The organism is Nostoc parmelioides FACHB-3921 (genome assembly GCF_014696625.1).
In the GTDB taxonomy this organism is placed as follows: domain Bacteria; phylum Cyanobacteriota; class Cyanobacteriia; order Cyanobacteriales; family Nostocaceae; genus Trichormus; species Trichormus parmelioides.
Genome location: NZ_JACJQL010000002.1, coordinates 115,344 through 346,029, shown reverse-complemented (window position 1 = coordinate 346,029; position 230,686 = coordinate 115,344). Strand labels below are relative to the sequence as shown.

The following is a 230,686-nucleotide window of genomic DNA, read 5'->3' as shown; positions in this document are numbered from 1 at the left end:
AGCTATTCTGCTTTTTATTTAGCGGTGCGTTAGGCGCTTCAGTTAAGTTATTCATAAGTTGAGTCGTTTGTTAGTCATCAATCAAGAAGCTGTGGAGTTAGCCGCAGAAATCTCTAAAAACTTTGAGGCGTTGGGAATTGAGGGCTAATATAGTAGTTACACTCGTAATTACATAGGGGAAAGTTTCATGATCCAGACCTTAAAGTTACGCAAAATTGGTAATTCTGTGGGGGTGACATTTTCTAAGGAGTTGCTAGAAAAGCTCAACCTTTCCGAAGGGGATACCTTATTTGTCACGGAAACTGAACATGGACTCCAGCTTAGTCCTTATGATCCTGAATTTGAGAAAGCGATGGCCATTTATCGAGAAGGTAGCCAGAAGTTTCGTCAGGCGTTGAAGGAACTCGCTAAGTGAATGTTTAAATCGCCGACTCCAAGTGTCTTTAATTTTGAATTTTGAATTTTGAATTTTGAATTTTGAATTGTTAATCCCTATCCCCTATTTTGACTTTGCCGCACTTGTTGTAATAACATTTCCACACTTGCGGCTGATGGTAAACACTTCAAGCCTTGGCAAACTAAACCAACACTATTATCAGGTAAGCTAGACACTACAGAGAATGCAACCGTCGGTAAGTAACTGGGGATCAAAGTGTGGATTTGCTCAATTGTGCTACGAATCAAAGTAGAGTTACGATACCAATCTAAAGCCGTGAATAAACTAGGACAAGCTTGAGGAGCGCTAGACATAACAGTTTTGAAAGCTTTTAACCCAGCTTCGGCTAAATCGAGATAGTGTAAATCATCGGTGAGTAATGACAGACGCACGAGATTAGCGATCGCCACACCGTTAGCTGAGGGTGTAGCATTATCTATATAGCTGCGTTCTCGTATAATCAAATCTTGACTAGCATCACTCGCTGTATTAAAGTAACCACCAAGCTCTATACTCCAAAGAAACTCATCAAATTGGTGTTGTAGTGCGATCGCTTTTTCTAACCAAAATCTCTTTTCAGGTGTGGCTGTGTGTAAATCTAGCAGCGCTTTAATAAATAAAGCATAATCTTCCGACTGAGCCAACACAGCCGCTTCCCCTCGATAGTTGAGCCTGTAGAAACGCCCATCGACAAATTGATTTTCTAAAATAAAGTTCGCCGCCTTAGCTGCTAGTTCCCCAGCCAAAGGTTGCTGAAATACCGCAGCAGCCCTAGCCAAACCAGAAATCATCAAGCTATTCCAAGCCACAATCATCTTTGTATCCGTCACCGAAGGGATACGTCCTGGCCAGTGAGTAGTTTTGGCTTCCTGGTTGTCCTGTGCTGGTGGAAAAGTCTCTAGGGTATCCGCATCGCTACCATAACGAGCAGCAAACAACTTTCCTAATGCAGTTTCTATACTTGCACTCAATTCCCCTGGGTGTCGGCGTTGCAGTACATTTTTACCTTCAAAGTTCCCCTGAGGACTGACTGTAAATTGCTGTTGTAATTCCGTTAATTCTGTTGGCGTTAACAGTTGTTCTAACTCAGCATAACTCCAGACATAAAAAGCACCTTCCTCTGGTTCTACATCCGTAGGAGTTGTGAAACTATCAGCATCTTGAGCAGCGTAAAAATAACCTTCCGGCGCGGTCATTTCCCGTTGCAGCCATGCAACAGTTCCAGTCACAGCCCTTGCAAAAGCTGGCTCCTTGACTCCCGCACTCCATAAATTTGCTAGATACTCGACAATTTGACCATTGTCATAAAGCATCTTTTCAAAGTGGGGAACCGTCCAAGTGGGATCAACAGTGTAACGGTGGAATCCCCCAGCCACATGGTCATAAATCCCACCCAAAGCCAAATCCAGACCCCGTTGAGTCGAAATTTGCTCTCCCTCATATCGGGATGCAAAATTAAATCTAGTTCCCCGCAATGCTAATTCAGCATAGGGAATCATCGGAAAACTATTACCGTATTCGTTGGGAGTAATTACGCCTGTGTTAGTTTCCCAACCACGCCTGAATAATTCGCTTTCTTCCGCTTCTGGGGTAGCTTCCCCTTTTAATACCGCAGAGGTGAGGAGCGATTCCACAATTAAGGCTTTCCGTTGGCGCAAATCTGCTTTTTCAGTATCGTAATAGCGGCGTAATGCTTCCAGAATTTGCAAAAACCCAGGACGATTGTACTTTGGCTCTATAGGAAAGTAAGTACCAGCGTAAAACGGAACTAAGTCCTCTGGTGAAAGAAAAACATTTAAAGGCCAGCCTCCTTGACCACTCATCATCTGCAACGCCTGCATATATATGCTGTCGATATCTGGTCTTTCTTCCCTATCTACTTTGATAGGCAAAAAATTAGCATTCATATATTCGGCTATAGCTTGGTCAGAAAAAGCCTCACCTTCCATCACAGTACACCAGTGACAACTGGAGTAACCAATCGACAAAAAAATTGGTTTATCTTGTGCTTTAGCTGTAGCAAGAGCTTCATCACACCAAGGCCACCAATCAATGGGGTTTTCGGCGTGTTTGCGGAGGTAGAGACTCTTGGTTTGGGCAAGGCGATTAGTCATGATACAGATGCTGGTAGTTGCCTTATTTGCCCAGTCTAGCTTGAATGGGTGATGATTGCTGAGTCATGATTTTCTAACTTTGCACCCTATTTTTTATTCCCTACTCCCCAATATTCATTTTAAAGAACGTAAAAAACTCACCAGTGATGCAGGGACTTCTGGCGTGGGTGTAACTGTTCTCGTTTGGATTTTACTATTTGGGTGAATTCCTGCTATCAGGTGGAGCAAGAAAGTGATGATGGCGGCTTGCACAAGTTTTTCTAGCATGGCAGGTCTCCCTCGGTTGATAGCATTGGCTAGTGAAATTAGTGAGTCTAACTACACCCCGTTATCTTGGTTTAACGGATTTCTGTTAAATATCCAGTATCCTGGCTGATGAAAAAGCTAAAGAAATATTGAATATTGAAATTGAAGATGCACAACTGATTTAGGTCAAGATGGTGTTTTGTCTACCGTGAGCGATCGCCAAGCTACATAATGTGAATAGCAAGCCTGAAAATCAGGTGGGCAATTGCCAATAAAGGTTGATTTTTCTTTCTCTAATCTAGAAGAGCCATTTCTCTAGACGCATCTCACTATCAAAAGTGCCAAGATGATGATGTGCATCTGCACTAGGGTTTAGGGACTGGGGACTAGGGATTAGGGGAGCAGGGGGAGCAGGGGGAGCAGGGGAAGCAGGGGAAGCAAGGGAAGCAGGGAGTAAATGTCATCCCCAATCCCCAATTCCCAGTACCCAATCCCCAATTGATAAGATGGATGTAAATTAGCTACAAGCACGCTGCATGACTATTCCTATCGTTATTGAACAATCGGGTCGAGGTGAACGCGCCTTTGATATTTACTCACGGCTATTACGTGAGCGGATTATCTTTTTGGGTCAACAAGTTGACAGCAACTTGGCTAACTTAATCGTTGCTCAGTTACTGTTTCTGGACGCAGAAGACCCAGAAAAAGATATTTACTTGTATATAAATTCTCCTGGTGGTTCTGTAACTGCTGGTATGGGAATTTTTGACACTATGAAACACATCCGCCCTGATGTTTGTACCATCTGTACAGGATTGGCGGCAAGTATGGGTGCTTTTCTCCTGAGTGCTGGGGCTAAAGGTAAGCGGATGAGTCTACCCCATTCGCGGATTATGATTCACCAACCTCTAGGGGGCGCTCAAGGTCAAGCAACTGATATTGAAATTCAGGCGCGGGAAATCCTTTACCACAAGCGGCGGTTAAATGATTACTTAGCCGAACACACTGGTCAACCCATTGAGCGCATTGCTGAAGATACCGAACGTGACTTTTTCATGTCGCCCGATGAAGCCAGGGATTACGGTTTAATTGACCAAGTGATTGACCGTCATGCTGCTGGTAGCCGTCCAGTGGCGATGGTTAGTCAGTAGTCATTGGTCAATGGTCAATAGTCAATAGTTAATTTACTTGCTAACTATGGACTATTGACTTTGGACTATTGACTAATTTAGAACCCAGCAATTGGGTCTGGTTGAGATTCTAGGTGTTTGAGGAAGCTGTGTAATTCGTCTTCTGTTAACAAAGTACGTCCGCGTTTACCGTAGGTTTTGATTAAATATTCTCTTCCTTGTTCTGGTGTCCAACCCAAGCGCTGCAATTCGACATCAGTTTTAGCGATTACATCTGATAAATCTACAGGCTCGGCTTTTTTCTTTTTCTTCCCTGTGCCGCCTGATATGCTGGTTACGTTCTCTTGGGGACTGTAGTTTCGGGGCGTGAATGGGGTGACATTACTATTAGCTATTTCCGTTATGGTAGGAATTTCTGGCTGTTGTGCTGTCAATGGAGGTAGGTCTTCAATTGGCGGTTCTAGTTCTGGTTCGTAGTAGTTAATATCTGGTAATTTCTGGGGGAAGTCGGGAATTGGGTTTTCAGTTTTACTACTTTTCGATGTTGTTGTTTTAACTGAGGTAGTATTCAGTACATCTTTGCTTTGATCATTATTGTTAGTAATTGACCAATTATTTTTGCCAAAATCCTCATTTTGAATCGAAGTATAAGTAGACTCATAAGAGATAGGATCGGCTTGTACCTGAGATATGAGTTTTGGGGAAGGCGCTATTGATGCTTGTGGTGTATCTGTGATCCCCAAAACAATCAACGCTCTATTTCTTGCTTGGTCTTCGGCGGCTTCCACAGTTTCTGCTGCTGCCATACCAGTTGCGCGAGTGATACCTTCAATTTGGACGCTTGCCCGAACGATATATTTTCCCTGAAAAATTTGGACTAATTCAGAAATTAAGCTGCCGTTGGGGTACAAGCTCTGGAATTGAGCCAACATAATACTGCCACCAAATCTAAATCTATTGAATAATGGGGTTGATGCTACCTGTTTACCCCAGCCACTGGTTACACGTTGGAGATTTTTGATCCTACCGAAGTTATCAACAAACTTTTGTGGGATGAGAAATCTTGGTAAATGTGACTAACTTTTTCCTTTAAGGTTTCTCTCTGGATATATTTTAATTTACATCCACTTACCTTGTATGTGGGTAAAAATATCCGTTGTGTTGACCAAGAGCAAAGAATGTAACCACAAATTACGAATTATTACAATAGCTGAGTGTAGAGGTAATTTTTTGTTTCTACTCACTAACTCTAGGTGACTTGGCTATTAATGCTATACTATTTACCCAATTCCAGATCCATAATATTTTCTGGAAGTGCGCTCTAAATCTACAATAATGGAGATAAGGTTCGCCCTCATTGCTTATTAAGCTGCTACCTAATTGTTACCGATTCTACATATGGGCAAATTGGGTGATTCAGCAGTTTCTCCTAGTAAAAATCAGAGTATCATGGCGTAAAAGTACCTTCAAGCTAGACAATCAAACACCTGTATTTTCCCCTACATAACGCTTTTGGTCAGCGTGGAGAGTAAATCTTAAAACCAGCCTCTCAAAACCAACCGCGTAATTACCTGATGGGGCAAAATGTAAATCAGGCGTAGTCTCTAAGTTTGGTTAGATGAAGGAACCTAAGCGCAAGCTAACTCTGAGTTTGTCGTGCAGTGAGAAGTTCTTCAGAAGTTTACTCCTGCAAAGAAGTAACCTACGCGGAGCGACTTATGAAGAAGCAGCTTACCTTTCGGTTGGGTTAGTTTCTTCTGTGGAAACTTCGGGAACCCAACTTGAGGGTAATTCGTGTCCAGTTAGTATCCGTAAGCCGTGAGGGTATACGGCAAAGAACCAAATTCAAGCAAAAATGATGTTTTGACCAAAGGTCGGTTCACTGCATGGAATTTTCAATCGCTACACTCCTTGCCAATTTCACCGATGATAAATTGGTGGCTCGCAAAGTTTTGGAAAAGAAACTAGGATGCGAGGATGAAGACAGTTTAGAAAAACTCCACATCGCCTTGGAAGTGCTGGAGAGAATTGGGGTTTTGGCAAAAGAACGCGGGAAGTATCGCCGCATTTCCGAGGAAGGAATGATCGAAGCAAAGCTACGTTGTTCTAGTAAAGGCTTTTGCTTTGCCATTCAAGATGTGGAAGGGGCTGAGGATATTTATATTCGTGAAAGTCATCTGAGTAATGCTTGGAATGGCGATCGCGTATTGGTACGTGTTCTCAAAGAAGGCAGTCGTCGCCGTTCTCCTGAAGGAGAAGTTAAGCTGATTTTGGAACGTTCCAATCACACTTTACTGGCACGGATTAAACAAGTAGAAGGCGGTTTTCGTGCTGTCCCTCTAGATGATCGGCTGCTGTTTGAACTAAAAATTCAAGCCAACAAACTCAAACTAGAAGAGGCTATTGATCACCTCGCTCACGTCGAAGTACTGCGTTATCCTCTAGCTCAGTATCCGCCAGTAGGTCGTGTAGTCCAAATTTTGGGCAGTGATGCGGAAGCGGCGGCGGATATAGATTTAGTTACCTGTAAACATGATTTATCACGTAATTTCCCTGAGTCAATATTAGATGCAGCCGCTAAGTTGCCCAAAAGGCTACTTAAAGCAGACCTAAAAAATAAACTAGATTTACGCAATCTATTTACCTTTACTATTACTGGCATCAATAGCGACACCAAGGTAATAGAAAATGCCATTAGTTTAGAAAAAACAATAGCTGGCAATTGGCAATTAGGTTTTCATATTGCTGATGTATCTCACTACGTCCAACCAGATGAACCCTTAGACAGGGAAGCAATCAAACGGGGTCGGTCGGTGTATTTGGGAGACTTGGTATTGTCCATGTTACCGGATACTGTTGCCGATCGCGCTTCACTTGTGACCGGGAGCGATCGCCTAGCACTGTCTTTTTTAATTACGATTTCTTCCCAATCCGGAGAAGTTTTGGAATGGGAAATTCAGCCCAGTGTCATTAACGTAGATAGCAACATCAGTAAACAGCAAGCAGAAGCGATTCTCCAAGGTGCAGCCACGAAAAAAGACTCGCCACAGGTTATAGAACGGCTACAAAACTTAACTACTATTGGGCAAGCCATCAAGGAATCGCGTCTAGCCCGTGGTAGCTTACAGTTAAATCTGCCGTCGAATCAAAACCCCTACTATGATGAGGGTAGTTTAGGGGCTGTACTGGTGAATGATTCCCCAGTGCGATCGCTACTGATGGAATTGGTGTTACTAGTTAATGAATTAATTGCTACCCATCTGAGTGCTTTAGGTGTCCCCGCTATCTGGCGCACTCAAGGCACACCAGACTCGGAAGATGTCCAAGAAATGCTGAAACTGGCGATTAATTTAGGGGTAGAACTAGCGATAGAACCAGATGTAGATATTGAACCCTTGGATTATCAACAGTTAACCAAGGCTTTTGCTGAGTCTCCCTCAGAGCAGGTGTTAACTTATCTTTTGCAAGATACCCTCAAGCCTGCGGTGTACAGCACTACCAAAGCCTCCCACTTTGGTTTAGCCCTAGCACAATACACCCATTTCACAGCCCCTCTACGCCGTTATCCAGACTTGCTGATGCAGAGGGTGTATTATCAGCTACTAGAACACGGACGCGATCGCCGTAACACCAGAGTCAAAGAACGGGTTAACCTGCGCCACTCCTCCAGCCACTCTGAGATTAACTGGAACGTTTTAGCCCCAGAGTTGCAGCAGGAAATGCAAAGCGACTTGACCAGGGTGATTATCCAAATCAACGACAGGGAAAAAGAAGTCCAAGAAGCCGAAGCCGATTTAGCTGGACTGCAAAAAGCCCAACTGATGAAACAGCGTATTGGTCAAGTCTTCCAAGGCGTGATTACTGGCGTACAATCCTACGGTTTCTTTGTGGAAATCGAAGTCCCAGCTGCCGAAGCTGCAACCAATCCGGGTGTACCCTTGCGGGTGGAAGGGTTAGTACACGTCAGTTCTCTCAAAGATGACTGGTATGAATACCGCGCCAGACAACAGGCACTATTTGGCAGAAAAAATCGTGCTTCTTATAGATTAGGCGATCGGGTTTCCGTACAAGTCAAGAGCGTCGATTATTATCGCCAGCAAATCGATTTAGTCACTGTTGGTAGTGATGGCTTAGTTAAAAATTTAGGTGTTGGTAATGTCAATGGCGATATTTCCGATATTTACCTACCAAACGACCTGGAATCTGATGATTTAGACTCTTATGCAGATGAAGAATAAATTTTGTTAAGTATCTGGTGTCACAACATAACAAACCTCTGATTATCGGCGTATCAGGAGCATCTGGACTGATTTACGCCGTCCGCGCCCTCAAATATCTGCTCACAGCCGACTATGAAATTGAATTAGTTGCCTCTAAATCAACTTACATGGTTTGGCAAGCAGAACAGGAAACTCGGATGCCGTCAGAACCAAAACAACAAGAGCAATTCTGGCGAGAACAAGCCGGAGTTGCTTTGTCCGGTAAACTGCGTTGCCATCCTTGGAGCGATGTAGGAGCCAATATCGCCAGTGGTTCCTTCCGCACCTCAGGAATGATTGTGATTCCTTGTAGTATGAGTACAGTAGCCAAGCTAGCTGGTGGTTTGAGTTCTGACTTACTAGAACGGGCTGCTGATGTGCATCTCAAAGAAGGACGTAAATTAGTTATCGTTCCTAGAGAAACGCCTTTTAGCTTGATTCACCTACGCAACTTAACTACCTTAGCTGAAACTGGAGTCCGAATTGTCCCCGCCATTCCTGCTTGGTATCACAATCCGCAAAGCATTGAGGACTTAGTTGATTTTGTTGTTGCTCGTACTTTAGACCAACTTGATATCGATTGCGTACCTCTAAAACGATGGGAGGGAGGTAAACCTAATTCGTAAATGCTAACAGCCTGCGGCTAGGCTAATAATTCAGGTGTTATTCCTTTACAGTTATGGATGTCAAACAAGAAAGAACAACGGTTTCTTTCCCCCTTCCTTGTTTCCATACAGCATCTGCCTTTTGTCCAAGCTTTATCATGGGTATAAGAGGAAAAATTGAAAACTACGTAGGTGAAGCCTCGCCGCAGGCTATAACAAATTACGTAGCTTGCCTTCCTTTGCTACGCAACGCTCGCGCGAATAGAACGCTATCGCGCACTCGCAAGCTACAGAAAGCGTATCCGTAGGATTCACCCATAGGGTATTACGAATTATTTTTATGGCTGTAATTCGCTTAACTTTATTAGTAACAGTACTAGGTGGACTAACACTTTTGTTAGTACAAAATTGGTCGCCAGCTCTATCTCTGGTGTTTTTGGGGATGCGAAGTCAGCCGTTACCATTAGCTCTGTGGATACTATTTAGTACAGCTGCTGGTGCTGGCACATCTTTATTAATAACTAGCTTATTCAAATTATCTAATTATTTGGGGGGGCAACCACGTCGAGTCACCCCTAAATCAACCACTACCTCTAGCCGTAATACAGCGAACCGCAAAGAAGAATTTACACCTCCCCCATCTAGCCAAGCACCGCCAAATAAAACTAACTACGTGGCTCGTGATGAGTTTGATGATTGGGAAAGTAACGGTGCAGATGATGACTGGGATTTTGAAGAAAAGCCGGGGAACAGGGCAACTACAAATTCTCAAGCTGAGTCATTTCCAGATTCCTCAACTTATGAGCGCCCACAAAAACCTAAAAGCGGCTCTCAGTCGGGTTCTACATATTCCTACAGTTACCGAGAACCAAAAAACACCGCAGCAGGTAAGAGCGAATCTGTTTATGATGCCGATTACCGAGTTATTATTCCTCCATATCAGCCACCAAATAAAGAGGTAGCCAACGACGATGAGGAGGATTGGGGTTTTGATGATGATGAATGAGAATACTAAGTGCTGAGTTTTATTGGCTGTAGCGAGACGTGTAGCCAGCTTTGATTACAGACGTAATTTTCCCTCACCCAAACTTAACACCACATCTTTCACGGGACTCCTGTTTTACTCTTCCGTTCATAGCAGCTTCTTGCAAACTCATGAACGCGTTTAAATCTTCCGAATCATAATGAGTAGTCAGTAAGTAACGTAGCTGGTTTTCTGCTTCAACTGTGAGATAACCTGTTGTTAAAGCTTGTTGCACAACATCACGAATTCGAGTCATGGTTGATGCCTCATTACACACCACATTAATTAATTTGAGCTAACGACCTGAGAATATGCAGTATTTTTTATACCTAAAGTGTCAATTTTGGTAAAGCTGTTTGATGCTGTTTTAATACTAGGTTCGTCATTTTTTACACCTTCTTTTTGAAAAAAGATTGATTAAAGCTAGTTAAATCTAAATGTAAAAATATGATTCATGTGCTGTATAAAACACCGTATTATGTCCAACTGAAGTGGCTCCGTCAAAGATAAAGTCAGGCTTGTTTATGTTGACTGAATTTGTCTGATTAAAGTTTCAAAGAAGCTTTATTAAATTTCCTTTAAACCTAACCATACTTAATACATTACTACGAAGTCACCAGATTAAAATTGTTAAAATAGTTATAAATTGACCAGCAATTTATTGTGGCTGTATAGAATAATTATCAACAAAATTTCTAAGTTGCGTTGAATACATATCAAATAGTAATAACAACAGTTAGCCCTCAATAACTCGCTTTATTTATAGAGATTACAAACAATTTAGCGCCTCGAAATTATACATATATATTGGTATCCAGCAAAGGAACCCCTCTGATACAAGTAGAAAATATTCTCAAGGAATCAGCATTCATATGATTTGATTCCATGAGAAATGAGGAATATTCTTAATCAAATTTTTAGCAGTATTACTATAGAACTCCTTGGTGCTTCTTGAAATATATCTAGAGGAAGCGTTGCGCCTGTCAATTTTCCTCATCTTCTAGGAGGTAGTGCATTGTGAAGTTGTCTTCTGTTACATAAAAACTACTGTCACGTGATTTTAGGCTTTACTCACCTTGCTTCAGTCCCAAGTTTACGTGCAGGCACAGGCCAAGTAATCACGAATCAAATGGGATTGCTATGTGAGGGTTTATTTAATGGGGCTGTAAAATCTGGGAAGAAATGTTGAGGAGAGACGTAAAAACGACTTGATAATACTACCTGGCGATCGCTAGTTTTTGCACCTACCTTAAAGCAGATATTAGATAAACTTATATAGTGATGGGCAAGGCTGATTGTATTATGGTTTCTTGGGCATCACCCGTCCTACTGGGGTTGTTTTCAATCAACACACCAGATTCTGATAAGGGAGAATTAAACAAGCGTGAGTAGTTTATTGCAGGGAGTTAACCTATACTTAATCGGCATGATGGGCGCTGGTAAGACTACGGTAGGACATTTACTCGCCAAAGAATTGGGTTATGGCTTTTTAGATACTGATAATGTGATTGCCCAAGCTGCTAAAAAATCTATCAACGAGATATTTGCCGAAGCAGGGGAAGCCGGATTTCGCCAAATAGAAAGCGATGTGTTAGCCCAGGTTTGTTCCTATACTAAGTTGACTGTAGCGACTGGTGGCGGCATTGTGTTGCGGCGAGAAAACTGGAGTTACCTACACCACGGTTTAATTGTGTGGCTAGATGTGCCAGTAGATATACTGTATGCACGTTTAGCGGCAGATACAACAAGACCACTTTTACAGGATGATGACCCTCAAGGCAAATTGCGATCGCTCCTGGAACAACGAACACCGCTTTATTCGCAAGCAGATTTACGCATCTGTGTCAATGCAGAAGAAACACCAGAACAAATTGCTCATAAAATTATCCAGGCAATTCCTAGCGTCTTGAAACAAACTGCTGTTAATTAGTAATTCGTAATTTGTCATTCGCAATGAAAGCAACAATTACGAATTATACTGACTGCATAAATATATAAGTTTCCACGGCTCGTCAATGATGGTCAACGATATTGAGTATATCAGGCAAGCTGAAGCTACTCGTGTGCAGGTACTAAGCGAAGCACTACCTTATATTCAACAATTTGCCGGTCGCACCGTTGTTGTTAAATATGGTGGTGCGGCTATGAAAGATAGCCACCTCAAAGACCAAGTTATCCGCGATATTGTCTTTTTATCCTGCGTTGGGTTGCGACCAATCTTAGTGCATGGTGGTGGCCCGGAAATTAACAGTTGGTTGGATAAGCTAGGAATAGAAGCACAGTTTAAAAACGGTCTACGAGTCACCGATGCTCCCACAATGGATGTGGTAGAAATGGTGTTGGTGGGTCGAGTTAATAAAGAAATTGTCTCTCTGATTAACCAAGCTGGCGGCTTGGCAGTAGGACTTTGTGGTAAAGATGGGAACTTAATTACTGCTCGTCCCCAAGGTCAAGAGGGTATTGGCTTTGTCGGGGAAGTGAGTAACGTTAACATTAAAATTTTGGAAACTTTGGCAAGTAACGGCTATATTCCCGTCGTTTCCAGTGTTGCCGCCGACGAATCGGGACAGGCTTATAATATTAACGCCGATACCGTAGCTGGTGAAATTGCTGCCGCCTTAGGGGCAGAAAAATTGATTTTATTAACGGATACCAGAGGGATTTTAAAAGATTATCACGACCCTGGAACATTGATTCCCAAAGTAGATATTAGGGAAGCCCGCGAATTAATTACTAGTGGTGTTGTTAGCGGCGGGATGATCCCCAAAGTTACTTGTTGTGTGCGATCGCTCGCCCAAGGAGTCAGAGCCGCACACATCATAGACGGCCGCATTCCCCACGCCTTACTACTGGAAATTTTTACTGATGTGGGTATTGGGACAATGATTCTCGGTTCTCAGTATAGTTAATTTATAAGGGTATGGGTAATTGGTGAGTCCAGCCCTGTAGGCGGTGAATCCAGTGCTGTAGGAGGGTTTCCCTCCGTAGGCAACTGGTGAACCCGGAGGGGTTTCCCGCCGTAGGGGACTGGCGTTCGCCGCAGGCGTTCTCGTAAGAGTACCCGGAGGGTAAGTTGGTAATGGGGGCTAATCTTTCCCCCTACCCCCCACTCCCTATTTTCCAGTTAGTGCTGATCGGTGGGCAAAAGTGAGTACAGAAAGTTTAGAACTGGCTAAAACTCGATATCAAGCGGGTAAAGTTGCTTTTGAAAATGGGCAATATCGAGAAGCCGTAGAAAATCTCGAAAAAGCCAGCGCCTTAGTCGCGCGTAACTCCCGCCTTGGGGGTGAAGTAGAAATTTGGTTAGTTACAGCCTATGAAGCGGCCGGACGTACAGAAGATGCGATCGCTCTTTGTCAGCAACTTCGTCGTCATCCCCACTCAGAAACTAGCCAACAAGCCCGACGTTTGCTTTATATCCTGCAAGCGCCAAGATTGAAAAGACCCAGTAATTGGATGACAGAAATTCCTGATTTAGGCGCACTGTCTGACAATGAAGCCAAAACTCGTGTTATGGCCAAGCCACGTAAACCTACAGAAAAAAAAGCACCTACTGAAGTCGAATTTGTTGATCTTTCTCAGGTAAATACCAAAGATAATCGCTTCATCTGGCTTGCCTTAATTGTGATTGGTTTAACTATTTCATATTTGGTTTGGCTGGATTTTTAGGAGGAGGTAAAAAAAGATGACTGTTGATTGTTGACTGTTGACTGTTGACTGTTAACTAATTACAACTAACACCCATAGCGCAGTAAATTTTGAGGAGAACTATATTAATGAGTTATGGTAATTTTGGTAAAAGTTTCAGAAAAATCATCAAACAGTTTAAGTTTTTTCTGCCAAACTTAACTGCTAAAAATAAACTTCGCAAACCCATTTTTTTATTAGTACTGTTAACATCACTGCTCTTGACTGGCTGTGTGCAGTACGATGTGGGGGTCAATTTTGATAATTCTAATCATGGTCAACTTGTGCAGCATATCAAATTGGCAGATAGGCTGACCAGTTTTAGTGGTGATTATGTATATGAATGGTTAACAAGTATAGAACGCCGCGCCCGTAAACTAGAAGGGAATGCCAAACGCATTTCGCCAGAAGAAGTAATTGTGACGATTCCTTTTAGCAATGGTCAAGAATTACAAACAAAATTCAACGAATTTTTTAATTCCCGCACCCATCAAACAAATGACACTGAAGCAGGTGCGGAAAATTCAGAATTTCCTAAAGTAGAGTCCAATTTGTTATTGACACAAAATAACTTTCTTTTGGTAGTTAGAAATCAATTAATTTATGACCTAGATTTGCGATCGCTCTCTTTAATCGCCAATAAAGGTAATGTTTTAACGGATACTGGCTCCATTCTTGATTTAAAATTCGCCTTAAAAACACCTTGGGGAGCCAAAAGCATTCAAAGAACAGAAACGGCCGTCCCACCAGAAAAGCAAAGGGGACAGCTAGTGTGGCAACTGCAACCAGGTGAACTCAACCATATAGAAGTAGTCTTCTGGTTACCCAGTCCTTTGGGTATTGGTGCTTTATTAATTATCCTGTTTGTTTGGGGTGGATTTTACCTCAGGTATACATTTATGCCAGACCCCAAACTGCAATTAGCTACTAAATCCGCCGTAGCAGAATAGTGATAAGTGTTGAGTAGTTAGGGACTTCCAATTAAAAAAATATTCCATTGATATTGTTCATTGTTGACCGTTGACGGTTCACAGTCAACAGTCAACAGTCAACAGTCAACGACTTGAACGGAATAATTTATTTTTTGGAGATACCTTAACGCACCATCTCAGATTTTTGATGGTATTCTACTCATCATTCGGAACTATAAGGTGATATGCAGCTAAATCAAATACTCTTACGTCAGGGCTGTCCATAGTCAAGAGTCCAGAGTTAAAGGCTAGCTTGGACTGTGGACTGTGGACTGTGGACTTTTGACAACCTGAGTGCGAAATATACAATTTAAATGAGTAACAGCTTATTAAGGAGATAATCGATGAATTTCCCAACTGTCATCATTTAAAAGAGTATAAAGCAGGCGATCGTGTAGGCGGCTAGAGCGTCCTTGCCAAAACTCTATCTCTGAGGGGATCACTCGCAACCCCCCCCAGTGGGCAGGTCTAGGAATCTCCTGATTTTCATATTTATGCTGAAATTCCTGCATCCTTTGCTCTAAAACTTCTCGGCTGGGGATGATTTCACTTTGATTCGATACCCATGCACCCAGTCGGCTATTAGCAGGACGACTGTAAAAGTAGTAGTCCGATTCGCTTTCTGAAACCTTCTCTACCCTACCTGAAATTCTGACTTGGCGTTCTAATTCTGCCCACCAAAAAACCAAAGCTGCTTGGGGATTTTCCGCTAGTTCTTGACCTTTGCGACTGTTATAGTTGGTAAAAAAGACAAAACCCCGTTCATCAAAGTCTTTAAGCAGTACCATTCTTGCAGAAGGTTGACCATCTGGTGTACTTGTAGCGATCGTCATAGCATTGGGTTCTGGAAGTTGGGCTGCTAAAGCCTGCTCAAACCACCTTTTAAATTGTATGAAAGGATTAGGATCAACCTCGATTTCACTCAAACCCTCTAGGGTATAATCCTTGCGGAGGTCAGCTATGGTTCTATCCATAATGATTTAATTCCTTTGCATCAATGCGCCGTTCTTCATCCCTTCAAAGTTTACTCATTTATGGTCTGAGCGGCCCGGTGATCGCTCTGAATGTTTGGCTATTGTCCGTACTTTTTCGCTACTTTCAAAGCCCTTTGACAATCCTGAGCCTGGCGGCGATTTTAGCTTTCCTACTGAATTATTTAGTAAAATTTTTTGAACGCGCTAGAATTACCCGCACCCAAGCCGTTGTTATAGTTCTGCTCGTTACCTTAACTTTATTCGGCATTCTGACAGTTACTTTAGTGCCGATGCTGATTGACCAAACAGTCCAATTATTAAATAAAATTCCTGATTGGTTAACAGCTAGTCAAGCAAACTTAGAGCATTTTGAGAGATTTGCCAAGCAGCGACGTTTACCCCTCGATTTGCGGGTTGCGAGTAATCAAATAAACGCCAGTATTCAAAGTGTCGTCCAGCAACTGGCTTCCAGTGCAGTGGGATTAGCGGGAACATTGCTCTCAGGATTGCTCAATTTTATATTAGTGATAGTGCTGGCATTTTATATGCTGATATATGGCGATCGCGTCTGGTATGGTTTGATTAATTTACTACCATCTAAAATCGGATTCCCCCTAACCAAATCTTTGCAGCTAAACTTTCAAAATTTCTTCCTCAGCCAGTTATTACTGGGGTTATTCATGATTGTCGCGCTTACCCCCATTTTCCTTATTCTCAAAGTACCCTTTGCTTTGTTATTTGCCATACTCATTGGAATTTCTCAACTGATTCCTTTTATTGGCGCAACTTTAGGTATTGGGTTAGTAACAATTTTGGTACTTTTGCAAAACTGGTGGTTAGCAGTGCAAGTGGCGATCGCTGCAATTATCATGCAGCAGATTAAAGACAACCTCTTAGGCCCCAGATTGCTGGGTAATTTTATTGGACTTAATCCAATCTGGATTTTTGTAGCAATTTTGATGGGATATGAAATAGCAGGTTTATTAGGAACACTAGTTGCTGTTCCTATTGCCGGCACCATTAAAGGAACTTTCGATGCTCTTAAGGGTGGCAAGTCGGATGATGTTATGTCAACAGTTACTATTGACCATACCTCACCTAACGATCAATAGTTAACAGATTGTTTGAAAAGTACTATTTATTACTAAAATCAAAAAATTAGTATTCAGTACGCCTTGATCTGCTCCCTATCGAATTATTTCGCTGCATCACAAAACCTAAAGATACTCGTTTCATGATTAAGTATAAAACTAAGAGGATCACAAAACTAGCAGTAATAATAATCAAAGGCTGCTTTCCTAAAAGTTCTTCTATACCTCTAGTCAATACAGCATCTGGTTGAGTAATAAAATCCCAACTATTAAATCGCAGAAATCTACCCCAATAAATACCGATCGCACACAAAGCATGAGTGATTAATTCAACCTTTAAAATCCATTCGCTTTTATCAATGCGGTGTAAATAATAACCTAAATTGATTAAAGATATGACATAAGCTTCAAATCCTGCTAATATCACCAGCAAATAAACAGGAATTAGCACTAAGGTAATCATCCATACCGATTCAATGGTGCGAATGTCGTGTATTAAATGAATTACATCAGTTAATAAATAAGGTGCATTAGGTAAAAAAGCATAGAAAACTAAAAATCCTAGCCACCATAGCCAAGAGCGTCCGCTTCTGATGCGGAACAGCCAAACACTCAAAAGCAAAGGTATAAAAGCCAAAAATAAATTCCAAGTCATCCAACGCATATTTATACTCAAGACTTGCAATACTCTGGCTAATAATTCTTCTTTCATAGCTGTTCGCTCTCAAAAGGTATAATTAGTCTGAATTTTATTACGCTTCCCTGCGGGACGCTTTGCGTTAAGCGGAGCTATGCCGAAGGCTTTACGCGTATTAGTTGTCAGTTGTTGACACAATCTGATCTAATACCCCGACCCACAAGTGGAGTGGTTTTTAAATATTTTTGCCACTAACTACTAACCACTGACTATTGACAAAACTCTATCCCCTTGTGGGTGGAGTTTTTATATTTGTTTTTACGTGAATAACATAGATGAATCCTGACAAGCCACAGTATAGCGATAAAATTATTAGTGGTAAACCTATTCTCGTAAAACAATGATCAATAACTGTAGTAAAAAACACTAAAAAGCAAAGTAAAAATACTGTCTAACAACCTCTCTTTTCTAGTTTCCCGATTAATTACAATCTGCTGGTGTCAGATTCCTGAATTATCTGGAAAATTTAGGATTAGCCAGAATTATAGTCGTAGCCAGATAGATGAAGACATCAACTTCAGATAAAATCCTCTCGACAACAAAAGGCTTTCAAGTCCGTCAGTCAACTGTCAACTCTCAACCATCAACAGCTATAAAAGGAAGAATCAAGCCTAAAATCTAGTTATTGAACAAAAGCGGTTTTATCATTCACCTACTCAGGCTGATTACAGTATTTATTTAGTTCTTTAACTAAGGTATCTGCTTCTTTGCCAGTAGTATTTGCGACTTTAGTGAGAGCCGTGTCAATTTCTGTTCTAGCCTTTTTTAGTTTTTCTTTACCTGTGGGTGATTCTTCCGCTAATTTAGCTGCACCAAGCGCCTTACCTGCTGTGGCGATCGCCTGACTAATATTTTGGAACACTTTGATGAAACTAGTTTGAAATTCCTTGAGATTTGGGTCTGTGAAATTAAGTTCTGCTAAAGAGGTTGTAATTGCTTCTAAATCCTTTGATAGTTGCAAGCTTGTAATGACTTGTTGTCCTTTGTTTTGCTCAATCAGGTAATTTCCCGCATTTACCACCTGAATGAGTCGCTGACATTGGGTGATTTTATCTTCAAAACAACCAGTAAGCAATAAAGAGATAGTTATACTTATACCAATAGGAATAATAATGTTATATTTGCGACTCACTGACATAAATTCTTCATCAAAAAACAAATCCCAACAATCGTAGCTAATAATCTAGCTATTTTGGGATAAAATCCTCACAAACCTTAAAAAGTAAAAACCCAGGCTATGTTATTGCTAGCCTGGGGAAACTATTTAGACATCTATTGAACACTATTTTCTATGCAATCTATTTCTGTCATTCATTGTTTGAAGGGTGACTTAACAGCAGGATGAGAAAAAGTACTCTCTTCAAACAATCTTACAAATTTGATATTTTGATCGCGCTTTTTTTGCGTTGAACAAGCAAAGCAGCACCTGCAAATAGACCAAAGCCAAGCAAAGCAGAAGGTTCAGGTACAGCTTTAGCCGGGTCATAGTCATAAGTGACTGTAATACCTGCTTTAGCGAAGGTATCAACGTAGGAAGTGATGTTACCTGATCCAGACACTTGGGATGTAGCGATCGCACTAAACAAAAAGTTCAAGTCACCAGTACCGATGAAAGACTGTAGAATGGCACTGTCTGTATAAGTTTTTGTATCTGAACCTGTGGCATTTAGTCCAGCAATAGTTCTTCCAGAAGTACCGCCAAAGTCGAGTCTTTGATCGAATCTACTAACTTGATAAGCGGAAATATTTGCTGGATTGAGCGATAGTAAGATGCTGTCTAGTTCTAAGGTTAATTTACCAGCAAGTTTAACGTCAATTGTGGTAGCATTAGCAGCTCTGTTTTCAAAACCTGCTTCTCCTGTCACATCTCCAGTAAATTGCAAGGTTACACTTCTGAGTGTACCAAGGGATGTATCAAACTTACTGACACCAATAGATTGATTAACAATGTCGGTAGGAGCAAAATCTGTGCCACCTGAGAAGGATATAGTAGCTGCGCTAGCAGATCCAGCAGTAGCAATAATTCCAGCGAGGGTTGTAGCAGCACCTAGTGTTTTAAACAGTGTTGTTGTCATGGGTAAATAATTTAGCTAAAAAAAGAATTGCAAAATGGCTAACTTATTTGTAACGCTGGAATCTTGTTTATTGGGTTGATAAATATACTTAAGTTTTCGTGAAGCTTTATCAACCTATCAAATTGTTAGAATACGTCCGCGTGATTCTTTCCCGGTAAACATTTAGCTTTTATCTTAACTAAGAATGTCTGCTAGTAAATTCTCGTAATACGGCTATTTTATTAGTGTATTGGTATTTACTTATTGACCAATTTATAAAATATGCGTAGTATCACGGTTTTGCTGGGCAATGCCTATTCCAGCACATCCAATTTTTTATTTAATAATTGATTCATGCGAAATTGTAATTGTTGTTGGAATCGTTTAGTACGTTGATAAACTAACTTACGTTCCTTACTAGAAACACAATCAAAAACCTTGTCATTTAATGTTTCTACAGGCTCAACAAAGTAATGTAAGCGAGTTCTCATTGCCCAAACACCCATTGAAGGGAAGACAATTAAAGCAAATATTAAAGGTGATATCGGTAAAAACGGTAGTTTAAATAATTTCCGTAATTTTTTTAAATTAATAGTCCAAGGATGTAAAGATTCGCTACCGATGCAGATAACAGGGAGAATGGGGATATGATAGCGATCGCTCAATTGTAAAAAACTCAAATCAAACTTCTGTAATTGGTAGCGTTGTCGCCAGCCTTTACGAGGCCCCCGTATTCCTTCGGGCGCATATAACAGAATTTTACCCTGGGCTACGGCTGCCTCAAAATCACTCAAATCAGCCCGGACTGCACCCAAAACCTGCGACCATTTGGGAGGTAGCCACCACACCATCCAAGGATGTTCAAATAATGACCCCTCTGCTATTGGTTGGGCTACCCAACCTCTTGTTTGACCTAATAAATAACCCAAACTAATAAAATCCCAAGGGAAACACATCCCCGCGTGATTCATCGCCACAATCATCGGGCCTGTTGATGGTAAATTCTCAATTTGATGCAATTCACCACGGAAATAATGCTGCACTATTGGGGCTAAAATCTCTTCCCGAAAAGCCTGTTGATAATTGGGGTTAAATTCCTCAGCCTCTATTCTGGGAGAACGACAACCCAGGCGCAACCATCGAATCAAAAATGCTAAATAAAATCCGCAAGGAATTAAAAATAATAAATACTCTAACCAATTCCATCCATCTGGGTCTTGATGATAATGTTGCCAGTGACGGTTAAATAAAATCAACCAGCCAGGAGGATACCACAAGCAAAACCAATCAAACCAGCTAAATTTATACCCTTGGTTGATATTCTGCTCTAAGTGAGTATTTGTCAAACTTTTAGATGGTTGATTAATCACAAATATTTAATATTCAAAGATAAAAGTTTTATTAGGAAAACATCCTAGCCTGAAAAATTTATCATTTGTATCCGACTATAGACGTAAAATTTACTACATTTTCCAAGAAATCATAGGTAATGGAATACTCCAATCACCAATCACCCATTACCCATTACCCAACTTATGATTCCTCTTCCCAAGTACGCAATTGCAAATACACAAGAACCAAAGCTATAGCTAAAAGTACTGTTGCGGCGGCGGCGGCGTAACCAAAATCAAATTGTCCGAAAGCTTCTTGGTAAATGTAGTAAACCAGTAAGTTGGTTGTATTTAAAGGGCCTCCACCAGTCATTACATAAACTTGCTCAAAACTCCGCAATGTGAAAATAGCCGTGGTGACAGTGGCAAATATTAAAGTGGGTCTTAATCCCGGTAGAGTGATATGCCAAAATTGTCGCCAACCATTGGCACCATCTAATTCTGCGGCTTCGTAGCGACTGGGGGGAATGGCTTGCAACCCCGCCAAGAACACCACCATATTAAACCCTAGTTGTTTCCAAATACTTAAAATAATTAGTACAGGCATTGCCCAAAATGTATCTCCGAGCCAGGAAATTGTAGGAATGCCAAATATATTTAAAAATGCGTTTACCGGGCCAGAGGTTTGAAACAACCAACGGAAGCCTAAACCAGCAGCAACAAGAGAAATAATTGATGGCAGAAAATAGGCACTACGCAGCACCCCTCGCAAGGCCATAGAACGGTTCAATAAAACTGCTAGCCCCAAAGGAATAACTAAGCTGGGGATTACAGAAGCTACGGTAAAATAAACGGTGTTGCCAATAACTTGCCAAAAATCAGGGTTAAGTAACAATCGCCAGTAATTCTTGAAGCCTACCCAATACGTACCGGTGGAAGTGAAACTACCAGCAGTAAAGCTTAAATAAAACAAATAGGCGATAGGCCACAATACGAATAAACCCAACAAAATTACAGCCGGGGCAAGAAAAGTCCAAGCGGCGAATGTATCATTGTCTAACCATGACTTAGTAGATATTTTTGGCATTATAATCTTCCTCTCAGCTGTCTTGAAAATGGGTGTAAGAGCGTGTTTGAAAAGTGGTTTACTGTGATTTTAGACACTTGTTGATCCCCCCTCACCCCCCTTAAAAAGGGGGGAACTAGAATCAAAGTCCCCTTTTTTAAGGGGGATTTAGGGGGATCTGAAATATTTGGTTACACCAATAGGGATTTTTCAAACATCCTCTAAGGGTGTAGGTAAAAGAAATTTTCTCATGAGTAACTAACTTGAAAGTGCTGAGTGTATATTCTTTCCCAATCCCCAGTCCCCATTTCCCCAGCCCCTAATTTTGAATTGTTTATGACCCTCCGCCCTGATTCTACCTTTAGCCTTGTTTCTCCCAGCATTAATACACATCAATTTTCTCATAGCGCTCCTGTGAAACTGGGGGTAATGGCTTCTGGTAGTGGTAGCAATTTTGAGGCAGTTGCTCAAGCTATTGAAGACCAGCAACTCAATGCCCAAATCCAAGTTTTAATTTACAATAATCCCACCGCTAAAGCAGCAACTAGAGCAGCTAATAGAGGAATAGAAACGGTTTTATTAAATCACCGTGAATACAAAAATCGGGAAGTTCTTGATCAAAAAATTGTGGAAACTCTACGCCAATATGATGTGGAATGGATAATTTTAGCTGGTTGGATGCGTGTGGTAACATCGGTTTTAATTGATGCCTTTCCCCGGAGGATTATTAATATTCACCCTAGTTTATTACCTAGCTTTAAAGGTATTCATGCTGTAGAACAAGCTTTAGAGGCTCAGGTGAAAATTACAGGCTGCACTGTGCATTTAGTTTCTTTAGAAGTGGATAGTGGGCCGATTTTGATGCAGGCTGCCGTGCCAATATTACCCGATGACACAGCAGAGACACTCCATGCCAGGATTCAGATTCAGGAACACCGTATATTACCACAGGCGATCGCTCTGGCGACTCAAGCTAATTTAACGGAAATTTTTCTGCCTACGACTGGCGCAGTTTCCACAAACAACTAGAAATCCAATTGGTTATAATATGAGCCACAATTGGCACTAGCAAGTTACCACTCAACAAGGCGCTATACCCCAGTATTACCCCAACAATGGTTGCCCAAACAACGTAAGGCCATTGTTGGGAACCACTCAGGTGCAGAATGCCAAAACATACACTAGAACCAATAACGGCAAAATGATCTAATCCTAAAGCGGGTAACATAACACCGCGAAATAACAATTCTTCACTTAATCCTGGTAATAACCCCAACCAAATTAAGTCCGGCCAAGCCAAAGGTTTCAGCACTAATTCTAAGTAGTAGTCGGCGCTTCTGCGGTATGCCTTCCAAAAGTTATAAGCTAGCCCACTTAAAACAGTAATAATTAACCCTACACCAAGCCCCAGCAAAAAATCTCTTGGGTACCAATGCCATTCAAATAATAAAAAGTTCCCAAAGCGCAACCATAACTTAGCAATTGTCCACAACAAGACGGCAGTTACACCCATCGCCACTAGCACTTGGGTACGTGTTAAGTATGGAATTTCTGGTTCTTGTTTTTGTTGTTCAACCACGGGAGTTTTAGGGGAGTGGGGAGAAAATAACTGTTGACTGTTAACTGTTAACTGTTGACTGTTGATTAATGACAAAGAGACTTTGGATTAATGCCTGCTTTGTGAGCTACTATTAAGCCGACTGCTTCTAAATAAGATTTTACTTGTATGGATTTAATTCCTAAGGCATGGGCAGGTACTTGAATTTGAGTTTGATTTTCCTCTACAGTGATGATTTGGCATTGCTTTTGACTTAGGCTAAGTAAGGCGCTGCTACCGCAGGCTGTTGCTGGCATGATAATAGCATCCACTTGCTCTGCCCAAATGTCTTCTAGGTGAGATTGACTTGACTCTTTCTTTAATATAAATTTTGGTGCGCGGCTTAATCCTACGAGTACGCTCGGTAAGAAAGTATAACCTAATTCTTCTGCCGCAGAACGGGGTGATAAGCCTGGATATGGGGGTTCTGGTGCTAAGGCGGGGGAATGGGCGCAAGGAATCTGAAAGTTTCTGACTACTAAATGGCTAATGACTGCTTCTGCCCCGGCAATGGGGTCTACACCTTGACCGTGACGGTAATTTTGCGCTGCTACCTCATCCATATCATCGGGGAAACGGGCAACAATTGCGATCGCTTCTGCCCCATTTTTGTTAATTAATATTTCCGCCGCTCGTAATAAACTATCGGGGTTACCAATTGTTCCCCAACTTGCCCCTGATGATGCAGTCCGTAATTCTACGCTCAAGGGTGCATCAGTAATTACATGATCTGTGATAGTTAAGCCTAAAGTCGCGCGCGCTGCATCGGCTGCTTGTAGGTGTCGTAGTCTTAAATCTGGCTCAATTCCCTGATCTAAAAGTAACCCAATTTTATTATTGCGTACAGGACGCAAACCCCAGCATCCGGCAGCAAATTTATCAAGCCCATAACCTTCCACATAGAAAGAATTAGGGATGTTCCAATACAAACTAGCACCATTAAGGACATTGGGGTGAGTTATCAGGCGATCGCAAACCTGTGCTATTAATCTAGCAACGGGTAAAGCATCCCCCGCATATCCCCCAATCGCTGCACCAACACCAGTTGGGACTATGAGAATAGCAGTGTAAGGACGATTCATATTCAGTGCTGAGTTAATGTAGCTTAAAAATTATTGCGGATTAATGGGTTAATTTTCAGTTGGAGGCATTTTAGCCCCCTCAATATTTATCAATACTCAGCACTTAGATACTTCCAGATAAAACAATATCTCAAATGTAGGGTGCGTCAGTATAAATAATTTCTTGGTACAGTTAAGTTTTTTCGCACTGACGCACCCTACTAACCGTCAATTTGGAATAATTTATTTTTTGGTGTTCTCTGAGAACTCCCTACTCAGCACTAACTGTAGTCACCACAGCTTCTACTGTCGCCTTTTGTTGTTCTTCATCTATAACAGTAATCGCCCAACGCAGAGGTTCACCTTGCTTTTGCAACTCAGCCTCAATGGCTGCTTGTAATTCTGTGGGTGTTTCTTGGATGTCGATTTCTGCGCTAATAAAATGAGTTGTCATCGCTGTCAATCCAGTTGATTTGTAGCTTCTAGAATAACCGATTTCAGCCGTATGCAAATACTGAGTTGATTTTATAGTTGGTGTAAACGGTAGTGGGTAATAGCGAATAGGTAATTGTTTTTTACTATTAACTATTACCAATTACCAATTACCAAAATTATCTTACTTACCGAATTGCTTTTGATAAACAGTGTCTTCTTTTTCGGTTTCAATTTTCAAATCGGAACGAGGATAGGCTACACAAAGTAATGCGTAACCTTGTTGTTGTAATTCTGGGCTAACCCCCATACCATCAGTTTGATCTACAGTTCCGGTAATAATTTGACCAGCACAAGTTGTACAAACACCAGCGTGGCAAGAACTAGGTAAATCTAACCCTTGTTCATCTGCAACTGATAAAATGGTTTTATCTTCAGGAACTTGTAAAGTGTGGGTTTTACCTTGGTGGAGAATCTCAACGGTGTAAGTCTTAGACATATTCTAAAAAACCAATGCAATAGACAAACTTATTATTATATCTGAATTGTTTAACAATATTGCAGATATAGTCAATTAGTACAGAAAGCGCGATCGCCTGAAAAGTTACTGGTGATGTATCAAATACTTTCAGATCCCCCTAAATCCCCCTTAAAAAGGGGGACTTTAATTCTAGTTCCCCCCTTTTTTAAGGCTAAGGTGTACACACATCTTTGTGCAGAGTGCAAAATATGGTTCGATCCCCCTAAATCCCCCTTAAAAAGGGGGACTTTGATTCTTGTTCCCCCTTTTTTAAGGGGGGCTAGGGGGGATCAAAACGTTATGGAGCTAGGTTATCAGACTTGTGTGTACACCGTAGCCTTAAAAAGGGGGGTTAGGGGGGATCAACCAGTGTTTAAACACATAGCCAACCACTCATCAAATAACCTCTGAGATTAGATGCACAGATATTATTACTATCATAATCTGGCTGATTGATGATGATTTGCGTAGAGAGAGCATCCCCGTAGCGATCGCACTTTACCCGCACATCCTGAAAATACTTTGGTAGAAGAGTTTCATCAATTACTATAATAATCACTAATTATAGTTAAATTTGCTTAGTTATACTTATGCGCGATCGCGTTTCCTTAGAAACTGTATCTTTAAGTCTGCCTTTTGGCATTGGTTCGATGTCGTGGAAAGTCAACACCACAGAACAAAAGGCGGCTTGGTCGCTATATGTGGAGTTGGTGACGCGCATTGCTGTGCAACCTTTAGCACTTGACCAAGGTTTAGTGCGAGAAGCTATGAACTCTCTTTATAGTTTATTCGGTACAACCCGCGAAATTCTCAAAGCTGCTGGGCCTGATGTGGGTGCTAGTCGTGATTCTGTGGGGGGAATTGCTATTGCGGTGTTGAATAATGGTTTAAGACCGTTTTTGTCAAAATGGCATCCGTTATTGCAGGCGTGGGAAGCTAGGCGACCTGTGGGGGTGAGTCCCAAGGAACATGAGCAGAGTTGGTCTGAGGAAGCGACGGCGCGAGGGGAGTTGGAGGCTTTGCGGGTGGGTTTAGAGCAGTATGCTCAGGCGTTGGCGACTATTGCGGGTGTGGGGGAGTGATAAAAATCATTCGTGATTAGATGGTTTTTGTTGATGTGAAAACCTTTGTATAAATTTTCTCTAAAACATTTATACAAAAATATTTGGTTTGTTTAGTAATACCGGACATTGAAATATTAAGGAATTATATATGAAGCGTACTCATGATATATTTCTCAGTCATGCGTCTGAAGATAAAAGAGGATTTGTAGACAAACTATACAAAAAACTAACTCAAGCAAAATATAAAGTATGGTATGACAAAGAAGAAATCAAATGGGGAGACAAATTAGAGGAAAAAATTGACGAAGGACTCAATGCGTCAGCGTATGGAATTGTTGTCATTAGCGACAATTATTTTGCTGCCAACAAAACATGGACTTTTATGGAGTTCGAGGAGATATTAACAGCTAATAATATTCTCCCTATTTTGCATGGTATAGATATGCAAACAATAAAATTAAAATATCCTAAAGAATATAGAAAAATAAAGGATTGGTACGCAATCAGTAGCGATAAAGGAGTTGATTATATTGTTCATGAAGCAAAGAAAAAAATAGGTAATAATACAATCGAAAACTATCGAAGAATACATAGAAGACCAATATATCAACCATTAATTGATGGGATTGGAAGTTTGATAGATGAAATTGGATATTTGATAGATGGAATTGGATATTTTATAACCCACGGTAGCGACGGTGGAATAATAATTAATTCGGCTTGGATATGTGGATGGGAAATCTTAAGCGGGTGGGTGTATGTTTTTTTTCACCAGAGTCCGATTATTTTGCTGCTAATTGTTGTTGTAAGTATGTGGGTTGGGTTTGCATTCTTTCCTCGCAATAATTGGTTCGGGAATTATAATTTGAACTTTTTTGAGTGGGTTTTGTGGTGGCCTTTGGCTTTTGTGTATTGGGGATTTTTGAATGGAGTATCATTGGGGTTGAAGTCTGCCGGGATTTCAGTGCCGATACCGAATGTGCAGGGTGTGGGGTTATATGATGGTTTGGTGTACAATCTTGGATTGGATGTTAATAGTGATGCTTATAAGGTGTTCTTAGTGTGGTTTCTTGGTGGCTTTGTCGGTTGGCTATACGCAAGATTTAGGCTTTAAAGTTTAACATTTTAAAGCCTAAATTTCTAAATATTTATTACAAGCTAAAAGCATAGGTTGGGTTAAGCGCAGCGCAACCCAACATGAATCTCGTAAACTCAACACTTATATTAGTGTATTTTTCAACGACGGCAAAAAACGACTTCCCCAACTGTTCCTTTTTTCTGGCTTCGGCTTCGGGCGATATTTCTTACAAAACTGACGATACTTAGCCGCACATTCTTCTAACGTTCTCCCTAATTGCAAAAACGCCGGATGCCATTGAGTGATACCATCATTACTCAAACGGTCATGAGTGCCGTAATTACTAAAGTCGTAGAAAAAACCCTGCTGTAAACCTGCTGCTTTCGGGTTAGCGTGGATATATCGCAGAGTATTTAATGCACGCTGTTTATCTGTATTAGCAAAACCTGTACTGTGATAACGCTTTTCCCAAAAATGCCCAGTCCGGTTAAGCATCCGGTTAAAACACATAGCGGTGTACCAATTCAGCCAGTGCATAATCTTAGGTAAATCTTCTGGTTCTTTTGGTTCTAGTAGATAATGCACATGATTACTCATAATGCACAGAGCATAGAGCTTAAATTGATATTTTTCCTGTGCTTTTTTAATAGCGTAAAGAAAAACCTCTCGACACTCTAACCGCGTTAAGCGAAATTCGCGGTTATTGCAGCGTGTCGTGATGTGGTAAGAGAAACCTGATTGTAAATTGCGTTTTGGGCGAGCCATAAAAAATTGCTATGGTGTACACATAAGTTATTTGATCCCCCTAAATCCCCCTTCAAAAGGGGGACTTTAATTCCAGTTCCCCCCTTTTTAAGGGGGGTTAGGGGGGATCAAAACGTTATTAAGCAACTTTATAAAACTTATATATACACCGTAGACTTTTTCCTACTATTTAAAAGTAACTAAACCCTGTATCTCTTCACAAACACTATCAAAATCATGTAAAACCTGACTATTTGTAAACCTAATAATCTTTAAACCATATCCTTCTAAAACTCTTGTTCTCTCTAAATCATAGTCTTGACCTTCATCTGTAAAATGGCTATCCCCATCAATTTCAATGACTACTTGTAAAGTAGGACAATAGAAATCTACTATAAAATGGTTAATTGGTCGTTGCCTTAAAATCCGTAATGGGAAATTCCTCAGATACTCATACCACAGCTTTTTTTCTGCTGGTGTCATGTTTTTACGAAGTTCTTTTGCTCTTTCTACAAGCTTTGGATTGTAAGGTAAATGGAAATTTCTGCTATTAAGGTTGTTTGTCATAATTTCTGCGTTCAAGCTTCTGGAAAATCTGGCTGTGACTTTAGGTATTTGCTGATCCCCCCTAACCCCCCTTAAAAAGGGGGGAAAGTAAATCAAAGTCCCCCTTATTAAGGGGGATTTAGGGGGATCAAACCACATTCTGCACCTAGCATAGAGATGTGTGTACACCGTAGCCATAAAAAGGGGGGAAAGTAAATCAAAGTCCCCCTTAATAAGGGGGATTTAGGGGGATCAAACCGCATTCTGCACTTAGCATAAAGATGTGTGTACACCATAGCCTTCTCTAATGCACTGACCAATAAACTTTAATCATCAATATTAAAATGTTGACGCTTAAGATTAAAACATTAAGCCTTAAAGCTAGAACATTAAGCCTTAACCTTAAAACATTAAGCCTTAAAGCTAAAACATTAAGCCTTAAAATTAAAACGATCGCTCTTAACTCTGCACTAAACAGGCAATGTATTGAAGCAATTAAGAGAAATCACGCACATAAATCAAAAATCTGGCAAAATAAAATGTGAATTTTGCTGAACTAGAATCTAGCTTAATTAAGCCAAAATAGCTTTGTAAAGTTTTGAAAAGTGTAAACTTATGGCTAGAAAAAAGCGTAGTTCCCGGATTCTAGAAAAAGCCGAGTTTAGAGTTGCCGGATTAAAAGCAATTGATCCAAAGCTCAAGTTTGATGATACTTACAACTTACAAAACTTAGCGCAATTAATCGAGCAGTTTCAAAAAATGCTTGATGATTATAACGCTGCCATAGCAATAGTTGATTCCTCTAAAATTAAGCTAGATGAAATGGAAAAAAACTTAAATCAGGTTTCAGATAAAATGTTGATGGGGGTTGGGTTTAAGTATGGTAAAAACAGTAGTGAATATGAACTTGCAGGTGGAGTTAGAGATAGTGAACGTATCCGTAAAAGTAGGTTGACACGATTGAAATCTAATTCTGATAAAATATCAAATGAAACTGCTATAACTGTTTAATACAATAGTTGCCAATCGAGTGTAAGAGGTTGTTCTAGAAGTGGTTGGCTGTGATTTTAAGTATTTACTGATCCCCCCTAACCCCCCTTAAAAAAGGGGGGAAAGTAAATCAAAGTCCCCCTTATTAAGGGGGATTTAGGGGGATCAAACCACATTCTGCACCTAGCATAGAGATGTGTGTACACCGTAGTCTTAGAGGTTGTTTGAGAAGTGGTTGGCTGTGATTTTAAGTATTTGCTGATCCCCCCTAACCCCCCTTAAAAAAGGGGGGAATTAGAATCAAAGTCCCCCTTATTAAAGGGGATTTAGGGGGATCTAAAATGTTTCGCTACCAAGCATAGAATTTTTCAAACATCCTGTAATACATATTATTGTGGGGGCAGGATATATTCTGCCTCTAGCTGTATAACTAATTGCCATCTCTTCAGTGAAAATTTTGCTCCAAAACTATACTTTAAGTATAAAATAAAAATCCTCGTAAGCGATTATTAGTAAGGCTTTTAGACAGAAAATAGGGTAAACTTTGATAGCTAAATTTTGTCTAAAAATACTTCATAATTAAGGTAAGAACATCCGAAGAGAAAACACAAAAATGTTGGAATCATACCGTCAACACGTTGCCGAAAGAGCAGCACTAGGCATTCCTCCCTTACCGTTGGATGCAAAACAAACTTCAGAATTATGTGAATTGCTGAAGAATCCACCAAAGGGTGAAGAAGATACATTATTACATTTATTGCGCGATCGCGTTTCCCCTGGTGTTGATCCAGCAGCTTATGTCAAAGCTGGCTTTCTCACCGCCATTGCCAAACAAGAGGTGAAAAGTCCCATCATTTCGTCCATAGACGCGGTGCAATTGCTAGGCACAATGGTAGGCGGCTATAATGTACAATCCTTAATTGAGTTGCTGCAATTCGCCACAGTATCCGTCTCTGACTCTTCCGAAACACCATTAGTTATGGGTGGAGAAGGCAAAGAACCAATAGCAGCCTACGCCGCCGCAGCCCTTAGCAAAACCTTGCTGGTGTATGATGCTTTTCACGATATTATAGAATTGGCAAAAACCAACCCCTATGCTAAACGAGTAGTTGATTCTTGGGCAGCAGCCGAGTGGTTTACAACTCGCCCACAATTACCAGAATATATTAACGTCACCGTTTTTAAAGTACCAGGGGAAACCAACACCGACGACTTATCCCCCGCCACCCACGCCACCACCCGCCCAGATATTCCCTTACACGCTTTAGCAATGCTAGAGTCAAGGCAACCAGGAAGCTTGGAAACCATTGCTGAATTGAAGAAAAAAGGGTTTCCCGTTGCTTACGTTGGGGATGTAGTTGGTACTGGTTCCTCTCGTAAATCGGCAATTAACTCAGTTTTGTGGCACACAGGGGAAGATATTCCTTATGTTCCCAACAAACGCGCCGGGGGGTATATTTTAGGTGGAGCGATCGCTCCCATCTTTTTCAATACAGCTGAAGATGCCGGTGCTTTGCCTATCCAGTGCGATGTTACCAAGTTAGAAACTGGTATGGTGATTACCATCTATCCCTACAAAGGCGAAATCACCAACGAAGAGGGCGAAGTTATTTCTACCTTCACCCTCAAACCAGACACTATCCTTGATGAAGTCCGCGCCGGTGGACGCATCCCCCTACTAATTGGCCGTACCCTCACCGACAAAACACGCCAAGCACTAGGGTTAGAACCAAGCACCTTATTTATCCGTCCCCAGCCACCAGCAGACACAGGTAAAGGCTACACTTTAGCACAGAAAATGGTAGGTAAAGCCTGCGGTTTACCAGGTGTCCGTCCCGGTACATCTTGCGAACCCATCATGACTACCGTTGGTTCCCAGGATACCACCGGCCCCATGACCCGCGATGAATTAAAAGAACTCGCTTGTTTAGGTTTCAGCGCTGATTTAGTCCTGCAAACCTTCTGTCATACCGCCGCCTATCCCAAACCAGTAGACATCAAAACTCACCACGAATTACCCGATTTCTTCTCTTCCCGCGCTGGTGTAGCTTTGCGCCCCGGTGATGGTATCATTCACTCTTGGCTCAACCGGATGCTGTTACCCGACACCGTAGGTACAGGTGGCGACTCTCACACCCGCTTTCCCTTGGGTATTTCCTTCCCCGCCGGTTCCGGGCTAGTCGCTTTTGCTGGCGCTTTGGGTGTTATGCCATTAGATATGCCAGAATCAGTTTTGGTACGATTCAAAGGCGAATTACAACCAGGAATCACCCTACGAGATATTGTCAACGCCATTCCCTATGTCGCCATTCAACAAGGTTTACTGACAGTCGAGAAGGAGAACAAGAAAAATATCTTCTCTGGACGCATCATGGAAATTGAAGGCTTACCAGATTTGAAAGTCGAACAAGCCTTTGAACTTACCGATGCAACCGCCGAACGTTCTTGTGCAGGTTCCACCATTAAACTGAGTGTGGAGACAGTCGCCGAATATCTGCGTTCCAACGTAGCCCTACTGAAAAACATGATTGCACGAGGTTATCAAGACTCCCGCACCCTCCTGCGCCGTATCGCCAAAATGGAAGAATGGTTAGCCAACCCCGTGTTATTAGAAGGCGATGCAGATGCGGAGTATGCAGCCATAATTGAAATTGATTTAAACGACATCAAAGAACCAATTGTCGCTGCTCCCAACGACCCTGATAATGTTAAGTTATTATCAGAAGTTGCTAATGACCCAGTACAAGAAGTATTCCTTGGTTCTTGTATGACAAACATCGGTCATTATCGCGCCACAGCAAAAGTTTTGGAAGGTGCAGGAGAAGTCAAAACTCGCTTGTGGATAGCACCACCAACCCGCATGGATGAACACCAATTAAAAGAGGAAGGTGTATACAGCATTTTTGGTGCGGCTGGTGCAAGAACAGAAATGCCTGGATGTAGTTTGTGTATGGGCAATCAGGCGCGAGTTGCTGACGGAACCACAGTATTTTCCACCTCCACCCGCAACTTTAATAACCGCATGGGTAAAGGTGCGCGAGTGTATTTAGGTTCTGCTGAATTAGCAGCAGTTTGCGCGTTATTAGGTCGCATTCCCACAGTGCAGGAATATCTTGATATTGTGGCAAGTAAGATTCATCCTTTTGCTGATAATTTATATCGGTATTTGAACTTTGATCAAATCGCCGGTTTTGAGGATGAAGGCCGGGTGATTTCTAAGGAGGAACAAGCTTTGTTAATATAGCTTGATTAGGGTGAGTCTTGATGGCTCACCTCAAACTCATTAATAAAGTAAAAATGCCAGCAAAAGATATTTACCACGATGCAGTCAAAAATGCTTTAATAAAGGACGGTTGGACGATTACTTTTGACCCTTATCCTATTAAGTATGAAGAAGTTAAATTACTGGCTGATTTAGCTGGTGAAAAAACTATTTCTGCAACAAAAAAAGGAGAACTAATAGTTATCGAAATCAAAAGCTTCCTTGGTCGTTCAACTATGCGTGAATTTGAAACAGCATTAGGTCAATATCTAATTTATCAAACATTCCTCGATATCACCCAACCTCGGTACAAAATTTATTTGGCAATTAGTAAAAACATTTATACAAAGTTCTTTCAACAAGTTGCAATTAAATTAATTTTGCAAAAATATCAGGTTTTACTGTTAGTTGTTGATATCAGTAAAGAGGAGATTATGCAATGGATAAATTAATTCATTATCAAGATTTAATCAAACAAATACTCACAGAGTACGAAAAAATTTCTTCTCAAGTACCTGATCCTGATATAGATGAGGTATTGATGTTTGATGATCAAAGAAGTCAATATCTTTGGTTTAATATTGGTTGGAAAAATGATAAACGAGTGAAAGCAATTTCTGTTTATGTTCGTATTAAAAATGAAAAAATTTACATTGAGGAAGATTGGACAGAAGAAGGAATAGCTACTGAATTATTAAGAAAAGGCGTACCGAAAGAGGATATTGTTTTAGCTTTTCATGATCCAGAAACTCGGAAATTGACGGAATTTGCTGTTGCTTGAGTAATTTCTAAACAGTAATAGATTTTGTTGACATAAGGTTAGGCTAACATGGGTCTTGATATATTACATTGAATTTAGGAAATAATTATGATTACAATAAAAAACTGTCCGATTGTGATGAATTTCATATTTTTCATAATTATGAAAGTGAGTTTTGAAAAACTCACCTCTCACTTAGCTCAGATGTACAATTTATTCGTATTAGTTCATTTAAATTTCAACCATTAACAAAAATAACTTGTCAACTATGGTAACTCAATTAAAAATCACAGACGAAGACAAAGAAAATGCTGAAATAGAAATTCGTGACAAAACAAAGCGTGTTGACTATAACACCTTAGAATACCCGATAGAAGTAATTATTCAAAAATATTTAGAGGGAAGAGAAGAAGATGAAAATGAATTATTTATTCCAGACTATCAACGAGAAATGTCTTGGGATGACGATAGACAATCAAAATTTATTGAATCTTTGATTTTAGGTTTACCAATACCTTACATTTTTGTTGCTGATATATCAGGTTCAGAAGATTTAGCACGGTTAGAAATTATAGATGGTACACAACGTATTCGTACTTTAACTAGGTTTATCAAAAATGAACTTAAATTACAAAATCTTGAAAAATTAAAAACTTTGAATGGGTTTACTTTTGAAGATTTACCACTACCACGTCAAAGACGTTTTAAGAGGACTACTATTAAAATGATTATATTAACAAAAGAAGCAAATGAAGAAATCAGAAGGGATGTCTTTGAAAGAATTAATAGCGGTAGTGTTGAATTAAATGAAATGGAGAAACGCCGAGGAGGTAAACCAGGTAAATTTCTCGATCTAGTTGAGGAATTATCAAAATATCAACAACTTCTAGACTTATGCTCTTTTACTAAAACTGAAATCGCTAAAAGAGACCCACAAGAATATGTTTTACGTTTTTTTGCATTTTTAAATAATTATCAAAATTACTCTGATTCTGACAGAAAAGTGCATAAGTTTTTAAACAATTATTTAGAACAAGAAAATCAATCTAAGTCATTAAATATTGATGAAATGAAGAGGGAATTTTATGCAGTCTTGGAATTTGTAAGAAAGTATTTTCCTGATGCTTTACATATTTATCGAAAAACAAAGAATCAATATGAACCGACGACTAGAATTAAATTTGAATCCATTTGTGTAGGTGTCGCTCTAGCATTAAGAGAAAGACCGAATTTAACTCCAAAATCAACTGATTTTTTAGATAGTCAAGCATTTAAAGATTATACTAAATCTGATACATATAGTTCTCAAAATAAAGTCACTAATCGTATTCATTATGTTCGTGATCAGCTTCTGGGGAATTAATGAAAAGTACGTTATTTAAAGATTTTGATGAACGCGCTCAAGAAGTTAGTAGATATTTTTTATTTTTGAAAAATTTAGAGCAAGGTTCAATCAAATTAAGCATGGGTAATGATAAGAATACCAAAATTAAATTAATAAACAATAATTTAGAGAAAACTCTCAAAGCAACAGGGTTCTTATTACTGTATAACCTGATAGAATCCACAATGCGTAATGCAATTACAACAATTTTTGATGAATTTCAAAATAAAAATATTTCTTTTGACGATGTCACCGATAAAATCAAAAAAATTATTATTAAAAATTTCAAGGATAACAACTCTACTGACACTCTTTTACAAAGTATAAATAATATTTCATGTGATATCATATCTAGCAGTTTTGATAAAGAAAAATTATTTTCAGGGAATCTTGACGCAAGAAAAATACGACAAACATCTGAGATGTATGGTTTCTCCTGTAAAACAAATGCTAAAAAAACTAAAGATGGTAGCGACTTATTAACTGTTAAGACTAATAGGAATGATCTGGCACACGGTTTTAAATCATTTGAGGAGGTTGGTAGAAATGCTACTGCGGACGAATTACTTGAAATTCAAAAAAGAGTTATTTCTTATTTAAAGGAAATATTAGAAAATATAGAGAATTATCTATCTAACAAAGAATATTTAAAATAGTTAGCTCAGGTGAGTGGTGAGTTAGGGTTGCACCCCCTCACCCTAAAGAACGATCGCCTCCACCCCAAACTAATTTAACTCAACTGTGCCACCAATTGATTTTCTAGCAAAGTATCATTAGTCAATAAATCTTCAACGGTGATGCGTAAAAAGCGCTGTTCATCAACTTGAAATAGTATTTTAATACGATCGCTCCCCGGAAATCCTGGTGGTGTGAGTTGGGCTATAGTTCTTGCACCTTCTTTATCGTTGAGGGGTTTAACACTGGTGACACCGGTATCTAGGCGGCGGGTAATTAAGCGATCGCCATCAAAATATACTTCTGTTCCCCCCGTCTCTGTACCTAACTCACCCAAGATTAATTCAATACTTGGTTGATTCTCCAAAGAAGCGCCTAAAACCAATTCTACTGGCTGAGTCATGGGGTAGCCTTGCCCAGCCTTAATAATTGAATGCCAACTGTGGCGTTGATTGCGACGATCCCAATAGCGCACACCGTAGCTATGATAGAGAAAATCTTTGATTTCTACGCCTTGAGATAGTTGCAATGCACCTTGAGCGATCGCCTCAAATGGTTTTTCGCAACGGATTTTATCTGGCTGAAAATATTGTTTTACCCATGTCTGCACTGCGGGTAGTTGCACTGTACCGCCAACTAATAATACTGCGTTAATATCTGCTAGTTCTATTCCTTGGCGGCGTGCTTGCTGTAATAAATTAGTCATCGCATCATCTAGCTGCTCAAAAAAACTGTGTTCTTTGAGGATGCTTTCTAGAGTATCCCGATTTAATTCCAATTCGTAACTTTCAAACTTTTCATCATCAAAATAAACTTCGCTGGCTTGGTTTTGGGTTGATAGTTGAATTTTTATCCTTTCTGCTAGTCGCGTTGTTAAAGGACTTACCGCCAATCCTTGAGTTTTAGCAAAGTAATCTACTAACCAATTATCAATATCTGTACCCCCTAAATTCTGCCCGGCTTTCGCCAATACACGGGCAGTTTTGGTTTTTTGTTTAGATTCTTCTGCTAGGGATTTATTACCCCATTTGAGTAAGAATCCTACAGGTTTAGTATTTGTTTGGGCGCTTTTATTTAACTGGACGAGGGATAAATCTAATGTACCGCCACCAAAGTCAACTACTAAGAGAATTTCTTGGTCTGCTAAACCATAACCCAAGGCGGCGGCTGTGGGTTCATCTAACATCCGCACTTGTTCCACAGGTAGGGCTTGGCAGACTTGACCTAACCAATAACGATAAGCTTCAAAGCTATCTACAGGTACTGTTAATACTAGGGAATCTAAACCGCCTTCTAGGGGTGCTAGTTGTTGAATAACTTCGGTGAGGAACCATTGTCCGACTTGTTCAAAGGTGACAATTTGCCCGTCTAGTTCTGGTAAAAAGCCTTGGATATCTGCCCCAATTCCTCTTTTGAAGCTGCGAAAGAATCGGGTATCACCTTTGAGGTCAAGACCGCGATCGCGTACTTGTTGCCCTACTAAGATTTTACTTTGGTTGGCATCTTCTACATAAACCAAGCTGGGAATGAGTGGGGGATTGAGGCTTTGCTGGATGGATAAGCCAGGTAAGGTGATGGTTTCTGGTTGTTGGGTGACAGGGTTCCAACGAGCAATTACGGTGTTACTTGTACCAAAGTCAATCGCGATCGCCATATTCTTTTATTATGTTCGCGCAAAGGCGCAAAATCACAAAGTGCTTTTATATCAAAGAACTATTCTCCCATAAGCCACCATGAGCGCAAGTGGGCGATCGCTACTTCTTTGTGTTTGGCTTCGACTTCTATCCACGGGACTTGTCTATAGATGTTGGGCATATTGGTGATGAGGTTGCTGTGTTTGCGATCGTTGAAAGCTTGTTCGCCGTTGGAAATATGGACTAGTTGCCATTCTGGGTTTGTCCAGGTTTCTCTGGCGGCGGACAACATGGCGGCGACGCTGGGATGGTCGTAGCTATCTAGGTTTTCGTGGCAAATATGATGATGGGCATCGAAGACCATTGGTATTTGTGCTTTTTGGCACACGTTGAAGATTTCTTCGGCGCTGTAAGCGTATTCGTCGTTTTCTAATGTCAAACGGTTTTTGATGTTTTCTGGCAGGTTGGAGATGACTTTGATTAGTTGTTCACTACGTTGAGATTTACCGCCGTGAATGTTCATTAATGACCAAGGAGAACGAGGTAAGCCTAGTAAGTCGAAAGTACGGGCGTGTCGTTCTAAGATTTTGATACTAGTTTGGACGATTTCGGGAGAGTCGGAACTGAGGACTACATATTGATCTGGGTGTAGTACCATTCTGATATTGAGAGCTTGCGATCGCTCACCAATCTGACCTAAATCAGCATTGATTTCCTCTAATATATTTGCCCCGATTTGATCTTCCATATCGCTGAGGGGAAATAAAGCTGAGGAAATGCGATACAGGCGAAGATTATTTTCCTGACAAAATGTTAGGGCATCATGTAAGCGCTGCAAGTTATGCAGATATATTTCTCTTAAGCTGCTTTCACGTTGAGCGAGAGAAAGTTGTAAATAACGAGTGCGCGTCATCGTCCGAAAGCGCACTTTTTTATCAAATGTAATGCAAACCAGTCCTAACTCTGGTTGAGCGTTTTTTCCTAGCTGCGCCGTTTGAGGCAGATTGTTTAACTGGGTTGCAGTCATTGAATTATCTATTGTTACCACTGTTTTATTACACTTATTTTTCTCAACGGGCGGATAGTATCTAAAGCCTCAGCTTGGAGAAGCTATGAGATATAAATTTTGTACTCCCACAGTAAAAACATCTAGCTGTGGATAGAAAGCGTTTACATACAAATCAGTTTTTAACTAGTCAAATATATTTTTTTGATAAACCAATAACATCCATAAGTTGTGAAGCTTCAGTCCAACAGGCAATTCAAAACAACAGAACTAAAGGCTGAATGTCAAGATAATCAGATGTACGTTTTAGTAGTGCTGTCAAGTTTGTGAAATATTTATTAATATAAGTGTATCACCTAAAAGAACCTGTACACAGCAGCATTTTTGTCAACAGTCACAAACTGTACTCACAATAGGGGAATATGAAAGACCAGCAACAGTCCGACTCTAAAGAATTTGTAGGTAACCTCAAGAATGGAATCTGGCTGTTTGGCCTTTCCTCTTGGGTATTTGGCATTACTGACCGCAGTATTGCTTCCTTTGCTGATGGCTATCTATCTGCATTAGATTTAACGCAACTTTTTACGGCTGCTACATTCTTCGTCGCCTGGCTATTTTTGAAGCCAACTTCTAAGGTTTAATCAGCTTGGAGTGCTTCACAGGTAGAACTGGTATGAAAAAATTCACTTATAAAAAAGGTAACTCTGAGTTTTCAGAGTTACCTTTTTTTGGCTTTGAATCAACAACAGAAATTAGGCAAACGCGGCTGTTTTTACATCGTTATTTGCCAAAATTTCTTGTAACTCATCGGCATCTACTGTTTCTTTATCAACCAGCATTTGCGCGATTTGGTCGAGGATGTGACGGTTATTTACCAACACATCTTTAGCACGGGTGTATGCTGTTTCTACTAGTTTGTGAACTTCTTCATCAATAGCAGCAGCAGTCTCTTCCGAGAAGTCACGCTCAGACATGATGTCACGACCGAGGAACATATTGCCTTGCTGACGACCGAGGGCGACAGGGCCGAGTTTATCGCTCATGCCAAATCGGGTAATCATCTGACGGGCAACACGGGCTACTTGTTGTAAGTCGTTGGAAGCACCTGTGGTAACTTCTTCGTCACCAAAGATGATTTCTTCAGCAATCCGACCGCCCAAAGCTACAGCCATCTGGTTTTCCAGATAAGCACGGCTGTATAAACCTGTATCCATGCGGTCTTCGCTGGGGGTGAACCAAGTCAAACCACCGGCACGTCCACGAGGAATAATGCTGATTTTTTGTACTGGGTCATAGTCGGGCATCAATGCACCAACTAAAGCGTGACCAGCTTCGTGATAAGCTACCAAAACTTTGCGTTTTTCGCTCATGACGCGGTCTTTCTTCTCTGGCCCAGCCAACACGCGGTCAATTGCGTCGTTGATTTCGTCCATCGAAATTTCGGTCAGGTTGCGCCGTGCTGCTAAAATTGCGGCTTCGTTTAGCAGGTTGGATAAATCTGCACCGGTAAATCCGGGGGTACGACGAGCGATTTTATCCAAGTCCACATCCTTAGCCAAGGTTTTACCACGGGCGTGAACTTTGAGAATTTCGCTACGTCCGCCGTAGTCGGGACGGTCAACAACGACTTGACGGTCAAAGCGACCAGGACGCAACAAGGCGGCATCGAGTACGTCGGGACGGTTGGTAGCAGCGATAATAATGATGCCAGTGTTACCTTCAAAACCATCCATTTCGGTGAGTAACTGGTTGAGGGTTTGTTCCCGTTCATCGTTACCACCGCCTAAACCAGCACCCCGTTGACGACCAACAGCGTCGATTTCATCGATGAAGACGATACAAGGAGCGTTGGACTTAGCTTGTTCAAATAAATCGCGGACGCGGGACGCACCCACACCAACGAACATTTCCACAAACTCAGAACCAGAGATGGAGAAGAAAGGTACGCCTGCTTCCCCGGCTACTGCACGAGCTAGGAGGGTTTTACCTGTACCTGGAGGCCCTACTAACAAAACACCTTTAGGAATTTTCGCACCGACAGCAGTGAAGCGATCGGCATTTTTAAGAAAGTCTACGACTTCGTTTAGTTCTAATTTTGCTTGGTCAATCCCCGCAACATCACCAAAGGTAACTTGGGTTTGTGGCTCCATCTGCACTCTGGCTTTGGATTTGCCAAAATTCATGGCTTGGCTACCAGGGCCACTTTGAGCGCGACGGAGTAAGAAGAATAAGCCCACCAGAAGCAATACAGGGAAAAATAAGCTGCTTAAAGCCTTAAACCAAAATCCTTCATCGGTTTGTGGCAAAACAGTAATATCAACGCCTCTTGCAGTCAGAGTATTAATTAATTCTGGATCGTTGACTAAAGTAACAAGTTTTTTACTAGGGTCATATTTGGGTGTAACTAGTGCCGTGGAACGGTCTGCACTCAAACTAACTCTTTCTACTCTGCCTTTTTCAACTTCTTGAATAAACTGGCTATAGCGCCATGATTCCCGACTTTGGGGTTGTTTTTCAAAAAAAGCTGTGCCAAGCGCAATTACAACAATAAATAGCAGCGCGTACAGCCCCGCATTTCTCCATCTTTTATTCACCGAGGTTTATCCTCCCGTATTTTTGTGCGTAGGGCATTATTAGAATTATGTTAACTTATCTTAACGTATACCAAAATGATACATCTGTCATGCTAAGAATAGTTCCCTAAGTTTTTGCAAGCGTGGATGGTAGGGATCATATTGTAACGATTCTGTGGGCTGGTAAACGGTATGTATGGGAATAACTTCCACCACACTATTAGTGTAGGCGATCGCTTCAAAACCGTTGACTAGCTCAGATGTCCAAGGTTCCTCCCGCACCGTTTGTTGATGAGTTTGTAGCCAGTAGATTAGCTGCTGTCGTCCAATCCCCGGTAAAATTACCTCTGTTAAAGGTGGTGTCCACCAACTCCCATTTTGCCATCCCCAAAGGTTGCCTGTGGTGGTTTCTAGCCAATTTCCGACGGTATTCACTAAAATTGCTTCTTGCGAGTCTAACTTTGCTGCACGGATTTTAGCCATCCACGCACTCAGATAGTTACCAGTTTTATGAGAAGGCAAACTACGATATAGTTCCGGTTCGGCAATGGTGCAAGATACGCCATGCTTTTGGATTTCTAATAAATTTTGGGGTAAATACCTGCCAATTATCCATTCCCTACCATCAGGAAAGATGGTGATTCTGAGAACGGGGAAGTTTGTTAAAAGTATTTCTGCACCTTGGCGGATACGATTCCAGTCTGGTTTTTCCCAAGCAAAAGATTGGATAGAGGTGTGGAGGCGATCGCAGTGTGCCTGCCAATTAGTTAAACTACTGTCTAGAGAATGTCCATAAACTCGCAGTGTTGTAAAAATAGTTGCCCCATAAAGTAACCCAGGATCATAAATATCTAACTCCAAGGTTTGGGAATTAATTAGCTTACCGTTGTACCAGAACATCTTGGGGATTGGGGATTGGGGATTGAGGAAGCAGGGGAGCAGGGGAAGCAGGGGGAGCAGGGGGAGCAGGGGAAGCAGGGGAAGCAGGGGAGCAGGGGAAGCAAAGAAGAATTACTATTGACTATTGACTATTGACTATTGACTATTGACTATTGACAACTGTACAGACGCGATTAATCGCGTCTCTGACTAATCTTTTGGTGGAAACATAATACTACCGACCCCTTCAGGACTAATAATAAACTTTCCTCCCAATTTTTCGATTTCACTAATCGCTCTTTTACGCGTTATATCATCTACTTGATTATTTAATATCATTGCCCAAGTAGAAATTTGTGCATATTTACTATTAGGATTTTGTTTCAGAAAATTAGCTGTTCTCAAAGATGTAAGGGCTACATATTTGCTGTCTTCATCTGTATAGTTACTAGCCCAACTTGCGGCGGTAGCAAAAGACTGTTGAGCAGCTTTAGCGTTTCCTAGAAAAAGTAACTCATCAATTCCTTTAAAGCGCCATACATGATATGACTTTTCAGGAAGCTGAGGTTTTAAGGACTTTAAGCCTTTTTCCATCAATGCAATAGAGCGTTCTGGCATAGCCGCATAAAGAGAAATACTAGTGGAAAGGCTAATATAAACGTCTAAAAATCTTGGGTCACGTTCTATAATTACTTCAAAATATTCTGGACTGAGGCTGTAACCTGTTTTAGCCCTGATTTCTTCATCACCAAAGTATTGTAAAAAATTTAAATATACCCAATTAGCCAATAAGTTATCGTAGCCAAAGCTGGGTGTTTTTTTGAGTAAATTGAGTCTCAGTTTCTCTGCTTGAATATCTGTTTCCAGCGTTGCTAGAGAGATGTCTTGTTGATTTTTCAAGAACTTTTGTAATCGAGGAGATTGTATCCAGCTAATGGTTAAAGCACATAAGCAGACTACACAAGGAGCAAGAAGAGATTGACGATATAGTATCATGATAGTTCTAGTTTTCTTTTCTATAAAGTAGTCTGCCCGTAAAAATATTTAACTTTATATCAGTTTGATAAAAGAATATAAGTAAGATTTTGTTAGGGACGGTCGTCAGCCTATATATAGCTGTTGACGGTTGACGGTTGACGGTTGACAGACTTGAAAGTCTTGTGTTGTCAGCGTTTGATATTAGCTTGATGTCCTAATCTATCTGGCTACGGCTATACTTATCCGGATGTTACAAAAATTAGGGAAAATTAGTATTATTTTTAGCTGGCTGTAGGCGTAATTTAGCAGGTGCTAATGCTTTCCTACGCTAACGGCACTCATCACGAGCTTGATCCCAAGATACCAATCCAAGATAGGATGGACGTTGATTTACGTATTCTTTTACATAATGCTTATGAAGCGCTATTGGTCACGTCTGCTTGCCCTTGTCCTAGTTGTAGCTATTGGTCTAGTAGGCTGTGGTAGTCCAGATAGTTTAACAGGTGATTATCGCCAAGATACTTTGGCTGTTGTCAACACGTTGAGACAAGCTCTAGAGATAACAGAAGATTCACCAGACAAAGCTGCACTCCAAGCAGAGGCTCGGCAAAAAATAAATGATTTTTCTGCTCGCTATCAAAGGGTTAACTCTGTTTCTGGTCTGAATTCCTTTACAACTATGCGAACAGCTCTCAACTCCCTAGCTGGACACTACAGTTCTTATCCGAATCGGCCTGTACCCCAAAAGCTCAAGAGTCGTTTAGAGCAGGAGTTCAAGCAGGTAGAATCAGCACTAAAACGGGGTGCTTAACTATCCACTATCTTAGTTTGCACAGTCAAGAGTCAAAACTAGCGGCTCTTGACTAGAACAATTAAAAATTCCAAATTTCTAAAATATTGACGATATTTATTGCTGATTAAGCCAACAAATATCCCGTAAGTAGGATGTTATTGGTTCCATAGTTTTAATAATTTTACAGAATACAACATTTGATTACATAAACATAGGTTTTAGTATTCAAGCGGCGAAATTTTTTTTTGGCGCATAAAATTTGATACATATTCATCCTATTTACGTAAATTGGGATGAAGTTTGATTTGTCCTTTTGATGTCCAATATGTCTAACCGTCCCTTGAGTCATGCGAAACTAAGATTACTTTGCCGACAGCTAGTAACAGCAATTTTCAGTAGTAGCCTTTTGCTTCCCTATTTGGGGATAGAACCAGTCCAGGCGCAGGTAACAGAATTTTGCCAGATATCACCAACAGCAACACAAACAAAAGAAAAGCTCCGTTTATCGGCGCTCAAAGGCAATCAAGATGCCCGAAAACGCTATCAGGGACTAATCAAACAACAGGCTCAGGAATTACAAAAATGTCGTAGTCGCACATGGCCGAACATCCAAGCTATGTGGTTACGTTTATATCCTTGCGATATGAAACCAGGGGCTATAGACCAAATCATGGATCGGATGGTTAATCGTGGCTATAACGAAGTTTATCTAGAGGTATTCTACGATGGACGAGTATTGTTACCTGCATCTGCTAACCCGACAGTTTGGCCGTCTGTGATTCGCACAAAAGGCGCAGAAAAAGTTGATTTACTAGCTACAGCAATTCAAAAAGGGCGACAACGGGGTTTAAAAGTCTACGGTTGGTTGTATACGAATAATTTTGGTTATAATTATGCACTGCGGCGAGATAGGGAAGGTGCGATCGCTCGCAATGGTAAAGGTCAAACTAGTTTATACGTCGTCGATAATGGGTCTCAAGTCTTCATCGACCCATACAACGAACAAGCCAAACGCGACTACTATCGCATGGTGCAAGAAATAGTCCGCCGTCGTCCAGATGGTTTGTTATTTGACTATGTGCGTTACCCACGACAAGCAGGTAGTAATTCTATCGCCACTAAAGTTGCAGATTTGTGGTTGTATACGGAGGCCACCCAAGCAGCTTTATTTCGTCGCGCCCAGAATAAGAAGGGGTTGGAGTTAATCCGCCGCTTTTTGAGCCAAGGTTATGTCACCCCAGCAGATATCAACGATGTTGATCAACTTTATCCTCAAGAGGGTGAACCTATGTGGCAAGGTCGCATTGTACCACCACAGCAGAAGTCATTAATGACACCCACAGCTAGACAACCAATTTTACAAATGGATTTGTGGCTATTGGCGATCGCTCATTCCATGCAGGGTATTATAGATTTTGTCTCTTTAGCTACCCACCCAGCCAAACAAATCAATATTCCTACTGGTGTGGTTTTCTTTCCTGATGGCAATCAAACAGTAGGACAAGGTTACGATTCTCGCTTGCAACCTTGGGATAAATTCCCTAATTTCTTACAATGGCATCCCATGTCTTATGCTACCTGCGGCAATGTCAATTGTATTGTGGAGCAAGTACAGCGAGTCTTAAGCATGGCTCAACCAGGGACAAAAATTATTCCGGCGTTAGCGGGGAACTGGGGAGAATCAGTCAGTAATCGTCCTCCCCTAGAAGTACAAATGCAGGCGCTACGACCATTTGCATCTAAACTCAAGGGTGTGAGCCATTTTGCTTATTCTTGGCAGTATCCAGAACATGATAGCGATCGCAAATCTTGCCGTTAGTCTAAAATAGATGAGAGCAAAACTCTAAACCTGTACTAATGAGTTCACATCCATTGTTGAAAATCGATATTTCTCAACTCAGTGTTGCAGAACGTATTCAACTAGCAGAAGACTTATGGGACAGTATCTCTGGACAAGCAGAGGAAGTACCTGTGAGTGAAGTACAACAACAAGAATTAGATCGGCGATTAGCAAGTTATCAGCAAAACCCAGCAAATGGTTCTAGCTGGGAAGAGGTGAAAAAACGGCTAGGCTTCCCCAGATGAACTATAACTTGATTATCCAACCAGAAGCAGAATACGATATTCAAGATGCTTTTGAATGGTACGAATCACAAGATCCTGGTTTAGGTTCAGAGTTTGTTCGTGCAGTTGATGCTTGTATATCTGGGATTGGACGCAACCCCCTTGCTTACCAAGTAATTCATGAACAAGTAAGAAGAGCATTAATCCGTCGATTCCCATACACAATTTTCTACTTTTTTGAACAAGACACCGTTTTTGTAATTGCTTGCTTTCATGCAAGACGGGAGCCAAAACAGTGGATAGATAGAATTTAGTCAAGGTTATATTTTAGGTAGCAATTCAGATGGAATTTTGAATTTTCACCCTTGCCAATCACCTAATTGGGTAACTAAAAAATAGCGCACATGATCAACAAACGAAACTCCTGATTGTCTGGTTCCGTGTCCCATACCAGGGACAACATAACAATCACCATCGGGAAATTTTTGCGCGCAAGCACGAGCATCTTTTATTTTGACGATGGAATCGTTAGCACCTACTAGAAAGCGGACTCGACGGTGTGACTCGACTTGTTGAATATAGTTCATGGGGTTGCAATCCCAAGCATATTCGTCTTGGTATTTAAGATTTTTGGTTAATCGTAAAAGCTGTAATAAAGGGGCTAAATCTGGCTGTAGTCTTTGCAATAGTGATTCTGCTAATCCACCCAAGGGAGAGGCTGCTATGTCTGGTAAAAATGGACGACCCCAACTTTTAGCGAAGGATGGGAGGTCAGCATGACCAATAGTTCCGAGTAATCTATCACCTAAACTATTAGCGGTGAAAGTGTATGCAGACAGCAATACACCCATGCTCACCCCAAATAATGCCAGTCGTGAGTCAGTGAGTCCGTAGCGATCGCCACAAAATTCTCTGATTTTGCCAATATCACGGGCGGTGGTGCGAAAGATAGACAAAAATAGCGACGTATCAAAGGGAATACCCCTGTCTATTAATGGCTTAATTTCGTTCTGTACTAAGGTTGTCGAGGTGCGTACTAAACTACGTTCCCCCGATAATGGTGGATCAAATAAAGCTACAGCAATCCCCATTTCTGTGAGTGTAGGGACGATAAAAGCATTCCAACCATAGGGCGCACACATCCCTTGTAAACCAATAACTAGCGGTGTTTCCTGTCGTGGTCGATGATGGGGAAGAAACACAGCCACAGGGAAGCCACTCAAGCGCTCATCAATATCAGCTACTCCAGTATAAGGAAAAGGTTCATCGAACCAATAGCGATCGCCATTCACACCATTAAAATTAATCGTATCCGGGCTATAAATAGTCATAAGTAAATAACAGTAGTAATAACTAAAACTACTTAACTCAGGAAATACCAAAATATAAATTATCCAAAATTGATGGTTTGGTAGGGTGCGTCAGTATGAATAATTTCTAAGTATAGTTAGGTTCTATCACACTGACGCACCCTACACTCCTACAACCAATTACCAATTACCCATCACTTCGTTTCCATCCAGTTTTCCCCTGCACGTACATCAACCACTAACGGCACACTTAACTTAACTGCATTTTCCATCACTGATTTAATTTGTGGTTGTAATTCTGCCCATTCTTGGGGAGGAACTTCAAAAACTAATTCATCGTGGACTTGTAAAAGTAACCGCGCTTGATATTTCTTGAGAACTTCATGAATCTGCACCATTGCAATTTTGATAATATCGGCACTAGAACCTTGAATAGGAGCATTAGCAGCAGACCGCAATAACCCAGCATCGTAAGGGCCGAGATTTTTTAATTTGCTTAAATCAATATCTTCAGGGTTACTACCTTTTAAGTTACGCAAACTGTTGTTAGTAAAGTCAAAATACCGCCGCCGACCAAGTATCGTCTCCACATAACCAAGAGATATCGCTTGTTTTTTTACTCCTTCCAAATAAGCAAATATTTTGGCGTAGCGTTCGTTAAATCTTTTAATAAATTCGTTCGCCACATTTTTATCTATTCCCGTTGAACGAGAAAATTTTAAAGAACCCATACCGTAAATCACACCAAAATTAATAGTTTTGGCGATTCTGCGCTCATCTGAGTTGATATCCTCTTTTTCAAAAACTAATTTAGCCGTGACTGTATGAATATCTTCATTCTGCTGATAAGCCTGCACCAACAATGGTTCTTGACTCAAATGAGCCAAAATTCTTAACTCAATTTGTGAGTAATCAGCCGCCGCCATTAACCAACCTGATTCTGGTAAAAATGCCTTGCGAATTTGCCGACTAAAAGCCGTGCGAATGGGAATATTTTGTAAATTAGGATTAGATGAAGATAGCCTACCAGTTGATGTTGCTGTTTGATTAAAATCTGTATGCACTCGTTGAGTGTCTGGACGTACCAATGCTGGCAAGGCATCTACATAAGTAGACTTTAATTTCGATAAAGTACGATACTCAGTAATGGCATTAACAAAACCAGTTTCATCAACTTCTTGGAGTTTTTCTAAAGTTGCTGCATCTGTAGAGTAACCAGTCTGAATCTTCCGTGAATATTTAGTACTTAATCCCAATTTTTCAAACAATATATAACTCAATTGTTTGGGAGAACCTAAATTAAATTTTTCCCCAGCTAGTTGGGTTGCTTGTTCCTGTAATTTAGCTAAATCTATTTCTAATTGTTGGGATAATTCATGTAGATAAGCTGAATCAATCCGGACACCAGTATATTCTACTGTTGCTAAAACTGATTCTAGCGGCTGTTCTACTTCCCTAAGTAATTTATCCAAATTTGGAATTTTCGCTAGTTCTTCCCGCAATTTACCTACAAGTTGGAATGTGGCATAAACTTGTAAACAACAATAATTAGCGACAGCAGAGATATTTATATCCGCGATAGTTTTACCTTTAGGAACTAAATCTACATAATTTTGAATTGTTAACCCCAAATAACGCTGAGTTAGGTCAGTTAAATTATGGCTAGTATCTGGATTTAAAACATAACTAGCCAACATCGGATCAAATACAACGCCAGTTAAATTAATTCCTTGAACTAGAAAAACTAAACGGTCAAATTTAGCATTTTGAAAAGTTTTTGGATAATCAGCACTTTCTAAAATCGGACGCAGCGCCGTAAGGACAATATCTTGACTTAAATTTTCCCCTTTTGTGTGAGCCAGGGGAATATAAGCACTAGCATCGGCTTCAGTTCCCCAGCAGCAACCAATCCCTACCAAAACCGCATCCCGTGGTTCTAAGCCGCTAGTTTCCGTGTCCCAAGCAACGGGAGTTTCTGGGTTGGTGAATTGTTGTAATATCTGCACCAATTCTATGAGTTTGGCTTCAGTATTAATAATCCGTGGTTGAATAGGTGAAACTGGTTGATTTTGTTGAACTGCTTGTGTTTCTTCAGCAGTGTAAAAAGCGATATCATCATCTTCAAAGTTATTAGTTTCTATCGCAGATGTTTCAGTTTTTGTTACTTCTACAACTGTGCCACCAAAACGTCGCTGTAGGTCGTTGATTTGGGATAAGAAACGAGTAAATTCTAGTTTTTCTAAAATAGGAATAAGAAGGTTTTCATCAAATCCTACTAATTTACAATCTTCTAAATTAACTTCTAAAGGTACATCTACAACTATCTTTGCCAAGAATTGCGACTTAGCCGCATCTTCTTTACCTTCTGCTAGTTTCTTCTGAGTCGCGCCTTTAATTTCATTTAATGCTTTGTAAACCCCATCAAGGGAACCATAGGTACTCAGTAACTGAACTGCGGTTTTTTCCCCGATACCTCTCACACCGGGAATATTATCTGATTTATCACCACAGAGGGCTTTAAAATCAACAACCTGAGTGGGTAAGACACCCAATCTTTCTTTAACTTGTTCCGTGCTAACTTCCGTAATGCTGTTGGTAGAACGTTTGAGTGCATCGGGACTGAAGTTTAAGACAGTGATTTCTTTTTCGGGATCTACTAATTGAAACAAATCACGATCGCCTGTCAAAATTTTCACCTTATACCCCTCGGCGGTGGCTTTTTGCGCCAAGGTTCCTAAAACATCATCAGCCTCATAGCCAGGGGCTGTATAAATTGGTAGGTTAAAGCCTTCTAGTAATTCGTGGAGATTTTTTAAATCAGGGACAAAATCCTCCGGTGTTCCGGGGCGATCGGCTTTATAGGTATCGTCGGCTTCGTGGCGGAAAGTTGGTAAACCCAAATCAAAAGCGATCGCCATTGCTTGCGGTTGTTGTGTAGCCATGACTTCCAGTAAAGATTTCAGAAAGCCAAAGCAAACACTGGTAGGAATACCTGTCTTAGTACGCAGCCCACCATCCCGTCCTTTAGCAAAGGCAAAGTATGAACGGAAAGCCAGGGAGTGTCCATCTACAAGGATGAACGTGGGGCGTGTAGTAGTTGTAGTTACAGAAGGAGAGTTTTCAGACATAGACCTATTTTAGCCAAAAGCTTTACGCAAAAAGCAATACAAAAACTTGGATTAATGTTTATCAAAGCTTTTCAACCCAAGATATACCGCTTCTCGTTTGTATGCGATGCACTCTAACCTCTCTCCTCGCGTTGGCGTGTACACACAAGCACTATTTGTAATATTTTCAGGCGTTATAGACCCCTGAAATTTCAGTAAATCAGACTAATTTAAGTAAAAGCACAGAGGTTGAGGATGGTTATAAAGCATAAATTATTGAAAGTAATAACACTTGCAAGCGAATACAACAATGTAACTTAGTTATTTAAACATACTGAGTCAAATCTCCTATATGTGCATTTTAGTGTTTCTTTAACTACCGTAATTTATACATTTTTTAAATACTTAACAGAATCTCCCCTGACTAACAAAGTTATCTTTAACAAGGTTAGATCAGGGTGGATTACTTGCGTATTTATACATAATTAAGGTCGGGTAAACAAGATTAAAGTTACAAGCATATTGAGATTGATAACTGTATTAGCTTAATTTTTCTCATTACCAAGCAAAGCATCTAACCCCAAAAGTTATGAACCTAAAATTAGATACTCAAACTAGCTCAACTCCAGCAGCAATCACCTCAAGCATTGTCTTTATCGATACAGCAGTTACAGACTACGAAACTTTAATTGCTGGCGTTAAACCAGGTAATCAAGTCTTCATTCTTGACCCCAACACCGATGGGGTAGAACAAATTACACAAGCCTTGCAAGGTTGGGAATATAACTCAGTTCACATTGTTTCTCACGGTAGCCAAGCCAGCTTACAACTAGGCTCAACTAGGCTGAATGCAGCTAACTTGGATACTTACACCACTCAGTTACAACAGTGGCGAGAAAGTTTATCCACAAATGCCGAAATTTTGCTTTACGGTTGCCAAGTGGCATCTGGGGAACAAGGGATAGAGTTTGTCAGACAACTGCACCTACTCACAGGAGCTAATATTGCGGCTTCCCAAAACCTCACAGGTAATGCAGCTTTGGGTGGAGACTGGCAGTTACAAGCCTCAATTGGTGTAACGCAGCCCCAGCTTGCATTTTCCGCCGCAGCCATGACAAGCTATGCTGGCGTTTTGAATGTTGTTAACAATACTTGGGAAAATGCAATTGCTCTAACTCTAGATGTTCCCGTTGATGGTACTACTGTTGGAGCTGCCAATGACTACCAGCTTTCTGGTGTTACTTTCACGGGCATTGGTCAAATTAGCGATGCTGCGGTTGGTAATGATGTAGTCTACTCGTTTACCGCTCCCACTGCTGGCACTTATTCATTTCAGGTGAGGGGATTTAATAGTTCTCATAACCCGGTTCTCTATGCTGTCAGCAGTTTGGATGCAACCACACCAGGAACACCCTTGAGTCTGAGCAGTGTTGTGGCTGGTGCTAATCGCGCTGCCAATGGTGAGTTGATTCATGGATTAAGTTTAACTGCTGGGCAAAGCATTTACTTGGTGGTAGACCAAACTGCTGTGACTGCGGGTATAACCTTTCAGATTGAGGCAACCCGTGCCACCTTGGAAACTGAGCCAAACAACACCCCAGCAACAGCTAACACCTACGTTTTTGGGATAGAAGGCGCTATTAATACGGTTGGAGATGTAGACTTTTTCTCATTGGGAACGCCACCTGCCGGTTCTCGTGTTTTTGCCTTTATAGACGCAGTTGGTGCAAATGAAAGCGATTTGGATTTGCGAATCACAACGGACACAGATACACTACAGTATGACGATGGCAGTGGCACAAATTTATTTAGTGGTGGTGTTGGTTCTTTTCCCGACTGGACACCAAGCATAGCCGGAAGGCCACTAACAGGTGTCCCCAGCTACATCCGCGTAAATCGCTTTGATAGTACAAATTCTGAACCCTACCGCCTGTACGCAGTAGTGCAACCGGAACTAGCCTCAGCCACTGTGGAAACAGAAGGTAACGATACTATCGTAGGGGCAAACTCCGCCGCCAATAACTATTTTTCTGGCGCTCTCTCATCTAGCACTGATGTTGATATTTATAGCTTTACCGCCAATGCGGGAGATTTAATTTTCCTCAGTGCTGACTTCGACCCCCTGCGAAACAACACCCCCATTAACGGCGCACTGGCACTATTAGATAGCAGTGGTAATAGCCTGATTGTAGTGAATGATACTAATAGTGGCTCCTCCACCACCACATCAGGTGCTGGCAATCTCGCCTCTGTAAATCCCAAATCACCGTCAGAAGGGCTGGTCTATCGAGTCAGAACAACCAGTACTTACTACGCCAGAGTTACAGGTAACGCTGCTGGCGACTACCTGCTATCTGTTAAAGTTGTCAATGCACCTGAGCTTGCCAATAGTATTAGTAACCAAACACTAACAACAGGTACAGCATTTAACTTCCAAATCCCAGGCAATACATTCAGCGACCCAGGAGACACCCTCACCTACATAGCGACCCTCAATAATGGCGATCCCCTACCCAGTTGGTTATCCTTTAATGCAGCCACAGGAACATTCACTGGCACTCCCAGGAACAGTAACGTGGGTAATATCACCATCAGAGTCACAGCTATAGATAGCACAAATCTCAACGTTAACACCACCTTCGATCTCTCAATTACCTTCTCAGAGAACATTATCAACGGTAGCGCAAGCAACAACACATTCATCGCTACCGATGCCAGAGATGTCTTCAATGGTGGTGATGGCTACGATAACATAATTACCAGTTTCGCCAACCTCCAACAAAATGACTCATTCAACGGCGGAGATGGCAGAGATGCCATTCTCATTCAAGGTGGTGCAAACTCTGACACCATCACCTTTGACCTCAGCAACCCCAACAACCAACTAGCTAGCATCCCCGGCACAACTATCACCAACATAGAAACCTTTGACCTAAGAACCTTTGCCGGCACTACCACATTTACAGGCGGTAGTGGTAACGATGCAGTCAATGGTGGCGCTGGTAATGACAACCTCAACGGTGGCGCTGGTGATGATAACCTCAACGGTGGTGCTGGTGATGATACCCTCAATGGTGGCGATGGTAATGATATCCTCACCGGTGGTAGTGGTACAAACACCCTGACTGGTGGTGCAGGCAATGACCGATATTACATAGATAACGCCAGCGATGTGATCACTGAAGATATCAATGGCGGTCAAGATGAAGTGTTTGCCACAGTCAGCTACACCTTGGCTGTTAACGTCGAGGCTCTCACTCTCAGAGGTACTGCTGTAAACGGTACAGGCAATGCGAGTAATAACAACATCCGTGGCAATAATGAGGACAATTTACTCGAAGGGTTAGATGGCAATGACAATCTGACGGGTAATGCTGGCAATGATGGGTTGTTTGGTGATAACGGCAATGATACCCTCAATGGCGGTGCTGGCAATGATTTGTTGGTTGGTGGCGCTGGTAGCGATCGCTTATTTGGTGGTGCTGGTGCTGATATATTTGGTTTTGGTACTGGAAACGCCTTTAGTAGTGTTGCTTTTGGCATCGATACCATCTCTGATTTTGCCGTAGGTGTGGATGCCATTGAGTTAGATAAGGCAAGTTTCACTGCCCTTACTAGTGTGGTTGGTGATGGTTTTAGTGTAGGTAGTGAGTTTGCTAGTGTCAGTAACGATACCTTAGTTGCCACTAGCAATGCGTTGATTGTTTACAGTTTGGGTAGTGGTCGCTTGTTCTATAACCAAAATGGCAGTGCTGCGGGTTTGGGTTCTGGCGCTCATTGTGCCACTCTCTCCGGCGCTCCCGCCTTGAGTGCTAGTGATTTTGTGATTTTTGAGTCTGGTAATCAACCACAGACTTAGCGAGGCTTTGAAAACCTGATTTTTTCCTTGAAAGCGAGGAAGATTTTTGCCCCTCTCCCCGACGCGGAGAGGTTTATCAAATTCACTTATAAGTCAGCATTATTGTCTTTTGTTTGCGATGAGGAGGGTTAACAGCCCTCCTTAAATATCTGCGTTAGATCAATGATTGTTCTCAAGACATAAGAATCACAAAAATTATGGTTAACACCGCGCCTCTACTGAACAATACAGGTAATCTCACCTTATCTTTTATTACCGAAGATATTCCTGTTACTAGTAACACTGGTAATCTAGTGTCTGAAATCATCGGTAACTCTATAAGTGACCCAGATGCTAATGCGCTAAAAGGCATTGTTGTTACCTTCGTTGATAACAGTAACGGTGTTTGGGAATATACCTTGAATAATGGAACTAGTTGGAATGCCTTTGGAACACCATTGCTAAATGCAGCACGGTTACTACCATCAAATGCCAATACTAAAATCCGCTTTCGCCCCAATGCTAACTTTAGCGGTACTGCTGATATTAACTTCTACGCTTGGGATCAAACAACAGGTATATCAGGTAACACAGCGAGTATTTTGGCTGGTAAAGGTGGAACAACTGCCTTCAGTACAGACTATGAAGGAGTCTCGATTACTGTTACTCCTGTTAACGACACATCACCAACCTTAACGACTGGGACTTCTACACTACCAAATATTGATGAAGATATACCCAACGCCAATAACAAAGGTACTTTACTAGCTAACCTCATCAACGGCTTAATTACCGACACTGATAAAGACACCCAAGGAGTTGCTGTCATAGGTGCAGACAACAGCAACGGTACTTGGCAATACTCTGTTGATGGCGGGACTAACTGGACAAACTTCGGCACAGTCTCCGATAACTCAGCTACAGTTCTCAGTGCTGGCATAAAACTCTATGATGGTTCATCAGTTGGTTTACCAACTTCCCAAGGTTGGTTGAAGTTTGGCGCTTCGCCTGCTATTCCTCCTCTGATTGGCGTGGGTGGTACTCAGTCTCAGATTAGTGGCGGAACCAGATTAGATAGTAACACTACACCTGCTTCATCATTCTTTGGATTTACACCTTCAATTGGGTCATCAGGTTACAGTAATTATAATGGTTACACCACAGTTCTATTTAACCAGGCTTTTCCTGCGCTTGACCCTGTAAAAGGCTTCACTATTAGTTTTGATGTGAAAATTAACAGTGAAACCCACACCAGCGATGATAACGGTGATGGCATTCAAGACCGTGCTGGCTTTAGCGTCATTGTTGTTACTAGTGACAAAACCAAAGCAATCGAACTAGGCTTCTGGACAGATGAAATTTGGGCGCAGACTTCTAGTCCACTGTTTACCCATAGCACCACAGAACGGTCATTTAGAAACACAACCACAGCAGTTACCCGCTATAATTTGGTAGTTGAAAATAATACTTACAAGCTGTTTGCGCCGGATTCTTCTGCACCGATTTTAAGTGGCAATCTCCGCGATTACACGGCATTCAACCACACCACTGCTGCACCTTCCCCAATCAATTCTTTACCTTTTGACCCTTACGAAACACCCAATTTCCTTTTCCTCGGTGACAATACAACCTCCGCTAGGACTTCTAGTGACCTCACACAGGTGGAACTGCAAACAAATACGAGAGTTCGCTTTGTCCCCAATACTGACTACAATGGCCAAGCTAATCTGACCTTCCGCGCCTGGGATGGTTCCAATGGTATAGCTAGTGGCACTACAGAAGTAAACGCCTCAGTTAATGGCAATGCCACAGCATTTAGTAGCAATACTCAGACTGTCGGTATTACTATTAATTCTGTTAATGATGCACCGATAGTAGCCAATAGTATTTCTAACCAAACAGCTATAACAGGCACAGCATTTAACTTTCAAATCGCCGCTAACACATTTGCTGATGCAGACTCAGGCGACACCCTCACTTATTCTGCCACCCGCAGCGATGGTAGCCCTCTACCCAGTTGGTTATCTTTTGATGCTGATACGCGCAGATTTACTGGTACTCCTACCACGAATAATTTAGGTAACCTTAGCCTGAGAGTTACTGCCACAGATACAACTAACCTCAGTGTTAACACTATATTTAACCTAGAAATCAGACGGCCAGACAATATTATCAACGGCACCGCCAACAATAATACAATCATAGCCACCAGTGCCAAAGATATATTTGATGGTGGAGATGGAGGTGATATCTTCATTACCAACATCGCCAACCTCAGCCAAAATGACATTCTCAATGGTGGAAATGGACAAGACACAATCATTATTCAAGGTGGCATAAATACGGACACCATCAGCTTTGACTTAAATAATGTTAACAATCAACTAGCCAGCATCCCTGGCACAACCATCACCAATGTTGAAACCTTTGACCTGAGAAGCTTTGTCGGCACAGTCACTTTTACAGGCGGTAGTGGTAACGATGCAGTCAATGGTGGCGCTGGTAATGACAACCTGACTGGTGGCGCTGGCGATGATAACCTCAATGGAGGTGCTGGTGATGATACCCTCATCGGTGGTGATGGTAATGATATCCTTACAGGTGGTAGTGGTACAAACACCTTGACTGGTGGTGCTGGTAATGACCGATATTACATAGATAACTCCAACGATGTGATCACAGAAGCTATCAATGGCGGTAGAGATGAAGTGTTTACCACGGTGGACTACTTCTTAGCAGATAACATCGAAGCTCTCACTCTCAGAGGTACTGCTGTAGAAGGTAGAGGCAATGCGGGTAATAATAACATCCGTGGGAATAACGAGGACAATTTCCTCTATGGGCTAGATGGTAATGACAACCTCAACGGTGGTACTGGCGATGATGTCTTGCTTGGTGGTAATGGTAATGACACCCTCAACGGTGGCACTGGTGATGATTGGCTGTTTGGTGGCGCGGGTAATGATAGGTTGTTCGGTGGTGCTGGTGCTGATATCTTTGCTTTTGGTGATACGGGTAATCCCTTCAGCAGTGGTGATTTTGGCATAGATACCATTGCTGATTTCGCTGTGGGAACAGATACCATTATGTTAGATAAGGCAAGTTTCACTGCCCTGACTACTGGGGTTGGTGAAAGCCTTGATGTTGGTGGTGAGTTTGCCAGTGTTAATACTGATATGGATGCAGCGATTAGTAGTGCTTTGATTGTTTACAGTTTGGGTAGTGGTCGCTTGTTCTATAACCAGAATGGTAATGTTGCGGGTTTGGGTTCTGGCGCTCATTTTGCTACTCTCTCCGGCACGCCTAGTCTGACTGCTAGTGATTTCGTGATTTTGGATTTTTAAGGCTTTGATAAATTTAGGAGTAGGTTGGGTTTCATCCCTCAACCCAACACGAAAAATCCTTGGTTTTGTTGGGTTGAACAACGTGAAACCCAACCTACATTTTTTTCTTTCATCAGAGTCATAAAATAGCATTAGTTAAATTTTCTTTTGTTTGCAGTTAGGAGGGTTAACAGCCCTCCTAATTTTTGGCGAATTTCTCTATTCACACTCCCGTTTTGTGACATAGTGGCGGTAGCGAAACATAGCTTCAAGTTGTGCTTGTATTAGCCAACCGCCGATAAATTCTATTGTCTCGCCACCGGGCATAACGTAGGAAACGTCATCAATCAGCTTGGTTTTTCCATTTTCTGGCTCAAATTGATGGCGATGTATCCAAGATTCAAAAGGCCCGGATATTTGGGTGTCGGTAAACAAGCGATATTTGTCGCATTCAGTGTGACGTGCTAACCAAGTTAAGGGTACAGGGCCAAGAAATAACTTAAATTCTGTGATTGCGCCTACTTCTAATCCTCCCTCTCGGCGAACGACTCGTACTGGTTGCCAAGGTGGAGTCAGCAGTTGCAAAATATCCGGTCTTTCATGGAATTTCCAAACTACTTCTGGTGGCGCATTAATAACTGAGGTATGTTGAAAGTGCAGCATGGAAAGAAAAACCTAATATTCAACCTTCGTATTCTGTATCAATTTCGATGTCTAGGGTATCTTCGTCTACCCGCACGTATAAGATATTGGGACGGCAACAAACCTGACAATCTTCAATATAAGATTGTTGCCCGCCAGCACTCAAGTCAATAAAGGTTAAGTTTGGTTCACCACAATAAGCACAGTAAAATTCAGCTGTATTTTGCATTAATTTGTCGGTTGTCGGTTGTCAGAGACGCGATTAATCGCGTCTGTACAGTTGTCAGTGGTTTTGGGACTTGGTTTCATACCTTGCTTGTGAAGTTACTACCTTGCTTTTTTAAAGTGCAGCAAATAATCATGTGCAAATATTCTTACTACTAACTACCGACCACTAACCACTGACAAACATTAATTTAATGGCTGTAGTTCTTTTTGAAAATGACTGGTTGCTTCAGCCAAATGCTTTAGTAGTGTAGACTGTGGCAAAGGCCCTTGCAAGTGGCTCCAAGGTAATACTTGCTCAGTTGACCAATCACTATGAACGTAAAATTCTAAGTCGGGGATTTGCCCTTTGAGTTGCTTAAATGCACGTTTGTAACTACCCAAGGAGTCGCCAAAGTCGCGGGTAAGTTCCAGAAGTTGGGAGATGCGGCGATCGCCTCTGGAGATCAAAGCCTGTATGATAGACCAATTATAACTTTCTGGGCGAAAATCTATTCCTTGGGGTTTTAACTGTTTTTGCAAGGACTGTAACCGCTTTTCTGCTTGCCGATTGACCCCATACCATTGAAATGGTGTATGGGCTTTCGGCACGAAGGTACTACAACCCAATGTTAAGCGCAGTCCTGGTGCGGCTTTTTTGATACTACGCATCATGGTTACCGTTGCGTCTAAGTCTTCTGGTGTTTCTCCTGGTAGTCCCACCATGCCGTAGAGTTTCAAGGCTGTCAAACCGCCGGCTTTAGCATTGATGGCGGCTTGGATGATTTCGTCGTTATGTAGCTTTTTGTTGATGATTTGGCGGACTTTTTCTGAACCACTTTCTACTGCAATAGTAAGCGATCGCGTGTCTCGTTTGGCTAAAGTTTTGGCTAACTGTTCTGTTACCGTATTCGTCCGCACCGAAGCGATACTCAGCCGTACATCGTCATATTTTGGCTGACTGATATAATCTAGCAACGTCTCAAATTCTGGATGCTGAGTTACAGATGCACCCAATAACCCCAACCGATTTGTCACTTGTAAACCTTTCTCAATCGCTGGAATTAAGGAACCTGCCAAACTAGCAGTCCTAAAAGGTAAAGTTAGATAACTAGCCATACAGAAGCGGCACATTTCAGGACAACTCCGCACCACCTCCACCATGAAAATATTTTCCCAGGCGGCTTTTTCTGTCACAACAGTGGAGGCTGACAGGGTATTTCCTCGATAAGTTTGCTTCTGCACCACTGGGGGAACTTCCAAGGAAATTGGCTTAATCGAACTTATTCCCCCATCTACTGCTTCATACTCAACCACATACAAACTCGGAACATAAATTCCTGGTACTTGTGCAAGTGCTTGTAGTTGAGTTTGTCTAGAAGCATTCCTGACTTCCTTATAAGCCTCAATCAAATTACCCAGCAGATTTTCCCCATCACCCAGCAAAATTACATCAAAAAATTCGGCAAAAGGTTCCGGGTTCGCAGTGAGAACAGGGCCACCACCAAAAACTATGGGATGGGAATCATCACGCAAACTGGCGCGAATGGGAATTTGTAAAGATTCCAGTAGATTTAAAATGTTGACATAATCCAACTCCCAAGAAATAGAAAAGCCGACAATTTCCGGTTCTCTAGGAAGTGGTTCGTAAGTATCGGTAAATAAACGACTCACCTGCACATCGCTACGCATTGCCAAAGTCGCCCATACTACCTGATAGCCCAAACTAGTGATACCCACCGTGTACTCATTGGGAAAAGCAAATATCAGTGGTATGGCGTTGGTTTCTGGTGTAGCAGGAGTAAATAACAGGCGTTCAGCGTTAAATAAAGAAGATGTCACAGGAGTTTGATCAAAGTATATCTATTTATATTTAATTTTAAGCCATAGAATTATCATGTTAAAAACTAATGTAGTAGCATTAGCAAAGATCACAGGTAATTGTTGCAAAATAATTCCATAGATTAGCCATAAGAAAATACCAGTATTAAAAAATATCAGCATAATAAAAGATACATCTTTGGCTGATTTACTTTGCCATGTTTTAATCATCTGTGGCAAAAAAGAAAAAGTAGTTAATAAAGCGGCAGCGAAACCCAGAACTGTCACAAAATCCATGTAATATAACTCGCTAAAATAATGCTTTATTTTAGGCAAATTTGCCCTTATTCTCAACCATACTACTTTAGTAGACCACAAAATTAAAATTATTAAATGTCATGCAATAAGATTGCTTAGAAAGCATTACACCAATAGGCAATAGGAAGTAGAAACTGGGCAAGAGCTATGTATTTGGTTTAATTGTTCCCTTACCCTGCCAAGCTTATGTGGCGCATTACTAGTGAAATCTAGCAATTAGTTCGTCACGGGATAATTGTAAAAGTAATGGAGTAAACTCTTCTGGTGTTAATGCTAATAATGGTTCAATAATTCCTTGAAGTTCATTATCTAATTCACCAAAGCGAAACTTAAGCAAGTTTTCCACCACCAAGCGTTCTCCTTGCTGAATACCTGTCTGAATACCTGTCTGAATACCTGTTTGCAGTCCTTGTTGTTCCCCTTCCTTGAACGTCTGTTCTCGGTCTTGTTGATAAAGTGGTGCTAATCGCATAACTAACTCCTTATCATCTTCGTCTTGATTTTGTGTAAATCGTAAGTTTTGCTGCAAGTTGTATAGTAATTCTATTGTCAAAGCACCTTACACTGTCCGTGATGGCGTAACAAATGATCGCACAATACCAACGCCACCATTGCTTCCACCATCGGGACTGCACGGGGTAGAACACAGGGATCATGTCTACCTTTGGCGGCTAATAGGGTTTCCTCACCTTCACGAGTGACTGTTTTTTGCTCTTTTCTAATTGTGGCTGTGGGTTTAAAAGCAACTCGCAAAATGATATTCTCGCCATTGGCAATACCGCCTTGAATCCCACCAGAACGGTTGGTGACTGTGCGAATCTCACCGTTTTCATCAATATAATATTCGTCGTTATGCTCAAATCCTGTTAGCAGAGTCCCGGCAAAACCTGAACCAATTTCAAAACCTTTGCTAGCAGGTAAAGACATCACAGCTTTGGCAATATCTGCTTCCAATTTATCGAATACAGGTTCACCCAAGCCTTTAGGTACATTCCGCGCTACACATTCCACTACACCGCCGATAGAATCCCCTTGTCTACCTGTTTGTTCGATTAATTCAATCATGCGGTCTGCTAATTCGCCATCAGGACAACGAACAATGTTGCTTTCCACTTGGTCTAAGGTGACGGTATTCGGGTCTACAACACCTTCCAAGTCTTTGATACGTTTGACGTAGCCTATAACTTCTACATTAGCAACTTGCCGGAGGATTTTTTTAGCGATCGCACCTGCGGCTACTCTACCAATTGTCTCCCGCGCTGAGGATCTACCGCCGCCTTGCCAATTCCGAATCCCATATTTAGCATCATAAGTTGCATCAGCATGGGAAGGACGATACTTTTGCGCCATCTCATCATAATCTTGGGGACGAGTATCTTTATTTCGCACCAAAATTGATATTGGCGTTCCCAGAGTTTTGCCTTCATATACTCCAGACAAAATCTCACAGGTGTCTGCTTCCTTACGAGGCGTTGTAATCTTACTCTGTCCGGGTCGTCTGCGGTCTAACTCCAGTTGAATTTCCTCAGGAGAAATTTCGAGTAGCGGGGGACAGCCGTCAATCACAACCCCCACGCCTCCACCGTGTGACTCGCCAAAAGTAGTGATCCGAAACAGATGTCCAAAAGTATTGCCCATGATCTTGAGGAAAAAGGAAGCGGCTTATGTATTGTACCTAGAGTTTTCGTAAAAATTAATCTTTGTGCTTGTACTTTTTTTCGTAATATTGGGCAAAGAAGTTTCTTGACATTTATGCTATCTATCTATTTTGGTGATGGGAAACACGAAGGAAGCATGGTCATCAGGAGTAAAATTAAGAAGTAACTATTCCCAGTCCCCAATCCCCAATCCCCAATCTCTATTTTCAAACTAGAAGCATCTGCTGTATATCTGTTAATAATAGAAAAGTAAGTTTTTTCAGGAATTGCGATGATTACTCCGCAGCAGGTTGAAGCAATGATCAAGGCGGAACTGCCAGACGCGCAGGTTCAGGTGCAAGACTTGACCGGTGGCGGCGACCATTATCAGGTGACAGTAGTCTCATCGCAGTTTGCAGGTAAGAGACTTGTGCAACAACATCAATTAGTTTATGGTGCATTGCGGCAAGCTATGTCAACTGAAGCTATTCACGCCTTAGCATTGAAAACATACACTCCCGAAACTAGTCAATAGTCCACAGTCAATAGTCCATAGTCAACAGTAAGAAATCAATGACTAATGGCTAATAACTAATGACTAATAACTAATGACTAATGACTAATGACTAATAACTAATCACAAAACTAGGACATACAAAAGCCATGACACAGGAAACCAGCGAAAAAATTAATAATTTAATAACACAAAATAAAATTATGGTTTTCATGAAGGGAACCAAATTGATGCCTCAGTGCGGCTTCTCTAACAATGTTGTGCAGATTCTCAATACTTTGGGTGTTCCTTTTGAGACTATCAACGTTTTAGAAGACCAAGAAATTCGTCAGGGTATTAAGGAATATTCCAACTGGCCGACAATTCCCCAAGTTTATATCAATGGTGAATTTATCGGTGGTTCCGATATTCTGATTGAACTTTACCAAAAAGGTGAGTTACAGCAATTAGTGGAAGTCGCTTTAGCTTCTTAGGATTCTGGGAAAAAGGGATTCAAAACCCTAATCATATACATTTGGAAGAACTCCTCTCCATACCTCTCCTCGCGCCGGGGAGAGGCTTAAAACCCTGATTATTTGGTACTTAGTGATAAATTTTGAGCAGCCTTCTCTGCGGGACAACACACCTTACCCACTGACTAGTTCTATTTACGTATTTGGCTAACTAGGTGAGTGAGTTCTGGTAATATCAGTTTTTCCATACCTAAGCGCACAGCGTTGCTGGAACCAGGAAGGGAGAAGATTAATTGATTTTGATATACGCCTGCAACTGCACGAGAGGCGATCGCTCGTGAGCCAATTTCCTGATAACTTAAATATCTAAATATTTCCCCAAATCCGGGTAGGGTTTTTTCTAATAATTTCTCAATAGCATCATAAGTAGTATCTCTCGGTGCAATACCTGTACCACCATTAAAAATTACCGTATCTAAATTAGAATTTAGGCTCAATAATGCCAACTTTGCTTGGATTTGTGCTGGTTCATCGGGAATAATTGCGTAGGCTTCTACAGTATAATTTGCATCGATTAGTAACTGTTGAATGAGAAGACCGCTTTTATCTGTCTCTGGGGTGCGTGTATCGCTCACAGTAACAACTGCACAATTTACCGTTATTCCTGGTGTATCTGGATGAGGTTTTTCCATCATGTATAGGGGGATAAGTCAATAGTCAATAGTCCGTAGTCCAAAATTCTCTTGACTGTTGACCGTTGACTGTTGACCGTTGACTTTTAAGATTTACTGAATCCCAAATCGTTTTCTTGGGCGTAACGTTCCATAAATCTGATGAAACGCTCCCATTCTTGGGCTGATTTCATGATATAAACAGCCTCTAATCCTTCAGGCCTACCGTTGACAAATTTACCCTTAACCTCACGGGTGATGATTTCTCCTTCTTCGTCAATTAAATACATCCCGGTAATATCTTCAGTAGTCCCTTGGTCTAAAATTTTAGGGTTTGTAAAAATAAATGTTGCTGTACCAGTGTCACCTGTACGCGATCGCGTCAAACGCACTTCTGGAATTACTTCTTCATCGAGTCCTCTGGAAAACTGGATTTTTGCCATGATGTATGTATTTAAAGTTTTATGATGCCAATTTAATATTCTCTCATTATTTAGAACTCAAAAGACTGGGGATTGGGGATTGGGGATTGGGGATTGGGGATTGGGGACAAAAAAGTAAAAAGTAAAAAGGTAAAAGATTTTTTCTTTTGACTTGGATTGGGGATTGGGGATTGGGGATTGGGTGAAAAACCCCTAAACCCCTACACCCTTACACCCTTACGCCCCTAATTTGCGACGGCTAATGCACCAGCGATCGCACTAGCGGCTAGAGAGGAGAAAGCTGCACCGAATAGCCACCAGGCGGCGCTAGCAACGGTTTTTCTGGTTTCTTCTACTTGTTTTTTAGCTTGCTGTCTCACAGCCTTGATGCGTTTTTGGGCTTCTTGTTGGATGCGTCCGGCGCGATGTAGGACGCTATCCCGTGCGGCTTCGATTTGGTCGATGATGCGGTTAACATCTTCCCTGGAGATATCCTCACGGGAACTGAGAACTGCGACTAGGGTATCACGGTCAAATTGACTGAGGCGATCGCCTAAGGCTTCAAATCCGGCTTGTGGGTCGTCAAATAATTTAGCGAAGTCTTGACGGATGCTTTCATAATTGAGTTCTGGACGATCCAGAGAGTTGAGATAGTTGCGAATCCTGTCAAAAACTTGGTCAATTGCTGACTGTAACTGATGTTGAATCTGCTGCACTTGTTCGGTAATGGTGCTGCGGACTGACTCTATTTGATCGGCGATACGGTTGGCTTCTTCCTCTGAGATGTCTTCCCGTTGGGATAGTAAAGCCACAATTGTTGCACGGTCGAACTGAGAAACGCGATCGCCTAAACTACCAATTCCCAAGCGTGGATCTCGCAAAAGTAATTGTAAATCACGTTTGATTCCTTCTGGGTTCAGTTCCTCTTTGTTGGTTTGACGCAGATAATCTTCTAGACCGGCTTCAAAGTCTACAATCTTTTGAGTAGCACGTTTAGCAAAACGGCGGGGCGTTCTGATAATATCGCCAATAGCGTCTTGTAGTTGGTCAATAATCTGATTAACTTGGTCTTCGCTCAAGTTTTGCTGTTGGCTGAGGATTTTGACTAGAGTTTCTCGGTCAATTTGAGATAACCGATGTCTCAAAGCCACCGCACCTTCTTTGGGGTCGCTGAGTAAAGTTGCCAAATCTTGCCTGATACCTTCAGGGTTGAGTTCTTCTAGGTTAGTATTGCGGAGATAGTCAGCGATCGCTGTGGTAGTTTTTTCATACTGTGCTTTTGCTTGGTCTACCACCGCTTGGGGTGCTTGTAAAACGCTATCTCTGACGGCTTCTACCTGATCGATAATTTGATTAATTTGCTCCTCGCTTAAGTCTTGACGCTGATTGAGCAACTGTACTAGAGTATCACGGTCAAATTGAGATAAGCGCGATCGTAACAGGTTAATCCCCACTTGGGGGTCTTCTAATAACACCCGCAAATCCCGCTTAATTGCGTCAGGATTTAACTCTTCTTTCCTGGTGTGACGCAGATATTCTTCTACCCTTTGCCATAGTTCATTGGCTTTAGTGGTTGCTTGTTCTTGGGTTTCTCTGGCTTGAGTGAGAAAATTATCGCGGATGCTTTCGAGTTGACTAACAATATTATTAGCCTCTTCTTCGCTGAAATCTTGACGTTGCAACAATACTTGTACAAAGGCTTCTCGGTCAAAACCTTGTAAGCGAGTACTGATATCTGCAAACTCCTGTCCTGCTTCCGTTAACAAATTACCAAAATCTCGGTCAATCGCCTCAGAATTCAGTTCTGGTTTACCAGTAGCACGGAGATAATTTTCGATGCGGTTGCGGATTTCGTGACCTTTTTCGACTTTCTCCGATTGCTGGACTGTTTCTAACACTTGCTGACGGATATTCTCCATGTCTTGAGCGATTTCTTTCACTTTGGCTTCCGTCAGGTCGCCTCGTTGTGTCAGCCAGTTAGTAAAATCATCTGGGTTTAATTGTTCAATTTGCTGGCGGACATTTGTAGGATCTGCCTGTGGGTCGTAGATGACATCCTGAAATTCATTTCTAATGGTGAGGCGGTTAAAATGCCAAGGGAAAGAATTGCGGATATAGTCTTCTACATCTGTTTTGATAGTGTTATCACTTGGGGGTGAGAATCTGTGACTAATTTGCTCAGTAGTTTTCTCTCGAATCTGTTGTAATTGTTTGGTGATTCTCTCGACATCAATATCTTGAACTTTGTCTCGTAACTGTTGCAGTTGATTGGTAATTCTCTCAACATCGATATCAGAAATATCTACCCGATCTAGTACTGCTGGTACGGCGGCGCTGATGCCATATTTCACCGCTTGCTGCATCATCCCATTTCTACCATTACCGTTTTTCCTAGATGTCACTAGTTGTTGTAGACGTTCACCTAAATCTTCCGATTTTAACTCTTCTGGTGTGGCAGATTGCAGTAAATTAATTACTTGTTCTGTGGGATTTTTGCGGTTAGCAACTTGCTGCCAAGCTGCTTGTAGTTGGTCAGCAATTTGGTTGATATTAGCTGGAGATAAATTAGTGCGATCGCTGATTAAATCAACAAATGTTTGGCGATTCACATTTTTTAGTAAATCACCATCACCAAGAGATTGCCAATCTACATCACCTAATATTTTGTCAAACTGACTACGAATTTCGTTTAAATTTAGTGCTGGTACTTGTAGTTTTGATAAAGAACTTTGCAGGGTATTTCTAATAGTATCCTGGTCAAAACCTGCGGTTAATTCACGCCGGACTGCGGCTGTGATATCTTCTGCTGTGGATACCATTTGGCTTTTAGTTGTTGCTGCACCAATAGCGCTAGTAGCTGTCCCTGTTAGAGCTTGTAACCCAGAGCTAACCGTGCTAATAATTGAACCTAGAAAGGAACCTACTGCGGAAGAACCCAACCAAATGATTAAAAAGAAGTAGGTAGACCAAATGACTACGCCACTAATTACCCCTAATGTTGTATTGCCAATCAAGCTCAATTTTACTGCTAAGAAAGTGGCTGCGAATAAAGCAATACTTGCTGTGACTATTGCCCAACTACCAACTTTTGCCTCTACTTCTCTAACTTGCTTACCAAGACTTTCTGAGTCGTCGTCATCATCACTATAAGGATTTTTGCCGTAAGTGGAAATGCCAACAGCGACAGAGAGATTTGTTAATAGTAAATGGAAGGCGATCGCCATCAAAGTACCAGCCAATAAAGCCACTAATATTTTCGTCCCAGAAAAACTAATAGGGACTGCGCTAGGAGCTATTACTTCCGGCAATTTATTTGTGCCTGCTATTCCCAATGAGAGCCAGGAATAAATTAAAAAACTATCCAAATTGTAGAACATAGGATTCTTATACCTTACGTCCGATAGATGAAATACCCATTACTTTATCAAGGGCTTATCTCTTAGCTTAGTTATTGTTTGTAATGCTCTACACTTTCTCAGGTAGTAACCACATTTATCAAAAGATATATCTTTTATTGAGCTATTTAAATATAGCGATCATTATTTGAGGGAAGTATATAGCTAATGTTTTTAAACGTGGAGAGGCGCGGAAATTGTGCAATTATATTAGTACCATATTCAGTAGTTTAGGAGATTAGGAAACACTTCATAAAAATAATTATTTTTATGAAGTGTTTAGGGTTTTGCAAATACGGAATATCAGGATCACATGAAGTTATATCAAATAGTATTTGTGTCTATAAAATGGCAGATTTTGTAAGCCATTTATTTTTGATTTGTTTATTATTATGACTTTACAAAAAATATCTATATCTAATGGCAGACCAATGAATTCATCCAACAGATTGATGAAAATAAGTTAGACACAAGAGATAAATAGGAAGTAATGAAATCAATTATTTTCTAAAAAATTAATTACCTAATTTTGTCTTTTGTTGTTTGGAGAAATTAAACAATGGTAGTAGGTGTACATAGACGGGCTGTAGGTGTATTTTCTCACCGCCGAGACGCTGAACAAGCCCTCCACGAATTGAAGCAATCCGGTTTTGCAATGGATAGAATTTCTATCATCGCTCAGGATGCAGACCGGAATGAAGAGATTGCTGGTAGCCCCGTGCGAGAGAAAGTAGGCGATAAGTCTGACGAGGGTGCTAAAACAGGGGCTATTACTGGCGGTGCTTTAGGCGGCTTGGGTGGTTTATTAGTTGGTCTTGGCACTTTAGCAATTCCTGGTATTGGGCCGATCATGTTAGCAGGTGCAACGGCAACAACCTTGGCTACAACCCTGGCTGGGGCTGGTCTTGGTGCCGTGGCTGGTGGTTTATTGGGTGGACTGATTGGTTTAGGAATTCCAGAAGAACGAGCTAGAGGTTATGAAGACCGTGTACGCCGTGGTCACTATTTAGTCATAGTAGACGGAAATGATGCAGAAATCGCCCAAGCAGAAGCAATTCTGCGCCGTCGTGGCATAGAAGACTACGATATTTATGATGCGCCGGGAACCGCAGCAGCAGCCACTGGTGTTACTCATGGGGATGTGACTCCCGCAACAACCAGACAAAGAAGCAGAAGAGCAATCGGCGTATTTCCTCACCATCGAGATGCAGAAGCAGCATTAACAGAATTGCGGGATGCAGGCTTCGCCATGAATCAAGTTTCTCTTATCGCCAAAGATAGCAGTGGTAACAAAACCACAGGTGCAGGTGCAAACCTTGGTCATGGCAATAAAGCCGATGAAGGAGCCAAGGCTGGAGCCGCTACAGGTGGAGGTTTAGGCGCTTTAGGTGGTCTATTAGTGGGATTGGGTGCTTTGGCAATTCCCGGCGTTGGGCCAGTCATTGCCGGTGGTGCAGCCGCTACCGCGATCGCCACAACTTTAGCAGGCGGCGCTATCGGTGCAGCCGCAGGTGGAATTGTCGGCGGACTCGTGGGCTTGGGAATCCCTGAAGACAAAGCGCGAGTTTATAGCGATCGCTTCCAAAGAGGTGACTACCTCATCATTGTTGATGGTACAGAAGCCGAAATTCAACACGCTGAGGCTATCCTCAAACGTCGTGGTATTCAAGAATACTCTGTTTTTGATGCCACTGACTTACATGATACACACCGCCGAGATGTTGACAGCACAATCGCAGGCGATCGCGTTTCCTCTACTGTAGGCGATCGTGTCTCCTCTAACGTAGGTCACGACACAGAGCCAAGCGTAGTGATTGTTGATCACCGCGAAGAAAGAATCTAATCCCATTGATTAACTGAGGGACGTGAGGTGTCGCGTCCCTCAAGAAACCAAACCAATATTGATACCCGGAAATAAAGAAATGAAAAAGCTTACTCCTCTTCTAGTTAGTTCTTTACTAGTTTTTGGTGCTGCGGCTTGTCAAGATGGTGCTAGAACCAGTCAATCTGCACCCGATACTCCGACAGAAAATGTACAAGCGCCCTCGGCGGAAGCAACCCAGGCCGCGCAACAAGACGCTCAGAGCGAGGTTCGTAGGGATCAACTCAACTCTGACATCCGCGCCCGCGAACAACGCAACAATGCTACTGGCGGCGATGCACAAAGAGCCGAAGGTGATTTAGCTAGCGAAGTCCGTTCTAAATTAGAGGCGAATATACCTAATGGTGCATTAACAGTGCAAGCAGAAGATAACGGTACTGTCACCGTCGGTGGAACTGTCAACAACCAAGACCAGTTATCTAAAATCGAACCTTTAGCCAAAGAAATAAAGGGTGTCACCAACGTAGTTGTTAAAGCAACTGTCGCTCCCCCAAATAGTTAGGGGACTTCTAGCTAAAAAATATCTAATCGATTTGGTAGCAGGGGAAGCCTGGGAAGCCTGGGAAGCCTGGGGAGAAAGAATCTTCTCATCGTCTTTGCTATCAATAGTGGCTAATTTGTTTTTGTATCAGTAGTTAGTACAACTAACTACTGAGAATTTTCGTTGACAACTGGCGACGGGAATGTTTATGTTTATTTACGTCTAGTGAATTAAAAAAGCTGTTGTAATTACCAACATATAAAAACTATGGAAACCGAACAAAAGCAACCGGAATCCTTAAATGCCGAAGTATCTCAGGGAACGATAGCATTGTCTAGTGCAGGACAAAGCAACCTGCCTCAATTACCACCAGCTACAGCAACTACTCCTGAGTGGCAGCAAATTACTAATCAAGTAACAGACTTTTTGGCAGAACTTCCCGAATATTTAGGCAGTTTCTATCAACAGTACAGCCGCTCGATTCTCACCGTTTTGCTCATCTTAGCGGCGATCGTCACCTTAAAAGTAGTACTAGCCTTGTTAGGTGCAATTAATGGTATTCCCTTGTTAGCACCCTTCTTTGAGTTGATTGGCCTGAGTTACTCAACATGGTTTACTTTTCGTTATCTCATCAAGTCCTCAACTCGCCAAGAATTAACTGCCGAAATTAGGACACTGAAATCTCAAGTTTTTGGGGAATAGATTTCACCCATATAGCTATCAAAAATCATCGTAAACAGAGAGAAACCCGATTTATTAAATTAAGTCGGGTATTTGGTATTTTTGGGAATTGTATATATCTAAAGAAAGAGGATTTTTTGGAATAATTTATTAAATCACTTCTAAAGATAGTCGATTTGTGATCTTTAAAAAGCATAATCTAGTTCTCGAAGTTTTAACAGATTTTTTAACGAGGACAGATTTATGACTAATGAACCAGTTAAAAGAGCGATCGATTCATCCGAACGAGTAGAGGTCGATATGTACGATAGAGGAATTGTACCGGCCGAAACCGCCGCACGCAAAGAACGAGAAGGGGAATTATATAAAACACTTCCTACAGAAGAAAGGGAAGCCGACGCACCCACCGATGACCAAACAGATGCCCAAAGTATTCGCACCACAGATGGTTACACAGTAGATAAAGAGGGTTTATTAAACAACTACGCGGTTGAACCAGAAATGTACTATGAAGTACCAGGTGATGCTAGAAAAGAAGCAGAAGAGGATATAGCATCACGGGTTCAAGAATTGGCAGAAGTTAACGAAGATAAGGAAGACGAGTTAACTGAAAAAGGTGATAGTCGTGGTAGAGGGCCAGGATTAATTTAGTCTTGTATAGCTGTTGGCTGTTGACTGTTAACTGTTGACGGAGTTTAAAGCCTTTTATCTTAGTTTGATGTCCTAATCTATCTGGCTACGGCTATAAATTTGAATCAAAACTATCATGAAAAACCCGGTTTGTTGGACAAGCCGGGTTTTTTAGAACTGATGCACAAAGGTTATTACAGGTGTAAGGGTTCAAGGGTGTAGATTGGTACGTGTAGCGCCATAAAAAAAGGCAGGAAGCCCTACCTTTAAACCCAAAAAAGCATTTTGTAACCAAATACAAGAATAAATATTACACACAGTTGTGGCAGCTATATTACAAAACTACGACGAAGTGATGAACAATTTTAGCTAATTACGGCAGGAGTGGGACTCATGAGTCTACCATCTTCCATCTGGACAATTCGATCAGCGATATTTAAAATACGGTGATCATGAGTAACCATAAGGATTGTACTGCCCTTTTCGTGAGCGAGTTTTTGCATTAAGTTAACTACATCTCGTCCCGATTGGCTGTCTAGGGATGCTGTAGGTTCATCTGCTAACACAAGCTGGGGATGGCTGACTAAAGCACGGGCGATCGCTACCCTTTGTTTTTGTCCCCCAGACAGTTGATCTGGGTAGTAATGCAGATGGTTTCCTAATCCCACCTGTTCCAAAATTTGGATTGCACGAGTTTCTAATTCTGCTAATTCAATGTATTGGTGCAGTTCTAACCCCATTTTGACATTTTGCAGTGCGGTTAAACTACCATGCAAATTATGCCCTTGAAAAATATAACCGTTACGCCGTCGCGCCTGTACCAATCTTTCCGCACTAGCACCGTACAATTCTTGTCCTAGCACTCGTAGACTAGCTGATTGAGACGATGAGCTACGCTCCACCAAAGGTGATCGCAATCCCCCCACTAAGTTCAGTAAGGTAGTTTTACCGGAACCAGAAGGCCCGGTCAAAATAACGATTTCACCAGCACTAATCTCTAAATTGATATTAAATAAAACTTGCTTACGCAATGAACCATTACCAAAGTAGTGGTCAAGATTCCGAACGGAAATGACTTTCAGCATAAATCGGGGATTGGGTAGTGGGTACTGGGGATTGGGTTTCCGCCACCTACTTACTAAGTTGCATAATCCATCGTGAAGGCTGTCAACAGTCAACAGTCAACAGTCAACAGCCCTTATTAGTAGTTATGCAATTTAGGCGTGCATTAGCTTACTCAGCACTCAACATGGGTTAAACGCCCTGCTACCGCCAACGGAATTTAAAACATTTCGGCTGGATCGGCGGCTTGAAGTTTACGGGTGGCGATCGCTCCTGAAATTGCACACATAATGATTGTGAGGATTAATACTTGCAATGCCCGGATGACTGTCATGTACATGGGTAAGTTTGTGGCAGTGCGAGTGAGGTGGTACAGTCCTAAGGAGACTGATAAGCCGGGAAGAAAGCCTAGTAATGCTAAAATTACGGCTTCTTCAAAGATCACACCTAATAGATAATAATGGCGATAGCCGATGGCTTTGAAGGTGGCGTACTCTCGCAAGTGAGTATTAACGTCTGTAGATAAGACTTGATACACAATAATCACACCAACTACAAAGCCCATTGACACCCCGATGCTGAAAATAAATCCTATGGGGGAGTTAGTGCGCCAAAAGTTATTTTCAAATTCGATAAATTCGTCGTGTGTCAGCACTTTTACATCTTGTGAGAGACGAGATTTTAAGGCTGCGGCTACCTGTTGGCGATTCGCCTTAGATTCCAACTGAATCAAACCCACACTGACACTAGATGCTGGTTGTCGCGGAAACAAGCGCAAGAAGTTTTGATCGCTGGTAATCAAGGTACCGTCAGCACTAAAAGAAGCCCCTAGTTTAAATAAACCAGCAATAGTTACTGTACGCCGTTCTAGTTCGGTTTTAACTGTTTGTCCTTGTTCTAGTTGGGCGATGGTTTCTTGGTAATCACCTCTCGATGCACGGTCAAATATAACGGTATCTGGTAACTTAATTTCTGATAGTTTTTGATTAACTTCGGGAAAGTCCACAGCCGGTCTATCGGGATTAATCCCAATGACCAAAATTTCCGTATCACGGCGTGTCTGCGGATTTTTCCACAGCATATTACTCACATACATCGCCTCTGCTGACTTCACCCCTGGAACATCCATTGCTTGGTAAAGTCGCCGACGTGAAAACATAGAAATGCGTTGTAAGTTACGCGTTTGAGAACCGATGACGATAATATCAGCCTGCAAACTGCGATGTAATGTAGTGTTACTGTCATACAACGCCGCTTGAAACCCAAGCTGCATAAACATTAGCAAGTCAGCAAAAGCAATACCTGACAATGCTACTAAAAGCCTACTTCTTTCATGGCTCAGTTGCAGCCATCCTAAAGGAGTTCGTCGCCGCAATTGTTGAAACATAAAAAATTGGGAATGAGTAGTGAGTGCTGAGTACTAAGTAGTGAGTCATTAATTCTTAATTCCTAATTCTTATTTTTGAATTTTGAATTTTGAATTTTGAATCGATATCACAGTTCAATGACCGCTTTAACCTGCATATTTGTTAAATCAGCAGCTTTTTGGCTAGAAGTAGGATCTAAACGAATGTGGACTTCTACTACTCGGTTATCAATATTGCTTGCAGGGTCAGTGTTGACTACATTTTGCCGCCGTATCTGTAAGCCTTTGCGTTCGACGGTTCCCTGCATTTCTACAGGTAAGTAATCACCGAGAATGCGTACTTTTTGCCCTGGTTTGACTCTGCTGATGTCACTTTCGTAGACTTCGGCGACTACGTACATTTGGTTTGTTTGTCCAATATCAACAATGCCATCAGTGGAGACTAATTCCCCTGGATGGGTGTGAATCTCAAATATTTGAGCATCTTGAGGTGATGACCCTCCCAACTCTTTCGGCCATCGCACGTAGGCTTGTTGTAAATGCACTTTTGCTTGGTTCACGGCGGCTATGGCGCGATTAACTTCGGCTTTGGCAGCTTCTACATCTACGCCACGAACTTCGGTGATTTGTGCTAATGTGGCTTTGGCTTGTTGCAGTTGCTGTTGGCTGGTGGTTTGGATGCGCTGCAAGTCGGCTTGGGCTTCTTGGAGGGTTTTTTGGGCAGTTTCTAAGTTTAAGCGCTGGCGATCGCCCTCGGATGCTGAAACTGCTCCTTGTTGATACAGTGCTTGATAGCGTTGGTTTTCGGTGGTGGCGTTTCTGACTTCGGCTTGCAATCGCGCTACAGTAGCTAGTTGTGCCGCAATATTACCTCTACCTTCCGCTTCTAACTTGGCAATTGTGGCTAGTTGTGCCGCAATTTCTCCACCTTTTGCTCCAGCTTGGGTACGGTTGAGGTTGGCTTGGGCTACTTTTACTTGTTCTTGGGCTTCTTTTAAAGCCGCTTCTAAGCGATCGCGGCTATCTAAAATCGCAATTAATTGTCCTGGTTTTACCCTATCCCCCTCTTTGACTAACAGTTGTTCTACCCGACTACCTTCACTAGATGTAGTCGCCGAGAGTTTAATTACTTTCCCCTTTGGTTCAATTCGTCCTAAAGCTGTAACCGTTTTTAGCTCTGGTAACAATGCCCCCGGTGCTTGTACCTTTTGATTAGATGCTTCCCGAAAATTTAAACCTATATAAAAACTGATTCCTATGGCAACAAACGATGCAAAACAAGCTAAAAAAATCGCTGGACGTAAAATCGATTGAGGAGAAATTGAACGGTCGAGCTTTGAATTCTGCACAATCGCTTACCTTTGTAGCAATTTCAACTTCGCTGACTCAAATCGAATTTTATTAAGTTTGTCAGTTGTCAGTTGTCAGTGGTCAATAGTCCATAGTCCATAGTTATTCTTCTCTGCTCCCCTTACACCCTTATACCCCCTACACCCCGTCTTTCTTCAATTTCATAACTGATACATCTACTCGATATCTGATCTGAGATATACAAAACTAAACTGTATAGTTATATAATATGATTATACTAAACCGACTAGTTTAGTCAATAGTTATTTTAGTCATTGATTTGGACTACAGACTCAATTAATACTTCTACGGATTATTGAAACATGGCACGCCCAAAGATTGGGGAAACAGATCGTTCAAATTCTACCGATAAAGTCGAGAAGATTCTGCAAGGTGCGATGCAGGAATTTTTAGCCCACGGCTATGCTGCCACTAGTATGGATAAAGTAGCGGAAGCGGCTGGGGTTTCCAAAGCAACAGTATATAGTCACTTTCAAGATAAAGAAGGTTTATTTAAAGCATTAATAGAGAAACTGGCTAAAAAACGCTTTCAGAAAATTTTGGGAACTCAAGCCTTGCAGGGGGAACCTTATATAGTGCTGAGAAGGTTAGCGAAAACAGCCTTACATCAGATGATAGACGATCCAGAATATCAGTCCTTTGAGCGCTTGTTGATTGGTGAGTCAGCACGTTTTCCGGGGTTAGCGCAGATTTTTATCGGTAGCATTGCCAAGCCAGCCATAGAAACCATTAGTAAATACATAGCTTCCCGTCCTGAACTCAACATCCCCGACCCAGAAGCCACAGCCAGGATTTTGATTGGATCATTAGTGCATTTTGTAATGACACAAGAGATTATGCACGGTAAAAATATTATGCCAATGGAAAGCGATCGCCTCATCGATGCTTTGACCCATCTCATTATTAACTGTGCAGAATGAGGCAAAATACTTTGTGTTTTCTTGACCGAAGACTTTCATCAAAACTGGGGCTGATGTTTATAGTATATGAAAAGATATTTTTAATGCAAAACTATGTCCTACTCTGAAAAATCCCTCAATTATCCACTCAGCCACAAAATTGATCAAGTTGATGATTACCACGATACTGTAGTAGCAGATCCTTATCGTTGGCTAGAAGATCCCGACTCTGAAGAAACTAGGGCTTGGGTTGAAGCACAAAATCAAATTACTTTTGCATATTTGGGCGAAGTTTCCGTTAGAGAAAAAATTCAACAACGTCTTCACAAACTTTGGGATTATGAAAAGTATGGAATTCCTTTTAAAGAAGGAGAAAATTATTTTTATTTCAAAAATAATGGCTTACAGAATCAAAGTGTTTTGTATACTTTGAAATCTCTGGATTCTGAACCAAGAGTTTTACTAGATCCTAACAAACTTTCAGATGATGGAACTGTTGCTCTTTCGGGTTTAGCTATCAGCGATAATGGCAAGCTTTTGGCATACGGTATGGCGACTTCTGGTTCTGATTGGCAAGAATGGAAGGTGATTGATGTAGAAACTGGTGCAGATTTTCCAGATCATCTCAATTGGATTAAATTTTCCGGTGCATCTTGGACAAATGATCATCAAGGTTTTTTCTATAGTCGTTATGACGAACCAAATGAAAAAACCAAATTGGAAGATATTAATTATTACCAAAAGCTTTATTATCATCAATTGGGTACACCCCAAGCTGACGACATCTTAATTTACCAACGCATTGACCAAAAAGAATGGGGTTTTAATGGCGTTGTCACGGAAGATGGTTGCTATCTGATAATTTCAGTTTGGTTGGGTACTGATTCTAGAAATTTAGTTTTTTATAAAGACTTAACTAACCCCAATGCTGAAGTTGTAGAACTAATTAATCAATTTGAAGCAGATTATAGTTTCATTGATAATGATGAGAATATTTTCTACTTCCGTACCGACTTGGATGCACCACGGGGTAGAGTAATTGCTATTGATACAGCTAATCCAAATCAAGAAATATGGCGAGAAATTATCCCCCAAGCTGAAGCAACTTTAGAAGGTGTCAATATCTTAAATAATCAGTTTATTGCTGATTATTTAGAAGATGCCCGATCGCAAGTTAAAATTTTTGACCTCAAAGGTACATTAATTCGGAATGTAGAATTACCAGGATTGGGCGCTGTAGATGGTTTTGGTGGTAAGCGTGGCGATACAGAAACTTTTTATAAATTCACTAGTTTTACTACACCAGGAACTATTTACCGATATAATTTAGTAACAGGTAAAAGTGAAGTTTTTAGAGAAACAAATGTAGATTTTAATCCTGATGATTACGAAACCAAACAAGTTTTTTATCAAAGTAAAGATGGTACACAAGTACCCATGTTTATTACACATAAGAAAGGCATTCAATTAGATGGGAATAACCCCACTTATCTTTATGCCTATGGTGGTTTTAATGTCTCACTCACGCCCAATTTTTCTGTAAGTATGTTGGTATGGATGGAAATGGGTGGCGTTTATGCCATGCCAAATATACGGGGTGGCGGAGAATATGGTGAAGAATGGCATCAAGCAGGAATGAAGGATAAAAAGCAAAATGTTTTTGATGATTTTATTGCTGCTGCTGAGTGGTTGATTGCCAATAATTATACAAAACCGGAAAAACTAGCGATCGCTGGTGGTAGTAACGGTGGTTTATTAGTGGGTGCTTGCATGACTCAGCGTCCTGAGTTATTTGGCGCAGCTTTACCAGCCGTTGGTGTGATGGATATGTTACGGTTTCACAAATTTACCATTGGTTGGGCTTGGACTGCTGAATATGGTTCCCCAGATAACCCACAAGAGTTTCCTGCACTCTACGCTTATTCGCCACTGCATAATCTCAAACCAGGTACAGCATACCCCGCAACCTTAATTACCACCGCCGATCACGACGATCGCGTCGTCCCCGCCCACAGCTTCAAATTTGCCGCAGCTTTGCAAACTGCACACAACGGCAATGCACCTGTATTAATTAGAATTGAGACTAAAGCTGGACATGGTGCTGGTAAACCCACAGCGAAGATTATCGAAGAAGCCGCAGATAAATGGGCATTTTTAGTGCGGGCTTTAGCTGTTGAGGTTTAGCCGCAGAGAATATTAGGATTTACCCATGAAAGGGTGTAGGGGTATAGGGGTGTAAATGTTTAAAATCCTTACACCTTTACGTCCTTAACCCCTGATATCTAGTCTCAACAAACAGCCTGGGTGCGTCAGTCCTCAATATTTTTATTCCCGATCAGAAACTGGGAATTATTCACCAGCAAAAACTCGCCGTTGAATCAGTGTAATAGCAATAATCACCACTGCTAAAAGAAAGGCGATCGCCGCAGCATATCCCATCTGTAAATAACGAAATACCATTTGATAAATCAGCAGTACTACAGTCAAGGTGGCATTATTAGGGCCACCAGTACCGCCAGAGAAAATATAAGATTGATCAAATAATTGAAAAGTGCCAATTACCCCCACTGCAATCACAAAAAAAGTCACAGGTTTCAACAGAGGAATTGTGATGTAAATAAATTTCTGCCACCAATTTGCACCATCTAATTCTGCCGCCTCGTAAAGTTTTGCTGGTATATCTTGTAAGGCTGCTAGATATATCACCATATAAAATGGTGCAGTTGACCAAATATTCATGAGCATGATGCCTTTGAGGGCAACAGCCGGATCACCCAACCAATTATAAGTAGGCAGTCCCACAAAAGCTAAAAAATCATTTAATAGTCCATCTGTATTATAAATCCACATAAAAATTAGCGTCAGCACTGCCGAGGAAGTGACTGTTGGCAAAAAGTAAAGGATGCGCCACCAGTTTTTACCCCGGATTCCAGCATTTAAGGTTACCGCTAAAATCAACGCCAAAACAGTTTGGCTAGGTACAACAATAACCACATATTCTGCTGTATTTCTTAAGGCAATCCAAACTAATTCATCGTCAACTAATCGCTGAAAATTTCGCAACCCAATGAATTGATAAGCAACACCACCTAAGAGTTGAACTTTGTTGAGCGAAAGGAAAACAGAGTAGAGAATAGGTAAAACTACAAAAGTTCCCAAAACCAACAGAGTCGGCATCATGAACACATATCCGAACAAGCTGTCTGTGATGTTCCGTCTATGGTTATTTCTCCACCTTCTGATTGGCAACACCATCTAACTGGCCTGTAGTTGTGGGTACTGTGCGATCGCTATCGTAGCGGAAGGAATTAGTTGACTCATAGACACCCTATGGATGATTTTTTGGTATTTTCCTCAAAACATAGCCTGGTTTTCGGGAAAAATGAGGCGAAAAAGTTCTTTAGCCATCACCACACTCAAGGAATTGAGCCTAAGATAAATAGTATGAGCCTTCAACAACTGTATTAAGTGAGGTTGTTTTCAGGGCTAGAGAGTCTTTGGAATCATGTTCTGCGGATATTGAACTACTAATTGCTAACTGTGACCGTGTAAAAATGCCTAATCTGACATCTTGCATTTGTTACACTTCCTCATCTCCTTGTGGATGAGGAATCTGGTAACAGGTAATTGGACTATTACCCATTACCAAAGCGACGGAGTGAGTAACCTCGACCACCCGGATGGAGTTTCCCGCCGCTTTAGTAAATGACAAGGTGCTGGGCATTACCTATCAAATAATAGGTAATAACTTAAAAACAATTCAGGAATTATTAGCAGTTAGTCATAACTGATGAAGAAAGGGACACAAAAATGAAGATAGCATTTGCTACAAGTGATAGGATTAATGTTGATGCTCACTTTAGCTGGGCGCAAGAAATTGATGTTTATGAAATTTCCGACGGGGGTTATGAATTTATCGAAACTCTCTCCTTTAATAAGGAAACTCCAAAACCTAGTGAAGATACAATCGAAAAAGGCGAAGGGGGTTGCAAACACGGTAAAAGCGATTGCAAAAAAGCTAAAAAAGAAGAGGAGCAAAAACCTAAGGTTCAAAATGGTGAAAGTCATGATAAGGTAGCTCAAAAAATCGCAGCTTTATCTGATTGCAAAATTGTATATGTAGCCTCCATTGGCGGTGCTGCTGCTGCTAAGTTAATCAAAAAGGGCGTAATGCCAGTTAAACCACGTTCAAAGAAGGAAGATATTATCTACCTTTTGAACAGATTAGTGCAAACTCTTAAAGGTAATCCTCCGCCTTGGTTACGTAAAGCTCTGCGGCCAAATCAAGAAAGTCTCGGCGAACTAGAATCTGTGTAAGAAATTCTCTCTAGGCTGATGCTAATTAGGGATTAATCATAGATGGAAACTTTCGCTTCATCTTCCATCTCAATTTTCCTATTTATCAATTAACTAGGTTGGCAAAACATACTAGGTTAACGGCTAATAATTAGTCAAGAAGACGCGATTAATCGCGTCTCTACAAATGGTTTATTCAAATTGGTATCACTTAAATTAATACTCTGCTGCAATTCCAAAATAAACAAGTCAACAAATCATTCTTGTCAAATGTATTAGCTATGTTATTCACTTCATTTATTACTTTAGGGCTAGCTATATTTTTTGTAGTTATTGCTCTAAAAATTACCAATCAAATCTGGCAGGTTATTTGTATAATCGTAGGCTTCTTTTGGCTATGCTGTAGCCTTAAATTCTCACTGATTCCTTTGGAAGTATTATTGTTAATTGCTCTGTTTATGACTAGAAAATTAACACGCAATTATTCTGGTGAATAAATCTAGGAAAAAGATTGTAGCTAATCTTTCATTACATATTCTGGGTTACTTATACCCATTTAGCATGGGCGATCGCATTTTTGTCTGAAAATAGAGGTTAGGGGCTAGAGAAGACAGGTGACTAAATACTCCTCAGGATGAATGAAAATATGACTCAAGTAGTATAAAAATTAGGTCTGTATATTTCCACATTAATTATCGATAGGTCACTTATGATTGGCTTAAAGTCCAAGAACAGGTAACACAATCTCTCCCTGATGCAAACTTAACAATAGGAAGAAGAATTGAGTTAAGTCTTGTTAGTTAAAGTCTTGATATCTTTCTCCCTCGTCATCTTATCCCTCATCCCCCAACATTATATGAGGAAATTACCATGACCAATGTCATCACTTACAACAACGATAAAGGACTTCTTGCCTATATTCAATTTTTGGCAGATAGAGCGTTAAAACCCAGCAATGGTAATACTGACCCAGTTTTTGACTTCGAGGATGCACTCGACCAAACAGAAATGGCGCAGTTAGCTGTTGATGAGTTGAAAAAAATTCCCGAAGTTAACACCTTGTTTGCGGAACGCTGGCTACCAGCACCTTTCAATTTAGATGATTTAGCTAAACTTCCAGAGGGAACATTAGGCCATGTCTACGCCATTGAAATGAAAGCTAGAGGTTTCGACCCATACTTTTATAAGAAAGTCCCTGTAGTTGATGACATCTCATATCTGAAAATGCTTTGGCGCTCTACCCATGATATATATCATGTCGTCGCTGGATTTGATACTGATGGGATTGGTGAAATTGGTCTTCAAGCTTTTGTTTTGGCTCAAACCCCAATTCCTATTAGTGTGATGTTGGTAAGTTTTGGTATGGTGATGACTAGCCTTTATCAACCAGCAAAATTCCAAGATTTAATGGCAGAAATAGCTCGTGGATATAGTTTAGGTTCCCATACGCCGAGGAAGTTAATCGCTCAGAAATGGGATCAGTTTTGGGATGTACCAGTGATTGAAATCCGTAAGTGTTTAGGCATAAATACTGTAAAGCAACGTGAAATAGCTTAGGAGACTGGGAATAAAAGAAAAAACCCAGCCTTTGGAAAAACTGGGTTACTGAAATTTAATCATCCGAGATGCTTCAAAAATCTAGAGCCAATCTCGATAAGCAGAAATTTCATTGACACTAATCTCTAAAGGTTCACCTTTGCCAAAAGGGGGATAAACGCGAATTTTGGCATTTTTGGTAAACCTCTCTAGGCGATTTCCTAATTGAGGAATATTGCTGACTATGTGCCAGTAAGAGACAATATCTGGACAGTCAACAATCAGCATAACGATCGCATCTTTTTTGGTAAGATACCACTGGCAATTATTCAGCAATGCTTGGGTAATGCGATCGCAAGCTTGGTAAAAGCATCTGCCAATAGACTGTTCTAGCTCCAGATGCAGTATTCCATCCTCTTTTGACACCACACTAGGCGGTAAATCATCGGGTGGAAGCAGATTCAATTTAGACATAATTTTGTACCTCTTGGTTGTAGCGCTGCAAGCTTTCCTGATTTTTTTGCAAAGCAAAAGATGAGGGTTTGAGCGCTAATGTACCTAGATCCAATTCGTCTTGAAATTTCTTGATTTTGTCTCGACAAGTAGCCACATCACCAATGATGGAATTTTCAATCAAGTAGTCTTCATCAAAACAAATATTTGTGCGGTCAAATTGCTTATGACCGCTAGAACCGCTCTGCATTACTTGGGACGAATTGGCTGTCATTTTCTGGCTAAAATACCTAATAAAAGGTAAAGCCTCACTCACTGCTTCATCATAGGTTTTACCTACATAAAAGAAGCGCGCTAAAACAAATTTTTCCCCACCACTAGAATTTATGGCTCGATAGGTTTCCACCGTCTTTTTTAATCTCTCCAGAGCAAACGGCGGCCCCCCCATCAAAGCAAAGGAATGTTTGGCCGCAAATTCGATACCTGCATCATCACCAGTGGCTAGATAAACGGGGATTTCTTGCTGTAAAGGTTTCGGGTAAACTGTGAGGCGATCGCACTGATAATATTGTCCGTTAAATGATACATCAGTTTCATATAAGAGCTTTTGAATCAATGCCAGTGCCTCTAACATCATCGCGCGAGATTCGCCCATTGGTGTGGCAAAATGCTTGTTATGTTGGGGAAATGGCCCCCCTTTAGCCACACCAAATAATAATCGTCCATTGCACAAATTATCTAAGGTAGCAATATCTTCCGCCACCCGAATCGGGTTGTGGAATGGTAATAAAACCGCCGCCGTACCTAATTTAATAGTTGAGGTGACACCTGCTAAATGTGCCATCAACAGCAATATTGACGAACTGAGATTTACTTCATTAAAATGATGCTCTGTTACCCAAGCCTCGTCGAAACCCAACTTTTCCGCCTGTCGTACTAGCGCCACTTGTTCAAAAATGGCTCGACGCGAGTCTTGGTGATGATTTTCGTAATTGCAGAACAGTCCAGTTTTCATTATTTGCTAGCGATTCCTACTCTACCTTGCTACCATCTGCAACTCCAGCCATAGGCGTGGGTCGTTATCTTTCAGCTTTGACATGGGGTCTCGCAATAATCGTTTAGCATTCATGCAAACTACTTGCACTAACCCCATGTTTTCAGCTACTTCTCTGAGTATTTCTTTTTGAGTCTGCACATAAGGGAGCATTTCACCAGAACAATAAATCCCTATATATTGCAAGCGTCTAGCAGGTCGTCCCCAAAAACAGGTGATGACTTTCACATGACACCCGTCTAATAATTCCCCGACTTTTGGGTAGTAGTGATTGACGACTCTTGTGAATTCCTTAGCTAGGATATCTTCCGCAATCATTGCAATTGATATTTATGTAGCGTACATCACGCTAACTAATATAACATATTTTTGTCATTTAATGTTGACAATTCAGCATTATTTTCTTCCTATTATTAATAGAATATATGTAAAAAAATAAAATAAAATTAATATTTATACTTGTATACTTGAAACGAAAGATCCCCGAATTCTTTAAGAATTCGGGGATCTTTATTGGTAAAATATTGCTTACTATTTTATCTAGATTTGCGTTCTGCAACTAATACTTCAGCCACAATTTCTGGTAAATGACTCAAGTCGGCAAACCCTTCGGAAGCATGAATCGGGGAAGCAAAAGTATAGTTAGGGTCACATTCTCCTGTATCGTATACTTGGATGTACCATCTATCAGGAAATCCTTCTATACCTAACTCCACAATGTACCAACTCTGACCCGTCAGACGAGAATTAAAGATGCTAAACCAATCTCTGTATTCATCTACAATATTCCAGTCTGCTAGGAGAAACTCTAACGCTATGTGTCCAGCATCAGTTGCAGTTAGTAGCATTATTACCCCTCATTTGCTCCTTCAGATTTTTGAAAATCAGGATATAAGCCTAAACTTTTCGCTAACTCACGAGCTAAAAAAAATAAAAACTGCGCCCCATCTTGATTACCTTGATGTGCAAATGCTGTTGCTACTTGTACGATAGTTTCCACAAAACCAGCATCAATTAATTCTGCTTTGGCTTCTAATATTTCCGGTTCTTGACCATTCGGACATTGCAGCAATTCATCAATTAAATTAAAGTATGAAGTTTGGCGTTCTTGTGTTGCTTCAGTCATAGTGAATTTGTTTTTTTTTACAAAATTGTTAGCGGTTAGTGGTCAGTCGCCAGTTGTTTTTATCTTGAAATTTGAATTGATTCATTGTTCAATGCTTTGCTGCCAAAGTCTTTCTAACATTTCAATTTGTTCTCTTAAAACAGCAGCACGGTAAACAAGATATCTGTCATACACAATAATTCCTAACCCAATAAATATAGGGGTTAGCAAAACGAACCATTGCAGGAGGACAGCGAGTTTGTACTGTTCAGCAGTCAACAGTTGATTCACAATATTTCGATCAGAAATTTGGGTGCTAACTTGGGGTAGTTCTAAGTTTTGAGTTGTGTTTGCGGTAGATAGAGTGGTATCTGCTGGATTAATATTATTGACTGCAAATGCTAATTTCTGTGTTTTAACGAACTCTATATGTCTTACCCAAACAACACCAAATATTATTAGCCCTGGAGATAACACCATGAAAGTAACTAAAAAAACCGTGAGAACATTTAAGAGTTTGACTTTCATCTTTGCTCTCCTATCTTAAAGAAGGAAATGGGGAGTAGGGAGTGGGGAGTAGTCTGACAAACTTTTTCATGCTCTCGTTATCAATAAAGTTCGATGGTCTAACTAAGTAGCCGACACGGAAAAATAAAATATGTCATAATTGAAAAATCATATTATTTTAAAAAGCGCGTATACTTTAGCAAATTTAGGTATCCTGAATACTTAATTTAGGTTATCAGCTACTAATTATTAAATATGTTCACCGATTACTCTTTAATGATTAAGAAGTCCCCCCTAGTTCTTTGGTTTAACCCATTGAATTTCGGGGGGTAGAGGGGAATCTCTGCGTAAATCCTATTAGTTTTATATCAGCCGACCTTCTGACCTATGGTTTATATGAGTCGGATCAAGATTATTAAATTTATTAGTTTTGTACTCAAATCTGCAATCCCTTATCTTATAAAGATTACAAAAATAATTTGGGGTATGGGTACTAGTATTTTTGAGGTGGGGTACTAGCATTTATTGACTGGGGTTCTGGCATTTATCAAAGCAAGCTCAAAGCTAAATATGTGGCGAATACAATCAACTTTGTGGTTGAGTGATTTATGCTAAAAATTTGTACTCAAGCAAAATATATGTATTGGTGAGTATATAAAAATAAGTCCGAAAAAACAATTAAAATTCTATAAAATGTGTGATTTGAACAAAGTGATAAAATAAATTCACCAAATTCTTAGTTATGTAGACGATGGCTACAAAAATAGAGTTCCATGAGCAAGAGATATTTAATATTTTTTAATGTGTAAATGTGTTCATAGTGACAAAAGACATTAAAAAAGAAAATTGCTGGGCAAATGTTTTTAAATAGCTTTATTTAGTCACCAGTTTTATGCTTTAGTGAAAGTACATCACATATATTCTCACGCAATCTGATTTGTAAATTTAATACTTCTAAGGTAACTGTTATAAGCTAATTGTTATAAGTAAACAATTCACTCTAAATTAAGAATTTTAGGAGTAAAATAATGCGAATTGCTAATGATGTAACAGAACTTATTGGAGGTACACCTTTAGTTAAGCTTAATAAGATTCCCCAAGCGGAAGGAGTAGTTGCCAGAATAGTTGTCAAACTAGAAGGAATGAATCCAGCCTCTTCCGTAAAAGACCGGATTGGGGTGAGTATGATTAACGCAGCAGAAGCAGAAGGTTTAATCACACCGGGAAAAACTATTTTAGTAGAACCAACTTCCGGTAATACAGGAATTGCCCTGGCAATGGTAGCCGCCGCCCGTGGTTATCAGTTAATCTTGACTATGCCAGAAACCATGAGCCAAGAAAGACGGGCTATGCTGCGGGCTTATGGTGCAACTTTAGAGTTGACACCAGGTACGGAAGGTATGCGGGGAGCTATTCGCAAAGCTGAAGAACTTGTGGCTAGTACCCCTGATGCTCATATGTTGCAACAGTTTCGCAACCCAGCTAACCCCAAAATCCACCGCGAAACTACCGCCGAAGAAATTTGGAATGATACCGATGGTGAAGTTGATATTGTGATTGCTGGGGTGGGTACTGGAGGAACGATTACTGGGATTGCAGAGGTACTGAAGCAACGCAAACCCAGTTTTCAGGCGATCGCAGTTGAACCCAGCAATAGCCCTATCCTCTCCGGTGGACAAGCTGGGCCGCACAAAATCCAAGGTATCGGCGCTGGCTTTGTTCCCGATGTCCTCCGCCTAGAATTGGTGGATGAAGTCATCAGGGTGAGTGATGATCAAGCGATGAGTTACGGGCGACGTTTAGCCAGGGAAGAAGGTTTGTTATCTGGTATCTCTTCCGGTGCGGCTTTGTGTGCAGCTTTACAGGTGGGGAAACGTCCAGAAAATGCCGGTAAGTTAATTGTGATGGTTCAACCTTCCTTCGGCGAACGCTACCTCAGCACCCCTTTGTTTCAGGATTTGACGAATGAAACTGCTGGTGTTCGGTAATTTTGTGCAATAACTTTGTTGGAGTTGGAGACGTAGCGGTGCTACGTCTCTATGGGTGTTTGGTGTTTAATGATGACAGCTTTGTCTGTGGTGTTCTTGTTGACCGTGATGGCTGCATCCACCTTGATGGTCGTGGTGATGATCGTGACTATGACCACCGTGGGCGCAGCCTTGCAAGTCTTGGCTCATAAGGTTTTCGCTCATGGCGCGGAAGGATTCGTCCACGGGTTTTAAGCCAATCCAAGTTTCGAGGATTTCGACATCAAAACCAACCTCGCGGCGATCGCCCACTTGCAGTAAAGGGCGACGAATTAATAAAGGTTCTCTCAGCATTAAAAGTAAGGCTGTTTGCTCGTCTAGTTGTTCGGGAACAATCTCACCAGACTTGATTTGTGGCGCGGAACGATTAAACCAGTCGGTGACTGGGCGATCGCCAAAAAATGAACGCAGACGTTCCACTGTCCAAGGTTCCGTAAGCAGGTTGTAAGTGATCACTTCATGTCCAGCCGCAGTTAACAAAACTTTCTGACGAGTACCACCTTTACAGCCGGGTTTTTCATAGAAAATTACTCTAGCCATTTGAAGTATCTCCTAATGAGTAGGGAATGGGTAATGGGTAATGGGTAATAGGGAATAGGAGGATAATTAACCTGATGTGCAACCTATTCTTGAAACCCCTCTCCATAGCTTGCTACTCTACGAGTTCTCCGTAGGAGTACCCGCAGGGTACCTCTCCCCTGCAAGGAGGAGCCACTGCGTTGCGCGGGTTCCCCGCGTTGTAGCAAGTGGCGTAGAGGCTTTAATTCTTGCTCCCCTTCCCTGGTAGGGAAGGGGTTGGGGGTTAGGTTTGAAAAAGTTGCACACAGCGTTAATGATTAATTCCTACTTTCTACCCTCCCCCTTAAAATTTTTTAGCACTATGGGTAACTGCATCAAACTCAAATCTTTGTTTGGGGTCAGTTTCGCCATAGATATTAAAGGTGACCGTTGGTTCATCACCTATTGCTTGGACGCTATGAATTGCGTCGGGAGTGAAGCTAATCATGTCCCCTGGTGATAAAGTAATTTCTCCCGTTGCCTCGATTTTGTCTTGAGAATCTGGGGTTTTTGTGCGTCGCCAAACAGTATTTTTCTCTTGCCCTTTTAAGACCGCAACAACTCCCCAAGTTCCATGATTATGAATAGTAGATAGGGTTCCTGGTGCAAATGAGACTGTTTGCACAGTCAAGGGAAAACCCAATTCATCATATAGGAGGAGAACAGAGGTTCCTGTGGTTGGAGAAGGTTCTAAATACTGACTTCGCACCCAGTACGAATTTACAATCAAGCGCCTGACGAGCATTCGGATTTCAGGTAAGCGAGTAGATTCATCACTTACCTGATTGAGAATATCTTCCATCTCAGTTAAAAACCGATAAAGACGATAATTCTCTTGTAATAAATCCCAACTTCTCGCAGATTTACACACTTGATATTGACCGTCTCCTGTCAAGAGCCAATCCCTACCTTGCATGATCTTTAAACTCTCAGTTAAGAAAATCTAGGAAGCACAAATACGGGGGTGTTAACGTTCGGTAGGTTATCAGTTGTAGGGAAAGTAGGAACTACAACTGTAGAGGGAAATTGGTTGTTATTAGTGTTAGAAAATGTAGATAGAGGTTGAGGGGAAGATGCGCTGAAAAAAGAAAAAATCTTCATGGTTGTTGAGTGTTAACTGGTAAACATTGACTGATTTAATCGTCTTCTTCTGCTGGACGCGTCAAAACATCCAGTAGGATTCCTGCACCGAAATCATGCTTGTCATCAATTTCCTTGACTCTCATGCTGATTTCCTTAGCTTGCTCGATTTCCCCTAACTTAGCTAATACCAATCCAGCAGCTGCATAAGCGTTCAAGTATAACCTGATTGGGGATTCCTCTCTACGATTAACCAATATAGGTTTAAGTTCCTCCCATTTATCAGGAAACTTTTCCGATTCTCTAATTTTATCTAATAATTGGTAAGTTGTTTGCAATGCTAAAGAATAATTATTTTTATAGTAAAAAAACCTATATGCTGCTACTAATATATCAGTATTTTTTCCTGTTTTATCTAAAGCTTGTTGAATATATTGCTCTGATACTGAAGTATTCTCCCAACTCTGTGCAGCTAAAATTAACAAATGTTTGATATCTTCAGGGACTTGGAACCAGGAAAATTTATTAGTGTCTGTATGCAAAATAACCTCCTGGGAATTGGTAATAGCTAATGGGTAATTGGAAAATCTATTACGCTTTTAAATTACATACTCACTTGTATGGTTTGTTGACAGTTGACGGTTAACTGTCAACCGTCAACTGTCAACAGCTAACACAAAAAGATGTACAAGTTAAATGCCTGACAGCTTATTACCTATTACCCTTGTATTTACAAAAGGTTGAGCAGATAAACCAAGGTAAAAAGAACAATCCAGATGATGTCTACGAAGTGCCAGTAAATTTCTGCCATTTCGATACCTGTGTGTTTAGTGGCTGAATAATGGCCAGAACGGCGCGATCGCCACAACACACCTAAAATCAATAACAGCCCGATAAATACGTGCAGTCCGTGGAACCCAGTCATGATATAGAAGCAGTTGGCAAACACATTGGTAGTCAGACCGTACCCTAAATTCTGGTACTCGTACACCTGACCAGCTAAAAACACTGCTCCCATAATCGCCGTCAGGAAATACCAAATCCGCATTCCCCAGACATTACCTCTCTTAATCGCCATATCACCGAAGTGAATGACCACACTGCTAGATAACAGAATAGCGGTGTTAATTGCTGGGACAAACAACTCTACCTCTGTTCCTTCCGGCGGCCACACCTCGGTAGTCCCCTTGAAAAACAGATAAGTGGCAAAAAATCCCCCAAACATCAAAGATTCAGAAATCAGGAAAGTCAACAACCCCCAAACTCGTAAATCTGGATGCGCCTCATGTCCCCCATGAGCCTCATGGGCAGTCACACTAGTCATATTCACTTCTCCATCAATTTTTCGGTTCTTTACCTCTCACCCAACCCCTCTCCTAGCACACACCCAGCGTGTAGCGAGTAGTATGGCAAGTCAACTGTGCAAGGTTAATAGCAGCAAAAAAACCTCTTTCTCCCCCTGCTTCTCCCTTCCCTACTAGGGAAGGGGGCTAGGGGGTTAGGTTTGTACACTTACTTCTGGTGCGGCTTCCAAACTATGACCATAGTCATAAGGCCCATGAGTCACCACAGGTAAAACTTCCCAATTCTCTACCAAGGGAGGAGAAGCAGTAGTCCATTCCAGGCTCAAAGCTTCCCAAGGATTATCTCCAGCTAATTCGCCCTTGCGCCAACTCCAGAGAACATTGATTGTAAAAGGAATCACCGATAAGCCTAAAATGAATGCGCCGATGGTACAAAGTACATTCAAGTCAACAAATTGGGGGTCATACATCGCCACCCGTCGAGGCATACCTTGCAAACCCAATTTGTGCATGGGTAAGAAAGTCAAGTTAGTTCCCACCAAGGTCAGGGCAAAGTGAATCCGACCCCAGCCTTCGCCCAACTTCCGCCCTGTCATTTTGGGGAACCAGTGATAAATCCCGGCATAAATCCCAAATACAGAACCACCAAACAGAACGTAGTGGAAGTGTGCCACCACATAATAGGTGTCGTGGACATGAACGTCAAAAGGTGCTGTACCCATCGTCACGCCGCTTAAGCCGCCCATGACAAACATGGACAACAAGCCAATCGCAAACAGCATGGCGCTGGTAAAACGAATCTTTCCACCCCATAAAGTTGCCACCCAACCGAAAATTTTCACACCCGTAGGAACAGCAACAATCAAGGTAGAGATGGTAAAGAACATCCGCATCCAACCGGGTGTACCACTGGTAAACATATGGTGAACCCAGACGAACAAACCGACAACACAGATGGCGACACTAGAGTAAGCGATCGCCTTATAACCAAAAATTGGTTTCCGTGCATGAACGGGAATCACCTCCGACATAATGCCGAAGATGGGCAGAATCATCAAATATACTGCTGGGTGAGAGTAGAACCAGAATAAATGTTGGTAAATAATGACGTTACCGCCAGCATCTGGTTTGAAGAAGGAAGTACCAAAGTTGAGGTCAAATAACAGCAGAACTAAACCCGCAGCTAACACTGGTGTAGAGAGTAGTGCTAGTACAGATGTTGCCAAAATCGCCCAGCAGAACAAAGGTAGTTGATCCCATTTCATGCTCGGAACCTTCATCATCAAGATGGTGACGACAAAGTTCACAGAACCGAGAATGGAAGAAGTCCCTACTAAGACAATCGCCAAAATCCACAGGGTTTGTGCAGTTGGCGCTGTTACTAAACTCAATGGTGGGTAAGCAGTCCAACCAGACTGAGAACCACCAAAAATGAAGCTAAGTAACAAGAGTAAACCGGCTGGTGGGTTTAACCAAAAGGCGATCGCATTCAGTTTGGGAAACGCCATATCCCGCGCCCCAATCATCAAGGGGATGAGATAATTACCAAAACCCCCAATAGCACTAGGAACAATCCATAAGAAAATCATGATTGTTCCATGATTGGTCATGAATGCGTTGTACAGATTCGGATCAATGAAATCTGCATCAGGTGTTGCTAACTCGGTACGGATAGCGATTGCCATCAACCCACCGATTAAATAGAACAAAAACGCTGTCACTAGGTATTGGATACCAATCACCTTGTGGTCTACATTAAACGTAAAGTAATCTCGCCATTTCCAAGCTGGCAGAGTTACGCCATGTCCAACCGCCAAATTTTTTGGCTGATTGTCGTCTGGTGGAATGTGTGGTGGAAATTCAACTCGTGTCATAAGCTATTGTGCCAGAATTTTTGAAGAATCCACTAATGTACAGACGTTGTCTGCAACGTCTCTAAAGTGGCTGCACTAATTCCCAAAGTTTGGGTATGGGGTGCGAGAAACTCGGATGTTGATAAATTAGCTGGGTTAACTGCAACAGCCTGATGTAGATTTTGTTGTTGAGCAACCTGATTTTCTGCCAGCCAGCTATCAAACTCCTCTGGTGTGTGGACAATAACCTGCGATCGCATTGAACCATGATAACCACCACAAAGTTCAGCACACACTACCGGATATGTCCCTGGTTTGGTAGCTACGAATCTTAATTCGGTAGGAACCCCAGGAATTGCGTCTTGCTTCAGTCGGAATTGGGGAACCCAGAATGAGTGAATTACATCCTGTGCTGAAAGATTGAGTTGCACATCAGCACCCACCGGAACGTGTAGTTCTCCGGCGGAAACACCGTTATTAGGATAATCGAATAACCAAGCAAACTGCATCCCAGTCACATTAACAACCAAGTCTGCGGTTTTACCGGCAGTTGTTGGACTTGCACCAATCCCAATTCCTGGATTAATTGCAGATGTCGAGGTATCGTTTAGTGTTGCTGCTAATGCAGTACCTGAGGAGTTAGCCACATGAGTGGAAGCATGGGGATGAGTCCCAGGTTCTAATCCTCCCATTTGGTTGAAGACATCTACGCTATAGATACCTAAGCAAATCACAATTATTGATGGAATTGCCGTCCAGAAAATTTCTAAGGGAACGTTCCCTTCCACTGGTACGCCATCGGTATTATCACCCCGACGACGACGATACTTGAACAAGAAAATCAGAATTGTGCCTTCTACTACCAAAAACAGCGCCACTGCAATGGTAAACATAATATTAAAAAATCCGTCTACCAAAGGCGCTTGTTCCGATGCTTGAATAGGTAGTAGGTTGTGATTTTGACCAATCCAAAGACTAATTACCCCAACTACTATTCCAGCAATTAGAGTCCAGAGTGAAACAGGAATTTGCTGCATACCACCTACTCATTTACTTATCGAAATTGGGAATTGGGAATTGGTAATTGGTAATCGCCTCATTAACACCAGTACCTAATCCCTAGCCCCCAATCCCCAGTTTCCTTTTATTTCACTTATTAACTTTTTAACTTATGCCTATAAAAATTGGGGGAATTATTCCAGATATCTTCATATCTTTCCCCCAAAACTTAACAATATATTTTTCGCCATATCCCCAGTAGCTTCTACTTCTCCAAAGCTACTGACATCAAAAAGACACAATTATTTTTAACAGCAAGTATGCTTTGTTTAATATTTAACAGTTAGTGATTTACGAGTTTGTTTACCGTGAACTTTTCGCTAATTCTCGGTATTTTTTGGTACAGAAACAAAACAAAATTCAATATATCATCCTTCAAATTCTCCAGGTTTTGAATTTTGTTGGCGTAGCCTTGCCGTAGGCTATTTTGAATTTTGAATTCTGTCTTCCCCTCTTATTACCTTGCGAATAATCATGTCCTATGGTGAAAAACTTAATTTTCTAAAGGGTTGTGTGTGTAGCAGTTCTTAGGACAAATCCGCGCACAAGCTTGACATCCAATACAGTTTTCTGGATGAGCAACTACCATCACTTTGCGCTCGATTTCATCATCTTCCTCATCTTCTACAAATTCACCTTCTTCATTGAGTGCTTTCAAATCCAACACAGGATAACCACATACCTTAATACATCTGCCACAACCGATACATTTATCTTTGTCAATTGATTCGGCAAATTTAGGTGTCCAAGTGTTGCCTCCAAAGGTCAATCCTGTGAGTACCGCCATGTATATTCTCCTGGCAATTATGCCAATAAATTTCCCAGTGCTTTAATCATCATCTTAACTTAATATTATCTATTTCTTTTGTTGTTAATCTATTAATTTGCGAGAATCAAAATTTCCTGACTTTATACAATTTTTTGGTTGCATTTGTGATTCAAGTGTTAATGAGAAAGTTTATTATTAATTTCTTAAATGTATTTAATGTGTAAATACTTATTGATTTTATCCTGTAAGAAACTTACTATAATAGATTAGTTTCAATAATTGACTTATGTAGCCAAGAGGTATTTGCAAATACAAGATGCTACATAGTTATATTTTTAAAATGTCATGATTTGTAAGGAAGAAAATGACATTTATCATTAGTCTTTAATAAATTGATTATATTTTCTATATAAACAGTCTTTAAATATACAGGATTGGGGGTTAAATTGTTGACAACCAATCAAATTATCCATGTCATTGGCTATCTTCAGGAAAGATAATTAATCCACGTGAAATATTAGGGCTATTAATAATGATGATTAATCACATTTTTACTAAATGTAAATGTTCGCCAGAGCTATTTTGGTTAAGGGAATAAGGCTTAAACAAATGTTCGCAAGCGAAGTATTTTTTAAATTCTTTAAAACCATTTGTAGGCTCATTATGAACAAATTTATCAAACTAGCTATGAAATGTTTATTGAATGAAGAAGTAATCTTAGGCTCTAGTGCAAAGTCTGAAATAGCTTCCAATTGGATGCAAAATCTCAAGATGGATGTGAGCAATTATTTCGGCAAGAATCAAATATTTTTGCTGGGTAGCTAATGAAGTAAATGGTTAGTTATTAATCAACAGGACACATCCAGGGGGAAACTTGAGCCAAACATCTCAACGATTAGGGTGGGAAGAAAGTTATATGCCTTATACAATTCCTAACAACAGTTGCGTTGGATGTGACAACTGCCGTCCCCAATGTCCTACGGGTGCAATCAAAATCGAAAACAATCAATACTGGATAGATCCCTCTCTTTGTAATAATTGTGAGGGTTATCATGCTGAACCGCAGTGCGTGATAGCTTGTCCAGTCAAATCCCCCATACCGTGGCAAGCAAAGAAGGGGAGATGTAAAGTGGAACCACGAGATGCAACTAGCCCAGACTTATTTTCTAATGGGAAGAATAACCCATTTGCATCGGCGATCGCAATTTGGGAAGCCTGCAACCTACTCGCGCAACGTACAGCCCTGAACTGGGAAACTGACGAAGCAGGCTATCTCTGCTACAGTCGAGCAGTCAACCAAGGACGAGGAAAAATTGCCTTTCATATCCAAGACCCGTTTCAAGTCAGCGAAAAGGCCAAAGATGTAGCAGCCATTGAGGCATTCGATATTAGAGCCGCTTGTATCCATTTAATTCTAGCTGCCCACGCCACAGCCTTAGATAAACCTTGGGAACAGGAGTTTACCATTGACGAACGACAGCTAGAAAAATATTTAGGTTTAGAGAAACGCAAAGACCTGAGCAAAGCTGCCAAACTAGCCCTAATGAAAAATCTTGTGCAGCAAGCTTGCTCACTTATTATTTCTATGGACTGGCCTCAGCAAGGACAAGTCAAGGGATTTTCAGTCGCCAATAGCCGCTTGTGGGACTTAGTAAGTATTCAGCACCACTTTCAAGAAGATAAATTGGGTTGTAAATATCTTGTTGGGCTAACATTTAAAGTCAAAGCCGGGACATGGAGCCAATATTTCTTAAACAAACAAGGATGCAAAGAACGCACTGCATTCTATCAATATGGTAGCCTACCCAAAACCCTGTTAACCACCGTCATGAGTATTTGGCAGCAGCACGAAGGAGCCGTAAGATTAATGCTGTGGTTATTATTTAAAACCAAAATGGGCAAGGAACAACGCATCACAGTTCCTACCTTACTACGCATTGCTTATGGTCAAGAAAAAGTCAACCTTGCTACTAGACATCGAGAAGAACGCAAACGCCTATTGCGGACATTTGAAAATGATTTAGAAGTACTAAATCATTTAGGAATTAAACCCATCTTCGATCCCATCACTTATCCTCCTGCTATCCAACCCCTATGGGCGAAATTAGTAGATATTCCTGAAGACCCCGACGAAGCATTAGAGTTTTGGATTAATGATGCTGGGGGTGAAACTCGCCTCACTGATAGTGGCCCCCGTGGCAAATGGAATCTGTTGATGAATGCACGCATTTTATCCTTTGAATTACCACCAGAATGGGAAAGACAAATTGCTGAATCAGAAAAAAAACAACGGCGAACTGCTAAGAGTAGACAAAAAATAAAAACCGCAGGAGATTTAGTTGGTGAGCAAATTTTGCAAGCTCGCAAAAGTTTGAATTTATCTCAACGGGAATTAGCAAAGCTCACTGGTAAAAGCCAAAGCTGGATTCGGGACATAGAAAATGGTCGCTTAAAAGCGAAGCTAGAAGACCAAACTCTTTTACGCAAAGTGTTACACATTGCTTAAGCAATAAGCAGCAATTTCATAAATTAAACCGTCGATGTCTGTTGTTATTTAGTCTCAAATTATCATTATTAATCGGCGGTTATTTATAATTATCCAATCACAAAACACACATAAATCAGTTAAAATCTATATATTCACATTTTATATCACTTGCTTATCGTTAAAATTATCAAGCTAAAAAGCCTATTATTTCGTGGGATGGGCATTGCCCATAATTGTTTTAAATTTTGGTTTTAAATTTTGAATTTTGAATTGGAGCGAAGCGACTTGACATCTACCACTACAGACAGCTTTGTTAATATTTTATGGGAAGCGGCGGCTGCTTATCGTGAGCAAAACAAAAATCGTCCCCAGCCAGAGGTAATAGTAAATGCTTTGTTACAAGCAGAAACATCGGCTAAAAAACAACACCTAACTTATGATTTTTATAGTTTAGTTGGACAATGGCGATTGTGTTTTGCAACAGGGACGAAAAAAGCGCAAAAACGCGGGGGAATAATTTTAGGTAAGGGTTGGTATGTACCCCAATTTACCAAAATTTATATATCCTTCAATTCTGGTTCAACAGAGGATGTTAACAGAGGAGAAGTTGGCAACCATGTACAGTTGGGATCATTATTATTGAAACTTACAGGCCCGGCTAAATATTTAGGTAAGAAAAATCTTTTAGCTTTTGACTTTACCCAAATGTATATTCATGTATTTGGTCAGAAACTTTACCAACAAAACATTCGTTCTGGAAAAGGTAATTACGAAGACTTTTACAGCCAATCCATAGCTAAACAAGCATTTTTTGCTTTCTTTATAGTGACACAGGATTTTATTGCCGCCCGTGGACGTGGGGGCGGTTTAGCGCTGTGGATTCGGGACAATAATTAGTATAGCTGTTGACTGTTGACTGTTGTCTGTTGACAGACTTGAAAGCCTTTTATTGTCAGGTTTTCATCTTGGCTGGATGTCCGAATCTATCTGGCTATGGCTATAATTCACAATTGTGTAGAGTATGTATTGCCAAAATCAAATAAGCATCCTATTTTGTATGAGTAAGAGAAGCGATCGCTTGCTCAATTTCTTTACTGACTAGCTGATTGCCTTGTAAGCTTAGATGAATATGGTCTCTGTATAAGGCTTTGAAGTTATTTGTGGCGTTGAATATTGGTAAAAAATCTATATATTTCATCTCCTGGGACTGAGTAAAGTCCTTTAGGCGTTGACGTGCTGTGATTTCGTAATCACGGGGGCCAGGTTCACCTAGTTCTCGTAATAAGGGAGTCATCACTAGCAGAAATTGGCTATTGTTTTCATGAGCGAATGCTTGAATTTTACCAATCGCATCTAGATTAATCTCTACACGATCGCCCCCTTCTTTCTGTAATGCGGCTAATTCTGGGATTGACTGGGGTTTTTGGATGTAACGCTGCCATACTTCTACTAATGCTAGGGGAGGTTTTTTGTCTGGATAGTTGCGATCGCGTCCTACTGGTAAAGATGTCGGTGCAGTGGCAAATAAATCATCAGTATTCAGTACTAACACAATTACCTGGGCATGAAAGTTACCATAACGTTGCAAGTAAGCTAGCTCGTTTCTCGGCCCCCAGGAATTAGCCGAAGCATTCAGTACCTCTACTTGGCGATAATTGTCATGAGTTGATGAACTAAGGGAAACTGTCATCAAATTGGAGATTGTATTCGTTTGATCTGTCCACCAACCGCCGTTAATAATCGAATCCCCCAACAGTAGAACCCGTAGCGTGGCGGGTGCAGGTGTCTTCGCGATCGCAGCACTACGCATAGAATATTCATTAATTTCTATGCGATTACCAAAGCGACGGGTACGCTGGTTAGGAGCCAACAAGTAACCAATGTGCTGATCCCCGATGTAAACCAAAGGATTACCAAAACCAAAAAGCGATCGCAACCCTATCTCCAGCGCTAGTAATCCTATGGTTATTAGCGAAATCATTGTTAATACTAATTTCATTTATCACCAACCTTTCCTTAAACGCGGAAAACAACTAAATTTAAAGTAAATGATTATACTGATTTTTTTCAATAAAAGATTACGCTCATTTGATTGAAAATTTCCCCTCAAATTTAGCGAACATAGACTTTTGCTCAATTCCTCATTACCTATTCCCTATTCCTTAAGCATGATTTTTTCGTATAAAACTGAACAACTAGTCTAAAGAAGTAAGTAAAATTGGTGATGGAAATGTTGCAAAGCTTAAACAAAATATTATTAGTAATTTCGCCTGATCAGCGAATAGAAAGACTAAAATCAAAACGGGTAAATTAGCCCAGTCAAAAAGGAGGATTACAAAGTTATGTCCGACTTAAATCGCGGAATTATGAAATTTGAAGGGGCCGATTCCCCTAAAGTCGTCACCGTCTCTACAGTATTACTGTTGGGAGCGATCGCTGGTTTGATTATTTGGGCGTTACAAGCAGCTTACGCACTCAACTGAGCGTGTAATAGCTTAGAGGGACACTGAAACCTCATAAGTTTTCATTGCGTGACAGGAGAAGGCAGGGGGAGCAGGGGATGCAAATCCCATAAATAAATTTAGGGGCTTCCAGTAGGGATGCCGTATTTCTGGCGCTACGTGTCTGGAAATACATCTTTTTTTCTTTCTCATAAATAAATTTAGCGAAAAGTTCTGTAGGCGGTGAGTCCAGTGCTGTAGGAGGGTTTCCCTCCGTAGGCAACTGGTGAACCCGGAGGGGTTTCCCGCCGTAGGAACGCCACTTGCCACAAGTCGGGGAACCCTTTCGGCAGTTCCTTCTGGGGGAAACCCCCAAGATCGGACTGCCTCACCAACGCAGTGGCTCAACTTTTCAAGACAGGGGCAACAGAGACCACTTCTGAGCAGGAGAGGTATTTTCTTTCCCCCCCTGCTTCTCTTCTTCCCCTGCCTCCCCTGCTCTCTTTGGTGAGTCCTCATAAATTTCCATCATGTGTGTTCATCAAGCGACTAACAACATCCCCAGAATCAGCAGCCAAAATTGTAGAAAAACTTTAGATATTGAAGATTTGAGGTTTTAAGTGCAAGATTAATCTCAAATCAAAAATTCATAAATGAGAGAACTTTGGGGTGCCTTAGTTATATTAATTGTCTGTCCCTTCTTGGGCGCGTTACCTGTAATTGCTTGGATTACTTACGCGCTCAAGAAGAGACGTTTAGCTCAAATAGGTACAAGAAATATCAGTGTCTCCGCAGCCTTTTACCACGGTGGAACAATTGCAGGGATTTTAGCGGTAGTATCAGAAGCCCTCAAAGGAGTCGCCGCAATTTATCTTGCTCGTGCTTTTTTCCCTGAGGGGTCATTTTGGGAATTGCTTTCCCTGATAGCTTTGGTACTCGGCAGGTACTTTATGGGCAGAGGGGCGGGGACAACCAACGTCGTTTGGGGATTATTAGTACATGATCCCCTGCTCACAATCTTTGTGAGTCTATTGGCAATTATCAGCTTCACCCTGTTGCAGTCGAGAAATGTGGTAAAGTACGGGGTCTTATTTGTGTTTCCTTTATTTGTGGTGCTTCTCCACGCCGAAGACTTTCCTAAAATCATTAGTGCTGTAGCACTAGCGGGATTGTTATGGTGGATTTATAAAAAAATTCCTGACGACTTGGATTTGTCTTCCCAAGAGGTAGATTCAGAGTCACAAGGCGCATTTGAATATTTACAAGGCCAAGATATCATCCTCAGTTTAGATGATGAGTTAGATCCGGCGATCGTGGGACAAAAAGCCGCTACTTTATCTCAAATTAAGCGCTGGGGTTATCAAGTACCCAAGGGTTGGGTACTCACCCCTGGTGATGATCCAGAAAAATTATTAGAGTTTCTCCAACCTTCCGAATTATCACCCCTAGTTGTCCGTTCTTCCGCCATTGGGGAAGACTCAGAACAGGCTTCGGCGGCTGGGCAATATTTAACAGTTTTACAAGTTGCCAGTTATCAGCAACTACAACAAGCCATTACAGAAGTCAGAGAATCATATCATTATCCACCGGCTGTGCAGTATCGGCGCGATCGCGGTCTACCCGACACAGCCATGTCAGTCCTGATTCAACAACAAGTCCAAAGTGCCTATTCTGGGGTAGCTTTTAGCCGTGATCCTATTACCCAGCAAGGTGATGCGGTGATTATCGAAGCTTTACCTGGTAGCCCTACTCAAGTTGTTTCTGGCAAAGTCACACCAGAACAATATCGGGCTTTTGTACTGGAGGCAGATAATTTGTCTTCGGTAAAACTAGAAGGTACAGGACGAGTACCACAGGCATTAATTAAACAAGTGGCTTACTTAGCTCGTCGGCTAGAAAAGCGTTACTTGGGAGTACCGCAAGATATCGAGTGGAGTTACGACGGACAAACCTTGTGGTTATTGCAAGCAAGACCAATCACGACCTTATTACCCATCTGGACAAGGAAAATCGCGGCAGAAGTGATTCCTGGTGTGGTGCATCCCTTAACTTGGTCAATTAATCGTCCCTTAACTTGTGGCGTTTGGGGTGATATTTTTACGATAGTATTAGGCGATCGCTCTACAGGATTAGATTTTACAGAAACGGCAACCCTGCACTATTCTAGAGCTTATTTTAATGCCTCTCTTCTGGGAGAAATTTTCCTGAGAATGGGATTACCGCCAGAAAGTTTAGAGTTTTTAACAAGAGGTGCAAAAATCAGTAAACCACCGTTGCAGTCAACCTTACAAAATCTGCCGGGATTACTCAAGTTACTGAAACAGGAACTCAATTTAGAAAAAGACTTTAAACAAGATTACCAAAAGGTATTTATTCCGGGGTTATCTCAATTAGCCAATGTGTCCCTAGAGGAACAAGAGATAGAGGAACTGCTAGCCGGGATTGATTTCAACCTAGAATTGATGCGCCGTGGTACTTATTACAGTATTTTAGCTCCCCTGAGTGCCGCCATCAGACAGGGAATTTTTCGGGTGAAAGATGAGCAAATTGATAACAGCGTCACCCCAGAAGTAGCCGCTTTACGCTCACTGAGAGCTTTAGCTGTAGATGCTAAACAGGTATTACCAGAGTGTGAACCTGAGCAAGTCTTCGATAAATTGGCGCAAGTCCCAGGGGGAGAAAAAATTCTGTATGAATTTAACGAACTATTGGAAGATTACGGTTATTTGAGTGATGTCGGCACAAATATTGCTGTCCCCACTTGGAAAGAAGACCCCCAACCCATCAAACAGTTATTTGTCCAGTTAATTCAACTCAGTGAGCCAGAAAAAGCCGAATTAGAAGCCAAGAAAGTTGTCGCACCGAAACGCAAACGCGGGACTGTACAACGACGAGTAGATATTAAAGGGCGAGTCACCGAGCTTTATTCCCGGCTATTAGCCGAATTACGGTGGCGATTCGTGGCTTTAGAAAAAATTCTGCTGAAATCGGGTGTATTGAAGGAAGTAGGCGATATCTTCTTTTTAGAACTCGATGAATTACGAGATTTATTAGCAGATACCAATGATGAGTTAAGAGTTAGCTTAAACGAACTAATCCAATTTAGGCGATCGCAATTCCACCAAGACAGTCAAATTGAACAAGTCCCCCTGGTAGTCTACGGCAATATACCCCCTCATCCTTCAGAAACCACAGACGTATACTCTGACCAAATATTACAAGGTATTGCCGCCAGTCACGGACAAGCCGAAGGCAGAATCAAAGTGGTGCGAAACTTACAGAACTTACCAGACATCGACAAAGATACAATACTGGTAGTACCTTATACAGATTCCGGCTGGGCCCCTTTGTTAGTTAGAGCCGGAGGATTAGTTGCTGAAGCCGGCGGTAGACTTTCCCACGGGGCGATCGTCGCACGAGAATATGGTATACCTGCGGTGATGGATGTTAAAGGCGCAACCTGGATTCTGCAAGATGGTCAACGAGTCAGAATCGACGGTTCTAGGGGGATTGTGGAACTATCCAACGATTTACGACCAGAATGATTAGAGTGTAGGGAGTGGTGGGTAAGTCATTGATTCCTAATTTTGAATTTTGTTGGCGCAGCCTACTCTTCGAGTTCTCCGCAGGAGTAGCCGCAGAGTATTTTGAATTTTGAATTTTGAATTTTGAATTGTTCCACCTTTTGCCTTCTTAATGCGCGTTGACTAATAAAGCATTAAAATACATGAAGTAAAATGCTCTTTTAACCTTGGTTGCTGCTTCAGCACAGATTAGTATATGACTGACGTTCCCGCAGTTCGCATTCGCAATTTTTGTATTATTGCTCACATCGATCATGGGAAATCTACCCTGGCCGATCGCTTACTGCAAGCCACTGGCACTGTTGACGAGCGGCAAATGAAGGAACAGTTTCTCGACAACATGGATTTGGAACGGGAGCGCGGCATTACAATTAAGCTGCAAGCTGCCCGGATGAATTATCAAGCCAAAGATGGGCAGCAGTATGTACTGAATTTAATTGATACGCCTGGCCATGTGGACTTTTCTTATGAAGTTTCCCGCAGTTTGGCGGCGTGTGAGGGCGCTTTGCTAGTGGTAGACGCATCTCAAGGGGTTGAGGCGCAAACTCTGGCAAATGTGTATTTAGCTCTTGAACATAATCTAGAAATTATCCCAGTTCTCAACAAAATCGACTTACCGGGGGCAGAACCAGACCGGGTAATCGGTGAAATTGAAGAAATTATTGGTCTAGATTGCAGTGGGGCAATTCTCGCTTCTGCTAAAGAAGGAATCGGTATTAATGAAATTCTTGAAGCCGTTGTTGAGCGTATACCACCACCACCCAATACAGTTGATCAGCGCTTACGAGCATTAATCTTCGATAGTTACTATGACATCTATCGTGGTGTCATTGTATACTTCCGGGTGATGGATGGAACCGTGAAAAAAGGCGATCGCGTCTATCTCATGGCTTCCGAGAAAGAATACGAAATTGATGAATTAGGTGTTCTTTCTCCCACCCAAAAACCCGTGGATGAACTCCACGCGGGGGAAGTGGGTTATTTCGGTGCAGCCATTAAAGCAGTAGCTGATGCGCGGGTGGGTGACACAATCACTTTATGCAGCGCCAAAGCCCCAGAAGCTTTACCGGGTTACACAGAAGCCAATCCAATGGTTTTTTGTGGAATGTTCCCCATCGATGCTGACCAATTTGAAGATTTGCGGGAAGCTTTAGAGAAACTGAGGCTAAATGATGCCGCACTGCAATACGAACCAGAAACTTCCAGCGCGATGGGTTTTGGCTTCCGTTGCGGGTTCTTGGGTTTGCTGCACATGGAAATCGTCCAGGAACGCTTGGAACGAGAGTATGACTTAGATTTAATTATTACAGCCCCCTCCGTGGTGTATAAAGTCATCACCACCAAAGGCGAAGAACTGTATATAGATAATCCTAGCCATTTACCAGCCCCCAACGATCGCGAAAGGATTGAGGAACCATACGTCAAGGTGGAAATGATTACACCGGAAACCTATGTCGGCACTTTGATGGAGTTGTCGCAAAATCGCCGGGGTATTTTCAAAGATATGAAATATCTCACCCAAGGACGTACCACCCTCACCTACGAAATTCCTTTGGCGGAAGTTGTTACCGACTTTTTCGACCAAATGAAATCGCGATCGCGTGGTTATGCCAGTATGGAATATCACCTCATTGGCTACCGCGAAAACCCCTTGGTGAAGTTGGACATCATGATTAATGGTGATCCTGTCGATTCCTTAGCCATGATTGTTCACCGAGATAAAGCCTATGGTGTGGGACGTTCAATGGCGGAGAAACTCAAGGAATTAATTCCCCGCCATCAATTCAAAGTCCCCATTCAAGCGTCTATTGGTAGCAAAGTCATCGCCAGCGAACACATCCCCGCCTTGCGTAAAGATGTACTCGCCAAATGTTATGGCGGTGACATTAGCCGGAAGAAGAAACTCTTGCAGAAACAAGCAAAAGGTAAAAAGCGGATGAAATCTGTTGGTACAGTCGATGTACCCCAGGAAGCTTTTATGGCTGTATTGCGTTTGGATCAAAGTTAACGACTATAGCCTAGTGCCTGACTCAGCTAACTAGCCTGGATGTCTCATCTTACGTATCTGCATTAGGGAAACCATCAGGAAATCATACAGCGCATTTAATCACAATCGCGCTGACCAAGAATGTAGAAGGGCAGAATGTACCTTCTACATTTTGGAGATTTTTTTATTCTGTCTACGACACGCTACGCGAAAATAGAGAAGCCATAGGCTATTACGAATTACTTTGTCGTGAAGCTTGGGCGCGTTTGTTAATTTCCGTCCAATTAACTACATTCCACCAGTTATTTAAATACTCAGGACGACGGTTTTGATATCTTAGGTAATAAGCGTGTTCCCAAACATCATTCCCCATGATTGGATATGAACCTTCTGTGATAGGGCTATCTTGATTAGGAGTGCTGACAATCTGTAACTGTCCTTGGGGATTTCGCACTAACCAAACCCAACCACTACCAAAGCGATCGCCTCCTGCTTTGTTAAACTGTTTTTTGAACTCTTCAAAATTGCCAAAGGTTTGGTTGATTTCTTGGGCGATGTCTCCTGTCGGTTCTCCACCGCCATCAGGACTCATGATTTGCCAGAAAATTGTATGGTTGAGATGTCCGCCACCATTGTTACGTACTGTGTTGCGAATATCTTCAGGTACACTGTTCAAATCCCGCAGTAAAGCTTCTACACTACTATTTTGCAGTTCTGGATGCTTCTTCAACGCATTATTAAGGTTATTAACGTAAGCCGCATGATGTTTATCGTGATGCAGTTTCATGGTTTCTGCATCGATAGCTTTCTCTAGGGCATCATAACCGTAAGGTAAGGGCGGTAACTCGGCTGGATTCGTCCCCAGTTGGCGGTCTAGAAAACCTATGGAACGTTTATCTGTTGTGGGCGCAGTGGTTTGTACAGGAGTTGCTACATTAGTTGGGAGGGAATTTGCTGCTTCTTGAGGTTCGCAAGCATAAAGCATAGATGTCACGAGAATTATCATGAAAAAGCCAATAAACCGTTGCCGCAGGGATGATTTCATGTTGTTGCCTCTTATTTGTTCTTAAATTGAGCTACGATACGCTCTGCTTATATAGTCGGTGCCAAAATTCTTAATAGCAAAGACTGAATAATTGCTAGAGAAATTGGGCTTAATATGGCGCTTAAAACACAATAACGTAATCTGGATTCAGAGTTAATAGATAATAAGTAATACGACCATCCGATTTTCTTCAAAGAATAATGCTGACAACCGAGTGGAATTGTGGCTAGCTAAATTAATTGCGTTGGCGTTAGCCCTGCCGCAACTCTTGCAAATTAAGAATTGGTTTTATTGTTCCTAGCTATAAAGCTAGTCCATATTGATTATCTTCTCATTTGATAACGTACTAGCTTTTTCACATCTTCAGACTGAAGATTTAATACTTGAGTAGTCATTGACTCTATCATATTTATTTCGGTGGTTGGAAATAAGAAGTTCAACTTTATCAGTGACTTATTGGCAGTTATTACTTCAACAAAGGTTAATTTTTTTTCTTGTTTAATTTCAGCCTTAATTGCCTTCAAAACCACAGGAATATTTACTGTCAGTGGTTGATTATTTTTTATCTTTTTTACTTGGGGATACAATCCAAATGTTTTGGCGATCGCTACCTCATCAAAGTTGGATTTAGGAAATTCCATTTCTACACTTTTAAGCAGAGAATTACCAATATTAATATTAACTTTAGTTAGGGTTTTGTCTTGCTCTATTTGAGTATCTAGCACCGTAAAACTCATCATAAATATCACTTGTGTCATCTGATCAGCTTGTAATTTATCTATTGTCCTGTAAGACAAAGCTAATAAGTGCTTAGTTAACAAATCACTACCAGTCCAAAAGGTAATACCTAGCAGCAAAAGGGACAGAATAATCAGCAAAATCTGTGGACGAAGATCAGGCATGGATGTAATTTTTAAAGAAAAGCAGTATTCGATTACTAATAAGGGCTAAGAAAATTTATCAGTTCCCCCGTAAAACTACCAGTAGATAGATATATAATCTATCTACTGGTCGAACAAATCACAATCTAAAATTGGGATAGTAATGATGATAGATATAAGAACACTTATTCTTTATTAAAAAGGATCTGAAAGTCCCATCCCCAAAGATATTATGCGAATATTATTAGTGGAAGATGATTATGAACAATCAGAGCCATTACAAGGTATACTATCGGAAGCTGGCTATATTGTAGATACGGCGGAAGACGGAGAAATAGCCGAATGGTTGATTTCCCAAAAAGATTATGATCTATTAATTTTAGATTGGATGCTACCCACAATAAGCGGGTTAAGTTTATGCCGCCAGTATCGTTGTGCGGGTAAAACTGCACCTATATTGATGCTAACGGCTAAAGACACCACACCAGACAAAGTGATGGGTTTAGATGCTGGTGCAGACGATTATCTCGTCAAACCCGCAGACCTGGTGGAACTTTTGGCGCGGGTTCGTGCTTTAGCAAGGCGAGTCCCTAATTGGCAAGGAGACAGTTTGCGTGTTGCAGACTTACAATTACATCTAGCATATTTAACCGTAGAACGAGAGCAAGTCACAGTCGAGCTATCTCCCCGTGAAGCAAGATTACTCGAATATCTCATGCGTCACCCCAATCAGGTTTTAACTCGCAGCCAGATAGAAGAAGCCCTGTGGGAGTGGGGGATGGAACCAGAAAGCAATGCTTTAACGGTTCTGGTACGCAAGCTGCGACACCGTTTGCAGCAAGTAGATGCAGCAGAGTGGATTAGAACAGTTTATGGTATGGGTTATCGCCTAAATCCACAATATTAAATATTGTCAATCAATGGGATAATTGCGTAAAAGATAGGGACTGGGAATTGGGAACTAGGTAAAGCTGGAGAACATGACTAATACCCATTACCTATTACCCATTATCCATGACCAATTCTGATGACTACAAAAGCGATCGCAGTATTTGATATAGATGGAGTTATCCGTGATGTTGGTGGTTCCTATCGTCGAGCTTTAGCAGACACGGTAGAGTATTTTACAAACCAGGCTTATCGTCCCACCTCTTTAGAAATTGACGAACTGAAATCCGAAGGTATTTGGAATAACGACTGGGAAGCGTCTCAAGAATTAATTTCCCGTTACTTTGCAGCGCAAGGAACACCCCGTGAACAATTGCGACTAGACTACAACACTATAGTTGCCTTTTTTCAATCCCGTTATCGTGGCCCAGACCCAGACAATTGGACGGGATATATCTGTGATGAACCGTTATTATTACAACCAAGTTATTTAGAACAACTTACACAAGCGGGTATTGCTTGGGGATTTTTTAGCGGTGCTACTCGTGGTTCTGCTAACTATGTTTTAACACAACGTCTGGGTTTACAATCTCCTGTACTCATTGCAATGGAAGATGCACCAGGTAAACCAGACCCCACAGGCCTTTTTGCAACTGTTAAGCAGTTAGAGGATGGGCTAGAGGAAAAATCAGTAATTCTCTATGTCGGAGACACGGTAGCAGATATGTACACAGTCAGCAAGGCTAGAGAACTCAAACCTCACCGTACTTGGATTGGAGTAGGTATCTTACCGCCTCATGTCCAAGAAACAGCAGCCCGTCGAGAAGCGTATGCACAAACACTAGTAACAGCCGGTGCAGCAGTAGTTTTGAGTAATGTTGAACAGTTAAATCCAGCACAAATACAAGATTTATTGTATCAATGAATCGTATGTAGTTTAAGTACTGCTAGATGTTCCTTGTTCATATTGCATGGCTTTGGCATAATCCCCTAAGGCATAACAAGCTATTTTCAGACTGGCAAGAGCTTGTTCTTCAATGCGTCGGTCTTTGATGCTTCTGGCTAACAATAGGCGTGCTTCATAGTATGTAATAGCTCTGTTATGGTCACCTAAAGCTTCACAAGCAACACCTAAACTACCAAGAGACTGTTCTTCACTACGCTTATCTTTCAGGTCTCTAGCTAATTGCCAGCGTTTTTCATAGTATTTAATGGCTTTAGCATAATCGCCGATCGCATAGCAAGCATTACCCAAATTTTTCAATACTTGAGCAGCACTACGAGGATTATTTAAAGAGAGTGCTATTTTGACACATTTTTCGTAGTGGGCGATCGCTTTTGGGTAATTATCCAAAGCATACCAAGTATTGCCTAGATTTTTCAGGACTTGTTCTATGCCCCAGCTATCTTTGAGTTCTTCAACAATAATGAGGCTTTGTTCTTGATAAGCAATTGCTTGATGAAAATTACCAGAAGCTTTATACACTAATCCCAAATTATTTAAGGCTGCAACTTGACTGCGTTTATCCTGCGACTTCTGAGTTAGTTGCAAACACGCTTCGAGAAACTCAATGGCTTTGTTGTAGTCGTTCAGATGACGGTACGCATTACCCAAATGAGATAGTATTTGCATCCTTACTGATAAATCTGGGGTGTCTGTCAAGGATAAACACTTTTGGCAGTAAGCAATAACATTTCTATAATCTCCTGAGGTGTAAGTGATTAATGCCAGCAACGATAGGACTTGTTCTTGTTGTTTGACATCCCTGGCTAGCTGAAACATCTCCAGGGATTGCTGTAAGGACTTGATGGCTGCTATTAAGTCTCCAGCCTGCTGTTGTTGAATTCCTTGCCGCAGTAACTTGGATGCCTGTGATGAGTGATTGTCGTTTTCTGGAGAAGCCAATGATTCTTTCGGCTCACCTTGGTCAAATTCGTGAGTAATTGTGTTGCGCCTTACTTGTTTGGGATATTTGGCAACTTGCACAGGAACCTGATTGTTAATGCTGTTGTTCCCTTCACCGTTTGACATTGACCAATTCCTGATAACTGGGGTGATGTATTTAGTGTTCCCAAAAATTAGCCGCTTCTTTCATACAAAATACTGATAATTGTTTTCATCTCGGTAAAATAACTAGTTCAATTCCCCATCCATAACCTCAGCGTCCCTATTTCTTGCTAGTTTTTACTTATAGGAATAGAGGTATTAGCAATGCAGAGACAACTAGAACCAGAAGTGATGGATAGTTGGGAGGAAGCTAGTGAATATGATGCAATGGATTTTACAGAGGTAAACACTGCTTTTGCTGAGGAGGCCGTGGCTTTTAGTCCGTCAGAACATGGTTTAGTCTTGGATGTGGGTACTGGTACCGCGCGGATTCCGATTTTAATCTGTCAGAAACGTCCTCAATGGCAGTTAGTGGCGATTGATATGGCTGAAAATATGCTACAAATTGCTACACAGCACGTCCAGCAGTCTGGGTTACAAGAACATATTCGTTTGGAACTGGTGGATGCGAAACGTTTACCTTACGAGGATGGCATATTTGATTTGGTCGTTTCTAACAGTCTAGTCCACCATTTACCTGACCCTTTACCTTTTTTTGCTGAAATTAAGCGCGTTTGCAAACCTCAAGGCGGTATTTTTATCCGTGATTTATTTCGTCCTGAGGATGAAGCAACGATGAATGCTTTAGTAGCAAGTATTGGGAATGAATACGATGACTATCAGAAAAAATTATTTCGTGATTCTCTCCATGCGGCATTGACATTGGATGAGGTTAATCAGTTGATTATAACAGCAGGATTAACGGGAGTGGAGATTTATCAGTCAAGCGATCGCCACTGGACTGCTAAACGCAGTTGGACTAATTAGAAATATCATGGTGTTCAGTTTCCGCTAGCCAGCTTAATCTATTGATTGGTGTTTTTGTCTGCCAAATTTGTTCAAACTCGGCTCTTGTAATGCCAAACTCTAGTAAATCTGCTTTACTTAGGGGTTTGTCACACAACATTCCGTAATTATCGGCAAAATGATTGTCATCGTAAAACAAGACATTACCGTTTTCGTAAACTTCTATTTGTCTTGTAGCGCATAAATCGTTACCTACCTGTATGACTTCTATAAAGTAGGTACTAGTACCCCAAGTATCAAACTCTCCGCCAAGGGTTTCATCCCAAAACCATTTACAGTATTTCTTTTCTTTGGTTGATGAAGACATAATTGCTTCACTCCTAATATAGACACTCATATCTTCAAGGTACTCTAAAAGAATATGCTTGTGTGTCTGAGTCAGGAGATGAAGAGAAAGTAAATGCTGACGAATGCACAAACACTTAGGACTTACGCATGAAAACAAAATATCAAGGCTTGGAAAAGGGTATAGGGGTATAGGGGTATAGGGGTGTAGGGGTGTAGGGGAGCCAGTTGCGTGGGCGGGTTTCCCGACTTGAGCAAACTGGCGTGTATAAATGTTTGAAACCCCTACACCCTTACACCCAGTCTGAACAGACAACCTGTGTGCGTAAGTCCTAATACTATCTAAATGAGGAGGGCAAATCAAAATTTTACAAGGCATTCTAGAGTTAAGCCTAGAAACTATTTTGAAGGGAAAAGACGATGACAATCTCTTTAAATCACACTATAGTTCCTGCTCATAATAAAGAAGCATCAGCGCAATTTTTTGCCCAAATGTTTGGTTTAAACGTCGAATCTGTTGGTCATTTCGCGGCTGTGCGAGTTAATGACACACTCACACTTGATTTTGATGACAGAGAAACATTTGAGTCTCACCATTATGCTTTTCATGTCAGCGATGCAGAATTTGATACTATCTTTGCCAGAATCAAACAAGCTGGTCTGGAGTATAGTAGCGACCCCATGCACCACAACAAAGGAGAAATCAACAATAGAAAAGGAGGACGTGGTTTTTATTTCTACGACCCAAATGGTCACAATTTAGAACTATTGACCCGTAGCTGATAGTTACCGAGCATTTTTTCCTACTCAGGTTAAGTCATCACATCTTGAGATTGCAATCACTTTCTACTCTTTTTTTCAATGAATTAGTTCTGTCTTTATCTGAGGGGCGGTAGAATAAACCTAATTTTCGTAGCTTCAACAGAATAACTATGGCTATGTCTTCTACACTACAACGGGCATTTACCAACGGCCGTGTACTGAAAGTAATTAGTGGTTTGAACAACTTTGACGCTGATAGCGTTGCAGCTATTATTAAAGCTGCTGAACTTGGTGGTGCAACTTTTGTAGATATCGCCGCCGATGCTGGATTGGTTCAGTTAGCTAAAAAATTGATTAATTTACCAGTTTGTGTATCAGCAATAGAGCCAGAAAAATTTGTCACAGCCGTAGAAGCTGGTGCAGATTTGATTGAAATCGGTAATTTTGATGCTTTTTATGCTCAAGGACGCAGATTTGAGGCTGCGGAAGTATTGGCGTTGACTAAACAAACCCGCGCACTCTTACCCGAAATTACCCTGTCTGTGACTGTTCCTCATATCCTAGAACTAGATCAACAGGTACAGCTAGCCGAAGAATTGGTAAAAGCTGGAGCAGATATCATTCAAACCGAAGGCGGTACAAGCAGCCAGCCTACTCACCCTGGAAGCCTGGGATTAATTGAAAAAGCTGCTCCCACCTTGGCAGCAGCTTATGAAATTTCTCGTGCTGTATCAGTACCAGTATTGTGTGCTTCCGGTATTTCTAATGTGACTGCACCTCTGGCGATCGCCTCCGGTGCGGCTGGTGTTGGTGTCGGTTCTGCTATCAACCAACTCAACAGCGAAGTAGCGATGATTGCGGCTGTACGCGGCTTGGTAGAAGCTTTGGGAACCGTTAATCGTGCAATCGTCTAGTTAAGGATAAGGGGATGAGGGAGGAATATCTAAAATAACGTGAGTTCGATAAATTCGGAAGAACCCCTCTCCAAACCTCTCCCCGACGCGGAGAGAGGCTTAAAACCCTGATTATTTGGTACTCAGTTATAGATTTTCAGCCCCTTCCCTTGTAGGGAATGGGTTGGGGTTAGGTTCCGTCGAATTCACGTTAAAATATGTTCCCCAATCCCCAATCCAAGGAAAAAGTCAAAAGGTACAAGATTTTTTCTTTTGCCTTTTGACTTTTGACTTTCTACTTTTTTCTCCCCAATTCTTACAAAAGAATATCCTTCAGCGCATAAATCACTTGATCTTGCTGTTCGGTTGTTAATTCAGGAAACATGGGTAAGGATAAAACTTCATTGCAAGCTTGTTCGGCAACTGGTAATTGTCCTGGTTGATAACCGAGATATTGATAAACTGGCTGCAAATGTAAAGGGTAAGGATAGTAAACCATCGAGCCTACTTTCTTTTCTTGTAAGCTATTTTTTACCGCCTCCCGGTGTGTGGCGCTATTACCATTCCGTCCTGCGGTGATGACGCGAATAGTATATTGATTCCACACGCTCACGCCACCAGCTAGTTCTTGCGGGGGGATGATACCGGGAATTTGACTCAGATATTTTTGGTAATAGGCGGCGATCGCTTGTCTTTGGCGATTCCAAGTATCAAGATAAGGTAGTTTAATCTGCAAAATTACTGCTTGAATCGCATCTAAGCGGCTATTAACACCTATTTCTTCATATTGATAACGATGTCTCTGTCCATGTTCCTTGATGATCCGCACCTTGGCAGCAATTTCTGGATCGTTGGTTGTAATCGCGCCACCATCACCGCAAGCACCTAGATTTTTGGTGGGGTAGAAGCTAAAACAGCCAATATGTCCAATACTACCGACTTTTTTGCCGTCCCAAGTCGCGCCTGTGGACTGAGCGCAATCTTCAATTACTGCGATATTGTGAGCTTGAGCGATCGCCATGAGCTTTGTCATATCCACAGGCTGTCCAAATAAATGCACTGGGATAATCGCTTTGGTTTTGGGTGTAATCGCCGCCGCCACTTGCTGTAAATCGAGGTTAAAACTTGTTTCATCGATGTCAACAAATACCGGCTTTGCACCTACGGCGCTGATCACTTCAGCCGTAGCGACAAAGGTGAAGGGTGTAGTAATTACTTCATCGCCTGCACCGATTCCTAAGGCGCGTAAAGCTAAAAATAGAGCATCTGTACCAGAATTACAGGCTACACAATCAGTAACGCCATGATATGCAGCAAATTGTTGCTCAAAACTTTCGACTGGAGGGCCACCAATATAACGCCCAGAAGCCAGCGTATCGACAACGGCTCTGCTGACTTCGGCTTCTATGGAAGCATATTGCTGCTTGATATCAAAGGCGGGAATCGAACTTAGGCTTTGGATCATGAGTTTTCATTTTGTCTGAAGATACAAAGAATACATTCCGAGTGTCAATTTTGACTAGGGAAATTTTTCTTTAAAGAAATTTAAAAAGATTGTCGCTCTAGATACGCATTAAACAAGAATTATTACTGAAGTAATTTTATGGGTAAGACTTAGAACAGTGGTAAGTTATGAGTGCCTGTTCGACAACTGACATAGTGGTGGTCATACCAATTCAAAATTCAAAATTCAAAATTAAGAATGGTCAAATTTTGGACTATTGACTAATTAGGGAGTGGAGAAGAGATGCAGGGTTTGATTAGTTTGGATTTAGTGGATTTGGTGATGGCGGTGGGATTGATGGCGATCGCTATTGGTTTGTCTGCTTGGGAAGGGTTGGGGCTAGAGTTGAATTTAGCGATCGCTACTGGCAGAACTATCCTACAGTTATTGGTTTTGGGGTATGTTTTAGACTTCATCTTTGCTCTGGACAATCCTTGGGCAGTTTTGGCGATTTTAGGGGTGATACTGACGATTACGGCGATTGTCGCACGAAATCGCATCAGTCAGAAAATTCCTTATGTATTGCCTCTGGTATGGGGAGCAATTTTCATAAGTACTGCCCTGACTGTGTTTTACACCACTTTCTTAATCATTCAACCAGATAGATGGTATGAACCGCGCTATGTAATTCCTCTGGCGGGGATGGTGTTGGGTAATGCGATGAATGCGGCGGCGATCGCCGGGGAACGGCTTGTCAGTTCGATGAACTCTTTTTCCACGGAAATCGAAACCCATTTGAGCTTGGGTGCAACTCCAGCACAAGCTGTTAGCCAATACCGTAAGGACGCAATCAGAGCCGCATTACTCCCCACCTTGAATCAAATGATGCTTGTCGGAATGGTAGCTATCCCCGGAATCACCACCGGACAGTTACTCGCTGGGATTAATGCGCTGGATGCGGTATCCTATGAGATTGTGATTATCTTCATGGTTGCGATCGCCAACCTGTTAACAACTGTTTTACTAACTAAAGGATTGTGTCGGCAGTTTTTTAATTCTGCGGCGCAGTTGGTAAGGTGAGTAGAATAAGTGGTGTAGCCTAAAATTAAAATTAACGTGACGTTCTCTATTAGCTAAAGTGACAGAATCTTTGCCATTGCGCGATCGCTATCTTGCTCTCATTGATGAAATTGTCCAGATGACTCTTCAGGGCAAAGTTAGCTCTGTGGAGATGGTATATCAAATGCTGCAAAAAGGTATACTTGCGGGGACTGGGGAAGTGTTTGAGTTGGTTTTAAGCGATCGCCTCAATACTAGCCAAGCTCTGGTGGATAGCGAACAAGATGAGTTGAAAAAGGCTAAGGCTAACCGGAGTTTACGAGCTATTAAGACGATTCAAAGTCAATGGCAAAGATACGCCGAGCAAAATAAAGCCACGGAAGCGATCGCCTCAGCCGTGCAGGAAATCACTACAGCATCAGGAAGCGATCGTTTAGCTACATTTTTACGTATTATTGACCCTAATTTAAAAAACCCCCTAAATCTGTCGCAACTCCAGCAGTTAGGCAAATCATTACAGCAATTCGCTCAGTTTGATCCTGATATCCAGCAAATATCACAAGGAATCATCCGTGGTGTAGCAGCTTGGCAAAGGTTACAAGAACACCTAGTTAGCTGGATGTATGAGTCTAATCAAGCGTTGGGGTTTGGTGGTGTACCAGGAGAAACTGGCCCTTGGGCAACTTGGGCAAAAAAAGTCAATAGTGAATTACCCCAAGCGTTATTTCGCAGCCTAGCTGTAGAACAATCTGCCATCCCATTTGTAGAACAGCATAGTAGTATTACTCTCGCTGATTGGGTAGAAATAGCGTTAATTTTCCAGTATTTGCAACGAGGGTTAGTTAACTGGTTTGACCAGCAAGCATACAATATTCAAGCAGGATCAAAGTTGTCAATTTCTACTTTCTTGACTTTTGCAGTGCTTTGGAGTCAGTTAGCAAGCGGTTTTCAAGGTAAAGAAGAATACAGTAATGGCTGTTCGCAAATCATGCTGCAAACCCTGCGAACCTTTGCCCAGCGTCCCTATTTTCCTCTTTACGGTGGGATTTTTGCGTCATTTTCTGGTAGTTATTTGCGGGATGCTTTAGATTATTTGGATGAACCCTTACGTAGAGTTGAGCGAACCCAAGAGAAAGCGCGAATTTTGACCCTTTTAGGTTATTCTCAACGGGCATTGGGGCAATATCAGCGATCTATCAAGTTTCACCAGCAAGCATTGGAAATTGCCAGGAACGCTGGCGATCGCCCCTGTGAAATCGCCAATCTCAATCACCTCAGCCGTACCTATGTACAAGAGCAAGATTATGCTGAGGCGATCAATAATAGTCAGAGAGCATTAATGTTGAGTAGGCAAGCAGGTGATAAGACAGGCGAGACTAATGCACTGGTAAATCTAGGTTACAGCGAAGTGATGCAGGCGCAAAAGCTGGAGCAAGCAGAGCCAGAAACCTATGAAAGGGCAATTAGTTATTTAGAACAAGGGTTAAAGTTATCAGAAAAATCAGGTGATATTCAAAGTAAAGCTTTATGTGTCAGTAGTTTAGGTATTGCATATTTAGTTATTGGTCAACCACAAGATGCTATTAAATATTTAGAAGATGGTTTTAAAACAGCACAAATTTCTGGTGATTTGTATCTCCAAGGTCGCAATTTAGCTTATCTTGCGGAAGCTTGTTATCAATTACAAAATTTGGAAAAAGCCGTTTATACTGGCTGTCTAGGAATGTATTTATTAGAGCAAATTGCCTCCCTAGAATGGCGACAAGCAGCCGGATTATTGACTATTTTACAAGGACAAATTGGGTTAGAAGCCTTTCAAAATTTACTACAGCAAAGCCGCAGTAGAATCATATCAATTATTGGTGTGGATGGATATGATTACATTCCAAAATTGTTAGCACAGTATCAGGAGGATATATAACTTCACAGCCCATGAGACTGCCTCCCCCCATGTGTTTGGCTGTATTTAATCTTGAATTTTGTTGGCGTAGCCTTCCCGTAGGGTATTTTGAATTTTGTTGGCGCAAGCCTTGCCGAAGGCTATTTTGAATTGATTCACTCTATTTCTTCACAGCGAATTAAGAGCTTTTCCATCGCTTCTGCTAAAGAAATTAAATCATTCCATGAAGAACCACTAACTAAACTCTGGGCGTGAGCTAGTCGGTTGCGTAATTGTTCAGCAGATTTTAAAAACCGTTCACCAGCGCGTTTTGATTTTAGTTCTAGTTGTTCCAGCAGTTCTGGCTGATGTAAAACTAACTCTCGCTTGTCACAAAATTGCAGGTAATCTAGTAAATCTGTGGCTTCGTTTCTTTCTTGACTCTCACGCCACAACCTGCGCGCAACTTCTAGGCGATCAGGCTTGAGAACTTTCTGCCAAGCGTCTTGGGGATAGTAAAGCCTTACCAATCTCAGCAGATTCATTTCTAGCAAAGTAACTAAACCAAAGAGCAACATTCTTACAGGCGCTTTCTGCAAGTCGCCACAGGTAATAATCCCACTCACCTGATTACAGTCGAGAACAAACAAACGCGGGTTCTGTTGCAATATGGGTAGTAACTTCATCAGTGGTGTAGAAATCGCAATCAGTTCTTTAGGATGAAACACTCGCTGATAGTCACCGCACTTACCAGATTTAACCTGCACCAAACTAGAGCGTTCAATATAGCCTGTGATTGTGTCACCCGTTTCCACGCCAACAACATCAAAATCTTGCGATCGCATCCACCCCAACACCTCTACTAATTCCGCTTCTGCTGGTACGGCTTTCAGGGGTTCTGCCACATATTCAATTGTGATATTGTTCTCAAACAAGCTCCGCAAGTCTTGGGAACGGGATTTTAAGTGTTTCATCTACCCTTAGCCACAGACATAATTCGTAATTCGTAATTTAACCTGAATAGATGATTGTCGCGGCTACTTAAACAACACTCTTGCGCTCTGGGTGAAAATTTCAAAACCTTCTTCAAACTTCAAGCGCCCAGACTAAACAGCCTGAGCGCTTGAATATTAGGTTGCAGAGAAACTTCTGCTAAGTTATGGAATTAAGCAGGCATCATTTGCATGGATCTGCAAGCTTCTGCACATTTACGACAAGCCATTGCACAATCCATCATCATTTGATCATCGCTCATTTGTTCGCAAGCCATTGCAGTGCGATCGCACATTTCCGCACACAGCATACAAGTGCGTCCCATAAATTCGGAACCACCCATCATCATATTCACGCACATCATGCACATTTCTGAGCAGTCGCGCATCATCCCCATCATGCTCATGTCCATCTGCATACCGCCCTTGCTCATGCAGTAGGTCATGGTTTCCATGCACATTTTATGACAATCCATACAAGCTTTCATACAGGCTTGCATTTCGGCAGTCATAGATTCAGTCATCATCATCATCATAGGAAATACCTCGTGAATCTTTGATGTACAAATAGTCTTTTACAAGGACTACTCATAACAGTAACCATATCTTTTTAAGGAATCAATAGTACTTTCAACATAGAAATTTATAAGCCTACTTTCCCGATAGAATTACTGGTATTTTAGCCTTAAACCACAAGGATTTTGGGTGATACTTGCGGAAGTTCTTACCAATCAAGCCTCGCAAACACCTGTAACCGATTAGGATTGGTTAAGACTCGCCAAAATTTTCACCCAGAATCAAACATTGAAGTTAAAAATTACTCAAGTTAAAGTCATATTTTTTTGACAAAAACCTTGAAAAAGATTTATTAATTTATATGAAGACATATTTTATTAAGTTACATCATCTCCAAGCTAGATGTTAAAAACTATAAAAATCATATTTGAATATTGAACAAATGTCAGTATTTGTAGGGTGGGCATTGCCTCACCATATCCGGGTTTTGATGGGCAATACCTACGTATAATTAACAAATCAAATAGTAGTCCTAGTATAAATTGCAAAAAGTTAATTACAAAATCCAAAATGTAAAATCTTTTAAAATAGTGATAAATATTATTTTTAGGTATCACATCATCATATAATAAATCATTGTTAATAATTACAAATTACTGCATTTACTTAATTATGAATAAATCCCAAAACAGTGGAATACTGGAACAACTTGTCAACACAATAATGGGTGTGAAAACTGGTAATCAACAACAATCACCAAATACATCAATAGCCGCTACACAAGAACTAGATATCAAAGCAGTCGTAGTTTATAAACTAGGAACTATCCTCCAAATAGGAGCAATGATTCTTGCGTTGCTGGGAATGGAAAAATTAATCATCTTGATAGATAACAACTCTTCTTTTCCCAATTGGTTTAGTACTTTATTAACGGCATTATTTTTTACTCTATTAAGTATTCGTTCCCGAATTTTTTCTCTCTTAGATAATACCCGTTCTCGCCAGACCTATGACCAAGTAATCAGACCAAGATGGTCTCCTCCACCCTTAGCATTTCCCATAGTTTGGATGATAATTGCAGTTTTGCGGGTAATTTCTTCAGTATTAGTTTGGCAGCAAATGAATCACCAGTTTTTAGTAACACCTTTCATTCTATTTATAGTACATCTGGCTTTAGGAGATACTTGGAATACGATTTTTACCGTAGAACGAAGACTAGGCGCAGCTGTTCCTGTAGTGATTTTAGGCCCCTGGTTATCTGCCGTAGTTGTGACAGCAATTTATTGGCAAACAAATCCTATAGCGGGAATGATTTTATCATTTTCTTGTGTATGGCTAACCGTAGCGGCTGCATTGGTATTGAGAATTTGGCAATTAAATGGATCTGAGCCATTGTATCCTGTAAAACTCACACCAGTGGAAAAATAAATACTCAACATTCACCTTGAAAGGAAAGCAATAACACATATCACCTTGCTTTTGAATATGTATTCAACATAAATGAAAAGCGGTAGGGAATAATTAATTCTCTACCAATTAATAAATTTTTGGTATTTCAAATTTTGATGTCATATCATGAGGTTGTCTCTTGAGAAACAATAAAGACTTCTGCTGATGTATTCGGCCAAATAAATAAATTTTGCTTTTCAATATCTAAATCAATAGCAACTGCCTCTATTTGATTAGTCCATCCATCTTGGTCTTTGTATTGAACTAATGTAGTGAATCGTCCAATTTCTAAATGTGTTTCAGCAATTTTTAATTGCACTGGTGGGGTAAGTTGAATCGCTTCCCAAATACCAGTTTCTTTATCAATTTCCATGCCCGTAATGTGATATATTGTAACGCTTTTATTATTTAACTGATTCCACCATTGACTAATTGTTTTAACTTCAACGCTATTTCCTACTGTTTTGTCACAGTACCAACGAATAGCAGTTGAACTATCTTTGATTGCCTTTTTAACTTTGTCTTCCCAATTCTCATCATTTATATCTAAACTGATCATTCTTCCTTCAGACTTTGAACGATCAATATATACATGAAAAGCTGTAATATCTTCTCGATGGGTAAGAACATAGCGGCGTAATTCATTCAAGCTCATTGCTTGGTACTTAGTTGTTGTCATGGTTCAAAGCCTCCGGTTGGTTTAATCTCGAAGTCCATATCTTCTCCAGCCGCAAGTACATATAAATTGCCAGTACGTTCATCTACTCTAACAAGTTCGATGCTTTTGCATTGCCATCCAGGATAAATGACATTTGTGAGTCGATAACACAGTCTGTAGAGTCCCTGAGTTTGTTCGTTTGTAGGTTTCATCCGTACTTGACTTGGCAGGATATTATTATTGAGTATAAGAATACAATAGTGACTTTAAGTGTAAAATAGCTTACAGTAAGTCTTAATCATTGAATTTTAATGATTTTCAAGACGAAACACTTAATATCACTTGCGGAATTAGGTATTGATTTCCGTTGTTGATCCTGCGACGGTGTATTTCACGGTCAGCTTTACGAGGATTCCGTTCTTCTGAATTGACTCCTTTTCCTTATCCGAATAGGCGAGAATACACCCGCAAGTGATATTTTTTATAATTCTTCACTGTCAGAATGGGTATGGCATTATATTAAAGCTTAATCTCTGTATGACTGTTCTCTAAAAAATAGCTAATTAAGGATAAGTCAGTAGACAAGGTGAAAGACAGTTCTAAGTTAGTTCTCACAGACACGCCCGAATCTTTGCGAGAAAAATTTTACTCTCTAAAACAAGCATCTGATATAGCTGACCTTTTAGGAGTTTCCTATCCTCGTCTTGTTTATCATATATATGTTGTTGACCCTAACCAACGTTATACAACTTTTGAGATTGCAAAAAAGTCTGGTGGTGTTCGTCAAATATCAACTCCGATAACTGCACTAAAAATTATTCAAAGAAAACTTAATCAAGTTTTACAAGCAGTATATGAGATAAAGCCATCTGTTCATGGGTTTGTCATGGGAAAAAATATCGTAACTAATGCTCAAGCTCATGCTAAGAAACGCTACGTTTTCAACATTGACTTAAAAGATTTTTTTCCTTCCATCAATTTTGGTAGGGTGCGGGGTATGTTCATGGCTACCCCCTATGGATTACATCCAGAAGTTGCTACAGTTTTAGCGCAAATTTGTTGTCATAACAACCAGTTACCTCAAGGCGCGCCAACTTCACCGATAATCACTAACATGATTTGTGCCAAGATGGATAGTCAATTGCAGAGGTTGGCTAAAGAATGCAAAGCTACTTATACAAGATATGCGGATGATATTACTTTCTCGACAACCTTACCTAAGTTTCCTAGAGATTTGGCATATATAGTCAATGATGAAAATGAAGAAAAATTAAATGTTGGCGATACTTTAATACAAATTATTAGTGAAAATGGATTTGAGGTAAATGAGTCAAAAGTTAGATTACAAATAAAAGGGAATCATCAAGAAGTAACGGGATTAACAACAAATATTTTTCCAAATATTGACCGTAATTATATACGTCAAGTTCGTGCTATGCTTCACGCTTGGGCTAAATTTGGGCTTGAAGATGCTGAAAAAGAGTATCAAAGAAAACATGAATTTAGAAGTAGATTTAATCAGAAAGAACAACATAGTTTCAAGCAAATAATTCTAGGTAAAATAGAGTTCATTGGTATGGTAAAAGGAAAGAATGATACTATATATAAAAAATATATGCAGCAATATAAAATATTAGCAAGTTTATAGAAAAACACTTGGCAAAAAAGGTGAACATTAATAAATGGACACAAAAATCCAAAAAGTATTACAACAAATTAACTTGAATTTAAAAAGCATTTCTTCATATATAGAGAAATTATCCAGTGAAGATATTAAAATAGACGAAAATAAAATACATTTATTTGATTACTCAATTTATAAGTGGTTAAATAAATTAGAAAACCAGGAATTAAGAAAGAGACTTGAGGAATTCAATGAACAATCAGCTAATCATCTCATCAGTGATAACTTTGTAGAATTTTGTCGATATGTATACCTACAGATAGAAATTTTACTTGATAAATTTACAGATCACAATTCTCCTGAAAGAAAGCAAGATAGTAATTATAATAAAATAAATAAATTAAAAGATTTTTTTAAAGTTATAAGAGGGGGAGAACAAAATTTCAAATCTTATGAGGATAAAGAATATAAAATGATTACTCACATCATGAATATTAGAGATATCGCTAGTCATGCAGATAGTAATGGTAAATCGCTAACAGAAAGAGTTGAAGCTAAAGGTAAATCTATCAAAATAATCCTCCAAAATCTAAATAACAGTATTTCTCAGGAAGATATAAAAAATATATTCTTTGAATTTGTAATTAAGAAAAATTCAATGATAATTACTGTGAAAAAACCTGAAAAGGGATTGTCATATGCTTATATTCAGTTGTTTGATTTGAAATATGAATATTTAAATTATAATTCAATTCACAATTATATTGAGAGTAATTTAAATATATTAGGACACCGTTTAGGTAATAAGGTTAAAGTTTCTCTAAATAAAGAACAGCCTACTAATGAACTTAAAATATTTTATGAAAAAAAAGACTATCAACAAATAGAGCAAACGCTCAATTGGTTTATTCAGCAAATAGATAATTACTTGAAATGAAAATATCTAAAATCATATTCCGCTAATTTTATCAGAAATACTCCATGACCGCAGCAATAGCCATTGCAATATCTTGCATAAAAATAATTGCTGGCTTGTGTTTATCCTAGCTTACGAGACTATGCTATCAGATCGCTTCTCTGCGAGTATACCCATCGCTCCAGTTAAAATAATTCTTTAGCTAATAGTCTACCTTCAACTGGTTCATACTCATCTTCTAGTAACCATAATTTGGCAGCTTCATAATTATTACTAGAAAATACAACCTTATCACCCTGTTTAGGATCATAAATTTGACAGTTTTGCTTACTATCACAGAGTAATAAAAGAATGTATGGAGGCGACAACATTGGGTCAATCCATACTTCTGTAAAGTCCCAGTTATTCTTCACTAGGTCTGGTGCGGGGGATGACGTGGTATTGGTTGTCTGCATTGATTTTTATCTCCCCATAGTAAAGTGGAATACGGCTACCATCTGGACTGATTCTATAACCTATCCGTTCATTAAAAAACATTCCGTATCGCTCATAGCTGCGAATGATTCCAGTGAACTCTCCATTTTCTATTATGGCTTGAGCGACTCGGTTCATGGTAGTCTCATCGTCAAATACATGAGATGCTAGTCCTCGTTTAAGAAGTCTTTGCATTTGAGGCGTATCTGCTATGTGTTTGGCAACTTGTCTCACATCAAGAATAATTTGACGCTCGATTCCTTTCATTTTTGATATTTTTATGCTGGACATTAACAGCCTAGCGATAACCGACAACAAGACAAAAGCGGTAGAGAAATTTATCCTCTACCGCTTGCTAATTTTTATTTGAGAATCAAATCCCAAACTTTAACTATGACTCAACACCTTGGGGTAACAATTCCCGGCGCTGTTGAGAAGTAACTTGCACATTGCCGTTTTCATCAATATCAATGAGGGCGACATCGCCATCTTTGATACGACCTGACAGAATTTCTTCTGCTAGGCTATCTTCTAACAAGCGCATAATTGCCCGACGTAACGGTCTTGCACCGTAGCTGGGGCTGTAACCTTCTTCGATGAGGCGGCCTTTGAAGCGATCGCTTACTTCTAAAGTTATACCTTTTTCGGTGAGGCGACCAAACACTTCTTTGAGCATGATGTCCGCAATTTCGGTAACTTCGGCTTTGCTCAACTGACGGAAGACGATAATCTCATCTAGACGGTTGAGGAATTCAGGACGGAAGTATTGCTTCAGTTCTTCGTTCACCAAGGAGCGAATGCGGTTGTATTGTGTTTCGGTTTGATCTTCGGAGAACTCGAAGCCGATACCTCCACCACCTTTTTCAATTACCTTGGAACCGATGTTGGATGTCAAAATCAGCAAGGTGTTCTTGAAGTCAACGGTGCGTCCTTTGGCATCTGTTAACCGACCATCTTCTAAAATTTGCAGCAGCATATTGAAGACATCGGGGTGGGCTTTTTCGATTTCGTCGAACAGCACCACTGTGTAAGGACGACGGCGTACCGCTTCGGTTAATTGACCACCTTCGTTATAACCAACATAACCAGGAGGTGAACCAATCAACTTGCTGACGGTGTGGCGTTCCATGTACTCGGACATATCCAAGCGGATCATTGCTTCTTCGGAACCGAAGAAGTATGAAGCCAAGGATTTTGCCAACTCGGTTTTACCTACACCAGTAGGCCCGGAGAAGACAAAGCTAGCAATGGGTCGGTTGGGATTTTTCAAACCGACACGAGCGCGACGGATAGCCCGTGACACTGCTTTCACCGCATCTTCTTGTCCAATTAAGCGCTGGTGCAAGGTGTCTTCCATGTGCAGCAGCTTTTCGGATTCGGATTCGGTGAGCTTGTTGACGGGAACGCCTGTCCACGAAGCCACGATGTGAGCAATATCTTCTTCTGTCACTACAGGTTCTTGACCTTCGGTACCAGAAGCATTGGTCTTGCTTTGGGCGATCGCGCGGATTTCAGCTTTGATTTCCATTTCCCGATCGCGCAGTTCCCCAGCTCTATCAAAGTCTTGGGAACGGACTGCATCATCTTTTTCTTTTAAGATTTGGCGCAGTTCTTTATCTAACTCTTTGGCTGCGGGGGGCAGCTGAGAGTTCATCAACCGCACGCGCGAACCAGCTTCGTCAACCAAGTCGATGGCTTTGTCTGGCAGATAGCGATCGCTAATATAACGATCAGATAATTTTGCTGCCGCGACTAAAGCTTCATCGGAGATTTTCAGCTTGTGGTGTTGCTCGTAGCGATCGCGCAAACCATATAAAATTTCTATTGTTTCATCGACGGAGGGTTCACCGACCATCACTGGCTGGAAGCGGCGTTCTAGCGCTGCGTCCCGTTCGATGTGCTTGCGGTACTCGTCTAAGGTTGTTGCACCGATACATTGCAATTCGCCTCTTGCCAAGGCTGGCTTGAGGATATTTGCCGCATCAATTGCGCCTTCGGCAGCACCTGCACCGATGAGGGTGTGTACTTCGTCTATTACAAGTATTACATTACCCGCTTGACGAATCTCATCCATGATTTTCTTCAAGCGTTCTTCAAATTCACCCCGGTACTTGGTTCCCGCTACGAGTAAACCGATATCCAGTGTCACTACTCGCTTATCTTCAAGGATGTCGGGGACATCTTTGTTAGCGATGCGTGATGCTAGACCTTCGGCGATCGCGGTTTTACCAACCCCAGGTTCACCAATCAATACGGGGTTATTTTTTGTCCGGCGACCCAAAATCTGAATCACACGCTCGATTTCCTTGGCGCGTCCCACCACAGGATCAAGCTTGTTATCAGTTGCCATTTGGGTCAGGTTCGATCCGAATTCATCCAAAGTAGGTGTTTTGGTGCGTCCCGATTGCCCGGTCGCCGAAACCTCTGCTGTTTCTCCCAGCATTCGGATGACTTGGGTTCTAACTTTAGATAGATCCACCCCCAGGTTTTCTAGCACCCTGGCTGCCACACCTTCCCCTTCCCGGATCAGGCCCAACAGCAGATGCTCGGTGCCAATGTAGTTATGGCCTAATTGGCGCGCTTCTTCTAGGGATAGTTCCAGAACCCGCTTTGCCCGTGGCGTAAACGGAATTTCCACGGCCACAAAGCCTGAACCCCGGCCTATGATTTTTTCTACCTCAATGCGGGCATCTTTGAGATTGACACCCATCGATTTCAGCACCTTGGCCGCAACTCCCGTACCTTCCCCGATCAGACCCAAGAGGATCTGTTCGGTTCCGACGAAGTTGTGACCTAAACGGCGGGCCTCTTCTTGGGCCAGCATGATTACCTTAATGGCTTTTTCTGTGAAGCGTTCAAACATGGCATTTTTCCCATCACCTGCGTCGTGCCGGTACGCTGATTTTAGCACAGGCTAAGAGTTTGGATGTCTGTATCCAAAGATAATCAGCATCCAACAGCTATCACACAAGTTGACGGCTTGATTATTATTTGTTTATTACTGTCGCCCTGCCAACTTTACTGAGGAGTTTGAGTTTATCAGCATTTTTGGGCTTGAATAAAATACAAACGATTATTAAATTTGTGATTTCATTAAACGATCACAAATATTTATTATTAGCACAGATAGGCTACTCTAATCAAGAGTATCTCTAGTTAGATATGTTATTCAAAAGCAAGAATATTCTTTTATTAAATATTCTGATATATCGATTTCAGCAAAAATAGATATTTTCTCATTAACTTAGTTGTTTTCCATATCGACAACTAAGCCAAGGTATGTGTTGGGTGGGGAAGAAGCAGGGGAAGAAGAGAACTGTTGACTGTTGACTATTGACTAATGACTAATGACCAAGAATATTTTTGCAGGTCATCTTGAATAATGGTTTCCCAGTGCTGCAACTTTTCTTGAAACTGGGGATATTGTAAGTCTGGAAGCCAGAGTATGAGGGCATCTTCACCATTGTCTTGATAATAAGCACGCCGTCGCCCTGCTGTTTGGAACCCAAACTTTTGGTATAAAGATATTGCGGCTAGGTTCGAGGCTCGGACTTCGAGGGTAGCTCGTTCTAAGCCGCGATCGCACGCTGTTCTCAACAGAAAATATAATAAAGCCTGCCCTAAACCTTGACGGTGATATTGGGGATGAACAGCCAAAATTGTAATGTGGGCTTCTCCGACAATTGACCAAAAACACCCCATACCCAAAAGTTTGATAGGGGAAGTGGGGGAAAATAGACCGAGTAGATCACTGTTGGGACTATCCAACTCTCTTTGGTAGCCCTCCATAGTCCAAAGTCCACCAAAACAGGCTTGATCTAGTTCGAGGATTGCACTTAAATCCTTTGAGGTGAGTGATTGAAGTTTTAATTTTGATGAGATCACTTTTATTTGGATAAGATTACAAACCCTTTGTAAACTGGGATCGGGACAGTTAATTCACGCCCGTAATTTGAACAAGGACAATTTATATAGTTATGGTATCGACTCACCCGGCTGGGGTTCAAGATGCTGGTACTCAGTATCTACCTCAAAGGCGCAACACAAATACAAATATTTCTCCCAACCAGGAACTTTTACCTCTAACTGCTAAAGCTAACAGTCAAGGAAACCTGGAAATCGGTGGGTGTGATGTCACAACTCTGGTTGAGCAGTTTGGTTCACCTCTATATATATTAGATGAAGAAACCCTGCGGACAGCTTGTCAGCAATACCGGGATGGTTTCCAAAAATATTATCCTGGAGAATCTCAGGTATTGTATGCCTCTAAAGCATGGAATTGTTTAGCTGTTTGTGCGATCGCAGGCTCAGAAGGTTTAGGAATTGACGTAGTTTCTGGAGGCGAACTCTACACTGCCCTAGCTGCTGGTGTGAGTCCTGCGAAAATTTACCTCCACGGGAATAATAAATCTCGTGAGGAACTGATCTTAGCAATTGAATCTGCTGTAACAATTGTTGCAGATAATTGGTACGAATTGCGTACATTGGCAAGTTTAACCCACACAGATAAGCCAGTTCGGATCATGCTACGGCTGACCCCAGGTATAGAATGCCATACCCACGAATACATTCGCACAGGACACCTGGATAGTAAATTTGGTTTTGACCCCAACGACTTGGCTGAGGTTTTTGAATTTGTCAGCCAGCAACCGAGTCTCAACTGCGTAGGATTACACGCTCATATTGGTTCGCAAATTTTTGAGCGCCAACCTCATCGGGATTTAGCGGCTGTCATGGTGCAGTGGTTGCGGGATGCCAATAAATATGGTTTGAATATCACCGAATTAAATGTTGGTGGCGGGTTGGGAATTAAATATGTAGAATCAGACGATCCACCAAGCATTGATGAATGGGTAAAGGCGATTTGCGAAGTTGTGCAAGCAGCTTGTGCAGCCGAAAACTTGCCTTTACCAAAGCTATTATCTGAACCAGGGCGATCGCTCATTGCTACCAGTTGCGTCACCGCATACACTGTTGGCTCATCTAAAACAATACCGGAAATCCGTACCTACATTTCCATCGACGGGGGTATGTCCGATAATCCACGCCCAATTACTTACCAGTCAGTTTATCGGGCAGTAATTGCCAATAAATTATCTGCTTCCCATACAGAAACAGTTACTATTGCGGGTAAGCATTGCGAATCAGGGGATATTCTGATTAAAAATGCCCAACTACCCAAAACTGAACCAGGGGATATTCTGGTAGTTATGGCAACTGGTGCGTACAATTACAGTATGGCCTCTAACTATAATCGCCTACCCCGACCGGCAGCAGTTGTAGTGGCAAACGGCGAAGCAAACTTAATTTTGCAACGCGAAACTTATCAAGACTTAATTCGACAAGATTGTTTACCAGAAAGACTTAAATAGTCAGTGGTCACTAGTCAGTAGTCAGTAGTTAAAAAAGACTGACTACTGGCAACTGACCCTCCGGGTTTGCCAGTTACTCATGGGGGAAACCCCCAAGACCGTACTGGCTCACCACTGACAACTAACAAATGACTATTAGAATCCAGATGTCATGAGAGATTTAGGGAAGCAATGGCTGACAAACCTGGGATGGTCACAGTCCTTGCTACTTGGGACTCTGGATATTGTATTGGTGCTGGTGTTGACCTACATGATACTAGTGATCATTAGTGAGCGCCGGACATTGTGGATGGTGCGAGGATTTATTGTATTGATGCTGGCTTCAGCACTCAGTGGTAGATTTGGTCTACCACTGTTAAATTTTGTGCTGGAAAAATTAGTGATTGGCTGTGCTGTAGCAATGGCTGTTGCTCTCCAGTCAGAATTTCGGCGATTTTTAGAACAACTAGGGCGTGGTGAATTCCGACAATTATTGCAACCAGCCAATCTAACCATTCCCAAGTCTGATAGTGTAATTGATGAAATCGTGGAAGCGGTAAAGGAACTCTCGAAAAATCGAATTGGCGCTTTGCTAATTTTGGAAACCACTGGCCCCATCGACGAACGAGATTTTTCTGTGCCTGGAGTCAAACTCAATGCGGACGTTTCCAAGGAACTGATACAGACAATTTTTCAGCCAAAAACCCTATTACATGATGGAGCAACATTAATTCGTGGCTCAAGGATCGTATCTTCGGGTATAATTTTACCGCTTTCGGGACGCACAGCCTCACGCCAGTTGGGAACACGCCATCGGGCAGCAATGGGGATTACTGAGCGGGTCGAAAACTGTATCTGTGTAGTTGTATCAGAAGAGACGGGTTCTATTTCCTTAGCGGAAAGGGGAACTCTAAATAGACCCCTGACAATTAGGAAGCTCAAAGAGTCATTAGAGGCTCGATTGTCCCCGATAGTAGATCGGGAAGCCGTTGCTCCTGGCTTGTTCAGTTTGGGTCGTCAGATAGGTGAAAAGACACTAGCACTGGTTTCACGTTTACCCGGTTTACCACGTCTTAGACGTGCAACGCGTAGTTTACTTCCCCGTAGGGATAAGACCGCTTCTCAAGATAAAAAATGACAATACAACAAACTGAACTGCAAGAATTGCCCCTGGATTTGAAACGAGAACTACTGCCCAAACACGTTGCAGTAATTATGGATGGCAATGGTCGATGGGCTAAACGTCAAGGTCTACCCCGAATTATGGGTCATAAGCGAGGAGTAGATGCCCTTAAGGATTTGCTCCGTTGCTGTAGAGACTGGGGGATTCAGGCGCTGACTGCTTATGCTTTTTCCACAGAAAATTGGAAAAGACCACAGGAAGAAGTAGAGTTTCTGATGACTCTGTTTCAGAGAGTTTTACGTCAAGAACTGCGGGAAATGGTCGAGGAGAACGTGCAGATTCAGTTTGTGGGAAATTTAACAGCTCTGCCGCGATCGCTGCAAGCAGAAATTTCCCGTTCTATGGAAGCAACTAAAAATAATCGCGGTATTCGGTTTTCTGTCGCCACCAATTATGGAGGACGACAGGAGATTTTACAAGCTTGCCAGGCGATCGCTCAAAAAGTCCAGCAAGGTCTGCTACAACCAGATGAAATCGATGAAGAAGTATTTGAACGCCACTTATACACAGCTGGAATTTCCGACCCAGACTTATTAATTCGCACCAGTGGCGAAATGCGCCTCTCAAATTTCTTACTATGGCAAATGGCTTATGGGGAAATTTATATTACTGATACTCTCTGGCCAGATTTTGACCGTACAGAGTTTCACCGGGCTTTATGTGCATATCAGCAAAGAGAACGGCGATTTGGGAAAGTTTAGGGATTGGGGATTGGGAATTGGGAATTGGGGACTGGGGATTGGGGACTGGGGATTTGTCCCTCCACTTCCCCTGCTTCCCCTGCTTCCTCTACTCCCCCTGCTTCCCCATCTCTCTTTTACGGGCCAGAAAATACGGCTTGTTCAATATCTTCTCGACTGAGGGAATATTTAAACGCGCGTTGAATATCTTGGCCATTTTCCCCAGCTTGGACGTAGCGGACTACAATTTGCTCAACATCAAGCCAAAGTTCAGCTTGCCAACTGGGACGCTGTACACGCCAGCAGTGTAATTGTGTGTCATCTTGTTGACAACCTTGGTCTTTTAACCATTGTTCAATTTGTGGTAGAGGATGGCTGTATAAGGGAGTGTTAGCAGGGATAAGAGACATAATTATTCAAAATTCCAAATTCACAATAAACTACAAATTTGTGACAAATAAGTAATTGATTGTTGTAGTGTAGCTGTTGATTGTTGTAGGGGTGTTGGGAAAAGTGCATCACCACGAATAAAGGCGATGGTAATTGCTAGCAGTAGACACCCGACTAACGTTAGACCCAAAATAAATAAAGCAAAGATTTCGCCGGAAGATAGGGGGCGATCGCTTGCATCCAGGTAAGCTGATTTTGAGTAATCGTAAGTATAAGAGGCAGGACGATTCAAATCTGACGGTGCTTGAATTACCCCAAAACGAGAATAGCCTATTTTTAAGTCGTAATTTAAACGCCTATCTGGGTTACTCAGAGTGGCGTAGGCTTCATTAATTTGCTGAAATTGTCTAGTAGCAAGAGCAGCAGGCAGTTCTGTAGTATCAGGATGATAACGCTTGCTCAGTTCCCGATAAGCGCGGCGGATATCGATTACCGATGCTGAGGGATGCAGTCCTAGCAGAGAATAATATGTAGGCTCACTGCTTTTTGGCATTGCACCGTTCTGATTCACGGCTGTTTGATTCACTTTGCAATCAAGTTTTTTCTAATATTCTAAACCTACCATTAGCAATAAATGTCAAACTTCCATGTCTGAATGTCTCTATAGTGAAAGCTTCAAGCAGGGAGCTTCTTTAAGTTACGATAAATTTCATTGCTTGAGTGCATTCACCACCTAATGACTAAAGCCGCAGACATCAGCACCAAAAAATTAATCAGCCTAGCACCTAACAACTGGGTAAGATGGGTGACACAGCTTTCTGATGTTGTCGCTGGAGAAATTCTCAGTTCTGATTTTCAATGGATTAGCCGAGAAAGTGATGTTTTAATTCGTGTCACCAGTCCTGAATACGGTGAATTTTTAGTCCTCAACGAATTACAGTTACGCTATCAGCCCCAAATGCCAAGACGGATGAGGGCTTATGCGGCACTGGCAGAAGAAAAATATAATTTACCCACATACCCCGTTTTAATCAATATTCTCAAAACTAGTAACGAAGAAGTACCCACAAGCTTTACATCAAATCTTGCAGGATTACGGGCTATACAAGATTATCGAGTCATTAATCTTTGGGAAGTTGATGTGAATATTGCTTTCCAACAACCCTTACCTTCCCTACTTCCCTTTGTACCCCTTCTTAAAGGTGGTGAGAATGAGTTAATCATTCGAGAAGCGTTGCAAATGCTGCGTGCGGACGAACAACTCAATCAGTTAGAAACAGTCCTAGCTTTTTTTGCTACGTTTGTGTTAGAGAGTGCCTTAGTTCAAGAAATTATGAGGTGGGATATGGCTGTTTTACGTGAATCGCCTTGGTATCAAGAAATTTTGCGAGAAGGTGAAATACGTGGTGAAGCACGCGGTGAAGCACGCGGTGAAGCACGCGGTGAAGCACGCGGTAAACTGCTGGGATTGATGTCCGGTATTGAAACTAATTTAGAAGTAAAGTTTGGCAAAGAGGGTTTAGAGTTATTGCCACAAATTAGTCAAGTTAAAGATTTAGCCACCTTAAAGGAAATTGTACGCAAAATTGTTGCCGCCAAAACAATTGAAGAATTGCGGCAGATGCTGTAGTGTTATTGCTTACACATATTAAATTAAATCAGCGCGGGGTTTAAATGTTTCAATTTGCCGGAGTTTTTCGTAAAGTTCTTTTTCTTCTTGACTGATAGTTTTTGGGGTAAGTATTTGAATTTCTACTAATTGATCACCGCGTTTACCGTTGTCGCTGGGGTAGCCTTTATTGGCTAGACGGAATCTTTGACCAGACCTGACTCCTGGGGGAATGGTCATTTTCACAGGGCCATCTAGAGTTGGGGCTTCTACCTGTCCTCCCAAGACGGCTTCACTGGGAGTAACTGGTACTTGGCAGAATATATTAGTACCTTCCAGTTTAAATAAGGGGTGGGGTTCGACTGTAATTTTTAGATAGAGGTCGCCGCCACTTATGCCTTGATTACGTAGGCGGATGGTTTGACCTGTTACCATCCCTGGGGGCATTGTCACTTCTAGCGATCGCCCATCCTCTAAACGAATGCGTTCATTACCCCCAGAATAAGCTTTTTCAAACGGTAAGGTCAATCTTGCTTCAATATCACGACGGGCTGGACGGGAGGGATTTTTGGGAACTGTATATTCAACTCGGCTTTTTGGTGAACGAAACGGATCGGTTGTCGTGTTAGTACTTGCACCATTTTTGCTGTCTCTACGACTGCCAACACCGATAACTTGATTGAGAAAGTCTTCAAAGTTGGTAAACTGGCTGGGATCTACATTTTCATTACCGTTGCGTTCTCCATTACGACTATCTCCCCAAGCTTTTGATTTAGGAGTTTGTTTAGGAAAGCCTTTCTGTTTCCAATAACGGCTAAACTGGTCATATTGTGCGCGTTTAGTCGCATCGGAAAGCATTTCATAAGCTTCGCCGATGATTTTAAACTTTTCCTCTGCGTCTTTATTCCCCGGATTGAGATCAGGGTGATACTGTCTTGCTAACCGTCGATAATTCTTTTTAATATCTTCATTAGTAGCATCTTTCGTTACTCCCAAAATCTCGTAATAATCACGAAAATTCTGCAAATTCTGCATATTCATTTATTTAACTTTTAAATTTTAGATTCTAGATAATTGTTACTAATTACCAATTACCGATTATCAATTACCAAATCCGCATTCAGGCAGAAGAGGAGATGGGAATCAATTCCTTAATTTTGTTGGCGTAGCCTTCTCTAGGAGACGCTACGCGATACCATAGGCTATTTTGAATTGATTCCTCTTTATTCCTCATCTATAGCCAATCATCATCATCGTCCCAATTATCTTGATAGCTGGGGCGGGGTGATTTACGAGGAGGGCGGTTGCTGTCATAGGAAGGACGGCTGTCTCGTCCGTAATCTCTGCCATAGTCTCTGCCATAATCTCTGTTATTGTAAGAATCGCGTTCTCGATAGCTATCTCTGGGAAGGTCGCGTTCCTTGTCTTTATCGCCCACAAAGATGTCTTTGATCGTGGCAAATAAATCGTCGTCTTCGTCTTCAGCATAATACTGACGAACTTCTCGATTTAGCTCATATAGAGCATCTTGCAGATCGGCGTAGGCTTGGTCAATCCCGCGATCGTCATTTTCTTTGAGACTTTCCTTTAATTCCCGGCTAATATTATCGATGCGTTGGCGACGGTTACGGGCAAACTGCATCCCAAATTCTAAAGCAACTTCTCTGAGTTGGCGCTCTCCTTGGAGGATTAAGGCTTCAGAACGGGTACGTTTTTCTACCCTCTCTTTGCGTTCCCGGTCAACGTCGGCATATTTTTGGGCTTCCTGAATCATCCGGTTAACTTCTGATTCACTTAAGGTAGAAGCACCTTGAATGGTGATACTCTGTTCTCTGCCAGTGGTTCTGTCTAAAGCTGTTACCTGTAAAATCCCGTTGGCATCGATATCAAATGCTACCTGAATTTGAGGAATGCCTCGTGGTGCAGGGGGAATGCCGTAGAGTTTGAAACGTCCTAGAGATTTGTTATCACCTGCCATTTCCCGTTCACCTTGGACTACGTGAATTTCTACGGAGTTTTGGTTATTTTCGGAAGTGGAGAAAATATCAGAACGGCGGACGGGGATAGTTGTATTGCGGGGGATGAGTTTTTTCATCACACCACCGATCGCTTCCAATCCCAAAGATAAGGGTGTAACATCTAGCAGCAGCACATCTTTGAATTCTCCTGCCAGAATCCCCGCTTGAATGGCTGCACCCATCGCCACCACTTCATCAGGGTTGACATTTTCGCTGGGTTCAATGCCAATTAAATCCCGCACCAGTTGTTTTACCATTGGCATTCTTGTGGAACCGCCAACTAGTACGACTTCTTCAATATCATCAGGTCTGAGTCCGGCATCTTTTAGCGCCCGTTTTACAGGGTTGCGGACACGTCCTAATAAGTCAACACATAAACCTTCAAATTGGGAACGTGTCAGCCTGGTTTCCAAATGTTTGGGGCCGTCTTCTGTGGCGGTAATGAAGGGTAAGTTAATATCAGTGATGCTGACAGCCGAGAGTTCGATTTTAGCTTTTTCTGCGGCTTCCATCAAACGTTGCAAAGCTTGGCGATCGCGTCTTAAGTCTACACCTTCTGTTTCTAAAAATTGCTCTGCCAACCAATCCACAATCTTTTTATCAAAGTCATTCCCACCTAGTTGGGTATCTCCACTGGTGGCTTTGACTTCAAATACTCCATCCCCGACTTCCAAAATCGATACGTCAAATGTCCCGCCACCCAAGTCAAAAACTAAGATGGTTTCCGTATCACCTCTGTCTAACCCATAAGCTAAGGATGCAGCCGTTGGTTCGTTGAGAATCCGCAACACTTCTAAACCGGCTATCCTACCAGCATCGCGGGTTGCTTGTCTTTGGGAGTCGTTAAAATAAGCTGGTACTGTAATGACTGCGCCTGTAACGGCTGATCCTAAATAAGCACTAGCATCATCTGCCAACTTTTTCAGCACCATTGCCGAAATTTCTTCGGCTGCAAATTCTTTATTCAGACGAGGACAGGCAACTTTAATATTGCCAACATCATCTTTGCGAATTGTATAAGGTACACGCTTCGATTCTGGGCTAAGTTCGTTATACCTGCGCCCGATATAGCGTTTTACGGCGAAAAATGTATTTTGAGGGTTGAGGACTGTTTGTCGCCGTGCCATTTGCCCAACAACCCTTTCACCATCTTTGCTGAAGCCAACGACCGAGGGGGTTGTTCGCATTCCTTCTGCATTGGCAATCACCACCGGCTTGCCACCCTCCATCACGGCGACTACTGAGTTGGTTGTACCCAAGTCGATGCCGACTACCTTGCCCATGCCTTACTCTTCTCCTACTGTGTCTTACTATATATATTATGATTGGGCAGAACTACCTCTAGCTTTGTGCTACAGGGTAAACTTGCCTCAATGTTATAACAGTCATCATTAAGGCAAAAAATGGAAGAATTATAGCTTGAGGATTTAGTTGCAAGACTAGGATAACATTGACGATGCTTAGTATGTTCTAGCCGTTGTAAATGTTGTAGCCTCATCTGTGAACTTCATTACATCTTCAAGTTGGGAAATCCACCCTTATCTTAATTGCTATGTGTGTCATTTGTTTTTGAATCAGTTTCAATAAACTAACCCAAGAGTATGCTGACTTAGTATATGAAAGTCACAGACTACTGACCACTGACCACTGACAAAATCGATTTTAAAGACTTGAATTTAAAAGCCAGATTACACAATCATTTAATACAGGTAGCACGAGAACGTGATCCTTATCTAGCGACGGCTGGACATTTCTTTGTCCAAGAATACATTCGCCAAGAATTTGCCCAATGGGGAAGTGTGGAAATCCACACCTTTCAAGTAGGTAATAAATCTTTTAATAATCTCATCCTCAATTTGCCGTCCCAATCTATAGGGAAGAAACAGGAACTACCACCTATTTTAATTGGCGCACACTATGATGGTGTCCCAGGAACGTCAGGAGCTGATGATAATGCTACAGGTGTAGTAGTTTTATTAGAATTGGCGAGAAAGTTTGCGGCTGCACCAGCTAAATATCCTCTGCGGCTGGTAGCCTTTGATATGGAAGAATATGGCTTGCTAGGTAGTACTGATTATGCAGGCTTGTTACGTCAACAACAGCAGCCGTTACGCTTGATGATGTCTTTAGAAATGCTGGGATATCGGGACTCTACGCCCGGTTCGCAGAGATATCCTGCACCATTAGAAAAATTTTACCCGGATACGGGTGATTTTATTGCTTTAATTGGCAATTTACGCACTATTCCCGACTTAATTGGCATGAGTCGCAATATTCGTCAAGCTGGTATATCTAGTCAGTGGCTACCAGTACCCAAGAGAGGTTTGATTGTTCCCCAAACTAGATTAAGCGATCATGCACCATTTTGGGACGCAGGTTATCCAGCAATTATGGTCACAGATACAGCCTTTTTACGGAATCCTCACTATCATAAGCCCAGTGATGCGATCGCTACTCTCGATTTAGATTTTCTCACAGGTGTGTGCGAAGGCTTAGAAATCAGTATCCGACGGCTGTGAACAAAGTTACTTGAATCCAAATTTCAGCCATCCCAATAATTTCCCAACCGTCAATTTTAAATCCAGAAAATCTGGCACAGGTAAAATCTCATCAAATTGCCGTTTGATTTCTGGTAATTGATTAGGTAAAAAGCAAATAACCGCTTTCTCTGCTGGATCAATTAACGATCCTAAACTAGTTTGATGGCGTAAGCAAAAAAGTATATTGTCTGTGATTCGTGTTTGCGATTGATCAGGTGAGAGAATTTCAATTGTCCAATCGGGAGGAATTTCAAAAGCATTAGCTACCTCGCCATCTGCATCAAAAGGGATTTTCTCCCAACGAAATACAGCAATATCGGGAACAATTGAACGTCCAGAAAATGTACACCTCAATTCTGGAAAAGCGTAAGCGGTTTTGCTGGGAAAGCCTACCTCATTGATACCATCTGCAAGTCGAATTTGTAGAGTACTATGCTTTCCTTGGGGCATGGGTTTTTGGTATATATAACCATCAATAAACTCATTAGAGGGTTTTGTCTCTGGCAGTATTAAAAATTCAGCTAAACTCAAAGGCTTACTGGCTGTTTGCATAAGTTTTGCTTTGCAAATTTTTTATATTATGACATTTGAAGTTTCACCCAGATCATGAGAACGCGCGTTGGGAGATAAACTAGTTAAATCATCAATATTCCGCTTCATTGTGTTACATATAGCATCTAATGGTAAATCGTTAGGATCATAACCAAAAGGATTTTCAATCTCTAAGCCAATCGCTTCAATACCAAATAAAGTGAAACTCACTAACCCCACAACTAAACCTGTCCACCAACCCAAACTTTCTACCATTTGAAAAGGTAAAAGAAAACAATACAGTAATAATAATTGCTTGAGATGTATAGAATAAGCTAAAGGCATCGGTGTTCTGAGAATGCGTTCACAAGACCCTAAATTATCAACCAAATTGTTTAATAATTCTTGCATAGATGTTAATTGATAACTATTTAAGCACTTGCGAGTATATTGCTGTTGTAAATAATCTCCAATCCAGAAGGCTACTTCTAACGGCGGATTATTCATACTTTTCAGTTTAAAATATCGAGAAGTTGATATTAAATCTTCAAGTTCACTATTTATCAGTTCTCCACGTAAATGCAATTTAGTAGCTACAGCAAAAGCTACTAGTAAGTTTAAAACGGATATTTTAGCTTCTCTATCCTTGGGTGATATTTCATCAACTGATACCCAAATTTGTCTAGCCAAATTACGCGTATTGTTGACTATAGAACCCCAGGCTTTCCTACCTTCCCAAAAACGTTCATAAGCAGTATTTGTCCGAAAAACTAGTAACAAACCTAGAACAATACTAGGGATAACACTACCTAAAATTGGTTGAGATACAGGAATTTCTATTTGATATAGTAAAGTAACTAATACCCCAAATAAGGCGCAGCAAATAACGCGTGTGTAAATTGCGCTAATAACAGAGCCTTTAAGTTGAAAGGCTATTTGAAACCAGCGTTTTCTCTCAACAGTCATCTTATTAACCTAAAAAATACTGGGCGAACTCATTCAGTAAGTATCTGAATAATTTAAAAATCATAACTCCAGAAGTAGCACAATTGGCATTGCGGAATTTACTGTCAAGGCTGACCCAGAAAGATTGTCTGTTGAGACTGGGTGGAATGGCACTAATATATAGCTGGGGACTGAGGACTGGGGACTGAGGACTGGGGATTGGGGACTGGGGACTGGGTGAAAAGTTTTTTTGTGTCTAGGTTGTATCATCTATTGATGTCCTAACACTACTGGCGACGGCTATAACTGCGAAGTTTTAGTGTGGTCGGCTTTTGGATATAAGGATATAAGGGTGTACTTATAGGGCGGAGAGTGTCAACTAGTGTAAATAAAAAAGACAGGCGATCGCCTGTCTTAAAAGTATTGATTTATCAGAGAATTTAGAAATTCATTTCCGCAGCTTGGACTTTTTCCACCTGCTTCTTCTTCAGAACTAGCATGACTTGAGCTAACATCACCAGAGCAACGAAAGCAATCAACCAGCCAACTCTATTAGCATCTTGGAGAACGATTTCTGCGTCTAATTGACCGAAACCACCAACGTTAGGGTTATTGGTCAAAGCGTCGCCTGCTTTGACAGCTTGTCCTTCAGAAACAATCAGTTCTGGGCCTGCGGGGATAGTGTCGCTGACAACTTCTCCAGACTCAGTTTTGATGTCTACTAAATATTTAACGCTACCATCTTCGCCTTCTTGTTTAGCAATCTTGCTAATTGTCCCAGTAGCAGCAGCGCTATAAAGGTTATTGTTGCTCTTTTCGCCTGTGGGATAAACTTGTCCGCGTCCCCGGTTGCCACCAACATGAACTGAATATTTACCGAAGTGAATGTTCTTGTCGTTGGCGGGGTTGGGAGAAAGAACGGGGAAGACGATTTCCTGATACTGTTCACCGGGTAAAGGCCCGACGATGACGATGTTGTCTTTATCTTCGCCGTAGGGTTGGAAGTAAACATCGCCGATTTCTTCTTTCAGTTCTTCGGAAATGCGGTCTTCAGGAGCAATCTTGAAGCCTTCGGGTAACATCAGTACAGCACCGACGTTTAAGCCGACCTTAGAGCCATCAGCACCAACTTGTTGCACGCTGGTGTCGTAAGGAATTTTGACAACGGCTTTAAACACGGTGTCGGGTAGTACGGATTGAGGAACTTCTACTTCTGTAGGCTTCGCTGCTAGGTGACAGTTAGCGCAAACAATTCTACCTGTCGGTTCGCGGGGGGTTTCTGGGTAAGTTTGCTGCGCCCAGAAAGGATATGCAGCAGCTGATTGGGGAAGGGCTAAGTCGCTGGTGAAGAAAAATGTCACGCTGGCGATCGCTATGAACAATGTTTTTACCATTGCTCTAGCAGTGCGAGTTAACCTCGCTCTTGTACAAGCATTTCTCATCTCTATAGGGGCAACGATTGAATTTTAGTCAAGAGTCAATAGTCAGTGGTCAGTGGTCAGTGGTCAGTGGCAAATTCACAACTAACAACTGACTCCTGACGCAGAACAAAATCATTAAGACCACCAGGGTTCTTCACCGGTGCGGAAGTCGGTCTCAGTCCAAGGAGTTAAAACGATTTTGTCGTTTTCGGTTTTAGCGTGACTCAAAGCCAGAGACTTTGGTGCTGGGCCGCGAACAACCTTACCAGTTGCATCGTATTGAGAACCGTGGCAAGGACATTTAAATTTGTTTTCTGCCGCGTTCCAGGGAACGACACAACCCAAGTGGGTGCAGACGGCGTTGATGCCGTAATCTGTGATGGCTTCTTTGCTTTCTACCACGATATAGGTGGGGTCGCCCTTAAGTCCTTGAACTAGAGTGCGATCGCCTACATTATGGCTTTCTAAAAATTTGCTGACGCTAACATCGTTGCCCAGCTCGTCTTTTGCTGTTGTACCGCCACCAGCGCCACCAGCAGCAGGTGGAATAAAGTAATTGACAACGGGATACAATGCACCCAGAGCCACACCAGTAACGGTTCCAAAAGTTAGCAGGTTCATGAACTGACGTCGCCCCATATCGGGAACGTCTACTGATTCAGAAAATTGAGCCATAATCTACGCGCTCTTCGTGTATTTTGTTAAGCATTCGACAAGAGCGCTAAATGCTTGAGCAACTCCTGTCTGGTTGAAATGCTAACGTTTGTAACGATGCTGTTATTCTTTGTTTCAAGATATATCTCGCATCCTTTCTGTTAGCATTACATTTCTTTATATCCTTATCATACTTGAGTTACGGAACTTAACGTCATAACTAAATGTAAAATCTAGTTGAGAAAAACTATGACAGGACAGGAATTACGCCAACTATTGCTGGATAAATGGGGCTACTCTTATGATGTCCAGTTTCGCCGGACACAAGGCAAGATATTTTTACAAGTAATGTGGAAATACGCAGAGCAAGCTTCTTTCCCGATGAGTGAAACCGAATATCAAGAGCATCTTGATAGTGTCGCCAATTATCTTCATGCTTTAGGCGGTGCAGTCCAAGTCAAAACATTTATCACACAAACTAAAGAGCGCCCTCGACTCGGTAAAGCTGTAAGCATACCTCTAGATTTGGGTGAACGTGCTTCTGAATGGATTATCTGAATATTGGGAGTAGAAATTGGTGATTATTAAGGAGTCTTAAAATAATTTTTTATAATTTCGGCTACAGGCTATAAAACTCTTTTACCTAAAGAGAAACCTATATCTGGCTGAATTAAAGCAACTTCATCATCGTCTAAAACTACACCTAACACCAGAAATTCAGACATAAAATCAGCTATCTGACAGGGAGGAAAATTAGTCACAGCCAATATTAATCTATTGATAATATAGCTAGCTGTTGACTGTTAACGGTCAACAGTCAACAGCCATCTATCAAAAAATCTTCTTAGCTTCAGTTTTCTTCAAAGTACTGAACTGAAGATATTAAAACCTGATATGTCCTGACTCCTGAATTTCCACATCACAGGTTTTTATTTACCTGTGAGCTTTACTACACCAATACCACCAAAGTAAAGGGCAAGTACTGCGCCGGCTAACAGACTTTGAGTTAGGGGGTCAGTAGAAGGTGTAAGTACAGCGCCTAAAACTACGGCTGCCATAATTACAAATCGCCAGCCAGAAATCATTCTTTGGGACGAAACAATACCTAAATTAGCTAGTAAAAGTTGAATTATCGGCACTTGGAAAGCTAACCCAGTACTAAATAAAAGCAATAGTACAAATTCAAAATATTTGTCGATAGACCACAGTTGTTCGACTACATCCGCGCCGTAACTGATGAAAAAATTCAAAGCGGCAGGAATCAAAAGTAAATAAGCAAAGACTAAACCCGTGGCAAACAGCACACTTGACCCTAAAACTATAGGCCCAAGTAGACCACGTTCGCGCCGAGTCAATCCAGGGAGAACAAACAAAATAATTTGGTAAAGAATGAAAGGACTTGAAAGTAGCAAGCCGGTATAGCCTGCAACTTTGATAGAAACAAAGAAATATTCTCCGGGGGCTAACTGGAGAAATTTAACGCCTTGGGCCGGGACTTCTAGTAACTGAACAATTGGCTTGACAGCAAAGAAGCAGCCGACGACACCCACTGCTACGGCAATCAGTGAATAAAAGATGCGCTGTCTTAATTCTTCTAGGTGGTCGAATAGAGACATTTCGACTTCACCGGGCAACTCATCGAGAGAATCAATATCTGAGTTGCCGTATCCTTCTGTATCAATCTCAGGAGTGGTTATTGTATCTACTTCTTGTGAGGGGGTCATGGCTCAGGTGGTAGGCAACATTTGCTAACTATTGTATCTGGGGAAGCAGCTACCACGATAGGAGAAACCTATTCAAAGCTGAAATTTACAAATTGGGCGAGGATGAACAGAAAAATATGTCAGACTATAGGAATATGGGGAAGTAATCCATTCTTAACTCTGCACTGGGAAAAAATACTTGCTCCGTAAGTTTAGCTTGCAACTGCTACGACAAAAGCAGGAAGAATTAATTTTTTCATCACGTCTGGGCGAACAGTAGCATTAGGTACTCATTACAAGCTCTTGTTGCTATTTTCGCCGAGCTTCCATAGTAGATGATTGAAAATTTTTGCTGAGGTTGGGATGAATAGGCGGATTTACATGAGCCTCATGGCATTACCTATGTGTTTTTCTAATGCCGGGGTGAATCTTGTTAGTGGTAATAATGTTTCCAGTTTCATAACTCAGATGTTGAGTACAACTGCTTTGATGACTGATAGCAGAAGTACTCAATCACAGATAGTTCTCTGGCAAATATCAGCTAGAGATGAGCAGACAGGAGAGTGCTTGCGTCAGCGTAAATGTAAGGATTGAAAGAAAACTATTCTATAAAAAACTGCAATCAACGATTTATTTTACTATTCCCCCGATTTATGTGTTATTATAGGAGGCTGTTGGCTATTTGACTGGTTAATTGAGTACTCCCCTACACCACTGGTAGGCAAAATATCCATCACTGGATAAAGGACAAATCGAATTTATACCCAGTTTGGTACTTTATAAGGCTTAAAATCAGGCTGACAAAGTGCAATCAAATAGACAAGTAGATATAACACCTGCTTTTAGGTGACAAAGTAACTGGGTATAGAAGATTACTGTGTTAGTGTCAAAGTCCTATAACATATTTTTGCCACTCTTGATGCAATCCATTTTTGAGATGCTTGCTGACCTCAAAATAAAGACTGCTGTAGGGTTGACGAGGAAGATGGCGCAAAGGCATACGCGCCTCTTGGGGTGTGCGACTGCCTTTCTTGACATTGCAACGCACGCAAGCCGTTACAATATTTTCCCAGCTATCACCGCCGCCGCGCGATCGCGGATTTACATGATCCAATGTCAGTTCGTCCCCGGTATAGCCACAGTACTGGCAAGTATGTCCGTCACGATGCAATATATTGCGACGGGTCAGAGGAATTTCCTTGTATGGAACGCGGACGTAATGACGCAACCGGATTACAGTTGGTAACGGAAAGTCTGAGTAAAGAAAACTACCGTTATGTTCAACGCGTTCTGCTTTGCCTTTGATTAACAGAACTACAGCACGTCGCCAGCTCGTTATGTTGAGCGGTTCGTAAGAGGCGTTTAGGACTAAAACCTTACCCATTGATCAGCGCTCAAGGTATTAGTTTTACATATATTAACACGATTTTCCTCTCCTTGGGAGAGGAGGTTAAAGTATACTTCTGCAAGAATTGAGTAATTGCTCCTGTCGGTTATTAATGATGGCTCGAAACCCTGATTAATAGCCTATTACTTCAGTTAAAAACAGAATTTAAGCTCTTCTTCGTGCTAGTGATTAGTAGCAAAAAGAACCTGTTAATTTTAATTAAGAGGTGGAAGTAAAACCCTTTAGGTTCAAGTCTCTCACCCTCTGCCTGATCAACATTCGAGCGAGAAAATTTCAAAATTTTCCTCAAGTATGTTGTATCTGTTGCGAAATGCGAGTTAAACTTCCTGATTAACTCTGATGTGGCTATAAGACCAATTCGTGATAGTCTGCGGCGAGGCTAACGCCAACGCAATTCGGAAGAAATACGCAGTTAAAAAAGCAGTGGTGTGATAAGGGGGAGTAAAATGTTAAGTCGCCAACAAGCCTCAAGTATGGCTTCTCATCAACAGTGTGATACCTATGCTTGGTTTTCACAACGCGCTTGGGTAGAAATTGACCTAGAGGCGTTGTCGCACAATGTCCAGCAACTAAAGCAGTTTTTATCACCACGGACTCAGTTAATGGCGGTAGTCAAAGCAGATGCTTATGGTCATGGTGCTGTAACGGTAGCGCAGACGGCATTACAAGCAGGTGCTAGTTGCTTGGGTGTCGCCACTGTTCCGGAGGGGATTCAACTGCGAGAGGCGGGTATTCAAGCGCCCATTTTGATTTTAGGGGCTACCCATACACCAGAACAAATTCAGGCGATCGCTCAATGGCAACTACAACCAACTATTGGTAGTCCTAAACAAGCTTTAATATTTTCCAATACCTTGGAAACCGTCCAGCATGATTCCCCCATACCTGTACATATTAAGTTAGATACAGGGATGTCTAGACTTGGAACTAACTGGCAACAAGCAGGGGAGTTTGTACAGTTAGTAGAGCGTTTACCCCATCTAGATATTGCTAGCGTTTACTCCCACCTAGCAACAGCAGATAGTCCAGATCCGGGGATTATGGAAGAACAGTATAGAAGATTTGAGGAGGCGATCGCTCAAATCAAAACCTTGGGTATTAAAATTCCCTGCCTGCATTTAGCAAACTCGGCTGCAACCTTGGCAGATCCAAGATTACACTACGATATGGTACGGGTAGGTTTAGCTGTGTATGGACTCTATCCAGCCCCTCATTTACAGAAGAAAATCAGCCTAAAACCAGTCATCCAAGTCCAAGCGCGAGTTACCCACGTCAAAACAATTGCTGCGGGTACTGGTGTAAGTTACGGACACCAATTTATCGCCCCCCATGAAATGCGTCTTGCCGTTGTCGGTATTGGTTACGCTGATGGAGTACCGCGTAATCTATCCAACAAAATGCAGGTTTTAATTCGTGGTCAGCGATTACCACAAATCGGTGCTATCACGATGGATCAGTTGATGATAGATGTTAGTGCTTTACCAGACCTACAAGAAGGGGAAATTGTCACCTTACTTGGGAAACAAGGAAAAGAAAAAATCACAGCCGATGATTGGGCAGAACAGTTAAATACTATTTCCTGGGAAATTCTCTGTGGATTTAAACACCGCTTACCTCGCGTAGGAGTAATGTGATTGTTACGAATTTTTAAATAATACCTATAACCTATTGCCTATTCCCTTACATAACGTGCTATGCTAGTATAGTTGCATAAGCGGATGTGGCGGAATTGGCAGACGCGCTAGATTTAGGTTCTAGTTCCGAGAGGAGTGAAGGTTCAAGTCCTTTCATCCGCACTATAGATTCATAGAATAATAAAAGGGGTTTCAGATAAATACCAGTCTGGAAGCCCTTTTTATTATTTAAATTTTTATTGTTAAATCCTTAATATTGAATAAAACATCACAATCACAAGCTAAATTCAGCTGCATTATCCTCATCTACACCGATATCTTTACCAGCAGCAGTAGGTTTAAAACTAGAACCATGAATTAGCTCGCTAAACTTAATATTTTGATTTTGGTGTAAGATATTTAACACACTAATAAAATCCCTCACAATCTCTCCTGGTGTTAATAATGCTTCTGCGCCTAAACGACTGACAATTTCTTTGACAAATTCTTGTAATTCTTTGCTGGTAAAAATCTTGTCATAACCAAAATGGAGGGCATGAATTTCAGTTAAACGCTGCAAAAGTGTCAGAATTTCTGCTTCACTTAAAGGATTAAGACGTATAACTGGCCCAATAAACTCTTGTATATCTGCTTGTGCAGCAAAGCGGCTTTCTTTTGTGCGTCTACGCCAAGCTTGGTCTGCAAAAAGTCCTCGATTAGGGTCTTCTAAAAACTTTGTTGTTCCACCTATAACAATACCTAAATGTTCTGCTTTACACTGCATAGTGTCATTAAACATTGCTAGTAATCTGTTATAGTTCTTCTCACGAGTAACTGTAGTAGATATTTGGTAGAGGTTAACTGCTTCATCCATTAAAATCAGTAATCCTTTATAACCAATCTCTGCCACGAATTTAGCTAAGAGTTTAATATAGTCATACCAACTATCATCATCAATAATTATCCTTACTCCTAAAGCTGTTCTGGCTTCAGTTTTAGTATTAAATTCCCCCCGCAACCAACGCAGTGCAGAATTTTTTAAATCATCATCATCTAAGCGGTAGCCACGCCAATAAGCAATAATAATGCTACCAAAATCAAACCCATGAACTAAGTCTTCTATATACTGAACAACTTCTCGAATTTTGGCTTCTACTTGGTCATCAAAACCCTCATCATTGGGACGTAGTTCAGTTTCTTTAACGACCTCTTGCTGAATTTTGTTAATCCATCCTTCTAGAATTGAAACTAACGCACCACCATCAGGACGGGTTTTGGTGGAAAGGCTACTCATCAATTCTCGATAGGTCGCTAGACCTTCATTGTTGCTTCCTGCTAGGCGATGTTCAGAAGATAAATCAACATCAGCAACCACAAAACCTTGCTCCATTGCTCGGTTACGAAACATCTGGAGGATGAAGCTTTTTCCCGCGCCGTAGTTACCAATGATAAAACGAAATGCTGCTACGCCTTCGGCAATATCATTGAGATTTTGTAATAGGCTTTTAAGTTCTTTTTCTCGACCGACTGCTATATGTTCTACTCCTAATCTGGGTACTACTCCTGCACCTAGTGAATTAATCAAAGCAGTTGAGGTTTTTTTCGGGATTTTGAGCTTTGCCATGTATTTTGATGTACGGGATATCAATGCCAATTTTATAGCGCTGAGTGGAAGTTTGAATTTATCATTCTCTAGTCCCTAGCCGCTTTTTATTGTATGTTGTGGTGTAACTCTTTAAATAATCAGAATAACATCATGTTTTTTTTGGATAATCTCTGGTCTATACGTACATAGATTTTGCAATAATCACATTATGTTTATATATATTTTACAATGAGATAGGAACATTTAATTTGATGATGCGTATCTAGCTATGAAATTTTCATACAATGCAACTATATCTCTGACATTGGCTATATGTTCTGCATAAATCTTTGGTACGTCTATGTCAGTTTCAATTATTAATTCACCAATAATGTCATTAGCACGTTCATTGATGGAATCAATCAACAAATTCGGCATAGTGATGTTAGCTTCTGCAATTTTTTTGATCGATGCTTGGGGATTGTCTTGCTCTATGATAATTTTTAAGACCTGAATTTCATGACTAGGTAATTGCTTTAATAATGTATGCCACTCTTCTGGTAAGGCTGGGGATGTAGTATCATTTTCAGCATCTAATTTATCTAAATTTTCGAGAATATCTGAAGAGGGAAAGAATATTCCTGTTTGTTCTGATGTATTAACAGACGTAGATTCTTGATTAAATGTTTCTATTTGTTGTAAGAGTTCCCAAACTTGATTTTGCAGGCTGTCTCGTTCTTGTTGCAACAAAAAGATTTCATTTTGGATTTGTTGTAGTTCATTGTGGCGTTCTGTTTTTTGACTTTGTAAATAGTCAATATTTGCAGCTAGGTTTTCATGTTCGTTGCTAGTATCTAGAAGTATTTGAGATTGCTTGTTTTTTTCCGACTCTAAATTTTGGATAGTAATTCGCAGTTCATAAAGTTTTTCTTCTAATTGTGGCTTTATCCTTCCTAGCAAAGTAATACTATTTTCAAGTTCTTGTTTCTCTAGATTCAAGTCACTGATTTGATTTTGTATCTGGGTTATTTCTGCCCGATATACGTGATGGTTAGATTCTAATCTACGTTTTTCTGATGCTAGGTTAGATAAGTAACTATTCAATTCTATTTGATTTTCTTCTAAGCTACAAATTGTAGCTTTTAGGTTGGCAATTTCTGATTCTATTTGTTTTCTTTGACTAGCAAAAATTCCTAAATCTCGATGTAAACTATCTCTTTGATTGCGGCTGTCTAAAATTTGATTTTTTAGCTGCTGTGACTCTGTATATAATAAACTGCGATGGGTCTCTAGTTGTTCAATTTCTCTGGCTAGTCTAGACTTCAGACCCTCGGTTTCTTGAATGCGTTTACGGAGTGAACTTAAAAGTAATAGTTCATAATTTCTCCGTCGCTTATCTACAAATAAGGCTGCTGCATAAGTAGCTACTACTGTAATTACACCTGTGAAAAAAGCGTGGCTAAAATTCCATTTGGGAACTAGGCTCAAACCAAAACTCACACTAAAGGCAACTATGCCTAAAATAAATCGATTACTTATTATGACTTGTTGCATATTGCTAATTTTTAGCGTAGTTAAGCTTTTTGACTGAGCAGCGTTGCCAATGATTACTCCTCATATTGTGGTGTTAGTCACTCTAGTTGTAAGTGTTTGTGGATGAGATTGTTGTGAAAGTAACAAAATATTGAAATCATGCAACAATTATTTTCATGATTGGGTATTTAAGATATTGTTATTTGCAGCAAACAGAGATGTGTCTGCTTTGAGAAAATCTATGAATTGCTGTGCAGTACGCCCAGAACGTCCATTATGGCGTGTTGCCCACTGTAATGCTTGATATTCTAACTCTTCTGGGCTGATACTAATTCTCGCTTGGGCTGCTAGATGGCGTACAATTTTTAGATAAGTGCTTTGATCGGCAGATTCAAAAGTAAGGGTTAAGCCAAAGCGATCGCTAAAGGAAAGTTTTTCCTGCATTGTATCCCCAGCATGGACTTCTTCATGATTTTTCAAGCTAGGTCTATCGGCAAAAAACTCTCGAATCAAGTGGCGGCGATTTGAGGTAGCATAGACTACTACATTTTGGGGACGAGCTGTTAAATTTCCTTCTAAAACAACTTTCAGCGCTTTGAAGGCATCATCATCTTCTTCAAAAGATAAATCATCAACAAAAATGATAAATTTTTGTGGGGCTCCGCGTAACTGTTCCACAATCTTGGGTAAATCTTTTAAGTCTGCTTTTGACACTTCCAGTAAACGGAGTTGGCGATGACTATATTCGTTTAATAAGGCTTTGACTAAGGAAGATTTCCCCGCCCCTCGGCTACCATAAAGTAATACGTGCAGTGCTTTCTCATCCGATAATAAAAATTCTGTATTTTTCAATAAGGCTTCTTGTTGTGACTCGTAACCAACGAGTGTACCTAGCTTAACTGGGTCAGGGTAAGGAATACCAATAAATTCCCCATCTTGCCAGCGTAAGGCGCGGTATTGAGCAAATAAACCTGTCCCACATTTCTGATAATGAATGGCTAATTCTTCTGCTGCATCTGCCCAATGCTCTAGATGATGTAAAGATAATGCTGCTTCTGACCCCATATCATCTTGTTCCAAATACCATACCACAGGTGAAATAGGTAAATGAGCCACGGCTTGCACCCATTGGCTCAAAACAGCACTATTACATTCATAAAGACTCTGTAATACTTGTAAATCATGCTTTACAGCTGAGATTAAAGCCGGGGGTAAATCTTTAAAGTCTTGCTGTTGAGTAAGTTTGCTAAAGGGATTCTCGGCTATCAAAATTTGCGAAACTAAATAATCTTCCCAATTTTGCTTTCTCCTAGCTAAAGCGTGAAAGTAATTGCCATAGGCTTGAAGAGAACCCCTAGCATCAGCATCAGCATAACGTATGGCTTGTAATAGTTCTTGAAATGCAATCCCGACATCAGTTTGTAGGACTGATTGGTACAGTAAAAGGGACGCGGCTTGGCGTTGGAGAAATTGTACTTGGGGATAGAGAGAAGTAATTGCCGACATTACTGGATTATCCATCAATTAACTTAGTCAGTAGTCAGTAGTCATTAGTCCAAAACCTTCGCTATTGACTGTTGACTGTTGACCACATCATCAACATCTAGATAAGGTTTAACAATGAATTTAAGTGTAACTGCTGCGATCGCCTATGGTATGTTAGCGCTTATTGGTGGCATTATTGGCTACTTTCAGGCTAATAGTCAAGTTTCTCTCCTTAGTGGTGTTGTTAGTGGTTTATTACTATTTGTTGCTGCTTACTTGCAACTCCAAGGACAAACTTGGGGTTTAATCTTAGCAACTGTGGTGACTGCTGCACTGGTAGTCTTCTTTGCATTAAGATTGGTTAGAACACGCAAGTTTATGCCTGCGGGATTAATGACTATTTTAGGGATGTTGTCACTGGTAGTTTTACTCAATCAAATGGTAGCTCCTAAATAGGTTCAAAAATCTCCATCCCCCTGTGGCTGGGGATTTTGTTTAGTAGACTGCGACAAAATGTATTTTAAATTGATTGAGGATTGTCTTCACAATAGTACATTAGTATTAATGATATGTGAATGACTTTGACAGCATATCTGGTGAAATTAGATGTATTTCACGTAACGAAGATCTTTTGCTCTAGAAATGTCGGTTTATTAAGTATATGCTGTATTGTAAATAACAACGTAAATCAAGCAGAAATCTTTACTGATAACATAATTTTTGCTTATTTAGCAAAGGTGAAATATATATGTTTCTTTGCTTACTCATCAGGAGTTTATACAAAAACCCCGCTTTAGGAGATACAGGCGACGAAACATGATTGTGTTACATGACGTAATTTAATATTTTTTCAAAAAATCATTGCCGACTACCCAAAGTATCCGGTTTTTTAAACTTGGTGATGATAAATAAAAATAATACACATATTAAATTAATAGCTTTGAAAAACCGAGAGCAAAAATGTATTAATTATTACAAAGTACTTTAATACCTGAAAATGAGATTTCCTATTTATCTAACGTAGTAAGTGAAATCAGCTTTTGCATATCGATGTCATAGTCGGCATGATATGGGTTTTTATGTACCTTACTTCTGATAGATTCATCCTATAAAAAATCCTATGTTGAATATATGAAGAAGTATAAATCTGTCTTTAGATAGGTGCTTCAGTTAATCAAAAACTTCACCCACAAGGGGATAAGGTATTAAACCAGATCCTTTCAAAAAATGACAAATAACAACTGACAACTGACACCCAAAGCGTAATCAATTATGGTTTAGGAATAACCAGCAAAAAATTAATCACAAATCTATATAAGAAATTAAATAATCTGCCATAGTTTTTCCAAAAAACGAATATTTATTTTAAAGATTTCGTGGCGATTACATTAAAAATTAAAGCAAAAATAAAGGCCATTTTGGCAGGTATTAGTAAAAGAGATGAGATATTTATAGATTAAAGCAATCATGATTGATACTTATATCCTTGTTGTTATCTACCTAGACGACTAAAACGAGACCAATCTTGAGATTAGGTGATTATCTCAGCAATTTTACGAACTAGGAAATAATCAATGTTATTACCACTGTCTTCTCAAAACGTTATCCAGCATCTGCAAGCAGCAGACCTGTGTAGCTCAGAAGATGGCAAATCAGACATAGTTGAATTGCCAATTAGCAAGAAGAACTACAATTTAGTGGTGAATTTAGCAGATAATCGCAAACTGCTAGTTAAACAAGAACGTGGTGTTGAAAATGATGGGATTCTCCATGAATTGTTTAATGAATGGCTATTTCACCAATTACTACAAAAGTTTCCCATTTTAGGGAATATTTCTGCGATCGCTCCTTTGGTGGTACATTTTGATGAGGAAAACTCCGTCCTCGTTCGCAGTTATTTAAGCGAGTACCTGGATTTAGCTGAGTCTTATCAAAACACGCAGGTTTTCCCAAAAGAAATTGCGGCGGCGATTGGGACGACCTTAGCAGCGCTACACCGTACTACCTTCCAGGGTAAAGAATATCGTAATTTCATGGCGACTGCGCCTCAAGGACAGTTCCGCTATCATTTTTACAATCCGGCACAAGGAATAAGTTCTCTGAGTCCAGAGATTTTTGGTAAAATTCCTACTGAAGCCTTAAAATTTCACGTTCTCTATCAATGCTATGAGAGTTTAGAAGCAGCGATCGCTGACTTGGCTTATGAGTGGGATGCTTGTTGTTTAACTCATAATGACCTCAAACTCAACAATATATTAATTCATTCCCGGTGGAACCAATTAGATAATTGCCTAGTGCGATTGATTGATTGGGAAGCTTGCACTTGGGGAGATCCGGCTTTTGATTTAGGAACTATTTTAGCTAGTTATTTAAAAATTTGGCTTGAAAGCTTAGTTGTAGATCCTACCCTGGAATTAGCAGAATCTTTAGAACTAGCAATGATACCACTAGAAGAGATTCAACCATCTTTAGTGGCTTTATTACAAGCTTATTTGCAAGCCTTTCCCATGATTTTGGAATACCATCCTCATTTTTTGGTACGAGTTATCAAGTTTATCGGCTTGGCTTTAATTCACCAAATTCAAGACAAGATGAATAACTGTAAATTATTTGATAATTCTCACCTTTATATGTTGCAAGTGGCTAAAAATCTGCTGACTATGCCTGAGCAATCCATACTGAGTATTTTTGGTATCTCGGAGGCAGAAATTCTCTCTCCGGTAGCAAAGGTTCCTCAAGTATCACATCCTGAAAAAGAGAAACAGTTAGTTCCTCTGTATTACGAAAAAACCCGCTTACGTGGTTGCTAAGAGTCAGTAGATGAACAATTCAAAAAGCAAAATTATCAGTTTTGAATTTTGAATTTGTCATCGATTAGATGAGAATTAATATTAGAGTCAGGATGTTTACCCTGTAGGGGTTTTCTAAATTATCAATTTTGAGTTTGGAATTGATTGATGCTAGATTATTCTGCTAACCCACTGTTTAATTCCCTGATGGATATTGCTACCAATATCCAAATTGAGCCGAACTTTTGTATCAACCATCCCAGTTATCAGCCTTTTGCTTTACCAACCAAAGTAGCAGATAGATTTCAGCACAACTCCCCTGCTCTACAAAATAAATATCTCGCCTTATTGCTGCGTAACTTCCTTTATGGAATTTATTACAATGGTGTATTGCAAAGTAATTTGGCAAATGATAACTATGCTAGTTACTCGATGCCACAAAATTTAGCAACTAATACCAATGTGGGTATCGATTGGGAATTTTACGAACAACTGCAAGCCAGTAATCACGGACGGGGTTATTTTGACCCTAGTTGGCAGGTGTTACGTAAGGAACCCGATGGTAGTATGGCAGTGACTAAAGGTGGATTAACTTTATACATAGAACCCGATTGCCATCTCAAACCCGGTAAAAAATCCGCCACTGTGGGGGAATCAGTAGCGATTTGGATGCCTAATAATCGATTGCAAAACGGCTACTACTTAGCTGTGAGTGATGTGGGACAGGAAAAGTCAGGAAACCCGGATGCTGATTTAGGTACAGGGAGAATCTATTTTAATTTCAGTGCAGATGGTGCGATCGCACTTATGGATAGTTTAACAGCACAATTCAACGCCGCCGCACTTCCTTTTACCTTTCAAGTTCTGTACAATCCCTGCGCCTATGGACGCTATGACTCAGGCGTACTCTATTTTGAACACGAAAACTATCCAGTAATACATAAAATTCTTCAGGTTATATATCAAGAGTATCAAGCTTATTTTCAACCAGAGATACCCCTGTTTACCAAATTTTTAGCACCTGGGTTGAGTCTGGCTGAAGAACCTACGCAAAAATTTGCCGCACAAGAAACTTTTGGCATGAATCGTTGTCAAATTGTGGCGAATGCTTTGTTAGAAGCTTGGCAGAAGGGTAAGAATGCAGTCGAAGAACGAATGAAGACGATTAACAAACACTTTCAACATCATTCTATAGATTTACAGCGTCCTTATCTTAACCCTACTTCTGAAGATATATATTCACCATTAAAGTTATAAATTTTTCTTGCACAGTAATATGATTTTGTAGGGCGGACTTCTAGTCTGCTCTTTTTTTTATTTGGTAATTTTCCATATGCCTTTTACTTATCATCGGACAATTCACTTTCAAGATACGGACGCTGCGGGAGTAGTTTATTTTGCTAATATCCTCAGCATTTGTCATGAAGGTTATGAAGCGTCTTTGAGAACATCAGGAATTAGTCTCAAGGAGTTTTTTACTAATCCTACTATGGCTTTTCCCATTGTCCATACCAGTGTAGATTTTTTGCGTCCGCTATTTTGTGGAAATGAGGTGATAATTAGCTTAGTGCCGCAAAAGATTGGTGCGGAAAAGTTTGAGGTTAATTATGAAATTTATTTGGCGGATGTGTTAGTGGCTAAGGCTGTAACTCGACACGTTTGTATTGATGCTAATACTAGAAGTAAGCAAGAGTTATCTACGGAAATTATTCAGTGGTTGGATGGTTATCGCAAGGAAACGGAGGAGGTGGAAAGACGCAAGGCTAGAGAGGTTGTTTAGTTTTTTTAACGCGAAGTATCGCGGAGGTTGGCGCTGAGGGACGCAAAGTTTTAACTATTTTCTTTGAGGGATGACGTTTCTAATGCCACTTTTCACGCCTATCGCATCACCTTGATAACGTGGGATGATGTGGATACTGGCGTGCATAATATTTTGTCCGGCGGCTCGATTGATGTTCATGCCTATATTAAAGCCATCAGGGGCAAATTCTGCTTTCAGAAATTCCTGTGCTTTATTTACCATTAACCAACAAGCTGATTGCTCTTTTTGGGGTAACTCGAAGTAGTTACTAACATGGCGCTTGGGAATAACTAATGTATGTCCTTTGCTGATCGGATAACCATCAAATATAGCGTAGGCGGTTGCTGATTCTGTTAATAATTTTAAGTTTTTATGGGGATTACAAAATATACAATAATTAGATGAGTGACGCTGGTTATTATAATGTGTATATTGGTATATTTCTCGACTTTCATCTAAATGAATTGAATGAAAAGGCAGTTTAACAAGACATTGATACGTAGGTTTTTTATGAATATAATGTTCCCGAAATTCTTCCCTTTTAATATCTCTTCTTACTACATAATAAGCTTTACCTCCTGGTTTTAATAAGTGTGATATATCCATGAGGATATTAGCTTGATCTTCGGGGAATAAAACATTTAAAACATAGAAGCAAATTATAGTATCAAATTTATTTTCAGGATATTGGGGAAAATAATAAGGGTCATAACCTCTAATATCGAAGCCTTTTTGCTGTAGTAATTTAACATCATTACCAAATCCACAACCAAAGTCTAATATTTGGCCTTGTAGCAGGTTTTGATTTATTAAAAACTGTGCAGGAAACGATAGATAAGTTCTTTCAATGGCGGTGAGATGGCTAAATTGATTTTTTTGCTGTTTCATGGAAATCTGAGACTCATCTGCTACCTTGTCTTAGCACAGCCAAAACTCAACCCGCGATACCCAATTCCACAGCCATAAATATGTTCTTATATCTATCTAAATTACTGCCTTTATTTTTTTATCCTTTGGGATTAGCCAGCGTCAGTTTAGTAATAGCACTAGTAACTTTACGGAAACGTCCACGTATAGCGACTACAGCCATAGCTTTGTCGTTAACTTTATTACTACTGTGCAGTAACGCCTGGGTTGCTAAATACTTGGTGCGATCGCTAGAATGGCAAAATCTACCCCCAGCACAATTACCCAACGCTGAAGCCATCGTCGTCTTAGGTGGTGCAACTAAATCAGTCTTCCCCCCAAGGATTACACCAGATTTAAGTGAACAAGGCGATCGCGTCATCTATGCTGCCCAATTATATCGCCAAAACAAAGCCCCACTCATCATCCTCAGTGGGGGACGCATCGATTGGCGCGGAAGTGGTTCATCGGAATCAACGGATATGGCTAATATCCTCACCTCTCTAGGTATTCCGGCCGGTGTGTTGATTGAAGAACCTGATTCACTCAATACTTATCAAAATGCCGTAAATGTCAAGAAAATATTGGCATCTCGTGGTATTGATAAAGTATTGTTGGTAACTTCAGCATTACATATGCCGCGATCGCTGAAAATTTTCCAACGTCAAGGTATGAACGTTATCCCCGCACCCACTGACTTTTTAGTTAGCGAAGGTGAACTCCAAGAACTCGGCAACACCCCCAAGGCCGCTATATTGAATTTACTACCAGATACTTACAACTTACACCTATTCACAAACGCCTTAAAAGAATATGTCGGTAGCTTTATTTATTGGTTAAGAGGTTGGGTGTAATTAGAGACGCGATTAATCGCGTCTGTACAGTAGTCAGTAGTCATTGGTCAATAGTCAATAGTCAATAGTAATTCTTCTTTGCTCCCCCTGCTCCCCCTGCTCCCCCTGCTTCCCCTGCACCCCTGCACTCCTGCTCCCTGCTCCCTGCTCCCTAAAATCCATGAACGAAAACTTACCTTACATCCTTCCTGCACCCCAACCCCAAGCTGAGGACACTTTTGCAGCCTATCAGACAACTCATCAGTTTTATTATGAAGTGCAAAAACGTTCTGAGTTTCAGCGCCATTGTGAATGGTATCGTACAACAGCCGAGCAGCATCGCCAAGAGTTAGAAAAAATGCGCGGCGAAGTGAATATTCTCTCATGGTTCCGCCGCTCCTCAAAAATTTAGATACTTTAGATAACTTCTAACTCATTTTCCCGTAGATGAGCTTTAAACTTTTTATTAAACTGGATGAGAAAAGGTAAATTAGCACTAACAGGTCTACCTTGCCATTGGGTGACAATCTCCACAATTTCGCCTTCTGAGCCTTTGAGGTCAAAAGCTTTACCGCGATGTTCAGGATGATGGTAAACTACTACCGATTCTTTTACACAGACGCGATCGCCAACTTTCATAACAACATTCACACCTTTTTCAACAAGTATCTCCACGGCCATCCTCACTGAACTAACTTGCTTTTTTAACAAAAAGTATTGTTTACAACAGCAACTCCCATAGCACTCAACATTTACAGATGCTCTGTTTCACAACTCTCTAACTTATATACAAACAAAGCTTACCTACGCAGGCTTTGAGCGCAATTAGTGAGCAAAATTGCCTTTGCTGTGCGCTTTAACGACAGAATCAATTCTACAATAAATAGTCGTTAGTCCATAGTCATTAGTCAGTTGTCAGTTGTCGGTTGTCGGTTGTCGGTTGCCAATTGTGATTGGTCAATAGTTCATAGTATTCTTCTTTGCCTCCCCTGCCCGCCTCCCCTGCCTCCCCTACACCCCTACACCCCTACACCCCTGCTCTTCACCTACCCCTTGGTGAACAATATTGCTGCAACGACGGGGGTAGTTTTTGACACATCTGCTGAAATGATTGGGGACTAAGTTGCCACCAAGCAAATAATCCTATACCTGTACCCCCTACTAGTAACGCCAATAATCCCCCAACCAATAATAAAGGTTGACGGCGTTTTGGTTGTTTAATTGGGGCTGGGCTGGGTTCATCTGGGAGTTCCAAATCCAGCAATGCTTGAGAACTTTCCGTCAAGATAGATTCTTCTGGGTATCTTTCCAGTTCTGCTATTTCTGGTTCTGGAATCTCTACCAGTGGTGGCGTTGGTGTGATTGGCACTAAATATTCTTTAGAAACACGGCAAAGAGTCAGCACAACAGAAGTATTATCATGGCCATTTTTTTCATTGGCTAGATTAATCCAATGGTGGGCAGCATCTTCAACAGTCATTTGACCAGTTAATACTGGTACAGCGTAATCTTGCCAAGAATTTTCTACCCAGTTGTTATCACTTAACCCATCGGAACATAATAATAAAATCCCATCTTCATCGATGATGAATCGCTTAATCGCCAACCGTAAAGATTCAGCATCTCTGTTTCCCAAGGCTTGAGTTAAAGCATTGGCATCTTGTCGTTGGAGTGCCTGCCGATACAAACTCCGGGCAGAACGAACTTCCCTAGTGACTATATCATCGTCTACTGTAAGCTGTTGGCAATATTCACGAGTGATCCAATAAGCACGACTATCACCCACATTAGCCAAGTAAAGCTCATGGGCATTATCTGATTTCCACTCAGATGTGGTTAATACTTTTTGCGGTACTTGTACTGCCATTACCAGGGTTGTGGCCATGCGTTCTCTACCTTGGCGCTTTTGTTCATCATTACGGGAATTAATGAGGTTGTTAGCCACACGCAGGCTAGCTTCTAGTTGTTCCTGTAACAAATTTGGTGGTACGATTTCCGCCTGTGCGGCTACCTCAGTGAATAAAGCCCGAATTTGCAATTTTAGAGACTGCACTGCCAATTGACTGGCTACTTCGCCCCCTTGATGTCCGCCGATGCCATCACAAACGATCGCCAAATTTGGTACTAATAATTCATGGAACTCAACAGCAGTATTGGGATAGCAAGTATCTTCATTTTGTTTGAGTTGGGGGCCCGCATCTGTCGCCCCTGCCATGCTTAAAGTTAAAGGCAATTCTCCGGCGGCGGCGAGTAATAAAGCATTAAGTTGAGTCGCAATAGTTTCTAACTCCACTTCCGCGTTAGCCATCTGTTGGATGATATTCTGTAACCTTGGAGTAACAGAAGTTGTTGTCAACTCTAGTAGAGGCTGCCAAGAATAACTTAAATCTTTTAAATTAGGCTGTTCTGTGGGTGTTGTGCCATTAAGGTCTAACAGTCGCACACACCAGCCTTGGACACGTAAATTGTCTGCTCTCAGCAAGTTGTGAGCTAGTCCTAACTCTAGTAAAGGTGTCCACAGTTGGAGAATCTGCCATAACCAGTAAACTTGTCTGACTGGTTTGGCTTTTTGCCAGGCATCAATGATAGTTGGATAAATATTTCCTTCTTCATCGATAGGGACATTTTCTAGTAACAGGATATTGTCTGCGCCTTCTGCTGAGGAGGTAACAAAACCATAGACTTGGGGGAGATGCGATCGCTCTGGATATAAGCGAAGATAAGGAATAACATCCGGCGGCAATTCTTCAGGTACTTCTGGTAATAATCCCGGTCGAGTGTCCAGCCAAACCTGTTGTCCTATTACCTCATATCTATCTGATACTTTTGTACCTAGTGGAATCTCGGTTGCTAATGAGCCAGTAGCCCAAAGATAACGGTGAACTAAAGGAGTTTGACAACTAGCGCAAACACGTTCTCCCGCAAAATTAATCGGGTTATCACAATTTTGATTTATGCAATAAATTATCCGTTCGATAGAAAGCATATAGGTATAAATTTAAAAAATAACTTAAGTGGTGAAGTTCGATTAACTTTAGCAGTCAAAGGCTTGAAGGACAGAATAGACTGGTTTTGTGTACCTGTGGCTACACATTGTTACTGATTTTAATCAAAATGGCTGGGAAAAAGACTAAGTCTTGCTATCTGGAAGTATTCAGCGTCTGTGTGTATGTAATCTTGGGATATTTAAAGACTGGTAATTAGGTAAAGTTATGTTCGCCGGAGGCCGGCACATCCTGCGAGATGTTTCTACAGACTTTGTGCTACGTCTACACGTAGTATCAGTTAAGATATCCCCGACTCCAACTGTCTTGAATTTTGAATTGTTAAGTGAATTTAATGTCTAGGATGGCGCTATGCCAATATCTACCTTAATTTGGCTACTGGCTGGAGCAGTTCTCTGCTTAACAGAACTGTTCTTACCATCGGCGTTTATCGCCTTCATGATGGGAATTAGCGCCTTAATGGTGGCGTTACTATCTCAATTGGGGTTAGCTTTATGGCTGCAAGTTGTGGCTTGGTTGTTTCTTTCTAGCGTGTTGATTGTACTTTCCCGGCGATTTTTGCAACCACGACAACGTAAGTCAAAAATTCAAGATGCGATTACGGCAGAAACATTAACAGAAATTCTTCCCGGACAAACAGGACGAGTAATATACGAGGGAAATTCTTGGCGGGCAAAGTGCGACGACGAGCAAATCACTATCGCCGCTAATCAAAGAGTTTATGTAGTCAGGAGGGAAGGCACTACTTTAGTGGTGATGCCAGAAAATCTGCTGCATTTTAGTCATTAGTCATTAATTAGACTTACGTATGAAAATGAAAAATCAAGGGTTGGGATAAGGGTACAGGGGTGTAGGAGTGTAAATGTTTAAAACCCTTATCCCCCTATACCCAGTCTCAACAGACAGCCTGGGTGCGTAAGTCTTAATTAATTAACAATTGGTTATAAATTATACAAAAATATTTGGAGGTTGGCAATGGAACAGTTATTTTTATTGATTGCTTTAGCACTCGGTGGTTCTGCCGTTGCGGGGTCTGTGAAGGTGATTAATCAAGGCAATGAAGTTTTAGTAGAAAGATTAGGTAGCTACCACAAAAAGCTAGGCCCTGGACTAAATCTTGTCTTTCCTTTTATCGATAAAGCCGTCTACAAAGAAACTATCCGCGAAAAGGTTTTAGATATTCCGCCCCAAAAATGTATTACCCGTGACAACGTAGGGATTGAAGTAGACGCGGTTGTTTACTGGCGGATTGTCGATATGGAAAAGGCTTGGTACAAAGTAGAAAATCTCCACTCGGCAATGGTGAACTTGGTACTGACTCAAATTCGCTCGGAGATGGGACAGTTGGAGTTAGATCAAACCTTTACGGCTCGTTCCCAAATTAATGAACTTTTATTACGGGATTTGGATATTGCCACTGATCCTTGGGGTGTAAAAGTAACCAGAGTAGAACTGCGAGATATTATCCCTTCGCAAGCTGTACGGGAATCGATGGAATTGCAAATGTCAGCAGAACGACGCAGAAGGGCAGCAATTCTAAATTCTGAGGGTGAACGGGAAGCAGCCGTTAACTCTGCCAAGGGTAAAGCTGAAGCCCAAATATTAGATGCGGAGGCCAGGCAAAAGTCGGTCATATTGCAAGCAGAAGCTGAACAAAAAGCGATCATTCTCAAAGCACAGGCTGAACGTCAGCAACAAGTTCTTAAAGCTCAGGCTATTGCTGAATCAGCAGAAATTCTTGCCCAGAAAATCAATTCTAACGGTACTGCGGAACAAGCTCTAGAGGTGTTATTGGCTTTGGGTTATCTTGATATGGGCGCAACCATCGGTAAGAGCGATAGTAGCAAAGTCATGTTTATCGACCCCCGCACCATTCCCGCGACTTTAGAGGGTATTCGCTCGATTGTTTCGGATAGTCAGTCGTCGGTTGTCGGTGGTCAGTAGTTGCTGCTAGTGACTAATTCCGCTCGCCTGATTCATTTGGCACTTACCACACAAACCGAAAAACTCCAGAGTGTGGTAGAAAATTTTAAACTTATGGTCAGTTTCTAACTGGTCTTCTAAGTTGTGGACAGGACATTGATGAATAGGAATAGATACACCACATTGCAGGCACGTAAGATGGTGTTTATCTTGCTGCGCGAGGCTGTAGAGAGCTTCGCCATTGGGTAAAGTTCGTACCTGCACCAAGCCTTCTAGTTTTAAGGCTTCCAAGGAACGATAAACTGTTGCTAACCCCATACTTTGATTGCAATTACGGAGTTCTACATAAATATCCTGGGCAGAAATGCCTTGTTTAATGGTTTGCAACAGATTTAAAATGCGCTCTTGACTGCGGGTGCGTATGGCTCTCATAGACTATTATTTAAATTTGCCACTGGATTAGAAGCTGTTACACTGCCTAACTAATAAATTAACTTTAACGTCTCGATTAACTTATTTTTACTCAGTTGGAACAGAAAGTTATAGTATAGCGATCGCAGCTTTCAGAAAAACTCCGTGCAAACTAAGTATCTAGCCAAAATTTTCGTGACACTTCGTCCTTCAGTTTTAGACCCAGCTGGTGTGGCTGTACAATCTGGCCTCCAGCAAATGGGATACGATAACGTTGATCATGTACGGATTGGTAAGTACATTGAACTCAACATCACTACTTCTGATGAAGCAAAAGCGCGTCAAGACTTAAACCGCATTTGTGACCAAATGTTATCTAATCCAGTAATTGAAAATTACCGCTTTGATTTGATTGAAGTCGAAACCCAGACCGGAGTATTTTAGGGATCGGGGAATAGGTAATAGGGAATTGGTCATGGGAAATAATTTATTCCCTGTACTAATGACTAATGACTAATGACTAATGACCATTGACCATTGACTAATCATGAAATTTGGCGTTGTTGTATTTCCTGGTTCTAATTGCGATCGCGATGTTGCCTATGTCACTAGAGACTTGCTAGGACAACCAACTCGCATGGTTTGGCATCAAGACACTGATATTGCTGATTTGGATGTGGTGATTATCCCTGGTGGATTTAGTTACGGTGACTATTTACGCTGTGGGGCGATCGCTCGGTTCTCTCCTGTGATGCAGCAGGTGGTGGAACACGCCCAGAAAGGTAAGTTGGTTTTGGGTATTTGTAATGGTTTTCAGGTCTTAACTGAAGCCGGACTGTTACCCGGTGCATTGGCGAGAAATCGAGATTTGCATTTTATTTGCGATCGCGTCCCTCTCACTGTTGAGAGTACCAATAGCCTTTGGACTCAAGCTTACAACCCTGGTGAAGTGATCACTCTCCCAATTGCCCACGGAGAAGGCAGATTTTATGCTGATGAGGCAACTTTATCTGAGATTGAAGATAATGGGCAGGTGCTGTTCCGTTATGCGGGTGAAAATCCCAATGGTTCCCTGAATAATATAGCCGGGATTTGCGATCGCCAAGGCAATGTTTTAGGCATGATGCCTCACCCTGAAAGGGCTTCTGACCCTGTGCTTGGTGGTAGCGATGGATTAAAGTTATTCCAAGGGTTGCTTGAGAAGGTGGTGGCGTTGGCATAATGTTGACCTCCGCACCCATCATAGTTAAACAAGATAGAGGCACAGTCAGGCTGTGCCTTTCTCAGTTTCTATTAAAGTGCTTATTGTAACTATATAATGTCAATTTCTAATGAAACTAAACAATTTATTCAATGGATACAATCTTTTGATTATCGTGTTTTAAAAAACAAAGATGATGTCGAGATAAATTTTATTGTACCTATGTTTCGTCATCTTTGTTATCCCAAGACATATTCTAGCGGCAACTATCCTTTAGATACTCAAAACATTGAAAAAAATTTAGAAAGTATTTATATATATTTTTCTACTGATGATGTTATTCAACAAAATGCTGAAACAGCTTTAATTATTGCCATATATTTAGAGCCAAATTCGCATAATTTTTCAGAAGCTATTGAACGCGCCAAGTTTTATAGTACTTATTTAAAACCTTTATACTTTTTAGTAACTAATGGCTATCATGTAAGGATTTTTAAATACTTTATCTACCACAAAGAAGAATTGATCTTTGACAAAAGTGTTGATTCTTTAAAAAACACCCATATAGCCACAGAATTCTATAATAACTTTAATTTTAATTTAGTTAAAAATATTGATAAAAACACAGCTAATATTTCTAAATATACACAATACAGCCTCATAGAAAAATCATTAAGACGTTACAATTTACAGGAAATTGTCGCTAATACTGACTTTAGAACCTCTACTTTTCGAGAAGGCGATCGCTTGACTGTTGTTAAGCCTAAAGTAGTTATAGAATGTAACTTACCTAAAGCTTCTGGTGAAGGTAATTGTCAAATACAATTTAGCAGCGTTATCTTAAGAGGACTAAAGGTTAGCTTAAATCATCAAGACATTTTAGGTAACCTCATGACAGGCTTAAATACCCGTCCGGAATGGGGTTGTCGAAGTTTTCTTAAACAATTAGATGATAATGCTTTTGAAGTTAATCTAGGTCAAACAACAGTTATATTATCTGACTTAGAAACAGCAGATTTATGTTTATGTATCGATATAGTTTCTCAAGAATATAAAAAAGCGATTATTGAGTTTGAAAATGCTTTAGAAACTTGGGATTTTGAATTTACAGAATTTTTAGGTGTGCGGGGGGTTAACCTGTTTTCTGTAGATGCAAAATTATGGCGATTAATGCAAAATTTCGCTAATGAGTTTAACTATGTACAAGGTAAATCAGAGTGGCATTTATTTCAGCAAGAAGATATTTCCCTTCGTGTTAGTCGGGGGATTCGGGATCATGCTTTTATTTTACCCAAACCTGTCAATTATTTATCCATATCACCCAACGGCATAATTAACATAGTTTATGAAATAAATGATGTGCATCTACAATCTTTGGAAAAAGGCGAACTGAATAAATGGCAACAAGATATCGGCCCACGGGGAACTTGGACAGCTAAATATACTCAACAATGGTTATTAAATCAACTTATTCCTAAAGTTATAGATTATTATTCAGACAAATATCCGTTGTCTGAAGAAGAATTATTAAATAATATATTGCATACAGAAAATAACAGGATTTATATTACGGAAATTTATGAGATTCAAGAATTAATTCCTTATCTCCAAGATATACAATCCTGGCTAAATATATATATAGAAAATATTTCAACTACATTATTGCGAGTATATTACAGGGCATTCACTAATTTAGTAAGGAATACAGATTCATCAATAGAAGGGATGGATTATATTATCCGTAACTTATCGTTAATGGAGTCTGATAATACAAAAGATAAAGTAAAAAGTAATTTCCAAAAATGGAGTTTTAAAGACGTAATTTATTATTTAGATGCTCAAGTAGCTAGAATTAATAATTATCAATATGAAAATAGTTTTAAAGCAGTTTTAATTACTCGCATTTTTATCTGGATTATCGAACATGGCAAAATAAGCTGCTCCCAAGCCCAGTTAAATGCTGCAAAGCAGGCTTTACTACCACTGTGGGAGCAAAGCCGCTTTGAAATGCGCCATGTTTATCCAAATCGTTAATTTTGTTCACCTCTAGAGAAAAGCATATTCCCTATGACCGATTTCCCATAAATGCCCAAATTAAGGCGTAGTTGGTTCGGAAATACTCAGGGTATTTTTGGGATTCTCTTTTTGTACTACAGATGCGGCTATTTCTGTGGTATCTGTTACTTCTATTGCATTATTTACACTAGAGGGACGTAAGGCAGTCAAAGCAGTTTTAATGATTACAGCAGTGGGGACAGCAACAATCACTCCCAAAAGTCCCCCAACTCTAGCTCCTGTCAAAACAGATATTAATATCCACACTGGATTTAAGCCAGTAAAATTGCCCAAGATGCGGGGAGCGATTAAGTTTTCCAGAATTTGCTGGACAATTACAGCCGCAATCAAAACTCTGACTCCCATCGAAAAATCTTGCAGTGCGACTAGTGAGGTAGTAAGAGCGATACCCACAGAGCCACCAAATGGCACAAGCGCCATAATGCCAATAGTTAGCCCAAATAACAACCCAAATGGCACCTTCAGCCATAAGAAGGCAGGGATAAGGGCTGATGCCATACAAGTAGATAAAATTAACTGGGTAATAAAGAAATTTTGAAAGCTCAAGCGTACTGTTTGCGAGAATGGAGCGCGAAATTTAGTAGGGAGCCATTCTACTAAGCTTTGCCAGAGTTCACCGCCATGCTGAAGAAGATAGAAAGTTAACACCATCGTCAACAGAAAATCTAGCAAGCTGGTGAAAGTAACAACGGCCAGATTGAGGACTTGTCCGGCGATCGCCTGTAGTTGTCCTTTGACGCGATCGTTAATCTGTACTACCAAAGCATCCAGGTTAATCGGTAAACCGACAGTCTCAGCTTTCTCGTTTAACATCATTAACTGCGATCGCCCAGAATCAATTAACTCTGGGATACGTGCTACCAGTTGTTGAGCTTGGGTAAGCGCCAGAGGAAACAAAGTCACACCCAGAGCTAACAAAATTGATAGAGCCAATAAAAACACTAAAATAGCAACTTGCTCTCGTCTCGCGCCGCGATGCGTCATCCAACTAACAGGGTAGTTGAGCAGAAATGCTAAAACTGAAGCTCCGACTAAAATGACTATTAAGGAATGGAAGTAATCAAAAATTGCGGAAATTGCCCAACCATTGAGAACTAATAAAGGAGCGAACAGAGCGATCGCCCCAATTCTCGCTATTGGTGTTAGTGTTTGCCACCAGTTGAGTAGCTTGAGTGTCTGCATCTTGAGCCGATTGCGGGATAGAACTAAAAAATTCTGTATCTATAGCTTATTATCTCTAACCACATCATTGTCATTCATCCCTCTAGTTTAGGATTTGACGAAAAAACAATGGAAAACTTTCAATCAAGTCAAAAAATCACGGGGAGCGAGGAAGAGTCAACTATTCCCAAAACACAGCTTATTTTACATCTAATCCCTGTTATCGGCTTTTTCCCATCTTTATGGGCCGTTTATCGCTCTCAAGGTAGCCGGGAACAACTGGCGGTGAGTCGTCTGTCTATTACTTTGGCGTTTACTTGGTTGTTGGGGTATCTCTTGTTGGCTACTGGAGCGGCAACTTCGGAATTTTTCACACTGCGCCTGTTAATCCTGAATGGCTTTTTCACATCTGGTTACTTTTTGGTAAGTATCTGGTTAATTTTGCGCCTACTCCAAGGTAAGTCCCATCGTTTACCGGGGTTAAGTCGCTTTGCAGAACAGATGTTTAGCAAATATTTATCTTGAGTTTCTCAGATGATTAGTCGGCATTTTTACTTAATGGCTAACAAAATTGCCAATAATTTTCTGATAGGCCTAGTCAAAGGGAACGGACTATTGCCATACTGCAATAAATCAATTAAAAAATTGCCACAATGAGGAAAAATCCTGCTATAAGTGTTGTGGTTGCAAGCAAAATAAAATGTCAATGTAATTGATTAAAAGTTAGCTATTATGGGTTGATTTATCTGCATTATTGTAAGTCAGCAAATTTACTTAATTCATCAGTATAGTGTGAGGAAGTCTGTGACCATTCAAAGAACTTCAGCAGAAGGAAATCCATCGTCAAACGCCCCTAACTCCAGTGGCAAAAATTCGCACAATACTAAACCGGGGCGTTGGCTATGGTTTTGGATGGGTATGGGGGGAATTGCGATGGTATCAGCAACAGCCGGAGCGTTATTAGCTGTTTCTTTAACCAGTACACCATTGCAGCAAGCTCAACTCAGCCCCCAGGAAGAAGCAGTCTTTGATGGTGATGCCATCTCTGGTAGTGGATTACGTTTTTCTGAATTAACTCGGCCTGTGAATTTATTAGTCATGGGGATGAGCGTACTACCACCAGATGTGCAAACTCCCCCTACTGAAACCCAAAATCTCCGCTACCTACCCCAGGTAAATTCCTTTGATGGTCTTGCTGATGTCATGCTCATGGTGAAGTTTGACCCAGAGACCAAAAAAATTGCTATGCTTTCCATTCCCAGAGATACCCGCACGCGTATAGAAGGGCATGGAGTCAGAAAAATTAATGCCGCTAACGTGGAGGGTGGGCCTGCTTTAACTGCCACAACTGTTAGTAACCTGTTGGGTGGTGTGGGTATTGACCGTTATATCCGCATTAATGTTTTGGGTGTTGGTAAACTTATTGATGCTTTGGGCGGAGTGACAGTTTATGTCCCCAAAGATATGAAATATCAAGATCATTCCCAACACTTATATATTAATTTAAAGGCAGGTAAACAGCATCTCAATGGCGACCAAGTACTACAATTACTCCGCTTTCGTCATGATGAACTAGGAGATATCGGCCGGATTCAACGCCAGCAAATGGTGATGCGTGCCTTAATGGATCAAGCTCTTAACCCTGTGACAGTAGCTCAGTTACCCAAAATTCTCAACGTAGTTAAAGATAATATCGACACCAACTTAACAGTTGAGGAATTGGTGGCGCTAGTGGGTTTTGGTGTGCGGACTAATCGCACCAATATGCAAATGTTAATGCTACCCGGACGTTTCAGCGAACCGAATGAGTATAATGCCAGTTATTGGATACCAAGTAAAGATGGTATTGCTAAACTTATGGCACAGCACTTTGGTCTGGAATCTCTATCAGAAAACCCAGTAAATGATCCAACATCTGTGCGAGTAGCAATTCAGGATAGCACCGGTAGCGATCGCTCTCAACTACGTCCTTTAATCAATGCCTTAGAAAAAGCAGGCTATCGTAACGTTTATGTGGCTAATCCTTGGAATGAACCGTTAGAAGTCACTAATATTATTGCCCAGCAAGGCGACGGTAACAGCGCTGAGTCCATTCGCAACGCCTTAGGTTTTGGCGAAGTGAGGGTAGAAAGCACTGGTAGTCTCAACTCAGATATTAGTATCCAAGTAGGCAAAGATTGGTTACAACAAAAATCTCTGTTAGAGGATTCTATTAAGTTCTAATATCACGTCAGGTAAGACTTACGCACCCAGGTTTTCTATTGAGACTGGGTGTAAGTGTTTTAAATATTTACACCCTTATACCCCTATACCCCTATACCCTTGATTTTGCGTTTCGTCCTTTATTTATAGCAATCCTAAAGCTTGGAGACTGCGCCGAGTAACTTCAATTCGGGCAGCAGTGTCATCATTATTGCGTATATCAATATTGGTGGCAAAGAAATATACATTATTGTTTTGTTCCAAGTATCCCACAAACCAGCCAATATTCGGGGTAACACTTGCTGCCCAGCCTGTCTTTCCTCGCAATACATAATTTGGGGTACGTTCGTAAATCATGATGTCTTGAACTAAATCCAAAGTACGTTGGGAAAAGGGTAACTCTTTGCGGTGCAGACGTTGTAGAAACTCAATCTGTTGTTTGGGTGTAATTTGCAAAGGCCCTTCTAGCCAAAATCGGTCAATTTGCTCAGGTGTGCCGATTTGCAGGTTCCCATAGCCGACTTGCTTGATAAATTTCTTCATCCGTTCATGACCAATTTTTCGAGCCAGTACTTGGTAGAACCATACTGTCGAATTTTTGAATGCTTGGCGTATATTGGTGTCTTGATTCCATGTTGGGAACTGGCGCTGTATACCGTCCCAAGTCAAAATAGCTACGTCATTGGAAATCACCCCAGTCTCTAAAGCTACCAGAGAGTTAAAAATTTTAAAAGTCGAGGCGGGAAGGAACGATTGTGAGTTGCGATCTGCATTGTGTTCGTAAAATTTTTTGTTGTTGCGATCGTAAATTAGAATAGAACCTTCGATGCCTAGTTGATTAAATGAACGTCCAAGGTTAACACTCACAGGAATTGCTGGTGTCTGAATTTCCTGGGAATGTCCAGGCATATCTCGAAAACTGCTAATTGAGAAAAATGACACAAGGGTGGTCATAGCGACGATCATTGCTAGGGACATTCGTCGATTTTGAGACATAACGATCTTTCCCACAAAACTGATTTACAAACCAGTGATGATACAGCAATGGTGTTTGTAGTTCCAGAAATCTATTTCTCTGTTTGCTTGATTAGTCCGTGTGATTTTATAGTTGCTATCTGCTGCTTGACGTTCTCATCACCGTCAATTTATCGAAAAAGTAATAAACGCCCAATATAAATGGGAATACTAAATTTGCATAATTTGCTAGTTATCAGTTCAAGGGCTGCTAATAGACTTCTGCCGTTAGTATTCGACGACTCTTTTGAATACTAAAGTTCTCACTACAAAACTTTAATGATTTATCCTGTTCTACTTACATAGCTCCAAATTAAACCTGACGACTTATGAAATAGCTTATGTATACTGAAACACTGAAGCAGCAAATAAATCTACTCCAGCAACAAAACGCTGAATTAAAGCAACAGTTAGCTGCAACCAACCAAAAATCTAGTGAAATTATTGCCCGATTGGAACAGGAACTGAGTGAATCTAGAAACTTGTTGCTATTTTTTGATATTTCAGTGGATATACTCTGTATTGCTGACTTTAATGGCTATTTTCAACGAATAAATCAGGCTGGTGAAGATATTTTGGGTTATTCTCAAGCGGAGCTTTTATCTTTACCCTTCATGGAGCTAGTACATCCAGAAGATAGAGCTGCTACTTTGAGAGAAATGTCTAAGTTAAGCGAAGGAATTCGGGTTTTTCGGTTTGAAAATCGCTATCGCTGCAAAGATGGTTCCTATTGCTGGCTATCGTGGACTTCGGTTGCTCACGATAACTATATTTTTGCTATGGCTAGAGATGTGACTGAACGCAAAACTACGGAAGAAGCGTTGAAGCAATTCGAGACAAAAATAAAATTCCTGCTCCAACAAACACCCTTGGCAATTATTGAGTGGAATTCTTCTTTTGAAGTGGTTGAATGGAACCCGGCTGCGGAAAAAGTATTTGGCTATTCAGTCACAGAAATGCTGCATCAACACGCCTTAGGAATTGTACCAGTAAACCAAAGAGATGCTGTTATTCAAACAATGAAGTCTTTGCTTGAACAAAAAGGTGGTCATTATAGTCTGAATGAGAACATTACCAAAGATGGTAGATTAATTAGCTGTGAATGGATTAATACTCCATTGGTGGATGCTGAGGGTAATTCCTTGGGCATCTATTCAATTGTACAGGATGTGAGCGATCGCCTCAATTTTGAAGCTGCACTGCGCGAAAGTGAGGAGAGATTTCGTTTAGCTAGTGAGCAAACCGGCCAAGCTATCTACGACTATAACGTTCTTTCCGGTACAATTCGCTGGGCTGGTACAACTACAAAAGTTATGGGTTTAACTTCTGAAGAATTGCAGTCTTTTGATATTGCTACTTGGGAATCAATGATTCATCCAGAAGATCGGGATCTAGCGACTTCTTTGCTGACGCAAGCAATGCTACAAAAAACCCGCTATCAAGTTGAGTATCGCCTACAAAAAAAAGACGGCACATATATTCATGTAGAAGATACCGGAGTCTTCTTATTCGATAACGCAGGACAGGCATATCGAATGCTGGGTACATTGAATGATATTAGCCATCGCAAACAAACTGAGGTCATTCTACGTCAACAAGAAGCCCAATATCGAGGCATTTTTGAGACTGTTAATGATGGTATCAGTGTGATGGATTTGGATACTAGTAAGATAGTTGCGGTGAATCCTGCTTTTTGTGAGATACACGGCTATTCTCAAACTGAGTTTTTCAATCTCAGCCCCACAGACTATATTCATGCCGAGTCTTATGGGAAGTTTGGAGACTTTATCAAAACAGTTAAATCTGGACAGAAATATCATACCCAAGCTGTAGGTATCCGCAAAGATGGTACTAGCTTTGATATAGAAGTCACAGGAAAACTTTTTGACTACGATGGTAAGCCTCACGCCATTTCGGTAGTGAGGGATATTAGCGAGCGTATACAGGCAGAGCAAGAGCAACAAAGATTACTAGCTATCTTGGAAGCGACTCCTGATATTGTGGGTATTGCTGATGTTTATGGAACGAATTGCTACTTAAATAAAGCAGGACAGAGGATGCTTGGTATCTCCCCAACTGACCAATTTCCCATCAGCGAAGCTGTAGGATTGTCGATGTTAGAGAAATTTCAAACTGAGATTATTCCTGTGGTGATGCAACAGGGGATGTGGTCTGGAGAATCTTTAATGCGATCGCGCAACGGAGAAGAATTCCCTGTTTCTCAAGTGATTATTGCCCATAAAAATGAACAAGGGGAAGTAGAATTTTTATCCACTATTGCCCGTGATATACGCGATCGCCAACAAATTGAAGCCCGACTCAGACAGCAAGCGCAAGATTTAGCAGCAACTGTACAAGAACTCCAGCGCACTCAGACGCAGATGATTCAAGCAGAGAAAATGTCTAGCTTAGGACAGTTGGTTGCTGGTGTCGCCCACGAAATTAATAATCCTGTTAACTTTATCCACGGTAATCTTAATTATCTTGAGGAACATACTCAAGACTTACTCAGAATTATTGAAATTTATCAACAAAAAAACACTAATTACGACCCCGAATTGCAGACTTTGCATGAGGAAATTGACCTGGAATATATCCAACAAGATTTGCCAAAAATTTTAAACTCTATGAAAGTGGGTACTCAACGTATCCGCCAAATTGTGTTGTCGTTGCGTACTTTTTCTCGCATGGATGAGGCCGAATTTAAAGCTGTGGACATTCATGCAGGCATCGACAGTACTTTAATGATCTTACAACATCGCCTCAAAGAGCAACCAGAACGTCCAGCCATTCAAGTGATTAAAGAATATGGGGCTTTACCGTCAGTAGAATGCTATGCAGGGCAACTTAATCAAGTTTTCATGAATATTCTGGCAAACGCCATTGATGCTTTAGAGGAGTCGGTTATCAGTGGTCAGTGGTCAGTAGTTAATGCTCAAGTAACGGACAAGGGAGAACAAACTAATGACATCCCCACAATTCGGATTTCTACTTCAGTTATTGGTTCTAATTGGATTAAGATGGCGATCGCTGATAACGGTATGGGTATGTCTGAAAAAACTCAACAACAGATATTTAATCCGTTTTTTACTACCAAACCTGTGGGTAAGGGAACAGGTATGGGAATGTCTATCAGCTACCAAATCATCACCGAAAAGCATGGCGGTAAACTGCTATGCAATTCCCACCTGGGAAAGGGTACAGAATTTATTATTGAAATTCCTATTCGACAATAAATAACTTTTGAATAATATTAAAAAATGTTGCTCAACGACCGTTAAGTCATTATACAAAAAAGCATGGAATAATTATCCCATGCCTTTCTGCTAATCAAGATTTTATTTGTCATTTATTGATGAGTTTGTAGTCAGCAGTATCCAGGGAGATAAGGACAGAAATTAATCATCAGCCTGTTTGCTGCTATATTTACCAAATCTCTGCTGTACGCTTTTTATAAGGATCACCTGTAAATGGTTGTACGCCTATAGTTGGATAAGCATCGTCATTAGGGCCAAAAATCCGCAAGAAGGCTTCAGAAACATACTGCACTACGCCAGCGATCATTTTGGTAATAGCCATAAAGTTGGACTCCTATTTGAGTCAATTTCTGGTGATTTATCTACTCTAGTGCCAATAAATTGATCTGAGTCTTACTCTCAACATATTGAGAATAAAAGCAATACTTTTTCAGATAGCTTTGCAATACTTTAAATTGTGGGAGAGTTGACAGTTTTCACTAAGATTCTAACCCAAAAATTTCTATGAGAAAAGGTGAAAAACCAAGGAGAAACACGCTGATATTCTCCTTCTCTTCCTTGCTGCCAAAAGCATTGAAAATTCCTGTGGATATCATGCAGACATTATCATTATCTGAATATTATCGAAATCAACTATTAATAAATATTAATTAATGGATATTTTAAACCTTATGAAAGGCTAAAAAGCTTGTGTGTCCTTGTGAGTAAATAATTTCTGCTTAGGGGTTGACAAGATTTATGGTAAATTCTACCATAATAAAAAGAGCATTCTTTTAAGGAAGCGCTTGCATGACAACTATCCCCATCTGGGATGTTCAGCCAACCCCAGAACTAAACATCTCTGCGGCTGATTACAGCTTGCTTACAGACCTATATCAGCTGACAATGGCTGCTTGTTATACAGGTGAAGGCGTAGAACAACGACGGGCTAGCTTTGAGTTATTTGTGCGGCGATCGCCAGAGGGTTTTGGCTATTTAATTGCGATGGGGCTGACGCAAGCACTGGAATATTTAGAAAAGTTACGTTTTAGCTCGGAACAGATAGCAGCATTAAAAGCCACAGGAATTTTTGCTCATGCAGGAGAAGGCTTTTGGTCACTTTTAGCAGAAGGGCGGTTCACTGGGGATGTGTGGGCAGTACCAGAAGGGACAGCCGTATTTGCTAACGAGCCACTGTTACGGGTAGAAGCACCGTTATGGCAAGCACAGTTAGTAGAAACTTACTTATTAAATACACTCAATTACCAAACCTTAGTAGCCACAAGAGCAGCACGTCTCCGTGATATAGCTGGTGAGCAAGCAACACTTTTGGAATTTGGTACAAGACGGGCTTTTAGCCCCCAAGCCTCTTTGTGGGCAGCACGGGCAGCTTTAGCGGGTGGTTTAGATGCCACCTCCAATGTGTTAGCAGCGCTACAACTAGGTCAACAGCCAAGTGGTACGATGGCTCACGCCTTGGTTATGGCGTTGTCGGCGATGGAAGGCAGTGAAGAACAAGCCTTTAGTGCGTTTCATCGCTATTTTCCCGGTGCGCCATTGTTAATTGATACTTATGATACTGTTGCGGCTGCCCAACACTTAGCAGAAAAAGTGAATACCGGAAAAATGGAATTATCTGGTGTCAGGCTAGATTCTGGTGACTTAGTTAGCTTATCAAAGCAAGTGCGATCGCTCCTGCCAGAAGTATCGATTTTTGCCAGTGGCGACTTAGATGAATGGGAAATTGCCAAACTTAAAGCAGCCGGTGCAGAAATCGACGGCTATGGGCTAGGAACCAAGCTAGTTACAGGTTCCCCCGTGAATGGAGTTTATAAACTCGTAGAAATTGACGACATCCCAGTTATGAAAAAGTCCAGTGGTAAAACAACATACCCAGGGCGTAAGCAGATTTTTCGTTCCTATGGGGGAGGTCAGGTTCAAGCAGACAGATTGGGGTTAATCACAGATACGCCCTTAATTACAGAAAAACCTTTGTTGCAATTGGTAGTTAAAGAAGGTCAACGCCTACAACCGCCAGAAACCCTGTCCGCAATTCGCCAACGCACAGCAGCCTCTGTTGCCAGTTTACCGGCACAAACAAGACGTTTAGATAATCCCGTTCCCGTACCCATAGAAATTTCCACCGCATTGCAAGATTTGACAGAAGTTACATTGCAACGTCTCAACTGACAACTGACAACTGACAATGAAAAAAATCGCTTTATTTGGTACTAGTGCAGACCCACCGACAGCCGGACATCAGATTATTTTACGCTGGTTGTCTGAGCGTTATGATTGGGTGGCGGTTTGGGCGGCGGATAACCCGTTTAAATCTCATCAAACGCTATTAGAGCATCGGGCGGCAATGCTGCGGCTGTTGATTGCGGATATAGAAGCGCCTCGGCAGAATATAGCTTTAGAACAGGATTTGAGTAGCTTTAGAACCCTGGAAACATTGGAGAAAGCAAAATTACGTTGGGGTACAGAAACAGAGTTTACTTTGATAATTGGTTCAGATTTATTGAGTCAGTTACCCCGTTGGTATCGAGTTGAAGAATTATTACAGCAGGTGCAACTGTTGATTGTGCCACGACCAGGATATGCAATAGATGGGACTAGTCTAGAAGTTGTGCAACAAATGGGCGGTAAAATTGCGATCGCCTCTTTTACAGGTCTGGATGTTTCCTCAACAGCATATCGTGAACGTGGAGAAACCGAAGCTCTCACCCCTCCTATAGTCGAATACATTCATCAACAGCATTTGTACAAATGCCCGGACGCAACCAAAAAAAGTTTTCAACTTCGTTAAATCAACAACCTTTAGCCGATTTTAAGGTTGGTGTTGATAATGTGATTTTTTCTGTAGATACCGAAAAAAATCGGCTGTTAGTTCTGTTAGTAATGCGACAGCAAGAACCATTTTTAAATTATTGGAGTCTTCCTGGTACTTTAGTGCGAGAAGGAGAGTCTTTAGAAGACGCTGCTTATCGCATTATGGCAGAAAAAATTAGAGTCAAAAATCTCTATTTGGAACAGCTATACACCTTTGGTGGCCCCGAACGCGACCCCAGGGAAGCAACTGGCAGTTATGGTGTGCGTTACCTATCAGTTAGTTACTTTGCCTTGGTCAGATTTGAAGAAGCCGAATTAATTGCTGATGGTGTTACTGGTATTGCTTGGTATCCAGTCAAGCAAGTACCAAAATTATCTTTTGACCATAATGAAATTTTGGCTTATGGGCATAGACGTTTACGTAATAAATTAGAGTACAGTCCGGTTGCATTTGAAGTATTACCAGAAATGTTTACTTTGAATGATTTATATCAGTTGTACACAACAGTTTTAGGCGAAAACTTCTCTGATTATTCCAACTTTCGCGCCCGTTTACTCAAATTAGGCTTTTTATCTGACACTGGAGTAAAAGTATCACGCGGCGCAGGTCGTCCCGCGAGTTTATACAAATTTGATGCTGAAGCCTTTGCACCTTTCAAGGACAAACCTTTGGTATTTATTTAATTGGTAATTATTGATGGAATGTTGTACAGGCGTTGCGGTGCAGCGTCTCTACCAAAAACCTATTAATTAAAAACAATGAAAATTGCGATCGCTCAAATTAATCCTATTATTGGTGATTTACATGGTAATGCTCAAAAAATCCTGGATGTGGCACAACAGGCAATAAAAAAAGGTGCAAGACTGCTGCTAACTCCAGAACTATCGTTATGTGGCTATCCCCCAAGAGATTTATTATTAAATCCTAGTTTTGTAGAGACAATGAGTGTCACTTTACAGCAGCTAGCTAGGGATTTACCTGCAAATTTGGCTGTATTAGTAGGGACAGTTGAACCAAATCATCAAGCCCATACTACTGGGGGAAAACCTTTATTTAATAGCACAGCTTTATTAGAAAATGGCAAAATCAAACAAATGTTTCATAAGCGACTATTGCCTACTTATGATGTATTTGATGAGCATCGTTATTTTGAAGCTGGACAACAAGCGAATTATTTTGCCTTAGATAATATTAATATCGGTGTGACAATTTGCGAAGATTTATGGAATGATGAGGAGTTTTGGGGCAAACGCAGTTATACAGCTAATCCCATTTCTGACTTAGCAATTTTAGGTGTAGATTTAATTGTCAATTTATCGGCTTCGCCCTACAGTTTAGGTAAGCAAAGCTTCCGAGAAACAATGCTTAGACATAGTGCAGTGAGGTTTCAACAACCAGTAATTTACGCTAACCAAGTCGGCGGTAATGATGATTTAATTTTTGATGGTCGGAGTTTTGCCTTAAATCGTCAAGGCGAAGTGATGTGTCGGGCTAAGGGTTTTGCATCTGATTTAATTACAGTAGATTTTGACGAATCACAACGAGATTTACAACTAAGTTCTATTGCTCCTATTTATGAATCAGAAGATGAGGAAATTTGGCACGCTTTAGTTTTGGGTGTGCGAGACTATGCTCAAAAGTGCCGTTTTTCTAAAGTCGTGCTGGGTTTAAGCGGTGGGATTGATTCTGCACTGGTGGCGACAATTGCCACTGCGGCCTTAGGTAAGGAAAATGTCTTTGGTGTGTTAATGCCATCTCCTTACAGTTCCGAACATTCTATTAGTGACGCTTTAGCATTAGCCGACAATTTGGGAATTAAGACCCAAATCTTACCCATAGGGGATTTAATGCAGAGTTTTGACCACAGTTTAGTAGAGTTATTTGCCGGTACAGAATTTGGTTTGGCTGAGGAGAACATTCAGTCACGGATTCGCGGTAACTTATTAATGGCGATCGCTAATAAATTTGGCTATCTATTACTATCCACCGGTAACAAGTCGGAAATGGCAGTCGGTTACTGCACCCTCTACGGCGACATGAACGGTGGCTTGGCTGTAATTGCCGATGTTCCCAAAACCCGCGTTTACTCCCTGTGCAAATGGCTTAACTCTCGCCAATCCCCACTCATCCCCGAAAACATCCTCACCAAAGCACCAAGCGCCGAACTCAAACCCGGTCAAGTTGACCAAGATTCCCTACCCCCATACGAAATTTTGGACGATATATTACAACGTCTAATTCACAACCATCAATCAGTAGGGGAAATTGTCGCCGCCGGTCATGACCCTGTAGTGGTAGACCGAGTTATCCAGATGGTCGCACGGGCAGAATTTAAGCGCCGCCAAGCACCCCCAGGACTAAAAATCACTGACCGCGCCTTTGGTACTGGTTGGCGAATGCCAATTGCTAGCAACTGGAATGCGATTAAAAGCAATTACCGCCTAAGTTGCACATTCTGAAAGCCTCATTTAATGAATTCAAAAAGTGAAACAATATTGATAGGACTTACGCATGAAAACGCAAGATCGAGGTTTAGATAAGGGTATAGGAGTGTAGGGACATAAATGTTTGAAACCCTTACACCCTTACACCTTGACACCCGGTCTCAACAGAAAATCTGGGTGCGTAAGTTCTAATTAATTCAAGCCCCCGGATTTATCCTGGTAGTGTTTTAATTTTGAATTTTGAATTTTGAATTCGGAGCGAAGCGACGTGGCTGCTGCTGTTCTTCTCGAAAATGTCTACAAATTTTATAACAACACCCCTGTAGTTAATGACTTGTCATTCAACATTGAGCCTGGAGAAATATTTGCACTTCTCGGCCCGAACGGTGCAGGGAAATCTACCACAATTCGGATGCTGACTACACTAACAAAACCATCCCAAGGAAAGATGGAGGTGGCTGGATATGATGTAGTGCGCCAACCTTTGCTAGCCAAGCAGAGTATTGGTGTTGTCTTGCAGCAAACTAGTGTAGATGGGGATTTAAGTGTGTGGGAAAATATGGAACTACATGGGAGGCTACATCACATCCCTAACCCACAGCGACAGCGACTAATTAATCAATGGCTGGATTATGTTGAACTAGCAGACAGGCGGGAAAGCTTGGTAAAAACTCTGTCTGGAGGGATGAAACGAAGACTACAAATAGCGAGAGCTTTATTACATCAACCACAAATCTTGTTTTTGGATGAACCGACAGTAGGGCTAGACCCCCAAACTCGTCGTCGGTTGTGGGAAATTATTCGGGATTTAAATAAACAAGGTATGACGATGTTATTAACAACTCATTACATGGATGAGGTGGAGTTTTTATGTGATGCTTTCGGTTCTGCTAAACCAGGACGCATAGGTATTATGGATGGCGGTAAGTTAATTTCTTTAGGGACTTTAAAACAGTTGCGTTCTGCTCACGGCGAAGGCCTAATTATGAAACAGTTGAGCGTGACCACAACCAGCAACGATAGTTCACGAGGTTGGGAATATCTATTTTTTCCTTCATTAGAAGAGGCAAATATTTATCTAAATCAACAGCCAGATAAAACAGGAATGATGGTTCGTCCCTCTAATTTAGAGGATATTTTCGTTGAGTTAACAGGAAGGCAGCTAAATTAATTTGAGCTTTATAACTGCTGCAACATCGCCTCTACTCTAGCTACACCATCTGCATCGTTGCGCCTTTGGTATAAGTCGCGGGCTTTTTGCAGTAGGTTACTTGCTTGTTTAGTTTGCCGTCTTTGTTTATACATCGCCGCCATAAACTCATAAGTCTGGGCATTGTTTCTATCAAGCTTAATTGCTTGCTCAAATGCCCAATTAGCGGATTGAAAGTCTCCCATCCGAGATTGAGTGATACCTAAACCCACATAAGCGCTAACATTGTTACGGTTCAATTGGATAGCACGACGGTAAGCTTCTTTTGCACCAGGGGTATCGCCCATATTGCCTTTGATGTAACCCACTGCATAGAAAAAATCACTATTATTAGGGTTGATGGCGATCGCCCTACGGTATGCTGTTAGTGCAGCCTGGAAATTCCCCTGTTTTGCGTGTAAATACCCAATTCCCGAATGAATTCTGGCATTTCTCGGTTCCATTGTGGCAGCTTGTTGATAAACTGCGATCGCTCCATTATAGTCGCCAGCATCCACTAATCTCTTACCATCCTCTAACAATCGTTTTAACTCTGCATTGTTAGCTTGCACAACCAAAACCTGCCCTTGAGCTATTGCAGGGATAGTCACAGCCCCACCACCCAACAACAACACACTCAACACGAATGATATGTGTTTGTACACAGTAATTTTCCCTAAATTATAGTGAACTTTTTTCTTGTTTATTAAAACAAAAAATTTGCATTTTGAAAACTGTATTTATCCCTTTTCACAAAATATTAATAATACGTAAATTTTCTCAAAAGTTTCCATACAGAAAAACCAGAGTTTCTACTGAGTTAATTAGCCATGACGATATAAATATTTAGTGTCAATCTTCCGATTGAGTATCAGCTTGGTAAACTAGGAGCTAAGTTCCCTCATCAGCAATTTCTCAGGAAAACTTATGATTGTCACAACAACAGATGTAATTCAAGGTGCGGTAATTGATTCATACTTAGGTATTGTGACCGCAGAAGTTGTTTATGGTAGTAATTTTCTCCGAGATTTTCTAGCTGGTATCCGTGATGTTATCGGTGGACGAACTGGCAGCTATGAACGTTTATTTGAGCAGGGACAACGTAAAGCCATAGAAGAATTAGAACTCAGGGCGCAACGTTTAGGAGCCAATGCTGTCATCGGTATTGAAATAGACACCGGAACAATAAATGTAGACCAGTCAGGTGTTTTATTATTGATTACTGCAACAGGTACAGCAGTGAGAGTACGTTAGGGCGGTTGAACACTTCATTGACATACACTGCGGTTATAATTTCTTATTCATTAAAGATGGGTAATTTTTTTTATTATTACCCATTATCAAATATCGAAATATTTTAAAGTCCTAAATACAATAGTAATCTTCCTAAGATTATCTAATTATCATCCATATAAAAAATAGACATTTTTATTGCAGTAAGTATAAATCGACTTATATAAATATAATCTATTTATTATTACTCAAGATAGAGCAAATAACTCTTTCTGCTGATAGATATTAAAATCTACAATTAGCCATTTAATTTTAACGTAAGCATAAAAAATTAAGAAAAATTTCGCTGAAGTTAAATTAGTCAGGAGAAATAAAGACTTATGTCATACGTCAATAGAGTAGGCGACGATGTGATTCAACCCGAACCTACGGTGGTAGGAAGAGTAGGTGATTACCATGACCGTGTGCGTTGGGGCCCGATAATCTCTGGTGTATTAGTTGCTTTAGCTACTCAACTAATCTTGAGTGCTTTATTTGGTGCAATTGGTGCCGGTACAGTTTCTGGCTCAGGCGCACCCAGAACTATTGCGCCAAATGTTGCAGGGAATGTGGGGCTTTGGTCAACTATTGCTTTGTTGATTTCCCTGTTTACGGGTGGTTGGGTAACAGCTCGTGCTTGTGGCCCAATGAACCGAAATACAGCACTACTCAATGGCGCAATTCTTTGGGCAACTACTTTAGCACTTAGCTCATGGTTATTAGCCAGTGGAGTATCGGGCGCTTTCGGTGTTGCAGCTTCTAACGCAGGAGAAGTTATCAACCAGGTACAACAACCAGGTACTGCCGTACCACAAAATGTACCCAACGTTACGGCAGAACAAGCTCGTGATATTGCGGCCGCAACTTCTAGAGGTTTGTGGTGGTTTGTATTTGGTTCTTTATTAGGTTTAGTTGCTTCCATGATAGGTGCAGCAGCAGGAGTCCGTAATCCTCGCACTAACAATTACAACGCTTAATAAATACAAGCTTAAAAATTATTTTTACAAGCACCTAGTCAAAGGTGCTTTTTAGTTAATAAATATTCAAAAAATAAAAGTGATCGTGGATTAGTCAGAAGCATCACTACAGTCTTCCGCTAAAAAAACAAATATCAGCAATGCACAATTAACTACTCCAATGTAGCCATCCTCAAACTTCACCACTTTAAATAAGATGCTTCTATACCTTGCTCTCTTCTAAGTTTGCTGTCTTTTTCAAACCAAGAAATAACTTGTTGTGTTGTCAAATCTTCTATAGATACACCATACTCTTGGGCAATATGCTGTAAGAGCTTTAGTGAGGAAATGGTCAATCTTGTTAAAAATTTTTCTGGAGATGACAAAAGAGCCGCATCAACTTTGGCTGATTCTTCTAAAGTGAGAAATTGGGTTGATGGTTGTTGAGATGGTAAATCCATAAAATTGTTTAAGAAGTCAGTCTTGGGTAATTATATAGCGACTAATTGGTAAAAGCGCTTACCAATCGGCTATTATTCATGACCTAAACTGAGATGAGAAAACCAATTTATATAGCCGATGTTGATTTGCGTGCTTGGACTAGATAGCCGCAACGATGTTCGCCGTTGATTAACCAATGAGTACGCTCGACTGTACAGTCTGGGAGAACAGCAGCAAACATTTCTAGTTCATGGCCGCAGACGCTGGGGAATGATTCAGCGACGTTGGAAATTGCACAGTTATGTTCGATGAAGATAAATCTTTCTTCCTCTGTTGACTCAGGGGAATCTACAGGGTGATATTCCGCCATGAAGCCTTCAGCTTTTCGCAAGTTAACTAAATTAGCTACTCTTTCTTTAATTGAACCGCTACCCACACGATCGCGGTATTCTTGGGCTTTACGCTCCCACTGTTTTTGTAAAATAGTCTTGAATTGGTCGTGTCCTACGGTTTCTGCTAGGGTATCCAATAAGGATACGGCAAAATCACCGTGGCGATCGCTTGTTGTTCTGTGCAGGCGTTCTCGCCCTTGGCGGCTTAACTGATAAACGTGTTGTGGTCGCCCCATCCCCGCTTGTGTTGTATTGGAATACACAACTAACTCTTCCGCCTCCAAATCTTTGAGATGACGACGAATCGCTTGGGGACTGACATCTAATACATTAGCTAGGTCAAGGGCTGTTGCCTGTGAGTGTTTCAAGAGATACTCTAAAATCTCTTGTTTAGTTGAGGCTTGCTGAGTAGTCGCCATCTTCTTCTAAAAATTTTTTGAGAAAATTTGACTTTGACAACATTGTTGTTGTTAATCTAGCCTAAAATGGAGATACATTAAACAACGTCAATGTTGTTTTACTCTCCACCCCCATTCTAACAGCCGTGTCACCACTCAGTAATATGAGATGAGATTCGGCTAGATCAAAGCCCGTCTCCCATCCTTATCTAGAGAATTAGTACCGAACACGAGAGAACACTACCAATGAGTGCCACTGTTAAAACCTTAGTCAACCAACCCTACAAGTACGGCTTTGTCACTGATATTGAAGCCGACACTATTCCGCGTGGACTCAATGAAGACGTTGTCCGCTTAATCTCCACCAAAAAAAACGAACCGGAGTTTATGCTGGAATATCGTCTTAAAGCGTTTCGCCAGTGGCAAAAAATGACGGAACCAACTTGGCCAAGCGTCAAGTATCCGCCAATAGACTATCAGAATATCATTTATTATTCTGCGCCGAAACAAAAGAAAGCCAAACTCAACAGCTTAGACGAAGTTGACCCTACCCTCATAGAAACCTTCGAGAAGCTAGGTATTCCCCTATCTGAACAAAAGCGCTTGGCAAACGTGGCGGTAGATGCCATTTTTGATAGCGTTTCTGTCGCCACTACATTCAAAGAAAAACTCGCCAAAGACGGCGTGATTTTCTGCTCAATTTCCGAAGCCTTACAAGAACACCCAGAACTCATCAAAAAATACCTGGGTAGCGTTGTTCCCATTGCTGATAATTACTTTGCAGCCCTCAATGCCGCCGTATTTAGTGATGGCTCTTTTGTCTATATTCCCAAAGGCGTAAAATGTCCAATGGAATTATCTACCTACTTCCGCATCAATTCCGGTGATACGGGACAATTTGAACGGACTTTGATTGTCGCTGAAGAAGGTAGCTATGTTTCTTACCTAGAAGGTTGCACTGCACCTATGTATGACAGCAACCAACTCCACGCGGCTGTAGTGGAACTCGTCGCTTTAGATAACGCCGAGATTAAATATTCCACAGTGCAGAACTGGTATGCTGGTGATGCGAATGGTAAAGGCGGGATTTACAACTTTGTTACCAAGCGGGGTTTGTGTAAAGGCGTAAACTCCAAGATTTCTTGGACACAAGTGGAAACTGGTTCCGCTATTACTTGGAAGTATCCTAGTTGCGTCTTAGTTGGTGATAACTCCGTCGGTGAATTTTACTCGGTGGCGCTGACAAATAATATGCAGCAAGCCGACACCGGGACGAAGATGATTCATATCGGGAAGAACACTCGCAGTACAATTATTTCTAAAGGAATCTCTGCCGGTCAATCTAGTAATAGTTACCGGGGTTTGGTGAAAATCAACCCGACAGCCGTAGGCGCACGGAACTATTCTCAGTGTGACTCTATGTTAATTGGCGATAATGCCCACGCTAATACTTTCCCTTATATTCAGGTGCAGAATAATACTGGAAAAGTGGAGCATGAGGCTTCTACTTCCAAGATAGGGGAAGATCAACTATTTTTCTTTGCTCAACGCGGTATTTCTTCGGAAGATGCTATTTCTATGATGATTAGCGGCTTTTGTAAGGATGTTTTTAATCAGCTACCGATGGAGTTTGCGGTGGAGGCTGATAAGTTGTTGAGTTTGAAGTTGGAAGGTAGTGTGGGTTAGTACCTCTGGGAAAATTTTAAAGCAGAGGGGCGCTGAGGTACGCAAAGAAGAAAGAGAGAAGAGAGAAGAGAGAGAAGATGATTATTGAAAATAGTGAAGTTGTGCTTTCGGTAAGGGGTTTGACGGCGGAGGTTGATGGTACGCCAATTCTCAAGGGTGTGAATCTTGAGGTGCGTGCTGGTGAAATCCATGCAATCATGGGGCCGAATGGTTCTGGTAAGAGTACTTTTTCTAAGGTGTTGGCGGGACATCCTGCTTATACGGTGACTGGTGGTGAGGTAATTTTCCAAGGACAGAATTTATTGGAGTTGGAACCAGAGGAACGGGCGCGGACTGGTGTGTTTCTGGCGTTCCAATATCCTTTGGAAATTCCTGGTGTGAGTAATTTGGATTTCTTGCGGGTGGCTTATAATTCTCGTCGCAAAGCTCAAGGTTTGGAAGAAATCGATACCTTTGATTTTGACGACTTGATTGAGGAAAAGCTGGAAGTGGTGAAGATGAATCCTGCTTTCCTGAATCGGAGTGTGAATGAAGGGTTTTCAGGTGGTGAGAAGAAGCGCAATGAAATTTTGCAAATGGCGCTGCTAGAACCGAAGTTGGCAATTCTGGATGAGACTGATTCTGGTTTAGATATTGATGCGCTGAAAATTGTGGCTCATGGTGTGAATCAACTCGCTAGTCCGGAAAATGCCACCCTTTTGATTACTCACTATCAACGGTTGCTTGATTATATTGTGCCGGATTTTGTTCATGTGATGGCACGGGGGCAGATAATTACTAGTGGTGGTAAGGAATTGGCACTAGAGTTAGAGTCTCGTGGTTATGACTGGCTGCTAGAAGATGCTGCTGTTGAGGTGGGTGTGTAATGACGATGCAAGTTTCTCCTAGTGCAATTGCTAACTCGGATGCGGTGAGTTTGACATCAACTCTGTTGGATAGAGATAGTTATTTGGTTGGTTTGTTAAATCAGGTAACTTTACCAGCGACAGAGGGATGGTTGCAGGAATTACGCGATCGCGCTACAAATTTGGTACGTCATTCAACTATTCCTACTACCCGTGAGGAAGAATGGCGGTTTACGGATTTGTCTGCGTTGCGACGGGTGGAATTTCAGCAAGGGGAAGTAAAGCCAGCTGATATCTCGGCGCTGAGTTTGTCAGAAGCCGCAAATAACCGGTTGGTCTTTGTTAATGGTATTTATGCGCCTGATTTATCAGCAGTTGCAGATTTACCTCCCAGTATAGTTGTAGATAATCTATCTGCATTACCCATCACCGAGCAGGAACGTGTACAAAAATATTTAGCACAATCGGAAGGTGCATTAGAAGTATTCACCGCGCTGAATACGGCTGGTATCTCTGATGTCGCTGTGGTGTTGGTGGCAAAGAATGTCATCGTGGAAACACCAATACATCTATTATTTATTTCTGTGGCTGGTGAAACGGCGACGATTTCCCAACCCCGGTGTTTAGTGGTGGCGGAAAGTGGTTCCCAGGTGAGTGTAGTGGAAGAGTTTGTTACCCCAAATGTAGAAGAGGGGGTTTACCTAACCAACGCCGTTACGGAAATTACGATCGCCGACAATGCCGAAGTAGTTCACACTAGAGTTGAGAATGAAAGTAAACAGGCTTTCCATATCGGGAAAACTGCCGTTACCCAAGCTCGCCACAGTCGCTATACTAATTACTCTATAACTTTAGGTGGGAAGATATCACGCCATAATTTAGAGATTTTGCAGACTGGTGAACAAACCGAAACTACTCTTAACGGTTTGACAATGGTAGCCAGTAACCAATTAGCAGATACTCATAGCGCGATCGCACTCAATCATCCTTATGGTACAAGTAAGCAATTACATAAATGTATTGTAGGCGATCGCGCTCACGCAGTCTTCAATGGTAAAGTTTTCGTCCCCAAACCCGCCCAGCTAACCGATGCAGCCCAGTTAAACCGCAACTTGCTGTTATCATCAAAAGCTAGAGTTGACACCAAACCCCAACTAGAAATTACCGCCGACAACGTAAAATGCGCCCACGGTGCAACCGTCAGCCAGTTGGAAGATGATGAAATATTCTACCTGCAAAGCCGGGGAATAGATGCCAACGACGCGCGCAAGTTACTAGTAAACGCATTCGCCGCCGAAATCATCAACCAAATACCAGTTCCTTCTCTGCGAGATAAATTACTAACCACTGTCACTAGTTTTAAATCCCTAACTAACGACTAATGACTACTGACTAATGACTAATGACTAATTCCCCATGACTTATACACCTACCAAAACCCTTGCAGATAAAGTACGTGCCGATTTCCCCCTATTGCGTGAGGAAGTCAACGGTAAAACCTTAGTTTACCTGGATAACGCGGCGACATCGCAAAAACCCTTGTTCGTCCTAAATGCACTCAGGGATTATTACGAGCAATATAACTCCAACGTGCATCGGGGAGCGCATACCCTCAGCGCCAAAGCCACCGACGCTTATGAAGCCGCACGGGACAAAATCGCTAAATTTATTAATGCAGCCTCCCGCCAAGAAATTGTTTACACCCGCAACGCCAGCGAAGCGATTAACCTCGTAGCCTATAGCTGGGGAATGAACAATTTACAAGCAGGCGACGAAATTATTCTGTCGGTGATGGAACACCACAGTAATATAGTTCCCTGGCAATTTGTGGCTCAAAAAACGGGTGCAGTTCTCAAGTTCGTGGAACTAACACCAGAACAAACCTTGGATTTGGAACAGTTTAAACAACTGATTTCCGAAAAAACAAAATTGGTTTCCATCGTCCACGTTTCTAACACATTGGGTTGTATCAATCCAGTGGCAGAGATTGCGGAAATTACTCACAGATACGGCGCGAAATTCTTAGTTGATGCTTGTCAAAGTGTTCCTCATATGCCTGTCGATGTCCAGCAAATAGACTGCGACTGGTTGGTAGCATCGGGGCATAAAATGTGCGCTCCCACAGGCATCGGATTCTTATATGGTAAGTTGGCATTATTAGAAGCCATGCCCCCATTTTTTGGTGGTGGGGAGATGATTGCTGAGGTATATTTAGACCATTCTACCTATGCCGAATTACCCCATAAATTTGAAGCAGGTACACCTGCAATTGGGGAAGCGATCGCCCTTGGTGCGGCGATAGATTATCTCACTAATATAGGTATGGATAAAATCCACGCCTATGAAGCTGAATTAACAGCTTATTTGTGGCAAAAATTAGAGCAAATTCCTCAAATTACCCTCTACGGCCCCACACCGGACTCTCATGGAGAGGGTAGAGCCGCATTAGCCACATTTACAATTGAAGGTATCCACGCTAACGACTTATCTACATTATTAGATCAAGAAGGCGTAGCCATCCGTTCTGGACACCACTGCACCCAACCATTACACCGTCATTTAGGTTTAGCTGGAACCGCAAGAGCTAGTTTATCTTTCTACAATACCCGTGAGGAAATTGATGTATTCATCAAAGCACTCAAGGAAACCATTGACTTTTTTGCTGGTATCTTTGGATGATTGAGGGTGGGCAATGCCCACCTTTTGATTTTTATGAAAAAATCTACTTTAACTCTGCTATGTTTGGTTTGGGTTTTGATTCCTCATGGGGCGATCGCCACTACGTCAACTAGCGAAGTAATTCTGCACAATTTCTAAGATGCGCTTGGCTGCATGACCATCACCAAAGGGATTAATGGCATTAGCCATTGCATCATAAGCTACTGGATTACTCAATAACTCACTGGCAGCAGAGGCAATAGTTTTGCTGTCAGTACCGACAAGTTTAGCTGTACCCGCCGTGACTGCTTCCGGTCTTTCTGTCGTTTCCCTGAGAACCAGGACTGGCTTACCCAGACTAGGTGCTTCTTCTTGCAAACCGCCCGAATCAGTCAATAAAAAGTGCGATCGCCCGATTGCTCCTACCAATTCGGCATAATCAAGGGGTTCTGTTAAAAATACCCGTGGATGATTCCCTAGTAATGCTTGCAATGGTTCGCGGACTGTGGGATTGCGGTGTAAGGGTAAGAGCAAGGCTGTGTCAGGAAACTTATCTAATATCTGCAAAAATCCTTGAGCGATCGCCTGTAGTGGCTCACCCCAATTTTCCCGTCGATGGACTGTAGCCAATAGCACACGATACTCATCCCAGTTTAAACCAGCTACATCGCAAGCTGGTGTATTGGCGGCTACATATAATAAAGCATCGATTACAGTATTACCAGTTAAGTGAATTTTCCCCAAAACACCAGAACGCTGCAAGTTTTCCACAGCCAGAGTCGTTGGTGCAAAGTGCAACTGGGTAATTTGGGAAATCAACCGCCGATTAGCTTCTTCTGGGTAAGGATTAAATAGTTCATCTGTTCTTAACCCAGCTTCCACATGACCTACAGGAATTTTTTGGTAAAAGGCTGCTAAACTTGCCGCAAAAGCTGTTGTCGTATCTCCTTGTACCAACACCAAATCTGGCTTATTTTGAATAAATAAACCTTCCAAACCGCGTAAACTACGACAAGTAATATCACTTAGAGACTGTTGAGGCTGCATAATCTCTAGGTCATAATCCGCCTTGAGGTTGAACAACTGCATCACTTGCTCAACCATCTCACGATGCTGTCCAGTTAAAATCACTTGCAGCTCAAAGTCTGGAGATTTTTGGAAGACCTGAATTACCGGAGCTAATTTAATGGCTTCGGGGCGTGTCCCTAAGATAATGCAAACTCGTTTTTTATTAGTCATTGGTCATTAGTCAGTAGTCATTAGTTATTAGTCATTAGTTAATCTGATAACTAATAACGTCATAATCCTAACTCTTCTGGAAGACCTAGCATAATATTTAGATTTTGGACGGCCGCACCTGATGCGCCTTTGCCCAAATTATCTAGTCGAGCCACTAACAGCGCTTCTTGCGTATTATCGTTAGCGAAGACGAAAACCTGAACAATATTAGTACCGTTAACTGCCGTTGCGTCTAAAAATGTGCCGTCACGTAACAGGCTAGGGTTGTTAAATGGGGCTACCTGCACAAACTTTTCCCCTTGGTAGTATTGGGCGATCGCTTGATGAATCTCTTCACCCGATGGCGGATTGTCCAAAGTCCACAGAGGTAAGGGTATTTGCACCAACATTCCCTGCTCGAAGTCACCCACCGCAGGGATAAACAATGGTGGTGATGCTAACCCAGAATGCTGGTGCATCTCTTTAACGTGCTTATGACCGAACTGTAAACCATAGATACCGAAGGGATAATCTGAGGTCGCGCTCTTCTGCTGCTCGTGGAAGCTATCATACTTTTGAATCAGGCTCTTACCACCCCCAGAGTAGCCAGATACCGCATTAATTGTTACGGGAAAGCTAGTGGGAAGAATACCTTGAGCTATTAACGGACGTACACAAGCTAGAAACCCTGTAGGATAACACCCTGGATTGCTCACAAACTGAGCATTGGCGATTTTATCTCGCTGTCCTGGGTTCATTTCCGGAAAACCATATACCCAACCTTGAGCCGTGCGATAGGCGGTGCTAGCATCAAGGATTTTCACCTGACTACTGTTAACTAAACTAACAGCCTCCCTCGCTGCATCATCAGGTAAACAAAGAATGGCTACATCGACACAATTGAGTAATTTCGCTCGCTCATCCGCATCTTTGCGCTTCGATGCTGCAATACTAACTAGCTCAATATCATCTCGCTCGTTGAGGCGTGAGTAAATCTGTAAGCCTGTAGTTCCCGCTTCCCCATCAATAAAAATTTTCGGTTTATTCATAATGGCTTCAGCATTTGTATACTGAATTTTACCTTAGGGAATACCAAAAAATAAATTATCCGAAATTGATGGTTTGGTAGGGTGCGTCAGCATGAATAATTTCTGCGTATAGTTAGGGTATATCGCACTGACGCACCCTACATTTGAGATATTTTTTAGGGCATAGCACAAAAATGATAGAGTGCTTAATACTAATCCCAGACAATTTTTCCGATAAAAAATCAGATTTTTCTTAACAGATGAGTAATACACAAGCTTGGTATATTGTCAAGCAAAATACTGGTAGCTGTGACATCATCCCCAGCGAAAAACTTGGGGAGAGTAATTCAGAGTTTGTTGAACAATGGGGGCCTTTTGACTCACGAGAAGATGCGATCGCCCGTCGCATTGGATTAATTAGGGCTGGCAAGTGCCAACCACAGTAATTTTAAGGAGTGTGGGGAAATTGATTCCCCATTCACTAAATTTCCTCACTTCTTTTCTGCTGTTGGCGTACCTTTGGCAGCAATCTGTTTACCTAAGATTTCCAATGCTTTCGCAAATTGCAAATCATCCTTTGTGCCGAGTTTTTCGCGCTCACGTAGCCATAAATCTTGGCGTTGGGCATCGGTTAATTCTACTTTCACATCGGGATCGATGCCATGCTTGTTAATATCCCTGTCATTGGGAGTTAGATATTTGGCGATTGTTACTGCCAATCCTGAGCCATCATCTAGAGGACGGACTGATTGCACCAAGCCCTTACCAAAAGTTTGAGTACCTACAATAACAGCACGCTTATTATCTTGCAATGCACCGGAGAGAATTTCGCTAGCGCTGGCCGAACCTTTATCCACCAAAATTACTAAAGGTTTGTTTGTCAAAGCGCGTCCGTTCGCCACTTCTCTTTCTCGTTCTCCCTGGCGGTCAACAGTAGAGACAATTGTGCCTTTATCCATCCACATCCGCGCAATTTCCACACTGGAGAAAAGCAAACCGCCCGGATTACCGCGTAAATCTAGAATATAACCAGCTACTTGTTGTTTTTCTAAATTTTTGATGGCTTCCTGCATCTCTTTACTGGCATTAGCACTGAACTGGTTCAGGCGAATGTAGCCTACTTTACCAACAGAGGTTGGCTTTTGAGAATAGCGCACCGGATGAATTTCAATCCGCGCCCTTGTGATTTTAAATTGTTTTTCTTGATTGTTGCGCTGAATTGTCAAGGTTACTTGTGAGCCTGCTGTACCTCGAATCAAATTGACAGCTTGATTAGTATCCATCCCTTTGGTGCTTTTGCCGTCAATTTTGAGGATGACATCTTTAGCTAAAATTCCAGCTTTAAAAGCTGGGGTGTCTTCAATTGGTGCAATCACTACCAATTGCTTAGTTTTTTCATCCTGACTGATGGTGATCCCAATCCCTGTAAGTTCTCCAGAGGTATCCACCTGCATATTCTTGAATTCCTGAGGATCCATAAACCGGGTGTACGGATCATTCAGGCGTTTGAGCATTTCCCGTATGGACTTATAAGCTTCCTGCTGGTTACTGTAGGACTTGTTTAAGTATTCCTTACGAACAGCCTGCCAATCCACTTGGTTAAAAGTGCCGTCTACGTATTGACGCTGAACGATTTGCCATACTTCATCTACCAGTTCCTTGGGACTTGCTTTAAATAAAGCCTGACCGCGCGAGTGGATGCCAAGGCTAGTAACTGCGATCGTGGAGAGTGTCACTGCCGTAGCACCCAAAACAAGCCTACTTTTTGTAATCACCATAATGACAGCTGCGTCAGAGGGAAAGATTTATAGTCAGTATGCTCAATCTAACACAGGGTAAAGTGTAACGACCGAGTATGTATTCCTAACTTCATCAAAATACTTTGTAATCCGGCGACCTAGCCGATTGTTGTTTACAGAAAGTTTATGAATAAATGTGGGAGTAGGGAGTTATTACTTCCCTCTGCTCCCCTACTTACTCTAAGGATCTACCCAGCGACCATCAGCTTTAATGAGGTTAATTAATTCCTCAACGCCTTTATCTTCTGGAACTTTTTTAATTTCTTCTCTGCCACGATATAAAGAAATGTAACCAGGAGTTTTACCTACATAACCGTAGTCAGCATCAGCCATCTCTCCTGGGCCGTTGACAATACAACCCATGACAGCAATGTCTAGTCCTGTGAGGTGTTTAGTAGATTCACGTACTTTATGTAATACTTCTTCTAAGTTAAATAAAGTACGCCCGCAGGAAGGACAGGCTACATATTCCACCATTGTTTTCCGCAAACCTAAAGCTTGCAGAATGCTGTAACAGACCGGAATTTCTTTTTCTGGTGCTTCTGTCAGGGAGACGCGAATCGTATCACCGATACCATCGGCTAATAATGTGGCAATACCTGCTGTGGATTTAATCCGTCCATATTCACCATCGCCAGCTTCGGTGACACCTAAATGTAAGGGATAATCCATGCCTAAATCATCCATGCGTTTAGCCATGAGGCGATAGGCGGCTACCATCACGGGAACTCGTGAGGCTTTCATGGAAATGACGATATTGCGGAAGTCTAGAGATTCGCAGATGCGAATAAATTCTAAGGCAGATTCCACCATGCCTTCTGGAGTATCGCCGTAGGTAAATAACATTCTCTCAGCGAGAGAACCATGATTGACACCAATACGCATGGCTTTACCTTGGTCGCGCAGAGTAATTACCAAGGGTGCGAGAGTTTCGCGGATTTTTTCGCCAATTTCTTCAAATTCGGCTTGAGTATATTCAGTTCTATTGGTGTTGGGTTTCTCAAACACATACAAGCCGGGATTTATCCGTACTTTTTCGATATGTTTGGCAACTTCCAGGGCAATTTTCATCCCATTATGATGTACGTCAGCAACAATTGGCACATCTTGGTAAGTTGTAATGAGTTTTTGTTTAATTTCTGCCAACGCTACGGCGTGAGCTATGCTTGGCACTGTGACACGGACGATTTCACAGCCAATTTCGTGCAAGCGCCGAATAGCGGCTACGGAACCGTCGATATCAAGAGTGTCTTCGTTAATCATCGACTGCACCACCACAGGGTAACCACCGCCGATGGTGACATTACCCACTTTTACTGGACGGGTTTTCCGACGCTTGATTGTCGTATCAAATGTGCTTTGGTTGGCTGTATTACTGGATGTTGTGGGTGTCGGCAGAGTTTGCATAACCTTAATTAGGTGGATTTGCTGTAGTTAAAATATCAGATTTAAAAGCCTATGTTTCTCAGAGTGCCACAGTGGGAGCTTTTTTGAACCATGAAATGGAAAAAATCATGATGAAGAAAGGTAATTGTTAACTGTTAACTGTTGACTGTTGACTGTTAACAGTCAACAGCCCTCACGATGGATTGTGGGACTTAAAAGCAGAATAGCTTATTGCGATCGCCTCTTTATTACGAAGAATCCCGATCAGGTTAAACTATTCTGATAAAACTGTTACTTGCCGAAGCGATGAGCCTCTGCATAAACCCTCAATGCTCAAAACCCCAAAACCCTGATAATGTCCTGTTTTGTCAGACTTGTGGTTCAGAATTACTCCTGGAAGGACGCTACCGAGTAGTTAGTGTTCTGGGAAGTGGTGGCTTTGGTAAAACTTTTGCAGTCAACGATACACGTACTCAAACAGCAAAAGTCCTCAAAGTCCTAATTAATAATCATCCCAAAGCGGTGGAGCTATTTCAACGAGAAGCCCAAGTATTAGCTCTACTCAATCACCCTGGAATCCCGACAGTAGAAGCAAATGGTTATTTTGTGTATTTTCCGCGAAATATTCAAGAACCAATGCACTGTCTGATCATGGAAAAAATTGAGGGTTTAGATTTAGGTGAATATTTAAGGCAAAGAGATTATCGACCCATTGACCAAAAGTTAGCTTTGCAATGGTTCAAAGAAGTCGTGACCATTCTCCATCAAGTCCATCAGCAAGGCTTGTTTCATCGAGATATTAAACCATCAAATATTATGTTGAGGGCGGATGGTCGTCTGGTGTTGATAGACTTTGGTACAGCGCGGTCAGTGACGGGGACTTACATAGCCAAGCAAGCGGTAGGACAGGTTACAGGTGTTATTTCGGCAGGTTACACACCTTCAGAACAAATTAACGGTCAAGCGGTACAGCAATCAGATTTTTTTGCTTTGGGACGTACCTTCATTTATTTATTAACAGGAAAAGAGCCATCTGACCCAACAATTTATAATTATTTAAATGATGAACTACACTGGCGTGATGGGCTACTGTCTACTGGAAGTAATAGTGGTACGCCTACAGTAGGCGATCGCACAAATATTCTGCCACAGTTTGCAGATTTACTCGATCAAATGATGGAGCGTTTGCCTGGTCAACGCCCACAAAATACCCATATAATTTTGCAACGGTTAGCAGATATTGAAAAAAATTTGCAACCACTTCCACCACCTCCACCAAAACCGAAAGGATGGACGAGACGACGGTTAATTACAGTAGTTGGCTTCAGTGGTCTAGGGTTAACCGGGGCTTTAGCTATATCTAGATTATTACCAAAGACGACTGTTATTGTGTCTCAAGAAGGCGGTGGCGACTATAAAACTATTAGTGCAGCCATAGAAAATGCTCAACCAGGGATGCGTGTTTTAGTACGTCCTGGTCTCTATCAAGAAAGTTTAGTACTCGACAAAGCATTAAAAATTATTGGTGATGGGGCGAAGGCGGAAATTATCATCGAAAGTAAAGGTGCAGGTTGTCTTGTAGTGAAAACTGACCAAGCCGAAGTCAGAGGCTTAACTTTCCGTAGTCGTGCGGGAACGGAAAATAAGCAATATTTTGCTGTGGATATATCCCAAGGACAGATAATTTTAGCAGACTGTGATATTACATCTGATTCATTGTCGGGAATTGGTGTTCATGGCGCTACAGCTAACCCAGTCATTCAAAAATGCCAAATTCACGATGGTAAACAAAGTGGAATTTATCTGTATGAAAATAGTCGCGGAACAATAGAAGATTGTGATTTCTTTGGGAATACAACCACGGAAATCACCGTTGATGCAGCGCAACCGATAATTCGTCGTTGCAAAATACACCAAGATAAAGAAGGCGGTATTTTATTTCGTAATCAGGCTCAGGGAATTGTAGAAGATTGCGATATTTTCAACAATAATCTATCCGGCATAGAAATTAGGGATAGTAGTAACCCCATCATTCAAAAATGCCGAATCCACGATAACCAACAAGGTGATGGTATATTAGTTCACCTTGATGGACGCGGGACAGTGGAAGACTGCAATATCTTCAGTAATGGTTTTTCTGGTGTAGAAATTAGAGACAGGGGAAATCCTGTAATTCGCAGATCTAGTATCAATAAGAATAAATATTATGGTGTGTACGTGTACAAAAATAGTATGGGTACAGTGGAAAATTGTGATTTAACTGGTAATATTCGCAGTGCTATTAATGTCGATGAAACTTCTCAGTTACAGCGTAGCGGCAATGTAGAGTAGGTACCAATTCCAACACATATTCTCAGTATTCCAAACTACACAATATTATATCAGTACAATCATGAGCAACGTTCCCCAAGCTGGACAGCCAGCACCTGATTTCTCAACTCCTGACCAGAACGGTAATTTAGTTAGCCTGAATGATTTTCATGGTCAATGGGTTGTTATATATTTCTACCCCAAAGATGATACCCCTGGATGTACCACGGAAGCCAAAGATTTCACAGGTTTACATCAGCAATTCAATCAATTAGGAGCCAAAATTTTAGGTGTCAGTCCCGATTCTGGTAAGGCACACTGCAAATTTATTGACAAACATAATTTATCGATTACCCTATTAAGTGACCCAGAACATCAACTAATAGAAGCCTATGGTGCTTGGCGGTTAAAGAAATTTATGGGCAAAGAATATATGGGTGTAGTGCGTTCAACTTTTCTGATATCAAGTGATGGCATCATCGCCTATACTTGGCCTAATGTCAAAACTAAAGGTCACGCTCAGGCGGTATTAAATAAGTTGCAAGAATTAATTAATAGTTAAATTAGATGGCTAAAACTATCAATCTAAGTAAATAATTATTGCCTGATACTACGCTTTGTATATTTTTATAATAGATACTATTTTACAAAAATTGTACTTACAATAAATAGTAAGCTTTCTATTATCTGAACTATGGTTCAATTTGTCCAAGCACAAAATATCGGCATTGCCTATCTAGAAGAAAGATTTGGTCTGCAAATATCAAAGGATGAAAATTTTTTCAGAGAATGGTTCGAGTCATTACCGGAAATTACAGATGTAGAAAAGCAATATCTAGATAGAGTTAAAAACAATTTCCTGAATTTAGTACAAAGACCACCAATTCTAGAGAATGCTGTCAAAATGGTGGTTTTATCTCCATTATTAGATTTGGCAGGATTTTATAGTCAGCCATTTTCTATTGCTACCGAAGAATCTATAGAAATTTCTGTAGAAGACGAAGAAGAAATTATCAGGGGACGAATAGATGTTTTAGTAATTCAAGAACAATTTTGGCTGCTAGTAATAGAGTCTAAAAGAGCTAGTTTCTCTCTTTTAGAAAATATTCCGCAAGCATTAGCTTATATGCTAGCAAACCCTAACCAAGAAAAACCCGTATTTGGATTACTGACTAATGGCAGCCATTTTCTTTTTTTGAAAGTAAATAGTTCAAATACGCCAATTTATGGCATATCTGATGAATTTACGCTTCTAAAACGAAAAAATGAACTATATGAAGTTCTCGCAATATTAAAAAAATTAAGTCAAATATTACGTTAATACTTATGTCTAATCGTCCTATATATCTTGATTGTCACGCTACCACACCTCTGGATGAACAAGTATTAGCAGCAATGCTACCTTACTTTAGAGAAAAATTTGGCAACCCGGCTAGTATCGGTCATATTTATGGTTGGGAAGCAGAAGCGGCTGTGAAACAAGCACGGGAAATTTTAGCGACAGCAATTAATGCTAGCCCAGAAGAAATTGTCTTTACTAGTGGGGCAACGGAAGCGAATAATTTAGCTATTAAAGGTGTGGCTGAGGCTTATTTTACCAAGGGTCAGCATATTATCACTGTTGGAACGGAACATCATGCTGTACTTGATCCTTGTGAATATTTAAAAACACTTGGTTTTGAGATAACTATTTTGCCAGTCCAAGCAGATGGGTTAATTGATTTAGCGCAATTAGAAAAAGCGTTGCGTCCTGAGACAATTTTAGTATCGGTGATGGCTGCTAATAACGAAATTGGGGTGTTGCAACCTTTGGCGAAAATTGGGGAAATATGCCGCACTCACAATATAATTTTTCACACAGATGCAGCCCAAGCTATTGGCAAAATTCCTCTAGACGTGCAAGCGATGAACATCGATTTGATGTCTTTGACAGCCCACAAAGTTTACGGGCCTAAGGGTATTGGTGCATTATACGTCCGCAGGCGCAATCCTAGAGTCCAACTCGCACCTCAGCAGCATGGCGGCGGACATGAACGAGGGATGCGTTCTGGGACGTTGTACACACCGCAAATTGTCGGTTTTGCCAAAGCTGTAGAAATCGCCCTCGCAGAACAGACAATGGAAAATCAGCGCCTTACCCAGTTAAGGGATAGATTATGGTCACAAATCTCACAACTGGAAGGAATACACCTCAACGGACATCCCACCCAGAGACTAGCCGGAAACTTGAATATCAGCATTGAAGGTGTTGACGGCGCTGCACTCCAGTTGGGTTTACAGCCTGTTGTGGCTGTGTCTTCTGGTTCTGCTTGTTCCTCCACCAAAACTGCACCCTCCCACGTCCTCACAGCCTTAGGAAGTCGAGAAAAACTAGCCTATGCTTCTATTCGCTTCGGTATTGGACGCTTTAATACAGCAGAAGAAATTGATATAGTAGCGAAACACGCGATCGCTACTATTCAAAGTTTACGCAAACAAGCAACTTTGGTATAAGAAGAAACTTATTCCCAACCGTCAACTAATAAGGGTCTGAATCGAACCTCCCCCGCTTCACACTCCTGAAGTAGTAACCCCTAGCTGGTGGATTATTCAAATCAAAAGTGTCGCCACAGGGGACGCGCCAGATTTTGTAGTCGGAATATGTGAGTGGGGTTCGGGGTTTGCAGATTTCTGGGGGATGGTCGCCTAAGACGAAATAAGCGGCATTTCTCCCCAAGACTTTTGCCTTACCATATTTATCTACAACAACTGATGTCTCCTCACTAATGGCTATTCCTAAAGCACTTCTAGACACACCATCTTGAATTTGTCTGGCGATAAAAGCCATGATTCGTCCCATGCGTTTACGGCTATCAAAGTGGGTGTCGATAATGGTTCCTCGCAAATGAGACCATTGGAAGAAGTTGTAGGTAAAGGTAATGTTTTGGTAAGGGTCTTCAAGTGCGTCTTTTGTTTCGATGGGGTCTTCGCAAGCACAAGCGTCGTAGATAAAATCACTCATAATCATTGCCCCGGCGCTAGTGCCACCAACGGCTCCACCTCTGCGGTAAACTGACGCTACAGCTTTCTCTAACTTGGTGTTTTTCCAGCTACGAATATATTGACATTGGTCGCCACCTGCGAAGAAAACTACTCCAGAGTTGAGGACTTTCTGGACAATATCATCTCTGTTAGCATCTTGGCGATTGCTGATAACCAGTGTCTGCACTGAGTTTACGCCGGACATTCGATAAATCAGGTGATTGTAGTCATTTCCGCCGTAAGCGCGGAGAACAACAACGTTAACCTTAGCGGTTCCCCTGACTTGGTTAATCATCCACTGAATAGCCGCTTCCACATCCGGGCCGCCCCCACCTAAGTTAAGGACAGGGCCAGCTAGGGCAGGAAGAACCTCGACAGTGTTGCCCTGAAACAAGAGTTTCAGGTATGCTGTAAGGCGGGATATAAAATTCTTCCACCACTTTGCTATATTTGGGAATGCCCTTGTCATACGAATCTTTTGGAGCAAACTGCAACTATTGCTTAATTTCGCACTCCAAAGGCTAAAATTCCCAGCGTACAGGGCTTGTACTGTTTGTTAGCGCTGGATCACGCCGAGTAATTATTGATTCCCTGAGTTCCTCTGCGAAAACCTCAGATCATCTTTACATTTTGTTACCATTCAACTTGCGATCGCTCTTTCACCACTCGTTGATAAACAGCTTGGGTTTGTTGGGCTAATTTCGGCCAGCTAAAGCGATGTTCCAAATCCTTATAGGCGTTATCAATCAGCCATTGACTATAACCCGGATTTTTTAAAACTTCCAGAATTCCCCAAGCCAAAGAATCGTGGTTATTCACCCAAGTTACGATACCTGTTCGGGTATGCTGCACTACCTCAGGGAAGCCGCCTGTATCGGACACCACTACGGGAACCCGCGAGGCGAAGCTTTCTAAAGCTACAATCCCAAAGGGTTCGTAAAGGCTGGGAAATACTGCACAATCAGCCACAGTTTGGAATTTGTCCAAATAGTCATCGGAAAGAAAACCGGTAAAGTAACATTTGTGCCAAATTCCTAAATCCCAAGCCTGACGTTTAAGATTGTCAGTATTACCACCACCGACAATCACAAATTTCACGTAGCCGCCCATCTCTGATAGAACTTTGGGCGCTGCATTGAGTAAATTTGATACACCTTTTTCATAGGTCATGCGACCAACATAGTAGACAATCTTTTCATGGTCTTCCGCAAATTGACGACGAAAATCTTGAGCATGAAAATCTTCGTGGTGCTGTTTCTTTTCTGGTCGGATACCGTTATAAATCACATCGATTTTATCCCAGGGACTTTCTAAGGTGCGCTCTACTTCTTGGCGCATATAGTTGGTACAGACGATAATTCGCCAGGCGTTGTAGGCTAGTAAGTTTTCTTTACCGTGAATATAGCGTTGGGTGTCGTTGTGAATACCGTTGTAGCGTCCGTATTCTGTGGCGTGGATGGTAGCAATCAGGGGAATTTTAAAGTTATGCTTGAGAGCGATCGCAGCATCTCCCACTAGCCAATCATGGGCATGGATTAAATCAAACGGCCCTTCCTCAGCAATTAACTTCCCACCGTGATGTCCCATGCTTTGGTTCAAATTGACTACCCAGTGAAAAAAGTCATTACTATAAGATACTGGTACTCGATGTACGTGTATTCCCTCCACGACTTCGTACATCGATGCTTGACCAACTTCTACCGTAATCAGATGGATTTCATGCCCCAGCTTTACCAGTTCAGGGTATAGTTCCGCTACATGACGAGCAATACCGCCAACTATTCTCGGTGGAAATTCCCAACTTAGTACCAATATCTTCATTGACTAGACTCCCCAATGCTTTCAGCACTTAAAAATTCAGAAAATTCCTAACGGTCAGCATTTTGGCTTTTGTGACCTTGGAATGTAAAAAAACGTTAGCTGATAAATATCTAAAAATATGAGATTGACACTTACACAGGATTTGGTTACTAAAATTTTCGGATTTTTTTACATTTTTTGCGATTTTGGTGAGAAAAAGTTATGAGAGCTTTGATGAAGGTCTTTAGATTAGCCGATCAAAGCCAATGTAAAATGAAGTCTCTTACCCCCCACCAGTGGGTGGAGCGTAAAATCTAAGATATAAAATTAGAAAAGCTTATAGTATACATTTTTCCACTAATAACTATCGAAAGGAACAATTTTAAATTCTGATAGAGTGTAAGTTGCAGAAAATCACGTATTTTTACGTAATCCTATTTGCAACCAGCTTTAGAGATTTTGCAGCGATTACAGTTACCGGATGCTGAAGGTGTGAGGGCGAGTCTTGAGAAGGTGATAGGGAATTCTCGAAGATTTTTGTCGGGCTACACCCCGCTAAAGCTAACACGCAGAAGCGCAGAGAAGAGGGTAAGTGTGTGGTTTAGGTAAATGAGAATTGCTGTAATGAGTGTTTGATACTCGTGAGCGAGTATTTGATACTCGCGGGTGAGTGTTTGATACTCGTGGATGAGTGTTTGATACTCGCGGGTGAGTATTTGATACTCGCGGGTGAGTGTTTGATACTCGTGAGCGAGTGTTTGATACTCGTGGGTGAGTATTTGATACTCGCGGGTGAGTGTTTGAGCTTTGTCGATGAATTTTTACGGCAATTTAGGTGAGAAAATCAAGATATACGCCGAGCGATGTCTACGACGGGCTAAGCCTACGCGCTTTATCATCAGTCTATTGGATATCAAAAAACGCTAGGCGATCGCTACGAAAATAAAATTCTCTATGAAACTACGCTAAATAAAGACTCCACCCACAAGGGGATAGATACTTATGAAGTAGGGAAATCTATGCTTTTTGTTACGGTAATCTTGCCAAGATAAATAAGTTATGTATGATATGTGAGGGATTTTAAATTATGCCAAGAAATATCAATATTTAAAACGTGATACCCTTTGGGTGATTTGATTTACAGGATATTTATTGAGTTAGAAAAGAAGCCAAAAAAAGGTATTATTTGCTACAAGTTGAATTTGGGAAAATATCGTTTTTATTACAACTTTAAAATTCAGTTAGGCGCACAATGGGGGCAGAGAAATAATTACTGTTTATTTGCGCTCGGAGACGAATCATGGTATCGATGTCTACGACCGGCAACGCCCACACAGAAAATGTACAGCATCGGCTGACTGTAGAAACTGTAGAAATTGCCCCTAATACTACGGCGATTCGCTGTCTAGACTGGGATCGCGATCGCTTCGATATCGAATTCGGACTACAAAACGGTACGACTTATAATTCATATCTAATTAGAGGCGAACAAACAGTTTTAGTTGATACTTCTCACCAGAAGTTTCGGGAACTGTATTTAGAAACACTAAAAGGTCTCATCAACCCGAAGGCTATTGATTACATTATTGTCAGTCATACAGAACCAGACCATAGCGGTTTGGTGGAAGATGTGCTGCAATTAGCACCAAGAGCAACTGTTTTGGCTTCTAAGATTGCTTTGCAATTTTTGGAAGGTTTAGTACATGATCCTTTTTCCAAACGGATTGTCAAAAGTGGCGATCGCATCGATATTGGTAAAGGTCACGAAATTGAGTTTGTAAGTGCGCCTAATCTGCACTGGCCTGATACCATTTTTAGCTATGATCGCAAAACCGAAGTTATCTATACTTGCGATGCCTTTGGGATGCACTTCTGCGACAACCGTACTTTTGATGAAGACTTAGAAGCGATTGAAGCTGATTTCAGATTTTACTACGACTGTCTTATGGGGCCAAATGCGCGATCGCTGTTGAATGCGATGAAGCGTATGGGTGAACTGGGCAAAATTAAGATAATCGCTAATGGTCACGGGCCTCTGTTATACCACCATTTGGATGTGTTGACTGAGTGTTACCAAAGCTGGAGCCAAAGACAAGCCAAAGCGGAAACCACCGTCGGTTTATTTTATGTCGCCGACTATGGCTATAGCAACTTACTAGTTCAAGCCATCGGTGAGGGTATCCAAAAAACTGGTGTTGCGGTAGAAATGATTGACCTCAGCACAGCAGAAATCCAAGAAATTCAAGAATTGGCAGGTAGGGCAGCTGGTTTAATTATTGGTATGCCTCCCACAACATCGGTAGCAGCGCAAGCTGGTATTAGTTCCCTGCTATCTGTAGTTAAAGATAAGCAAGCAGTCGGCTTGTTTGAATGCTTCGGTGGCGATGACGAACCTGTTGATACCATCCGCCGCAAATTTATCGATTTGGGTGTGAAAGAAGCCTTCCCCGCGATTCGGATTAAAGACGTTCCTGGCGCATCCGCATATCAATTGTGTACAGAAGCGGGTACAGACTTGGGACAATTGCTGACAAGGGAACGCAACATCAAGCAAATCAAATCTCTCGATGTCAACATGGAAAAGGCATTGGGACGGATTAGCAACGGTCTGTATATTGTCACGACCAAAAAAGGTGACGTTAGCAGCGCCATGTTAGCTTCCTGGGTATCCCAAGCCAGCTTGCAACCATTGGGCTTTACTATTGCCGTAGCTAAAGATAGAGCTATTGATAGCTTAATGCAAATAGGCGATCGCTTCGTCCTCAATGTCTTAGAAGAAGGCAATTACCAAGAACTGAAAAAACAATTTCTCAAGCGTCTCCATCCCGGTGCAGACCGCTTTGCCGGAGTGAGAACCCAAACCGCCAAAAACGGCTCCCCCATCCTCACGGACGCTTTAGCATACATGGAATGCGAAGTCCAAAGCAGCCTAGAATGCAGCGACCACTATATTTTATACTGCACCGTTGAAGACGGTCGCGTTTCCAAACCCGATGGATTGACCGCAGTTCGTCACCGCAAAGTAGGCAACTATTACTAAGAAAGGGGTGAGATTAAATCAGTTAACAGTTAACAGTTAACAGTTATCAGTTAACAGTTAACTGTTTAATCATCCTACTAATCAGCAATGCCTACCCAATCCCCAATATCTATGAACTTAATCCAATCAATTAAAGACTGGGCAAAATCTACCCGGTTTTTGCAATTTTTTGACAAACCTAAAACAAAATCTATGAGCGATTCCAAGCCCCGTGACGTACAGGTTCTGCCGATTGCTACAAACACGAAAGTTCTGAGAGCGCGTAGTTGGTCACGTTTGCGGTTTGAAATTGAATATGCCTTAGAAAGAGGTACTACCTCTAACTCTTATGTAATTGAAGGTGATAAAACGGCAATTATTGACCCGCCTGTAGAAAGCTTCATGAAAATTTATCTCGAAGCATTACAACAGACGGTCAATTTGAAAAAATTGGATTATGTTATTTTGGGTCATTTCAGCCCCAATCGCATACCCACTTTTAAGGCGTTGCTAGAATTGGCTCCCCAGATTACCTTTGTTTGTTCCCTACCGGCGGCGGGTGATTTACGTGCAGCTTTCCCTGATGACAACTTAAATATTTTGGCGATGCGGGGTAAAGAAACCCTGGATTTAGGTAAGGGTCATGTGTTGAAGTTCTTGCCAATTCCTAGTCCCCGATGGCCGGCTGGGCTTTGTACCTACGACGTGCAAACCCAAATTCTCTACACCGATAAGATTTTCGGCGCTCATATCTGTGGCGATGATGTATTTGATGATAACTGGGAATCTTTCAAAGAAGACCAACGTTATTACTTCAACTGTTTGATGGCTCCCCATGCTATCCATGTGGAAGCAGCATTAGAGAAAATCTCTGACTTACAAGTGAGAATGTATGCTGTCGGTCACGGGCCTCTGGTACGTACCAGTTTAATCGCCCTTACGCAAGCATATACAGATTGGAGTAAAGCCCAAAAAGACCGAGAGATTTCCGTTGCCTTACTTTATGCTTCAGCTTACGGTAATACTGCAACTATAGCGCGGGCGATCGCTCTCGGATTAACTAAAGGCGGCGTAGCAGTCAAATCCATCAACTGCGAATTTGCTACACCGGAAGAAATCCAAAGCAATTTAGAACAAGTTGATGCTTTTCTCATCGGTTCCCCTACAATCGGTGGTCATGCACCAACCCCTATTAACACTGCTTTGGGTATTGTCCTCAAAGTTGGCGATAACAACAAACTAGCTGGGGTGTTTGGTTCCTATGGCTGGAGTGGTGAAGCCTTAGACATGATTGAAGGTAAACTACGGGACGCGGGATATCGCTTTGGTTTGGAAACCCTGAAGGTGAAATTTAAGCCAGACGATGTTACCCTCAAATTCTGTGAAGAAGTGGGTACAGACTTCGCCCAAACCTTGAAGAAAGCCAAGAAAGTGCGTGTACCCCAACAAGCCGCTACCCCTGTAGAACAAGCTGTAGGTCGCATTGTCGGCTCAGTTTGTGTCATTACCGCCAAACAAGGCGATGTGTCTACAGGAATGCTTGGTTCTTGGGTATCTCAAGCCACCTTTAACCCACCAGGTTTAACTGTCGCCATTGCGAAAGAACGGGCGATTGAATCCCTTATGTATCCTGGTGGTAAATTTGCCTTGAATATCTTACCTGAAGGCAATCATCTAGAATACATGAAGCATTTCCGCAAAAACTTCGCCCCAGGGGAAGACCGTTTTGCTAACTTCACCACTACAGAAGCTGACAACGGTTGCACTGTTTTAGCTGACGCTTTAGCTTATGTGGAATGCTCGGTTGACCAACGCCTAGAATGTGGCGACCATTGGGTAGTATATGCAACTGTTGACAACGGCAAGTTACTCAAGCCAGATGATGTAACTGCTGTTAATCACCGCAAAACTGGTACTCATTATTAACAGTGTAGGGGTGTAGGGGGGTAAGGGTGTAGGGGTGTAGGGGTTTTCAATACCTAAACCTCTATACCCATATTTTCCTACCTCACAGATGTAGGTTTTTATTGAACCTCACACCCCCATACCCCTATACCCCCATGCCCCCACACCCCTCTCTCAACTAAAGCTACCCGTTTAGTAAATGAGTGTGTAAACTTTATAGAGCAAATAGCTGTAAATATGCCTTAAATGGGCAAAATTATATTTTATAGAAGCTGCTATTAGATTACAAATTCAAGAAAATTTTTTAGCAAAACTATGGAGCAAAGCCAGCCAGAAAAGCGCCACCACCTTGAAGAAGAGTTTCAAGCATTTGAACAAGAATTCCAAGCATCCCTGGAAGAGCTGGAGCATCTTTTACAGGAAAGCTCAACTGAGGATGAAGAAATAACTGCTACACCTACTGATAATATTGGTGAATTTGCAGCTTTGGACGATGAAACTGATATTGATTTAGCAGCCTTGGAAGATGCGGTTGCTGATATTGAAAATTATTTAGAAGAAATCACAAAGTCCAAATAGTCGCTACCCAACACAGCTACGTCAATGTATTACCTATTAAGCGTTTAACTGTCGCTGTACTTCGTACAACATTAAGGCGGATGTAATTGCCACATTCAAAGATTCTACACCAGGACTCAGGGGAATTTTCACTTCCTGGTCTGCCATCGCCGCTAAATCAGGTGACAAGCCAGCGCCTTCATTCCCTAATAAAATTAAACTGGGTTTGTGCCAGTCTATTTCCCAATAAGTTAACTTGGCAGTGGGTAGAGTAGCTACCACCTGCATTCCTGCTTGCTGGCAAAGCTGTACTGTTGCTTTTAAATCTTCACTAACTGCGGTGGCTAAACGAAACCACTGTCCAGCCGAAGCCCGTAGAACTTTCGGGTTATCTAAATCTACACTATCTTGACTCAGCCATAACCCGGAAGCACCAGCCGCCGCCGCCGTGCGAATGATTGTCCCTAAATTACCAGGGTCTTGGATGGTTTCCAAGGCTAAGACTACGCCTGTAAATGGTATTTGGCTTTGGAGTTCGCTACGCTTCGCTGTTGCCACTACCCCATCTGGTTGTACAGTAGTAGCGATCGCCACTAATACTTCTTCACTGACAATCTCCGAGCGATCGCATCGGCTACAAGCATCTTCCCACAATGTTGGATGGTTTGCTTCCCATTCCGGAGTACAACACACCACCTCTAGGGGATAATCCATTGCACAAGCTTCTTCTAACAAGTGCGTCCCTTCCAACAAGAACAGACCTTGTCTATGCCGTTCCTTGGTAGAGTGCAGCTTACGAATTTGCTTTACTAATGAATTTTGTAAACTTGTTAACATTGCTAATGCTGAAGTCTGAATATTTAACAACGTCAGCACTCATAACTCAGCACTGAATTTATGCGGAACCCGGGACTTGAACCCGGAAGCCTTGCGGCACTAGAACCTGAATCTAGCGCGTCTGCCAATTCCGCCAGTTCCGCTTGCGGTTTGTTTATCGACCGTTTTTGATTATTGCCTAATTATTGATCTTTGTCAATCTAAATTATGAGGTTTCTGGACTGTCCACAAGTTGGGTAGCCCGCAGCAAATATGTCTATGGTACTAAAAATAATCATCTTGACATGATTACGCTTTGATAGAAATTAGAGTTGACAAAATGGGAATTATTCATAAGTGGATAATTGCTGATGGCTTAATTTGCAGTAGTGAGGGCATATGACAAGATTTTATTGAGTATTTATTTTTACATAAAAACAATGCTCTGTATTAAGTCGTCGATAAATTTAGTCAAAACCTCTAAACCTTGCTACTAATAGTTTTTAGCCATCAAACTAGACCACAAACATGATTTAGCAGTACAAGACATAACTACAAAAATGTAGACAAATCAAATCTTTACTGTAGAATCAAAACCAACTTCTAACCTAGAAAATACGTGTTTATTTTGGAGGTAGGCTTATTAATACTTCTAGCAGCTTACCAGATGCCAAACTGGTGCCAGAAGCAGACTCCTCAGTCTTGCAAATTTGGGGTGGGCATCCCTTACGGGGTCATGTCAAAATTAGCGGGGCCAAAAATTCAGCATTGGTAATCATGGCTGGAGCCTTGCTTTGTTCAGGAGATTGCCGGATTCGTAACGTTCCCTTATTGGCGGACGTAGAACGAATGGGTGAGGTAATATCGGCGTTGGGTGTACGCTTAACACGACAAGCAGACATCATAGACATCAATGCCAGCGAAATTAAGACATCAAAAGCTCCCTACGAGCTAGTTACCCAGTTACGAGCTAGTTTCTTCGCCATAGGAGCCATTCTGGCAAGGTTAGGCGTAGCACAAATGCCATTACCGGGCGGTTGCGCCATTGGAGCCAGACCCGTTGATCTGCACGTCCGAGGATTGCAAGCAATGGGTGCAGAAGTACAGATTGAACATGGCATTTGTAATGCCTATGTTCCTGGTAGTGGTGGTAGGTTGAAAGGAGCCAAAATTTACCTAGATACTCCCAGTGTGGGAGCGACAGAAACCTTGATGATGGCAGCCACCCTCGCTGATGGCGAAACCATCTTAGAAAACGCTGCACGGGAACCAGAAGTGGTCGATTTGGCTAATTTCTGCAAGGCAATGGGAGCAAATATTCAGGGCGCTGGCACTAGTACAATTACTATTGTTGGTGTCCCTAAGTTACACTCCGTTGACTACAGCATTATTCCTGATCGCATCGAGGCTGGAACCTTCCTCGTTGCCGGAGCCATCACCCGTTCCGAAATTACCCTTTCCTCAGTAGTACCAGATCATTTAATCCCATTAATTGCCAAGTTGCGGGATATTGGCGTAACCATCATCGAGGAAAGTCCAGATTGCTTACGCATTCTTCCTGCCGAAATCCTCAAGGCTACAGATATTGATACCTTGCCCCATCCTGGGTTTCCCACGGATATGCAGGCACCATTTATGGCCTTGTTAACTTTGGCAGAAGGCGACAGCATTATTAACGAATCAGTATTTGAAAATCGCTTGCGCCATGCCTCAGAGTTAAATCGCTTAGGGGCAGATATTCGGGTGAAAGGCAACACTGCTTTTGTACGAGGAGTGCCAATTTTATCCGGTGCGCCAGTCATCGGTACCGACTTACGAGCATCAGCCGCGTTAGTCATAGCTGGATTAGCCGCCGAAGGTAAAACCACAATTCAGGGCTTACATCATCTTGATCGGGGCTACGATCAAATTGATGTAAAGTTGCAACAATTGGGAGCTAAAATCCTCCGAGTACGCGAAGAGTCAGCGAATGCTGAAGTAGCCGCTAATAACAATGCGTCGCCAGCATCGATTTCTACTTAGGTAGGGGTGTAGGGGTGTAGGGGTGTAGGGGTTTAGCAGGTAGTTTTTCTCCTCTGCTCCTCTGCTCCCCTGCTTTTTCACTCCCCAATCCCCAATCCCCAATCGCTATACTAACTGTGGGAGGCTGTTGATACTTTGTTTTACCAACTGGCTATATCATGTCCTTGTGCAAATCTCCGCTCATCGGTTTAAAAGCTGACTCGTTTCGTCATCCACTAGACCTGGAAGCTACTACATCTCTCAAGCAAATACCAGGCTTGGATATGTTGGTACGAAATTTACTAGGGCCAATGGCGGAACAAGTTTTTTATGTGGAAAATATTGCTTCAAGTGTTTTGGTAGGGGAAAAACAACTGCCTGATTTACATAAGCTGTTGTTAGAAGCTTGCAAAATTTTGGATATTGAGCCTCCCCAGTTGTATGTCAGACAACATCCGGCTCCTAATGCCTACACTTTTGCTATGCGGGGTAAGCAACCTTTTGTGGTGCTGCATACTTCCTTAATTGATATCCTAACTCCAGAGGAAATCCAGGCAGTTATTGCCCATGAATTAGGACATCTCAAGTGTGACCACAGTGTTTATCTGACACCTGTAAATTTATTAGTATTAGCAGCCTCAGCAGTCCCCAATATTGGGGCTTTTATGGCTCAAGCTATCCAGGCACAACTTTTAGAATGGGTACGTTGTGCTGAGTTTACCTGCGATCGCGCCGCATTACTAGCCACCCAAGACCCGAAAGTCGTGATGTCAGTTTTAATGAAGTTGGCTGGAGGTTCACCCACCCTAGCACCGCAGCTTAATCTGGATGCTTTTATTGACCAGGCTCGTGCTTACGACGATATTAGTAAAAACGAAATGGGGGAAATGGTTAAAGCTGCCCGTACTGCTCAATTAACCCACCCTGTACCAGTCCTCCGCGCACGAGAAATTGACAGTTGGGCAAGTAGCCAAGAATACCAATCTTTATTGCAAAATCATGGTCAGAAATACACCAGTGAAGTAGCATCAAAAGGTGGCTGGCGGAATTGGTAAGAAGGATTTGGGGATTGGTGAGCCAGCGCGGTATTATCCCAAGGGGAGAGGCTAGCGCCTGGCGAACCCTGAAGGAGTTATTAGGTATGATTTATTTTGAATTTTGTAGCGCTTGCGCTTCCCGCAGGGTATTTTGAATTTTGAATTGATTTATCCTGTTCCCTTTGCTGTATTTTTCTGTGAACATAAGATTTTTGTTATGTTACGCTTGAAATAGCGACCTGTACAGAAAGTGTGTACAGATTGAGCAAAAATGTACTGCATTCAATTTGAAAGTACACAAAGGGAGCTTTTAATACTTATGCTTTCTAACACTTACACTTACACACAAGCACGAGATCGTTTGTCTGAATTATGCGACAAAGTTACTTCAGAACGTGATTTTGTAGTTATTACACGTCGGAATGCTGAAAATGTCGCTTTAATACCTGTTGATGAGCTTTCGAGTCTTTTAGAAACTGCTCATCTTTTACGTTCCCCACGTAACGCTGAACGTTTGCTAAGGGCTTTAGATAGAGCCAAATCAGGTGTTGTGGAATCTCAAAGTTTGGATGATATTCGTAAGGAGTTAGGGCTTGACCAAAAAGAAGAGTCACAAAAACCAATCAAACGAAGAAGTTCCAGTAACTCCAAAGCAAAGAAAAACAGTATTTCAACCTGAATTTTTAGAAGACCTAAAATTTTGGGTAGAAACTAATCAACGAGTTGCCTTAAAGGCTTTGGATCTTGTCAAAGAGATTTGCCGAGATCCTTTTAACGGAAAAGGCAAGCCTGAACCTTTAAAATATTTAGATCCTGATACTTGGTCTCGTCGGTTAACACAAGAACATAGAATTGTATACCTTGTTAAAGACGATGAAATAAATTTTTTACAAGCCCGCTATCATTATTAATTGTTCAAAAATATAAAGAATTCTTCTGTATCTAAAAACTCTAAAAAACTATCTTGATAAAACGATAAAAGCTCCTTTAAAATAGCCAAGAGGAGCTTTTATTTTGTTTCGTAGTGGCGACCAGTACCAAACAGAGGGAGCGATCGCTCTGTTAAAAAAATCTTCGGTGAATAATCGCGTCTCTCCAAAGCGATTTATCATAACTGTGGTTAACTCACAACTACCACCATGACAGCTATATCCAGTCCCATCAACCTATTTGAATATGAACATTTAGCCAAAACTCATCTATCTCAGATGGCTTTTGACTACTACATTAGTGGGGCTGGGGATGAAATCACATTACAAGAGAATCGTACAGTCTTTGAACGTATCAAACTGCGTCCGCGAATGCTAGTGGATGTTAGCCAAATTAACCTCACAACCTCTGTTTTGGGACAACCTCTGCAATTACCTCTATTAATTGCACCGATGGCGTTTCAATGTTTGGCTCATGCAGAAGGTGAACTAGCCACAGCAATGGCGGCTGCATCGGCTGGGATGGGTATGGTTTTGAGTACTTTGTCTACCAAAAGTTTAGAAGAAGTAGCCGAGGTTGGTAGTAAATTTTCCGATTCCCTACAATGGTTTCAACTTTACATTCATAAAGATAGGGGTTTAACTCGCGCTCTGGTAGAAAGGGCTTATGCAGCAGGTTACAAAGCGTTATGTTTGACTGTGGACGCTCCCGTACTCGGACAACGGGAACGAGATAGACGTAATGAATTTGTGTTACCGCCAGGTCTGCATTTGGCTAATCTCACAACAATTTCCGGGTTAGATATTCCCTATGCGCCAGGAGAATCTGGGTTGTTGACCTATTTTGCTCAACAACTCAACTCGGCTTTAACATGGGATGACTTGGAATGGTTGCAGTCTTTATCTCCCCTACCGTTGGTACTGAAAGGAATTTTGCGGGGTGATGATGCGGCGCGGGCGCTGGAATGTGGAGCTAAAGCAATTGTAGTGTCCAATCATGGAGGTAGACAATTAGATGGTGCGATCGCCTCACTAGATGCCCTCTCAGAGATAGTCGCAGCCGTCAATGGTAAAGCCGAAGTCTTACTAGATGGAGGAATCCGCCGGGGTACAGATATTATCAAAGCCTTAGCAATAGGCGCTCAAGCTGTACTCATAGGTAGACCAATTTTATGGGGACTCGCAGTAGGAGGACAAGCAGGCGTATCTCACGTTATCTCTTTACTACAAAAGGAGTTAAATGTGGCAATGGCGCTGATGGGCTGTTCTCAGTTACAAGATATTGATTCTAGTTTTCTGCATTTTAAGTAAGTAAAGGAGAATTTTAATTTATTCCTTGCATTAAACTTAATTGCTGTACTATAATAGTCAAGTTGCCTCCAAGGGCGGGTGGCGAAACTGGTAGACGCACCACACTCAAAATGTGGCGACCTTGCGGTCATAGGAGTTCGATTCTCCTCCTGCCCACTGTTAACTAGATAAAAAAAAAGATGCGATTAAAAAGATGGGAATCCCCCCGCAAAGAAGGGAGAAACGACAAGGGCAGAGGCGGCTCTGCAAGAAAGCGACAACTCAAGAAACAAAGACAAATGTTACGGCAAAAGCTCAAAGAAGCTAACCAGCCAGACAAGAAACAGAATAACCAAGGTGGGGAAGATAAACAAATCTTCCCCATTTTTTTTCCCTGCGTGTGTCAGATAATTTTGAAAGAGAGACGCGATAAATCGTCGTCTCTATAAGGTTGTGCGATCGCCTATATTCAAACAGATATTTTCACCGGGATGGAAATGCGTAGACGTAGCCCGCCTTGTAGAGACGCGATTCATCGCGTCTTCTTCCTTCCCATCATTTACACAATACAAATAATTCCGAGTTTTTTGGGTTAGCAATTACATCAATGCAAAGCAATAATTGCATCAATCTTTGTATCCAGCAAAAATGTAATTATGAGTCATGACGATCCTCAACCAAAAAACAACAAACCCAAATACAAAGGTAAATATCGAATTGATTCAACCCGTTTACCAGCATGGAATTATGCTAGTGATAGTGGATATTTCATTACTATTTGCACGGATGGTAAGAAATGCTTTTTTGGTGAGGTTGTGCAGGGTGAAATGCAGCGATCGCCTATTGGAGAAATTGCTTATAAACTGTGGTGTGAGATTCCTAATCATTTTTCCAATTGCCAGATAGATGCGTTCTGCGTCATGCCTAATCATATTCATGGAATTTTGATTATTAATCAAACACAAAAAGACGCGATTCCAATACAAAAACAAGAACAAGACGCGATGAATCGCGTCTCTACAAGTCAATTGGGGGATGGGGAACGGGGCGGGGTTACTGGGTTATTTAACCCGATGTTGTCTAAGAATTCCCTTTCTAAAATTGTTAGGTGGTACAAAGGACGATGTTCGTTTGAAATTAATCAAATCTATCAAGGTTTTGGATGGCAACAAAGGTTCCATGACAACATAATTCGTGATGAATTCGCCCTAGATCGCATTAGACAATACATTATTAATAACCCAATCAATTGGGAACGCGATAGCCAACGACCACCCCATCCCCCCTTGTAGAGACGCGATTCATCGCGTCTTGTTCTTGAAATTAATTCAAAAGCCTAAAGTTTAAATTTATTTTGTTAATTTTAGTATTAGAAAGATACCCATTTTTTGACATGGGTATCTGGTGTATTATGAGGACTTTAGGATTCTCTACCCGAAGCCCAAGTATCACGCCATTTGACTGTACCTTCTTTCGCCACTACCCAGCGACGATTTAAGATATTTTCTCGCAGAGGCGATCGCCCTTCTCGCAACATGGCATATTTATAACTAATGAGTTTACCTGCGCTTTCATCAAAAGGAATCTCGGCAAACCAAGTATTAGAGTTGATATATTCCAAGGGATAGGCTTTACTAATATCCCAGTTACCCAATTCTGGACAGTCACCGACAACTACGATAGTTTCGCCTGGTTGAGTATATACGCCATTGAGTTGAACGCGGATAATGGTTTGTGCCTTCACCCGTTCGCCTACATGACTTAAAACGATGACTCCCCGTTCTTCGAGTGGTAGGTTGTAAATTTTACCGTCTTTGACCTCAAATTTATTCCGAGTCACCGCACAAGTATGTTCACCATCTGGTAAATCTGTTTGGACTTCTGGTAAAGTCACCTCTCCACCACGATTGAGGGCGACGAAGCAAACAGAAGAACGATAGCGGCGGACATAACAATAAACATCAGGTGTGAGGTATTTTTGCCACTGGCTACCCATAGAGACGGCTGGATTTAATCGCCGGATACCAGACAACAATCGGAGGTATCTATAAACCTCAGTATCAGTATCCCAATTTTCCATCATGGGGCGGTTATAGGGGTCATTACCGCCGTTAGTATCATCGTGCAGATATTGTTCTGTACCGTAATAGATACATGGAATACCCCGTGATGTCATAATCAGAGCGATCGCTACTTTCAACATCGCCGGATCAGGATTGAGGGATTGAAAGCGGGGCATATCATGGTTATCAACAAAGGTGATTAACTCCGTAGCCCCGTTGTAGCGATAATCTTGGTCAAATACTTCTTGGATGAGATGGAATCCCCCTTCTGCGCCTTGGGCTAGTGCGCCGCGAATTGCTACGCACAGTCCAAAATCAAGTAAAGTCATGCCGGAATTATTGGCAAATTCCACCGATAGATCGTCACTGGGATGATTGTAAATCCACTCACCAAAAATAAACACATCTGGTTTGTGATTATACATATCACCAGTAAATTCTTGCCAAAACCAAATCGGCATATGTTTAACAGTATCTACCCGCAGCGCATCCACACCCCGGTCTAGCCATTGCTTAATTGCAGACTTGATATAGTTTCGGTACTCAGTATTATTTTCATTAAAAGTAGCTAAACCAGCCAGTTCACAGTTTTGGACTTGCCAATCATCTTCCCAGTTCTGTACTTCACCATAGTGGTGATACCAATGATTCACATCATCATTGAAGTCGGCAATTTTTACCCCATCATCATATAATTCGCCTTTGCTACCACTAGTATCAGGACTGCTATGGTTGCAGACGATATCAAGTATAAGCTTCATTTTCCGCTTGTGTAATTCTGTAACTAAGCGGTCAAAAGTGGTATTTTTGGTTTCTTGAGTATTGTTTAAGGAAGGGTCTTCTCCATTGCCAATATAGCGAGGATTTAGCCGTTTAAAATCTTTTGTCCAATAGCCGTGCATAGCGGCATTACCAACAAATAATTCCTCGACTTGTTCAAATAAAGGAGTTAACCAAAGTGCGGTTACTCCCATATCTTTTAGATAGTCTAATTTATCAATAACTCCTTGTAAGTCGCCTCCCCAATACTTACCCCAATCTTCTCCATTTGGGTCATAAAGTTCTGGATTATAGCCTTCGCTATTTTCAGGATCGCCATCATAAAAACGATCAACTACTAGAAAGTAAATTGTTTCTTGACGAAATTCAATATCCCTAGTGTAGAGAAATTCTAAATCTATTTCTGTCTCTGGCGTAGGCGATTCGATTAATGCTTGTACCTCTGCATTAGCATTTTCGACTTTGTATTGCTCTTCGGAAAATTGTGATGGTGGTGTTTGTACCATAAAAAAATGCAGTTTTTAATGCGATATGAAGTATGTATAAACAGAGATACAAATTTTTGTATTTCCGCGTTTCCGTAAACCATAGGTATTATCTATCTAATTTTTTTTTATGCACATCTATCTTTGGGCAAGTTGTGATTAAGCTTTGCCAGAAGCCAATTTCAAGCAATATTGTCTATTAATTAGAAAAATTAAAAATATGAAATTCGCAAATAATACTACTTTTAGCTAACAATAAATATTCCTTTCGGTTCTAGTCAATTGGCTCAGTGACAAATCATGATTCTATCTGGTGCATGACTGAAAAGTGTGTAATCGATGACATTTGTTTTTGGTGATATTTTTCACAACACGTTATTTAAGGGGAGGATACTGCATGAAAATTGGCGCTCACTACTTGGGTAATGGAGAGTGTGAATTTACAGTTTGGTCTCCAACATTAAACAGCGTTGCAGTGCAAATCTTAAAACCAGAACAGCAATTAATTCCGCTTAAACCTCAAGGGGAAGGATATTGGCAGATAAAAGTAAATGATGTGTATCCGGGTACGCTTTATCGATATCAATTAAATGACCAAGAAGCCTTTGCTGACCCAGCTTCCCAATATCAACCAGAAGGAGTTCACGGAGCTTCTCAGGTGGTCGAACATCAGTTTGAATGGACAGATGAAACTTGGTCTGGTGTTCCCTTAGAATCGATGATTTTCTATGAACTTCATGTAGGGACATTCACGCCGGAAGGAACTTTTACAGCTATCATTCCTCGTTTACCAGAACTAAGGGAATTGGGTATTAACGCGATTGAACTTATGCCGATCGCTCAATTTCCGGGTGACGATCATATTGAGCCTGATTTAGCATACCGTAACTGGGGTTATGACGGCGTTTATCCGTTTGCTGTGCAAAATTCCTACGGGAGTCCTTCAGATTTAAAGCAATTTGTCAATGCTTGTCACGAAAATGGTATTGCTGTAGTGCTGGATGTGGTTTATAACCACTTTGGCCCAGAAGGTAATTACATGGGACAATTTGCGCCCTATTTTACTAGAACATATAAGACACCTTGGGGCAATGCGATGAATTTCGATGATGCCTATAGTCAAGGTGTGCGGAATTATTTTATTGAAAATGCGCTGTATTGGTTGGGGGAGTTCCACATAGATGGGTTGCGGTTGGATGCGATTCAAGCAATCTATGATTTGGGTGCAAAGCATTTCTTGCGGGAATTGGCGGAGGTTGTACATAACTTCTCCCAAGGGGGAACATGGAAACGCTATTTAATTGCTGAAAGTGACTTGAATAATCCCCAAATCATTCGTCCGGTAGAATCGGGTGGTTATGGACTTGATGCACAGTGGAGTGATGACTTTCACCACGCATTACACGCATTGTTAACAGGCGATCGCCAAGGTTATTATCAAGACTTCGGTAAGTGTGCGGATTTAGCTAAAGCTTACGCAGATACTTTTGTCTATGATTGGCGGTATGCACCACACCGTAAACGTTTTCATGGTATATCATGCCGCGATCGCCCATTATCTCAGTTTTCGGTATGTATCCAAAATCATGACCAAATAGGTAATCAAATGAAGGGGGAACGCTTATCTGAGCGGATTTCCTTTGCGGGTTTGAAGTTAGCGGCTGGTGCTGTGTTGCTATCGCCTTATTTACCGTTGTTATTTATGGGTGAAGAATATGGCGAAACTGCACCTTTTATATATTTTGTGAGTCATTCTGACCCGGATTTGATTCAAGCTGTACGTGCTGGACGCAAGGAAGAGTTTGAAGCGTTCCATTATGCGGAAGACCCACCAGACCCCGAATCGGCGGAAACTTTCCTACGTTGTAAACTCAACTGGGAATTACGGAATCAAGGTCAGCACAAGGTTTTATGGGATTGGTATCGTCAGTTAATTCATTTACGCAAAACTCATCCCGCATTGCAGAATTATGACCGCGACAGTATCGCAGCAACTAGTGATGAAGATAAGCAAATAGTTGTGGTGTGGCGTTGGTGTGAGTCTGGGGAAGTGATATTGGCGATGAATTTTAATACGTCTTTGGTGTCGCTGGTTTTACCAATTCAGCAGAGTGCGCGCAAGTTGTTAGATTCTTCTGGTTGTGGAGGGGTTGAGATGTTGTCTGTGGGGGAGGAGGTTGTTTTACAGCCTACAAGTTTGGTTTTGTATGAGGTTTAGGAGGTTTTTTAAAGCGGAGGAACACATAGGTAAGCGCGGAGTGTTTTTTGGGTTTATTAAATTAAGAGTTAAAATTTATGCGAATTCCTAAAGCTACTTATCGTATTCAGTTTACACCAGAGTTTGGGTTTGATGATGCTAGAGCGATCGCATCTTACCTGGCTGATTTAGGTATTTCTGATTTTTATGCTTCGCCGATTTTTAAGGCTAGAACTGGTAGTACACATGGTTATGATGTGGTGGATGCGTCACAACTTAATCCCCAATTAGGAACTACTGAGGCTTTTGAGGCGTTGGTGGCTAAATTACAGTCTCTGGGTCTGGGTTGGTTGCAAGATATTGTCCCGAACCACATGGCTTATAGTAGCGAAAATCCATATTTAATGGATGTGCTGGAACATGGCCCAGATTCGAGTTATACCGACTACTTTGATGTGTGTTGGAACTCTCCATTTGCTAATAGTCAGGAGCGCATCTTAGCTCCTTTATTAGGCGATTTCTATGGTGAGTCTCTAGAAAAAGGTGATATTCAACTACAATATGAGCAAAATGGTTTAACTGTTAACTATTACAGCTTAAAGTTGCCATTGCGGTTAGAATCTTACACTAAGTTTATTACCCAAAATTTAGGCAAACTTACACGTACACTGGGACGGAATCACCCTGATTTTATTAAACTTTTAGGCATTCTCTACATTCTGAAAAGTGTTCCCTCGGAAGTTGCAGGGAAACAGCGACAAGACCAAATCGCTTTTATCAAAGGTTTGATTTGGGAACTCTACACCAGTAATGATGATATCCACGCATTCATTGAGGAAAATATTCAAATATTTAATGGTAATCCAGGTAATTCTGAAAGTTTTAATTTGTTAGATGATTTGCTCAACGACCAATTCTATCGCCTCGCTTTCTGGAAAGTTGGGGCGGAAGAAATGAACTATCGCCGCTTCTTTACTGTTAACGAATTGATTTCCGTGAAAGTAGAAGAAATGCGCGTGTTTAACAATACCCATAATTTAATTCACCAATTAGTAGAACAGGGCATATTTACTGGATTAAGAATTGACCACATTGACGGACTTTATCAACCGACGCAGTATTTAGAACGTCTGCGAGAAAAGATGGGGGATGTTTATGTTACGGTTGAGAAGATTTTAGAATTAACTGAAGATTTACCAGAAAATTGGGATATTCAAGGTACGTCTGGATATGATTTTCTGAATTATATTAATGGTGTCTTTTGCCAATCAGCAAATGAATCATCGTTTGACAATATTTACCATAAATTTATTGGGAAACCTGTAGATTACCCATCCCTTGTAAATGAGAAAAAACACCTGATTTTAGAAAAGAATTTAGCGGGTGACGTGGATAACTTGGCAAGTTTACTGAAAAATATTGCCAGCAAATACCGCTATGGGAACGATTTTACATTGAATGGGTTGAAAAGAGCGATCGCCACAGTTCTGACCCTATTCCCCATTTACCGCACTTATATCACCCCCGATGGGATTGGAGATAGCGATAAAGCCTGCATTCAAGGAGTCATCGAGGCTGCGAAAAAACAAGTACCTCTATTGCAGCATGAGATGAAATTTATAGAAAAAGTCATGCTGCTGGAGTTCGATGATTCTCTTAACCAAACAGAACGGGAACAGTGGATATATTTTGTTTTGCGGATGCAGCAATACAGTGGGCCTCTCATGGCTAAAGGTGTAGAAGATACTACCTTATATGTCTACAACCGTCTGCTTTCCTTGAATGAAGTAGGCGGAAATCCCAGCCATTTCGGTATTACTGTCGATAAATTCCATCACTTTAACCAACAACACCAAGCTAACTGGCCTCACACCATGAACGCCACAGCCACCCATGACACAAAGCGCGGTGAAGATGTGAGAGCAAGGTTAAATGTGTTGTCGGAGATTCCCCAGGAGTGGGAAGAACAGGTAAATCAATGGAGCCAACTTAATCAGATACATCGTAGCAATAACCAACCCGATCGCAATGACGAATATTTTCTCTATCAAACTCTGGTAGGTGCGTTTCCCTTTGCAGAACACGAACAAGGGTCTTTTGTCCAGAGAGTGCAAGACTACATGATTAAAGCCATTCGGGAAGCAAAAGTACATACTGCATGGTTGCGTCCCGATAATGAGTACGAAGAAGCTTGTACCTCTTTTATTCAGAAAGTACTTGACCCAAACTTATCACGGCAATTTTTACAAACTTTTCGCCCCTTTCAAGAAAAAATAGCCGAATATGGCATATTTAATTCTCTTTCCCAAACTCTCTTGAAAATTGCTGCTCCTGGTGTACCCGACTTCTACCAAGGAACAGAACTCTGGGACTTAAGCTTAGTTGACCCCGACAACCGTCGCCCCGTAGATTTTGAATCACGCCGTGGATATTTAAACACCATCCAAGAGCAAAGCAAAACCGATATTCTCGGCTTAATTTCCGAACTACTCCATCAAAAAACCGACGGTAGAATCAAACTATTTTTAACACTCCAAGCCCTCAAAGCCAGAACACAATACCTTGCATTATTCCAAGACGGCGAATATCTCCCGTTAGAAGTTCACGGAACCCACGCCAACCATATCATCGCATTTGCCAGACAAAAAGGTGAGCAAACAGCGATCGCCATCGCCCCCCGCTTCCTCACTACCCTCACCCCCCCAGGAAAACCCCCACTAGGCGAAATCTGGCAAGATACTCACCTAAAACTCCCCCCCCAAACCTGGTACAACCCCCTCACCCACCAAACCCTACAAACCGAAGACACCCTACCCATCGCCCAAGCCCTAAACCACTTCCCCGTAGCCCTGTTAATCGCCGAATAACTCTTTTTCCTCTTTTCTTTGCGCCTTCGCGCCTCTGCGTGAGAAAAAACCCATGACCAAACACACCGTCAGAACCTACATCAAACAAACCTGGAAAACCCTCACCCGCTCCCATCAACATTTACTAGAATCCGCCCAAGACACCAAACTAGAACACCAACCCAACACCCCTTGGATTATCTACATCTCCCCCCAAGAAGACTGTAATACAGTCAAGTCCGTATTAGAGCGATCGCTTTCGACAAAAGAGATGCAGCAAATAGAAATTCGCACCTTACCCAGCGAAGTTGAAGCCATCCAAGAACACGGATTGTTATATCTCCCAGGCCCTTACGTCGTCCCTGGCGGTCGTTTTAATGAAATGTATGGTTGGGATAGCTATTTTATTTTGCTTGGACTGTTGCAAGATGAAGAATGGGAACTAGCTCAAAGTCAAGTTGATCAGCTACTTTACCAAGTCCAGCATTACGGTACAATCCTCAACGCCAACCGTACTTATATGCTGACGCGATCGCAACCCCCCGTCCTGAGTATGATGGTCTTGGCGTTATTCCAACACACCCAAGACCAAGCATGGCTGAAATCAACCCTGCCATTGCTGGAACAGTTTTATTACTACTGGGTAGTACCACCGCATCTAAACTCAGCCACAGGCTTATCTCGATACTACGCTTTAGGCGAAGGCCCAGCACCAGAAGTATTATTTTCCGAGCTAGATGAAGCCGGACGCAGCCACTACGAACGCGTCAAGGAATATTACAAAACATTTGAGATTGATGACTATGATGTGAGTTTGTTTTATGACTCAGAAAAAGACGAACTCACAGACTTATTTTACAAAGGCGATCGCTCCATGCGCGAGTCTGGTTTTGATATCACCAACCGCTTTGGCCCCTTCAGCGTTGATATCGTCCATTATGCGCCTGTCTGTCTGAACAGCCTGCTTTATCAAATGGAGCAAGACTTGACGCAAATTCACAAGATTTTAGATAATCCAGAACTTGCAGAACAATGGAGCGATCGCGCTAATATCCGCCGTGAGCGTATCAATCAATACCTGTGGGATGAAGAAAAAGGAATTTATTTAGACTATCACTTCTACAGTGGCAAACGCCGTCATTATGAATTTGCCACCACCTTCTATCCCCTGTGGACAGGATTATCCTCCCCAGAACAAGCCCAACGCATTGTAGAAAATCTTTCTTTATTTACAGCCCCAGGAGGAATCTTCACCAGCACACACGTGACGGGGAACCAATGGGACGCACCTTTTGGCTGGGCCCCACTCACCTTAATTGCAGTCCAAGGACTTTATCGTTACGGATATCGCGCTGAGGGTGATGATATTGCTCACAAGTTCCTAACTATGGCGATTCAAGAATTTACGAAATATGGCTTTTTTGTAGAAAAATACGATGTAGAGCGCTGTTCTGCTCAAGTTTCCGACGAAATTTGCTTTGGCTATAGTTCTAACGAGATAGGTTTTGGTTGGACGAACGGAGTCATTTTAGAACTATTGGCTAAACTTGACGATTCATGAGGGCTGAGTGTGAATTACAAATTCAGGAAACTGGCGCTTTAACGCGGAAAAAACTGGACACGGGGCTTGTTCTTGTAAATTCTCTGGTTTACTCCAAGTAAAGGGGGCTTTTTGTGCCGCAGACATCCACAATAATTGCTTTGCCCTCGTCATCGCCACATATAGTAAACGATATTCTTCAGCCGTTTTCAGGTGTTTTGCTTGTTCCCAAGCTGACGTTACTTCCGGTATCCCAGTTTCACCATGAAGCGCAGCGCGAATCTGGGCGCGGGCAACTTCTGATAAAGTAAAGTCACCCAAAAACTGGCTTTGGGGCGGAACCCAAAATCTACCAGGAATTAAGTTTTCGTGGAGGAAGGGGATAAAAACATAGTTCCAGTCCAGCCCCTTGGCTTTGTGCATGGTGATAATCGTCAATTGACCATTGCGGGTGTAACGGGCTTCCGAATCATCGGTTTCCACTGGTTCAAAACGTTCGGAATTGACGATTTCACTTAAGGCGGAAAGCATAGCCCCCATTGAGTTGTTACCAGCTATTTGCTTGTTTACCCGTTCCGAAAGTTTATCAGCAGTCGCCAGTTCCGCTTGGTCATAATTTAAGGTCAGGGCGAGGAAAGAAATAATCTGATATAAAGGCAATTCCAAACGTGCGCGCAGTAAGCTACGACAAAGATGAGCAGCTTTTTGGACTACTTCTGACTGGGGTGCAGCTAAGGGGCCGGGATACAAAAATTCTTCTGGTAGACTAGCCAAGGCGTTGAGGTCTTGAGTCGGAATTAATTGGCGCTTTACCAATGCTTCTAAGGCTGCTTTGAGATAATCGGGGGAATGGGGGCGATCGCAAAATTGCAATAACGCTAAAATTTCTTGAGGAACATGAGAACGGCGATCGCTTTCTCCCACATCAAATAGTGTAATATTATGCTCTTTACACTTAGGTTCTAACGCCTCTGCCAACCAACGTCCTTGGCGATTCTCCCGCACTAACACCGCCGCACTCTTGCCCATATCTTCGGTTAATAACTCAACCACCCTTTGAGATAGCAATTCGACAGTGTGATAAATATCACGGGGTGTGTGTAATTCTAATCCCCTACCTACTGGTGCTGGGTTAACATCAGTTTGATGGACAGGACGTATTGTTTGCAGACTAAAGGGCGTGGACAAAGGAACATGGGGAGACTTTTGATTTTTGGCAACGTAAGCACTATTTACCCATTCCAGCGCAAAGTTAGCTGCTGCAATAATCATGGCAGTACTACGACCAGCTTGATCCATTGTCGCTAGTCTAAGAGAGCGATCGCATTCTTGACAAAATTCCCGAAAATAAATTGGATCAGCCGGGGTAAAAGTAGAGTTAATTGCTTGGTTGGGGTCGCCGACGCGGATTAAGTTGACTGTTGACTGTTGACTGTTGACTGTTGATTGTTGACTATTGACTATTGACTGTTGACTATTGACTATTGACTGTTGACTATTGACTATTGACTGTTGACTAGCTGCTAGATCACTTGCCAAAATCTCTAATAACTGTGTTTGCAAGGGGCTAGAATCTTGGGCTTCGTCTTCAAAGACGGCGAAAACTTGGTTTTGCTCAATGCGTCGGGCGCTGTCGTTTTCGAGGACGCGTAGGGCGGCTAAAATCATGTCGTCGTAGTCGATGAAGTCGCGCGATCGCATCAGGTTTTGATACTGTTCGTATAAACCCGCCGCTATTGTTAAAATCTCGTAAGCGTCTGTAGTTTCTTGACTCCATTGCCGTAGTTGCTCTGGTGATATACCAGAACTTTTGGCTTCATGAATCACGGTAGTTGCCAAATCTGGTAAAATTTCCGTCCGCAATACTGACTGGCGACGTAACCTTTCTGTTTCTTCACCATCAAATTGCTGTCCTTCCAATAACCGCAAATAAAGCCGGGGATGATTATTAATCCATTGCTCAACTGCGGTACGAATAAAACGATGGCTTTGGTTAGGGGTAATGAGGGTGACATTTTCTAACTCTAACCCCGACAAATCAGGATGACGACTGGCAATATTCAACGCCAAACCGTGCAGAGTATAAACAGCAAAACCAGTTTGCGGTAAGGATAATTGCTTTAGATAGTGACGAATTTTTGCTTTTATATTGGCAGCCGCCGAGCGAGTAAAAGTAACTACCACCAACTGACGACGAGAAGATGTGCGCGACTCCGCCGCCTGCTGATACTGACGAGCAATAGCGATCGCCGCCGCCGCCGCCATCCCCGTAGATTTACCAGCACCAGGTACAGCCGATACCGCCAAAGGCCCCGATTTCCAGTCAGCCATTTGTTGTTGTCCTGGGCGCAGAGTACTGCGAATTAGAGCAATTCTCTCCTGCAAAAGCGCAACGAATGACGGTTGGGATACTGATACAGTGGCAGTAACATTAGTGTCTGACATATCAATTCAAAATTTAAAATAGCCTACAGCATCGCGTAGCGTCTCGTAGAGAAGGCTTACGCCAACAAAACTCAAAATTAAGAAATAATTACTCAGAACATTGCTCAACGCCCTGCTACTGTTGCTAGCGCTGCTACACTCGCTTTACAGCACTTAAATTATTCGTCAATTTGCCACGAGTCCTTAGTTACATTTTCATCCAAAATTTTTCGCGGACGAACTAGAATAATCACTTTTCCCAATATGGGAAACTCTGGTTCGGTTTCAAACCACTGAAAATCTAACTCGCCATCGTGATCTACGACAAAATAACTAAAATCATTCCATTCCCGTTGAGAACGATCTACCACCACTAATACAGGCCCAGGCTCAGTTTGATTCTGTTTAGGAAAGCGATCGCTCGTAGCTAAAATTGTTACTGGGTCTTCTGCTGCTAACAAAACTTGCCAACCAGGTAAAGCTACCCAAGCTTGTTCACCAGAAAATTTCACTAAGCGAAATGGCTCAATTTCTGCCACGAAGGGAACAGCTTTAAGTTCTTGGGCTTTTAAAGGTAACTCACCCACGACAGGAACAATCCGGGGTAACTCATCTTCTGTATCGAAGCGGAAAAAGGGCGGAATGGGAGCCGGACGCTTAGAAACAACAGTAAAATCTACTAGTAATTGTTCGATTTGTTTCCTAGCTGTTTCGCTGTGAGCAAAACGTAACCCTTTGGCAATGAGACGCGATCGCTCTTGCAAATCTGAGTATTGCCGTGCTAATTTCCAAGCTTGATAGGCAACTGCATCCCCAGGATGGTTAGAGAATCCTTCGGGTAAGATGCGGAAACGAGAGAAATCTTTAATCGCTTTGGCTACTTCCCGCGCTTCATCTGCATCGACTTTATGAGTAAAAGTCAAGTCACCCGCCGCCGCTCGTTCTTCATGGGTCAGCAAACGTAACTCATATAAAACATCACTTCCCCGTGTAGCATAGTGGGCTAAAGTGGCTGCTGATGCTCCTGCTTTTTCTAAAGAATTATAAACTTGAGAACCAACAATTACCTGATTTTGTTGTACTGGTTCAAATCCAGTTGCCTCAAAAATATCTTGAGGATTGTAACCAGATTTTTGTAGAGAGGCGATCGCCTGACCCCATTCCACCCAATTACCTTGTTTTTGTCTTAACTTTCGTAACAATTCTTGTGCCAATTCATTGCTAGTGTTCTCTGGATTAGGAGCATTGGGTGGTAATTCAGTCATATTGCAATTCAAGATTCAACAAAATGTTTTTGTAGCGTTTCGTAGAGAAGAAATGGTAGCAGTGCTGAGATTATAGATTTTGAATAAGACACAATTTAAACGCTCATCAGCTTAACTTTATACTGCATCAGTAAATCTTATTGTAATCTTTAACAGCTAACTATCTCTACACTCTACCGCCAAATATGTTTTTGAGTTATGAATATTACTCATTACAGTAGGGAAAACTATATCAGCAAATTCCCGCAAGGCTTGGTAAGGATAATCTACTAAGCTTGTATGGAATCTAACAATATAAAAATATTTACAGGTAGTAACTTATGGCTGATGCTGTTACCGAAATTCAGACTGGTCGTCGTCAATCGGCAACTTTAGAACGAGCAAAAAAACTGAAAATTTTAGTAGTTGACGATGAGCCAGATAATTTAGACTTGCTTTATCGCACTTTTCGCCGAGATTTTAATGTCCTCAAAGCTGATAGCGGATTAAGTGCCTTAGAAGTATTGGCCGCAGAAGGAGAAGTAGCGGTTATTATCTCCGATCAGCGAATGCCAGAAATGAAAGGAACTGAGTTTTTGAGTAAAACTGTGCCTCAGTTCCCCGATACAGTGAGAATCATTCTGACTGGTTTTACCGATATTGAAGACTTGGTAGAGGCGATTAATGCTGGGCAAGTCTACAAGTATATTACTAAGCCTTGGGATCCTGGCGAACTGAAAGCAGTTGTCCAGAGGGCAGCAGAAACCTATGATTTGCTCAAGCAAAGGACGGAAGAATTGCGCCGTGCTAACGCCCAAATGTCACTGTTAACAGTGTTGGTGCAGGTGACACAAGCCTCAAATAGTTTAGAAGCAATTCTGACACCCATTGCCACGGCATTTGCTGAAAGTTTTACCGTCAATGCTTGTATTTTGCAAATGTTAGAAGGCCAGACTCTAAGCACAATACAAGGCTTTTACAGTCAGGAAGGCACTGTCAACAACTGGCTAAATCAAGACCCACTGACCAACGAAGCGATCGCTACTGGTCAAATTCAGTTAGCTGCCAATATTGCCAAAGACCCCAAATTAGCCGGCATCAGCCAATATCAAGATCACGGTATCCAAGCCCATGTAGTCATCCCCATTACCTACCGCAATGAGATGTTAGGTATACTGTCCCTCCAGTGGCAAAAACCAATCTCTCTACGGGAAGATGAATTAACACTCATCCATCTATCAGCCCAATTGGTAGCGATCGCCCTGGCTAGTAGTCGCTGTAGTCTATAGTCCCTGATATAGTCAAGCCAATTCACAGTTCGCAGTTCGCAATTATCAAGTAGCTGCGAACTGCGTCCGCGTTAGTCTTTCCTACAGAGTGCTACCGCGTTCACCAATTGCGATACTGCGAATTATTTCGGTCAATAATTGCCAACAGAATTGTTATACTGCTGACTTTTCACCACCATTTTCTATATAACGCCGTAAAACTGCATTGATTAAAGCTTTGTATTCTCCATCTTGAGCTTTAAACCACTTCAAAATATCTGGCTCAATCTGTACTAGTCTTTGTGCTTGAGATGCAGGAATCCTTAACGTAGCTTTTTCAAAGAAATCTTCTGTTAATGGTGGGATGTCAGAGTAATCAATCCCTTCATCTTCCATTGTCTCAAGTGCAGCCCAGTTAGTACGAGAGGTATTGTTCAAATCTTTGTCGCTCATACCGATTTGCCCTTCGTGCTGAAATTATCCGAATTACTTCATTTTGTCGTTCTGTCCACACAACAACCGCTATCCCGTTACCGAGAAAACCAATACCTAACCAACGGTCTTCACCGTAGTCAAAACGATCATCTAACTCAACGAACATTGAACTCTCAAACATCTCCGGGACATCAGCGAAATCAATTTCGTGTTTACGAATATTTTCTAGATTTTTCGCTTCATCCCATTCAAACCGCATGAAAGTTTATATAACGCCATAATTATTGTGCATTCTACCTCATCTTATGGTTGACTGTTGACTAATGACTATGGACTAATGACCATTGACTAATGACAAACGAAATTCGTGCTATTTTTGACCGCATTGCCCCCGTCTACGACCAGTTGAATGATTGGCTAAGTCTAGGACAGCATCGCATTTGGAAAGAAATGGCGATTAAATGGACTGGGGCTAAACCAGGAGATACTTGCTTAGATTTATGTTGCGGGAGTGGGGATTTAGCCCTACGTCTAGCACGGCGTGTAGGCTCAACAGGCCAAGTATATGGTGTGGATTTCTCTGCTAACCTGCTAGAAACTGCTAAACAACGCGCCCAATCACAATACCCCCAACCTAACATCTCTTGGGTGGAAGCCAATGTCTTGGATTTACCTTTTGAGGATAATCAATTCGATGCGGCGACAATGGGCTACGGTTTAAGAAATGTCACAGATATTCCCCGTAGCCTGCAAGAACTACACCGCGTACTCAAACCCAATACAAAAGCAGCCATTTTAGATTTTCATCGCCCCAACAATCAACAGTTCCGCACCTTTCAGCAGTGGTACTTAGATAGTATAGTTGTACCACTAGCCGATCGCTTGGGAGTCAAAGAAGAATATGCTTATATCAGCCCCAGCTTAGACCGCTTCCCCATTGGCAAAGAGCAAGTAGAAATAGCCCGTCAAGTTGGTTTTACCTCAGCCACACACTACCCCATTGCGAACGGTATGATGGGAGTATTGATAATTAGTAAATAGGTAATTGGTAATTGGTAAATGGTGATTGCTAAACGGGAATTGGTAATTAATGGTTAGACAAACTATTACCCAGTACCCGCTATCTATTACCCAATACCCAATACCCATTCCTAATCCAACAAAAAACAGTGGATTGGTCACATCTTTGGCTGTATGTATCTCCCCCAATATTGGGTGGAATTATTGGCTATTTCACGAATGATATAGCTATCAAAATGCTATTTCGTCCCTACCGAGCAATTTATCTTGGGGGACGAAGAGTGCCATTCACACCCGGATTGATTCCTCGCAACCAGGAACGTTTGGCAAAGAATATTTCCGATACAATCATGGGGTCACTACTGACACCCGATGAATTGCAAAAATTGGCACGGCGTTTATTGAAAACCGAGCGTGTACAAGGTGCTATTCTCTGGTTGTTGCAACTTGCCATAGATCAAATTAAAACCGATACAGATAAGAAAAGCGCCAAAATTGTAGCGGGTATTTTGCGGGATTTGATAGGGGAATCATTACCTCGCTTACTCAAGGTGTTGGCAAGAAGAGAAGATTTTTTAGAAGCGCAAATTAATCAGATTTTTGATCAGATTCTACTGGAATTACAACTCAGTGAAGAACAAGCCAGCAGACTAGCCGATTGGTTTTTAGAAGTTGTTTTGCCGCCAGATGTGATCCGGCAAGCGATTGTAGATTTCTTAACCGATCGCACAATTCAAATTATTGACGAAAGCTTCCGAGAAAAAACCAGTGGTACTTATTGGGTAGTAGCAAATCTGTTTGGTTTACGTAACACTCTGACAAGGTTACGTACTTTTTGTCTAGACGAAAAAGAAGCAACTAATAATCGTTTAACAGAATTAATTCAAGATTTGCAGATGCGCGATCGCTTCAGAAAGATTTTGCAGGATTTAACATTGCAAAATTTACCAATCGGCACAGTCAGACAACTGCGAAAAACTACACGAGAAACTGTTCGTCAATATGTTCAAACCAGTGGTAGCGACTTACTACAAGGATTAACAGATTCTATCAACTGGGAAAATATCGCCGAATTGCTGTTAAATCGTCTGAGTAATTCACCAGTGGTTCTGAGTTCTTTAGAAGTCGTCAGCCAAGAATTAGCTTTAATTTTAGAACGATATTTAGAAAAAGATTTAGAGGCTATTGTTGCCCAGGTAATTCCTATTTTGTCCATAGATCAGGTAATTGTTGATCGCGTAAAATCAACTTCACCTGCTGATTTAGAAGCAGCAATTGAGGGAATTGTTAAAAACGAATTACAGGCAATTGTTAGTTTAGGTGGAATATTAGGCTTAATAGTCGGACTATTTCAAACAGCATTTTTCATTTTTAGCCAACAGTAAAGATTCCTATCTTCTTTCCCAGATACCTGGATTACAAACTATTGTAAACTGCTGATGTATCTCAAATATTGCAGTTATAAGGTGAAAATTCAGGTTTATGCAGGCAAATGTGTTTACTAATGTGATTTTGCCTTTAGCCCTAGCGATTATCATGCTGGGAATGGGGCTATCTTTGCAAATAGAAGACTTTAAACGTATCACTAAATATCCTAAAGCAGTCTCGATTGGTTCGGCAACTCAGCTAATTCTTTTACCAATCATGGGCTTTTTAGTTGCTAAAGTTGTGCCGATGCAGCCAGAAATTGCTGTGGGATTGGTCATCTTGTCTTTGTGTCCAGGCGGCCCTTCATCGAATATGATTACCTACCTCGCTCAAGGTGATGTGGCATTGTCGGTGACCCTGACTGTTGTCAGCAGTATGGTTACAATATTTACAATTCCTATATTTGCTAATTTAGCACTCCAGCATTTTTTGGGACAAACGGCAGCGATCGCCTTACCCATCGGTTCCACAATGCTACAAATATTTTTAATTACAATTGTGCCGATTGGGTTGGGAATGTATATCAAGCGCATCTTTCCCGAAACCGCCTTGCGCTTAGAAAAAGTAACTAATCGCTTGGCGATCGCTTTTTTGGCTTTAATTATTTTGATCCTGGTAATTCGTGAATGGAACCGTATCCCTGGCTTTCTTGTACAAGTGGGTCTGGGAGTAGTAATTTTGAATATCCTGGCTATGCTTTCGGGATGGTATATGAGTAAATTCTTTAAACTCAACATCCCTCAACAAATTTGTGTCGCCATAGAAGTGGGAATTCAAAACGGTACACTAGCGATCGCCATCACGGCTGGACTACTACAAAACGAAGACATGGCGATTCCTGCGGCTATTTATAGCTTGTTTATGAATCTCACGGCTTTCGCTGCCATTTACTATGGTAGAAAGTTATCCGCGACTAATTCTGTTAGTAATAATTTAGTTGGTAAAGTTTAGATTCATAACAAATTACTGTTGACCGTTAACTGTTGACTGTTGACTGTTGACTGTTGACTGTTGACTAATGACTAACAATCCCTGACCACTGCACTTTTTTCTGTTTTTCACGACGATAAGAGAAGAAATGCTCCGGGGTTTGGTATGTACAATAAGGAGCGATCGCTATTTGCTCTGGGCTAATACCTAAGTTTTCTAGCTGTAAAGCATTGACTCGTCTGACATCAACCCTCACCCTTCCTGGTTCTGGGTCGGCTAGTAAGGGTGAGTGGGGTAGCTCGTGTAATGAGTTGATGATTGTGTTAGCGTCATCATGTGATATGACGCTAGCCCCAATTTCGGCGGCGACATGGACAGAAACTTGGTAAACCTCACCGGCGATGGCTGGCCCCATTGCAATGCGTAAATCGGCTAACTGAGTGCCGTGTGTTTGCATCCGGGCGATCGCTTGGGGGACAATTTTCTGGGCTGTACCCCGCCAGCCGGCATGGAGTGCGGCGACTTGCCCAGTTTTCACGTCTCCAATCAACACGGGTGTACAGTCGGCGCTGGCTACCCAGATTGCTTGTAGGGGTTGGTGACTTAACAAACCATCGGCAGAGGCTAAAGCAGAATCATCCGTAGTGCCATCAGTTTGATTGTCAACTTCTTGCGGGGTGAGAACAGTATTGCCATGCACCTGCTTCAAGCGATATGCTGATGCTTCTGGGTGCAGCACCTTTGTTAATTCATGGGGCGATCGCGGCCAAAATTGCTGTGTAAAAAAGCCGTGCTGCCAATCTTTTAAGAGACTACAACTCAAGTAAGGTAGTCCTTCCCAATTGTGCCAGTGCCAAGTGTGCATCTTGAACCAAACCTAAACAGAAAATCACTCATCAGCCAATTAATGCTAACTTGATCAACGGGATTTCGGTGAATGGCTGGGGAATTTAATCAACAAAAATTAGAAGCGGCGCTGGAAACAGGGCGAAAGTATGGCTATTTACCATTTTCGCTGCATATTTTTTCTACTGTCGCCTCAACTAACAAAACCCTC

At 41.5% G+C, this 230,686-nt stretch carries 213 protein-coding genes, 3 tRNA genes and 1 pseudogene (2 of these 217 only partly in view); 113 read left to right on the top strand and 104 right to left on the bottom strand.

The window, feature by feature from the left end; genetic code table 11:
- Both H6G14_RS03400 and H6G14_RS03395 read left to right on the top strand, forming a co-directional pair.
- Position 1, top strand: partial view of a hypothetical protein gene (locus H6G14_RS03400; RefSeq protein ID WP_190565733.1) — a 1-nt sliver only. Its footprint begins 1,433 nt before the window's first position; just 1 of its 1,434 coding nucleotides falls inside the window; the start codon falls outside the window, past its left edge; the stop codon is cut by the window's left edge — 1 of its three bases falls inside, at position 1.
- A 186-nt stretch (positions 2–187) separates the two neighbouring features.
- A complete protein-coding gene (locus tag H6G14_RS03395) occupies positions 188–415 on the top strand; it encodes an AbrB/MazE/SpoVT family DNA-binding domain-containing protein (RefSeq protein ID WP_190565732.1) in 228 nt (75 codons plus the stop codon).
- Between the two features lie 77 nt (positions 416–492).
- Here H6G14_RS03395 and H6G14_RS03390 read toward each other — a convergent pair whose 3' ends face one another.
- Together H6G14_RS03390 and H6G14_RS03385 are read right to left on the bottom strand one after the other, a co-directional pair.
- On the bottom strand, positions 493–2,550 hold the full coding sequence (locus tag H6G14_RS03390) for a thioredoxin domain-containing protein (RefSeq protein ID WP_190565731.1): 2,058 nt from the start codon (positions 2,548–2,550) through the stop codon (positions 493–495).
- 114 nt (positions 2,551–2,664) lie between these two features.
- The gene (locus tag H6G14_RS03385) at positions 2,665–2,817 is read right to left on the bottom strand and encodes a hypothetical protein (RefSeq protein WP_190565730.1); all 153 of its coding nucleotides are present in this window, start codon (positions 2,815–2,817) and stop codon (positions 2,665–2,667) included.
- 515 nt (positions 2,818–3,332) lie between these two features.
- Here H6G14_RS03385 and clpP point away from each other — a divergent pair.
- A complete protein-coding gene (gene clpP / locus H6G14_RS03380) occupies positions 3,333–3,947 on the top strand; it encodes an ATP-dependent Clp endopeptidase proteolytic subunit ClpP (protein ID WP_190565729.1) in 615 nt (204 codons plus the stop codon).
- A gap of 77 nt (positions 3,948–4,024) precedes the next feature.
- On the opposite strand, the gene H6G14_RS03375 is transcribed toward clpP, so the two are convergent.
- Complete coding sequence (locus H6G14_RS03375; RefSeq protein ID WP_190565728.1) at positions 4,025–4,858, bottom strand: hypothetical protein; 834 nt, start codon at positions 4,856–4,858, stop codon at positions 4,025–4,027.
- A 686-nt stretch (positions 4,859–5,544) separates the two neighbouring features.
- Here H6G14_RS03375 and H6G14_RS03370 point away from each other — a divergent pair.
- The 4 genes from H6G14_RS03370 (at position 5,545) to H6G14_RS03355 (ending at position 9,796) form a co-directional block, all read left to right on the top strand.
- Positions 5,545–5,748, top strand: a complete 204-nt coding sequence (locus tag H6G14_RS03370; protein WP_190565727.1) for a hypothetical protein — start codon at positions 5,545–5,547, stop codon at positions 5,746–5,748.
- 64 nt (positions 5,749–5,812) lie between these two features.
- On the top strand, positions 5,813–8,164 hold the full coding sequence (locus H6G14_RS03365; protein ID WP_190565726.1) for a ribonuclease R family protein: 2,352 nt from the start codon (positions 5,813–5,815) through the stop codon (positions 8,162–8,164).
- A gap of 17 nt (positions 8,165–8,181) precedes the next feature.
- Positions 8,182–8,811 (top strand): UbiX family flavin prenyltransferase, encoded by a 630-nt coding sequence (locus tag H6G14_RS03360; protein ID WP_190565725.1) that lies wholly within the window; start codon positions 8,182–8,184, stop codon positions 8,809–8,811.
- A gap of 319 nt (positions 8,812–9,130) precedes the next feature.
- Complete coding sequence (locus tag H6G14_RS03355; RefSeq protein ID WP_190565724.1) at positions 9,131–9,796, top strand: LapA family protein; 666 nt, start codon at positions 9,131–9,133, stop codon at positions 9,794–9,796.
- A 73-nt stretch (positions 9,797–9,869) separates the two neighbouring features.
- Here H6G14_RS03355 and H6G14_RS03350 read toward each other — a convergent pair whose 3' ends face one another.
- Entirely contained in the window at positions 9,870–10,070 is a 201-nt protein-coding gene (locus H6G14_RS03350; RefSeq protein WP_190565723.1) for a hypothetical protein, read from the bottom strand.
- A gap of 1,128 nt (positions 10,071–11,198) precedes the next feature.
- On the opposite strand from H6G14_RS03350, the gene H6G14_RS03345 reads away from it, so the two are divergent.
- The 4 genes from H6G14_RS03345 to H6G14_RS03330 all read left to right on the top strand — a co-directional run bounded on the left by H6G14_RS03345 (position 11,199) and on the right by H6G14_RS03330 (position 14,451).
- On the top strand, positions 11,199–11,744 hold the full coding sequence (locus H6G14_RS03345) for a shikimate kinase (protein WP_190565722.1): 546 nt from the start codon (positions 11,199–11,201) through the stop codon (positions 11,742–11,744).
- A gap of 85 nt (positions 11,745–11,829) precedes the next feature.
- Positions 11,830–12,723 (top strand): acetylglutamate kinase, encoded by an 894-nt coding sequence (argB, locus tag H6G14_RS03340; protein WP_190565721.1) that lies wholly within the window; start codon positions 11,830–11,832, stop codon positions 12,721–12,723.
- Positions 12,724–12,961: 238 nt separating this feature from the next.
- Entirely contained in the window at positions 12,962–13,483 is a 522-nt protein-coding gene (locus H6G14_RS03335) for a tetratricopeptide repeat protein (protein ID WP_190565720.1), read from the top strand.
- Positions 13,484–13,590: 107 nt separating this feature from the next.
- On the top strand, positions 13,591–14,451 hold the full coding sequence (locus H6G14_RS03330; protein ID WP_190565719.1) for a DUF3153 domain-containing protein: 861 nt from the start codon (positions 13,591–13,593) through the stop codon (positions 14,449–14,451).
- A gap of 350 nt (positions 14,452–14,801) precedes the next feature.
- On the opposite strand, the gene pdxH is transcribed toward H6G14_RS03330, so the two are convergent.
- Positions 14,802–15,446: a pyridoxamine 5'-phosphate oxidase gene (pdxH, locus tag H6G14_RS03325; RefSeq protein WP_190565718.1), complete on the bottom strand. Its 645-nt coding sequence runs from the start codon at positions 15,444–15,446 to the stop codon at positions 14,802–14,804.
- 23 nt (positions 15,447–15,469) lie between these two features.
- On the opposite strand from pdxH, the gene H6G14_RS03320 reads away from it, so the two are divergent.
- Positions 15,470–16,558 (top strand): AI-2E family transporter, encoded by a 1,089-nt coding sequence (locus H6G14_RS03320; RefSeq protein ID WP_190565717.1) that lies wholly within the window; start codon positions 15,470–15,472, stop codon positions 16,556–16,558.
- 46 nt (positions 16,559–16,604) lie between these two features.
- Here the strand turns inward: H6G14_RS03320 and H6G14_RS03315 are convergent, their stop codons facing one another.
- The 5 genes from H6G14_RS03315 to H6G14_RS03295 all read right to left on the bottom strand — a co-directional run bounded on the left by H6G14_RS03315 (position 16,605) and on the right by H6G14_RS03295 (position 21,706).
- Positions 16,605–17,249, bottom strand: a complete 645-nt coding sequence (locus tag H6G14_RS03315; RefSeq protein ID WP_190565716.1) for a DUF1361 domain-containing protein — start codon at positions 17,247–17,249, stop codon at positions 16,605–16,607.
- 637 nt (positions 17,250–17,886) lie between these two features.
- Positions 17,887–18,372 carry a hypothetical protein gene (locus H6G14_RS03310; RefSeq protein WP_190565715.1) on the bottom strand — a complete coding sequence of 162 codons (486 nt, stop codon included), beginning with the start codon at positions 18,370–18,372 and terminating at the stop codon, positions 17,887–17,889.
- A gap of 232 nt (positions 18,373–18,604) precedes the next feature.
- Complete coding sequence (locus tag H6G14_RS03305; RefSeq protein ID WP_190565714.1) at positions 18,605–19,309, bottom strand: choice-of-anchor E domain-containing protein; 705 nt, start codon at positions 19,307–19,309, stop codon at positions 18,605–18,607.
- Positions 19,310–19,602: 293 nt separating this feature from the next.
- A complete protein-coding gene (locus tag H6G14_RS03300) occupies positions 19,603–20,658 on the bottom strand; it encodes a 1-acyl-sn-glycerol-3-phosphate acyltransferase (RefSeq protein WP_190565713.1) in 1,056 nt (351 codons plus the stop codon).
- A gap of 163 nt (positions 20,659–20,821) precedes the next feature.
- Entirely contained in the window at positions 20,822–21,706 is an 885-nt protein-coding gene (locus H6G14_RS03295; protein WP_190565712.1) for a carbohydrate ABC transporter permease, read from the bottom strand.
- A gap of 315 nt (positions 21,707–22,021) precedes the next feature.
- Here H6G14_RS03295 and purN point away from each other — a divergent pair, with 315 nt between their 5' ends.
- Entirely contained in the window at positions 22,022–22,714 is a 693-nt protein-coding gene (purN, locus tag H6G14_RS03290) for a phosphoribosylglycinamide formyltransferase (protein ID WP_190565711.1), read from the top strand.
- On the opposite strand, the gene H6G14_RS03285 is transcribed toward purN, so the two are convergent.
- The 5 genes from H6G14_RS03285 to H6G14_RS03265 form a co-directional block, all read right to left on the bottom strand.
- Positions 22,683–23,264, bottom strand: a complete 582-nt coding sequence (locus tag H6G14_RS03285; RefSeq protein ID WP_190565745.1) for a CPBP family intramembrane glutamic endopeptidase — start codon at positions 23,262–23,264, stop codon at positions 22,683–22,685. The two genes, purN and H6G14_RS03285, sit on opposite strands and share 32 nt — an antisense overlap.
- 65 nt (positions 23,265–23,329) lie before the next feature.
- The gene (locus H6G14_RS03280; RefSeq protein WP_190565710.1) at positions 23,330–24,364 is read right to left on the bottom strand and encodes a DUF3326 domain-containing protein; all 1,035 of its coding nucleotides are present in this window, start codon (positions 24,362–24,364) and stop codon (positions 23,330–23,332) included.
- 250 nt (positions 24,365–24,614) lie between these two features.
- A complete protein-coding gene (locus tag H6G14_RS03275; protein ID WP_190565709.1) occupies positions 24,615–24,797 on the bottom strand; it encodes a hypothetical protein in 183 nt (60 codons plus the stop codon).
- Between the two features lie 162 nt (positions 24,798–24,959).
- Entirely contained in the window at positions 24,960–25,274 is a 315-nt protein-coding gene (locus H6G14_RS03270) for a 2Fe-2S iron-sulfur cluster-binding protein (protein WP_011317442.1), read from the bottom strand.
- 394 nt (positions 25,275–25,668) lie between these two features.
- Entirely contained in the window at positions 25,669–25,854 is a 186-nt protein-coding gene (locus H6G14_RS03265) for a hypothetical protein (protein ID WP_190565708.1), read from the bottom strand.
- A 31-nt stretch (positions 25,855–25,885) separates the two neighbouring features.
- Here H6G14_RS03265 and H6G14_RS03260 point away from each other — a divergent pair, with 31 nt between their 5' ends.
- Both H6G14_RS03260 and H6G14_RS03255 read left to right on the top strand, forming a co-directional pair.
- Positions 25,886–26,377 carry a hypothetical protein gene (locus H6G14_RS03260; RefSeq protein WP_190565707.1) on the top strand — a complete coding sequence of 164 codons (492 nt, stop codon included), beginning with the start codon at positions 25,886–25,888 and terminating at the stop codon, positions 26,375–26,377.
- Between the two features lie 130 nt (positions 26,378–26,507).
- On the top strand, positions 26,508–27,473 hold the full coding sequence (locus H6G14_RS03255) for a toll/interleukin-1 receptor domain-containing protein (RefSeq protein WP_190565706.1): 966 nt from the start codon (positions 26,508–26,510) through the stop codon (positions 27,471–27,473).
- Between the two features lie 105 nt (positions 27,474–27,578).
- On the opposite strand, the gene H6G14_RS03250 is transcribed toward H6G14_RS03255, so the two are convergent.
- Positions 27,579–28,202, bottom strand: a complete 624-nt coding sequence (locus H6G14_RS03250; RefSeq protein ID WP_242053330.1) for a transposase — start codon at positions 28,200–28,202, stop codon at positions 27,579–27,581.
- Between the two features lie 165 nt (positions 28,203–28,367).
- A complete protein-coding gene (locus tag H6G14_RS03245; protein WP_190565705.1) occupies positions 28,368–28,748 on the bottom strand; it encodes an endonuclease domain-containing protein in 381 nt (126 codons plus the stop codon).
- A gap of 594 nt (positions 28,749–29,342) precedes the next feature.
- Here H6G14_RS03245 and H6G14_RS03240 point away from each other — a divergent pair.
- The 6 genes from H6G14_RS03240 (at position 29,343) to H6G14_RS03215 (ending at position 35,779) form a co-directional block, all read left to right on the top strand.
- Positions 29,343–29,738: a hypothetical protein gene (locus tag H6G14_RS03240; RefSeq protein WP_190565704.1), complete on the top strand. Its 396-nt coding sequence runs from the start codon at positions 29,343–29,345 to the stop codon at positions 29,736–29,738.
- Between the two features lie 592 nt (positions 29,739–30,330).
- Positions 30,331–32,961 (top strand): bifunctional aconitate hydratase 2/2-methylisocitrate dehydratase, encoded by a 2,631-nt coding sequence (gene acnB / locus H6G14_RS03235; protein ID WP_190565703.1) that lies wholly within the window; start codon positions 30,331–30,333, stop codon positions 32,959–32,961.
- A 53-nt stretch (positions 32,962–33,014) separates the two neighbouring features.
- Positions 33,015–33,431 (top strand): XisH family protein, encoded by a 417-nt coding sequence (locus tag H6G14_RS03230; RefSeq protein WP_190565744.1) that lies wholly within the window; start codon positions 33,015–33,017, stop codon positions 33,429–33,431.
- Entirely contained in the window at positions 33,419–33,760 is a 342-nt protein-coding gene (locus H6G14_RS03225) for a XisI protein (protein WP_190565702.1), read from the top strand. The genes H6G14_RS03230 and H6G14_RS03225 overlap by 13 nt, the downstream gene beginning before the upstream one ends.
- A gap of 247 nt (positions 33,761–34,007) precedes the next feature.
- Positions 34,008–35,102, top strand: coding sequence for a DUF262 domain-containing protein (locus tag H6G14_RS03220; RefSeq protein WP_190565701.1), 1,095 nt, complete (start codon positions 34,008–34,010; stop codon positions 35,100–35,102).
- On the top strand, positions 35,102–35,779 hold the full coding sequence (locus tag H6G14_RS03215) for an MAE_28990/MAE_18760 family HEPN-like nuclease (RefSeq protein WP_190565700.1): 678 nt from the start codon (positions 35,102–35,104) through the stop codon (positions 35,777–35,779). The genes H6G14_RS03220 and H6G14_RS03215 overlap by 1 nt, the downstream gene beginning before the upstream one ends.
- Before the next feature lie 74 nt (positions 35,780–35,853).
- On the opposite strand, the gene H6G14_RS03210 is transcribed toward H6G14_RS03215, so the two are convergent.
- Positions 35,854–37,452: an Hsp70 family protein gene (locus H6G14_RS03210; protein ID WP_190565699.1), complete on the bottom strand. Its 1,599-nt coding sequence runs from the start codon at positions 37,450–37,452 to the stop codon at positions 35,854–35,856.
- A gap of 59 nt (positions 37,453–37,511) precedes the next feature.
- Entirely contained in the window at positions 37,512–38,459 is a 948-nt protein-coding gene (gene uvsE, locus H6G14_RS03205) for a UV DNA damage repair endonuclease UvsE (RefSeq protein WP_190565698.1), read from the bottom strand.
- A 401-nt stretch (positions 38,460–38,860) separates the two neighbouring features.
- Here uvsE and H6G14_RS03200 point away from each other — a divergent pair, with 401 nt between their 5' ends.
- A complete protein-coding gene (locus H6G14_RS03200) occupies positions 38,861–39,079 on the top strand; it encodes a hypothetical protein (RefSeq protein WP_010995434.1) in 219 nt (72 codons plus the stop codon).
- 111 nt (positions 39,080–39,190) lie between these two features.
- Here H6G14_RS03200 and ftsH3 read toward each other — a convergent pair whose 3' ends face one another.
- The 3 genes from ftsH3 to H6G14_RS03185 all read right to left on the bottom strand — a co-directional run bounded on the left by ftsH3 (position 39,191) and on the right by H6G14_RS03185 (position 42,886).
- Positions 39,191–41,032 carry an ATP-dependent zinc metalloprotease FtsH3 gene (gene ftsH3, locus H6G14_RS03195; RefSeq protein ID WP_011317448.1) on the bottom strand — a complete coding sequence of 614 codons (1,842 nt, stop codon included), beginning with the start codon at positions 41,030–41,032 and terminating at the stop codon, positions 39,191–39,193.
- An 87-nt stretch (positions 41,033–41,119) separates the two neighbouring features.
- Positions 41,120–41,911 (bottom strand): aminotransferase class IV, encoded by a 792-nt coding sequence (locus H6G14_RS03190; RefSeq protein ID WP_190565697.1) that lies wholly within the window; start codon positions 41,909–41,911, stop codon positions 41,120–41,122.
- A gap of 189 nt (positions 41,912–42,100) precedes the next feature.
- Positions 42,101–42,886, bottom strand: coding sequence for a hypothetical protein (locus H6G14_RS03185; protein WP_190565696.1), 786 nt, complete (start codon positions 42,884–42,886; stop codon positions 42,101–42,103).
- Between the two features lie 391 nt (positions 42,887–43,277).
- Between H6G14_RS03185 and psb27 the strand changes: the two genes are divergently transcribed.
- From psb27 to H6G14_RS03165, 4 genes are all read left to right on the top strand, one after another.
- A complete protein-coding gene (gene psb27, locus H6G14_RS03180) occupies positions 43,278–43,679 on the top strand; it encodes a photosystem II protein Psb27 (RefSeq protein WP_185479042.1) in 402 nt (133 codons plus the stop codon).
- 307 nt (positions 43,680–43,986) lie between these two features.
- Positions 43,987–45,480 carry a family 10 glycosylhydrolase gene (locus H6G14_RS03175; RefSeq protein ID WP_190565695.1) on the top strand — a complete coding sequence of 498 codons (1,494 nt, stop codon included), beginning with the start codon at positions 43,987–43,989 and terminating at the stop codon, positions 45,478–45,480.
- Positions 45,481–45,518: 38 nt separating this feature from the next.
- Positions 45,519–45,746, top strand: a complete 228-nt coding sequence (locus H6G14_RS03170) for an addiction module protein (RefSeq protein ID WP_190565694.1) — start codon at positions 45,519–45,521, stop codon at positions 45,744–45,746.
- Positions 45,743–46,039: a type II toxin-antitoxin system RelE/ParE family toxin gene (locus H6G14_RS03165; protein ID WP_190565693.1), complete on the top strand. Its 297-nt coding sequence runs from the start codon at positions 45,743–45,745 to the stop codon at positions 46,037–46,039. Before H6G14_RS03170 ends, H6G14_RS03165 begins: the two co-directional genes overlap by 4 nt.
- 45 nt (positions 46,040–46,084) lie before the next feature.
- Here the strand turns inward: H6G14_RS03165 and H6G14_RS03160 are convergent, their stop codons facing one another.
- Together H6G14_RS03160 and polA are read right to left on the bottom strand one after the other, a co-directional pair.
- On the bottom strand, positions 46,085–47,056 hold the full coding sequence (locus tag H6G14_RS03160) for an alpha/beta hydrolase (RefSeq protein WP_190565692.1): 972 nt from the start codon (positions 47,054–47,056) through the stop codon (positions 46,085–46,087).
- A 173-nt stretch (positions 47,057–47,229) separates the two neighbouring features.
- A complete protein-coding gene (gene polA, locus H6G14_RS03155) occupies positions 47,230–50,163 on the bottom strand; it encodes a DNA polymerase I (protein WP_190565691.1) in 2,934 nt (977 codons plus the stop codon).
- Between the two features lie 568 nt (positions 50,164–50,731).
- On the opposite strand from polA, the gene H6G14_RS03150 reads away from it, so the two are divergent.
- Positions 50,732–54,001: a DUF4347 domain-containing protein gene (locus H6G14_RS03150; protein ID WP_190565690.1), complete on the top strand. Its 3,270-nt coding sequence runs from the start codon at positions 50,732–50,734 to the stop codon at positions 53,999–54,001.
- A gap of 197 nt (positions 54,002–54,198) precedes the next feature.
- Positions 54,199–57,324: a choice-of-anchor Y domain-containing protein gene (locus H6G14_RS03145; protein ID WP_190565689.1), complete on the top strand. Its 3,126-nt coding sequence runs from the start codon at positions 54,199–54,201 to the stop codon at positions 57,322–57,324.
- A 198-nt stretch (positions 57,325–57,522) separates the two neighbouring features.
- Here the strand turns inward: H6G14_RS03145 and H6G14_RS03140 are convergent, their stop codons facing one another.
- The 6 genes from H6G14_RS03140 to aroC form a co-directional block, all read right to left on the bottom strand.
- Positions 57,523–57,966 carry an SRPBCC family protein gene (locus H6G14_RS03140; protein WP_190565688.1) on the bottom strand — a complete coding sequence of 148 codons (444 nt, stop codon included), beginning with the start codon at positions 57,964–57,966 and terminating at the stop codon, positions 57,523–57,525.
- 19 nt (positions 57,967–57,985) lie between these two features.
- Positions 57,986–58,174: a CPXCG motif-containing cysteine-rich protein gene (locus tag H6G14_RS03135; RefSeq protein WP_010994967.1), complete on the bottom strand. Its 189-nt coding sequence runs from the start codon at positions 58,172–58,174 to the stop codon at positions 57,986–57,988.
- A gap of 182 nt (positions 58,175–58,356) precedes the next feature.
- Positions 58,357–59,991, bottom strand: coding sequence for a radical SAM protein (locus H6G14_RS03130; RefSeq protein WP_190565687.1), 1,635 nt, complete (start codon positions 59,989–59,991; stop codon positions 58,357–58,359).
- Between the two features lie 21 nt (positions 59,992–60,012).
- Positions 60,013–60,267: a SemiSWEET family sugar transporter gene (locus tag H6G14_RS03125; RefSeq protein ID WP_190565686.1), complete on the bottom strand. Its 255-nt coding sequence runs from the start codon at positions 60,265–60,267 to the stop codon at positions 60,013–60,015.
- A gap of 220 nt (positions 60,268–60,487) precedes the next feature.
- Positions 60,488–60,841: an RpnC/YadD family protein gene (locus H6G14_RS03120; RefSeq protein ID WP_190565685.1), complete on the bottom strand. Its 354-nt coding sequence runs from the start codon at positions 60,839–60,841 to the stop codon at positions 60,488–60,490.
- Positions 60,838–61,926, bottom strand: coding sequence for a chorismate synthase (gene aroC / locus H6G14_RS03115; RefSeq protein ID WP_010994971.1), 1,089 nt, complete (start codon positions 61,924–61,926; stop codon positions 60,838–60,840). Before aroC ends, H6G14_RS03120 begins: the two co-directional genes overlap by 4 nt.
- A 291-nt stretch (positions 61,927–62,217) precedes the next feature.
- Between aroC and H6G14_RS03110 the strand changes: the two genes are divergently transcribed.
- A complete protein-coding gene (locus tag H6G14_RS03110) occupies positions 62,218–62,460 on the top strand; it encodes a BolA family protein (RefSeq protein ID WP_011317461.1) in 243 nt (80 codons plus the stop codon).
- 128 nt (positions 62,461–62,588) lie between these two features.
- Positions 62,589–62,912: a Grx4 family monothiol glutaredoxin gene (gene grxD, locus H6G14_RS03105; protein WP_010994973.1), complete on the top strand. Its 324-nt coding sequence runs from the start codon at positions 62,589–62,591 to the stop codon at positions 62,910–62,912.
- 170 nt (positions 62,913–63,082) lie between these two features.
- On the opposite strand, the gene H6G14_RS03100 is transcribed toward grxD, so the two are convergent.
- The 3 genes from H6G14_RS03100 to H6G14_RS03090 all read right to left on the bottom strand — a co-directional run bounded on the left by H6G14_RS03100 (position 63,083) and on the right by H6G14_RS03090 (position 67,361).
- Positions 63,083–63,586 carry a MogA/MoaB family molybdenum cofactor biosynthesis protein gene (locus tag H6G14_RS03100; RefSeq protein WP_190565684.1) on the bottom strand — a complete coding sequence of 168 codons (504 nt, stop codon included), beginning with the start codon at positions 63,584–63,586 and terminating at the stop codon, positions 63,083–63,085.
- A gap of 83 nt (positions 63,587–63,669) precedes the next feature.
- Positions 63,670–64,005, bottom strand: a complete 336-nt coding sequence (gene psb28, locus H6G14_RS03095; protein WP_190565683.1) for a photosystem II reaction center protein Psb28 — start codon at positions 64,003–64,005, stop codon at positions 63,670–63,672.
- A gap of 224 nt (positions 64,006–64,229) precedes the next feature.
- Positions 64,230–67,361, bottom strand: a complete 3,132-nt coding sequence (locus H6G14_RS03090) for a coiled-coil domain-containing protein (protein WP_190565682.1) — start codon at positions 67,359–67,361, stop codon at positions 64,230–64,232.
- A gap of 577 nt (positions 67,362–67,938) precedes the next feature.
- On the opposite strand from H6G14_RS03090, the gene H6G14_RS03085 reads away from it, so the two are divergent.
- From H6G14_RS03085 to H6G14_RS03070, 4 genes are all read left to right on the top strand, one after another.
- Positions 67,939–69,222 (top strand): general stress protein, encoded by a 1,284-nt coding sequence (locus tag H6G14_RS03085; protein ID WP_190565681.1) that lies wholly within the window; start codon positions 67,939–67,941, stop codon positions 69,220–69,222.
- Between the two features lie 79 nt (positions 69,223–69,301).
- On the top strand, positions 69,302–69,763 hold the full coding sequence (locus H6G14_RS03080) for a BON domain-containing protein (RefSeq protein ID WP_190565680.1): 462 nt from the start codon (positions 69,302–69,304) through the stop codon (positions 69,761–69,763).
- A gap of 246 nt (positions 69,764–70,009) precedes the next feature.
- A complete protein-coding gene (locus tag H6G14_RS03075) occupies positions 70,010–70,444 on the top strand; it encodes a CAAD domain-containing protein (protein WP_190565679.1) in 435 nt (144 codons plus the stop codon).
- Positions 70,445–70,666: 222 nt separating this feature from the next.
- On the top strand, positions 70,667–71,074 hold the full coding sequence (locus tag H6G14_RS03070) for a hypothetical protein (protein WP_190565678.1): 408 nt from the start codon (positions 70,667–70,669) through the stop codon (positions 71,072–71,074).
- 344 nt (positions 71,075–71,418) lie between these two features.
- Here H6G14_RS03070 and H6G14_RS03065 read toward each other — a convergent pair whose 3' ends face one another.
- The 3 genes from H6G14_RS03065 to H6G14_RS03055 all read right to left on the bottom strand — a co-directional run bounded on the left by H6G14_RS03065 (position 71,419) and on the right by H6G14_RS03055 (position 74,830).
- On the bottom strand, positions 71,419–72,138 hold the full coding sequence (locus H6G14_RS03065; protein ID WP_190565677.1) for a DevA family ABC transporter ATP-binding protein: 720 nt from the start codon (positions 72,136–72,138) through the stop codon (positions 71,419–71,421).
- Positions 72,139–72,335: 197 nt separating this feature from the next.
- Positions 72,336–73,502 carry an ABC transporter permease DevC gene (gene devC, locus H6G14_RS03060; RefSeq protein WP_190565676.1) on the bottom strand — a complete coding sequence of 389 codons (1,167 nt, stop codon included), beginning with the start codon at positions 73,500–73,502 and terminating at the stop codon, positions 72,336–72,338.
- 107 nt (positions 73,503–73,609) lie between these two features.
- Positions 73,610–74,830, bottom strand: coding sequence for an HlyD family efflux transporter periplasmic adaptor subunit (locus tag H6G14_RS03055; RefSeq protein ID WP_190565675.1), 1,221 nt, complete (start codon positions 74,828–74,830; stop codon positions 73,610–73,612).
- 324 nt (positions 74,831–75,154) lie between these two features.
- On the opposite strand from H6G14_RS03055, the gene H6G14_RS03050 reads away from it, so the two are divergent.
- Positions 75,155–75,772, top strand: a complete 618-nt coding sequence (locus H6G14_RS03050) for a TetR/AcrR family transcriptional regulator (RefSeq protein ID WP_190565674.1) — start codon at positions 75,155–75,157, stop codon at positions 75,770–75,772.
- Between the two features lie 93 nt (positions 75,773–75,865).
- A complete protein-coding gene (locus tag H6G14_RS03045) occupies positions 75,866–77,935 on the top strand; it encodes a prolyl oligopeptidase family serine peptidase (protein ID WP_190565673.1) in 2,070 nt (689 codons plus the stop codon).
- Between the two features lie 165 nt (positions 77,936–78,100).
- On the opposite strand, the gene H6G14_RS03040 is transcribed toward H6G14_RS03045, so the two are convergent.
- Positions 78,101–79,006, bottom strand: coding sequence for a carbohydrate ABC transporter permease (locus H6G14_RS03040; protein WP_190565672.1), 906 nt, complete (start codon positions 79,004–79,006; stop codon positions 78,101–78,103).
- Between the two features lie 325 nt (positions 79,007–79,331).
- Complete coding sequence (locus tag H6G14_RS03035) at positions 79,332–79,475, bottom strand: hypothetical protein (protein WP_190565671.1); 144 nt, start codon at positions 79,473–79,475, stop codon at positions 79,332–79,334.
- A gap of 86 nt (positions 79,476–79,561) precedes the next feature.
- Here H6G14_RS03035 and H6G14_RS03030 point away from each other — a divergent pair, with 86 nt between their 5' ends.
- The gene (locus tag H6G14_RS03030; protein ID WP_190565670.1) at positions 79,562–80,068 is read left to right on the top strand and encodes a NifB/NifX family molybdenum-iron cluster-binding protein; all 507 of its coding nucleotides are present in this window, start codon (positions 79,562–79,564) and stop codon (positions 80,066–80,068) included.
- A gap of 849 nt (positions 80,069–80,917) precedes the next feature.
- A complete protein-coding gene (locus H6G14_RS03025) occupies positions 80,918–81,604 on the top strand; it encodes a Coq4 family protein (protein ID WP_190565669.1) in 687 nt (228 codons plus the stop codon).
- 81 nt (positions 81,605–81,685) lie between these two features.
- On the opposite strand, the gene H6G14_RS03020 is transcribed toward H6G14_RS03025, so the two are convergent.
- The 6 genes from H6G14_RS03020 to H6G14_RS02995 form a co-directional block, all read right to left on the bottom strand.
- Positions 81,686–82,057 (bottom strand): hypothetical protein, encoded by a 372-nt coding sequence (locus H6G14_RS03020; protein ID WP_190565668.1) that lies wholly within the window; start codon positions 82,055–82,057, stop codon positions 81,686–81,688.
- Positions 82,050–83,051 (bottom strand): LLM class flavin-dependent oxidoreductase, encoded by a 1,002-nt coding sequence (locus tag H6G14_RS03015; RefSeq protein ID WP_190565667.1) that lies wholly within the window; start codon positions 83,049–83,051, stop codon positions 82,050–82,052. Before H6G14_RS03015 ends, H6G14_RS03020 begins: the two co-directional genes overlap by 8 nt.
- Positions 83,052–83,072: 21 nt before the next feature.
- Complete coding sequence (locus H6G14_RS03010; RefSeq protein ID WP_010996681.1) at positions 83,073–83,408, bottom strand: hypothetical protein; 336 nt, start codon at positions 83,406–83,408, stop codon at positions 83,073–83,075.
- 218 nt (positions 83,409–83,626) lie between these two features.
- Positions 83,627–83,938, bottom strand: a complete 312-nt coding sequence (locus tag H6G14_RS03005) for a hypothetical protein (protein ID WP_190565666.1) — start codon at positions 83,936–83,938, stop codon at positions 83,627–83,629.
- A 2-nt stretch (positions 83,939–83,940) separates the two neighbouring features.
- The gene (locus H6G14_RS03000; protein ID WP_190565665.1) at positions 83,941–84,216 is read right to left on the bottom strand and encodes a hypothetical protein; all 276 of its coding nucleotides are present in this window, start codon (positions 84,214–84,216) and stop codon (positions 83,941–83,943) included.
- An 81-nt stretch (positions 84,217–84,297) separates the two neighbouring features.
- Positions 84,298–84,723 carry a hypothetical protein gene (locus tag H6G14_RS02995; RefSeq protein WP_190565664.1) on the bottom strand — a complete coding sequence of 142 codons (426 nt, stop codon included), beginning with the start codon at positions 84,721–84,723 and terminating at the stop codon, positions 84,298–84,300.
- A 1,007-nt stretch (positions 84,724–85,730) separates the two neighbouring features.
- Between H6G14_RS02995 and cysK the strand changes: the two genes are divergently transcribed.
- Entirely contained in the window at positions 85,731–86,690 is a 960-nt protein-coding gene (cysK, locus tag H6G14_RS02990; RefSeq protein WP_190565663.1) for a cysteine synthase A, read from the top strand.
- A gap of 66 nt (positions 86,691–86,756) precedes the next feature.
- On the opposite strand, the gene H6G14_RS02985 is transcribed toward cysK, so the two are convergent.
- The 7 genes from H6G14_RS02985 to fdxB form a co-directional block, all read right to left on the bottom strand.
- Complete coding sequence (locus H6G14_RS02985; RefSeq protein ID WP_190565662.1) at positions 86,757–87,269, bottom strand: ArsC/Spx/MgsR family protein; 513 nt, start codon at positions 87,267–87,269, stop codon at positions 86,757–86,759.
- A gap of 322 nt (positions 87,270–87,591) precedes the next feature.
- Positions 87,592–88,203, bottom strand: a complete 612-nt coding sequence (locus H6G14_RS02980; RefSeq protein WP_190565661.1) for a cysteine dioxygenase family protein — start codon at positions 88,201–88,203, stop codon at positions 87,592–87,594.
- A gap of 220 nt (positions 88,204–88,423) precedes the next feature.
- The gene (locus tag H6G14_RS02975) at positions 88,424–88,909 is read right to left on the bottom strand and encodes a hypothetical protein (protein WP_190565660.1); all 486 of its coding nucleotides are present in this window, start codon (positions 88,907–88,909) and stop codon (positions 88,424–88,426) included.
- A 188-nt stretch (positions 88,910–89,097) separates the two neighbouring features.
- The gene (locus tag H6G14_RS02970; protein ID WP_190565659.1) at positions 89,098–89,691 is read right to left on the bottom strand and encodes a cytochrome c oxidase subunit 3; all 594 of its coding nucleotides are present in this window, start codon (positions 89,689–89,691) and stop codon (positions 89,098–89,100) included.
- A 174-nt stretch (positions 89,692–89,865) separates the two neighbouring features.
- Positions 89,866–91,545, bottom strand: coding sequence for a cytochrome c oxidase subunit I (ctaD, locus tag H6G14_RS02965; RefSeq protein ID WP_190565658.1), 1,680 nt, complete (start codon positions 91,543–91,545; stop codon positions 89,866–89,868).
- A 32-nt stretch (positions 91,546–91,577) separates the two neighbouring features.
- Complete coding sequence (locus H6G14_RS02960) at positions 91,578–92,561, bottom strand: cytochrome c oxidase subunit II (RefSeq protein WP_190565657.1); 984 nt, start codon at positions 92,559–92,561, stop codon at positions 91,578–91,580.
- Positions 92,562–93,076: 515 nt separating this feature from the next.
- Complete coding sequence (gene fdxB, locus H6G14_RS02955) at positions 93,077–93,370, bottom strand: ferredoxin III, nif-specific (protein ID WP_010996669.1); 294 nt, start codon at positions 93,368–93,370, stop codon at positions 93,077–93,079.
- Between the two features lie 898 nt (positions 93,371–94,268).
- On the opposite strand from fdxB, the gene H6G14_RS02950 reads away from it, so the two are divergent.
- Both H6G14_RS02950 and H6G14_RS02945 read left to right on the top strand, forming a co-directional pair.
- Positions 94,269–95,858 (top strand): helix-turn-helix domain-containing protein, encoded by a 1,590-nt coding sequence (locus H6G14_RS02950; protein ID WP_190565743.1) that lies wholly within the window; start codon positions 94,269–94,271, stop codon positions 95,856–95,858.
- A 267-nt stretch (positions 95,859–96,125) separates the two neighbouring features.
- A complete protein-coding gene (locus H6G14_RS02945; RefSeq protein WP_190565656.1) occupies positions 96,126–96,737 on the top strand; it encodes a hypothetical protein in 612 nt (203 codons plus the stop codon).
- A 151-nt stretch (positions 96,738–96,888) separates the two neighbouring features.
- Here H6G14_RS02945 and H6G14_RS02940 read toward each other — a convergent pair whose 3' ends face one another.
- Positions 96,889–97,839 carry an SGNH/GDSL hydrolase family protein gene (locus H6G14_RS02940; RefSeq protein ID WP_190565655.1) on the bottom strand — a complete coding sequence of 317 codons (951 nt, stop codon included), beginning with the start codon at positions 97,837–97,839 and terminating at the stop codon, positions 96,889–96,891.
- 343 nt (positions 97,840–98,182) lie between these two features.
- On the opposite strand from H6G14_RS02940, the gene H6G14_RS02935 reads away from it, so the two are divergent.
- Positions 98,183–98,323, top strand: coding sequence for a hypothetical protein (locus H6G14_RS02935; RefSeq protein ID WP_041455947.1), 141 nt, complete (start codon positions 98,183–98,185; stop codon positions 98,321–98,323).
- 179 nt (positions 98,324–98,502) lie between these two features.
- Here H6G14_RS02935 and H6G14_RS02930 read toward each other — a convergent pair whose 3' ends face one another.
- Complete coding sequence (locus H6G14_RS02930) at positions 98,503–98,673, bottom strand: hypothetical protein (protein ID WP_190565654.1); 171 nt, start codon at positions 98,671–98,673, stop codon at positions 98,503–98,505.
- 261 nt (positions 98,674–98,934) lie between these two features.
- Here H6G14_RS02930 and H6G14_RS02925 point away from each other — a divergent pair, with 261 nt between their 5' ends.
- Positions 98,935–101,826 (top strand): glycerol-3-phosphate acyltransferase, encoded by a 2,892-nt coding sequence (locus tag H6G14_RS02925; protein WP_190565653.1) that lies wholly within the window; start codon positions 98,935–98,937, stop codon positions 101,824–101,826.
- 235 nt (positions 101,827–102,061) lie between these two features.
- On the top strand, positions 102,062–103,873 hold the full coding sequence (gene lepA, locus H6G14_RS02920; protein ID WP_190565652.1) for a translation elongation factor 4: 1,812 nt from the start codon (positions 102,062–102,064) through the stop codon (positions 103,871–103,873).
- A 211-nt stretch (positions 103,874–104,084) separates the two neighbouring features.
- Here the strand turns inward: lepA and H6G14_RS02915 are convergent, their stop codons facing one another.
- Both H6G14_RS02915 and H6G14_RS02910 read right to left on the bottom strand, forming a co-directional pair.
- Positions 104,085–104,897: a superoxide dismutase gene (locus H6G14_RS02915; RefSeq protein ID WP_277884298.1), complete on the bottom strand. Its 813-nt coding sequence runs from the start codon at positions 104,895–104,897 to the stop codon at positions 104,085–104,087.
- 323 nt (positions 104,898–105,220) lie between these two features.
- Positions 105,221–105,775 (bottom strand): hypothetical protein, encoded by a 555-nt coding sequence (locus H6G14_RS02910; RefSeq protein ID WP_242053329.1) that lies wholly within the window; start codon positions 105,773–105,775, stop codon positions 105,221–105,223.
- 235 nt (positions 105,776–106,010) lie between these two features.
- On the opposite strand from H6G14_RS02910, the gene rppA reads away from it, so the two are divergent.
- The gene (gene rppA, locus H6G14_RS02905; protein ID WP_190565650.1) at positions 106,011–106,685 is read left to right on the top strand and encodes a two-component system response regulator RppA; all 675 of its coding nucleotides are present in this window, start codon (positions 106,011–106,013) and stop codon (positions 106,683–106,685) included.
- A 120-nt stretch (positions 106,686–106,805) separates the two neighbouring features.
- Positions 106,806–107,591, top strand: a complete 786-nt coding sequence (locus H6G14_RS02900) for a TIGR01548 family HAD-type hydrolase (RefSeq protein WP_190565649.1) — start codon at positions 106,806–106,808, stop codon at positions 107,589–107,591.
- 12 nt (positions 107,592–107,603) lie between these two features.
- Here H6G14_RS02900 and H6G14_RS02895 read toward each other — a convergent pair whose 3' ends face one another.
- Positions 107,604–108,698: a tetratricopeptide repeat protein gene (locus H6G14_RS02895; protein WP_190565648.1), complete on the bottom strand. Its 1,095-nt coding sequence runs from the start codon at positions 108,696–108,698 to the stop codon at positions 107,604–107,606.
- A gap of 180 nt (positions 108,699–108,878) precedes the next feature.
- Between H6G14_RS02895 and H6G14_RS02890 the strand changes: the two genes are divergently transcribed.
- On the top strand, positions 108,879–109,541 hold the full coding sequence (locus H6G14_RS02890) for a class I SAM-dependent methyltransferase (protein WP_190565647.1): 663 nt from the start codon (positions 108,879–108,881) through the stop codon (positions 109,539–109,541).
- Here H6G14_RS02890 and H6G14_RS02885 read toward each other — a convergent pair.
- The gene (locus H6G14_RS02885) at positions 109,534–109,887 is read right to left on the bottom strand and encodes a hypothetical protein (RefSeq protein WP_190565646.1); all 354 of its coding nucleotides are present in this window, start codon (positions 109,885–109,887) and stop codon (positions 109,534–109,536) included. The two genes, H6G14_RS02890 and H6G14_RS02885, sit on opposite strands and share 8 nt — an antisense overlap.
- A 398-nt stretch (positions 109,888–110,285) precedes the next feature.
- Between H6G14_RS02885 and H6G14_RS02880 the strand changes: the two genes are divergently transcribed.
- Complete coding sequence (locus H6G14_RS02880) at positions 110,286–110,648, top strand: VOC family protein (RefSeq protein ID WP_190565645.1); 363 nt, start codon at positions 110,286–110,288, stop codon at positions 110,646–110,648.
- Positions 110,649–110,797: 149 nt separating this feature from the next.
- Entirely contained in the window at positions 110,798–111,541 is a 744-nt protein-coding gene (locus H6G14_RS02875; protein ID WP_190565644.1) for a DUF561 domain-containing protein, read from the top strand.
- A 295-nt stretch (positions 111,542–111,836) separates the two neighbouring features.
- On the opposite strand, the gene H6G14_RS02870 is transcribed toward H6G14_RS02875, so the two are convergent.
- Entirely contained in the window at positions 111,837–112,985 is a 1,149-nt protein-coding gene (locus H6G14_RS02870) for a DegT/DnrJ/EryC1/StrS family aminotransferase (protein ID WP_190565643.1), read from the bottom strand.
- 282 nt (positions 112,986–113,267) lie between these two features.
- On the opposite strand from H6G14_RS02870, the gene H6G14_RS02865 reads away from it, so the two are divergent.
- On the top strand, positions 113,268–114,044 hold the full coding sequence (locus H6G14_RS02865) for an ABC transporter permease (RefSeq protein WP_190565642.1): 777 nt from the start codon (positions 113,268–113,270) through the stop codon (positions 114,042–114,044).
- 58 nt (positions 114,045–114,102) lie between these two features.
- Positions 114,103–115,944 carry a tetratricopeptide repeat protein gene (locus tag H6G14_RS02860; protein WP_190565641.1) on the top strand — a complete coding sequence of 614 codons (1,842 nt, stop codon included), beginning with the start codon at positions 114,103–114,105 and terminating at the stop codon, positions 115,942–115,944.
- Positions 115,945–116,078: 134 nt separating this feature from the next.
- On the opposite strand, the gene H6G14_RS02855 is transcribed toward H6G14_RS02860, so the two are convergent.
- Positions 116,079–116,876 carry a hypothetical protein gene (locus H6G14_RS02855; protein WP_190565640.1) on the bottom strand — a complete coding sequence of 266 codons (798 nt, stop codon included), beginning with the start codon at positions 116,874–116,876 and terminating at the stop codon, positions 116,079–116,081.
- A gap of 191 nt (positions 116,877–117,067) precedes the next feature.
- A complete protein-coding gene (locus tag H6G14_RS02850) occupies positions 117,068–117,430 on the bottom strand; it encodes a four-helix bundle copper-binding protein (protein ID WP_190565639.1) in 363 nt (120 codons plus the stop codon).
- 652 nt (positions 117,431–118,082) lie between these two features.
- On the opposite strand from H6G14_RS02850, the gene H6G14_RS02845 reads away from it, so the two are divergent.
- Positions 118,083–118,838, top strand: a complete 756-nt coding sequence (locus tag H6G14_RS02845) for a TspO/MBR family protein (protein WP_190565638.1) — start codon at positions 118,083–118,085, stop codon at positions 118,836–118,838.
- A 145-nt stretch (positions 118,839–118,983) separates the two neighbouring features.
- Here the strand turns inward: H6G14_RS02845 and H6G14_RS33475 are convergent, their stop codons facing one another.
- Both H6G14_RS33475 and H6G14_RS02835 read right to left on the bottom strand, forming a co-directional pair.
- Entirely contained in the window at positions 118,984–119,538 is a 555-nt protein-coding gene (locus H6G14_RS33475) for a DUF6887 family protein (protein ID WP_242053328.1), read from the bottom strand.
- A complete protein-coding gene (locus H6G14_RS02835; RefSeq protein ID WP_015136493.1) occupies positions 119,535–119,729 on the bottom strand; it encodes a DUF6888 family protein in 195 nt (64 codons plus the stop codon). Before H6G14_RS02835 ends, H6G14_RS33475 begins: the two co-directional genes overlap by 4 nt.
- Before the next feature lie 374 nt (positions 119,730–120,103).
- Between H6G14_RS02835 and H6G14_RS02830 the strand changes: the two genes are divergently transcribed.
- Positions 120,104–121,165 (top strand): reverse transcriptase domain-containing protein, encoded by a 1,062-nt coding sequence (locus tag H6G14_RS02830; RefSeq protein WP_190565637.1) that lies wholly within the window; start codon positions 120,104–120,106, stop codon positions 121,163–121,165.
- Positions 121,166–121,199: 34 nt separating this feature from the next.
- Positions 121,200–122,078 carry a hypothetical protein gene (locus H6G14_RS02825; RefSeq protein ID WP_190565636.1) on the top strand — a complete coding sequence of 293 codons (879 nt, stop codon included), beginning with the start codon at positions 121,200–121,202 and terminating at the stop codon, positions 122,076–122,078.
- A gap of 164 nt (positions 122,079–122,242) precedes the next feature.
- Here H6G14_RS02825 and H6G14_RS02820 read toward each other — a convergent pair whose 3' ends face one another.
- The 4 genes from H6G14_RS02820 to rimI form a co-directional block, all read right to left on the bottom strand.
- Positions 122,243–122,512 (bottom strand): hypothetical protein, encoded by a 270-nt coding sequence (locus tag H6G14_RS02820; RefSeq protein ID WP_190565635.1) that lies wholly within the window; start codon positions 122,510–122,512, stop codon positions 122,243–122,245.
- The gene (locus H6G14_RS02815) at positions 122,460–122,798 is read right to left on the bottom strand and encodes a DUF6972 family protein (RefSeq protein ID WP_190565634.1); all 339 of its coding nucleotides are present in this window, start codon (positions 122,796–122,798) and stop codon (positions 122,460–122,462) included. The genes H6G14_RS02820 and H6G14_RS02815 overlap by 53 nt, the downstream gene beginning before the upstream one ends.
- A 124-nt stretch (positions 122,799–122,922) precedes the next feature.
- Complete coding sequence (locus H6G14_RS02810; RefSeq protein WP_190565633.1) at positions 122,923–125,394, bottom strand: ATP-dependent Clp protease ATP-binding subunit; 2,472 nt, start codon at positions 125,392–125,394, stop codon at positions 122,923–122,925.
- A gap of 467 nt (positions 125,395–125,861) precedes the next feature.
- Complete coding sequence (gene rimI / locus H6G14_RS02805; protein ID WP_190565632.1) at positions 125,862–126,416, bottom strand: ribosomal protein S18-alanine N-acetyltransferase; 555 nt, start codon at positions 126,414–126,416, stop codon at positions 125,862–125,864.
- Positions 126,417–126,508: 92 nt separating this feature from the next.
- On the opposite strand from rimI, the gene lysA reads away from it, so the two are divergent.
- The 3 genes from lysA (at position 126,509) to H6G14_RS02790 (ending at position 129,766) form a co-directional block, all read left to right on the top strand.
- Entirely contained in the window at positions 126,509–127,903 is a 1,395-nt protein-coding gene (lysA, locus tag H6G14_RS02800) for a diaminopimelate decarboxylase (protein ID WP_190565631.1), read from the top strand.
- 151 nt (positions 127,904–128,054) lie between these two features.
- Positions 128,055–129,020 carry a diadenylate cyclase CdaA gene (cdaA, locus tag H6G14_RS02795; protein WP_190565630.1) on the top strand — a complete coding sequence of 322 codons (966 nt, stop codon included), beginning with the start codon at positions 128,055–128,057 and terminating at the stop codon, positions 129,018–129,020.
- Positions 129,017–129,766: an isoprenyl transferase gene (locus H6G14_RS02790; RefSeq protein WP_190565629.1), complete on the top strand. Its 750-nt coding sequence runs from the start codon at positions 129,017–129,019 to the stop codon at positions 129,764–129,766. The genes cdaA and H6G14_RS02790 overlap by 4 nt, the downstream gene beginning before the upstream one ends.
- A gap of 116 nt (positions 129,767–129,882) precedes the next feature.
- On the opposite strand, the gene H6G14_RS02785 is transcribed toward H6G14_RS02790, so the two are convergent.
- Complete coding sequence (locus H6G14_RS02785; protein ID WP_190565628.1) at positions 129,883–130,155, bottom strand: DUF3143 domain-containing protein; 273 nt, start codon at positions 130,153–130,155, stop codon at positions 129,883–129,885.
- A 20-nt stretch (positions 130,156–130,175) separates the two neighbouring features.
- Complete coding sequence (locus H6G14_RS02780; protein WP_190565627.1) at positions 130,176–130,688, bottom strand: J domain-containing protein; 513 nt, start codon at positions 130,686–130,688, stop codon at positions 130,176–130,178.
- Between the two features lie 183 nt (positions 130,689–130,871).
- Here H6G14_RS02780 and H6G14_RS02775 point away from each other — a divergent pair, with 183 nt between their 5' ends.
- Positions 130,872–131,765: an Rpn family recombination-promoting nuclease/putative transposase gene (locus tag H6G14_RS02775; protein ID WP_190565626.1), complete on the top strand. Its 894-nt coding sequence runs from the start codon at positions 130,872–130,874 to the stop codon at positions 131,763–131,765.
- Positions 131,766–131,783: 18 nt separating this feature from the next.
- On the opposite strand, the gene H6G14_RS02770 is transcribed toward H6G14_RS02775, so the two are convergent.
- Positions 131,784–132,779, bottom strand: coding sequence for a DnaJ C-terminal domain-containing protein (locus tag H6G14_RS02770; protein WP_190449581.1), 996 nt, complete (start codon positions 132,777–132,779; stop codon positions 131,784–131,786).
- Positions 132,780–132,978: 199 nt separating this feature from the next.
- The gene (gene dnaK / locus H6G14_RS02765) at positions 132,979–135,045 is read right to left on the bottom strand and encodes a molecular chaperone DnaK (RefSeq protein ID WP_190565625.1); all 2,067 of its coding nucleotides are present in this window, start codon (positions 135,043–135,045) and stop codon (positions 132,979–132,981) included.
- A 387-nt stretch (positions 135,046–135,432) separates the two neighbouring features.
- Between dnaK and H6G14_RS02760 the strand changes: the two genes are divergently transcribed.
- Positions 135,433–136,281: a M28 family peptidase gene (locus H6G14_RS02760; protein WP_190565624.1), complete on the top strand. Its 849-nt coding sequence runs from the start codon at positions 135,433–135,435 to the stop codon at positions 136,279–136,281.
- Positions 136,282–136,287: 6 nt separating this feature from the next.
- On the opposite strand, the gene H6G14_RS02755 is transcribed toward H6G14_RS02760, so the two are convergent.
- The 4 genes from H6G14_RS02755 to petC all read right to left on the bottom strand — a co-directional run bounded on the left by H6G14_RS02755 (position 136,288) and on the right by petC (position 139,874).
- On the bottom strand, positions 136,288–136,854 hold the full coding sequence (locus tag H6G14_RS02755; RefSeq protein ID WP_190565623.1) for a Uma2 family endonuclease: 567 nt from the start codon (positions 136,852–136,854) through the stop codon (positions 136,288–136,290).
- Between the two features lie 21 nt (positions 136,855–136,875).
- The gene (locus H6G14_RS02750; RefSeq protein ID WP_190565622.1) at positions 136,876–137,799 is read right to left on the bottom strand and encodes a bestrophin family protein; all 924 of its coding nucleotides are present in this window, start codon (positions 137,797–137,799) and stop codon (positions 136,876–136,878) included.
- Positions 137,800–138,218: 419 nt separating this feature from the next.
- Positions 138,219–139,220 carry a cytochrome f gene (gene petA / locus H6G14_RS02745; RefSeq protein ID WP_190565621.1) on the bottom strand — a complete coding sequence of 334 codons (1,002 nt, stop codon included), beginning with the start codon at positions 139,218–139,220 and terminating at the stop codon, positions 138,219–138,221.
- A gap of 114 nt (positions 139,221–139,334) precedes the next feature.
- The gene (gene petC, locus H6G14_RS02740; RefSeq protein WP_190565620.1) at positions 139,335–139,874 is read right to left on the bottom strand and encodes a cytochrome b6-f complex iron-sulfur subunit; all 540 of its coding nucleotides are present in this window, start codon (positions 139,872–139,874) and stop codon (positions 139,335–139,337) included.
- A 228-nt stretch (positions 139,875–140,102) separates the two neighbouring features.
- Between petC and H6G14_RS02735 the strand changes: the two genes are divergently transcribed.
- Entirely contained in the window at positions 140,103–140,411 is a 309-nt protein-coding gene (locus H6G14_RS02735) for a DUF3067 family protein (RefSeq protein WP_190565619.1), read from the top strand.
- A gap of 68 nt (positions 140,412–140,479) precedes the next feature.
- Here the strand turns inward: H6G14_RS02735 and H6G14_RS02730 are convergent.
- Together H6G14_RS02730 and tatC are read right to left on the bottom strand one after the other, a co-directional pair.
- Positions 140,480–140,638, bottom strand: a pseudogene (locus H6G14_RS02730) (tRNA-binding protein); the annotation flags it as partial.
- 144 nt (positions 140,639–140,782) lie between these two features.
- Positions 140,783–141,577 carry a twin-arginine translocase subunit TatC gene (tatC, locus tag H6G14_RS02725; RefSeq protein ID WP_190565618.1) on the bottom strand — a complete coding sequence of 265 codons (795 nt, stop codon included), beginning with the start codon at positions 141,575–141,577 and terminating at the stop codon, positions 140,783–140,785.
- A 342-nt stretch (positions 141,578–141,919) separates the two neighbouring features.
- Between tatC and H6G14_RS02720 the strand changes: the two genes are divergently transcribed.
- Positions 141,920–142,150: a hypothetical protein gene (locus tag H6G14_RS02720; protein WP_190565617.1), complete on the top strand. Its 231-nt coding sequence runs from the start codon at positions 141,920–141,922 to the stop codon at positions 142,148–142,150.
- A 292-nt stretch (positions 142,151–142,442) separates the two neighbouring features.
- Here H6G14_RS02720 and H6G14_RS02715 read toward each other — a convergent pair whose 3' ends face one another.
- The gene (locus H6G14_RS02715; protein WP_011317273.1) at positions 142,443–142,940 is read right to left on the bottom strand and encodes an HNH endonuclease; all 498 of its coding nucleotides are present in this window, start codon (positions 142,938–142,940) and stop codon (positions 142,443–142,445) included.
- A 470-nt stretch (positions 142,941–143,410) separates the two neighbouring features.
- Here H6G14_RS02715 and alr point away from each other — a divergent pair, with 470 nt between their 5' ends.
- A complete protein-coding gene (alr, locus tag H6G14_RS02710) occupies positions 143,411–144,598 on the top strand; it encodes an alanine racemase (RefSeq protein WP_190565616.1) in 1,188 nt (395 codons plus the stop codon).
- Positions 144,599–144,678: 80 nt separating this feature from the next.
- Positions 144,679–144,760 (top strand) — tRNA-Leu (locus H6G14_RS02705).
- Between the two features lie 112 nt (positions 144,761–144,872).
- Here H6G14_RS02705 and H6G14_RS02700 read toward each other — a convergent pair.
- From H6G14_RS02700 to H6G14_RS02690, 3 genes are all read right to left on the bottom strand, one after another.
- Positions 144,873–146,201: an ATP-binding protein gene (locus H6G14_RS02700; protein WP_190565615.1), complete on the bottom strand. Its 1,329-nt coding sequence runs from the start codon at positions 146,199–146,201 to the stop codon at positions 144,873–144,875.
- A 225-nt stretch (positions 146,202–146,426) separates the two neighbouring features.
- Positions 146,427–147,716, bottom strand: coding sequence for a tellurite resistance TerB C-terminal domain-containing protein (locus H6G14_RS02695; protein WP_190565614.1), 1,290 nt, complete (start codon positions 147,714–147,716; stop codon positions 146,427–146,429).
- Positions 147,717–147,869: 153 nt separating this feature from the next.
- Positions 147,870–149,216, bottom strand: coding sequence for an ATP-binding protein (locus tag H6G14_RS02690; protein WP_190565613.1), 1,347 nt, complete (start codon positions 149,214–149,216; stop codon positions 147,870–147,872).
- 99 nt (positions 149,217–149,315) lie between these two features.
- On the opposite strand from H6G14_RS02690, the gene H6G14_RS02685 reads away from it, so the two are divergent.
- The 4 genes from H6G14_RS02685 to H6G14_RS02670 all read left to right on the top strand — a co-directional run bounded on the left by H6G14_RS02685 (position 149,316) and on the right by H6G14_RS02670 (position 153,749).
- Complete coding sequence (locus tag H6G14_RS02685) at positions 149,316–149,636, top strand: TMEM14 family protein (protein ID WP_190565612.1); 321 nt, start codon at positions 149,316–149,318, stop codon at positions 149,634–149,636.
- A 1,118-nt stretch (positions 149,637–150,754) separates the two neighbouring features.
- Entirely contained in the window at positions 150,755–151,990 is a 1,236-nt protein-coding gene (locus H6G14_RS02680; RefSeq protein WP_190565611.1) for a phosphotransferase family protein, read from the top strand.
- 147 nt (positions 151,991–152,137) lie between these two features.
- Positions 152,138–153,226 carry a T3SS effector HopA1 family protein gene (locus H6G14_RS02675; protein ID WP_190565610.1) on the top strand — a complete coding sequence of 363 codons (1,089 nt, stop codon included), beginning with the start codon at positions 152,138–152,140 and terminating at the stop codon, positions 153,224–153,226.
- Positions 153,227–153,302: 76 nt separating this feature from the next.
- Positions 153,303–153,749 (top strand): acyl-CoA thioesterase, encoded by a 447-nt coding sequence (locus tag H6G14_RS02670; RefSeq protein ID WP_190565609.1) that lies wholly within the window; start codon positions 153,303–153,305, stop codon positions 153,747–153,749.
- 54 nt (positions 153,750–153,803) lie between these two features.
- On the opposite strand, the gene H6G14_RS02665 is transcribed toward H6G14_RS02670, so the two are convergent.
- Positions 153,804–154,658: an HIT family protein gene (locus H6G14_RS02665; RefSeq protein WP_190565608.1), complete on the bottom strand. Its 855-nt coding sequence runs from the start codon at positions 154,656–154,658 to the stop codon at positions 153,804–153,806.
- A gap of 80 nt (positions 154,659–154,738) precedes the next feature.
- Here H6G14_RS02665 and H6G14_RS02660 point away from each other — a divergent pair, with 80 nt between their 5' ends.
- Both H6G14_RS02660 and H6G14_RS02655 read left to right on the top strand, forming a co-directional pair.
- Positions 154,739–155,530, top strand: a complete 792-nt coding sequence (locus H6G14_RS02660; RefSeq protein WP_190565607.1) for a YdcF family protein — start codon at positions 154,739–154,741, stop codon at positions 155,528–155,530.
- Between the two features lie 160 nt (positions 155,531–155,690).
- Positions 155,691–155,921, top strand: coding sequence for a hypothetical protein (locus H6G14_RS02655; RefSeq protein ID WP_190565606.1), 231 nt, complete (start codon positions 155,691–155,693; stop codon positions 155,919–155,921).
- 5 nt (positions 155,922–155,926) lie between these two features.
- On the opposite strand, the gene H6G14_RS02650 is transcribed toward H6G14_RS02655, so the two are convergent.
- On the bottom strand, positions 155,927–156,190 hold the full coding sequence (locus tag H6G14_RS02650; RefSeq protein WP_190565741.1) for a ferredoxin-thioredoxin reductase variable chain: 264 nt from the start codon (positions 156,188–156,190) through the stop codon (positions 155,927–155,929).
- A 361-nt stretch (positions 156,191–156,551) separates the two neighbouring features.
- Positions 156,552–158,495, bottom strand: a complete 1,944-nt coding sequence (locus H6G14_RS02645; RefSeq protein WP_190565605.1) for a PP2C family protein-serine/threonine phosphatase — start codon at positions 158,493–158,495, stop codon at positions 156,552–156,554.
- A gap of 370 nt (positions 158,496–158,865) precedes the next feature.
- Between H6G14_RS02645 and H6G14_RS02640 the strand changes: the two genes are divergently transcribed.
- Complete coding sequence (locus tag H6G14_RS02640; protein WP_190565604.1) at positions 158,866–159,303, top strand: NfeD family protein; 438 nt, start codon at positions 158,866–158,868, stop codon at positions 159,301–159,303.
- Positions 159,304–159,489: 186 nt separating this feature from the next.
- The gene (locus H6G14_RS02635) at positions 159,490–160,458 is read left to right on the top strand and encodes an SPFH domain-containing protein (RefSeq protein ID WP_190565603.1); all 969 of its coding nucleotides are present in this window, start codon (positions 159,490–159,492) and stop codon (positions 160,456–160,458) included.
- Between the two features lie 6 nt (positions 160,459–160,464).
- Here the strand turns inward: H6G14_RS02635 and H6G14_RS02630 are convergent, their stop codons facing one another.
- A complete protein-coding gene (locus H6G14_RS02630) occupies positions 160,465–160,869 on the bottom strand; it encodes a Fur family transcriptional regulator (protein ID WP_190565602.1) in 405 nt (134 codons plus the stop codon).
- A 144-nt stretch (positions 160,870–161,013) separates the two neighbouring features.
- Here H6G14_RS02630 and purS point away from each other — a divergent pair, with 144 nt between their 5' ends.
- From purS to H6G14_RS02615, 3 genes are all read left to right on the top strand, one after another.
- Positions 161,014–161,292, top strand: a complete 279-nt coding sequence (purS, locus tag H6G14_RS02625; RefSeq protein ID WP_190565601.1) for a phosphoribosylformylglycinamidine synthase subunit PurS — start codon at positions 161,014–161,016, stop codon at positions 161,290–161,292.
- A 103-nt stretch (positions 161,293–161,395) separates the two neighbouring features.
- Positions 161,396–162,070, top strand: coding sequence for a phosphoribosylformylglycinamidine synthase subunit PurQ (gene purQ, locus H6G14_RS02620; protein ID WP_011317291.1), 675 nt, complete (start codon positions 161,396–161,398; stop codon positions 162,068–162,070).
- Positions 162,071–162,166: 96 nt separating this feature from the next.
- Positions 162,167–164,083 (top strand): hypothetical protein, encoded by a 1,917-nt coding sequence (locus tag H6G14_RS02615; RefSeq protein WP_190565600.1) that lies wholly within the window; start codon positions 162,167–162,169, stop codon positions 164,081–164,083.
- Positions 164,084–164,143: 60 nt separating this feature from the next.
- On the opposite strand, the gene H6G14_RS02610 is transcribed toward H6G14_RS02615, so the two are convergent.
- Positions 164,144–165,307 carry an AI-2E family transporter gene (locus H6G14_RS02610; protein ID WP_190565599.1) on the bottom strand — a complete coding sequence of 388 codons (1,164 nt, stop codon included), beginning with the start codon at positions 165,305–165,307 and terminating at the stop codon, positions 164,144–164,146.
- Between the two features lie 108 nt (positions 165,308–165,415).
- Between H6G14_RS02610 and H6G14_RS02605 the strand changes: the two genes are divergently transcribed.
- Both H6G14_RS02605 and H6G14_RS02600 read left to right on the top strand, forming a co-directional pair.
- Entirely contained in the window at positions 165,416–165,811 is a 396-nt protein-coding gene (locus H6G14_RS02605; protein ID WP_190565598.1) for a hypothetical protein, read from the top strand.
- Positions 165,812–166,090: 279 nt separating this feature from the next.
- Positions 166,091–167,509, top strand: coding sequence for an LCP family glycopolymer transferase (locus H6G14_RS02600; protein WP_190565597.1), 1,419 nt, complete (start codon positions 166,091–166,093; stop codon positions 167,507–167,509).
- Positions 167,510–167,632: 123 nt separating this feature from the next.
- Here H6G14_RS02600 and blaOXA read toward each other — a convergent pair whose 3' ends face one another.
- On the bottom strand, positions 167,633–168,484 hold the full coding sequence (gene blaOXA, locus H6G14_RS02595) for a class D beta-lactamase (protein ID WP_190565596.1): 852 nt from the start codon (positions 168,482–168,484) through the stop codon (positions 167,633–167,635).
- Between the two features lie 359 nt (positions 168,485–168,843).
- On the opposite strand from blaOXA, the gene H6G14_RS02590 reads away from it, so the two are divergent.
- The gene (locus tag H6G14_RS02590) at positions 168,844–171,738 is read left to right on the top strand and encodes a PAS domain-containing sensor histidine kinase (RefSeq protein WP_190565595.1); all 2,895 of its coding nucleotides are present in this window, start codon (positions 168,844–168,846) and stop codon (positions 171,736–171,738) included.
- A gap of 190 nt (positions 171,739–171,928) precedes the next feature.
- Here the strand turns inward: H6G14_RS02590 and H6G14_RS02585 are convergent, their stop codons facing one another.
- The gene (locus H6G14_RS02585) at positions 171,929–172,081 is read right to left on the bottom strand and encodes a hypothetical protein (protein ID WP_044521395.1); all 153 of its coding nucleotides are present in this window, start codon (positions 172,079–172,081) and stop codon (positions 171,929–171,931) included.
- Positions 172,082–172,548: 467 nt separating this feature from the next.
- Between H6G14_RS02585 and H6G14_RS02580 the strand changes: the two genes are divergently transcribed.
- The 5 genes from H6G14_RS02580 to H6G14_RS02560 all read left to right on the top strand — a co-directional run bounded on the left by H6G14_RS02580 (position 172,549) and on the right by H6G14_RS02560 (position 178,186).
- Positions 172,549–173,928: a nicotinate phosphoribosyltransferase gene (locus H6G14_RS02580; RefSeq protein WP_190565594.1), complete on the top strand. Its 1,380-nt coding sequence runs from the start codon at positions 172,549–172,551 to the stop codon at positions 173,926–173,928.
- Positions 173,929–173,944: 16 nt separating this feature from the next.
- Entirely contained in the window at positions 173,945–174,547 is a 603-nt protein-coding gene (locus H6G14_RS02575) for a nicotinate-nucleotide adenylyltransferase (protein ID WP_190565593.1), read from the top strand.
- A complete protein-coding gene (locus H6G14_RS02570) occupies positions 174,508–175,254 on the top strand; it encodes an NUDIX hydrolase (RefSeq protein ID WP_190565592.1) in 747 nt (248 codons plus the stop codon). The genes H6G14_RS02575 and H6G14_RS02570 overlap by 40 nt, the downstream gene beginning before the upstream one ends.
- A 75-nt stretch (positions 175,255–175,329) precedes the next feature.
- Positions 175,330–177,030: an NAD+ synthase gene (locus tag H6G14_RS02565; protein ID WP_190565591.1), complete on the top strand. Its 1,701-nt coding sequence runs from the start codon at positions 175,330–175,332 to the stop codon at positions 177,028–177,030.
- 253 nt (positions 177,031–177,283) lie between these two features.
- Positions 177,284–178,186 (top strand): ATP-binding cassette domain-containing protein, encoded by a 903-nt coding sequence (locus H6G14_RS02560; RefSeq protein WP_190565590.1) that lies wholly within the window; start codon positions 177,284–177,286, stop codon positions 178,184–178,186.
- Between the two features lie 8 nt (positions 178,187–178,194).
- Here the strand turns inward: H6G14_RS02560 and H6G14_RS02555 are convergent, their stop codons facing one another.
- Positions 178,195–178,869, bottom strand: coding sequence for a tetratricopeptide repeat protein (locus H6G14_RS02555; protein ID WP_190565589.1), 675 nt, complete (start codon positions 178,867–178,869; stop codon positions 178,195–178,197).
- 262 nt (positions 178,870–179,131) lie between these two features.
- Between H6G14_RS02555 and H6G14_RS02550 the strand changes: the two genes are divergently transcribed.
- Positions 179,132–179,458 (top strand): YbjQ family protein, encoded by a 327-nt coding sequence (locus H6G14_RS02550; protein WP_011317304.1) that lies wholly within the window; start codon positions 179,132–179,134, stop codon positions 179,456–179,458.
- Between the two features lie 359 nt (positions 179,459–179,817).
- Positions 179,818–180,453 (top strand): hypothetical protein, encoded by a 636-nt coding sequence (locus H6G14_RS02545; protein ID WP_190565588.1) that lies wholly within the window; start codon positions 179,818–179,820, stop codon positions 180,451–180,453.
- 179 nt (positions 180,454–180,632) lie between these two features.
- Here H6G14_RS02545 and H6G14_RS02540 read toward each other — a convergent pair whose 3' ends face one another.
- On the bottom strand, positions 180,633–180,893 hold the full coding sequence (locus H6G14_RS02540; RefSeq protein ID WP_190565587.1) for a hypothetical protein: 261 nt from the start codon (positions 180,891–180,893) through the stop codon (positions 180,633–180,635).
- A 107-nt stretch (positions 180,894–181,000) separates the two neighbouring features.
- Positions 181,001–181,684 (bottom strand): iron-sulfur cluster biosynthesis transcriptional regulator SufR, encoded by a 684-nt coding sequence (gene sufR, locus H6G14_RS02535; RefSeq protein WP_190565586.1) that lies wholly within the window; start codon positions 181,682–181,684, stop codon positions 181,001–181,003.
- A 225-nt stretch (positions 181,685–181,909) separates the two neighbouring features.
- On the opposite strand from sufR, the gene sufB reads away from it, so the two are divergent.
- The 4 genes from sufB to H6G14_RS02515 all read left to right on the top strand — a co-directional run bounded on the left by sufB (position 181,910) and on the right by H6G14_RS02515 (position 186,873).
- Entirely contained in the window at positions 181,910–183,349 is a 1,440-nt protein-coding gene (gene sufB / locus H6G14_RS02530) for a Fe-S cluster assembly protein SufB (protein WP_190565585.1), read from the top strand.
- A 77-nt stretch (positions 183,350–183,426) separates the two neighbouring features.
- Positions 183,427–184,215, top strand: coding sequence for a Fe-S cluster assembly ATPase SufC (gene sufC / locus H6G14_RS02525; RefSeq protein WP_190565584.1), 789 nt, complete (start codon positions 183,427–183,429; stop codon positions 184,213–184,215).
- Positions 184,215–185,576, top strand: coding sequence for a Fe-S cluster assembly protein SufD (gene sufD / locus H6G14_RS02520; protein ID WP_190565583.1), 1,362 nt, complete (start codon positions 184,215–184,217; stop codon positions 185,574–185,576). The genes sufC and sufD overlap by 1 nt, the downstream gene beginning before the upstream one ends.
- A gap of 34 nt (positions 185,577–185,610) precedes the next feature.
- Positions 185,611–186,873 carry a cysteine desulfurase gene (locus tag H6G14_RS02515; RefSeq protein WP_190565582.1) on the top strand — a complete coding sequence of 421 codons (1,263 nt, stop codon included), beginning with the start codon at positions 185,611–185,613 and terminating at the stop codon, positions 186,871–186,873.
- 105 nt (positions 186,874–186,978) lie between these two features.
- Here H6G14_RS02515 and wecB read toward each other — a convergent pair whose 3' ends face one another.
- A complete protein-coding gene (wecB, locus tag H6G14_RS02510; protein ID WP_190565581.1) occupies positions 186,979–188,091 on the bottom strand; it encodes a non-hydrolyzing UDP-N-acetylglucosamine 2-epimerase in 1,113 nt (370 codons plus the stop codon).
- Positions 188,092–188,150: 59 nt separating this feature from the next.
- Positions 188,151–189,119 (bottom strand): N-acetyl-gamma-glutamyl-phosphate reductase, encoded by a 969-nt coding sequence (gene argC / locus H6G14_RS02505; protein ID WP_190565580.1) that lies wholly within the window; start codon positions 189,117–189,119, stop codon positions 188,151–188,153.
- A 239-nt stretch (positions 189,120–189,358) separates the two neighbouring features.
- Here argC and H6G14_RS02500 point away from each other — a divergent pair, with 239 nt between their 5' ends.
- The gene (locus H6G14_RS02500; protein WP_190565579.1) at positions 189,359–189,544 is read left to right on the top strand and encodes a transposase; all 186 of its coding nucleotides are present in this window, start codon (positions 189,359–189,361) and stop codon (positions 189,542–189,544) included.
- Positions 189,545–189,589: 45 nt separating this feature from the next.
- On the opposite strand, the gene ctpC is transcribed toward H6G14_RS02500, so the two are convergent.
- Together ctpC and ispG are read right to left on the bottom strand one after the other, a co-directional pair.
- Positions 189,590–190,876 carry a carboxyl-terminal processing protease CtpC gene (ctpC, locus tag H6G14_RS02495; protein ID WP_190565578.1) on the bottom strand — a complete coding sequence of 429 codons (1,287 nt, stop codon included), beginning with the start codon at positions 190,874–190,876 and terminating at the stop codon, positions 189,590–189,592.
- Positions 190,877–191,077: 201 nt separating this feature from the next.
- Positions 191,078–192,304, bottom strand: a complete 1,227-nt coding sequence (gene ispG / locus H6G14_RS02490; RefSeq protein ID WP_011317317.1) for a (E)-4-hydroxy-3-methylbut-2-enyl-diphosphate synthase — start codon at positions 192,302–192,304, stop codon at positions 191,078–191,080.
- A 285-nt stretch (positions 192,305–192,589) separates the two neighbouring features.
- Between ispG and H6G14_RS02485 the strand changes: the two genes are divergently transcribed.
- The 4 genes from H6G14_RS02485 (at position 192,590) to H6G14_RS02470 (ending at position 197,086) form a co-directional block, all read left to right on the top strand.
- Entirely contained in the window at positions 192,590–194,614 is a 2,025-nt protein-coding gene (locus H6G14_RS02485) for a right-handed parallel beta-helix repeat-containing protein (protein WP_190565577.1), read from the top strand.
- A gap of 61 nt (positions 194,615–194,675) precedes the next feature.
- A complete protein-coding gene (bcp, locus tag H6G14_RS02480; protein WP_190565576.1) occupies positions 194,676–195,155 on the top strand; it encodes a thioredoxin-dependent thiol peroxidase in 480 nt (159 codons plus the stop codon).
- A gap of 132 nt (positions 195,156–195,287) precedes the next feature.
- Positions 195,288–195,914, top strand: coding sequence for a type I restriction endonuclease (locus H6G14_RS02475; RefSeq protein WP_190565575.1), 627 nt, complete (start codon positions 195,288–195,290; stop codon positions 195,912–195,914).
- Positions 195,915–195,919: 5 nt separating this feature from the next.
- Positions 195,920–197,086 (top strand): cysteine desulfurase family protein, encoded by a 1,167-nt coding sequence (locus tag H6G14_RS02470; protein ID WP_190565574.1) that lies wholly within the window; start codon positions 195,920–195,922, stop codon positions 197,084–197,086.
- A gap of 25 nt (positions 197,087–197,111) precedes the next feature.
- Here H6G14_RS02470 and H6G14_RS02465 read toward each other — a convergent pair whose 3' ends face one another.
- Complete coding sequence (locus tag H6G14_RS02465; protein ID WP_190565573.1) at positions 197,112–198,083, bottom strand: cyanophycinase; 972 nt, start codon at positions 198,081–198,083, stop codon at positions 197,112–197,114.
- 164 nt (positions 198,084–198,247) lie between these two features.
- A complete protein-coding gene (locus H6G14_RS02460; protein WP_190565572.1) occupies positions 198,248–199,435 on the bottom strand; it encodes a glycosyltransferase family 4 protein in 1,188 nt (395 codons plus the stop codon).
- 1,279 nt (positions 199,436–200,714) lie between these two features.
- Between H6G14_RS02460 and H6G14_RS02455 the strand changes: the two genes are divergently transcribed.
- From H6G14_RS02455 to H6G14_RS02445, 3 genes are all read left to right on the top strand, one after another.
- Entirely contained in the window at positions 200,715–202,454 is a 1,740-nt protein-coding gene (locus H6G14_RS02455) for a diflavin flavoprotein (protein ID WP_190565571.1), read from the top strand.
- A gap of 192 nt (positions 202,455–202,646) precedes the next feature.
- Entirely contained in the window at positions 202,647–204,359 is a 1,713-nt protein-coding gene (locus H6G14_RS02450; protein ID WP_190565570.1) for a diflavin flavoprotein, read from the top strand.
- 294 nt (positions 204,360–204,653) lie between these two features.
- The gene (locus tag H6G14_RS02445) at positions 204,654–204,917 is read left to right on the top strand and encodes a hypothetical protein (protein WP_190565569.1); all 264 of its coding nucleotides are present in this window, start codon (positions 204,654–204,656) and stop codon (positions 204,915–204,917) included.
- Positions 204,918–204,953: 36 nt separating this feature from the next.
- Here the strand turns inward: H6G14_RS02445 and H6G14_RS02440 are convergent, their stop codons facing one another.
- A complete protein-coding gene (locus tag H6G14_RS02440) occupies positions 204,954–205,733 on the bottom strand; it encodes a TrmH family RNA methyltransferase (RefSeq protein ID WP_190565568.1) in 780 nt (259 codons plus the stop codon).
- Between the two features lie 61 nt (positions 205,734–205,794).
- Positions 205,795–205,876: transfer RNA gene (locus tag H6G14_RS02435), tRNA-Leu, on the bottom strand.
- A gap of 514 nt (positions 205,877–206,390) precedes the next feature.
- Between H6G14_RS02435 and murA the strand changes: the two genes are divergently transcribed.
- The 9 genes from murA to H6G14_RS02395 all read left to right on the top strand — a co-directional run bounded on the left by murA (position 206,391) and on the right by H6G14_RS02395 (position 212,261).
- A complete protein-coding gene (murA, locus tag H6G14_RS02430) occupies positions 206,391–207,734 on the top strand; it encodes a UDP-N-acetylglucosamine 1-carboxyvinyltransferase (RefSeq protein ID WP_190565567.1) in 1,344 nt (447 codons plus the stop codon).
- Between the two features lie 158 nt (positions 207,735–207,892).
- Positions 207,893–208,768: a M48 family metallopeptidase gene (locus H6G14_RS02425; RefSeq protein ID WP_190565566.1), complete on the top strand. Its 876-nt coding sequence runs from the start codon at positions 207,893–207,895 to the stop codon at positions 208,766–208,768.
- Between the two features lie 253 nt (positions 208,769–209,021).
- Complete coding sequence (locus H6G14_RS02420) at positions 209,022–209,429, top strand: type II toxin-antitoxin system Phd/YefM family antitoxin (RefSeq protein WP_338421177.1); 408 nt, start codon at positions 209,022–209,024, stop codon at positions 209,427–209,429.
- Entirely contained in the window at positions 209,344–209,661 is a 318-nt protein-coding gene (locus H6G14_RS02415) for a Txe/YoeB family addiction module toxin (RefSeq protein WP_190565565.1), read from the top strand. Before H6G14_RS02420 ends, H6G14_RS02415 begins: the two co-directional genes overlap by 86 nt.
- A gap of 103 nt (positions 209,662–209,764) precedes the next feature.
- Positions 209,765–209,893 carry a hypothetical protein gene (locus H6G14_RS33965; protein ID WP_277884297.1) on the top strand — a complete coding sequence of 43 codons (129 nt, stop codon included), beginning with the start codon at positions 209,765–209,767 and terminating at the stop codon, positions 209,891–209,893.
- Positions 209,890–210,990 carry an alpha-hydroxy acid oxidase gene (locus H6G14_RS02410; RefSeq protein WP_190565564.1) on the top strand — a complete coding sequence of 367 codons (1,101 nt, stop codon included), beginning with the start codon at positions 209,890–209,892 and terminating at the stop codon, positions 210,988–210,990. Before H6G14_RS33965 ends, H6G14_RS02410 begins: the two co-directional genes overlap by 4 nt.
- A 72-nt stretch (positions 210,991–211,062) precedes the next feature.
- Positions 211,063–211,146, top strand: a tRNA-Leu gene (locus H6G14_RS02405).
- A gap of 23 nt (positions 211,147–211,169) precedes the next feature.
- Positions 211,170–211,418, top strand: a complete 249-nt coding sequence (locus tag H6G14_RS02400) for a hypothetical protein (protein WP_190565563.1) — start codon at positions 211,170–211,172, stop codon at positions 211,416–211,418.
- A gap of 207 nt (positions 211,419–211,625) precedes the next feature.
- Positions 211,626–212,261: a transposase gene (locus tag H6G14_RS02395; RefSeq protein WP_190565562.1), complete on the top strand. Its 636-nt coding sequence runs from the start codon at positions 211,626–211,628 to the stop codon at positions 212,259–212,261.
- Between the two features lie 128 nt (positions 212,262–212,389).
- Here the strand turns inward: H6G14_RS02395 and H6G14_RS02390 are convergent, their stop codons facing one another.
- On the bottom strand, positions 212,390–214,318 hold the full coding sequence (locus tag H6G14_RS02390) for an alpha-amylase family glycosyl hydrolase (RefSeq protein WP_190565561.1): 1,929 nt from the start codon (positions 214,316–214,318) through the stop codon (positions 212,390–212,392).
- Positions 214,319–214,694: 376 nt separating this feature from the next.
- Here H6G14_RS02390 and treZ point away from each other — a divergent pair, with 376 nt between their 5' ends.
- From treZ to H6G14_RS02375, 3 genes are all read left to right on the top strand, one after another.
- Positions 214,695–216,515, top strand: a complete 1,821-nt coding sequence (treZ, locus tag H6G14_RS02385) for a malto-oligosyltrehalose trehalohydrolase (protein ID WP_190565560.1) — start codon at positions 214,695–214,697, stop codon at positions 216,513–216,515.
- Between the two features lie 77 nt (positions 216,516–216,592).
- Positions 216,593–219,361 carry a malto-oligosyltrehalose synthase gene (gene treY, locus H6G14_RS02380; protein ID WP_190565559.1) on the top strand — a complete coding sequence of 923 codons (2,769 nt, stop codon included), beginning with the start codon at positions 216,593–216,595 and terminating at the stop codon, positions 219,359–219,361.
- A 52-nt stretch (positions 219,362–219,413) separates the two neighbouring features.
- Positions 219,414–220,901 (top strand): trehalase family glycosidase, encoded by a 1,488-nt coding sequence (locus H6G14_RS02375; RefSeq protein ID WP_190565558.1) that lies wholly within the window; start codon positions 219,414–219,416, stop codon positions 220,899–220,901.
- On the opposite strand, the gene H6G14_RS02370 is transcribed toward H6G14_RS02375, so the two are convergent.
- Both H6G14_RS02370 and H6G14_RS02365 read right to left on the bottom strand, forming a co-directional pair.
- On the bottom strand, positions 220,896–223,325 hold the full coding sequence (locus tag H6G14_RS02370; RefSeq protein ID WP_190565557.1) for an ATP-dependent helicase: 2,430 nt from the start codon (positions 223,323–223,325) through the stop codon (positions 220,896–220,898). The two genes, H6G14_RS02375 and H6G14_RS02370, sit on opposite strands and share 6 nt — an antisense overlap.
- Positions 223,326–223,483: 158 nt before the next feature.
- The gene (locus H6G14_RS02365; RefSeq protein WP_190565556.1) at positions 223,484–224,569 is read right to left on the bottom strand and encodes a RuBisCO accumulation factor 1; all 1,086 of its coding nucleotides are present in this window, start codon (positions 224,567–224,569) and stop codon (positions 223,484–223,486) included.
- A 320-nt stretch (positions 224,570–224,889) separates the two neighbouring features.
- Between H6G14_RS02365 and H6G14_RS02360 the strand changes: the two genes are divergently transcribed.
- Entirely contained in the window at positions 224,890–225,837 is a 948-nt protein-coding gene (locus H6G14_RS02360) for a response regulator (RefSeq protein ID WP_190565555.1), read from the top strand.
- A 153-nt stretch (positions 225,838–225,990) separates the two neighbouring features.
- Here the strand turns inward: H6G14_RS02360 and H6G14_RS02355 are convergent, their stop codons facing one another.
- Together H6G14_RS02355 and H6G14_RS02350 are read right to left on the bottom strand one after the other, a co-directional pair.
- Positions 225,991–226,269 carry a BrnA antitoxin family protein gene (locus H6G14_RS02355; protein WP_190565554.1) on the bottom strand — a complete coding sequence of 93 codons (279 nt, stop codon included), beginning with the start codon at positions 226,267–226,269 and terminating at the stop codon, positions 225,991–225,993.
- Positions 226,232–226,510, bottom strand: coding sequence for a BrnT family toxin (locus H6G14_RS02350; RefSeq protein WP_190565553.1), 279 nt, complete (start codon positions 226,508–226,510; stop codon positions 226,232–226,234). Before H6G14_RS02350 ends, H6G14_RS02355 begins: the two co-directional genes overlap by 38 nt.
- Positions 226,511–226,602: 92 nt before the next feature.
- Here H6G14_RS02350 and ubiE point away from each other — a divergent pair, with 92 nt between their 5' ends.
- From ubiE to H6G14_RS02335, 3 genes are all read left to right on the top strand, one after another.
- Complete coding sequence (ubiE, locus tag H6G14_RS02345; protein ID WP_190565552.1) at positions 226,603–227,292, top strand: bifunctional demethylmenaquinone methyltransferase/2-methoxy-6-polyprenyl-1,4-benzoquinol methylase UbiE; 690 nt, start codon at positions 226,603–226,605, stop codon at positions 227,290–227,292.
- Between the two features lie 128 nt (positions 227,293–227,420).
- Positions 227,421–228,656, top strand: a complete 1,236-nt coding sequence (locus H6G14_RS02340; RefSeq protein WP_190565551.1) for a DUF445 family protein — start codon at positions 227,421–227,423, stop codon at positions 228,654–228,656.
- A 97-nt stretch (positions 228,657–228,753) separates the two neighbouring features.
- Positions 228,754–229,650, top strand: coding sequence for a bile acid:sodium symporter family protein (locus H6G14_RS02335; protein WP_190565550.1), 897 nt, complete (start codon positions 228,754–228,756; stop codon positions 229,648–229,650).
- Between the two features lie 64 nt (positions 229,651–229,714).
- Here the strand turns inward: H6G14_RS02335 and pgeF are convergent, their stop codons facing one another.
- Positions 229,715–230,494 (bottom strand): peptidoglycan editing factor PgeF, encoded by a 780-nt coding sequence (gene pgeF / locus H6G14_RS02330; RefSeq protein ID WP_190565549.1) that lies wholly within the window; start codon positions 230,492–230,494, stop codon positions 229,715–229,717.
- 72 nt (positions 230,495–230,566) lie between these two features.
- On the opposite strand from pgeF, the gene H6G14_RS02325 reads away from it, so the two are divergent.
- Positions 230,567–230,686: the start of a biotin--[acetyl-CoA-carboxylase] ligase gene (locus H6G14_RS02325; RefSeq protein ID WP_190565548.1), read on the top strand. Its footprint extends 705 nt past the window's final position; the window shows 120 of its 825 coding nt (coding positions 1–120); the start codon lies at positions 230,567–230,569; its stop codon lies off the right edge, out of view.

Excerpts from the sequence above, each read along its gene's own strand:
- H6G14_RS02695 (WP_190565614.1), bottom strand. The coding sequence starts at position 147,716 with ATGCAACAAGTCATAATAAGTAATCGATTTATTTTAGGCATAGTTGCC.
- H6G14_RS02940 (WP_190565655.1), bottom strand. The coding sequence starts at position 97,839 with ATGAAATTAGTATTAACAATGATTTCGCTAATAACCATAGGATTACTA.
- H6G14_RS33475 (WP_242053328.1), bottom strand. The coding sequence starts at position 119,538 with ATGACAACAACTAAGTACCAAGCAATGAGCTTGAATGAATTACGCCGC.
- cdaA (WP_190565630.1), top strand. The coding sequence starts at position 128,055 with ATGAGAGATTTAGGGAAGCAATGGCTGACAAACCTGGGATGGTCACAG.
- H6G14_RS03350 (WP_190565723.1), bottom strand. The coding sequence starts at position 10,070 with ATGACTCGAATTCGTGATGTTGTGCAACAAGCTTTAACAACAGGTTAT.
- H6G14_RS03075 (WP_190565679.1), top strand. The coding sequence starts at position 70,010 with ATGGAAACCGAACAAAAGCAACCGGAATCCTTAAATGCCGAAGTATCT.
- H6G14_RS02665 (WP_190565608.1), bottom strand. The coding sequence starts at position 154,658 with ATGAAACAGCAAAAAAATCAATTTAGCCATCTCACCGCCATTGAAAGA.
- H6G14_RS03020 (WP_190565668.1), bottom strand. The coding sequence starts at position 82,057 with ATGTCTAAATTGAATCTGCTTCCACCCGATGATTTACCGCCTAGTGTG.
- H6G14_RS02445 (WP_190565569.1), top strand. The coding sequence starts at position 204,654 with ATGGAGCAAAGCCAGCCAGAAAAGCGCCACCACCTTGAAGAAGAGTTT.
- H6G14_RS03395 (WP_190565732.1), top strand. The coding sequence starts at position 188 with ATGATCCAGACCTTAAAGTTACGCAAAATTGGTAATTCTGTGGGGGTG.
- H6G14_RS02645 (WP_190565605.1), bottom strand. The coding sequence starts at position 158,495 with ATGCTTTCTATCGAACGGATAATTTATTGCATAAATCAAAATTGTGAT.
- H6G14_RS02360 (WP_190565555.1), top strand. The coding sequence starts at position 224,890 with ATGGCTGATGCTGTTACCGAAATTCAGACTGGTCGTCGTCAATCGGCA.
- H6G14_RS03280 (WP_190565710.1), bottom strand. The coding sequence starts at position 24,364 with ATGAATCGTCCTTACACTGCTATTCTCATAGTCCCAACTGGTGTTGGT.
- H6G14_RS02680 (WP_190565611.1), top strand. The coding sequence starts at position 150,755 with ATGTTATTACCACTGTCTTCTCAAAACGTTATCCAGCATCTGCAAGCA.
- H6G14_RS02670 (WP_190565609.1), top strand. The coding sequence starts at position 153,303 with ATGCCTTTTACTTATCATCGGACAATTCACTTTCAAGATACGGACGCT.
- H6G14_RS02780 (WP_190565627.1), bottom strand. The coding sequence starts at position 130,688 with ATGCCAAAAAGCAGTGAGCCTACATATTATTCTCTGCTAGGACTGCAT.
- H6G14_RS03260 (WP_190565707.1), top strand. The coding sequence starts at position 25,886 with ATGCGCGATCGCGTTTCCTTAGAAACTGTATCTTTAAGTCTGCCTTTT.
- H6G14_RS02540 (WP_190565587.1), bottom strand. The coding sequence starts at position 180,893 with ATGGATTTACCATCTCAACAACCATCAACCCAATTTCTCACTTTAGAA.
- H6G14_RS02755 (WP_190565623.1), bottom strand. The coding sequence starts at position 136,854 with ATGCAAACAGCCAGTAAGCCTTTGAGTTTAGCTGAATTTTTAATACTG.
- H6G14_RS02900 (WP_190565649.1), top strand. The coding sequence starts at position 106,806 with ATGACTACAAAAGCGATCGCAGTATTTGATATAGATGGAGTTATCCGT.
- H6G14_RS03295 (WP_190565712.1), bottom strand. The coding sequence starts at position 21,706 with ATGCCAAAAATATCTACTAAGTCATGGTTAGACAATGATACATTCGCC.
- H6G14_RS02825 (WP_190565636.1), top strand. The coding sequence starts at position 121,200 with ATGGACACAAAAATCCAAAAAGTATTACAACAAATTAACTTGAATTTA.
- H6G14_RS03005 (WP_190565666.1), bottom strand. The coding sequence starts at position 83,938 with ATGCTACTAACTGCAACTGATGCTGGACACATAGCGTTAGAGTTTCTC.
- H6G14_RS02895 (WP_190565648.1), bottom strand. The coding sequence starts at position 108,698 with ATGTCAAACGGTGAAGGGAACAACAGCATTAACAATCAGGTTCCTGTG.
- H6G14_RS03355 (WP_190565724.1), top strand. The coding sequence starts at position 9,131 with ATGGCTGTAATTCGCTTAACTTTATTAGTAACAGTACTAGGTGGACTA.
- H6G14_RS02950 (WP_190565743.1), top strand. The coding sequence starts at position 94,269 with ATGCCTTATACAATTCCTAACAACAGTTGCGTTGGATGTGACAACTGC.
- H6G14_RS03210 (WP_190565699.1), bottom strand. The coding sequence starts at position 37,452 with ATGGCGATCGCGATTGACTTTGGTACAAGTAACACCGTAATTGCTCGT.
- H6G14_RS02915 (WP_277884298.1), bottom strand. The coding sequence starts at position 104,897 with ATGAAATCATCCCTGCGGCAACGGTTTATTGGCTTTTTCATGATAATT.
- H6G14_RS02440 (WP_190565568.1), bottom strand. The coding sequence starts at position 205,733 with ATGTTAACAAGTTTACAAAATTCATTAGTAAAGCAAATTCGTAAGCTG.
- H6G14_RS02455 (WP_190565571.1), top strand. The coding sequence starts at position 200,715 with ATGGTATCGATGTCTACGACCGGCAACGCCCACACAGAAAATGTACAG.
- H6G14_RS03230 (WP_190565744.1), top strand. The coding sequence starts at position 33,015 with ATGCCAGCAAAAGATATTTACCACGATGCAGTCAAAAATGCTTTAATA.
- H6G14_RS02960 (WP_190565657.1), bottom strand. The coding sequence starts at position 92,561 with ATGCAGCAAATTCCTGTTTCACTCTGGACTCTAATTGCTGGAATAGTA.
- H6G14_RS02630 (WP_190565602.1), bottom strand. The coding sequence starts at position 160,869 with ATGAGAGCCATACGCACCCGCAGTCAAGAGCGCATTTTAAATCTGTTG.
- H6G14_RS02935 (WP_041455947.1), top strand. The coding sequence starts at position 98,183 with ATGTCCGACTTAAATCGCGGAATTATGAAATTTGAAGGGGCCGATTCC.
- H6G14_RS03040 (WP_190565672.1), bottom strand. The coding sequence starts at position 79,006 with ATGGTGTTGCCAATCAGAAGGTGGAGAAATAACCATAGACGGAACATC.
- petA (WP_190565621.1), bottom strand. The coding sequence starts at position 139,220 with ATGAGAAATGCTTGTACAAGAGCGAGGTTAACTCGCACTGCTAGAGCA.
- H6G14_RS03080 (WP_190565680.1), top strand. The coding sequence starts at position 69,302 with ATGAAAAAGCTTACTCCTCTTCTAGTTAGTTCTTTACTAGTTTTTGGT.
- H6G14_RS02715 (WP_011317273.1), bottom strand. The coding sequence starts at position 142,940 with ATGGGTAAGGTTTTAGTCCTAAACGCCTCTTACGAACCGCTCAACATA.
- H6G14_RS02390 (WP_190565561.1), bottom strand. The coding sequence starts at position 214,318 with ATGGTACAAACACCACCATCACAATTTTCCGAAGAGCAATACAAAGTC.
- H6G14_RS02370 (WP_190565557.1), bottom strand. The coding sequence starts at position 223,325 with ATGTCAGACACTAATGTTACTGCCACTGTATCAGTATCCCAACCGTCA.
- H6G14_RS02575 (WP_190565593.1), top strand. The coding sequence starts at position 173,945 with ATGAAAAAAATCGCTTTATTTGGTACTAGTGCAGACCCACCGACAGCC.
- H6G14_RS03035 (WP_190565671.1), bottom strand. The coding sequence starts at position 79,475 with ATGCCCAGCACCTTGTCATTTACTAAAGCGGCGGGAAACTCCATCCGG.
- H6G14_RS03240 (WP_190565704.1), top strand. The coding sequence starts at position 29,343 with ATGGCTAGAAAAAAGCGTAGTTCCCGGATTCTAGAAAAAGCCGAGTTT.
- rppA (WP_190565650.1), top strand. The coding sequence starts at position 106,011 with ATGCGAATATTATTAGTGGAAGATGATTATGAACAATCAGAGCCATTA.
- H6G14_RS02400 (WP_190565563.1), top strand. The coding sequence starts at position 211,170 with ATGCGATTAAAAAGATGGGAATCCCCCCGCAAAGAAGGGAGAAACGAC.
- uvsE (WP_190565698.1), bottom strand. The coding sequence starts at position 38,459 with ATGACTGCAACCCAGTTAAACAATCTGCCTCAAACGGCGCAGCTAGGA.
- H6G14_RS03385 (WP_190565730.1), bottom strand. The coding sequence starts at position 2,817 with ATGCTAGAAAAACTTGTGCAAGCCGCCATCATCACTTTCTTGCTCCAC.
- wecB (WP_190565581.1), bottom strand. The coding sequence starts at position 188,091 with ATGACTAATAAAAAACGAGTTTGCATTATCTTAGGGACACGCCCCGAA.
- H6G14_RS02410 (WP_190565564.1), top strand. The coding sequence starts at position 209,890 with ATGACAGCTATATCCAGTCCCATCAACCTATTTGAATATGAACATTTA.
- sufD (WP_190565583.1), top strand. The coding sequence starts at position 184,215 with ATGACGATGCAAGTTTCTCCTAGTGCAATTGCTAACTCGGATGCGGTG.
- H6G14_RS02395 (WP_190565562.1), top strand. The coding sequence starts at position 211,626 with ATGAGTCATGACGATCCTCAACCAAAAAACAACAAACCCAAATACAAA.
- H6G14_RS02550 (WP_011317304.1), top strand. The coding sequence starts at position 179,132 with ATGATTGTCACAACAACAGATGTAATTCAAGGTGCGGTAATTGATTCA.
- H6G14_RS02335 (WP_190565550.1), top strand. The coding sequence starts at position 228,754 with ATGCAGGCAAATGTGTTTACTAATGTGATTTTGCCTTTAGCCCTAGCG.
- blaOXA (WP_190565596.1), bottom strand. The coding sequence starts at position 168,484 with ATGTCTCAAAATCGACGAATGTCCCTAGCAATGATCGTCGCTATGACC.
- H6G14_RS02640 (WP_190565604.1), top strand. The coding sequence starts at position 158,866 with ATGCCAATATCTACCTTAATTTGGCTACTGGCTGGAGCAGTTCTCTGC.
- H6G14_RS02605 (WP_190565598.1), top strand. The coding sequence starts at position 165,416 with ATGGAAAACTTTCAATCAAGTCAAAAAATCACGGGGAGCGAGGAAGAG.
- H6G14_RS02660 (WP_190565607.1), top strand. The coding sequence starts at position 154,739 with ATGTTCTTATATCTATCTAAATTACTGCCTTTATTTTTTTATCCTTTG.
- grxD (WP_010994973.1), top strand. The coding sequence starts at position 62,589 with ATGACACAGGAAACCAGCGAAAAAATTAATAATTTAATAACACAAAAT.
- H6G14_RS03160 (WP_190565692.1), bottom strand. The coding sequence starts at position 47,056 with ATGACTATTTATAGCCCGGATACGATTAATTTTAATGGTGTGAATGGC.
- H6G14_RS02675 (WP_190565610.1), top strand. The coding sequence starts at position 152,138 with ATGCTAGATTATTCTGCTAACCCACTGTTTAATTCCCTGATGGATATT.
- H6G14_RS03375 (WP_190565728.1), bottom strand. The coding sequence starts at position 4,858 with ATGTTGGCTCAATTCCAGAGCTTGTACCCCAACGGCAGCTTAATTTCT.
- H6G14_RS02545 (WP_190565588.1), top strand. The coding sequence starts at position 179,818 with ATGTCATACGTCAATAGAGTAGGCGACGATGTGATTCAACCCGAACCT.
- H6G14_RS02570 (WP_190565592.1), top strand. The coding sequence starts at position 174,508 with ATGCCCGGACGCAACCAAAAAAAGTTTTCAACTTCGTTAAATCAACAA.
- H6G14_RS03245 (WP_190565705.1), bottom strand. The coding sequence starts at position 28,748 with ATGACAAACAACCTTAATAGCAGAAATTTCCATTTACCTTACAATCCA.
- ubiE (WP_190565552.1), top strand. The coding sequence starts at position 226,603 with ATGACAAACGAAATTCGTGCTATTTTTGACCGCATTGCCCCCGTCTAC.
- H6G14_RS02475 (WP_190565575.1), top strand. The coding sequence starts at position 195,288 with ATGGTTCAATTTGTCCAAGCACAAAATATCGGCATTGCCTATCTAGAA.
- H6G14_RS02485 (WP_190565577.1), top strand. The coding sequence starts at position 192,590 with ATGAGCCTCTGCATAAACCCTCAATGCTCAAAACCCCAAAACCCTGAT.
- H6G14_RS03090 (WP_190565682.1), bottom strand. The coding sequence starts at position 67,361 with ATGTTCTACAATTTGGATAGTTTTTTAATTTATTCCTGGCTCTCATTG.
- pdxH (WP_190565718.1), bottom strand. The coding sequence starts at position 15,446 with ATGGATAGAACCATAGCTGACCTCCGCAAGGATTATACCCTAGAGGGT.
- H6G14_RS03140 (WP_190565688.1), bottom strand. The coding sequence starts at position 57,966 with ATGCTGCACTTTCAACATACCTCAGTTATTAATGCGCCACCAGAAGTA.
- sufB (WP_190565585.1), top strand. The coding sequence starts at position 181,910 with ATGAGTGCCACTGTTAAAACCTTAGTCAACCAACCCTACAAGTACGGC.
- H6G14_RS02925 (WP_190565653.1), top strand. The coding sequence starts at position 98,935 with ATGAGAGAACTTTGGGGTGCCTTAGTTATATTAATTGTCTGTCCCTTC.
- H6G14_RS03220 (WP_190565701.1), top strand. The coding sequence starts at position 34,008 with ATGGTAACTCAATTAAAAATCACAGACGAAGACAAAGAAAATGCTGAA.
- H6G14_RS02865 (WP_190565642.1), top strand. The coding sequence starts at position 113,268 with ATGCAGGGTTTGATTAGTTTGGATTTAGTGGATTTGGTGATGGCGGTG.
- H6G14_RS02450 (WP_190565570.1), top strand. The coding sequence starts at position 202,647 with ATGAGCGATTCCAAGCCCCGTGACGTACAGGTTCTGCCGATTGCTACA.
- H6G14_RS02775 (WP_190565626.1), top strand. The coding sequence starts at position 130,872 with ATGACTAAAGCCGCAGACATCAGCACCAAAAAATTAATCAGCCTAGCA.
- H6G14_RS03070 (WP_190565678.1), top strand. The coding sequence starts at position 70,667 with ATGACTAATGAACCAGTTAAAAGAGCGATCGATTCATCCGAACGAGTA.
- H6G14_RS02890 (WP_190565647.1), top strand. The coding sequence starts at position 108,879 with ATGCAGAGACAACTAGAACCAGAAGTGATGGATAGTTGGGAGGAAGCT.
- H6G14_RS02815 (WP_190565634.1), bottom strand. The coding sequence starts at position 122,798 with ATGAAAGGAATCGAGCGTCAAATTATTCTTGATGTGAGACAAGTTGCC.
- H6G14_RS03145 (WP_190565689.1), top strand. The coding sequence starts at position 54,199 with ATGGTTAACACCGCGCCTCTACTGAACAATACAGGTAATCTCACCTTA.
- H6G14_RS03390 (WP_190565731.1), bottom strand. The coding sequence starts at position 2,550 with ATGACTAATCGCCTTGCCCAAACCAAGAGTCTCTACCTCCGCAAACAC.
- H6G14_RS02785 (WP_190565628.1), bottom strand. The coding sequence starts at position 130,155 with ATGTCTCTTATCCCTGCTAACACTCCCTTATACAGCCATCCTCTACCA.
- H6G14_RS02585 (WP_044521395.1), bottom strand. The coding sequence starts at position 172,081 with ATGGCTATTACCAAAATGATCGCTGGCGTAGTGCAGTATGTTTCTGAA.
- acnB (WP_190565703.1), top strand. The coding sequence starts at position 30,331 with ATGTTGGAATCATACCGTCAACACGTTGCCGAAAGAGCAGCACTAGGC.
- argC (WP_190565580.1), bottom strand. The coding sequence starts at position 189,119 with ATGAATAAACCGAAAATTTTTATTGATGGGGAAGCGGGAACTACAGGC.
- H6G14_RS03110 (WP_011317461.1), top strand. The coding sequence starts at position 62,218 with ATGATTACTCCGCAGCAGGTTGAAGCAATGATCAAGGCGGAACTGCCA.
- pgeF (WP_190565549.1), bottom strand. The coding sequence starts at position 230,494 with ATGCACACTTGGCACTGGCACAATTGGGAAGGACTACCTTACTTGAGT.
- H6G14_RS03215 (WP_190565700.1), top strand. The coding sequence starts at position 35,102 with ATGAAAAGTACGTTATTTAAAGATTTTGATGAACGCGCTCAAGAAGTT.
- H6G14_RS02845 (WP_190565638.1), top strand. The coding sequence starts at position 118,083 with ATGAATAAATCCCAAAACAGTGGAATACTGGAACAACTTGTCAACACA.
- H6G14_RS02515 (WP_190565582.1), top strand. The coding sequence starts at position 185,611 with ATGACTTATACACCTACCAAAACCCTTGCAGATAAAGTACGTGCCGAT.
- H6G14_RS02735 (WP_190565619.1), top strand. The coding sequence starts at position 140,103 with ATGACAGGACAGGAATTACGCCAACTATTGCTGGATAAATGGGGCTAC.
- H6G14_RS02995 (WP_190565664.1), bottom strand. The coding sequence starts at position 84,723 with ATGAAAGTCAAACTCTTAAATGTTCTCACGGTTTTTTTAGTTACTTTC.
- H6G14_RS03315 (WP_190565716.1), bottom strand. The coding sequence starts at position 17,249 with ATGAAAGAAGAATTATTAGCCAGAGTATTGCAAGTCTTGAGTATAAAT.
- H6G14_RS02420 (WP_338421177.1), top strand. The coding sequence starts at position 209,022 with ATGTACTGCATTCAATTTGAAAGTACACAAAGGGAGCTTTTAATACTT.
- H6G14_RS03225 (WP_190565702.1), top strand. The coding sequence starts at position 33,419 with ATGGATAAATTAATTCATTATCAAGATTTAATCAAACAAATACTCACA.
- H6G14_RS03050 (WP_190565674.1), top strand. The coding sequence starts at position 75,155 with ATGGCACGCCCAAAGATTGGGGAAACAGATCGTTCAAATTCTACCGAT.
- sufC (WP_190565584.1), top strand. The coding sequence starts at position 183,427 with ATGATTATTGAAAATAGTGAAGTTGTGCTTTCGGTAAGGGGTTTGACG.
- H6G14_RS03330 (WP_190565719.1), top strand. The coding sequence starts at position 13,591 with ATGAGTTATGGTAATTTTGGTAAAAGTTTCAGAAAAATCATCAAACAG.
- clpP (WP_190565729.1), top strand. The coding sequence starts at position 3,333 with ATGACTATTCCTATCGTTATTGAACAATCGGGTCGAGGTGAACGCGCC.
- fdxB (WP_010996669.1), bottom strand. The coding sequence starts at position 93,370 with ATGGCGGTACTCACAGGATTGACCTTTGGAGGCAACACTTGGACACCT.
- H6G14_RS02875 (WP_190565644.1), top strand. The coding sequence starts at position 110,798 with ATGGCTATGTCTTCTACACTACAACGGGCATTTACCAACGGCCGTGTA.
- psb27 (WP_185479042.1), top strand. The coding sequence starts at position 43,278 with ATGCTTATGAAGCGCTATTGGTCACGTCTGCTTGCCCTTGTCCTAGTT.
- H6G14_RS02870 (WP_190565643.1), bottom strand. The coding sequence starts at position 112,985 with ATGATCCAAAGCCTAAGTTCGATTCCCGCCTTTGATATCAAGCAGCAA.
- purN (WP_190565711.1), top strand. The coding sequence starts at position 22,022 with ATGACCCTCCGCCCTGATTCTACCTTTAGCCTTGTTTCTCCCAGCATT.
- H6G14_RS03165 (WP_190565693.1), top strand. The coding sequence starts at position 45,743 with ATGAACTATAACTTGATTATCCAACCAGAAGCAGAATACGATATTCAA.
- lepA (WP_190565652.1), top strand. The coding sequence starts at position 102,062 with ATGACTGACGTTCCCGCAGTTCGCATTCGCAATTTTTGTATTATTGCT.
- H6G14_RS02375 (WP_190565558.1), top strand. The coding sequence starts at position 219,414 with ATGACCAAACACACCGTCAGAACCTACATCAAACAAACCTGGAAAACC.
- H6G14_RS03135 (WP_010994967.1), bottom strand. The coding sequence starts at position 58,174 with ATGCAAAATACAGCTGAATTTTACTGTGCTTATTGTGGTGAACCAAAC.
- H6G14_RS02655 (WP_190565606.1), top strand. The coding sequence starts at position 155,691 with ATGAACGAAAACTTACCTTACATCCTTCCTGCACCCCAACCCCAAGCT.
- H6G14_RS02770 (WP_190449581.1), bottom strand. The coding sequence starts at position 132,779 with ATGCAGAATTTGCAGAATTTTCGTGATTATTACGAGATTTTGGGAGTA.
- H6G14_RS02850 (WP_190565639.1), bottom strand. The coding sequence starts at position 117,430 with ATGATGATGATGATGACTGAATCTATGACTGCCGAAATGCAAGCCTGT.
- H6G14_RS02835 (WP_015136493.1), bottom strand. The coding sequence starts at position 119,729 with ATGAAACCTACAAACGAACAAACTCAGGGACTCTACAGACTGTGTTAT.
- polA (WP_190565691.1), bottom strand. The coding sequence starts at position 50,163 with ATGTCTGAAAACTCTCCTTCTGTAACTACAACTACTACACGCCCCACG.
- H6G14_RS02985 (WP_190565662.1), bottom strand. The coding sequence starts at position 87,269 with ATGGCTAGAGTAATTTTCTATGAAAAACCCGGCTGTAAAGGTGGTACT.
- H6G14_RS02650 (WP_190565741.1), bottom strand. The coding sequence starts at position 156,190 with ATGGCCGTGGAGATACTTGTTGAAAAAGGTGTGAATGTTGTTATGAAA.
- petC (WP_190565620.1), bottom strand. The coding sequence starts at position 139,874 with ATGGCTCAATTTTCTGAATCAGTAGACGTTCCCGATATGGGGCGACGT.
- H6G14_RS02425 (WP_190565566.1), top strand. The coding sequence starts at position 207,893 with ATGTCCTTGTGCAAATCTCCGCTCATCGGTTTAAAAGCTGACTCGTTT.
- H6G14_RS02615 (WP_190565600.1), top strand. The coding sequence starts at position 162,167 with ATGTCAATTTCTAATGAAACTAAACAATTTATTCAATGGATACAATCT.
- psb28 (WP_190565683.1), bottom strand. The coding sequence starts at position 64,005 with ATGGCAAAAATCCAGTTTTCCAGAGGACTCGATGAAGAAGTAATTCCA.
- H6G14_RS03200 (WP_010995434.1), top strand. The coding sequence starts at position 38,861 with ATGAAAGACCAGCAACAGTCCGACTCTAAAGAATTTGTAGGTAACCTC.
- H6G14_RS02610 (WP_190565599.1), bottom strand. The coding sequence starts at position 165,307 with ATGCAGACACTCAAGCTACTCAACTGGTGGCAAACACTAACACCAATA.
- dnaK (WP_190565625.1), bottom strand. The coding sequence starts at position 135,045 with ATGGGCAAGGTAGTCGGCATCGACTTGGGTACAACCAACTCAGTAGTC.
- treZ (WP_190565560.1), top strand. The coding sequence starts at position 214,695 with ATGAAAATTGGCGCTCACTACTTGGGTAATGGAGAGTGTGAATTTACA.
- H6G14_RS03305 (WP_190565714.1), bottom strand. The coding sequence starts at position 19,309 with ATGACAACAACACTGTTTAAAACACTAGGTGCTGCTACAACCCTCGCT.
- H6G14_RS02465 (WP_190565573.1), bottom strand. The coding sequence starts at position 198,083 with ATGACAAGGGCATTCCCAAATATAGCAAAGTGGTGGAAGAATTTTATA.
- H6G14_RS03250 (WP_242053330.1), bottom strand. The coding sequence starts at position 28,202 with ATGGCTCGCCCAAAACGCAATTTACAATCAGGTTTCTCTTACCACATC.
- ctaD (WP_190565658.1), bottom strand. The coding sequence starts at position 91,545 with ATGACACGAGTTGAATTTCCACCACACATTCCACCAGACGACAATCAG.
- H6G14_RS03150 (WP_190565690.1), top strand. The coding sequence starts at position 50,732 with ATGAACCTAAAATTAGATACTCAAACTAGCTCAACTCCAGCAGCAATC.
- H6G14_RS03100 (WP_190565684.1), bottom strand. The coding sequence starts at position 63,586 with ATGATGGAAAAACCTCATCCAGATACACCAGGAATAACGGTAAATTGT.
- H6G14_RS02980 (WP_190565661.1), bottom strand. The coding sequence starts at position 88,203 with ATGCAAGGTAGGGATTGGCTCTTGACAGGAGACGGTCAATATCAAGTG.
- H6G14_RS02720 (WP_190565617.1), top strand. The coding sequence starts at position 141,920 with ATGAATAGGCGGATTTACATGAGCCTCATGGCATTACCTATGTGTTTT.
- tatC (WP_190565618.1), bottom strand. The coding sequence starts at position 141,577 with ATGACCCCCTCACAAGAAGTAGATACAATAACCACTCCTGAGATTGAT.
- H6G14_RS02590 (WP_190565595.1), top strand. The coding sequence starts at position 168,844 with ATGTATACTGAAACACTGAAGCAGCAAATAAATCTACTCCAGCAACAA.
- H6G14_RS02685 (WP_190565612.1), top strand. The coding sequence starts at position 149,316 with ATGAATTTAAGTGTAACTGCTGCGATCGCCTATGGTATGTTAGCGCTT.
- devC (WP_190565676.1), bottom strand. The coding sequence starts at position 73,502 with ATGTTTCAACAATTGCGGCGACGAACTCCTTTAGGATGGCTGCAACTG.
- H6G14_RS03010 (WP_010996681.1), bottom strand. The coding sequence starts at position 83,408 with ATGATTGCGGAAGATATCCTAGCTAAGGAATTCACAAGAGTCGTCAAT.
- H6G14_RS02810 (WP_190565633.1), bottom strand. The coding sequence starts at position 125,394 with ATGTTTGAACGCTTCACAGAAAAAGCCATTAAGGTAATCATGCTGGCC.
- H6G14_RS03320 (WP_190565717.1), top strand. The coding sequence starts at position 15,470 with ATGCGCCGTTCTTCATCCCTTCAAAGTTTACTCATTTATGGTCTGAGC.
- H6G14_RS03170 (WP_190565694.1), top strand. The coding sequence starts at position 45,519 with ATGAGTTCACATCCATTGTTGAAAATCGATATTTCTCAACTCAGTGTT.
- H6G14_RS03000 (WP_190565665.1), bottom strand. The coding sequence starts at position 84,216 with ATGACTGAAGCAACACAAGAACGCCAAACTTCATACTTTAATTTAATT.
- H6G14_RS02970 (WP_190565659.1), bottom strand. The coding sequence starts at position 89,691 with ATGACTAGTGTGACTGCCCATGAGGCTCATGGGGGACATGAGGCGCAT.
- H6G14_RS03085 (WP_190565681.1), top strand. The coding sequence starts at position 67,939 with ATGGTAGTAGGTGTACATAGACGGGCTGTAGGTGTATTTTCTCACCGC.
- H6G14_RS03025 (WP_190565669.1), top strand. The coding sequence starts at position 80,918 with ATGACCAATGTCATCACTTACAACAACGATAAAGGACTTCTTGCCTAT.
- H6G14_RS03310 (WP_190565715.1), bottom strand. The coding sequence starts at position 18,372 with ATGTCAGTGAGTCGCAAATATAACATTATTATTCCTATTGGTATAAGT.
- ispG (WP_011317317.1), bottom strand. The coding sequence starts at position 192,304 with ATGCAAACTCTGCCGACACCCACAACATCCAGTAATACAGCCAACCAA.
- argB (WP_190565721.1), top strand. The coding sequence starts at position 11,830 with ATGATGGTCAACGATATTGAGTATATCAGGCAAGCTGAAGCTACTCGT.
- H6G14_RS03030 (WP_190565670.1), top strand. The coding sequence starts at position 79,562 with ATGAAGATAGCATTTGCTACAAGTGATAGGATTAATGTTGATGCTCAC.
- H6G14_RS02880 (WP_190565645.1), top strand. The coding sequence starts at position 110,286 with ATGACAATCTCTTTAAATCACACTATAGTTCCTGCTCATAATAAAGAA.
- H6G14_RS03370 (WP_190565727.1), top strand. The coding sequence starts at position 5,545 with ATGAAGGAACCTAAGCGCAAGCTAACTCTGAGTTTGTCGTGCAGTGAG.
- H6G14_RS02355 (WP_190565554.1), bottom strand. The coding sequence starts at position 226,269 with ATGAGCGACAAAGATTTGAACAATACCTCTCGTACTAACTGGGCTGCA.
- cysK (WP_190565663.1), top strand. The coding sequence starts at position 85,731 with ATGCGAATTGCTAATGATGTAACAGAACTTATTGGAGGTACACCTTTA.
- H6G14_RS02500 (WP_190565579.1), top strand. The coding sequence starts at position 189,359 with ATGAGTAATACACAAGCTTGGTATATTGTCAAGCAAAATACTGGTAGC.
- H6G14_RS02350 (WP_190565553.1), bottom strand. The coding sequence starts at position 226,510 with ATGCGGTTTGAATGGGATGAAGCGAAAAATCTAGAAAATATTCGTAAA.
- ctpC (WP_190565578.1), bottom strand. The coding sequence starts at position 190,876 with ATGGTGATTACAAAAAGTAGGCTTGTTTTGGGTGCTACGGCAGTGACA.
- treY (WP_190565559.1), top strand. The coding sequence starts at position 216,593 with ATGCGAATTCCTAAAGCTACTTATCGTATTCAGTTTACACCAGAGTTT.
- H6G14_RS03365 (WP_190565726.1), top strand. The coding sequence starts at position 5,813 with ATGGAATTTTCAATCGCTACACTCCTTGCCAATTTCACCGATGATAAA.
- H6G14_RS03015 (WP_190565667.1), bottom strand. The coding sequence starts at position 83,051 with ATGAAAACTGGACTGTTCTGCAATTACGAAAATCATCACCAAGACTCG.
- H6G14_RS02580 (WP_190565594.1), top strand. The coding sequence starts at position 172,549 with ATGACAACTATCCCCATCTGGGATGTTCAGCCAACCCCAGAACTAAAC.
- H6G14_RS03065 (WP_190565677.1), bottom strand. The coding sequence starts at position 72,138 with ATGCTGAAAGTCATTTCCGTTCGGAATCTTGACCACTACTTTGGTAAT.
- H6G14_RS03185 (WP_190565696.1), bottom strand. The coding sequence starts at position 42,886 with ATGATACTATATCGTCAATCTCTTCTTGCTCCTTGTGTAGTCTGCTTA.
- H6G14_RS03175 (WP_190565695.1), top strand. The coding sequence starts at position 43,987 with ATGTCTAACCGTCCCTTGAGTCATGCGAAACTAAGATTACTTTGCCGA.
- purQ (WP_011317291.1), top strand. The coding sequence starts at position 161,396 with ATGAAATTTGGCGTTGTTGTATTTCCTGGTTCTAATTGCGATCGCGAT.
- H6G14_RS03270 (WP_011317442.1), bottom strand. The coding sequence starts at position 25,274 with ATGTCTAAGACTTACACCGTTGAGATTCTCCACCAAGGTAAAACCCAC.
- H6G14_RS03125 (WP_190565686.1), bottom strand. The coding sequence starts at position 60,267 with ATGGATTTTGTGACAGTTCTGGGTTTCGCTGCCGCTTTATTAACTACT.
- H6G14_RS02855 (WP_190565640.1), bottom strand. The coding sequence starts at position 116,876 with ATGAAACACTTAAAATCCCGTTCCCAAGACTTGCGGAGCTTGTTTGAG.
- bcp (WP_190565576.1), top strand. The coding sequence starts at position 194,676 with ATGAGCAACGTTCCCCAAGCTGGACAGCCAGCACCTGATTTCTCAACT.
- H6G14_RS02690 (WP_190565613.1), bottom strand. The coding sequence starts at position 149,216 with ATGGATAATCCAGTAATGTCGGCAATTACTTCTCTCTATCCCCAAGTA.
- H6G14_RS02635 (WP_190565603.1), top strand. The coding sequence starts at position 159,490 with ATGGAACAGTTATTTTTATTGATTGCTTTAGCACTCGGTGGTTCTGCC.
- H6G14_RS02565 (WP_190565591.1), top strand. The coding sequence starts at position 175,330 with ATGAAAATTGCGATCGCTCAAATTAATCCTATTATTGGTGATTTACAT.
- H6G14_RS02790 (WP_190565629.1), top strand. The coding sequence starts at position 129,017 with ATGACAATACAACAAACTGAACTGCAAGAATTGCCCCTGGATTTGAAA.
- H6G14_RS02750 (WP_190565622.1), bottom strand. The coding sequence starts at position 137,799 with ATGACTGTTGAGAGAAAACGCTGGTTTCAAATAGCCTTTCAACTTAAA.
- aroC (WP_010994971.1), bottom strand. The coding sequence starts at position 61,926 with ATGGGCAATACTTTTGGACATCTGTTTCGGATCACTACTTTTGGCGAG.
- sufR (WP_190565586.1), bottom strand. The coding sequence starts at position 181,684 with ATGGCGACTACTCAGCAAGCCTCAACTAAACAAGAGATTTTAGAGTAT.
- H6G14_RS03275 (WP_190565709.1), bottom strand. The coding sequence starts at position 24,797 with ATGACAACTCATTTTATTAGCGCAGAAATCGACATCCAAGAAACACCC.
- H6G14_RS03255 (WP_190565706.1), top strand. The coding sequence starts at position 26,508 with ATGAAGCGTACTCATGATATATTTCTCAGTCATGCGTCTGAAGATAAA.
- H6G14_RS02700 (WP_190565615.1), bottom strand. The coding sequence starts at position 146,201 with ATGGCAAAGCTCAAAATCCCGAAAAAAACCTCAACTGCTTTGATTAAT.
- H6G14_RS02470 (WP_190565574.1), top strand. The coding sequence starts at position 195,920 with ATGTCTAATCGTCCTATATATCTTGATTGTCACGCTACCACACCTCTG.
- lysA (WP_190565631.1), top strand. The coding sequence starts at position 126,509 with ATGGTATCGACTCACCCGGCTGGGGTTCAAGATGCTGGTACTCAGTAT.
- H6G14_RS02365 (WP_190565556.1), bottom strand. The coding sequence starts at position 224,569 with ATGACTGAATTACCACCCAATGCTCCTAATCCAGAGAACACTAGCAAT.
- H6G14_RS02460 (WP_190565572.1), bottom strand. The coding sequence starts at position 199,435 with ATGAAGATATTGGTACTAAGTTGGGAATTTCCACCGAGAATAGTTGGC.
- alr (WP_190565616.1), top strand. The coding sequence starts at position 143,411 with ATGTTAAGTCGCCAACAAGCCTCAAGTATGGCTTCTCATCAACAGTGT.
- H6G14_RS02820 (WP_190565635.1), bottom strand. The coding sequence starts at position 122,512 with ATGCAGACAACCAATACCACGTCATCCCCCGCACCAGACCTAGTGAAG.
- H6G14_RS02885 (WP_190565646.1), bottom strand. The coding sequence starts at position 109,887 with ATGTCTTCATCAACCAAAGAAAAGAAATACTGTAAATGGTTTTGGGAT.
- H6G14_RS03045 (WP_190565673.1), top strand. The coding sequence starts at position 75,866 with ATGTCCTACTCTGAAAAATCCCTCAATTATCCACTCAGCCACAAAATT.
- H6G14_RS03190 (WP_190565697.1), bottom strand. The coding sequence starts at position 41,911 with ATGTTCTGGTACAACGGTAAGCTAATTAATTCCCAAACCTTGGAGTTA.